The organism is Ruegeria meonggei, from assembly GCF_900172215.1.
Classification (GTDB): domain Bacteria; phylum Pseudomonadota; class Alphaproteobacteria; order Rhodobacterales; family Rhodobacteraceae; genus Ruegeria; species Ruegeria meonggei.
The window spans coordinates 1-224925 of the sequence record NZ_FWFP01000002.1 but is presented as its reverse complement, the minus strand read 5'-3'; the positions used below and the strand labels follow the sequence as shown (position 1 = coordinate 224925).

Here is a 224925-nt window from a genome sequence, read left to right as displayed (position 1 = left end):
GGCGTCGAAATCCAGCTCTTTCAGGCTGGCCCCACCCCAGGGTCCGGCCCCGATGACCTCAGAATGCCCGCAATGGTCACAGGTCAGAGTGCCGTCTTCGGGGTTGAAGCGATAATCTGCACCACACTGATCGCAGGGGAAACGATGTTCTTGGGTCATTGCCTGACCTTACCTAAGCGCAAGTCCTGCCCGGGACCTATGATTGCGCGAACCGTGAGGGCGGCAACTAAGCAAATAAGGATAAACAGGGTAGAGTTTTGCGCCAAAACCAACCAGCCGTAATTCGTGAGAATGCCATCGATCAAGCGAGCGGTACCATCACCTCTGATACGATACATGAACGTTGGGTCTTCCGAATAGCCCCAACCCACATGGTACCTTATCGCGATACTTAGTGCCGCGATGGCGGCGCCGATACCGGCGCCCCAGTAAAAAGCTCGCCAGAAACTCACGGTCCGTCGCATCACGAGCAGCAAAAACGGTGCCACCAGGATCCAGCAGATCAAAAAGGCAACCGGAAGCCCGAGGAAAGCGAATGGGAACAAAGCGAGCAGGGAGGAGACGAGGCCAAAGCCTTTTAGAATTGATGCACTCACAACAGGAGTTCCGATGCACCCTGCCCACCCAAGCAATGCCGACAGATTGACTGCGCGCACTATTTCACGCTTGGAATAAGGACGTGTCTCTTCGGCTTCGGCCACTGGGTTAGCTCCCCGGAGGTGGCGGTGGCAAAATGGTAAACAACTGTGCCAGTTCCTGAACATCCCCGGCCTTTTTCCAGCCGTCCTGACCAGCGGTCCAGACATGGGTGTCCCGGGTGATCTCGCCGTCTGTCGCCATGCGACCCATCTTGGCCTTGGAAAAAGGCCCGTTGGTCTGCCCATCCACTGCGGTGTGCCAGACGTGTTCAACCGGCGGGGGCGGCGGCGGGGCCGCATGCGTTGCCGGTTGCTGGGCAGCGGGGGCAGGTCCGCCCCACGGACCGCTCGGCTGGCCCGCTGCCATATTCGCCATCTGGTTGGCCATCGCCATGCCCATACCCATGCCAAGGCCAGCGCCCATGCCGCCGCCCTGTCCGGGATTGTTGGCGGCTGCGGTCATCGCTTCGGCCGCTGAATACTGAGTGAACTTGCCCAGATCACCTGCCAAACCCATCGAGGTCCGCTTGTCCAGCGCAGCCTCAACCGCCGGTGGTAGAGAGATGTTTTCGATGTAGAATTCCGGCATCTCAAGGCCATAACCTTCAAGCACCGGGGAAACCTCGGCCGCAATCAGCTTGCCCAGATCGGCAGTGTTTGCCGCCATATCCAGAACCGGGATGCCTGACCCGGCGATCACGCGACTGAATTCCTGCACGATAATGTTGCGGACCTGAAAGCTGATCTCATCCATGGTGAACTCACCATCGGTGCCGACGATTTCGATCATGAATTTCGCCGGGTCCTTGACCCGCGTTGTGTAAGAGCCAAAGGCGCGTATGCGGGTTGGTCCGAACTCGGGATCACGCAGCATGATCGGATTCTTGGTGCCCCATTTCAAATCATTGAACCGGGTCGTATTGACGAAATAGACCTCGGATTTGAACGGGGATTGAAAGCCGTGATCCCAATGCTGCAGGGTGGTCATGATCGGCATGTTGTTGGTCTCAAGCATATAGAGACCCGGCGTGAACACATCCGCCAGCTGCCCTTCATGGACAAAGACCGCTGCCTGCCCTTCGCGCACGGTCAGCTTGGCACCGTATTTGATCTCGTGGCCTTCACGTTCGAATCGCCAGACCATGGTATCGCGGGTGTCATCCACCCAGTGAATGACGTCGATAAATTCGCCGGTCAGAAAATCGAAAATGCCCATTAGGGGTCTCCTCTTTTTGGGCTCAGAGCGGCTGGCCCATCAATTCGCGTGCAATGATGCGCACCACAGGGCGGGCGTCTTGCACTGTCACGCCGGGTTGAAGGCGCGGATCGTATAGCATTGTCAGCAGTTTTTCGTCATGGCTGGTCAACAGCGCAAATTCATCATCGTCGTTGAAGATCGATGGGCGCGCCTTGGGGCTGTCATTGGACAGCCCCAAACCTTGCGCGATCTCTTCGTGAATGCAGCTGCGGCGTGTCAGATCAGGCAGTTCGGCCCGGATCAGGGTCACCGCCCGCACAAACCGATAAGGGGCTGCCTTGGTTGGCGACGCAAACACAAAGCAGTCTATATTGGACCGCGGATTGGCGATCAGATCAAGCGACGGCTGACTGATGCCGGGGACAAGCTGTTTCAGCCGTGACACCACATAGGCGCTGTCATCCTTGCCGGCGAAAAACACGTGGAAATTGGCCTTGCGATTGACAACCGAGATCGGATGATCCGTAAGTTTGGCCAACCGAGCGGTGAACGCCTCGACCTCGGCTGCATCCTTTTTACGTGTCTCGGGGGATACAGTGGGGGCGAATTCGACCTGAACGCGAACGGGGCCAGACCAGCGGCTAAGCTGCCCTTCTGTTGTGTAGGCCGTCGTTGTTACCGCGTGATCCGGATACTCGCTGTAAAAGGCAATGGTTTCGAAATTGCGCTCCAGATCACTGGCGTCATAGGGCGTATCAGGACCGCCACCATCCGTTCGCAGCAAACCGCGTGTCAGCAGGTCGCGTTCGATCCGCTGGTAAAACCGCGCCAGATCCTGACTGGCCGCCGAAGGCGGGACATAAGCGTTGGGCGCAGGGGCGGGCACCGCAGGTCGCGGTTCCGGAGCAACCGAGGATGTCAAAGTTTCATCGCAATTGGCCAGAGCCAACAGCGACAAAACCCCTAGTACAGGCCTCAGATATCCCCGCAACCGCACGGTCCGCCCGCCGTTAGCCCGGAACCGCAGTTCCGGCGTTGTCGCCGATCCCGTCCTTGCGCGCCTTTGCTGATGCCAGCGTGTCGCGCAGCTCGACCTCCATCTTCTGCAGCTCTTGTTCGGCGGCGGCGCGTTTGGCTTTGCCTTCGTCAGCAATTGCCAAGCTTTCGTTGATTGTGCCGATCAGGTCGGCATTGGCTTGCTTGACGGCCTCGATGTCGAACACGCCACGTTCCATTTCCTCGCGGATCATTTTGTTCGATTGACGCAGGTTGGCTGCGTTTGAGGTCAGCAGCTCATTCGTCAGATCGTTGGCGTCGCGCACTGCAGCAGCTGCTTCGGCGCTGCGTTGAATAGTGACGGACTGCGCTAGCTGCGTTTCCCATAGCGGCACGGTGTTGACCAGGGTCGAGTTGATCTTGGTCACCAGTGACTTGTCGTTTTCCTGTACCAGCCGGATCGAGGGCAGTGACTGCATCGTCACCTGCCGCGTCAGCTTCAGGTCATGGACACGGCGTTCCAGATCGTCACGGGCCGCGCGCAGATCGCGCAATTCCTGCGCCTTCATCACTTGTTGATCTTCGGGTGCAGCCTGAACTTCGGCTTCTTTTTCGGGAATGTCCTGGCTGTCCAATTCGGTCAGCTTTTCCTCACCTGCCGCAATGTACAGCGCCAGTTCGTCATAGAACCCCAGCGTCTTTTCATAGAGCAGGTCCAATGACTTGATGTCTTTCAACAACGTGTGTTCGTGGCCCAGCAGGTCGTCCGTGATCCGATCGATCTGGTTCTGTATCTCTTCGTATTGCGCGGTGAATTTGGCGAAAGGCGCAGCCTTCCCCAGCAGGCGTTCCCACCAGCTGCGCTCGCGGCGAACGTCCAGCTCAGATACAGAAAAGCCCCGGATGGTGGTCACGATATTGCGCAGGCTGTCCCCGGCAGGGCCAACATCCTTGTTGCGTACATCCGCCAGCATGGCCTGGCTGATTTCCTGCAACTCGGCCTGTGCGGACGACCCGAACGAGACGATGGAATTGGTATTGCTCATGTCGATCTCAGACATGCGCTTGCGGATTTCCGCGCTGACAGGCTCGTCGGCCTCTTCCAGTGTGATAACCTCGGCCGTTGGATCGGGCAGAGCCACGGCGGTCACTTCCTGAACCAGCGTTTCGGCTTCGACCGCCTTGTTCTTGATCTCATCGGACATGGGGATAATCCTTCCTCAACATTTTGGCCGGTCAGTCCAACCGGACGCCTTCGCGTTGCAGACGCTCACGCAACACGTCAATTTCAACTGTCAGATCGCTGCGATCGTCCAAGAGCATCTTGCGGGTACGGGCTGCGAAATTCTGTTCCAGATCATCCAACAGGGATGAGTAGTCTTTCATGGCCTGTGCATCGCGTGTGCGGGCATAGACATCGGCAAACTTGACTGTCGCGTCGCGTGCGCCCTGCAGGTACACGGTCAGATATTTCCGCGCCCCGGCCAGATCGCGGGGATCTTCCTCGACCGTGCGAAACAAATCGCGGGCGGTGTCCTGAAACTGTTCGACGCGGGCCTCGATCCGGCGATCACCGGCCCGTTTAATGGCATCGGTCATCTGGGTCAGGTGGGTTTCAGCGTCCTCGACCACGCGGGCAACACGATCTTGCTGAAAGGTGTCGACCCCCTCCATCCCCTTGTCTTTCATAGGGTCAAGCCCAAAGGACACCGAATGCAAAGCGGTTGCCACGACACCGAACAGGATGGGCGCAATCAGGCTGGCCTCGGTCACAGTTGTCGCATCCAGAAACTCGGTCCGGTACGAGGCAAGAGCCGCGCCCAGACCGGTGAGAACGCTGGAGAATATCTTGCGGGGGAAAGCCGGTCGCCGCGCAGTACGCCGCGATTTATAGGCGGCCTCGGCACGCAGACCTTCGCGCAACAGGAACGCAGCCCCTGTCAGTAAGCCCGCCGCAACCAAACCCAGTGTCATTCCGACAGCACCGTCATTCAGCGATAGAAACACCAGCGGAACGGCAGGCAGAAACAACAAGTTCACCCGCGCTCCGGCAGGTTCCACCCGTGCGCCGTCAAACTGACCGCGCCGGGGTGGCTCGGATGGGTCAGAGCTGCCGTCAGGGCTGAATTTCCCGCCATAGCGTTTGGCCATGCGCCTACAAGCCCCCCAACACGCCGGTGCAAACACCAAACAGCAACACCAGCAGCGCCGCATAGGCCAGTTTCTGTACTCCGGTTCCGGACATGGTGCCCCTCAATGACGTTCCTCACGGAAAATTTAGGGGATGAGGGGGCCGGGCGCTAGGGGAAAGGTTGCATAACCCGCGTCACTTGCGAGGTTTCTTGCCAACAACGGGTCGTTTTCGCTGTGCGCGCGCGGGGCGTTTGACCGGCGCGTCTGCTTCTGCTTCCAGTCCCAATTGGTCGCGCATCACACGGCGGCGGATTTCTTCGACCTCGCCGGGTTTCAGATTGCCCAGTTGGAACGGGCCGTAAGAGACACGCAAAAGGCGGTTCACGGTGAACCCGATATCCTCGATCGCGCGGCGAATCTCGCGGTTCTTGCCCTCGCGCAGGCCGATGGTCAGCCAGGCATTCGCCCCTTGCTGACGATCCAGAGACACATCCATCGGCAAAAACCGCTCGCCGTCGATCACCAAACCCTTGCGCAGAGGGGCGAAATCTTCGTCTTTGGGGCGGCCGTTCAGCCGGACACGGTATTTGCGCAGCCAGCCAGTCGAAGGTAGTTCCAGCTTGCGTTTGATGCCGCCGTCATTGGTCAAAAGCAGCAGACCTTCGGAATTCAAGTCCAGCCGGCCAACGCTCATGACGCGGGGCATGTCCTCGGGCAGTTTGTCAAAGATCGTCGCGCGCCCTTTTTCGTCGCGGGTTGTCGTCACCAGGCCCGAGGGCTTGTGATACAACCACAGGCGCGAGGGTTCAGGTTCGGATACAGGTTTGCCATCTACGGCGATCTTGTCCTTGGCGGTGACGTTGAGCGCCGGGCTGTCGATGGCCTTGCCATTCACGGTCACACGACCGGCTTCGATCATGCGTTCGGCTTCGCGGCGCGAGGCGACGCCCGCGCGGGCCAGCACTTTGGCGATCCGGTCGCCGGGAGGAGGGGTTTTGTTCATCCGCAGGCCATAGCGCATCCCGTCCGCTTGCGAAAGGCGGGTTTCTGATGCAGTCAGGGTCATGGTGTTTAAATCGCATATGGACAAGGCACTGGTAGAAGCCCGCGCTGCTGCGGATCGCGGCGAGGTTCCCGTGGGGGCTGTCATTGTCGCGCCTGACGGTCACGTGGTGGCACAGGCGGGCAACCGGACGCGCGAACTGAACGATCCCACTGCCCATGCCGAGATTCTGGCCCTGCGCGCAGCCTGCGCCGCCGCCGGATCCGAGAGGCTGCCGGATCACGACCTTTATGTGACACTTGAACCTTGTGCGATGTGTGCAGCAGCGTTGGCAGCAGCGCGCATTCGGCGCATCTATTACGGCGCGGCTGATCCCAAATCTGGTGGCGTGGCCCATGGCGCGCGGGTTTTCACCCACAGTCAGGCGCATCACGTGCCTGAGGTCTACGACGGCATCGGGGGGCGAGAGGCCACCGCGCTGTTGAAAGAATTCTTCGCCGCGCGGCGCTGAGCCTAAAGGGTGATCGCCTGCATCAACTCGGGCTCAATCACGTCGACACCGGGCAAGCCATCCGCCAACACCTGAGCGGACTGTTCCAAAATGGGGAAGGTCTTGTAATGGCAGGGAATCACCGTCTTGAAGTTGAAATATCGCTTGCCCGCGTAAGCGGCGCCTTTCATATCCATGGTAAAATGACCGCCCGCCGACAGGATGCCGATATCGGGTTTGTAGTAATCCCCCATCCAATCCATATCGGCCATGATATCCGTATCGCCGGACACATAGACCATGTGGCCCTCGGAGGCGATCATGAAGCCAACCTCACTGCCACCAGTGCGCAGGCCATCTGGTGTGGAAAAAGTCGAACTGTGCGAGGCTGGCACCATCGAGACTTTGATACCATTCAGGTTCACCGTACCACCCTTGTTGAAGCCGATGGTCTCCAGGCTTTCGGCCTCGGCCCAATAGCCCATCAGATCGTATTGGCCGACCACTGGCACGTTGAGATGCTTAGCCAATGAGACGACATCAGCCACATGGTCGAAATGCGTATGCGTCAAAAGGATGTGCGTTGCCCCGTCCAGCGCTGCGTCGTGCTGGTCTTCGCCCAGAACGGGATTGCCAGTCAGCCAGGGATCGATCAGCAGGACCTGCCCTTGTGTTTCAATACGAAAGCTGCCGTGTCCCAACCAGATGATGTTCATGAATTCGTCCTCCCAAAACAAACTGTTGGCTTCAATCTAGCATCGGCTATGTAAAAGTTCATGGACTGGTTGCAGGAAATCGACGGCTATTGCGAACGTTTGTCGCCTGCCTATTGGGCCGAACCAATAAATGCGGTGACAAACGCAGCTTTTCTGGTCGCCGCCTGGATCATGTGGCGACGGGTGCGGGGGCAGGGGATGCCCGTTGCGATAGCTTTGGTTGTCATTCTGGTCGGAATCGGTGTCGGTAGCTATATGTTCCACACCCATGCACAGGTTTGGGCGGCCATTGCGGACACGACGCCCATATTGCTGTTCATTCTCGTCTATATCTTTGCGATCAACCGGGATGTCTGGCATATGCGGCCGCTTTATGCCTTTGGAGGCACGGTTTTGTTCGTGCCCTATGCGGTGGTCACTGTGCCGGTGTTTCAGCTTATCCCAGGGTTGGGCGGATCTGCGGCCTATGCGCCCGTGCCCTTGTTGATTCTGATCTATGCGGCCTTGCTGCGGGGCAGGGTGCCAGAGACGGCCAGAGGTCTGGCGATTGGTGCGACGATTCTTATCGCCTCAGTCACCTTCCGCGCCCTGGATGAACCCTTGTGTGGGCAAATCCCGTTGGGCACCCATTTTCTGTGGCACATCCTGAACGCCATCATGCTGGGTTGGATGATCGAGGTGTATCGAAGGCATCTGATCCGTACCCGTCAGGCCTGAAACGCGGCGGCAAGGTCATGGGGCAGGTCAAACTCTGTCAGCACGCGCGCGCGACCATCGGCTGACATCTTGCGCGCGGTTTTCTCAACAATGCTTTGGATTTTCGCTGCTGAGTGTTTGGCGGCGAAGGGCGCAAAATACCATTTGAGGAACACGAAACAAATGACGTCCTCCAGCGATTGGACTTCGGCATCGCGTTTTATGCCTTGTTTGCGCAGCATTCGACCCGCGGCTTCGGCTTCGTCGGCGCCATAGCCGCCCTGTTCCATCAGGGTCATGACAATCTCGGCATGGTGGACCCCCTGCGCCTTGCGCCAGGCCAGATATCCGGCGCGGCCTTCTGGATATTCGGTGCGGGCAAGCTTCCAGCGTTCCACATGCTGGCCACGTGCTGCAATCTGCAGCGGGTCTGATGCGTCAGGGACAAGTCGGTTCAGCTCGGCGCTCATGCGCTGGCCGTACAACAGGGCGGCTGGCTGGCCGTCTTCGAGGTTTGGGTCTTGAATATTGGCCGCATCGATAGCGTCCAGAACCGATTGCTTTCGCGCACTCATTTTACGCTCCGTTGGCTGGCCCGATCTGCGGTGCAGCCCGGGCGGGTTTTTCATCACCATCGTAGCGGTATGTCAGGGCAAGTGCAGCACTCAATTGAAAAATTCCCGAGCCAGGTCAGGGGGCCCTGGCCCGGGACAGGAGAAGACTTATTTGTCCACCTTAGTCTGATCCTGCGTCACCGTATCAGGAGCAGGTTTGGGGAAGGTCAGCGTCGGGGGCAGGCTGCCGACCTGAACAAATGCATATGCGGGGGCCGTCAGGGTGGTCGCAGACAGAACAAGGGCAGTAATGAGGGTTTTCATTTTCGTTCTCCGGTTTGCGTTGTGTCGTACGAAATGAAATGAACAGTACGGTTTAGCTTTTCAAGGCGAGAAATGAACTAATCGGTTTACTTTTGTGCATAGGGCATATGCAAAATTGAATGGCAGTTTGGGGCAAACAGAGCATGGCAGGGCGACATCCGTCCTCTGGCGGTCTTGCGACCGGAGCATCAGACAGGTAAATGCCCCCCTAACGCATATGAGGTTTTCCGATGTCGATTGACCAAAGCACTGCCGCCAAAGTGGCCAAACTGGCCCGGATCAAGGTCGAGGATGACGCGCTGCCCGCGCTGGCGTCCGAGTTCAACACAATCCTTGGGTTCATCGAGCAACTCAACGAAGTGGATGTTGATGGTGTCGAGCCGATGGTCTCGGTCGAACCGATGCGCCTGAAACGCCGCGAAGATGTGGTCACCGACGGCAATCAGCAGGACAAGGTTCTGGCCAACGCCCCCGACGCGCGCGAAGGTTTTTTCGCAGTCCCCAAAGTGGTGGAGTAAGACATGAGCGATCTGAACAAACTGGGCCTGGCCGAGGCCCGCGATGCGCTGCGCAAGGGTGATGTAACTTCGGTCGAGTTGACCGAATCCTGCCTCACAGCCATTGACGATGCCGACGCGTTGAACGCCTTTGTCCACAAAACCCCCGAGATCGCGCTGGAACGTGCCAAGGCTGCGGATGCGCGGATCAAGGCGGGCGATGCGCCTTCGATGTGCGGCCTGCCGATTGGTATCAAGGACCTTTTCTGCACCAAAGGCGTGCCGTCACAGGCGGGTTCGAAGATTCTGGACGGGTTCAAGCCGGAATACGAATCCACCGTATCGCAGCAATTGGCCGACGCAGGCGCCGTGATGTTGGGCAAGCTGAACATGGACGAGTTTGCCATGGGCTCGTCCAACGAGACCTCGACTTACGGCAATGCGGTCAGCCCTTGGCGGCGTGGCAATGATGACGCGCAGCTGACACCGGGTGGCTCATCTGGTGGGTCGGCGTCTGCCGTGGCTGCTGATCTGTGTTTGGCCGCGACCGGCACCGATACCGGTGGCTCGATCCGTCAACCTGCGGCGTTTGTTGGCATAACCGGCATCAAACCCACCTATGGCCGCTGCTCGCGCTGGGGCATTGTGGCCTTTGCCTCCTCGCTGGATCAGGCCGGGCCGATGACCAAGAACGTGCGCGACGCGGCGATCATGCTGGAAACCATGTGTGGTCACGACGCCAAGGATTCGACCAGCGCCGAACTGGCCGTGCCGAATTTTGAGGCGAAGCTGACTGGCGACATCAAAGGCAAGAAGATCGGTATCCCCAAGGAATACCGCATGGAGGGTATGCCGGCCGAGATCGAAAAGCTCTGGGCTGACGGTGCCGCAATGCTGAAAGACGCAGGCGCCGAGATAGTCGATATCTCACTGCCGCATACCAAATACGCGCTGCCAGCCTATTACGTGATTGCACCGGCCGAGGCGTCTTCGAACCTTGCCCGGTACGATGGTGTCCGCTATGGCCGCCGCGCGCAGATGGCACAAGGGGACGGCATCACCGAGATGTACGAGAAAACCCGCGCCGAAGGCTTTGGACATGAGGTCCAGCGCCGCGTCATGATCGGCACCTATGTGCTGTCAGCGGGGTTCTACGACGCCTACTACAATCGCGCCCGCAAGGTTCGCACGCTGATCAAGAAAGACTTCGAAGACGTCTTCGCGGCTGGCGTCGACGCGATCCTGACCCCGGCAACACCTTCGGCCTCATTCGGCTTGGGTGAAATGACCGAGGCGGACCCGGTTCAGATGTATCTGAACGACGTTTTCACCGTCACGGTGAACCTTGCTGGTCTGCCGGGTATTTCCATACCTGCGGGTCTGGACAAACAGGGTCTGCCCCTTGGCCTGCAGCTGATCGGGCGCCCATGGGACGAAGGTGATCTGCTGAACACAGCCTATGCGCTGGAAAGCGCCGCCGGGTTTGTGGCAAAGCCCGGGAAATGGTGGTAAGCCTCAGGTCAGGCAAGACAACGAAAGACGGAGCAGCTGAATGCGCTTTACGCTTCTGATCCCCGCAATTGGGTTTGTGGCCGCTTGCAACACGGTGGCCCCCGTTTCTGGGACTGAGTTCAATACGCCGTCCTATCAGGCCCAGCGTGAGGCGCAGTTGGCCGGGCAGGGGTATTCGGGAGGCACACTGCTCAGCCCGGCTGAGGTATCCGAACAGCAGCTTGGAGCACCTGGCGCAGCGTCTACCGTGCCAACGGGCGATGACGCCGATCTTGCCTCTGCGACAGCGGCAGCCTTGGCCAGCACTTCAGGGCAAAGCGCCCCTACGCAGGCGGGCAACAACACGGCAATTTCCGACGAACAGGATTTTGCAGCTGTGTCTGACCGCCGGAGTATCGAATCCGACGCGGCGCTGATCGAACAAAACCGCCAAACCTATGAGGTGGTCGCACCAACCGCTGTCCCGCAACGCGGAACCGATGGCCAACCTAATATTGTGCAGTATGCGTTAAGCACTTCCAACCTGGTCGGCACTCAGCTTTACAGCCGCGCAGGGTTCAACCTGCAGGCCAAGGCACAGCGCAATTGTGCCCGCTACGCCTCAGCCGATCAGGCCCAGATCGAATTCCTGTCCAGCGGCGGGCCGCAGCGCGACCGCAAAGGCCTGGACCCGGATGGCGATGGCTATGCTTGCAGCTGGGATCCCGGCCCGTTCCGCAGTGCCGTCAACAACTAATCCCGTATCGCCCATCTGGCACCCGTCCCCCAATTTTGGTCCACGCCGGGACGGGCTAATGCCATCTTTGATCGTTCTGCATTACACTGCCATGAACAGTGCTCAGGCTGCACTGCATCGTTTGTGCGACCCTGCGTATGAAGTCTCGGCCCACTACTTGATCGGTGCAGATGGCACGCTCTGGCAGATGGTCGACGAAAAAGACCGCGCCTGGCACGCGGGTGCCGGCAGCTGGCACGGCCAAACAGACATCAACTCCCGCTCAATCGGGATCGAACTAGACAATACCGGTAAACACCCGTTCCCCGAGCCTCAGTTGACTGTACTGGACCGCCTTCTGACCCAAACCATGGCGCGTTGGTCGATTTCACCACACAGGGTTATCGGCCATTCAGACATGGCCCCAGGTCGCAAGATCGATCCCGGCCCCCGGTTCCCCTGGCAACGGCTGGAGTATCTGAACCTGGCTGGCCAACGCGGCCGGAACAACGATCCGCAATGCGCGTCCATGCGAACGTTCCGCACATTGGTTGAAAACGCGGGTTTCCCACCGGATGTGGACGACGAAACCCTGCTCGCCGCGGTGCGTCTCAGATATCGGCCCTGGGCCAATGGCCCCCTTGCTCCGGCAGATTTCGTACCCCTGGCATCCAAAGATCGCTGATCTGGAATCGCCCTTCATCTGGCCGGAAATATCCCGGGGTTGAATTGGCCGCAGGCCAAGAAGGGGCTGGCCTCTTCTACCCTTCTCCGCTCTTGACGGCAGTGGGCACTCAGCATACCCACACTCTGCGCGGAGGGCCGGATGGCCGCTGGGGTGCAAACCCGAGAGGAAAGTCCGGACTCCACAAGACAACGGTGCCGGGTAACGCCCGGGCGGGGAAACCCGACGGAAAGCGCCACAGAAATCAGACCGCCCCGGATTTCGGTCCGAGGTAAGGGTGAAACGGTGGGGTAAGAGCCCACCGCGCCGCTGGCAACAGGGGCGGCACGGCAAGCCCCACCGGGAGCAATGCCAAATAGGGTCCCCGCGCGGGTCGGTCGGCGTCAGCCGATACCACCGCTAGGCATGTCCTGGCCGAGAGGGACCGGGTTGGCAGCTTGAGCCGTGCAGCAATGTGCGGCCTAGAGGAATGGTCATCGAAGGGGGCAACCCTGGAACAAGATCCGGCTTACAGGCCCTCCGCGCGTATTCCCGTTCAACCCCCTGGGGGTGTATAATCCCCAGTCAATCCAGCGGCTTTCTGGGTGATTGCCACAAAATCATCTGCGGTCCACGCGCGCACAGTTTCAATCTTTTCAACTGCACCCGAGGCAGCAACAGCCATACCAACTGCAACTGCATCTGTCCCATCAGGAACTTCACTGATCACAACCACATCATTCGATCCGGTTGTCATGTAAAAAGCCAGCAACTTGCCACCAACTTTTTCCATCAATGCTTTGACCGGTCCGGTGCGGTTTGCAGGTTTTTTCAACATGCCCTGAACGCCAGATTGAGAATAGGAAGCATAGGTAATGAAAATGGGCATAAATCTTCTCCTTGGTTACAAACTCTGCCGACAGAGGTTCTTGCCCGTTCCTGGCGCCTCGATCGCCACGCTCGTTGAGGGGCGCATGGCTCAAGAAGTTTGGACATGACTATCACGAACGCGTGATTGGCGCAATTTCAGGACGTGCCACATCGGTCGGAACGCGCCCTTCCGCCATCGCTTCGAAGTATTGGCCAGCGCGCAATCACACCAAGCCAGAAGCAGCGCTGTGCCGCACTAGCCCCTGTTTTGAACACAGGGCCGTAAAACCTGCTAGGCTGCACGTTTAGGCAACAACTGGGAGGATAATCATGAGTTTCATGAAAGCACTGGCTTCTGTCGCGGTCGGATTTGCGGCTGCCAAAGGTATGGAAAAATACAAGCAAATGGGCGGTATGGCCGGGCTGCAGGACATGATGCAGGGAGCCGGAGGCGGTTTCGGAATGGACCAGTTGGGCAAGATGGCCGAACAGTTCGGAATGCCAGGCGCAGCTGACGGTATGCAAAAAATGTTTGGACAGATGGGCATGGGCTATCCGGCAGGTGCCGCTGGCCTGGGCGGGCTGATGAACGCCATGCAGGCGGCGCAGGCCGGCAACAAGCAAACTGTCGACATGATGGAGACCGTCTTCAAGGGCACACCCGGTGGTGCGGTCATGGAAGAGCAAGCCAAGCTGATGCTGCGCGCCATGATTCAGGCCGCCAAATCGGACGGTGAACTGGATGAGCAGGAGAAAAAGACAATTCTGGGCACGCTGGGTGACGATGTCAGCGAAGAAGAACGCGCCTTTGTGCTGGAGCAACTAGAGGCTCCGATTGACGTCATGGGGTTGGCCGCTGATTCCGTCGGGCCGCTGAAGACGCAAATCTATGCAACCTCCCTGGCGGCGATTCGCGTGGACAACCAGCAAGAGGCCTCCTATCTGAATCAGCTTGCTACGGCGCTGGGCCTTTCAAGCGCGGAACGCGATCAAATTCACACCTATATGGGGGTCCCGACCCCGTAAGCTCGCGCCTTTTTCCTCTCGTATCCAATGCAGGCGCGATTGCGCTTGACATGGGCCGTGCAGGGCGTAAAAGCGCACGCTCATAGGAATTCAACCGAAAGGCCCCGGCCTTTTTGGACGCAGGAGATAACCATGGCGAAGCCGACGACAATCAAGATCCGTCTGAACTCGACCGCGGGCACGGGCCACTTCTACGTGACCAAGAAAAACGCGCGGACCATGACCGAGAAAATGACCATTCGTAAATACGATCCGGTCGCTCGGAAGCATGTCGAGTACAAGGAAGGCAAGATTAAGTAATCTGCCGTCCAGCTTGGACAGAATAAAAAGGGGTCTGCTACGGCAGGCCCCTTTTTCTTGGTTTGGGCCGTTGCAACGAAGCATCAGCGCCCGGGCCATTCGGCCTTGCGGTGGGTTGCTTTTTGCAAAGGCTTGGCCATACGCTTCAACAAACCGTTCCAAAATGTTGGCCGTCATGAAAAAAATCTTGTTATCCACAGTGACCGTTCTGGCCCTTGCGGCCTGCGAAGACCCGTATAACCGCGAAGGCGTTGGATTTACCGGGATCGATGGTGAACCCCGCACAATCTCGGACGTTCCGGGCGCTGCGGCCTTCCTTCCGCCTGCAACAAATGTACCCGCCGAACTGGCTGTTCTGCCGGCAATTCCCGTGACAACAGATGAGACCGAGGCAGAAAAGATCGCGCGTGTCGCTATAGACAATGGCGGTCGCAGCGACACCAGCGCGGTCGCTCTGACTGGCTCGGACACCAACCTGTACCTAAGCACGGTCAACGTGAACGGCGCATTGTACGGCGTTCTGAAAACCGCAAGTAGCAGCACCAAGGTGGACAACGCCATCGGGGCAAGCTTTGGCCGCAATGCTGAGCAGTTCACCGGCTGCCTGCCTGCAGGCGACGTGTTCCGTAAAGGATCGTCAGAGCGCAGCTCAGGCTTTGCCGTGGCGCTGAACTGCAGCTAAGGCAGGAAAAACCACCTCAAGGAATTCAGGCCCCGGCTTTGCCGGGGCTTGTTCTTTTTCAGGGACTGCTGCGATCCGTCTGCGGCGACAACTGGACAGCTAGGGTTGCGGCCGGCCAAAAGAAAAGGGCGGGTCGCTGAGGACCCGCCCTTTGAACTCTTGGAATTTAGATCCGCGCTATTCTTGCTGACCCATGAACATCAGCAGGAACTGGAACATGTTCAGGAACGAGATGTATAGGCTCAGCGCGCCGTCAAAGGCAGCTTTGTCCAGCCATTCCTGATCACCATGCGAGGCGTGCGCCACATAGGTGTTTTTGATGTCCTGCGTATAAAAGGCGGTCAGACCGGCGAAGATCAGGATGCCAATGGCAGAGATAGCCATCATCATCACGCCCGACTGCAGGAACAGGTTGATGATCATTGCCACCAGAAGACCGATCACACCCATCATCAGGAAAGTGCCCATGCCGCTGAGATTGCGCTTGGTTGTATAACCGTAAAGGCTTAGCCCTGCGAAGGCGATCGAGGTCACGATGAAGGTCTGTGCGATCGAGTAGGGCGTGAAGATCATGAAAATTGAGCTCATCGATACGCCCATTACGGCAGCAAAGATGAAGAAGCCCAACTGTACAGCTGACGCCGACCCGCGACGCATCAAAGCGCCCCAGCCAAAGAAAATGAAGGCCAACGGTGCAAACATGATCACCCACTTCAACGGTGACAGGAACAGTGTGCCGCCCAAGCTTGTCAGATAACGGTCCGCACCGATCTGAGCGACCGCGTTGGTCGGGTCGGTCGTGACGGCGAGCCCGGCAATTGCCCACGCGGCCAGAGCCGTGATCAGCATGCCAATGGACATTGTGCCGTAGACTTTGTTCATGTGGGCGCGTAGGCCCTCGTCAATCTGGGCAGCGCGGGCGCCGGCCGCCGTCCGGACCGTGTCGAATTGTGCCATTAAAGGGTCTCCCTTCACAATATTTCAGTCGCGGCCTGCATTCAGACCACGTTCCCCGTAAATATCGGCAACTACGGGCTGTGATTCAAGAGTTTAGCGCACGAAACTGGTTAAAACGCGCAACAAAAATGGCGGTCAGCCGTGGCAGACCGCCATTTGCAGAGAAATGGTGCATTCGGAACTCACTTTTGCCAGAACTGCGGTGCATCCCAGACAGGGCGGCTGGCCTCAATTTCCGCCTGCTCACGGGTGATCCCGATGTCGGCCAGGGCCCGGTCATCCAGCTTGGCCAGACGGCAACGCTGGCGTCGCAGAGACAGCAAATCCCGGATTGAAGTCAGCGAAAAACGCCGGCGTGGTTTGCAGATGCTATAGATTTCAAGTTGGGTCATAACGAACTTCCTTTCACGATTTGCGATGAATGTTTCTCGTCTCATCAACTTCCTTGATTTATATGGCGCGATATGACACATTTTGAAAATGAATATTTATGAAGTGACACATAAGGAATCGTGAAGATGCGAAATTTGGACATCACGACCCTGCGTTCATTCGTGGCGGTGGCGGATCATGGTGGTGTGACACGCGCGGCCGGGTTCCTGCACCTGACGCAATCTGCGGTCTCAATGCAGTTGAAACGACTGGAGGAGCTGCTGGGTCTTGAGTTGCTGGACCGCAGTGGCCGCACCATTGCGCTGACCGCATCGGGCGATCAATTGCTGGCCTATGCAAGGCGCATGATCGCGCTGAATGACGAGGTGATCTCGAAACTCACAGATCAGGCGTTCGAGGGTGAGGTTGTATTAGGGGTGCCGCATGACATTGTTTATCCGGCCATTCCACGTGTCCTGCAGCGGTTTAATGCGGATTTCCCGCGCGTGCGTGTTCAGTTGGTGTCATCTTATTCGCTGCAATTGAAGGATATGTTCAAGAAGGGTGAATGCGATCTGATCCTGACCACCGAGGCGAATTGGGCCGAGGGCGCCGAGACCGTTGCCGAGCTGCCGTTGCGCTGGATCGGAGCACCGGGCGGATCAGCTTGGCGTAAACGTCCTATCCCTCTGGCGCTTGGACGTCGATGCTTGTTCCGGCCACAGGTGATCGCTGCGCTGGATGAGGCTGGTATCCCCTGGGAGCTGTCCGTTGAAACCGAAAACGACCGTACGATCGAGGCGACGGTCAGTGCCGACCTTGCTGTTCACGCGATGTTGGACGGCACAGAGGCCGCCCATCTGGCGCAGATCGAAGATGGTGGCGTTTTGCCCGACCTGCCCGCACATATGATCAATCTCTACGGGGCGGAGTCGGCGCGTGGCCCAGTGGTCGAGGCTTTGGCCGCGCTGGTGCGCCAGAACTTCCGCATGTTGGGCAGCGCCCCGTTGAAAGCAGTGGTTGGTTAAGCGGCGATCAGGGCGTGATCACAACCTTACCAGTTGCCGTACGATCCCGCAGCAATTGCAGGCCTTTTTCTGCTTCGGACAGCGGCAGGACGTGGCTGATATGAGGTTTGATCCGTCCTTCGCTATGCCAGCGGAACAGGGTTTCAAAACTGTCCTGAACGATCTGAGGCCGAAAGGTCAGGTAACCACCGATGTAAAAGCCGATCACAGTCAGGTTTTTGACCAGCAGGTGGTTGGCCGGAATCTGCGGAACGTCCCCACCGGCAAAGCCGATCGGCAGCAGGCGGCCTTCTGGGTTGGTGGCGCGAAACGCTGCTTTGAACACATCGCCGCCGATTGCGTCATAGACCACGTCCGCGCCCCCCAGGTCTTTGACGCGAATCCGCAGATCCTCTGACGCATCAATCAGGTGGTCTGCGCCAGCAGCCTGCGCGACAGCCAGTTTGTCCGCGCCGCGCGCTTGCGCAATCACCGTGGCACCCATCAATTTCCCGATTTCAACGGCCGTCAGTCCTACGCCGCCCGCGGCGCCTGTGACCAAGAGGGTTTCACCGGGCTGCAACCGGGCGCGATGGTCCAGCGCAATATGACTGGTGCCATAGGCGATCTGGATTGCGGCGGCGTCCTCAAAACCTATGGAATCGGGCAGGGGAATTGCCCGGTCTGCGTCAAACACACCGTATTCTGCCAATCCGCCCTGGCCCGAGTAAATTGCAACCCGGTCGCCAGGATTCAAATGGGTCACATCGGGGCCGACCTCATCAATGATACCGGCGATCTCCATTCCCTGTGTGAAAGGGGCTGGTGGCGTATCTTGATACGTGCCCTTTTGCATCAGCAGATCAGCAAAGTTCAATCCGCAAGCCTTGATTGCGACCCGAACCTGACCCTTGGCAGGGCGCGGAACGTCAATGTCACAAAGCTGGGCCGCTGCCCCAGAGATTGAAATTCGGTACGCCAGCATAATCGCACTCCTGTGGTTTTTTGCATAGGTTCGCGCTGGCCGCGAATTGTCAATCTCTGACCCTGCGGATCGCGAAATACGGCGTCCGTTCTGATCTGCCGTGACTTTGAAAAGGCGACGTGTGTCGGGCAAAGAATGCACAACCTTAAATCTTATTCAGTACCGTCGATTCAACCTTCTTGAAAAAAAGCGAAAAAGACGCAATATTGATCCACGGTGCTGATTAGGGGGACATGTTCCGGATTAGGGGGTGGTTAAGGTCAACTCGCTAACGTTGTGTTTGGGGCGTGTCATGCATCTGAGTAAGTTGTGTGTGTAGAATAGGAGAATACCAATGACCCATCACGTCGATGTCCATGTGGGAAAGCGTGTCCGGCACCGTCGCTGGCTGATTGGAATGACCCAACAGCAGTTGGCGCAACAAGTTGGTATTAAGTTTCAGCAGATTCAAAAATATGAAACGGGTGCCAACCGGATCAGCGCGTCCCGCCTATGGGATATTGCCGAGGCGTTGGATGTTCCTGTCAGCTTTTTCTTCGAAGGTTTGGAAGAAGCCGCCAAAGAACCTACCGGTAAAAAGTCGGTTCCTGCTGATCTGATGGGGGATAAGGAAGCTCTGGATCTGGTCCGTTCTTACTACGCGATTCCGGAAAACCAGCGCCGCCGCCTATTTGAACTTGCACGGGTGCTAAGCGACGTCGCGTGATCGACCGGGCTTGACTCTGGCGCGCACGAACCGCACGGGTAGCGCATGCAAGAGACCTCGTTAAGTGATCTGGAAGTAGCTGAGAAAATGGCCGACGCAGCGCGTTCGGTCATTCTTCCGTTTTTCAGACAGTCTAACCTTGAGACCGACAACAAACTCGCCGACGGCTTTGATCCGGTGACTGTGGCCGATCGAAATGCCGAGAAAGCCATGCGAGAAGTCTTGGCCAAACACCGCCCCGATGACGGAATTTTCGGCGAGGAATTTGGCCAGTCCAGTGGAACCAGCGGTCGCACATGGGTTCTGGACCCGATAGATGGAACGCGCGGTTTCATTAGCGGCACGCCGACCTGGGGTGTTCTGATCGCGTTGAACGCCCAGGACGCGCCGTTTTTGGGGGTGATCGATCAACCCTATATCGGCGAGCGGTTTGTTGGGACATCCGATTTGGCGCAAGTGACCGGACCAACCGGCACATCCCGTTTGAAAACCCGGACGACGCAGTCCCTGGATCAGGCGATTCTGTTCACCACATTTCCCGAAGTTGGCACGCCCGAGGATCGCGCCGGATTTGAGGCGGTGGCGCAGAATGTGCGCCTGACCCGGTATGGCATGGATTGCTATGCTTATGCGTTGCTGGCTTCGGGACAAATCGATCTGGTGATCGAATCTGGTCTTCTGGCCTATGATATTCAGGCGCCAATTGCGGTGATCAAGGCGGCGGGCGGCGTTGTTACTGATTGGCAGGGCGGGCCTGCACATAACGGGGGCCGTGCGTTGGCTGCGGCCAACCCGCAGCTTCACGCCGCAGCCTTGGAAATCCTGCGCACTTATTGAAATCTGTTGCTGCTTAGCGGCCTGTCGGGTAGGTTTCACCCGGCTGGTTCTTGTGCCCGTTTTCCGCCAGCTTTCGCACTCCATGCATGAAACGGGCTTGTGCAAGGAGAGCGATATGACTGAAACCCTTATCAAGAATGCCGACACGATCCTGACGATGGATGACACGCGCCGCGAGCTTTCGGGCGCAGATATCCTGATCCGGGATGGGCAGGTCGCGCAGATCGGCCATGGCTTGCAAACAATAGGCGAGATTCAGGACGCGTCCGGTTGCGTCGTGACGCCCGGGTTGGTGAACACCCATCATCACCTGTACCAAACCCTGACACGCGCAGTGCCCGGCGGGCAGGACGCATTGCTGTTTGGCTGGTTGCAGACGCTCTACCCGATCTGGTCGCGGTTTGGGCCTGAGGAAATGTTCATCTCAGCCCAGATCGGTCTGGCTGAGCTCGCTCTGTCTGGATGTACGCTCAGTTCCGACCACCTGTATCTGTATCCTAACGGCGCTCGGCTGGACGACACTATCGCCGCCGCCGCCGAGATTGGTCTGCGGTTCCATCCAACCCGCGGCGCGATGAGCATTGGAGAAAGTGACGGGGGATTGCCGCCGGACACGCTGGTTGAGGACGAAGGGGCGATCCTGGACGACATGATCCGAGTGGTGGATGCGTTTCACGATCCCGCTGAAGGCGCGATGTGCCGGGTGGGGCTGGCCCCGTGTTCGCCGTTCTCGGTCAGTCGTGATCTGATGCGGGATACCGCCTTGTTGGCGCGCGACAAGGGCGTGATGCTGCACACTCATCTGGCGGAAAACGACGAAGATATTGCCTATTCACAGGCTCAGTTCGGTTGCCGCCCCGGCCAATATGCAGAGGATTTGGGCTGGACCGGATCGGATGTCTGGCACGCCCATTGCGTCAAGCTGGATGGGGCCGAGATTGATCTGTTCGCCAGAACCCAGACCGGTGTCGCGCATTGTCCTTGTTCCAATTGCCGTCTTGGGTCGGGCATTGCCCCTGTGCGGGCGATGCGGGATCAGGGCGTGAAAGTTGGCCTAGGTGCGGACGGCTCGGCCAGCAATGACAATGGTAATCTGGTCTTTGAGGCCCGCCAGGCCATGTTGCTGCAACGTGTGGCTTACGGTGCAGATGCCATGTCGTCTCGCGAAGCACTGGAGATCGCCACGCGCGGCGGTGCGGATGTTCTGAACCGCCCCGATTGTGGGCGTCTGCAACCCGGCAAACGGGCTGACATCGCTATTTGGGATACACGTTGCATCGAAAGCGCGGGCAGCTGGGACCCGGCCGCATTGCTGCTGGCCGGACCGATGCGGGTGAAACATTTGTTTGTCGAAGGGCGTCAGATCGTGCGCGACGGGCAGGTCACTACGTTGGACATGCCGCCGGTGATCGAACGGCAGACCCAACTGGCCCGGGCCTTGCAATCCTAGTTGCTGACGCGTTGACCGGCGATCCAGACCTCGGAGATCGCCCGGTCGTCGCCCATCATGATTGTGGGAAAGATGGCCTCCCACAGATCCTCGGCACACGCTTCGCGCTGGGCGATGGCAGGGGTGGAGGCAAGGTCGAGCACGATCAGATCGGCCTCCATCCCGGTTGCGACGTTGCCAATGCAATCATCCAACCGAAGTGATCGTGCCGAACCGACGGTGCCAAGCCACAACAGCTGTGCCGCATGCAGGGGTGCTCCGCGCAGCTGTCCGATTTCATAGGCCGCCGCCATCGTGCGCAGCATCGAAAAGCTGGATCCGCCGCCGGTATCTGTCGCCAGCCCAACCCGGTGACCCTCATGCATCAACCCGCTCATGTCGAACAGCCCTGATCCGATGAAGGTGTTTGAGGTGGGGCAGTGGATCAGCGCCGCGTCAACCTCACGCAGGCGGTCGCGTTCGCGTGACTCCAGATGGATAACGTGGCCGTAGACGCCGTGCGAGCCCAGCAGACCGAACTTTTCATACGTGTCCAGATAATCACGCGCCTCGGGGAACAGCTCGCGCACCCAGGCGATTTCGTCGGTTTGCTCGCTCAGGTGAGTTTGCATCAGGCAATGAGGGTTTTCAGCCCACAAAGCGCCCATCGCTTCCAGTTGATCGGGTGTGGATGTGGGCGAAAAGCGCGGCGTGATCGCGTAAGAGAGACGACCAACACCGTGCCATTTGTTCAGCAAAGCTGCAGACTGGTCATAAGCAGTTTGTGCGGTATCGCGCAGCCCCTCAGGCGCGTTGCGATCCATGCAGGTCTTGCCCGCCACGACCCGCTGGTTGCGCTGTTGCGCGGCAGTAAAGAACGCATCAACGCTTTCGGGATGGATGGTGCAGAAACTGCACATGGTCGTGGTGCCATGGGCCGCCGTCAAGTCCAGATAGCGGTTGGCGATTTCGCTGGCATAGGTGCTGTCGCCGAACTTCATCTCTTCTGGGAAGGTATAGGTGTTCAGCCAGTCGATCAGGCGTTTGCCCCAGCTGGCGATCATTGCAGTCTGCGGGTAATGCACATGCGCGTCGACAAACCCGGCCATGATCACTCGCTGGCCGTGATCCACAACATCCGCGTCAGGATGGGCCGCGCGCAGGCTGTCGGCATCGGCTACGGCAGAAATGCGCCCGCCTTCGATCAGCAGGGCCTCGCTGACGGTTACCGCGTCGGTCGGATCACCCTCAAAAGGGGACCCGTTGAAACTCAGGACGCGTCCTTTCAGCAGCGTTTTTTGCGCCATAATCGATATTCTCCGCCTGTCTGGGACCGTGAAACAGCATAGGCGGGCAAAACTTGTCGGTAAATCGGCGCATTGTCATTGTTTTCCGGTAGCTGCTTCTTCTAATTAGGGGTCAATGACCGAAGGAACGGGGGCAGAAATGACAACAGGCTTTGACGAACCCGTGACCGAGCCCACCAGTGACGATGACGTTTATGCGCTGGATCGCAAGACCGTAGCAGCCATTCTGTACGCGGTTGATGTGGATGACCGCGACAAGCTGATTGAGCTGATGGAGCCGCTGCACGCGGCCGACATTGCTGACCTTCTGGAACAGATCAACGCTTACGACCGCGCCCGCCTGATCCGTCTCTATGATAAAGAGTTCGACGGCGATATCCTGTCGGAATTGGATGAGGCCGTCCGCGAAGAGGTGATTAACGTCCTGCGCCCGGATGTTCTGGCCGACGCGGTGCGCGACATGGAAAGCGACGACGTTGTCGACCTGCTGGAAGATCTGGAAGAGCCTCAGAAAGAGGCCATTCTGGACGTCCTTGAGGATTCCGAGAGAGTGGCAGCCGAGCAGGCGCTGTCTTACCCCGAAAACTCGGCCGGTCGTCTTATGCAGCGCGAGGTGGTCATGGCACCCGAGCATTGGATGGTGGGGCAGGCCATCGATTTCATGCGCGCCAATGACGATCTGCCTGAACAGTTTTATCACGTTGTTCTGGTCGACCCGCGCTTGAAGCCAGTTGCACAGGTCACGCTGGGCAAGCTGATGGCGACCCGGCGCGACGTCCCGCTGCATGACATCGCCGAAGAAGAGTTCCACACAATCCCGGTCGATCAGGACGAAGAGGATGTGGCCTATGCCTTCAACCAATACCACCTGATTTCGGCCCCGGTTGTTGATGGCGACGGGCGTTTGGTTGGTGTGATCACCATCGATGATGCAATGGTCGTGTTGGATGAAGAATATGAAGAGGACATGCTGCGCCTTGCGGGGGTCAGTGACGAAAGCTCGTTGTCGGACAGTGTGGCAGCGACCAGCAAGCGCCGATTGCCCTGGCTGGCGGTGAATCTGTGTACGTCGATCTGTGCCTCATTGGTGATTTCGCAGTTCGAAGCGGCGATTGATCAGTTGGTGGCGCTTGCCATTTTGATGCCGATCGTGGCCTCGATGGGGGGCAATGCGGGGACGCAGTCGCTGACAGTTGCAGTGCGGGCGCTTGCGACGCGCGACCTTACCGGTTCCAACGTGGCGCGCGTGATCCGGCGGGAATTGCTGGTTGGCGTGTTGAACGGACTGTGTTTTGCCATCGTTTTGGGGACGGTTGGCATGATGTGGTTCGATTCTCCGATGTTGGGTGTCGTGATCGGGTCGGCGCTGGTCGTGAACATGGTGATCGCGGGCTTTGCAGGTACGGTAGTACCGGTGGTGCTGGACCGCTTGGGTGTAGACCCGGCGCTGGCATCCGGGACCTTTGTGACAACCACCACGGATGTCATGGGGTTCTTCATCTTTCTGGGGCTTGCCAGCGTGATTCTACTGTGACCGATTTGACCGACATAAAGGCTGCCGCACGTAAGGCGGCTTTTGCCCGCCGCAAGGCTGCGTTTGACGCCTGTGTTCCCGGCGCCGCAGGGCGTTTGTCCGAGATTCTGGCGGGGCATCGGGGGGTGCCGTTGTCGGGATACATGCCGATCCGCACCGAGATTGATCCGCTGGCTGCCATGGCCGAAGCATCGGCCTATGGCCCTGTCGGTGTGCCGGTTATCCAAGCCGCAGGACAGCCGCTGAAGTTCTCACACTGGACGCCCGAGGGTGTTTTGAAAGACGGCCCGTTCGGGGCCAGGGTGCCAGAGGTCGATGACTATTTCGATCCTGAGATCCTGATCGTTCCGCTTGTGGCATTTGATGCGCAAGGCGGCAGGCTGGGCTATGGCGGCGGGTTCTATGACCGCACATTGGAGGGCCTGCGCGCCAGGCGTCCGACTCTGGCCATTGGCTTTGCTTTTGACGCGCAAGAGGCAGAAGGGTTGCCGCTTGAGCCGACCGATCAACCGCTGGATATGGTTGTCACTGAAAGCCGGGTCCTGACGTTTCGCAGCTGACGGTGTCAGCCGGAATGGTTTTCGCGGAAATACTCCCACGCATCAATCTCGGTTCCATCCGGCAAGATACAGACGCCGGATTGCCCATTGTCGCCATCGCGAATCTCGTATCGGGCGCCGCTGTCTATGCAGTAGGTCGCAGCGGGATTTGCCAGTTGCGCGGTTGCATCGGACGAAAGGCTTTCGTCACAAGCTGCAAGTAAAGCCAGGCCAAGGGCAGACAGAAGAATGCGAGACATAAGGAATCTCCGGTATTAAGTGTTTTGACAGATTATGCAGGCAGCTAAACCGCTTGTGCTTACCCATTACCACACTTAGGACAGATTGAATGAGAATACTATTTCTGGGTGACGTCATGGGCCGCGCGGGACGCACGGCCGTCCAACAGCATCTGCCGCGCCTGCGCGAGGAATGGCGGCTGGATTTCGTTGTCGTCAATGGCGAAAACGCCTCGAATGGGATGGGGCTGACAGGGGATCATGCCAAGCTGTTGCTGGACGCCGGCGCGGATTGCCTCACACTGGGCGACCACGCGTTCGATCAGAAAGACATGTTGCAGTTCATCGAAAAAGAACCCCGTATCGTGCGCCCGGTGAATTTCGCCAAGGGTGCCCCCGGGCGGGGCCACCGTTTGTTCAACGCACCAGGCGGTCGCAAGATTTTGGTGGTTCAGGTTTTGGGGCAGGTCTTTATGAAGCGGCCCTTTGATGATCCATTCTCGGCCATCGAGCCCATTCTGAAGTCGCACCCGCGCGGCGGGCAGGCGCAGGCGATCCTCGTGGATATGCATTGCGAGGCAACTTCTGAGAAAATGGCGATGGGTCATTATTGTGACAAACGCGCCAGTCTGGTGGTTGGGACGCACACCCATGTACCGACGGCGGACGCACAAATCTTGCCGGGAGGCACTGCCTATCTAACCGATGCAGGCATGTGTGGCGACTACGATTCCGTCATCGGAATGGACAAGCTTGAACCGATGCGCCGGTTTATCACTGGAATGCCCAAGGCTCGGTTCACTCCGGCCAATGGGGATGCAACGCTGAGCGGCGTGTTCGTTGAAACCGATGACTGTGATGGTCAGGCCAAATCTGTGCAAATGGTACGCGTTGGTGGTCGATTGCAACAAGCAGGGCCGCAATAGGGTCATGTCAGGCTTGCCCTGCTGCGCGCAATGCGGGAAACTGCCTGCCGGGCGCTTATGCCAGGTCAGGGTTCGGACAGAATACCAAGAATGCAATTCCTCCAACTGACAGAAACAGGCAGCGCGATACTGGCGCTGATGGTTGTTGCGGGCATGTTCATCATGTTCCTGCGCGAGGTGTACCCGACCGAAGTTGTTGCCATCGGTGGCGTCGCGCTGATGCTGGTGACGGGCATTCTGCCGTATCAGAGCGCGCTGGTGGTTCTGTCCAATCCGGCACCTTGGACGATTGCAGCGATGTTCATCATCATGGGCGCTTTGGTGCGGACCGGTGCGCTGGACGCGTTCACGTCGACAGCGCAAAAACAGGCGCAGGTCAACCCGCGGATCGCCATTGGGATGCTGATGGCATTTGTCGTTATCGCCTCGGCGGTGGTGTCGAATACTCCGGTTGTTGTTGTCATGATCCCGGTATTTGTCCAGATCGCGCGCACGCTGAATGTTCCTGCCTCAAAACTGCTGATCCCGCTCAGTTATGCAGCGATACTGGGCGGCACGCTGACCTTGATCGGAACGTCGACCAACCTGCTGGTGGATGGTGTCGCAAGATCACAGGGGATGGCGGCGTTTACGATTTTCGAAGTCACGCCGCTGGGCATTGCGCTGGTGATCTATGGCATGATCTACCTGCGTTTCATTGCGCCGCGATTGTTGCCGGATCGCGACAGCATGGCCACGCTGCTGTCTGACAGGTCGCAGATGAAATTCTTTACCGAGGCCGTTATCCCGCCTGAAAGCAACCTGATCGGGCGCGAGGTAACGGGGGTTCAGCTGTTCAAACGCCCCGGCGTGCGTCTGATCGACGTGATCCGGGGGGATGAATCGCTGCGGCGTAACCTCAAGGGCGTGACATTGAATCTCGGGGACCGCGTGGTCTTGCGCACACAAATGACCGAGTTGCTAAGCCTGCAGAGCAACAAGGAACTCAAACGCGTCGATCAGGTCTCGGCTGTTGAAACCAAGACGGTCGAGGTGCTGATCACCCCTGGTTGTCGTATGGTGGGGCGGACGCTGGGTATGCTGCGGCTGCGGCGGCGTTACGGTGTCTACGTGCTGGCGGTGCATCGGCGGAATCAGAATATCGGCCGTCAATTGGATGATCTGGTGGTGCGGGTCGGTGATACACTGTTGTTGGAAGGTGCACCCGCCGATATCCAGAAACTGGCCGCTGACATGGATATGGTTGACGTCACCCAACCCTCGGCCCGCGCGTTCCGGCGCAGTCACGCGCCCATCGCCATCGGCGCTCTGGTTGGAATTGTGGCGCTGGCTGCATTTGGCGTTGCGCCCATCCTGTTGCTGTCGATTCTGGCCGTAGCAGTCGTTCTGATCACTCGTTGCATCGACGCAGACGAGGCGTTTTCTTTTGTCGAAGGTCGTCTGCTGGCGCTTATTTTCTCGATGCTGGCCATTGGCGCGGCTTTGGATAAATCCGGGGCTGTATCGTTGATAGTCGAAGCAATTGCACCCGGTCTCAGCACGTTGCCACCGTTCCTGATCATCTGGGCCGTGTACCTGTTGACTTCGGTGCTGACCGAACTGGTATCGAACAACGCGGTGGCGGTAGTGGTGACGCCGATCGCCATCGGCCTGGCGCAGGCCGTGGGCATTGATCCGCGGCCATTGGTGGTGGCCGTCATGGTGGCAGCGTCGGCGTCTTTTGCGACGCCTATCGGATATCAGACAAACATGATGGTCTATGGTCCCGGCGGGTACAGGTTCGTGGACTTCATGAAAGTCGGTATCCCGTTGAACCTAACCGTCGGGCTGCTGGCATCCTTGCTGATTCCGCTGATCTGGCCGTTATAGAACCGGCGTAGAACCGCTAGCGTTCCGGCAAAGCCCTTGTAAACTCAGATGTTCATACAATGTTTTGACAAAGTGATTTTATAGGAAGGAGCAAGCGTATGCTCAGGACCGGATCTGCCGCATTGGCGGCCACAGCCTTATCAGTCGCGCTTAGCAGCCTCGCTGCGGCCGGAACAGTCGAAGGAACAGCCACGTATCGTGAGCGGATTGCGGTGCCGCAAGATGCAACGCTTTTGGTGCAGTTGCAGGATGTATCCCGCGCGGATGCGCCCTCGTTCACTTTGTCGGCCAAGCGTTATGCGCTGACTGGTGTGCCTGCGCAGTTTGAGTTGAACTATGATGACGCGCTGATCCGGGATGGGATGCGCTATGTGGTGCGTGGGTCGATCCTGCAGGGCGACAAGCTGTTGTTCACTACCGACACGGCCTGTCCGGTGCTGACCAACGACTCTGGTAACACAACCGATCTTATTCTGGTGCAGGTACAACCTCAGGGAGCGGCTGTTCTTGCGAATACGACCTGGACCGCAACCGGTTTGAACGGTGCCGCGCTTGGGACTGAAAAGCTCCCTGAATTGTCCTTTGGTGAAGGCGGGGCTTTTGCGGGTAACGGTGGTTGCAACCGTTTCTCCGGCCAAGCTGAGGTTTCGGCCAGTCAGATCGACTTTCCCGACAACATGGCTGCAACGCTGATGGCTTGCCCGCCACCCTTGGATGAGGTCGAGCGGCAGTTCTTCAAGACATTGCAGGGCGTGACCACTTATGCGTTCAAGGGGGACACGCTGGTGTTTCTGGATAGCGCTGGTCAGCCGGTGGTGCAGTTCGCACAAGCACAGTAACTCCAAACGGGCCGTCACGCGACGGCCCGCGACCGCCCGGCATTGCGGCCCGAGAAGATGCAGCCGCCCAGGAAAGACCCCTCAAGCGCGTTGTACCCGTGATAGCCGCCGCCGCCGAATCCCGCGACCTCGCCGGCAGCAAACAGACCGGGGACCACCTGACCGTTTGCGCCGATCATCTGGCTGTCCAGATTGGTTTGCAACCCGCCCAGTGTCTTGCGCGTCAATACGTGCAGTTTGACGGCGATCAGCGGGCCATTGGCGGGATCAAGAAACTTGTGCGGCTTGGCGGTTCTGATCAGCTTGTCACCGCGGTAATTGCGCGCCGCCAGTATGGCCGCCATCTGGGCGTCCTTGGTAAAAGGGTTGTCGACCTGAGAATCCCTTGCCTCGATCTGGGCGCGCAGATGCGCCTCATCGATCAGGCCGCCACCCATCTGGTTCATGCCGCCGACCAACTCAGTCAGGGTGTTGGCGACGATGAAATCTTCGCCGTGTTCTTTGAACGCCTCGACCGGTGCAGTGGCTTTTGACCCTGTCAAAACGCGCTGAAACAGAACCTCGCGCCAGCCGCCATCGGTCATGTCGGGGTTCTGCTCGGACCCGGACAGGGCGAATTCCTTTTTGATCACCTTCTGGGTCAGGACAAACCAGCTGTATTCATGGCCGGTTTTCAGGATTTCCTGCAGCGTGCCCAGCGTATCGAACCCCGGCAGGCAGGGCGGTTTCAACCGGTTGCCCTGCGCGTCAAACCACATCGAACTTGGGCCGGGCAGTATTCGAATCCCGTGTGAAGGCCAGATTGGATTCCAGTTCCGCACGCCTTCGGTGTAATGCCACATCCGGTCGCCGTTGATCACGTGGCCACCGGCCTTTTCGCTGATCCCGATCATGCGGCCATCGACATGAAACGGCACTCCGGCCACCATATCCTTGGGCGGTTCACCCAGCCTGTCCCGTGGCCAGTTCTCGCGCACCATCTCAAAATTGCCGCCGATCCCGCCCGAGGTGACGATCACCGACGGGGCATAAACCTCGAACTCGCCAACCTCATCGCGGTTTGTTTTGGCACCGTGTGGAGCCGTGTCATCCGCCAGAACTTCGCCGGATACACCCTTGGCGGTCCCGTTTTGCATGATGATGTGGCTGACCTGATGGCGGAACTTCAGTTGGATCAACCCGGCACTGATATGTTCGTGCACCCGGCGTTTGAAATGTTCCAGAACACCGGGACCCGTGCCCCAAGTGATATGAAATCGGGGGACAGAGTTGCCGTGCCCATCGGCATAAGACCCGCCACGTTCAGCCCAACCTACAATCGGGAACCAGCGCAGGCCCATCTCATGCAGCCAGGGGCGCATCTCACCGGCGGCGAACTCGACATACGCTTCGGCCCATTTGCGCGGCCAGGCGTCTTCGTCCCGGTCGAACTGTGCGCTGCCCATCCAGTCACGCAGGGCTAGCTCGTGGCTGTCCTTGATACCCATTCGGCGTTGTTCCGGCGTGTTGACCATAAACAAGCCGCCAAGGCTCCAGAACGCCTGACCGCCCAGAAAATGCGCAGGCTCTTGGTCTACGATGATCACCTTTTTACCGCGATCTCCCAACTCGGCTGCGGCGGCCAATCCGGCCAGACCGGCGCCTACAACGATGGCATCTGCAGTATTGTTGGGCATGTCCTGTCCTTTCAGCGACTGCGGAGCCAAGCGACATAGGGCAGGGCCACGACATACATCATGATCCCGTACACCGCCGCGGGCAGGGCAAGCGGGCTGAACCCGCTTTCTGTCCCGGTGATCAGTGCCGCCAAAGTGATCCCCAGCGTCGAGTTCTGGATGCCGGTCTCGATTGAGATCGTCTTGCTTTCATTCCACGATAGTTTTGCGGCGCGCGCCAGCCCCAATCCCATTAGCAGCAACGCAATGTTAAGTGTGACCAGCCCGCCACCCATAATGCCCAGATTTTCAACGAAGGTCTGCCAGTTTCCGGCCAGCGCCGCGAGGACGATCAGAACAAAGAGAACCGTGGCTAGTTTTGACAACGGTGCATCAATCCGCGTCGCGAATCCAGCGGCAAAATGCCGAAGGCTGATGCCGATGGCGACAGGCAGGGTAGTGATCAGAAACATAGCGATGGCAAGCCCGGTGATCGACACCTCAGGTGCGTCTTCCCCCATGAAATGTGCGATGGACCACGCCGCCAGCACAGGAACCGTCACCAAAGACAGCAGGCTGATCACGGCAGTCAGGCTGACCGACAGGGCAACATCACCCTTGGCCAGTTTTGCAAGGATGTTGCTGGTGACACCGCCAGGGCAGAAGCTGAGGATCATGAACCCGACTGCGATCTCGGGCGGCAGGGCGAACAGTTTGACCGTCGCAAAGGCCACGACGGGCAGCAGCACGACCTGACACAATGCGCCGATGGCAAATGGATATCCCCGGCTCAGAACGCGGCGGAAATCGGCAATCTCAAGCCCGACGCCCAGTGACAACATGATAATGGCCAACGAAAGCGGCAGGCCGACAGATAATAGAAGATCCAAGAACAACTCCTCCCAAAGTCATTCGGATCAGCCTATGCGAGGGGCCAAGTCACAGGCAACCGCGCCGTTAGGTCACCCGTAGCGTTGAGCGAACCGGCGCAGGATTTCGCCGGGCTGAGTAACTTCGGCCGAGTGACAGATATCGATCAGTTTCTGCGCGTCTTCGGGGGGGAAATAGCCGAAATTCTTGTAGATGTTGATGCGCTGTTCAAAATCCCGTGCATCTGCCTCGGGGTGGAATTGCGTGGCATAAACGTTCTGACCCCAGCGGATCATCTGAAATGGGCAGGGATCCGAGGCCAGCAAATGAACGCAGCCATCCGGCAGGGTCTGAACGGCCTCTTTATGGCCCACAAAAGCGTCGAAGGTTGAGTTAAGTCCGGCGGTCAGCGGATCGCGCGCGCCGTCTTGGGTCAGGTGGCAGGTCGAAGGGCCTACGGGCTCTCCGAACTGGTCCTTGCTGACATCACCGCCCAGATGGACCGCCAGAACGCCCAACCCATAGCAGCAGCCCATGAATGGGTGATCCTGCGCGGTGATCTGTGGCATCAGCCCCATAATGGCCGCTTCGACGCGTGCATCCACCAGGGATTTCGTCGCCGGATCGTCGCTGACGCAGCCGGGTCCACCACCAACGATCACACCTGCGTAATCGGTGACATCCAGCGCATTTGGAAGCTCTTCGCAGTCGAGACGGATGCGATGTGTCTGGTTAGGCGTCAGCCCGGTCTTATCTAGAATCGAGGCGTATTCCGCGTCCGAGGCTTCGGTTTCCGGGCGCAATTGCAGGATCAGGAATCGTTTCATGCGGTGGCTTTACCCGTCATAGCGGCCAGAAGACAAGGATCGAGGGGACCGTGACCGCAATGATCAGGATTTCCAGCGGCAGACCCATGCGCCAGTAATCGCCAAAGCGATAGCCGCCGGGGCCCAGCACCAGTGTGTTGTTCTTATGCCCGATAGGTGTCAGGAAGGCTGCGGATGCCGCCACGGCTACCGTCATCAGGAACGGATCTGGCGAGACCTCTAGCGTGCGGGCCATCTGAATACCGACTGGCGCTGCGACAATGGCTGTGGCGGTGTTGTTCAGCACATCCGAAAGGGTCATGGTGACCACCATCAGCACGGTCAGAATGGCCCATGCGGGCAAGCCGTTGGTCAGTTGTATCAACGCATCGGCGATCAGTTCGGTTCCGCCCGAGGTCTCTAACGCACTGCCCAGCGGGATCATCGAACCCAGCAAAACTACAACCGGCCATTCGATATGATTGTAGAGATCAGCGATCGGCATGATCTTGGTCAGCACATAGGCCACGACCACCAGCCCCAGTGCGATCGGCAGGTAGATCAACCCGACACTTGCCGCCAGCACGGCAGCCGCAAACAGACCGATGGCCAGCCATGCTTTGTCGTTGGCGGTGACGTTTAACCCGCGCTCGGCCAGAGGTAGGCAACCCAGCCAATCCGTGACGTCCGCGCTGCGGTCCCGGGGGCAAAGCAGCAGAAGGATGTCGCCTGCCTCGACCTCGGTCTTGCGAACTTGTTCTGTGATGCGACGCCCCTGCCGTGAAATGCCCATCAGCACGGTGCTTTGCCGCCACGCCAGCCCCAGCCCCTGAGCAGTACGCCCGGTGATACGGGCGTTTTCGGGGGCGACAACCTCGATCACTTCAAGCCCGTCGCCCTCAGCCTTTAGCAATTCTTGACGGCGGGTGTCCGAAAAGTCGAGGTTCAGCGCCGCGCGGAATTCGTCCAATGCCTCGGGGCGGGCTTCAAGCACCAATGCGTCGCCGTCTTTCAACGTGGCGTGTGCGGATCGGCCATAGCGGCGTTTGCCGTCGCGGATCAGGCCGATGATGGCGACGTCGGATTTCTCGGCGGCTTCATACATCTCACTGACCCGTTTGCCGATATGGGCTGATTCCGGGGGGATGGTCAGCTCGGCGATGTATTCAGCCAACACCTCAGAGCTTTCGGACTGCGGCCCGCGATTGGGAATCAGCCGCCACCCCACCAGCGCGACAAAGGCCAGCCCGGCAAGGGCGGCGATGCCGCCAACGGGGGCGAAATCGAACATGCTGAATGGTTCACCCAGTGTTTCCTGCCGGATCGACGCGATAATGATGTTAGGCGGCGTACCGATCAGCGTTGCCATGCCGCCCAGAATTGTGGCGAAACTCAGTGGCATCAGGGTCAGGCCCACAGACCGCCCCGCCTTGCGCGCGGTTTGAATGTCCACCGGCATCAACAGCGCCAGCGCGGCCACGTTATTCATGAAGGCCGACAGAACCGCCCCGATCCCGCCCATCAACGCGATGTGGGCACCAAGCCCGCGCGAGGCATCGACCAGTGTGCGTGTGATCAAAAAAACAGCCCCCGACCGGACCAACCCGGCGGACACCACCAGAACCAGCGCCACGATGATGGTCGCAGGATGGCCAAAACCCGCAAAGGCGTCATCCACCGGGACCACACCCAGAACAACCCCGATCAGCAGCGCGGAAAACGCCACAAGGTCATAGCGAAACCGCCCCCAAAGCAGCATTCCGAATACAGCGGCGAAAAGGGCAAAAAGAATAATCTGGTCTGTTGTCATGCCGCCACCATACCCACAGCGAGGACCGTCGCAAGCCGCTCTCTTGATCCCAAGCCCTGCAAACGTCTATATGAGCGCCGAATACGCAATCACGATGACGAGGACGCAACATGGCAGGCCATTCCAAATGGGCCAACATCCAGCACCGTAAAGGGCGTCAGGACGCCGCGCGGTCCAAGCTTTTTTCCAAACTGTCGAAAGAGATCACAGTCGCGGCCAAGATGGGCGACCCCGATCCCGACAAAAACCCGCGCCTGCGTCTGGCGGTGAAAGAGGCCAAGTCGCAATCGGTACCCAAGGATGTGATTGATCGCGCGATCAAGAAGTCTCAGGCAGGTGATGGCGACGATTACGAAGAAATCCGGTACGAGGGCTATGGCCCCAACGGTGTCGCGGTAATCGTCGAGACGATGACGGACAATCGCAACCGAACCGCATCAACCGTACGCTCGACCTTTTCCAAAAACGGCGGCAATCTGGGTGAAACCGGCTCGGTCGGGTTCATGTTCGAGCGCAAGGGTGAGGTGGTCTATACCGTATCCGTAGGCGATGCCGACGCGGTCTTTGAGGCCGCGATTGAGGCTGGTGCGGAAGATGTCGAAAGCTCGGACGAGGGGCATATCATCTGGTGCGCGGATACGGATCTGAACGAGGTATCGAACGCGCTGGAGACCGCGCTGGGCGAAACGGAATCAACCAAGCTGATCTGGAAACCCACTACGACGACCGAGTTGGGTCTGGAAGACATGCAAAAGCTGATGAAGCTGGTTGATGCGCTGGAAGACGATGATGACGTCCAGCGCGTGACCACCAACTTTGAGGCAACGGATGAGGTCATGGCGCAGCTTTGATCCGCGTCATGGCACACCTACCGAAAACCCGGCCGTTGGTCGGGTTTTTGTTTTTCTGCCCGTGAGTTCTTGGCCGGTCCGGCAGAACCCTATAGGTTTGAAACTGCCCGCGATTGACCCGGAACAGCCCTTCCAATTGGCAAAACGAATGAGCGTATGACGGACAACCCAACCCCGCCAAAAAGGAATTTCCCGGTACTGACCGGGCAAAGCATCCTGTCCCAGGTTGCATGGACTCTTGGCAGTCCATCCATCGTTTTGCCGTTTCTGGCGGTCTCGTTGGAACTGCCAATGTTTATCGCCGGAGCTCTGGTCTCGGTGCGCATGACGGGCAGCATGATTTCGGACGTGTTTTTGGCGCAGGCGATTTCAGCGCGCGACCACAAAAAGCGCGGAATCGCGCTGACCGAAATTGCAATCGGGGCCTGTCTGGTCATGGCGCTTGTGGTGGCTGCGACAGGGGTTGTTCCGGCCATCGGCGTGGCTTTTGTTGCAGCGTTCTTTCTGATTGGCCTGATCGAAGAGATTCAAGCGTTGATGTTCACCGATCTTCTGGGTGATCACGTGCAATCGAAATCGCGGATGATCATGCGATACCTGCAACTTGGTGTTGGCGGATTGGGTGCCATCGGCTTGGCGCTTTTGGTGCATGAGATCACTAAAGAGAACCCACCGTTTTCGCGCCATTCTGCGGTTATTGCCGTGTCAGTGACCTTTTTTGTGCTCTCCGCTGTGGTCATTCTGGCGATGTCTGAGATGACACGCTCTTCGCAGCCCAAGGACAAAACGCAACCGGCGCGCAAACGGAAGTTCACCGAGAACTTTACAGACATTTTCGCCATGTTCAGTGAGGCTTGGTTCCGCCGTTACATGGTGATGCGGATGCCGTTGGTGGTTGTCTCACTGGCGGTTCCGTTTTTTGCCCTGATTGCGGCCGAGGCGCATCATGCGTCTGCCAAGGGTTTGACGGCGATGATTATCTCCTCGGCTTCGGGGTATCTGGTCTCGGCCCCTTTGTGGCAGATGGTGAATCTGAAGTCGCATCGTGCGGTCATGGTGACTGGCAACCTGATGGTGGCGCTGACGGGTGCTGCGCTGCTGTCGATGCATTTCCTCGGGATCGATCACGAGGTGCATCTGCACGCCATCGCCCTGTTCATCGTCACAGTCGCAGTGACTGGTGTCAGCAGCGCGCGTAAACTGTACTTCCTGGATGTCGCGCCCAAGGATCAACGCGTTAAAGGTGCGGCTGCGATCAAAAGCATTTGCCGGATAACAGGGGTCATCGTTTCAGCATGTCTGGCCGGGGTGGCGCATATGCACGAGGTCGCATGGGCCATCGTGTTCATCGTGACCGTCAGTCTGATCGCGGCCATCCTGTGTTACCGGGTGGTGCTACCACACGCGAAGCAGGCCGTTGCCTCCTGACCCAATATCACGGCTCCGCAGATGCGGCCACTGCGCGCCTGATCGCGGCCGTCAGCGGTGCCAGTGACGGGGCCAGAACGCGGACGACCTGCCACGTCAAGGGAACATCAAGCGGCGCGTTAGGCAGGACCGGGCATAGCTTGCCGTTCTCAATGGCATCCTGCACCAGTGAAACCGGGTTCATACCCCAGCCTATCCCGGCAATCGCGGCTTCGACAAACCCGTGCGACGTTGGCAGAAAGTGTGAAGGGGGTGATATCCGTTGGCCCGTCTGAGCAGTGATCCACGATCTCTGCAAGCTGTCTTTCCGGTTAAACGTCAGGCAGGGCGCAACCGCCAGAGTGCGTGCAGTCACGCCATCCGCAAACCATCGGCGCATGAACGCCGGACTGGCGGTGGGAAGATAGCGCAAGTCACCTAAAGCCACCGGATCACATCCCGCGACCGGCTGTCCGCCAACGGTTATGGCGGCGCTGACCTCTCCGCGGCGCAGCCACTCTGCCGAATGGTCCTGATCATCGACGACCAGATCGAACAATAGACCCTCTGCCTGTGCCATGGCTTCTATGAACCAGGTCGCCAGTACGTCTGCGGGGACTGCGACGCGTACGCGTGCGGGGCCGGTTGATTGATCAAGGGTTAATTCGCGGGCCAGCTTGGCCTCGAGCAAGCCGATATCCTCGGCATGTCGTGCAATGCGCAGCCCTGCGGGTGTTCCTGAGCAGGGCGCGCCACGGTTGATCAGGGCCGCGCCCACGCGATCCTCCAGCGCTTTGATCCGCTGTGATATTGCCGAAGGCGTTACCGCCAGCTCTGCGGCGGCAGCTTCAAAGCTGCCGTGACGCAGGATCGCGGAAAGGGCGGACAGGTGATTGGGGTCAAGCAGCATTAATCAAACTTATCCTGGGTCAGTATCTTTAATTTGATAGGGCGCGTGAATGCCCTTAGTCAACGGCTGAGAATACAGGAGGTTTCATGTCCACATCCCTGATCGCCGGTTTTGCACTGGGCTTCAGCCTTATCCTCGCCATCGGCGCACAGAACGCCTTTGTCCTGCGTCAGGGCTTGCGGCGCGAGCATGTGTTTCCCCTGTGTCTGACCTGCGCGGTATCTGATGCGGCCCTGATCGCTGCGGGTGTGGCGGGGTTTGGGACTTTGGCGCAGGTCTTGCCTTGGTTCGAAACGGTCATGCGATACGGGGGTGCGATCTTTCTGACGTGGTACGGGGTGCGCAGTCTGCAATCTGCATGGCGTGGTGGTGCTGTGATGGATGTTGAGAAAGGTCAGCGCACCAACCTGCGGTCTGTCCTGCTGACGGTTCTGGCCTTCACCTGGCTGAACCCGCATGTCTATTTGGATACAGTTGTGCTGATCGGGTCGATTTCCGCGCAGTATGAAGACCGGTTGGCATTTGCTCTGGGTGCAATGCTGTCCAGTTTTGTGTTCTTCTTTTCCCTTGGCTACGGGGCAGGGGTATTGTCGCCCGTTTTTGCACGGCCGCGCGCCTGGCAAGTGCTGGATGTGGTGATCGGCGTGGTCATGCTGGCCATCGCCGTCAAACTTGTGGTGATGTGACGGGTTGCCCCTGCCAGAGTTTCGGTGTTCAACGGTTAACATGACAACTCTTGCGGCCCCATATCGCCCCCTTGCGGGCATGTTCTGGATGTTCACTGCAGGGTTGTCCTTTGTTGTAATGACCGCGCTGGTCAAGTCTCTAGGCCCATCAATGGACCCGATCCAGGCGGCCTTTCTGCGGTTTGTCTTTGGGCTGGTCTTTCTGTTGCCCGCGCTTCGGCTTGTGCTGACGACGCATCTGACACGCAGGCATCTGGTGCTGTTTGGCACTCGTGGGATCGTCCATGCACTGGCCGTCATGCTGTGGTTCTTTTCGATGACGCAGATCCCCTTGGCCGAAGTCACGGCGATGAACTATATGACCCCGGTTTACGTCACCCTGGGCGCAGCGCTGTTTCTGGGTGAAAAGTTGGCTTTTCGCCGGATCGCTGCAATCTGCGTCGCTTTGATCGGAGTTCTCATCATTTTGCGCCCCGGATTTCGCGAGATCTCTCCGGGGCACCTGACCATGCTGGGTACTGCACTGGCGCTGGGTGGCTCGTACCTGATCGCCAAAACACTGGTGCGCGATCTTCCGCCCTCGGTGGTTGTGGCGCATATGTCAATCTGGGTGACCATTGCACTGATCCCCTTTGCCATAGCTGTCTGGACCCGACCAAGCCTGCACGATCTGGGCGTTCTGTTTCTGGTCGCCAGTTTCGCCACTGCAGGACATTATTTCATGACGATTGCGTTAAAGGCGGCGCCTGTGGCGGTCACGCAACCAGTGACCTTTCTGCAGCTGATCTGGGCCACGCTGCTGGGCGCGCTGGTGTTCCACGAACGCGTTGACATTTGGGTTGTTGCGGGCGGATCGTTGATCCTGTCAGCTGTCAGTTTCATCGCCTGGCGCGAGGCGGTTTTGAACCGCAGCAGCTTGACGACTCCCAGTATTGCGCCCAAACTTTAGCGGCGTCATCGCCCGAGAACGGTTATTGATTGACGAGTCAATAAAAACCCCCTAGCGTTTCATGCACCAAGCGCAACAAGGGGATCGTGATGCCGAAACTCGGAATGGAACCAATCCGTCGTGATGCGATCGTCAAAGCGACGATTGCCGAGCTCGGCTCAAAAAAGTCCCTCGACGTGACGGTTAGTCAGATTGCCAAACGGGCGGGGATGTCCAGTGCTTTGGCGCATCACTATTTCGGCGGTAAGGATCAGATATTCCTGGCTGCGATGCGTAGAATCCTATCCGATTTCGGTGCCGAAGCCCGGAGCGAGTTAAAAACCGCAACCCCAAACAAGCGGGCACAAGCCATCATCCGATCCTGCTTTGCGCCGTCCTGTTTTACCCCGGATGTGATCGCCGCGTGGATGACCTTTTATGTTCTGGCGCAGACAAACGATGACGCCCTACGTCTTTGGCAAATCTATCAGGCGCGTATCCGGTCCAATCTGATCTATGCTTTGCGTCCCCTGATGGACGATCCGGTTGAGGCCGCTGAAAACATGATCGCCCTGATCGACGGTCTGTATATTCGCGCCGCGCTCAGCGCCCCGGAAGAGCCGCAACTGGCTGTCAATCACGCAATGCGCGTCCTCAACACTCTGCTCGAGGCTGAAAAATGACACACCCGAACATTCTGATCCTGATGGTGGATCAGCTGAACGGAACTCTCTTTCCCGACGGTCCCGCAGACTGGCTGCATGCGCCGAACCTCAAGAAACTGGCCAAACGGTCGACCCGTTTCACCAATGCCTATACGGCCTCACCCCTATGCGCGCCGGGGCGGGCCAGCTTTATGTCGGGTCAGTTGCCATCGCGCACAGGTGTCTATGACAACGCGGCCGAGTTTCGCTCTGACATCCCCACCTACGCCCACCACCTGCGCCGCGCGGGCTATTACACCTGTCTGTCGGGCAAGATGCATTTTGTAGGCCCTGATCAGCTGCATGGATTCGAGGATCGTCTGACCACCGATATCTACCCGGCTGATTTCGGCTGGACCCCGGATTACCGCAAACCCGGCGAGCGGATCGACTGGTGGTATCACAACATGGGCTCTGTCACTGGCGCAGGCGTGGCCGAAATTTCGAACCAGATGGAGTATGATGACGAGGTCGCCTACAACGCCACCGCCAAGCTTTACGATCTGGCGCGCGGCAATGATGACCGCCCATGGTGTGTGACTGTCAGTTTTACTCATCCGCATGACCCTTATGTGGCCCGAAAGAAATATTGGGACCTGTATGAGGATTGCGAACACCTGCTGCCCGAAGTGCCGGACCTGGGTTATGACAATCAGGACGCGCATTCCCAGCGCATTTTTGATGCCAATGACTGGCGCAGCTTTAACATAACCGAGGACGATATCCGCAAATCGCGCCGCGCCTATTTCGCCAACATCTCGTATCTGGATGACAAGATTGGTGAAATCCTCGAGGTTCTGGAGAGCACGCAACAAGAGGCGACCATTCTGTTTGTGTCCGACCATGGCGACATGCTGGGTGAGCGGGGCCTGTGGTTCAAGATGACCTTCTTTGAGGGATCAGCCCGCGTTCCGTTGATGATCTCGGCGCCGGAATTGCCTACAGGTCGTGTTGATACGCCGGTCTCGACGATTGATGTCACTCCGACGCTGGGTGCCTTGGCCGGTGTGGATATGGCCGAGATTGCCCCGTGGACTGACGGCGAAAACCTGGTTCCATTGGCCCAAGGCGTTGAACGCGCCGCGCCCGTTGCAATGGAGTACGCGGCTGAGGCGTCGTATGCGCCGCTGGTTTCGCTGCGGTACGGTAAGTGGAAATACAACCGCTGCGCGCTGGATCCTGACCAGCTTTATGACCTTGAGACCGACCCGCATGAAATGGACAATCTTGCGGACGCGCCCGAACACGCCGGTACGCTGGAGTCCCTGAGGGCGAAATCCCAAGCGCGCTGGGACTTAGACAAGTTCGATGCTGATGTCCGTGCCAGTCAGGCTTGTCGATGGGTTGTATACGAGGCGCTGCGACAGGGCGGCTATTACCCGTGGGACTACCAGCCGCTGCAAAAAGCGTCCGAGCGTTACATGCGAAACCATATGGATTTGAACATCGTCGAAGAAAGCCAACGCTTTCCACGTGGCGAATAACCCTCTCACCTTTTGTATGACGGTCGCCGGGGCAGGGTGGGGCTAAAAACCCTTGCCGCGGCGGGTAATGGAGACCTGGAAATGGAAGCAGATTTCGTCATCGTTGGCGCAGGATCCGCAGGATGCTCAATGGCCTATCGTCTGAGCGAGGCAGGGGCTTCGGTTCTGGTGATCGAGCATGGTGGCACCGATGCCGGGCCGTTTATCCAGATGCCGGCCGCGCTCAGCTATCCGATGAACATGCCGATGTATGATTGGGGGTATAAATCTGAACCCGAACCGCATCTGAACAACCGCGAATTGGCCTGCCCACGGGGCAAGGTCATCGGTGGATCGTCCTCGATCAACGGGATGGTTTATGTGCGTGGCCACGCACGCGACTTTGACACCTGGGCAGACATGGGGGCCGATGGCTGGTCCTATGCGGATGTGCTGCCCTATTTCAAACGGATGGAGACGTGGCATGACGGCGGCCATGGTGGTGATCCGACATGGCGGGGTACGGACGGCCCGCTGCATGTGTCGCGCGGACCGCGGGAAAACCCTCTGTTCAAGGCCTTTGTCGATGCTGGTCAGCAGGCCGGGTATGAGATCACCGGCGACTATAACGGCGAAAAGCAAGAAGGCTTTGGCCCGATGGAGCAAACCGTCTGGAAAGGACGGCGCTGGTCTGCTGCAAATGCCTATCTCAAACCTGCGCTCAAACGCGACAATTGTGAGATCGTGCGCGGGCTGGCCACGCGTGTGGTCATGGAGAACGGGCGCGCGACCGGCGTTGAATTGATCCGGGGTGGCAAGACAGAGGTCATCAGCGCGCGGCGCGAGGTAGTTCTTGCTGCATCCTCAATCAACTCTCCCAAACTGCTGATGCTATCCGGTATCGGACCAGCGGCGCATCTGGCGGAACACGGCATCCAAACCGTTGCGGATCGTCCGGGTGTGGGGGCGAACCTGCAGGACCATCTGGAGCTCTATATTCAGCAGGCCTCATTGCAGCCGATCACGCTGTACAAGCATTGGAACCTGGTCAGTAAAGGCCTGATCGGCGCGCAATGGTTGTTCACTAAAACCGGGCTGGGTGCTTCGAACCAATTCGAAAGCGCAGCATTTATCCGGTCAAAACCCGGTGTGGAATACCCTGATATTCAATATCATTTCCTGCCGATGGCCGTGCGCTATGACGGGCAGGCGGCAGCCGAGGGGCATGGGTTCCAGGCCCATGTCGGCCCGATGCGGTCACCTTCGCGCGGGGCGGTTACGCTGCGGTCGGCCAAGGCCGAGGATGCGCCGTTGATCCGGTTCAACTACATGAGCCATGACGAAGACTGGGAAGATTTCCGAAAGTGTATTCGCCTTACACGCGAGATTTTTGGACAGGATGCGTTCAAGCCTTATGCCGGTAAGGAAATCCAGCCGGGTGCGGACGTGCAGACGGATGAAGAACTGAACGCCTTTATCGCAGAGCATGCCGAAAGCGCCTATCACCCCTGCGGGACCTGTCGCATGGGGCGGACCGATGACAAAAACGCCGTAGTCGACCCGGAAGGGCGGGTGATTGGTGTCGAGGGCCTGCGTGTTGCGGACAGTTCGATCTTTCCACAGATTACAAACGGCAATCTCAACGCGCCGTCGATCATGGTGGGCGAAAAGATGTCGGACCATCTACTGGGAAAAGAAACCCTGCCAAAGGCCAATGATCGCCCGTGGATTCATCCGCAATGGGCGATGGCTCAGCGATAACTGGGGGGATTTGATCAGCGTCAAAGCGGGGCGAGGTGTAATCTTATAGACCTGAATCGCAACAACTAGTTGAGGAGCGAACAGGAATGTCCAACACCCCGCATGAGCTAGCCCAAGAGTTTCCAGACAAGGTTGAGATGATGAGCCAGCTCAAGCAAACTGATGCGCATTTTGCCCGATTGGCAGATGAGTATCACGAGATCAACCGAATCGTACATCGCGCCGAGACCAATGTTGAGCCGATGGAAGATTTGGCCGAAGGCGCGCTGCGTAAGAAGCGCGCGGTACTCAAGGACGAAATCTGGGCGATTTTGTCAAAAACCTGAGATCAGGGCGGGGGCTCTGCCCCCGTCGCGGCAAGCCGCGCCTCCCCCGGGATATTTTCAGGCCAGGTGAAGATCAGGTGACTTCGTAAGGCAGGGTGCCGCGAGTATGGGCGTCGATGGACAGGCGCCTTTCCAGCGGGGGAACCGAGCGCTGGTGGCAGGTTTGGCGTTCACAGATGCGGCAGGAAATGCCAATCGGTTCGTATGCGCTGGCGTTGTTGATATCCAGGTTATCTGCGTAAACCAGCGCGTCGGCGTGGCGGGTTTCGCACCCCAAGGCAATGGCATAGCGACGTACCGGCGCGCCATAGGAGCCGCCGGATTTCGAGACATCCCGCGCCAGCGAGATATAACGGACACCGTCGGGTGTTTCGGCCAGTTGTCGCAGAAAATGTCCCGGTGTTTCAAAGGCGCGGTGGACGTTCCACAGGGGGCAAGCGCCTCCGAACCGGGCGAATTGCAAACGCGTGGCCGAGTGTCGTTTGGTGATCGTTCCGGCTTGATCGACACGGACAAAGAAAAACGGGATGCCTTTGGCACCCGGACGTTGCAGCGTGGAAAGCCGGTGAGCCACTTGTTCTATCGAGGCACCGAAGCGGTTGCTGAGCAGTTCTAGGTCATGCCGGTAGTCTTGAGCGGACGCCAGAAAGGCACCGTAAGGCATCAGGGACGCGCCTGCAAAATAGTTGGCCAGGCCGATCTTGGCGATAGCGCGGGCTTCTTCGCTTTGGAATTTTGCAAAATCCAGCGTGGCTTCCAGTAACTTGTCCTGGCTGATCAGAGCGACCTGCAACAGCAGTTGAAACACTTGGGTTTGCGGCGCTGTCCGGGATGACAAAAGCAACGTTTTGCTGTCCGCATCGTATTTGCGGGTTTCTTCGATTTCGACGAATTGCACCCGAATCCCGCGCTCGGCCAGGTTTTCGACGGCGGCGGCCCGCACTCCGCCTGCGGTTTCGGCCCGGCTGGCAAACCGTTCCGCTGCGCGATCAACCGCATCGATGTAGTTGTCGCAATAGTGGAAGAAGTCGCGCACTTCCTCCCATGGGCTGGCTTGAATCTGGGCATCTTCGCGGCCCAGAGCCTCGTCCAGTGAAGCCAGCCTCTCGTGGGTCTGTCTGTAGGTTCGGTGCAGGGCGATGAACGCGCGCGCCAGCGCCGGTGCGTTCGAGGCCGTCAGCCGCAAATCCGCCAGCGGGGGGATGGCGTCGTCGAATACCGGGTCGGCCAGTGCCTCACGCATGTCCGAGACCAGACGTTCGCTGTCGCCCGTGCTCAGTTCGGTCACGTCCATGCCGAATTCCTGTGCCAGCGCCAGAACAACCGTGGTCGAGATGGGCCGGTTGTTGTTCTCCATTTGGTTGAGGTACGGCAGCGAAACCCCCAGTTTGGCTGCGAATTCCTTCTGCGTCAGTGAAAGGCGCGTGCGCATTTCGCGCAGTTTTGCACCAGCGTAGAGCTTTTGGGTCGCCATGACGGGCCTTTGCAACTTTCCTAAAGTTGCAAGCTAGCTTTGCAAACTGCTGTGCGCAAGGTGGGTTACAGGCCCAGGACGCGCTCGCGACGGATGACGACAAAGATTGCGCATATCGCCAGAACTGCCGTTGCCAGCATAAGCCATAACAGCGGCATCGCGCCGGTGTCGTGGGTCAAAAGAGACCCCGCAAAGGCGCTGAGCCCCGCGCCGCCGCCCAGCATGATCGCGCCGCTCAGGCCTGACGCGGTTGCAGCCAGATGGGGTCGGACAGACAGCGCGCCAGATGTGGCATTGGGGATGGTCATGCCGTTGCCCACGCCGACAAAGGTCATGAACCCAAAAAAGCTGAGGGCTGAGCCGTAGCCAGCCAGAAACACGATAGCCGAAAGCGCAACGCCAATGCCGTTCAGCCAACAGCCCCACAGCACCATACGGTTCACGCCAAAGCGGATGGAGTACCGGCCGCTGAAGAAATTTCCGAAAAAGTACCCCACCGCAGGGGCGCCGAAATAGATGCCGAGTTCTGATGCGGTCAATCCGAAAAGCTCGGTGCCGATGAAGGGCGCCCCCCCGAGGTAAGCGAAGAACGCACCAGACGAGAAGGCCGAGGACAGTGAATAGCCCCAGAACCGCGGCGATCTGAGCAGTTCCGGGTATTCGCGAAACTGCTGAACCAGGGTCTTGCCGCTTTTGGTTGAGGTCTCGCCGAAATCTGCGAACGTCAAGGCCAGCGTCAACACGCCCAGCCCAAAGGGCAGCCAGAAATTGGCTTTCCAGCCAAAGCTCTCTTCAAGAAAACCGCCGATGGCGGGGCCGATCATCGGAACAATTGCCATGCCCATGGTGACGTACCCGATCATCGACGCCGCTTGATCCTGATCATAAAGGTCGCGCACTGCCGCCCGGCTTAGTACCATGCCGACGACCACGACGGCCTGACCCATGCGGAAGGCCAGAAAAACCTCGGCGTTGGGGGCATAAATACAACCTAGCGTGGCTAGCAGGAACAGGGACAACCCCCATAGCAGAACGGGCCTGCGCCCGGCCTTGTCTGCAATGGGGCCAATCAGGATTTGCAGCACCGCATTGACCAGCAGATACAGCGCGATCGATAGCTGCATAACCTTGTAATCCGCCTGAAAATGCAGCGCCATGTTTGGCAGGCTCGGTAGAAACAGGTTCAGGCTCAGCGCAGAGAGCCCGGACAGCAAAACAAGTGTGCCAATGGTTGGCGGCGAACGCCGCGTGGGAGAGGAAGTAAACTGCATGGTTCACATGTATAGTGACCGTTTTCGGGATTGCCATCCGTGACGTCGTTTCAAATTGTAACTTAGCAAGTTTACAGTTTTCCCGAATGAGGTTGCCAATAATTTGCAAATTTGCCGATTGCCGCTTTGGTCCCGAGACTTCAGCGTATAATGTGCGCCAAATTTCACAGGGGATTATCGCCATGAAAGACATCCTTTCCGAGCTTGAAGACCGTCGCAACGATGCGCGTCTGGGAGGTGGGCAGAAACGTATCGACGCGCAGCACGCGCGAGGAAAACTGACAGCGCGCGAGCGCATCGACCTGCTGCTGGATGAAGGCAGTTTCGAAGAGTTCGACATGTTTGTCAGCCATCGCTGCACCGATTTCGGGATGGAAAATCAAAAGCCTGCGGGCGATGGTGTCGTAACCGGCTGGGGAACCATCAATGGCCGCATGGTTTATGTCTTCAGCCAGGACTTCACAGTTCTAGGCGGGTCGGTTTCAGCCACTCATGCGCAGAAGATTTGCAAGATCATGGATATGGCAATGCAGAACGGCGCGCCAGTGATCGGGATCAACGACTCAGGCGGGGCGCGAATCCAGGAAGGTGTCGATGCGCTTGCGGGCTATGCCGAAATCTTCCAGCGCAATACTATGGCATCGGGCGTGATCCCGCAAATATCGGTCATCATGGGCCCCTGCGCTGGCGGCGCGGTGTATAGCCCGGCGATGACGGACTTTATCTTCATGGTCAAAGATACCTCTTACATGTTCGTGACCGGCCCTGATGTTGTGAAGACCGTCACCAATGAGGTCGTCACCGCCGAAGAACTGGGTGGGGCATCGACCCATACCAAGAAATCCTCGGTTGCGGATGGCGCGTTTGAGAATGATGTCGAAGCCTTGGCAGAGGTGCGCCGCCTGGTCGACTTCCTGCCGCTCAACAACCGCGAAAAGCCGCCTGTGCGTCCTTTCTTTGACGAACCCGGCCGGTTGGAGACGTCGCTGGATACCCTGATCCCGGACAATCCGAACACGCCGTATGACATGAAGGAACTGATCACCAAAGTGGCGGATGAGGGTGATTTCTACGAAATTCAGGAAGATTTCGCCAAAAACATCATCACCGGATTCATCCGGTTAGAAGGTCAGACAGTGGGCGTCGTGGCCAACCAGCCGATGGTTCTGGCCGGGTGTCTGGACATCGACAGCAGCCGCAAGGCGGCGCGGTTTGTGCGATTCTGTGACTGTTTTGAGATTCCGATCCTGACACTGGTGGATGTGCCGGGTTTCCTGCCGGGCACCTCGCAGGAATATGGCGGCGTAATCAAGCATGGTGCGAAGCTGCTGTTTGCCTATGGCGAAGCGACGGTTCCCAAGGTGACCGTGATCACCCGCAAGGCCTATGGCGGGGCTTATGACGTGATGGCGTCCAAACATCTGCGCGGCGATTTCAACTATGCCTGGCCCACCGCCGAGATCGCGGTGATGGGTGCCAAGGGCGCGACCGAAATCATCCACCGCGCCGATTTGGGTGACTCTGACAAGATCGCGAAACACGCCCAGAACTACGAGGACCGGTTTGCGAACCCGTTTGTCGCTGCCGAGCGGGGCTTTATCGACGAAGTGATTATGCCGCAATCTACCCGCCGACGCGTGTCCCGGGCTTTTGCCAGCCTGCGAAACAAGTCGCTGAAGAACCCGTGGAAAAAGCACGACAATATTCCTCTGTAAGGAATTTGTACGATATGCCCCTTCTGGCCGGACACCCGTTGGAAAAGTCCAATGATCTGGCCAGAAAGATCTGTACACGAGCAAGTTTGACTTTGAGGCCAAAACTGCTAAATGAAATGCCCTATTGAACATAGAAAAGCGCGGGCCAAAAGCCATGCGCGCGCGACCCCGGAGAGAGGAGCTCACCGGTGGTGGGTCTGGGGTTGCGCCTTTGTTCTGGCATTTCTTGGCTTGTCATCCCCCATTCTGGCAGAAACAGAAACCTTGCTACCGGTGCCGTCTGGGCAACCGGTGCACCTGAGCGATGTTCTGCTGGACGATAATCCGGGCGAGCTTTGGATCAGGTTTCGGTTCATCGCTCCAAAGATCGGATCGACCGTTGGGCGGATCGGCTATGACGTCGCCTCGGCGGATATGGAACATCTGTGCAAAACACTGGCGGTTGCCTACGTCGCCAAGTACGAGCTGGATCCCGCGCGGGTTGTGATTTCCTTGTCCGACCGACCCATTGAGTTCGGGCGTTCCTCTCCAGATGCCACGCAATTTTTTGAAGCCTACCGACTGGACCAATCCCAGTGTATCTGGGAGGGGCTCTGACCATGAAACCTCGTTTTCATAACGTCAGAGCGTTTCTGGATATCAATGCGGCTTTGGAGGTACGCGACATGACCCCGTTCTGTACCGGGTGCGGTTTTCTTCACCCTGTGACTGTCAACAAGAGAGAGGGGACGGCATGCTGAAACACCGCGGCTTTCCCGGACGTCTGACTGGAACCGATTTTCAGTTCACCATTCGTCGGGCCAATCCGAAGGGGGCAACCCCGCTGACCCGACGCGAACGGTTCCGCGATCGCAAACCGGCCGACAGGCGCGCAGACGCGGGTTTTATGAAGGCATTGTGGGACCAGTTTGGCGACCAACCGTTCGAGCGCGGAAATCTGGACGCCGGACGCCTAAGCTGGCTGTTCGAGCGCGAAGTTCTTCCCGCCGAAGATCCGTTTGATCCGGCAAGCTATGATGCGTTGTTGGTCATTGATCCGGATGCGCTGCGAGTGTCCTTTCCCGACATATACGACGGGGTGCGTTAAGCCGTGCAATCCGCTGTCGCACATAGGTTTTGGGGAATATCCCCGAAAAAAACCCTGCCCGTAGGTGGGCAGGGGGGACTTGTGCGTTCAGAAATTCAACTGGGCCGCCGCCTGGACACGGTTGCCGTCAAAGGTGCGTCCCGTCGTGGCGTCGTTGCGTTCGCCATAGATGTATTCAGCGCTGAGGGTCAGGTTGTCCGTCGCCTTGTAGAAGGCATTGACGTGGATCGTCTCAAGCTCGGTAAAGGCCAACGTGCCGGTAGAGGTAGGCAGATCGTAGTCTTCTTTGCCGTAGGCGATGCCGACATTCCACTTAGGGCCGATATCCTGGCGGAACTCGATGGTGTAACCATCCACGTCATTGGCCTGGCCGCCGACAATGGGATCTCCCAAACCAATAAGATAGGGGCCAAGCGCCTCGCCGTTCACGTAATTGACCTGAAACAGGCCGCCTTCCCACGGGCGGATCGAACCGGACAGGGTGAAGCCGGTCTGATCGACCTCGGTACTGCCACTTTCAGCAGTTCCGTACAGAGCGGCCACACGCGCGATGTACTTTCCGTCGTTGTATTCAGCGGAGGCGGTCAGCACCGGATCCTCAGAGTTCGAGCCGCTGACATTCTCTTCGACGGCGACGGCAAAGGACGCGTTGGTTCCGAATGTGTTGGTGTACCGCACCTGCGGCACACGCGCGAAAGCGATACCAACAGGGCCGTTAAATTCGACCGAGGTCGGGTAAGTGTCCAGGGGCTGAAAGTTTGTCCAATACTGGCCGATCAGCCAAGTGTCATTAATCCGGATATTGGCGTGACGCAGCCGGAACTCGGCCGTTCCGTTCGAAGCGAACATATCAACCTCCAGTTGCCCGTCGATATCGCCCAGGGCGCTGGGTGTGCTGGTCCGCAATCCGATCCGGGACTGGCGGACCGTGGCGCCAAACGTGCCGCTGGTCGCAGCCGAGGGTTCGCCGATCACGTTCACGAACGCCGTATCGCCCTGATCGAACTCGAAGTCATAGAAGAAGTCCGCCTTGACGTAGCCATAGACGTCCAGGGTGGTGCTCCCGATCCGCAAATCTCCAGTTCCAGCACCGGGGTTGGCAGCCTCCAACGCCTCGACCCGGGCGCGCAGAGCCTCCAGTTCCGACTGGGTTTGCGCATCGTCGGCAAAGGCAAGCGTGCTGGTCATACCAAGAGCAGAAGCAGCGAGCATAAATGCCTTTTTTCTATTTATAATCATACGGATGGTTCCTTTTGTGCGAATGTGCACGGGAACCGTTCCACGGGGTGCTTTTTCTGTGAAATCACGAGATCGGCACAAACTGGGCCGAAATTCTCGAGAAGATTTGCGAAACAAGACGTGCGCTTTCACTCATCGGTGAAACAGCCGTGTAACATCCGATGTGACCAAGAGTTTCTGGCGGGGTTTGCAGCCGCGGCACGTGATGTGGCGCATGCAGAATTTGTAGAAAATGCGCCCGTTTGTAACGGGAGTGTGACGCTCTTGCCGGATGGCGTGAACGATTCTGCCAAATCGCCTATCGGCGCGTTTCTGCGCGGAAATTCGCCGGATGGGCAGATTCCAGCCGGAAAATTCGCGCCAAGCGAATCCCCGTTTGCAGCTTCAGCTACACCGTGCATGCTGATCGGGCCGTGCGGCTCTACTTTGCCTGCGTCGCACAAGCACCTACTATTCCGTACCCCTTCCTTCCGCGGGCAGGCTTGTGGTTCCCACATAGTCCTGCCCGCGTTTTTCTTTGTGCGCGTTTTAACCGAATGGCAGCAAAAACCTGCGCAAAATACCGAATTCCCCCGCCTGATATTGAATAACAAGCGGTGTTCTCGGCATCTGCCCTCAAATACATCAAGAAAACCAAAAGGGCAGAACACATGCGAAATTCACGACTATTCCTGGCACTTGCGACCTGCGCAGGGCTTGCGGCCTGTGGCGACAGTACGGGTGAACAGGCGTTGCTTGGCGGTGGCGCAGGGGCGGTGGGCGCGGCGGTCGTCAGCGCCGATCCGTTGTTTGGTGCCGTGCTCGGCGCAGCGGGCAACGTGCTCTACTGCAAGACACAGAACAACTGTAGATAATTCTTGGATTTTCGGGGCGCCCGTCGCCCCGACCGTCATCGCGCAACACGCCGTCGTGGGGTCAGGCCCCGCGGCGGCGTTTTGCGTTTCCCGAACACCAATACAAAGGACATTCCATGTTCAATAAGATCCTGATCGCCAACCGGGGCGAGATCGCCTGCCGGGTCATCAAGACCGCCCGCAAGATGGGCATCGGCACCGTTGCCATCTATTCGGACGCGGACAAGAACGCGCTCCATGTGTCGATGGCAGACGAAGCCGTCCATATCGGCCCGCCACCCGCGAACCAGTCGTACATCGTGATCGACAAGGTCATGGAAGCAATCCGTCAAAGCGGCGCGCAGGCAGTGCATCCGGGATACGGGTTTCTGTCGGAAAACTCGAAATTCGCCCAAGCGCTTGAGGCCGAAGGCGTCGCATTTGTTGGTCCGCCTGTTGGGGCGATTGAAAGCATGGGCGACAAGATCACCTCGAAAAAGATCGCGCAAGAAGCGGGGGTTTCGACGGTTCCTGGTTACATGGGCCTGATCGAAGACGCGGACGAGGCGGTGAAGATCTCGAACGAGGTTGGTTATCCTGTCATGATCAAAGCCAGCGCCGGTGGCGGTGGCAAGGGGATGCGGATTGCCTGGACGGATGAAGAGGCCCGCGAGGGGTTCCAGTCCTCCAAGAACGAGGCCGCGAATTCGTTTGGGGACGACCGGATTTTCATCGAAAAATTTGTCACTCAACCGCGCCATATCGAAATTCAGGTTCTGTGCGACAGCCACGGCAACGGGGTCTATCTGGGCGAGCGTGAATGCTCGATCCAGCGCCGGAACCAGAAGGTGGTGGAAGAGGCTCCGTCGCCGTTCCTGGACGAGGCGACCCGTAAGGCCATGGGTGAACAGGCCGTCGCCCTTGCCAAGGCTGTGGATTATGCCAGCGCCGGAACCGTCGAATTCATCGTTGATGGCGACAAGAACTTCTACTTCCTTGAGATGAACACCCGCCTGCAGGTGGAACACCCGGTGACTGAACTGATCACCGGTGTCGATCTGGTTGAACAGATGATCCGCGTGGCTGCGGGCGAGGAGCTGTCGATCACGCAGGATGACGTGACCCTGACAGGCTGGGCTATTGAGAACCGTCTGTATGCCGAAGATCCTTATCGTGGCTTCCTGCCGTCCATTGGCCGTCTGACCCGCTATCGTCCACCGCAGGAAATTGCTGCGGGTCCGTTGCTGGTGAACGACAAATGGCAGGGTGAGGCCCCCGCCGGTGACGCTGCCGTACGCAACGATACCGGCGTTTTTGAGGGCGGCGAGATCAGCATGTATTATGACCCGATGATCGCCAAGCTCTGCACCTGGGCTCCGACCCGTGCGCAGGCGATCGAGGCAATGCGCGTTGCGCTCGACAGTTTTGAGGTCGAAGGGATTGGGCACAACCTGCCGTTCTTGTCCGCCGTGATGGACCACCCGATTTTTGTCAGCGGCGACATGACAACCGCCTTTATCGCCGAGGAGTATCCCGAAGGGTTTGAGGGCGTTGAACTGCCTGTGGATAACCTGCGCCGGATTGCTGCGTCCTGTGCCGCTATGCACCGTGTGGCCGAAATCCGCCGCACCCGCGTGTCGGGACGGATGGACAATCACGAACGCAAAGTGGGCAAACGGTGGGTCGTCACTCTGCAGGGGCAGGACTATGCCGTGCAGGTGAATGCCGATAAAGAGGGCGCAACGGTTAAATTCGAAGACGGGGCCACCCTGCGCGTCACCTCGAACTGGACACCGGGGGATCAGTTGGCGGTACTGGATGTGGATGGCAGCCCATTGGTTCTGAAGGTTGGCAAAGTGTCGGGCGGATTCCGCATCCGCAACCGGGGCGCAGATATGAAAGTGCATGTGCGCCGCCCGCGTCAGGCCGAACTGGCCCAGCTGATGCCCGAAAAGCTGCCGCCCGATACCTCGAAAATGCTGTTGTGCCCGATGCCCGGACTGATCGTGAAGATCAATGTCGAAGTGGGGCAGGAGGTTCAGGAAGGTCAGGCGCTGTGCACGGTCGAGGCGATGAAGATGGAAAACATCCTGCGCGCCGAGAAGAAAGGGACCGTCGCCAAGATCAACGCAGGCCCCGGCGATAGCCTGGCCGTGGACGATGTGATCATCGAGTTCGAATGATCATGATTGCGCTTTTGTCATATGCCCAACAGATCCCGGTGTCTTGCGCCGGGGCCATAAGGCGTGGCCAAAGCGCTCAACCGCCCTCGCGCCGTTCACGGATTTCGCGTTGGCGCAGGGGGGTTTTGTCGATAGACCGGCCAATCTCGCGCCCGCTCCACGGGCTGGGTTTACGCAGTTTGACGACGCCGTCTTTGTCGACAAACACCATCTGGAACCCGCGCGGGCGCAGCTGCGACCTGATCGGGGACCGGGCCGATGGATCAGTGTCGGTCAGAACCACCACTTCACGGTCACGCATCGCCGCCTCATCTTCCAGTAGCAGATCGATCTGCTGTTGGAATCGCGGATCGGCCGGCGTGTCGGCAAAGACCACAATAGGGCGATTGACCCATAGGTATTCGCTCAGGTCGCTGTCACCGACAGGTCGGACAAAGCTGTCATCTGCAGGCGCAGACCCGTCGGCGGCCAGTGCGGCCAGCGGGAATAGTGCCGAGAAAACAAGCGCAAGCGTTCGTGTCATGGGGCCTCCTGTTGGATTGAATATAGCCCCTGCGCCGGTGAATGCGACCGTCGAAATGCATGCAGCGTTCAAAATGTTGCGCATCACCCTGCCTGAACGGGCAACACCAAGGATCATACCGCGCGGGCCACGACCCGGCGCGAACCGGATTGAGAAAAGGAAATCGCAATGACCGATAGGAAAGACTGGCAGGCGCTGGCCGAGAAAGAGCTGCGCGGTCGCCCGTTGGACGACCTGACCAAGGAAACGCTGGAAGGTATCGACGTCAAACCGCTCTATACGCAAGATGACACCGCTGATCTGCCGCATATGGGATCGATGCCCGGTTTCGGTCCGTTTACGCGGGGTGTGAAGGCAACGATGTATGCAGGCCGTCCCTGGACCATTCGTCAGTACGCGGGGTTTTCCACGGCCGAAGAATCAAATGCCTTCTACCGCCGCAATCTGGCCGCGGGTCAGCAGGGCGTGTCAGTGGCCTTCGATCTGGCGACGCACCGGGGTTATGACAGCGACCACCCACGGGTGGTCGGCGATGTTGGCAAGGCGGGTGTGGCCATCGACAGCGTCGAGGATATGAAGATCCTGTTTGACGGCATTCCGCTGGACAAGGTCTCGGTCTCGATGACGATGAACGGCGCGGTGATCCCGATCCTGGCCAGCTTCATCGTTGCAGGCGAAGAGCAAGGGCACGACAAATCGCTGCTGGCGGGCACAATTCAGAATGACATTCTGAAAGAGTTCATGGTGCGCAACACCTATATCTACCCGCCGGAACCGTCGATGAAGATCATCTCGGACATCATCGAATATACCTCGAATGATATGCCGAAATTCAACTCGATCTCGATCTCGGGTTATCACATGCAAGAGGCCGGCGCGAACCTGGTGCAGGAATTGGCCTATACGCTGGCCGATGGGCGCGAATACGTCCGCGCCGCCACCGAGGCCGGGATGGATGTGGACAAATTCGCCGGTCGGTTGTCGTTCTTCTTTGCCATCGGCATGAACTTTTTCATGGAGATCGCCAAACTGCGCGCGGCCCGCACTCTGTGGCACCGGGTGATGACCGATTTCGGCGCAAAATCCGAACGCTCCAAGATGCTGCGGACCCACTGTCAGACATCTGGCGTCAGCCTGCAGGAGCAGGACCCCTATAACAACGTGATCCGCACCGCATATGAGGCGATGAGCGCGGTTTTGGGCGGCACGCAAAGCCTGCACACCAACGCGCTGGACGAAGCCATCGCGTTGCCCACCGATTTCTCGGCCCGTATCGCGCGGAACACCCAACTGGTGCTGCAAGAGGAAACCGGCGTCACCGACGTGGTCGATCCGCTGGCGGGGTCTTATTACATCGAAAGCCTGACCAATGAGCTGGTCGAAAAGGCCTGGGCGCTGATGGAAGAGGTCGAAGAGATGGGCGGTATGACCAAGGCCGTGGCCTCGGGTATGCCCAAACTGCGGATCGAGGAAAGCGCCGCGCGTCGTCAGGCGATGATTGACCGGGGCGATGAGGTCATCGTCGGCGTCAACAAGTACCGCAAGGAAAAGGAAGACCCGATCGACATTCTGGACGTCGACAACGTCGCCGTGCGCGAAGCGCAGGTCGCGCGTCTGGATCGCATCCGTGCGACACGCGACGAGGCCGCATGCCAACAGGCGCTGGACGCGCTGACCAAGACCGCCCGCGAAGGTGGAAATCTGCTTGCTGCGGCGGTTGAAGCCGCGCGGGCCCGTGCATCCGTGGGAGAGATCAGCATGGCAATGGAAAAGGAATTCGGCCGTCACCGCGCCGAGGTAAAAACGTTGGCCGGTGTCTATGGGGCCGCTTATGAAGGCGACGAAGGCTTTGCCGCGATCCAGAAATCCATCGAAGAGTTTGCCGAGGCCGAAGGCCGTCGCCCCCGCTTGCTTGTGGTTAAGATGGGTCAGGATGGCCACGACCGCGGTGCCAAGGTAATTGCGACCGCCTTTGCCGATATCGGGTTTGATGTCGACGTTGGCCCTCTGTTTCAGACCCCGGCCGAGGCCGCGCAGGACGCTGTGGACAACGACGTTCACGTGGTTGGCATTTCGTCTCAGGCCGCTGGGCATAAGACCTTGGCCCCGCAGTTGGTAGAAGAGCTGAAAAAGGCCGGAGCCGAAGACATTATCGTGATTTGCGGCGGTGTCATTCCGCAGCAGGATTACCAGTTCCTGTATGACCATGGTGTCAAGGCGATCTTTGGCCCAGGCACCAATATCCCCGAGGCGGCACAGGATATCCTGAAGCTGATTGGCGGATCAAAGGGCTGATAAGAGGTTCTTGACCGAAAAATCTTGTGATTGCGCGCCATTGGCGGAAACATGCGACCAGTTCCCTTTGGGTCTGGTCGTTTTTTTTAAAAGGAGGCGCGCGTGTTACTGGATCACTTGGCTGTTGCAGGCGAAACGTTGGAAGAGGCATCCGCCCATATCGAACAGGCCTTGGGCGTATCGCTGCAGGCGGGTGGCAAGCATGAAAGGTTCGGGACGTACAACCGGCTGCTTGGTTTAAAGGACGGTTTGTATCTGGAAGCGATCGCCATCGATCCGCAGGCCCCAAACCCCGAACGGACCCGTTGGTTTAACCTGGATCAGTTCAACGGGGCACCGCGGCTGAGCAACTGGATTTGCAAGGTCCCGGACATCGCGGCTTCGCTGGAACTTTTTCCTGACGGGGTTGGTACGCCCATCGACCTGACGCGGGGCGCGCTGCGGTGGCAAATGGCGATTCCTCCGAATGGGCGGTTGCCTTTTGACAACCTGTTTCCGGCGCTCATTCAATGGCATGGCGATCTGCACCCCGCACAGATGTTGCAGGACAGCAGCTGTCGACTGGATCGTTTGGTCGTGTTTCACCCGGACGCGCTGGATCTGGCCAAGCTGCTGGGGGCGCTGGATCGGGTCGTGTTCGATACCGGCCCCGCCGCCTTGCTGGCAGAGTTTGACACGCCGCATGGCAAACGTGTGCTGGAATGATTATTCGCCCGGCCCAAGCCGGAGATGCCACCGCAATCGCCGAGATCACCAACGCGATCATCCGCGAAACGCTGATCACCTTTACCACCATTGAGCGCAGCCTCGACAGCATAGCGTCTGACATCAATGCCCGTGGTGCAGCCTATCTGGTGGCCGAGGTGGAAAGGCAGGTTCTGGGCTTTGCCACTTACGGCCCGTTTCGGTCCGGACCCGGCTATTCACAAAGCCGTGAGCACTCGGTTCAACTGTCGCCCAAAGCGCGGAACCAAGGGGCAGGGCGGGCGCTTATGACCGCTCTGGAGGATGTCGCGCGGTCTGAAGGCGTGCATGTGCTGGTCGCCGGAATATCCTCGGCCAATCCGGGGGCAGTGGCGTTTCATGCAGCGTTGGGTTTTGAGATAACCGGCCAGATGCCTGAAGTTGGTTTCAAATGGGGCAAACGGCTGGATCTTGTGCTGATGCAGAAAATTCTTGCGCAGGATTAATCTGTCGCACCTGACAGTCCCGAAATCGGACGTTAGGGTACGCTCATGTCGATCTGGACCCGTATATCCGATGCGCTGAGCGCGCTTGCCCAAGGCGAAAGCCTGACCGATGTTTTTGAAAAACTGCGCTCGCCGCCCGAACGCTCGGTCGCGTTTGCGATTGCAGTGATCGCGCTGGGCGCAAAGATGGCCAAGGCCGACGGGCAGGTAACGCGGGATGAGGTCACGGCCTTTCGCGACGTGTTCCAGATTGCCCGCGATGATGAAGCCGGCGCAGCCCGGGTGTTTGACATGGCCCGTACCGATGTTGCCGGGTATCAGGATTATGCCCGCAAGATTGCGCGGATGTTTGCGGATGACAGCACCACGCTCTGCGATCTGATGGAGGGCCTGTTTCACATCGCGATGGCGGATGGGTTCTACCACCCGAACGAAGATGTGTTTCTGGAAGAGGTCAGCCGGATTTTTGGTCAGACCGATGCTCAGTTTCTTGCCCTGCGAGCTCGCTTCGTACCGGATGCGCCCAAGGATCCTTATACGGTTCTGGGGGTTCCCCGCGACATGGCTTTGCCAGACATCCGCAAGATCTGGCGGCAATTGGTGCGTGAGACGCATCCCGACGCCATGATGGCGCGCGGCGTGCCCGAAGAAGCTGTACGATTGGCCGAGAAGAAGATGATCGACATCAACCGTGCCTGGGACGAGATCAACGGCGCCGGGGCCTGACAGGTGCGGATGGCGACTTACAATATTGAATGGTTCGCCAACCTGTTTAGCCGCCGCGATGAACTGGTTGTAGATGACAGCTGGTCCGGCCGTCACGACGTCACCAAGGCGCAGCAGGTTGAGGCCATCGCCAAAGTGCTAACGGCAATTGACGCGGATGCCGTGCTGATCGTCGAGGCGCCCAATACCGGCAAAAAACAAAACACAGTCCGCGCGTTGCAGAACTTTGCCGAGGCGTTTGACTTGCGCACGTCAAATGCCGTGATGGGTTTTGCCAATGACACCCATCAAGAGCTTGCATTGCTGTATGACCCGAAAGAAATACAGGCGCGCCACGATCCGGTTGACGGCAATTCACTGGCCCCCCGTTTCGATGACGTCTTTCGCATCGATCTGGATATCGACGCCACCGAAGACCTCGTTCGGTTCTCCAAACCCCCTATGGAATTGACGGTTCAAACCAGCAGGGGCAACACGCTGCGCATGATTGGTGCGCATCTGAAATCCAAAGCGCCGCACGGGGCTGGATCACGGGATGAGGCGATCCGCATCTCAATCGCAAACCGGCGCAAGCAACTGGCACAAGCCGTTTGGTTGTCCCGTCGGGTTGCGGCACACATCGTGGCAGAGGAACAGGTTATTCTGCTAGGTGATTTGAATGACGGGCCGGGGCTGGATGAATTCGAACATCTGTTCGGGCGCTCATCGGTAGAGATTTTGCTACAAGCCGGGCTGTTTGACCCCCATGCGGTCACCGCCCACGGCGCGGGATCCGGCCCGGTGCCCTCAACAGCACGATTCACCCGCCCCGGGGGTCAGTTTCTTGAGGCGCTGCTGGATTACATCATGATCAGCGACGGATTGCGTGGGCATCGTCCCGAATGGCGCATCTGGCACCCGTTTCACGACACGAGCTGCCGCGACGCCCCTGATTTGCAGGCGGCGTTGCTGACCGCATCTGATCACTTCCCGGTCACTCTGGATATCGACCTATAGCCTTTCATCGCGGCGCGGCAGGGCCTATATTTCGACTCATGAAACATCTTATTGCGATCTGTGCGCTATCTGCCGCCCTGATCACGCCTGCACATGCCGAGGAAGACACTGGAAAATCCCTGATGGAACAGGGGGCTGAGTTGTTCTTTGAGGGCTTGCGGCAGGAAATGGGGCCTGCGCTAGAGGATCTGCAGGGACTGGCCGATCAGCTGGGCCCGGCCATGCAGTCCTTTATCGAAGAAATGGGCCCGGCCTTGGCCGAGCTGGGCGCAGAGATTAAAGATTGGAGCGCCTATCAAGCGCCCGAGATCCTGCCCAATGGCGACATCATCATCCGCAAGAGACCAATCGAAGATCTGCAGGACCCACCAGATCAGACCGAAGAAGACCCTGACGGCGCGACGGAAATCTAAGGTCTATCCTTTGATGACCACGTGAACCTCGGACTTGAGGGCATTGGCCAGGGAATTCAGCCGCGCTTCGGCGACTTCGTTGAAAAGTGGCCTTGCGTTTGCGGGCAGACGCAGTTCCAAGAGACGCTTCTTAGGGAAGAACCGCAGGTTGCCCATTGGCGCGTCGCTTTGCATCCACAGCATTGCGCCAAATCGCATCGCCTTGCCCAGTATCTCTGCTTGTTTCTGGTCCTTTTCGTCCAGTAACTCGTATAGCGGTGCGAACCGGTTGCCCTCGCGCTTGTTGCGGTAGCGGTGTTGCAGCGCAAGGCCGATGAAAATCCTTTCGGAATGCTTCAGCCCGCCCAGATTGGCGCGGGTTACATTGTCGAAACAGACTTCAGCCCGGTAATCGGGGTGGGCGCGCCAGCTGACGTCATGCAACAGGCAGGCCGCCTGAATCAGCCGCACCCGGGCGAGTGGGGCGGATTTGAACAGTGGCATCACAAAGTCATACAAGTGTTTGCCAAAGCCGGGCAGGCGGGCATCCTTGGCCTCGGAAAAGCGGCTGGCCTCGATCAGCGGATCGCGGTCGCGCAGGTTTTGCGGCATTTGTTCGTACAGCAACCCTTCGCGGATGCCATAGCTTGAAATCGCGATGTCCTTAGGCTTGAACGTCCGGATCAGCCGGGCCAGTACGTCCATCGCATAGGGGATCAGCGCCATGCGCGAACTTGAAACACCCGCCTGACTGCGCATCTTTTCCGGATCACCTTTTTCGATGAACTTTATGGTCTCGCGCACTTGCCTGGTGGTCATGCGGTATTCGTGCAAAACGTTCAGCGGATAGCCCCGGCGCAGCATGTCCAAACGCGCAAAGGCGCGCCAACTGCCGCCCACAAGGAACAGACGGTCGCGTTGGGGGCCCATCTGATCACGCAGGTCTTCCATTGTGCTTTTGATATGCGCTTTGCGTGCCCGGCGCCCGCCCTTGATGTCGCGCAGTTTCAGTGGCCCCAGAGCCGATGTCACACGGCGGCCCACGTCTCCGTCACCGATCTCGGCCAACTCCATTGAGGACCCGCCTATGTCGCAGATCAAACCGTAGGCCCCTGGCCAACCCAGCAACACACCTTGGGCAGACAGGCGCGCCTCTTCCCCGCCATCGATGACTGAAACGGTTAGGCCAATCTCTGATTCGACCTCCCGGCAGAAATCCGGGCCATCCTTTGCCTCGCGTACGGCGGCGGTGGCAACAACGTGCAGACCAGGAAGATCCAGATCGTCGGCCAACCGCTGAAATCGACGCAGCGCCGACAGGGCGCGGTCGCGTCCGCGCGGATTGAGACGCCCGGTTTCAGACAGCCCAGCCCCCAGTTCGCACATGACTTTCTCGTTGTAGAAATAAGCCGGAGAGCGCGCCGCCCCGTCGAAAATCACCATCCGGACCGAGTTCGATCCGACATCGACCACTCCAACGCGCGACAGGGCGCGGGCTTCGGGGTCGTCGAACAATGGCCTTTGGAAGGGGCCCCAATCCGGGATTTCGGTTTCGACGGTCTGATCCATGTCTCTTCCAGATTATCCGGGCGCAGTGTGCGAAATCACCGGGGGTGGGTCAATTGTCAGCTTCGCTATCTGTAGGTTCGGAATTCAGAATTCTGACCGCCAGCGCGCGTGTGATCTCTCGTTTTTCAGAAAGGGCAATCTGGTCCAGCCGCGCCACTACTTCGGCTGCTGTTTCAAAGCGGCGGTCCATATGTTTGACCAGATAGGCAATGACTTCGGGGCCGGGGTTCAACTGCCGGTCGACGAACAGCTTGGCCAGAACAGCCCCCAACAATGCGTCATCAGGTGGGTCCAGTGCGACGTGATGCGCGCCCTCAATCCGGCTTTGCAGATCTGGCAGCGGCAACTGCCACAGGTTTGGCGGCAACCGCCCTGTCATCAACAAGGCATGCCCTTCAGCCAGCACCAGATTGTGCAGGTGAAACAGGGTTTTCTGTTGTTCGGGGTCATCAGCGATCATGGGCACGTCTTCAACCGCGATGGCCGAGCGGGCAAGATCAGGCACATCGTCATATCGCAGATCACTGGCCAGGATGATCCGGCCACTTGTTTCGGCGGCCCACACATGCGCCAGATGCGTCTTGCCAGCCCCGGCCGGGCCAGTGAGCACCAGCTTGTTGCCGGGCCACGAGTTGGCCGAGATCATCGCAACAGCCAGAGCGTTTGCGGGCGAGACAAAGAAATCCTCACGCCCCAGCGCAGTTTTGGCCGGAAGATCAAAGCTCAGCTGTCGGGCCATTTACTCGTCGTCCTGGTTCAGCCCTTCGAGGCCGGTATACAAGCGGCTATCCAGGTAGATCGAAGTGCCGAACCTGGCCACAACGCCCAATGCTGCGGCAACGGGCACAGCGATCAGCATGCCGACAAATCCGAACAGCGCGCCAAACACCGACAGCGCCAGCAACAGCCAGACCGGATGCAGACCAACCGAACTGCCGACCAGCTTGGGGGTCAGAAAATTGCCCTCGGTCACCTGACCCAGTGCAAAGATACCGGCGACCAATCCGATCTGGGCCCAATCGCCCCAGAACTGGAACAAGGCAAGGCCAATGGCCAGCGTGCCGCCGATCAGGGCGCCAAGATAAGGTATAAAGGTCACGAGTCCTGCGATGAACCCGACGATCAGCCCGAATTGCAAGCCGACAGCCATCAGCGCCACGGCATAATACGTGCCAAGGATCAGGCAGACAGTGCCCATACCCCGCACGAACGAGGCCAGAACTGCATTGATCTCGCCAGCGAGGCGATTGATGGTTGGGGCGTGGTCGCGGGGCAGCAGTTCGCCAATGCGGGCGATCATGCGGTCCCAGTCCAACAGCAGGTAAACGGTGACCACCGGGACGATGACCAGCAATACCACCACGTTGATCGCAGATCCCAGCGAGGCGACAACTGATTGCAGAACGTCCCCGGTTTTGGATTGCAGCGTTTCACCCAACGACACCAGTACCTGATGTGAACTGGATTCGCGATCCAGTAGAGACGGGAATTGCTTTTCGACGAAGCCGCGCAGCTCTTTGAGAAGGCTCGGCATGACCTCGACCAGATCGATCAACTGGGTGATCAGTGCGGGCAGCACCATCAGGATCATCAGAACAAAGCCCAGAATTCCGACGATTGTGATGATCCCCGTCGCCGCCATGCGGGATAGGCCCAGCTTTTCCAACCGGTCTGCGACAGGATCCAGGAAATAGGCAATCGCACCACCGATCACAAAGGGCAGCAAAACGTCGCCAAGTGCCCATAGCAGCAGCACAAATACGACCGCGGCAACTCCCCAGTATCTGAGCTGATCTTTCACCGGCAAAGCCATCGCTGCCCCCTTGGTTTCGGCCCTTGCTCGTGTTCTTGGCCCAAGCGGCGCTGTGATGCAAGTGCTTCATGCGTCGGTGAATTCTTGGGGCTAATCGCTGAGTGTTCCCAACTCGGGGGTCGTGTTGTCTGCGGCCTCGTCCGGCCAGTTGGTGCGCCAGATTTCTGCTGACCAATGGCCGCAATGCACGGATGGGCGGTCAAAGCCGGGCAACGGTGGCAGTAGCGGCGCGACCACCACATCGTGGCGTGGGACACAGAAATAGGGAAAGGAATAGCGTTCCTTGCCCGACCGGTTGACCACCCGGTGTGGGGTGGATTTCAGGCGACCGCCCGACCAAAGCTCGAGCATGTCGCCGATATTGACGATAAAGCCGCCGGGGGGACAGTCCGGGGTGATCCAGCCGCCATCGCGGGTCTGCACCTCAAGCCCGCCCACCGGGTCAGGCGCGATAATGGTTAGCGCGTCGGTGTCCTTGTGGGGATGAATGCCATAGCCGTCTTCATCCGGGGATTGCGGGGGATAGTGCAGTAGCGTCATGTTGGTCATCGGGTCACTGAAGGCGGCGCGCAACTGCCGCGCAGGCAGCCCCAGCCCGGTTTCAAGCGCCGCGAGCAATACATGCGCGACACTGTCCAGCCGGGACCAATAATCCAGGATGGTATTGCGGGCATCCGGCACCTGACGGGGCCAGATATTCGGGCCATAAAGCGGACAATCCTGACGTATGGGCGCATCAACGTTCACATCGTGATGCAGCTTGTATCCCTCGTATTTATCCGCCTTTCCTGAACCATCATTGGGCGCGAAGAATCCCATTGGTATAAACCCGCGATAGTTTTCGCGGGTAATCGCCTGATCCCATTTGGCCGCCTCGTCGATGGCAAAAACTGCCCGAACAGTAGATCGAACCCGATCCACGGTGTCCTGAGACACCCCGGTGCCGGTAATCGACAAAAACCCGATCTGCGTACAGGCATCCATGACCTGCCGGACCGTTTGGTCATAGTCGGGATGCGCATCGTTGTTCAGCGGTGCAATGTCGATTGTGGGGATGCTGACCATCAGTGAATCCTTACGCCCTGTCGGTTGAGTTCTGCGTGGACTGGGGCAAGGTTTAACGCATGCAGGTCCTGATTGCTTTTCAGCGACAGGGCCGCGGCAATCCCCGCACCCTGACCCATGACCGCGCAGCACGCCATGTTGCGCGTGGCCGCGTGCGCCACCCTGTCCGCCCCATGAGAACGCCCCGCGACCAGTAAGCCTTTGACATCAATCGGCAGCATTGAGCGGTATGGCACCTGCATATACCGCCCTGTGGTGGGCAGGATCAGGATGCCATAGCCGTCGATGAATTCAGGGTAGATTCCGATCGTATCCTCGAACCGACCCTGATGGCGGGCGTCATCCTCGGTCATATTGTACACCGCGTCGATCTTGCGGGTATCACGGATGCCTATGGTCATCCCGAAGTTCCGCAGCCGGGCGTTTTCACACCCGGGCATGAACCGGCGCAGCGCTTCGATGGCCAGCATCGACTGCCGCCGTCCTTCGATCTCTCCGCGCGTGAGGCTGTCGGGGTCGGTCCCGTCAATCTCAGCGAGATGGATCAGGTTCATGTAAGTCAGCTCACCGGTGTCATGCACCGCCCCCCAGGTGCCGGCGATAGTGTTCAGATGTGGCGGGATCAGCCCTTGATCAATCGCCTGCTGAAACGGCTTGTGCACGAAGGGCGAAAACATGTCGTCCTCTTTGCCGCTGGTCTCGACGTTCCACTCACCGCCGCCGCCCCAATCCTTATAGGTCTGCGGGTCGGCTTTGACGCCCTCCATGAACGCCCGCTTGTCCACGCCCGCCAGATGGAACATCACCGAGGCGGCCATCATGTCTTCGCGGGCGGTCTTTTGGGTGGGGGCCCCGGCGCGGTGGGCCACATCGGCGTCGCCGGTGGCGTCGATCACAACCTTGGCCAAAATGGCCTCGCGCCCGGCTTTGGATTCGGTGATGATGCCAGTGATCCGATCGCCGTCCATGATCGGGCTGACAAACTGCCGGTGCAGCATCGGGTGTACGCCCGCCTCTTCGGCTAGCTTGTCCGCGACCAGTTTGAAACCCTCGCTGTCCAGCTCATAACTCAGCGATTGGCTTTCCGGCACGGCCGCGCCCATGTCCCTGGCGCGGGTTTCGAACTCCATGCCGATGCCGCCAGCCTCGACCGTCTTTTCATGGCGATACCAGGCAAAACCCTCGACGCCGACGGCAGTGATATTGCCGCCCATGCAGCCAAAGCGGTCGACCAGCGACACCTCGGCCCCGGCCCGTGCGGCTGCCAGCGCTGCGGCCAGACCGGCAGGGCCGGAGCCAACAACCAGAACGTCCGTGGAGTGGACAACAGGGATCTGACGGGCGGGTTCTTGAATGGTCTGCATGGGCGCCTCGGTAACTTTACATTGCCGCCACATTTGACGCAGCTAACTGGCGGGTCAATCAAAAAACCGACAGGCCCGTGGTCGTAAAACCTTAATGCGTGATTGCCCCCGGCGGGGCTTTGGCATAATCACCTTTAACGTCCAAATTCACCTTTAAAGGTCAAACAATGCGCCTCAGCCGTTACTTTCTGCCCGTTCTCAAGGAAAACCCGTCCGAGGCTCAGATCGCCAGCCACCGGCTGATGCTGCGTGCGGGCATGATCAAACAGGCCAGCTCCGGGATCTATTCCTGGCTGCCGCTGGGGTTCAAAGTGCTGCGCAAGCTGGAAAACATTGTGCATCAGGAGCAGGCCAAAGCCGGCCATATCGCGATCCAGATGCCGATCATCCAATCAGCTGACCTGTGGCGGGAATCCGGGCGCTATGACGATTACGGCCAGGAAATGCTGCGGATGAAGGACCGGCATGACCGCGACATGCTGTTCACCCCCACGGCCGAGGAACTGGTGACCGATATCTTCCGGGGCCATGTCAGCAGTTATAAAGACCTGCCCCTGACGCTTTATCAAATCCAATGGAAGTTCCGCGATGAAATCCGCCCGCGTTTCGGCGTGATGCGGGGGCGTGAGTTCTATATGAAGGACGGCTATAATTTCGACCTGACCAAAGAAGACGCGCTGCACGCCTATAACCGCCATCTGGTCACCTACCTGCGCACCTACGAACGTATGGGGCTGCAGGCCATCCCGATGCGTGCGGATTCTGGCCCCATTGGCGGTGACAACACGCATGAATTCCTGGTGCTGGCCGATACCGGCGAGTCCGAGGTGTTCTATGACAGCGCCGTCACCGACCTGACCTTTGGCAACCGTCAGATCAACTATGACGATCACGCGCAGTGCCAGTCTATTCTGGAAGAGTTCACCTCAAAATACGCCCGCACCGATGAGACCCATGACGAGGCTCTGTTCAATCAAGTGCCCGAAGACCGCCGCCGTGTGGCGCGCGGCATTGAGGTTGGTCAGATATTTTACTTTGGCACCAAGTATTCCGAAGCAATGGGCGCAACCGTTCAGGGTCCGGACGGCAAGCCGGTTCCGGTGCATATGGGCAGCCACGGCATCGGCGTCAGCCGACTGGTCGGCGCGATCATCGAGGCCAGCCATGACGACAAAGGGATTATCTGGCCCGAAGGCGTGACCCCGTTCCACTGCGGCATCGTCAACCTGAAACAGGGTGATGATGAGGCGGATGCAGCCTGCGATAAACTCTATGGTGCGCTGAACGCGCTGGGCCTTGAGCCGCTTTATGACGATCGCAAGGAACGGGCTGGTGGTAAATTCGCCACCATGGACCTGATCGGCCTGCCATGGCGCATTACCGTTGGACCGCGTGGTTTGAAAAATGGCGTCGTTGAGCTGACGTGTCGCCGCACCGGCGACAGCGAAGAACTGAGCCCCGAGGCCGCCGTCACCAAGATCGCCGAGATCTATGAGCACATCGCCTGATCAGACCGACGCGCCGTTGATCTCGGTCATCACCGCGACGCATAATCTGCTGTCTCAAGGGCGGCAGGACAGTTTTCGCGAAGTGATCGATTGCATGGCGCGTCAAAGCTGTGAGCGGGCCGAACACATCATTCAGGACGGTGCCTCGACCGACGGCACGGAGGAGTTTCTGCACCAGCTGACGGCAGGTGCACCGCGAACCCGGGTGATCAGCGCGCCGGATTCCGGTCTGTACGATGCAATGAACAAGGGCGCGCAGGCCGCGCGAGGCGACTACCTGTTGTTCCTGAACTCGGATGATTCCCTAGCCTCGGACGATATACTGAACTTCGCCGCTGACCGGCTGGGCGCAACAAAGCCCGATTTCCTTTATGGATCAACTCTGCGTCGGCACGAAGACGGCAGCGAAACCCGCGAAAAGCGGATGTCGCTACACGCCATCCTGCAACGGATGCCGTTCTGCCATAACTCGGTGTTTCTGAAGCGGGATGTCTTTCTGGCGTTGGGCGGCCACGATACTCACTTTCGTGTTGCGGCCGACTATGACCTGATGCTGCGGCTTCTGGCCGATGGGTATAAGGGCGAGCTTTTAGAAGCGCCGATCTCAATGTTCTGGGGCAGGGGGGTGACAGAGGATGATGCCCGAACCAGCCAGGATTATGCCCGGGTTTGGCAAAACCACTATGCCGGGTTCAAATCTGCGCAGGCTTTGTCACATGAAGATTTCGTTCGGTTCTACCAGCGGGGGCATATGCCTGCTGGCCTTGTCTTGGAACAGTTGCGTCAGCCTGATATTTCGGACGAAATTAAACTGGCAGCGCGCCACAGCCTTTGGAAATCCTTGCGCCGGTCCGCTCAGTTCTGGCGGCGCTATTAAACGCCGTTTGCAGTTGGGCGTGCTGAAAGAACGTCGCCATCCGCCTCGTTGCCACGTGCAACGACGATGGGCCGCCCCAGTTGGCGTACCAAATCTTTGAAATCAAACCCAAGAAAACGCAGCCCGCAGACCCGATCTCCGGTTGTTCGATCAGTGATACAAAGCAGCCCTTGCCGAAAGGCCAGGCGATATCCTTTGTCCTTCAGGATTTCTGTTAGATTGCTCCAGCTGATTGCGCTGGAAAAGACTGGCCGGATTGCTGCGCGCAGCAAAGCTGCAGTCTCACAATCCAGTTCTGTCGAAGCATTTCGGGCTGAAATTGCGCCCCCGGCTTTTCCTTCAAATTGAATACTCATGAGCGACCCCCGCTCTAAAAAATTAGTTCCCCCACTAATAGGGTGACAAAGTTTCTTAAAATAAGCAAAACGCGAAATAAAATTACGTGTAAAAAGTTGTATTTTGGATTCAGTAATCCATTTCGACCTCACATTGACTTCATACCTGAAACAATAACTGCGTGTCTGTGAAGGCGGTCACAACCACGGGTATATTGGCCCTCATGGGCGATCTCCTTTAATCCGAGTAGCGCCATTCAAAGACCGGACACTGATTCGTTTTCCAGTGTGATATGCCTTGAATTGGACAACCGCCGAAGACCTGATAAACGAACCGAAAACCTCGGAAGGGTGTTCAATTTGCTCAGTTTCGCGACAGTTGTTTACTCCAAGGATTTTCCGTTGCTGGAACTTCAGGCGCTGTCTTTCGCGCGTTTTGTTGATCCCAATCGTGTTGGGTCGATCCATGTGATCATGAATGACATTGACGAGCCGGGCTTGCGTGCGCGGATCGAACCGATCCTTGCCGCGTACGGCCCTCTGAGGTCTAAGGTTGAATTGCTGAGTGGCGATGACGTGCTGCTGGGTCCGGGGCATTGCGCTCGGCGACCAAGGATGGATCAGTTACTGATTGAAAATCGTTATTCTATCCCAGTTGCTCGCAAGGGAGGGTGGCGCGGCAACAACGGGTACCGCATGCAGCAGGTCCTGAAACTCGGCGCAGCTCGGGTGGCAGCGTCAGAGAACATGATCATCCTCGACACCAAGAACGTGTTCCTGAGAGAGTTTGAGGATTCGGAGTATTTCGCAGTGTCAGGGGCGGCACGAATTCCCTTTATCGGGGTCAGAAGTGATTTTCATCGCAACTGGTTGTGCCAAAGCCTGGATGCGCTGGGTGTGCCGCACCCTGATCTGGACCAACTGCACACCACGAATTTTTCCACGCCCTTTCCCGTGCGTCGGGCGCTAATCTTGGCGCTGTTGGACGAGATCAACGAGCGCTATGGTTCCGTTCAGGCGTTGTACGCATCGCACAGGCGGCCTTCCGAATTTATGCTTATGAACGCATTCTGCCTGAAATCCCCCGAGGGCTACGCCCCGTGGTTCGAAAACACTGCCAATTGGAACATCGGGCTGTGGCCAAGTTATTCGCAAGAAAAACTGGCCGCACAACTGAGCCGTCTGGACGATCCCTGTTCGCTGACACTGGGTCTGCACAATCGGGCCTTGTCGATCCTGCCGGGTGATCTGCGTGATCGCGTGTTCTCGGAATTGGAAACGCGGGGCGTCTGTGCGCGGTCTCTGGCTGAAGATGTTCTAACCCGGACGGCGGCCCTGTCAGGCTGACTACCGGGTTGACCATCCCGAGAAATGCCGAAAGGGTCGCGGCGACCAAAAAACTCCGGAGCAGGCATGGCCAACCCCCCCCCGCCCTTTGCCCCTTTTGAATGGAAAATCGCCTGGCGTTATCTGCGTGCCCGCCGTGCCGAAGGTGGCGTCAGCGTCATGACGTGGATCTCGCTGATCGGGATCACGCTGGCCGTGTTTGCCCTGATTGCCACGCTGGCGGTGCGATCGGGGTTTCGGTCCGAATTTGTAGGCACCATTCTTGGGGCTAATGCCCATGTCACCGTTTATTCAGCGGGCAACTTTGACGCGCAGGGGCGGGTGGATCGCACTATCGTGGACTATGACGACGTGGCCGACCGAATCGCGCAGGTGCCGGGGGTCGAACGTGCGGCACCGCTGGTCAAAGGCCAGGTGCTGATCACTTTGCGTGACCGCAGCAGCGGGGTTGAGGTGTTTGGCATCCAACCCGGCGATCTGCGCGATTTGCCGGGCGTTGCCCAAAGCGAACAATCCGCGGGCGACCTGTCATCGTTCAACGAAGGTGAAGAGGCAATCGCCATCGGGTCGGGGGTTGCGCGCAGTATTGGTGCAACAGTCGGAGATACGGTCAAACTGACATCCCCCAATGGCGTCAAAACCGCTTTTGGCACTTCCCCCCGCGTCAAAGCCTATCGTGTGGTCTATGTGTTCTCGGCTGGGCGCTACGATATCGACCGAACGCGTGTCTACATGCCGTTTGATGAAGCCCAGAGCTTTTTCAACCGCGAGGGCGTGGCCGATGAGATCGAGGTGATGGTCACCCGTCCCGAGGACCTTGGCCCGATCCTGGTCCCCATCCTTGAGGCCGCGGGTGAGCGCAGCCAGATATGGACATGGCAGGACGCCTCGGGCGGGTTCCTGCGCGCGCTCGAGGTCGAGGACAACGTGATGTTCATCATCCTGTCGATCCTCGTCCTGATTGCTGCGATGAACATCGTCTCGGGGTTGATCATGCTGGTCAAGAACAAGGGGCGCGACATTGGTATTCTGCGCACCATCGGCCTGAGCGAAGGGTCGGTGCTGCGGGTGTTTTTCATCTGTGGCGCGTTTACTGGGATAATTGGCACCGGGCTGGGTGTTGTTTTTGGTTGCTTGTTCGCAATCTATATCGACCCGATCTTTTCGTTCGTGAACTTTGTCATGGGCGGCGGTGTCTGGGATCCGTCTATCCGGGGGATCTATGCCCTGCCGGCAGAGTTGCATTTGTCGGACGTGATGAAAGCGGTTGGTCTGTCTCTAGGCTTGTCCTTCCTTGTCACCTATTTCCCCGCTCGCCGCGCCGCGCGGCTGAATCCGGTTGAGGCGCTGCGCTATGAATGATGTGACGATGCAACTGACCGGTCTAACCAAGACCTATCTGAAAGGCACACCCGGCGAGGTTCAGGTACTGCGCGGTGTCGATCTGACCTTGCACGCGGGTGAGGCGGTAGCCTTGGTTGCTCCGTCTGGGGCAGGCAAATCCACCTTGCTGCATATCGCGGGGCTGCTGGACACTCCGGACGAAGGGTCGGTCGAAATCGCCGGGCAGAACGTGACCGGAAAGGGTGACCGCACCCGTACCGCATTGCGTCGGCAGGATGTGGGATTTGTGTATCAGTTCCACCACCTGTTGCCCGAGTTCACGGCGGTGGAAAACATCACCCTGCCGCAGCTGGCCAATGGCGTATCGGAAAAGGCAGCGCAGGAAAGGGCGATGGCCTTGTTGGACCATGTTGGCGTCGCACCACGTGCGGATCACCGACCGGCGGCGCTGTCAGGGGGCGAACAACAGCGTGTCGCTTTTTGCCGGGCGCTGGCCAATAATCCTCGGGTCCTGCTGGCGGACGAGCCGACAGGCAATCTGGATCCTGAAACCGCGGACCAGGTGTTTGACGCGTTGATGGCGCTGGTTCGGGACGAAGGGCTTTCGGCGCTAATCGCCACGCACAACATGGACCTAGCTGCACGGATGGACCGGAAACTGCAACTGGACGGCGGAGCCCTCAGGCCAGTTGAGTGATCGCGACACCCGCAGCCATCACTGCAATACCGCCTGCGCGGATCCATGTCAGTGGTGTGACCTGTGCGCCAAACAATCCAAAATGGTCGATAGCTGCAGTACTGATCAACTGCCCCAGCAGCACAAAGAACACCGCGTTTCCGACGCCGAAATGCGGGGCGACATGGGTAATCGTCAGCACATAAAACGCGATCAGAACGCCAGCTAGCAACAGGTGTTTTGGCGCTTGTGCAACTTTGGGCAGTGCGCCGAGCCCGGGGAACACCAGCATCACCAGAGCTGATGCCCCAAATGCGATGGCAAACAGGACGACAGCTGCAGTGGTGGGCGATCCGACCAGCTTGCCCAAAGCTGCGTTCAATGCGGCGAGGATCGGGACACCAATCCCGGCTGCCAGCATGATGGCTGCGTATTGTGACATCGCCTGTATCCTCTGCACTGCGTTCGTTGATCTGGATCATTGCGCCAAGCAGCCCGACGAGCAAGCCTGCAAATGTCAATCGTGACAGGAGGATGCGATGATCAGACCGTTACTGAGTGCAGTTTCAATCGGGGCGCTGTCAATGTCGACCCAGGCCATTGCGCAGGACACAGAGACCGGGGCCGAGTTGTATCAGCATTACTGCGCGACGTGCCACGGGATCGACGCAACCGGGCACGGGCCCATGGCTGGCGTATTGGTGATTCAGCCGGTCGACCTGACCAAACTTGCTGGTGACAATGGGGTGTTTCCAACCGCCCGGGTCGTGGCGCGGATTGACGGGCGCGACCCGCTTGTCAGCCACGGCAGCCCAATGCCCGTTTACGGGCCGTACTTTGACGGGCAGGACACCTCGATGAAAACGCCCGAGGGCCAGCCGATCCTGACCAGTCAACCGATTGTTGATTTGGTGGCCTTTCTGGAAACGCTGCAGGGGCGCTAGAGGTTAGCGACAGATCCCTTCGACTTTGGCCTCGCTCCACGGCAGCACAAGATCCCTTTCGCGCCGCTGTTTTGGCAACGGGGACAAATCGAGATACGTGTCCAGCATCGCGTGCAAGCGCTGTGTGCGCGGGGCGGTAGGGTCCAAAGCACGGCAGCAGACGTATTCTTCGACAATGGCCCCTTGCTGTTCGAACCCATAGGCCAGGAAATCGGGTGAGGTATCGAGGTCAAACAGATAGGGGTCGCTGCTGCCGCCATGCTCGGCCGCAGCGCGCAGAGGGTGGTAGCCGGTGGTCCGTCGGTTTTGCCATTGCCAGATATGCGTCAGTTCATGGGCCAACAGCATAGCGGCGATCAGGTTCATCTGGTCGGGGTAGTCGGACATGTAGTCCTCAAGATACCAGTCCTCAGTAAAGTATACCCGATTGAACAAGGCAACGGCGGCCGGCTTTGCGGTCACCACACCTTCGTCGGGCGGTGGCAGAATGCGTTCACGGCAGGCCAGACGCGGGCGGGCCTTGCGATAGAATGTGATCGGCGCGACCGGCGCCCCCTTGACCAGGCGCACCCGGTCCAGGTTCAACGTGTCGCCCTGCACTACGCTGGCAAAAGCGCGTTCTTGATCTGTCAGCGGGCGACCGCATGAAGCAAGCAGTAACAGCAACATCGTCAGAATGCGGAACGGCATGGTCAAAGCCTAATACCTCGCCCCTTTTGTGTAACCCGTTTTCACAAGCTCATCGCCAATACCCGGCTGATTTCAGTCAGCGACCGTCCGGACTGTTCCATCCAAGTGTTGAACGCCTCTTGCACCGCGGCCATCGCCTTTTTCGAGCTTGGTGCCTTGTCGATTACACCTTCTGCGATCAGGCGGGCTGTAACGTCTTGCGAGAGGATGAAACTGTCACGTCCCACAAACCGCATCGCATATTGCGCAGACGCCCCGCCCAGACGTGACCCGCGTTTGCCCAGCATGGCCAGGAGGCCAACGTAATCAGTCGAGGGCCAGCCCCCCAGAACCTGACCTGCGCCGCCGTTTTCGCGCAGTTCCAGAAGGAAGGCGGCATTGTCCCGCACCGTAGCGATTTTGGTTCCGTTTCGAACAATGCGGGTGTCTTGCAGCAGGGCGTCGAATTTTTCGTCATCCATAAAGGCGCAGCGCCCAACGTCGAACCCGTCAAAGGCGACCTCAAACCCGTCCCATTTGTTTTCGATGACCTTCCAGTTGAATCCAGCCTGAAAGACGCATTTGGTGATGAGTGACAACCAGCGATCCTCTGGCACCGCCGCCAATTCCGCCGGACTCTTGGGTTTGCTCAGCTTGGCGCTCAACGCGTCAGGTCCGCCGTGGCGGTCGGCGGCCATGGCAAAAATCTCATCGAAATGGTGCATGCGTGGCGTCCTCCACTTACAAGTTCGCGCCTTGGATGCGGGGTTGCAAGGGTTTGGGGTGGGAACATTTTCGTGCATTTGTGCACTTAGAGCCCGGGGTCAGAGTGAAAAAATCGTCAGATTCATGAAAGAAAAGCTCGACAAATAAGAGGATTCGGGTTTGTGATTGACTCGTCAATCAACGTCCCGCCTGAAGCGAACGTGAAAACACGGTGGGTGGGGCCTGCACGCGATGCGGCACATGGGGGAAATAGTTTTGGTTGGGGCGAGTAATTCCGCCCAGCCTCAAACTGTTCACTTTCCTTTCGTGGCTGATTTTGTGCATGTTGCGACATGGTAGTGTCACAAGACACGCTTTCCTGTGCTGGAACATGCACAAGGGAAGCGAAACTGTAATAAAGACAGGGAGAATGTCGATGAAAAAACTCAGTGTAAGCCTGCTGGCCATGACCGTAGCCAGTTCCGCCTATGCCGCCGATATGGGTGCCGTAGACGAGCCGATCAAACTGGCGATCAACGAATGGACCGGCCAGCACGTGACCACCCACGTCGCCGGTGAGATGCTGAAGGCTGCCGGCTATAATGTCGAATATGTGACCGCAGGGATGATGAACCAGTTCCAGGCGCTGGCCGATGGCGACATCGACGCGACACTGGAAATCTGGTCCTCGAACGTGTCCGACGAATATGCCAAGAAGGTCGACGAAGGCACTGTTGTTGAAATCGGTGATCTGGGTCTGGATGCCAAAGAAGGTCTGGCCTATCCGGCGCACGTGGCCGAGCTGTGCCCGGGACTGCCCGCGTGGGAAGCTTTGAAAGACTGCGCGCAGGTGTTTGCCACGGCTGAAACACTGCCCGGCGGCCGTCTGGTCGATTACCCAGCCGATTGGGGTACGCCCGGTGCGGACCGTATGACCGGTCTGGAATTGCCGTTCAAAGCGGTTCCTGCAGGGTCCGAAGGTGCTCTGATCGCGGAACTGCGCGCGTCGACCGAGCGAAAATCGCCTTTGCTGATCACCTTCTGGCAACCGCATTGGGCAATGTCGGCCTATGACGTGCAGTTTGTCGAACTGCCTGCGGGCGAAGAGGCCTGTTTTAACGACCCGGCCTGGGGTCCGAACCCGAACGCTGTGAACGATTGTGATTTCTCACCTTCGCGTATCTTCAAAGCGGGTTGGAGCGGCATGGCAGACAAATGGCCTGCCGCCTATGAGATCCTGACAAACTATCAGCTGGCGGTTGAAGACCAGCAGCCGATGATGGGTGCGATCGACGTTGACGGCGGTCAGGTCGAAGAAGTTGTCGCCACATGGATGGCTGAAAACGAAGGCAAGTGGCGTCCGGTTGTTGACGCGGCCACGCAGTGAGTTCGCGTAAGTGACTGACTCAAAGACGCCAGCCATCGCCTGCCAGAATCTCTGGCAGGTGTTTGGCCCCGGTGCTGACAAAGCCCTGACCGACGCGCTGTCTCGGTCAGGGAACGACGCCGACAAAGCCGCCGACGACCTGCGCGAAAAGGGGTTTATCCCGGCTGTTCAGGACGCAAATTTCGAAGTCAAGGATGGCGAGCTTTTCGTTATCATGGGGCTGTCGGGGTCGGGCAAATCCACTCTGATCCGCTGCATTTCGCAACTTTTACCCGGAACGGGCGGCGAAATTCGTGTAGACGGGGAAAACGTGGTTGGCGCCTCCAAAAAGGTGATGACGGATCTGCGTCGTAAAAAGCTGGGCATGGTATTCCAGCATTTTGGCCTGTTCCCGCATATGACTGTGTCCGAAAACGTGGCCTATCCGCTGCGCGTGCAGGGCGTTAGCCGCAAGGAACGCCTGGCCCGCGCACAGGAAGTGATCTCACTGGTTGGTCTGGAAGGCCGCGAAAACAGTTTCCCGCGTCAGCTTTCAGGCGGTCAGCGCCAGCGGGTGGGCATTGCGCGCAGTCTCGCCGTGAACCCGGATATCTGGTTTCTGGACGAGCCGTTCTCGGCCCTTGATCCGCTGATCCGTCGTCAGTTGCAGGACGAGTTCTTGCGTATTCAGGCGACGTTGAAAAAGTCCATCGTCTTCATCACGCACGACATTCAAGAGGCGCTGAAGCTGGCCGACCGCATTGCTATCATGCGCGATGGCAAGATTGTGCAGATCGGCACACCCTCGGACATCGTTCTGCGCCCGGTCGACGACTATGTGCGCGAGTTTTCCAAGGATGTGGCCAAAGGCCAGCACGCCAAGGTTGCCTCGGTCATGCGGGACGATTCCGAACGCGGTCCGGACGATCCTGGCCTGACCACCGCAATGACATTGGATGCCGCATTGGCCCATTGTATGGAGTTGTATGAGCCGGTGCCCGTCCGCGACGCCGCCGGTAACATTGTCGGTACTGTCCATCCTTCTGATCTGGCCGCCGCATTGCAGGTGGACGAGGCATGACGGCTGCCACAGATTTCCCCTCGACAAAGGCCACGCATCTGACTGCGGGTGCTAAGGCCGCACTGATCACTGTGTTCGTTGGTGCCCTCTGTCTTGCTTTTGAGGGCAGCGCGCCGTGGCTGGTCAAATGGCCCGCCGCCTGGGAATTGCCCGCAACTGAATGGGTTGGCACCTTTCTGGATTGGTTTCTGAACAGCATCAAACCGGCGATGAGGTTGTTTTCCGATCTGATGACCTATCCGATGGATGCAGCCAATTACGTGCTGGGCAATACGCCCTGGCCGATCCTGATTGGTCTGGTTACGGCGCTGGGCTGGTATCTGGGTGGTTTACCCATGGCGGCTCTGGGGTTCATTGGCCTTAGTTTTGTGCTGGCCTCGGGCTATTGGGCCGAGAGCATGAATACACTGGCGCTTGTTGCCGTTTCAGTGCCTGTCGCGCTGATTGTGGGCGGTGCCATCGGAATTCTTGCCAATGAAGTGCCACGTGTTAAGTCCCTTGTGCAGGCCGTGCTGGACGTGATGCAGACGGTGCCGACCTTCGCGTATCTCACTCCTTTGCTGCTGCTGTTTGGCTTTGGGCCGGTCGTGGGCCTGATTGCCTCGGCCATCTATGCGGCACCACCGATGGCGCGCAACGTAATGCTGGGTCTTGAGCGGGTAGAATCCGACATCAAAGAAGCCGCCATCATGTCAGGCGGCACGCGGTTTCAGCAACTGTTTCAGGTCGAAATTCCGGCTGCTGCAACGCAGATTATGGTCGGTGTGAACCAGTGCCTGATGGCAGCTCTGTCGATGGTGATCATCGCAGCCGTTATCGGTGGGTTCAACGATATCGGTTGGGAAGTTCTGCTGACAATGCGCAAAGCTCAGTTTGGCGAGGCGATGATGGCTGGTCTGGTTATTGTGGTCTTTGCGGTGGTGATCGACCGGATGAGCGGAACGCTCGCCACCGAACGCAAGCGCTACGATCCTCGTGTGGTTTGGGCGGTGCTTGGGATTACCGCGCTTTTCACTGCAGTCGTCTGGAGTGGCCTGCCCGATCCGTCCGAGATCACCTTGTTGAATCCGGTTGCCGGGGCGATGGATAGTGGCTTGACGGCCTTTACCCAGGCCAACGGCCCTTGGCTGGATGCGCTCAAGAACAACTCGATGTTCTACGTTCTGTTGCCGCTTCGGATCGGTTTGGATCAGGCTGTGTTACCCTTTACCTGGGGGTTCCAATGGACGCCGGGCATGAGCTATGGCCTGTTCGCGGCCGGCATTGCGATTACCGCGCTGATGGCCTGGCGCGGGCACCTGACCGGAGGATTGGTCGTACTGATCCTGATCGGCATGTTGGAAACCGGCATTGCCAACCTGCCATGGCCGTTTGTCCTGATCGGTGCCGCTGCGTTGGGCTGGGTTGCCGGAGGCTGGCGTCTGGCGGCTCTGTCGGTGGGCCTGTTGTGCACCATCCTTTTCTCGGGCCTGTGGGAGCGTGCTTTGCTGTCGCTGTATCTCAGCGGTGCGGCCGTGTTTTCCTGCGCTGTGGCTGGCGGCCTAATCGGTTTGGCCAGCGCAGTCTGGGCCCCGGTATGGAAGGTCGTGCGCCCGATCTGTGACATGTTGCAGACCATCCCTCTGTTCGTTTTCCTGATCCCGGTCCTGATGGTGTTTCAGATCGGCGAGTTCTCGGCTTTTCTGGCGATCTGCGCCTATGCCATCGTCCCGATGATCCGCTATACGCGGCACGGGCTTGTCAACACTCCGGACGAGATGATGGAGGCCGCGATTTCCAGTGGCGCGACCGAATGGCAGATCATGCGTGATGTACGGGCACCTTATGCAGCGCCGACCATCTTGCTGGGGCTAAACCAGACTATCCTTTACGCCTTTGCCATGCTGGTGATTGCTGCGTTGATTGGCACCACCGGTTTGGGTCAGTCGATCTATCTGGCACTAGGGCAGGCGGATGTGGGGCTTGGCATCTCGGCAGGGGCGGCGATGGCAATCCTGGCGCTGATCGCCGACCGCATGGTGCAAGGCTTTGCCGAGGAACGCCGCAAAGCGCTTGGCCTATAAAACGGGGCAGGGGCGGCGCGTTTGCCCCTGCCTTCGACTTGATTTTGGGCAAGGACCGCAACCTCGCCACGGCCTAAACCGGGCGCAACACGTTCGGAGAACACCATGACCGGTTGGGGCCCATTCCTTGCAGCTTTGATCACTTTTTTACTAACGCACGCTATCCCGGCGCGACCCGCAGTGCGGGGCAGGTTGGTCGAAACGCTGGGTCGCAAGGGGTACTTCGCAGCCTATTCCATCCTGTCCCTGATGGTATTGGCCTGGCTGATCATCGCCGCTGCCCAAGCGCCATATGTCGAGGTTCTTCCCCCCTGGACGATCTTCCGCTGGGCGCCCTTGTTGGTGATGCCTGTCGTGGTCTGGTTGGCTGTTGCGGGCATGTCTATCCAAAACCCGTTTTCGTTTGGTGGGCTGGGACGGCGTCCGTTTGATCCGGAACACTCGGGCATTCTACGCACCACGCGCCATCCGATTCTGGTGGCGCTTATGCTGTGGGCCGGGTCGCATCTTCTGGCCAATGGCAGCCTGTCCCACGTCATCCTGTTTGGCCTGTTCGCAGGCTTCGCCGTGCTGGGCATGTCCCTGATCGACCGCCGTAATCAGCGCCGGATGGGGATCGAATGGACACGTCTGTCCCGCAACACGGCGCGCCTGTCCCTGCGCGCGCCACGTCCTTGGCCCCGTCTATGGGTGTGGCTGGTCTCATTTACCGCCTATGCGGCCCTGCTTTACTTGCACGCACCTGTGATCGGTCTTTCTCCGTTGCCGTAACGCACAGGAGTGGTCGGACCGAGGGATGCGTGCTATCTGGAATGCTACAGTTTCGACACGAGGGTCTCAGAATGTACCTGGCCTATATCACCACCACCGACCGCGGTGCGACCGACCGCCTGCTGAGCGCAGCTGCGGAACAGTTGCTGCGCTCGGGCGCGCAATTGTCGGGTGTGGTGCAGACCAACACCGAATGTGCTGACGACAGCAAATGCGACATGGACGTCCGTGTCCTGCCCAAGGGTGATACCATCCGCATCTCGCAATCCCTAGGCACACAGTCGCGCGGATGCCGGTTGGACCCGGCCGCGTTGGAACGAGCGGTGGGCTATGTGACTGCCTCGCTTGCGGATGCGCCGCAGTTGTTGATCATCAACAAGTTCGGCAAGCACGAGGCGGACGGGCGCGGCTTTCGCCCGGTGATTGCCGAGGCTCTGGCGCTGGATATCCCGGTGCTGGTAGGGGTGAACGGTCTGAACAAGGAAAAGTTCCAAGAGTTCACCGACGGCACGGCAGAACAGGTAGAGCCCGAGATTGAAGCCATCACCGAATGGTTCAATCGCGTCTGCGCGCAGCGCGCGGCCGCCTAAGACAACCTCTATAAAATAGCTGCTGTCGCCCTCTGATCCAGAGCGGGCGACATGTATGGATCAACTGTTTCAGTACCCGCTGGCATGGCACACCGTGTTTCGGCTCTGGTGCTGAAACAGCATTTTCCCCAACAGCTCCGGCATTTGGCGTTTGCGACGAAAGGTTCAGCTCGTTGCTGGCCGTACGAGGATGAAAAATGATACATGAGTGGCCATGCCGGTCGACCTAACGGCTGGATATGTGCGGTAATGATCTGAGAAAAGTGGTGGGCGACCCTGGAATCGAACCAGGCGTGCGTCTCCGCGAGGGAGTTACAGTCCCCTGCCACACCTTGCGGCCTGTCGCCCACTGTCAGGCGTTGCACCTGACGTGGAGGCGTGATTACTAGCGCTCTAAAGGAGCGTCAACAGGAAAATTCCGCTTTGGCGCAGGAAACCGAATTCCAGGCCCGGAGGCCCAAGAAATGAAAAAACCAAAGTGGGTTGTCGAAAAAGAACAGGCCCGCAAAACCGCTGCGGCCGAGACCGTCTGGTTGTTCGGACTGCACGCCGTTAGGGACGCTTTGATGAACCCGAACCGGCAGAAATTGCGGCTGGTTGTGACCCGCAACGCGCAAGACAAGCTTGCAGAAGCTATTGAGTTTTCTGGGATCGAGCCGGAAATGGTCGATCCGCGCAAATTTACCGCCCCCATTGATCCGGGATCCGTCCATCAGGGTGCAGCACTCGAGGTCAAACCGCTGAACTGGGGTGGGCTGGCCGAGAATTGCATCGGTCGCGCCCATCCGCGCGTCCTGTTGCTGGACCGCGTGACCGATCCCCATAACGTCGGTGCGATTCTGCGATCGGCCGAAGTGCTGGGGGCCAGCGCCGTTATAGGAACGCGCCATCATTCAGCACCTGAAACGGGGGCTTTGGCCAAGACCGCCAGCGGTGCGCTGGAACGACAGCCCTATCTGCGGGTGCGCAACCTGGCCGATACCATCGTCGAGTTGCAGAATATGGGTTTCATCGTGCTGGGCCTTGATGGCGAGGCTGATGCAACCATCGAGGCTGCGCTGGCTGACAAGCTGGACCGCCCGGTGGCGCTGGTGCTGGGGGCCGAGGGGCCGGGCTTGCGTCAGAAAACCAAAGAAACGGTTGATCACCTGGTGAAAATCGACGCAGCGGGGGGATTTGGTTCGCTGAACGTCTCAAATGCCGCCGCAATTGCCCTATATGCTTCTAGACACAAATAGACAGGAGGCCCCCATTTCTAGCCCGCAAAAAATTGCCACCTGCTGTTACTGCGGAACACGCGCCGCGCTGGTTCTGAAAGGACAGCAACGTCATGAGCTCAGCTGTTCCAGTTGCGGCGCACCTTTGCATAACCTCAAGATGATGCCCAAGCGTAAGGTCTCGGACGCCGGGTCCGCGAAATATGACGGCGGGTACAAGAAAAAGAAGCAAAAGAAGAAAAAAAGTATGTTCTCGCGGGTGATGGATGAGGCCTGGGACGCGATTGAAGACATCTTCGACTAAGGCGAACAGCAAGCGACACACACGATCACAACCGCGTTAAACAGGGTTTCACCGGCGGGTAAAAATTGCATCTTAGTGTCCTGATGAAACTTTGCCTGATTCCACAATGCTGACCAGACGACTTTTTCTTGGCGGGGTTGCCGCTGCCGTGTTTGCTTCTGCCGCCCAGGCGCAGGACATGCCCGTGTATTTTGACACGGATGGTGCTGCCATGGGCGGGTATGATGCTGTGTCCTATTTCAACGGCGACGGTCCGGTGCGGGGTAAGCCGCAATACTCGGTCATGTGGAAAGGTGTCGAGTGGCATTTTTCTTCGGCCGAGAATCGCGACAGATTTGAAAGCAACCCGCGCGCCTTTGCCCCCCAATTTGGCGGGTACTGTGCCTATGCAATGGCGCAGGGTGAGTTGATCAGCACGGATCCAACGCTGTGGCAGGTTGTGGATGGCCGGTTGTATCTGACCCATTCACCGGAAATCGAGGAAATGTGGAGCAGCGACCGAGCTGGATTTATCCGCAAGGCCGAGGAATACTGGCCCGTTGTGCTGTATCACCAATAGGCAAGTTCCCGCTTTTTGTGATCTGTCATCACAAAAATGCGCACACCCTCTTTTTTTCTCAGAACTCATGCTTAAATGTCACAATGACCGCGGAACGGAACTGCCGCGGGTCATTTCACTGTCCCTCGTTCCAACAACTGGCGCTCAGGCATGACCTGGGCGCTTTTTTCTTTTGCGTACACCGCCTAATGTGCCCGCATGACTGAATATTCCGATCCGTTCCTCAGGGATATCCTGCAACGCACCAAGGTAGTAGCCGTGGTTGGGGTGTCGATGAACCCTGTGCGGCCCAGCTATTACGTGGCGCGCTATCTTTCCCTGAAGGGGTACAGGGTCATTCCGGTCAATCCCGGCCATGCTGGAAAGTTGTTGTTCGGCCAAACGGTGCAGGCATCGTTGTCAGACATCACCGAACCTGTCGATATGGTCGATATCTTCCGCCGGTCCGAGGCCGTGCCCCCGATTGTCGATGACGCTTTGGCAGCCTTTCCGAATTTGTGCACGATCTGGATGCAGATCGGGGTAGAGCACCCGGACGCAGCCGCCAAAGCGCAAGCGCAGGGTGTGGACGTTGTGATGAACCGCTGCCCGAAGATTGAGTATCAGCGTCTGTTTGGCGAGTTGCGCATGGGCGGGTTTGCCACCGGGGTAATCTCTTCCAAGCTGTGATCTCTACCCGCTGACATAAGGCAAAAGCGCACCGTGTTGATCCAGGCGGCGCTTCTCCAATACGGCGTCGCGAGGCACCCATTCATATTTTGTGTCCTCGGTCAGGGGAGACCAGTACAGCACACCGCCATAGCGCCACGGGTCCAGAACAATGCCGTCACGCATAGTTTCACCCTTGCGGCTGATAATCGCCGTGCTGTGGTCTATTCGAAACGGGTTGTCTGCGTTTGCTATGGCACGGTGCATTTCCAGTGTTTCGAACCCTTCCTGATCCAACCGGCGCTCGATATCCTCGGCCCAGTGCCAGCACAGACCGCGTGGGCGCAGGCCCTTGTTGACCTTGGCGTTGTGAACCAGGGGGGGATCGGTGATCTCGTACTCTTGCGCCAGCTGCGCAGAATAGGAATAGGCGATACGCGCGGCACGCTCAGCCTCGACTGGGTCGATATCCGGACCGAGGCTGCGGATTTCGCTGGCCAACCGTTGAACCTCATCTCCGGTGGAAGACGGTGGCGCAGAACAGGCCGCAAGCATCCCCAAGGTCAGCACAAAGGCCAAAATTCTGATCATTCCCGCCGCCTGATATCCGTGATTCACCAGACCCGATCATAAGCTGCAGGGCAGGCGGGCGAAACCCGTTCGCTTAACCCTTTGGACGGGCCGCCTTTTCGGCGATGCCACTCAGGCCCTGACGCCGGGCCAGCTCGGCCAGCACATCGTCCAGAGCTACATCCCGTGCGGTCAGCATGACCAGCAGATGGTACAGCACATCTGCTGCCTCTGCCGTCAGCTTGTCCTGATCGCCTTTGACAGCCTCGATGATGGCCTCAACGGCCTCTTCCCCAAACTTCTCGGCGCACTTCTCGGGGCCCTTAGCCAACAGTTTGGCGGTCCAGCTGGACTCGGGGTCGGTGCCCTTGCGGGACTCAATCGTTGTGGCCAGATCGCGCAGAATGCTCATTCCAACCTCATTGGGATACCGGCGGCGGCCATGTGTTCCTTGGCCTCGCGGATGGTGTACTCGCCGAAGTGAAAGATCGATGCTGCCAGCACCGCGCTGGCACCGCCTTCGGTCACGCCTTCGACCAGATGATCCAGGTTGCCCACCCCGCCCGAGGCAATCACCGGCACGTTCACTGCATCCGAGATGGCGCGGGTCAGGGGAAGGTTGAAGCCTGATTTGGTGCCGTCCCGATCCATCGAGGTCAGCAAGATTTCCCCGGCACCTTTGGCGACAACCGTTTTGGCAAATTCTACTGCGTCGATGCCAGTGGATTTGCGCCCGCCATGGGTAAAGATTTCCCACTTGCCGGGGCTGACGGTCTTGGCATCGATGGCGCAGACGATGCACTGACTGCCGAACTGATCGGCGGCCTCGGCGATGACATCCGGGTTGGCCACAGCGGCCGAGTTGAAGCTGACCTTGTCCGCCCCTGCCAACAGCAGGGCACGGACGTCATCCTTGGTGCGCACTCCCCCGCCCACGGTCAGGGGCACAAAACACTGTTCTGCCGTGCGCCGCACCACATCAAACATGGTGCCGCGGTTTTCATGGGTGGCGTGGATGTCGAGGAAACAGATCTCATCCGCACCAGCCGCGTCATAGGCCTTGGCAGATTCCACCGGGTCGCCCGCATCGCGCAGGCCGACAAAGTTGACGCCTTTGACCACACGGCCATCAGCAACATCAAGACAGGGAATGATGCGGGTTTTCAGCATGAGGCATCCTTTGTTGCCGCATCTCTACCGGCAACGTCAAACCGATGCCAGTCCGGTTACTGGATTTGTTGTTTACCATTTCAGTGCGGATAGCAGATTTGCCCGGTCGTCTGTCCAAGGGGTTTTGTGATCTGCGGTTAAAGGCACCCAGTTTCCTTGGTTCAGAAAACTGTCAATCCGGGAATGGTCTGGGGACATGATTACAACCACGCTAGAGGCTGCCCCCTGCTTTAGCGCCTCATCATCCACCACATGAGCGTGTGCTGCACCATGCAGACCAAGACTGTGGGCTATGCGGGCCAATGGGGTGGCGAGATTGTAGTACCTGTTCGAGATGTGAAAGACCAATACCCCATCAGATGACAACCGATCTGAATACATCTGCACCGCTTCTTTTGTAACAAGGTGCATGGGAATGGCGTCAGAGCTGTAGGCATCAAGGACCAGAATGTCGAATTCGAACTCCTTCTGGGCTAGCACAATTCTCGCATCACCCAAATGGGTCTTGGAGTTTGGGGCGCATTCGGACAAATAGCTGAACAACGCAGGATTGCGCGCGACGCTTTCGACCATGGCGTCAATTTCAAAGAAAGCCCACGTTTGCGACGGCTTTTTGTAACAAGCCAACGCGCCGATGCCCAAACCTACGATGCCGATTTGATCTGCCTGGGCACCGAATTCTGACGTGATGACCTGCGCCATGGGGCCGTCCGGGTGGTAGTAGGACATTGGCGTTGGTCTTCGGCCATAGTCTTCCTCTCGTTGCACGCCATGGGTCGTCGTGCCGTTGTTGTAAATTCGCAGGCCATTTTCGGAATAGACCGAATGGGTGCCGAAGAAACTGCGGTCTTGGAGCATAGCACCGTCCGTGGCGCGGAATGACGGAACCATGACAACTGCAATTACAGCCACAATGCGGAGAGCGTAGTCACGAAACAGCCACAAAACAGTTGCCAGAGTTATGAAGGCAGCCGAGGCCCGCAACAAACCGTGACCCAAGACGTCGAGGTTTCCTATTGTGCCGAAGACCAGAAGAACTGGCACGCTGGCAAGGCAGGCAATCGTGATATGCCGAGGCGAAAAGGTCCATGGCCGCAGCAGGAACAATGCCGCGGCAAGTATCAGGGTGAACTGCGCTTCTATTTCCTGAGAAAAGGCAACGGGTGCGATTATGGAATTGAACAGTCCCCCCAACGCGCCGCCAACAGACAACGCGATGTAGAATACAGTAAGATGTTCCGCCGGCGGACGAAGTTCAAAAAGCAACCGGTGGGCAAACAATGCGATTACAAATAGTACCGGTACGTAGGCTAAAATAACGATTGGTGCCGCTTCCTGCCGCACGGTATCGGACAGCAATACGGCCCCACATGCCAAAGCCAAGAGTGTCGGCACTTGCAACCCAGCCGTGGTCAGCCGTTCCCATTTTGCGAACGCGACGATAAACGACATGATATACACGGCCAGTGGGATGACCCAGATCAAGGGCATCGATCCAAGATCCGTGCTGACTTTGGTCGTGATCGACAACATGAGCGAAGACGGAACAAAGGCCACGCCAATCCAAACTGCGATCTGTTTTGCACTTAGGCCATGTGATGACGTCTGTGCCGCAGTGGACACCAGGGTCTGTCGCGCTCCCTGCATGGCCAGCATTCCGCAAAAGATGAGGAGACCGCCAAAAACGACAAAGCCAACAAACCAGACATAGCTGATCTCACGCGCTCCCAGAAACGGGTCTGCCAGCAAGGGGAATGCCAATAAGGCCAGCAAAGAGCCTACATTGCTTGCGCTATAGAGGAAGTAAGGATCATCCGCCGATGGACCGCCAGAGCGCGTGTACCAAGCCTGCAGCAGTGGAGCATTTGCAGATAGCACGGCAAAGGGCAGGCCAACACCCAAGGCAAATAGCTCGAGTGTCTGAAGCGCAGTAGATTGCGACGCGTCGTAGCTCCAGCTTTCACTGGTGGACAGAGGCAGGAATGTCAGCGCGGTGAGCCAAAACAGGACATGGGTCAGAAGCTGCCAACGCAAGGGCAACCATTTGGTCAACAGGTGTGCATAGAGGTAGCCGAAGATCAGAACGACCTGAAAAAACAGCATTGCGGTCGTCCAGACCGCTGGCGCGCCGCCGATTTTGGGCAGGACAAGCTTGGCGTAAAGCGGTTGGACAAAAAACAAAAGGCTGGCGCTGACGAAGATCGTTAGCGTGAATGTCACGATTGTGGCTGTGCGAATCCAGACCCTGTCCGAATACCCCATACTTGAAATGCTCATACCGAACGCCTTTGCCAGCTTTGCCCGATGTCTCAAGTAATTTGAGATTGCGACCAATTTGGGGCTGTTTCGCGCAAAATAGCTGCCGTTTCGGGGCATTGTTCGCGAAAGTGGCTGCTCATAGACATTTACAGGGCAGACTTGCAAGCGTGGCCCCCAAAGACGAACGGCAAAGCCCCGCCGATGCCAGACTTGTGATTGCTCGAACGCACAAAGCTGTGAAAACTAGGGTGAAATTCACAGAAGGAAGTTCAATATGCGCAAACTGATACTGGCAACTGTTTTGACCTTCGGAGGGGCACTGCCCGCAATGGCTGACGACATCATCAAAATACCCACAGACAAGTCCGTGGCAGAAGCGTTGAACGCGCTTGAGGCTGCAGTTGGCAACGCGGGCGCAACTGTTTTTGCCCGTGTAGATCACGCCGCAGGGGCAGAAAAGATAGGGACTCCAATCCCCGCCAACCAGGTGCTGATCTTCGGCAATCCGAAACTGGGCACGCCCGCCATGCAGATCGACCCGCGCGCGGGTCTGTTCCTGCCGTTGAAAGTGCAAGCCTATGAGGATGCAGACGGTCAGGTCTGGCTGGCCTATGAAGATCCGAAAGAAACGATGGACGAGCTTGATGAGGTCGAAAATTCACCGATCATCGAAAAGATGCGCGGCGCGCTTAGCAAACTGACCGCCGCCGCCGCCGGATAGATCGCCCGGGCTCAGGCGCTTGCGTGGCGTAACCGTGCAAGCGCATTGCGCACGATCAGGATGTGAAACGGCAGGATTGCGGCCAGATACAGCCGTCCGCCCAGATTGTGGCGATGAACCCAGGTGGCTAGAGACACACGGCCGTTCTCAGACAGTACTGAGACCCTGAAATCAAGGTGGCGGTCGTTGAACCCTGCGATCACCTCGGATGCGCTGTCATGTTCAACCGGGAATATCCCGACCTTGTCAGCGGCCTCCGGCCCCGTCCGGCTCAGCCCGAAAGGTGCGACCAGCATTCCGCGCAGCCGTACCAGGGCCATTGCCCAGGACGGAAACGCGGTGATGATGTCTGCGGCGCGGCGCGGGGGCAGGTCCGAGGCAACGCTGAAGCAATCCAGAAAATCACCATCCTGCAGGCGCTTGTGCAGCAAGCTTGAGGCGGGTAGGGCGGATCGTGTCACGCGCGACTTGAACATTGGGTCACTCTCTGAGCGCTGTCAGAGCCTTTTTCAGGTCAATCGCCCCATCATAAAGCGCACGCCCGGAAATCGCACCGTTCAAATCTGCGCCACAATCGCGCAGGGCGATCAGATCTGCGACAGAGGACACGCCGCCAGAGGCAATGACCGGGATGTCCACCGCCCGGGCCAGATCCGCGGTTGCCTCGATGTTCGGCCCCTGCATCGCGCCATCGCGGTTGATGTCGGTATAGATGATCGCGGCCACGCCCGCGTCCTCAAAGCTGCGGGCCAGATCAGTGACCTGCACGTTGGTTTCCTCGGCCCAGCCCTTGGTGGCGACCATCCCGTTGCGGGCATCAATGCCCACGGCAACCTTTCCAGGGAAGGCTTTGGCGGCCTGGCGCACCAGATTTGGGTCCTCGACGGCTACGGTGCCCAGAATTACCCGGGCCAGCCCCTTGTCCAGCCAGGCCTCGATCGTGGCCATGTCGCGAATGCCGCCGCCCAGTTGAGCGGGCACATCACACTGCTTCAGGATCGCCTCGACCGGGGCGGCGTTCACTGGTTCACCGGCAAATGCGCCGTTCAGATCAACCAGATGCAGCCAGTTGCACCCGGCCTCAACAAAGGCGCGGGCCTGTGCCGCCGGGTCGTCGCTGAACACCGTTGCCTTATCCATTTCACCGCGCAGCAGGCGTACGGCCTGGCCGTCTTTGAGGTCGATAGCGGGGTAGAGGATCATTTCGGGCGGCCTTTTGCTGAGTGTCGGCGGGGATATGGCACAGGCAGGGGCCGGGATGCAACGCGACCCTACGTCCTGCTTGCCCAAATTGGACACTCGGGACAAGGTGTCAAAAAACAGGGAGCGAAACTATGACACGACATCTAATTCTTGGTGGAATCGCCGCGGTTCTGATGAGCGCGACAACCGTGGCCGCAGATCCGGTCGACGGTCTGTGGAAGACGGGCACAGGCGACGACGGCGGTTATCTGCACGTTTCCATCGCACCGTGCGGCAGCGCCATCTGTGGCACAATCGATAGCGCCTTCAATAGCGCAGGCGACCAAGAGCTCAACTATGAACATGATGGCAAGCAGATGATCTGGGACATGGTTCCTGATGGCAGCGGTGGCTATAGCGGCGGCCAGATCTGGGATCCCGAAGCGGACAAGAACTATAAGTCGAAAATGCAGCTCAACGGGAACACCCTGGTCGTTAAAGGCTGTGTGGCCGGTGGTCTGATCTGCAAGGGCCAGGACTGGACCCGCATTCAGTAATCGAACGGCGCCCCGTCAGGGGCGCCACTTCAAAAAGTTGCCGATCATGCGCAGACCGACATCCTGACTTTTTTCCGGGTGGAACTGCATGCCGATCATTGTGTCACGGCCGATCACCGCGGTGACCTCTTGCCCATATCCCACATAAGCCAGACGTTGCGCCGGATCTTTGACCCGAAAGTGGTAAGAGTGGACAAAATAGGCGTGATCGCCTGACTTAACCCCGGCAAAAACCGGATGATCGCTTTCAAGAACCAGATCGTTCCAGCCCATATGCGGTACTTTCAGCGCGCGGTCTGATGGCGCGATCCGCAGCACGTCACCTGCAACCCAGTTCAACCCGTCGGTTTCGCTGTATTCATGACCCGTGGTGGCCATCAGCTGCATACCAACGCAGATACCCAGAAACGGTCGGCCTTTTTGTTCGACCGCTTCGACCATCGCGTCATAAATGCCCTTGTGCCCGCGCAGCTCTGCCGCACAGGCCGGAAAAGCACCGTCACCGGGCAGAACCAGCCGGTCGGCGCGGGCCACGATCTCTGCGTCTGAGGTCACAACCACTTCACCGGCATCGACCTCGCGCGCCATGCGCTGAAACGCCTTTTCGGCGGAATGCAGGTTGCCGCTTTCATAGTCGATAATCGCCGTGAGCATTTACAGCGCACCCTTGGTGGACGGGATCGCATCTGCCTTACGCGGGTCGGTCTCAACCGCCTGATGCAATGCGCGGGCCACGGCCTTGAACGCGGCCTCGGCAATGTGGTGGCTGTTGAACCCGTGCAGTTGATCAACATGCAGGGTGATACCGCCATGGGTGCTGAGGGCCTGAAAGAACTCGCGTACCAGCTCGGTATCGAACGTTCCGATCTTGGGTGTCGGCAGATCGATGTTCCAGATCAGGAACGGGCGCGCCGACAAATCCAACGCACAACGCACCTGTGCGTCATCCATGGGCAGGTGACATTCACCATAGCGGCGGATGCCTGTCTTATCGCCCAACGCCTGCGTTAGCGCCTGACCCAGCGCGATGCCGGTATCTTCGACCGTGTGGTGATCGTCGATGTGGGTATCGCCCTCGGCCCGGATGGTCATGTCGATAAGGGAATGCCGCGCCAACTGGTCCAGCATATGGTCAAAAAATCCAACGCCGGTCTGATTGTCATACTGGCCTGTGCCGTCCAGATTGACCTCGACCGTGATCTTGGTCTCGGCGGTCTGACGGCTGATCTTTGCACTGCGCATGGGCGAATTCCTTTTGCTTCAGGCGCGCTTATAGACGGGGAAGGCCTGCCTTATCCAGACCAAGCGTGGCATTCGCTGCAAACTGTTGCAGGGGATTGCGCCCGGACCCGGGCCATGCCAGCCTGCCGTCAACTCAACCAACAAGGCCAGGCCCATGTCCACCTGCGTTTTCATCCAGATCCGCTGCAAACCCGGCACCACCTACAAGGTCGCCGAAGAGATCGCCCTGCGGGAAATTCACTCGGAACTGTATTCGACCAGTGGTGAATATGACCTGCTGCTCAAGCTCTACATCCCGGAATCCGAGGATGTGGGCCATTTCATCAATGAAAATCTGCTGATCATCCCCGGGATCGAGCGATCTCTGACCACCATGACGTTCAAGGCGTTTTAGGACAAATTCAGATCGTCGTGTCTGCGGGAGCGGGCACGGCGCCAGCGCTTGCTAGGACAACATCGTGCCGAGCTTGTCTGTCGGTGGCCCCGGCGGTCAAAAATTGCTGCATCCCAAACAGCAGTGACATCGGCAAAACAAGCGACAGCAGATGGTTGTCCCCTGCGAAAAGGGACCAAACAACTCCGACAGCACAAACCGTCAGCAGACAGGCGGAATGTGCACGCATTTTCGCCGTGCTTTCGGAGCGGTGGGTCAGAAATCCGCGCCGCGTGAAAAGCGTCAGCGCAAGCCCGGTTACAAAAATGCTGGCAAGAACCAGACTGTCTATGTTTTTGAGTAAATACTGCGCTACCGCCGCATTGTTTCCGATGTGAAGAAGCTCAATCAAGGGCGTGATGGCGATCATAAAGATATTGATCCCCAGCAATACGGGGCGCGGTTTCATAACTTTTCGGGCGTAGGCCACGCACACGGTCGCGGCGAGAAAGGTGCCAATCCATCCCGCCAACCGCAGATCATCACTTGCCCGGGACAGAATCAAAAAGCTCAACCCCGGTAGGTTTTCCAACACTCCGGTCAGAAACCGTTTTTGCTGATCTCCTGCCATGATTGGGTAAGTCCTGTGGTTGTGGATCTGCTTGTTTGGTCGACCTGAATGGGCGCGACTGACCGGGGATTGATGCCCTGAAGTCAATGCTTGTGTCAGCCCAATTCAAATGTCGTGACGCCGAAGATGCGGTTCAGGTCGATGTCCGGTTGGTGATCGGAATACATCCGGGCGGTCTCAAAGACTTTCTCCAACCCAAGTTGCGCGGCCAGCGCAAATGCCTCTCTGTTGGGTTGGGGCATATCAACAAAGACCTCCTGTCCGTGATGATCGATGGGAACGGCGGCCAATAGGCTGGCCAGCAGAGTTTGGGCAATTCCGGCGTCATCGGCAAACAGGGGACCCACCTTGTACCCAGCCTGGCAAGGTCGCAGCGTGCCATAGCCCTTGATGCGGCCATCTTCGGTATACTTGCGTGAAATGTGACTGGGTGCGCTCAACCACCCTCGCAAAAAAGCATCCCGCCGGGCAGGAAACAGCCTTCTATCATATGCCTTTAGCGCGTCCGAGGCGTTGTCGACGGGCGTAACCCCATTGCCCAGCACCTGCCCAAGCTTGGGCAAAACCTCTCCGATCTTCGCCCCAACGCGATAGTTGTTGTAGGCAAAGGAGAACCCGGATTTGCGGTAATTGTCCTGCTGTTCGACTACACCGTCCAGCCCCATATTGCGGCCCTTGCAATGGACCAGCGCATGCTGGGCGATCTCTAGCCCATGCCCGGATCCGCGATATTCGGGGCGGACAATGTAGAACCCCAGGAAAGAAAACGCGTCATCATAATTCACAGCAGAGACCGAAGCGATCATTTCACCGTCCAGAAAACCGCCCAGGTATCCGTCAGGATCTGTCGTCCGAAAACACTCGGCGTCGTGCTTTCCAGGGTTCCACCCTTCGCGTCCAGCCCAATCCACGGCGTGCTGTAATTCATCAGCGGTCAATGGGCGAATGGTATAATCTGACATATGTAAAATCCTGAAATCTGTAGCGCCAATAGAATGGCGCAACATTTTACAAGAAACCAGCAATGTTTGGTCAAGTGTGTATCTGGAGCGGGCGAGGCGATTCGAACGCCCGACCCTAACCTTGGCAAGGTTATGCTCTACCCCTGAGCTACGCCCGCATCAGATACTATGTTCGACCTTTCGGTCTCTCAATGGAGCGGGCGAGGCGATTCGAACGCCCGACCCTAACCTTGGCAAGGTTATGCTCTACCCCTGAGCTACGCCCGCGCCGTTGAGTGAGGAGGGATGTATTAATTCCCAAGCTGGGCTGCAAGCGGAAAAACACAAAACAGGGGAAAAATCTTTCGACGGAAACGCGCGCGTCACGCGTTCAAAACCAAGAGTACCAAACAACAACAAGAAACGAGGATTGGACATGGCGCAGCTCGCTGACTTGAAAATGGCATCCCTTGCAGGGTTGATTTTGCTGGCCGCAGCGGTTGGCAAACCGAATGAAGACAGGCTGGGTCAGGTTCAGCCGGTTCTCATGAAAGCACCGGCTATCGAGATTCAGATTCTGGCGTGATAACGTCCGCCGCTTGGCTCAAAACGCCATCACAAGACAGGCGATAGCCGCGATCAGGATAGAGGCAAATGTCAGCAGCATCCCGATCTGACGCAGGATAACGATCTGTGGTTTTTTCCCAAACCCATACGCATGCAGGACCCGCCCAGCCAGAATACCAAGGCCCAACAGATTGATCAGCCAGGCCCCGGCGCCCTGCAATTCGGCCATCGCGATCAGCAGCAATGCAAAAGGCGCGTATTCTGCAAAGTTGGAATGCGTGCGCATGGCCTTGAGCACGTCTGAATTGCCGCCATCGCCATAGGAAACTTTGTCGCTGCGGCGTTGGCTGATGACCTTGACGCTGAGCGCGACATAAAGGAATGCCAATAGAGCGGCATAGATCGGTGTGATCGACAGCATGGGTCTTGCTCCTTCGCTGATACAGAAAAAGGCCGCCCGGTTGCCCGAGCGGCTCCTGTCAGGGCGACAGCCTATGCCGCTTATTCCAGTTCAACCAGCAAGTCCTTTGCGTCAATCTGACCACCAGGCTGGATATGCACTGCTTTGACCGTTGCATCACGCTCGGCGTGAATGCCGGTTTCCATCTTCATCGCTTCGATGGTCAGCAACATATCGCCTTCTTTGACCTCTTGACCGGCTGCTACGGCCACTGTGGCCACAACTCCCGGCATTGGGGCACCAACGTGGTTTGGGTTGCCGACCTCAGCCTTGGGCCTTGCCTGTGTGGTCGAGGTGACCAAACGGTTCGGAACCCGGATCACGCGGGGCTGGCCGTTGAGTTCAAAGAAGACTTTGACTTCGCCTTTTTCATCGGTCTCACCGATTGCCTGACAGCGGATTTCAAGTGTCTTGCCGGGGTCGATCTCAGCGGTGATTTCCTCGCCGGGTTCCATGCCATAAAAGAAGGTCCGGGTGGGAAGGGTACGGACCGGACCATAAGTCCGGTGACGGCCCATATAGTCCAGGAACACCTTGGGATACATCAGGTACCCGTTCAGGTCCTCGTCATCTACATCTTTACCTTCCAACTGTTTCGCCAGATCAACGCGGGTGGCTTCCAGATCGACCGCAGGCACGTCTTTGCCGGGGCGCTGGGTGTTGGGGGCTTCGTCCTTGAGCACTTTGGTGATGATCGTGTCAGGGAACCCGCCCGGAGGCTGACCCAAATTGCCACGCATCATATCGACCACCGAGTCGGGGAAGGCCACATCTGTGTCCGGGTCCTCGACCTGTTCGCGGGTCATGTTCTGGCTGACCATCATCAGGGCCATGTCGCCAACAACCTTCGAAGATGGCGTCACTTTCACGATGTCACCGAACATCTGGTTCACGTCCGCATACATCTGCGCCACTTCATGCCAGCGCTCTTCCAGCCCAAGGCTACGGGCCTGCGCCTTGAGGTTGGTGAACTGGCCGCCAGGCATCTCGTGCAGATACACCTCAGAGGCGGGGGCTTGCAGGCTGGATTCGAAGGCTGCGTATTGTCCGCGTACGGCCTCAAAGTAATCGCTGATCTCGCGGATGGCTTTGATGTCCAGCCCGGTGTCACGCTCGGTGTGGCGCAGGGCTTCGACCACAGTTCCAAGTGTTGCCTGACTGGTGTTGCCGCTGAAGCTGTCCATCGCGCAATCGACCGCGTCCACGCCGGCCTCGGACGCTGCAAGGATAGTGGCGCTGGCGATGCCCGCCGTGTCGTGGGTGTGGAAGTGAATCGGCAACCCGACCTCTTCCTTCAGAGCCCGGATCAGAATGCGGGCCGAGGCTGGTTTCAACAGCCCCGCCATGTCTTTCAGACCCAACACATGCGCGCCTGCATCGCGCAGCTCTTTCGCCATGCCGACATAGTATTTCAAGTCATACTTGGCGCGGTTCGGATCCAGAATGTCCCCGGTATAGCAGACGGTTCCTTCGCAGATCTTGCCGTTCTCAACGACCGCATCCATCGCGACACGCATGTTTTCGACCCAGTTCAACGAGTCGAATACACGGAACACGTCGATGTTCTGCGACGCCTGACGTACGAATTCCTGCACCACATTGTCAGGATAGTTGGTATAGCCCACCCCGTTTGCTCCGCGCAGCAGCATCTGGGTCATCAGGTTCGGCATCGCTTCGCGCAAATCCCGCAGGCGCTGCCACGGGCATTCCTGCAAAAAGCGGTACGCCACGTCGAAAGTCGCCCCCCCCCAACATTCGACGCTGAACAGTTGCGGTAGGTTGGCGGCATAGGTTGGCGCCACTTTGATCATGTCGATCGACCGCATCCGGGTGGCCAGCAAAGACTGATGCCCGTCGCGCATGGTGGTGTCGGTGATCAGCAACTGACGCTGCGCTTTCATCCAATCGGCAACGGCCTGCGGGCCTTTTTGCTCTAGCAGGTTGCGGGTGCCCATCTGCGGCTCGGCTTTGGCAGCAGGGGCCTTGGCCTCTTTGAGATCGGATCGCGGTTCCGGACGGTCTTTGGTTTCAGGATGCCCGTTCACCGAGATGTCAGCGATGTAGGTCAGAACCTTGGTGCCCCGGTCGCGCCGTCGTTTAAAGGTGAACAAGTCCGGCGTCGTGTCGATGAATTTGGTGGTGTATTCGTTCGACAGGAAGGTCGGGTGTTTCAGCAGGTTGATGACAAAGTCGATGTTGGTGCTGACCCCGCGGATACGGAATTCACGCAGGGCGCGGTCCATACGGGCAATCGCTGCCTCGGGCGTGGGGGCCTTGGCGGTGACCTTGGTCAGCAATGAGTCGTAATACCGCGTAATCACACCGCCCGCATAGGCGGTGCCGCCATCCAGCCGGATACCCATGCCCGTGGCCGAGCGATAGGCGGTGATGCGGCCATAATCGGGGATGAAATTGTTCTGCGGATCCTCGGTGGTGATCCGGGTTTGCAGTGCGTGACCAGTCAGATGCACGTCCGACTGGCTGTTGGCGCCGGTGGCCTCGGCCAGTGTCTTGCCTTCGGCAATCAGAATCTGCGCCTGCACGATGTCGATGCCGGTGACTTCTTCGGTGACGGTGTGTTCCACCTGTACGCGGGGGTTCACTTCGATGAAGTAGAACTTGCCCGTTTCCATATCCATCAGGAATTCGACAGTGCCGGCACATTCATAGTTCACATGCGCGCAAATCTTGCGGCCCAGATCGCAAATCTCGGCCCGCTGTTCTTCGCTGAGATACGGGGCAGGCGCGCGTTCGACGACCTTCTGATTGCGGCGCTGGACCGAGCAGTCACGCTCGTAAAGGTGGTAAATCTCACCATGTTTGTCGCCCAAAATCTGCACCTCGACATGGCGGGCGTGAATGATCATCTTTTCCAGATAACCTTCGCCGTTGCCAAATGCGGCTTCAGCCTCGCGGCGGCCTTCCAGAACCTTCTCTTCCAACTCGTCCTCGGACTGGATCGGGCGCATCCCGCGTCCGCCGCCGCCCCAGGACGCCTTGAGCATCAGAGGGTAGCCGACCTTCTTCGCCTCGGCCCGGATCACATCCATGTCGTCGCCCAGAACCTCGGTCGCCGGGATCACAGGCACATCGGCTTGTACCGCGACGCGCCGTGCGCTGGCCTTGTCACCAAGCGCGCGCATGGTTTCTGCTTTGGGTCCGATGAAGGTGATGCCGTTTTGCACACAGGCGTCCACAAAATCAGGGTTTTCCGACAGCAGGCCATAGCCGGGATGGATCGCATCCGCGCCGCATTCTTTGGCCACGCGAATGATCTCTTCAATGCTAAGATACGCGGCCACCGGGCCCATCCCTTCGCCAATGCGATATGCTTCATCCGCTTTGAAACGGTGCAGGCCCAGCTTGTCTTCTTCGGCAAAGACGGCAACGGTTCGTTTTCCCATCTCGTTGGCAGCACGCATGATGCGAATGGCAATCTCGCCGCGATTGGCGATCAGGATCTTGTTGAAGTCTGTCATGTCAGGTCCCGGTCCTAGTTGTTTGGCCGTGTTCATAGGCGGACAATAGGCGCTCGTACATCAGTCGTTCTGGGTAGAACCGGCATGTTAACGCTCGCAAACGCCTCCCTTGGCGCGATCTTAATACACATGCTGCGATGCGGCATCAATCAAAGTGTTTACGCCGGGTAACTGATCCAGTTTTTCGGCCCCCAACTGACCCATGTTGGCTTTCAGGTCCTGTCGCAGAATATCGGCGACATGTGCGGGACCGTCGGCACCCAACGCAGCAAGCCCGTATAGAAAAGCACGCCCCAGCATCACGAAATCAGCCCCCAACGCTTTGGCGCGCAGAATATCCAGACCACCTTCGATACCGCCGTCAAAGATCAGGGGCAGGTCAGTGGCCGTCCGAATGGCGGGCAAAACCTCAATACTGGCGGGTGCGCCATCAAACTGTCGACCGCCGTGATTCGATATCCAGATGGCATCGACGCCAACCTGTTGCAGCCGTTCGGCATCCTCGGCGCGCATGACGCCTTTGATGATGAAAGGACCGTCCCACGCATCGCGCAGCCATCTGACATAGTCCATATCTGGTGAGGTGCGCAGCAAGTACCCGACATGAGCCGTAGAGGGCAGGGCACTGTCCCCGTCGATATACTTGTCCAATGTGCGCATCCTTGGCATCCCATGCCTTGCCATCCCCAGGGCCCATTGGGGCCGTCGCGCGATCTGCGCCAGCAAGCGCGGCGTCAGTTTGGGCGGGTTCGTCAACCCCGACCGGGTTTGCCGTTCCCGCCGTGACGCGACTGGGACGTCCACGGTCAGGACCAGTGTCGAGAACCCGGCCGACTTTGCGCGACCCAGCATATCCTGACGAATTTCTGGGTCCTTCGGCGGGTACAGCTGGAACCAGGCGTTGTTACCGAGATCAGGCGCCAAATCCTCGGGGCTCTGACTGGCGACGGTTGACAGGGTATAGGGCAGGCCTTCTTTGGCGGCGGCTTTTGCCAATAACCTTTCGGCGTCGGGCCAGGTCAGGCCGCACATCCCGATCGGCGCAATCCCAAAGGGCAGCGGGAACTCCTGCCCGAGAAACCGAACGCTGGTGTCACAATCGATCGGCCCGTGCAGGATTGAGGGCAGAAATCCCAGCCGATCCAGCGCCTTGCGATTGCGGCTCAATGTAGCTTCGGTGCCGGTCCCACTGTCCAGATATTCCCAGACGAAATACGGTATCTTGCGCCGCGCTTGGCGCTTCAGATCAGCGATGCCGGGGAATTTGCTGTGCAGGTCCATGTAACTTGATCCAACCTGCCGTGCGATTCTGCAAGGTTTTCAGGCCGCTGGCGCAGGTGGGACCGCCTTTGGCACCTGTTTTGGCGCGGCTTTTGCCTCCCGGGCAGCAGACGCTTCGGTTCCTGCGACCTGCACCTGGTTCCGGCCCTTGTCTTTGGCCGTATACAAGGCATCGTCCGCCGCGCGCATCAAATCCTGTGGCATGGTGCCATGCGCCGGGTAATGGGACACACCGACCGAGATCGCGATGCGGGGCAGCGATTTCTCACCGTATCGCACCGAAACGGCCTCGACCGCTTGCCGTATCTGCTCGGCGCGGGTAACCGCGTCTTCGGGCGCGTTGTCGGGCAGGATCAGCATGAATTCCTCGCCGCCGATACGACAGGCGACCTCGTCCCGGTCGCAGCCCTGTTCCAACGCAGACCCTACAGCGCGCAGAACCATATCCCCGGCATCATGGCCATGGGTATCGTTGAATTTCTTGAAGTGGTCCACGTCAACCGCGACCAAGCTGAGGCGTGCCCCGGTTTGCTGACTGCGGGTTATGGACTTTCGCAGTGTTTCCGTCATGTGCCGGCGGTTGAACAACCCGGTCAACGGGTCCCGCACAGATTGGTCGTGCAACTGATCGCGCATCTGTACATTGGCAATCGCCATGCTGATCTGTTCGGCGCACAACTGGGCGAGCTTCTTGCTTGCATGAAAAGCTTCCCCCTTGTGTTCATGGGCCCGCAGGTGCAGCAAACCAACCGTTTCTCCATGCGCCAGAATGGGAAAGCAAAAGTAAGGCCGCCCGTCATGCGGTTCAGCATGTTCACAAACAAAGTCAATCTCAGAGGCTCCGTATTCATAGGTTCGCCCCCGGCGCAGGCCCCAGCACCCTTCGGGGTGGATATGTGCTTTGTGCGTGCCAGCGTTCCAGCTGGCGCAGCCGTCCAATACATCGCGTGAGTTCGAATAGACGTAAACGCTGCCCTCAGCCTCGGGCAGAATGTGGGTCATGAAGCGCGAGACCATGTCAAACAGCTCATCCAGTGACCGGCTGGACTGCAGCCATTCATTTAATTCTCCCAGCAAGCGAACCTCACGTGCCAAGCGAATCTGCTCAGCCATCAAGTCGCGTTCCTTGGCGGATTGCTTATGCAGCGCTCTAACTTGAAACCGGTTGGTGCGATACGTCACGAAGGACACGATACAAAGCGCAAGTACGGCAATCCCGCTGAGTATGGCCAATGAAATTCTGAGGCGGGTAATGAAAGTGGCGCGCAAATCGGAAATGTCGGTATAGAACTCAACCGCGCCTAAAAACCGGCCATTCTTGGTCACGGGCATGAAGACTTCGGCCACATTGTGCTGGATGGCGTTCTGGACATTGTCCGTATGCAGATCGAGCCCGTCTATTTCGGACAATGGAACCACTTCCTGAATGTAATGCACCAATCCACGCGCAACATCGCTACGGAAAAAGGCGCGGTTTTCCATGCTGCCGACTTCCTCTGGTCTGGTGGACCAGATGACGCGACCTGCCGTGTCGAACAATTTGAAACGATAAACATCCGAGGCCTCGGGCATCGAGGCCAGAAATTCGGCGTCGTGCTCATCAATTTCGCCGGTGCGCAGGGTGGATTCTGGGTTTTCAAGATGCAAAACAACCCGCCGTTTCCACAATTCGGCCTGTTTCAGGATATCTGTCTGCAGCATCCGGTCGACCAGCGGTGCCGGAAGCTTGTAAATCCCCCATCCGGCAAATGCAGTTACCGCGATCAGCAGCACTATGATCAACGTCCACTTCAGCCGATGACTGCCATTCTGCCAATAGGAATTATTCATGACTTTACGCTCCCACAACGATGGGGAAAGTATCAGAAGTCAGGTTTGACAAATGGTTAACGCGTCCGGCTGATCTGTGTCGCTGTTGATTAGAATTGGCCGGAACCAAAGGCAAAGAATCGCGCGAACAAGGCGTGAACAAACTCTTTCCCTCGGCGCGGTTCCGGCGTAGTTTGGACAGATGAGCAGTTTTGACGAAATGGACGCCTTTGAGGGCGCATCGCTATCGGCGCGGGCGATGGCCGCGCGGCCCATGCCTTATCTGGACGAATTGAACCCGGCGCAACGCGAAGCGGTTGAACGTTTGGACGGTCCGGTTCTGATGCTGGCGGGGGCCGGAACGGGCAAGACCAAGGCTCTGACCGCACGCATCGCCCATTTACTGACCACGGCACGCGCCCGCCCGAATGAGATATTGTCGGTGACCTTTACCAACAAGGCCGCGCGCGAGATGAAAACCCGTGTGGGTCGCCTTTTGGGCCAACCCGCCGAGGGCATGCCCTGGCTGGGCACGTTCCATTCGATCTGCGTCAAGCTGCTGCGCCGTCATGCGGAACTGGTCGATCTGAAATCGAACTTCACTATTCTGGATACCGACGATCAGCTGCGCCTGCTCAAGCAATTGATTCAGGCGGCGAATATCGATGACAAACGCTGGCCCGCGCGGATGCTGGCCGGAATCATCGATGACTGGAAAAACAGGGCGCTGACACCTGCCAAAGTGCCCGCCGCGGATGCAGGGGCCTATAACCACAAGGGTATCGAGCTTTATGCTCAGTACCAGACCCGTTTGCGCGAACTGAACGCGGTGGATTTCGGTGACCTGCTGTTGCACATGGTCACGATCTTTCAGATCCATACGGACGTGCTGGAGCAATACCAGCGCTGGTTCCGCTATATTCTTGTGGACGAATATCAGGACACCAACGTCGCCCAGTACCTCTGGCTGCGCCTGCTGGCCGGGGTGCACAAGAACATCTGCTGCGTGGGCGATGACGATCAGTCGATCTATGGCTGGCGCGGGGCCGAGGTGGGCAACATCCTGCGGTTCGAAAAGGATTTCCCCGGCGCCTTTGTGGTGCGGCTGGAACAGAACTATCGGTCAACGCCGCATATTCTGGCGGCGGCCTCGAATGTGATCAGGGGCAACGAAAGCCGGTTGGGCAAAGAGCTGTGGACCGCTGCGGAAGACGGTGAAAAGGTCCGGCTGATCGGTCATTGGGACGGCGAGGAAGAGGCCCGCTGGATCGGTGAGGAAATCGATGCGATGCAGGGCGGTACGCGGGGTGTGCGGCCGATCGGGTTGGATGAGATCGCAATCCTTGTCCGCGCCAGCCATCAGATGCGCGCGTTTGAGGATCGGTTCCTGACTATTGGGCTGCCCTACAAGGTGATCGGTGGCCCTCGGTTTTATGAGCGGATGGAGATCCGCGACGCCATGGCCTATTTCCGGCTGGTGGTCAGCCCCGGCGATGATCTGGCGTTCGAGAGGATCGTGAATACGCCCAAACGCGGCCTTGGCGACAAGGCGCAGCAGACGATCCAGATGACGGCGCGGGAAAACGGCGTGTCTCTGGTCGATGGGGCGCAGATCGCGGTTGATAACGGGTTGATCAAGGGCAAGGGCGGCAAGGCGCTGCGTGAGTTGATCGACGGGCTGGCACGCTGGAATGCGATGACACGCGGACCGCGGATCGAGGTCGATGACGATGTGGTGATTGATGACGGTGCAGCGCCCATGCGGTTTGGTGCGCCCGAAATATCGCATATCGAGCTGGCTCAGATCATTCTCGACGAATCCGGTTACACGACGCACTGGCAGAATGAAAAAACGCCCGAGGCGCCGGGGCGGTTGGAAAACCTCAAGGAACTGGTCAATCAGCTGGATAACTTCGAGAATCTGCAGGGGTTTCTCGAACATGTCAGCCTTGTGATGGACAATGAAAAAGAAGGCGACGGGGTCAAGGTTTCAATCATGACGCTGCACGCGGCCAAGGGATTGGAATTTCCCGCCGTATTTCTGCCGGGGTGGGAGGATGGGCTGTTCCCGTCTCAGCGGTCGATGGACGAAAGCGGGCTCAAGGGCCTAGAGGAGGAACGGCGGCTGGCTTATGTCGGCATCACCCGCGCCGAAGAGGTCTGTACGATTTCTTTTGCCGCAAATCGGCGGGTCTTTGGGCAGTGGCAGAATTCCATGCCGTCGCGCTTTATCGACGAGCTGCCCGAGGACCACGTTGAGGTCCTGACGCCGCCGGGACTTTATGGTGGTTCGCAGCCAGCAGCAGGGATTGAAACCCGCGCGGCCGAGGCGAATGTCTATAACTCACCTGGCTGGAAGCGGATGCAGGCGCGGCAGGGGCAATATGGCATGGCGCAGCCGAAAGAAAGCCGCAATACGGTGATTGATGCCACTGCGGTTGCCAGCTTCACACTGGGGGAGCGGGTGTTTCATCAGAAGTTCGGCTATGGCGCGGTGACGGGCATCGAGGGCGACAAGGTCGAGGTCGATTTCGACAAGGCCGGCACCAAGAAAGTGGTCGCGCAATATCTGTCCGCCAAGGACGACATCCCGTTTTAACCAAAATGAATGTGCCTGACGGCACATGCTTAACACTTTGAAGGGCGCCCGGTTTCGACCGCGGCGTCTTTTTCATGTCTGAAGATACAAAAACGGCGGTTCCCAGGGAGGAGGAAGGGAACCGCCGTTCTTTTCTACATCAGAGCAGGGAGGAGGAAGCTCCGATGTATCCGGTCCCGGGTTTGACCCCGGTATGTGTAAGTCGCGGCGACACCAGGGAGGAGGAGAGGTGCCGCCGCGCGCTTTCAACATCAGGGCAGGGAGGAGGAGAGCCCCGATGTATCCGGTCCCGGGTTTGATCCCGGTATGAGTTAGACGCGGCGACGTCAGGGAGGAGGAGAGACGCCGCCGCGTGCTTGCAACACCGGGAAAGGGAGGAGAAGTACCCGGTGTGTCTGCGTCCGGCGTTCAGGGCCGGTATAAGGTGCGGCGACATCAGGGAGGAGGAGAGATGTCGCCGCTGATATACAGGTCCAAAGGGAGGAGATGGACCTGATCTCGGTTATGTCGTGTTGCGCTTAACGCGTCAGTTGTTCTTCTGTGGCCTGCATCGCAAGACGACGGATCATCGAGCGGTGCAATCCCAGATCGGCCAGTTCACGATCCGATAGCTCGGACAGTTCATTTACCGTCTGGCGGTACATGCGGTAACGGGCGAAACGGGTCTTTGCGACCTCGATCAAAGATGTCAGGCCGGTTGCCGGCGCGCCTTTGAGCGCGGTTTGTTGTGTTGCTACAGCCATGTTCGTTACCCAGTAGATGTCGTTGCTGCCGGTGTTGTCCGGCGTTTGCTTGAGACTGAAAATAGGCCAATGCTGCGATTGCACAATAGCTCACGTCGTCAATGCTGCTATGCAGCAATTGCATAGATATCAATGTGTTGTAAGTGTGATGGCGGAAGGGCTTTGAAAATAAGGGTTTTTAACGCCCTGCGTACAAACCGTGGTTTTTCCATGACCTAAAGGCATGCAGACGATTGCCCCTTCTTTGTGCGGGCATTCTGAAATTTGTGCGATTTGCAATCGCTATGTCAGGCGATGTGCGGCCCCCTTACCAACCCCCGCAATCCTTCGCATGGGAAATTATGGGAGGGCACGGAGTTTTGGAGTGAGGGATTGCTTGACCGGTGTGGCGGTCTGTGATTCGTCCGAAAAAACACGATCTGAACGGGATGGCGGATGAGTATTCGCCACTTGTGAAACAATTATGGGAAATTATGGGATTATCGAGGTGGCTGCCAGCATTCACTATATATTGGGATTCTGGGACAAAGCAGGTCAATCTGTGGTGCAAGTTGGTTGCTTTATGTTCGTTGTCGAACCGGCAATATTGTGTTTGACTGAGATTCTGTTGAAAATAGTTGTTGATTTCCATGAATTCCCATGGCATCCCTAATTCATCCGATGAGGACGAGGCACATGGGGCGCCAAACGACCCCGAACCAATAAAATCAGGTTTCATACAGGCATCTCGCTTTCATCAATCAAGAGATCCGGCGCGCGGGCGAGCAGACATCCCCCCAGGTGGCGCGCGCAGCTGGACATCCCGCACAGCGGGTCAATGCGGCGGGTTGATCAGTGGCAGCAGATCAACCCGCCGTTTTTCATCTGGGGGACTAAAGTTTTAGTGGGGCGCAAGCGGAAGGGACAGTCGTCTTGGCGCGCAGGTTTAGAGGTGAAAGCCACCACAAGGTGGATGCGAAGGGCAGGGTGTCGATCCCGGCCTCGTTTCGCCGTGTGCTTGAGGCTTCTGACCCGAACTGGCAGCCCGGTGACGCACCTGAACTGGTGATTGTCTATGGTGACCACCGCCGTAAATTCCTTGAATGCTATACCATGCAGGCAATCGAAGAGGTTGACGCCAAGATTGATGCATTGCCGCGCGGATCGATGCAGCGGAAGATGCTGCAGCGGATGTTCCATGGTCAGTCCTTTCCAACCAATGTAGATGAAACTGGTCGTCTGGTTTTGCCGGCAAAGCTGCGCAGCAAAATAGGCCTTGAGAAAGATGCCTTCTTTATCGCCGCCGGTGACACGTTTCAGATATGGCAGCCCGAAACATACGAGTCCGTAGAACTGGCGTCGACCGAAGAATGGCTGGATGAACAGCCAGATGATTTCGATCCGCTGGAGTTTCTTGATGGCGTCGGGGACGCGTGACGGCATGGCCGGCGCGGACACCCCTTCGGATAAACCTCACGTCCCTGTTCTGTTGCGCCCCTTGCTGGCGGCGGTTTCACCTATTTCGGGTGTCTGGCTTGACGGAACCTTCGGGGCCGGGGGGTATACGCGCGGCTTGCTGGACGCTGGGGCCGAAAAAGTCATCGGTGTGGATCGCGACCCGCTGGCTTTTGAAATGGTCACTGACTGGGCGGGCGACTATGGCGACCGGCTGGTGTTGCAACCCGGTGTATTCTCGCGCTTGGATGAATATGCGCAGGATCTTGACGGCGTAGTGCTGGATCTTGGCGTCTCGTCCATGCAACTGGATCAGGCAGAACGCGGCTTTTCTTTTATGAGAGACGGCCCGCTGGACATGCGTATGAGCCAGGAGGGCGAAAGTGCCTCGGATCTGGTCAACACCGCGACCGAGACGCAATTGGCCGATATCCTGTTCCACTATGGTGAAGAGCGCGCCAGCCGGCGCATCGCCAGGTCAATTGTGAAGGCGCGCACCGAAGAGCCGATCACGACAACTCTGCGACTGGTTGGAATTATTGAATCCTGTCTGCCACGCCCCAAGCCGGGGCAATCGCACCCAGCAACGCGCAGCTTTCAGGGGCTGCGGATCGCTGTGAATGCAGAATATGAAGAGCTGTTTCAAGGCCTGATGGCGGCTGAACGCGCACTTAAGCCCGGCGGGCAACTGGCTATTGTGACCTTTCATTCAATTGAGGATCGGATGGTCAAAAGGTTCTTTCAGTCCCGCGCAGGTAAAACCGGGCGCGCCAACCGGTATGCGCCTGAGATTGAACAGGAACTGCCGCAATTCACGCTGAAAACCCGTAAGGCCGTTGGCCCGGATGATGAGGAATTGCAGGACAATCCACGCGCGCGCTCAGCAAAACTGCGTGTGGCTGTGCGGACCGATGCTCCGGCGGGGGAAATTGACTCGCGTGCTATTGGGATGCCGCAACTTGGGGGGAGGGCAAAATGAAGAGTGTATTGTATGTGTTAACCGCTCTGGCCGTGTTCGGATTGGCACTTTGGGCCTATCAAGAGAACTATCGCACCCAGCAAGTGGTGAAAGAAACACAGCGGTTGCAGCGTGAGATCGGCATGGCGCAGGTGAAGCTGGCTGTTCTGAACGCCGAATGGGCGTATCTGAACCGTCCCGACCGGCTGCGCGAACTGGCTGATCTGAACTTTGAACGCCTTGGCCTGCTGCCCCTGCGCGCTGAACAGTTTGGTCGCGCCGATCAGATTGCTTATGCCGAGGACCCGGACCTGCCCATCGTCGACCCGATCGAATTACAGGCCATCACCAATACGCAGGCACTGGGCGAGGTTCAGTTCCCATGACCCGCACGCCTCTACGTCCGCTTGCCCGTATCCTTGAGGCCCGTGCCCGTGGCGAAAACCCCAAAGTGATTGAGCGCGAAAATATTCGGCAGCGCCACGAAGACATGAAAGACCGCGCCCGCGCCCGCGCCGAAGGGCGCCTTTTGGTGTTGGGCCTATTCTTTTTCTGCGCGTTCTCAGTGGTTGGTGTCCGCATGGGCATGCTTGCCACGTCCGAGGCGCAAGAACCGCTGGCCAACGCGCCGGGGGCCGCCATCGCCATGCAGCGCGCCAACATTGTTGACCGCGAAGGCCGCATTCTGGCAACCAATCTGGACACCTATTCTGTCTATGCGCAACCGCCATTGATGATCGATCCCGTTGCCGCAGCTGATCAGTTGGTGGCAATCTTCCCTGATCTGGAAAAAGAGCGTCTGGTCAAGGACTTCACCGGTGATCGCAAATTCCTGTGGATCAAGAAACGCATCTCGCCCGAGCAAAAACAAGCGGTGCACGATATCGGTGATCCAGGCATTCTGTTTGGTCCGCGTGAAATGCGGCTGTATCCCAATGGCCGTTTGGCCGCTCATATCCTGGGTGGTTCTGGCTTTGGTCGTGAAGGCGTCAGCGCCGCCGAGGTGATCGGTGTGGCCGGTGTCGAAAAGCAGTTCGACGACTATCTGCGCGATCCGGCCAATGGCAACAAGCCGCTTCAGCTGTCACTTGACCTGACCATTCAGGCCGCAGTCGAGCAAGTGCTGTACGGCGGCATGAAGATCATGAATGCCAAAGGCGCATCGGCCGTTTTGATGAATGCGCATACGGGCGAGGTGGTCTCGGCGGCCTCGCTGCCATCCTTTGATCCCAATGATCGCCCACGCCCGCCGACCTCGGGGTTTGATCCCTCTGACAGCCCGCTGTTCAACCGCTATGTGCAAGGCGTGTACGAGCTGGGCTCGGTGTTCAAAATCTTTACGGCCGCGCAGGCTGTGCAGCTGGGGTTGGTGAATTCGAATACCATTATCGACACATCTGGCCCGATGCGGATCGGTCGTTTCCCGATCGGGGAGTTCAACGGCAAGAATTACGGCAAGATCAGCGTGGCGGATGTGATCGTCCACAGCTCGAACCGGGGAACGGGGCGGCTGGCACTGCAGATCGGCGCGAAAAGACAGCAGGAGTTTCTGCGCGCATTGGGCATGTTCGAGCCCACTCCGTTTGAGATTGTCGAAGCGAAGGGCGGCGAGCCTCTCAAACCCAGGAAATGGGGTGAGCTCAGCACGGTAACGATTTCCTATGGCCACGGGTTGTCGACCAGCCCGATGCATCTAGCAGCGGGTTATGCAGCGATTGCCAATGGCGGGCATTATGTCAGCCCGACCATCCTGCGCAAAAATGGCCCGCAATATGGACCGCGCGTAATGTCGGACAACGCCGCGCAACAGGCGCAGACCATGTTGCGCCGCGTGGTGACGGATGGCACGGCCAGCTTTGGCGATGTGGCGGGGTACGATGTGGCGGGCAAAACCGGCACGGCGGACAAACCCAAGCCGCGCGGCGGCTACTATGACGACAAGGTCATCGCCACCTTTGCGACGTTCTTCCCAGCCTATGATCCCAAGTATGTACTGATCGTCACACTGGATGAGCCCTCGATTGTCGCCTACGGCGAAAAGCGCCGCACAGCGGGCTGGACAGCGGTCCCGGTTGCGGCAGAACTGATAGGACGTATCGCGCCCTTGTTGGGCCTACGTCCGCGGCTTGAGCCTGAGGCGGGCGCTGCTATAACGCTGACCTCAAATTAGGCTGTCCAAACGAGGTGGGTCATGGGCGCAAGAACGAAGAAACTTAGCCAACTGGCCCTGACGGCACGGGGCGGGGCGAACCCCGACATTACCGGGCTGGCGGTTGACAGCCGCGAGGTCAAAGACGGGTATCTGTTCGCAGCCCTTCCCGGTACGCGTGTCCATGGTGGTGAGTTCATTCAATTTGCGCTGCGCATGGGCGCATCGGCCGTTCTGACCGATGCCGAAGGTGCTGAGATTGCGGCCTCGGAACTAGCGGCATCTGATGCCGCGCTGATCGTTGTCGAAGACCCAAGACAAGCTTTCGCCGGATGCGCCGCGCTTTGGTTTGGCGCACAACCGCAAACAATCGTGGCCGTCACAGGCACTAACGGCAAAACCTCGGTCGCGACCTTTGTACGCCAGATTTGGGCCGAACTTGACCATGCTGCGGTCAATCTTGGTACCACCGGGGTCGAGGGCGCCTGGACCGCGCCTCTGGCCCATACTACGCCAGAGCCGATCACCCTGCATCGTTGTCTGGCCGAAGCGGTCGAGAATGGCGTGACTCATGCGGCGATGGAGGCATCCTCACATGGGTTGGAGCAGCGCCGCCTGGACGGAGTTCAGCTGACCGCTGCCGGGTTTTCGAACTTTACGCAGGACCATTTGGACTATCACGAAACCTTTGAGGCCTATTTCGACGCCAAAGCGGGCCTGTTTGACCGGGTTCTGCCGCAGGATGGCACGGTCGTGATCAACATGAGCGATCCCAAGGGGGCTCTGGTCCGTAAAATTGCCGAGGCGCGGGGGCAAAAGGTGCTGACGGTCGGGCTGGGCGATGCGGATTTGTGCCTGATGAACCAACGGTTTGACGCAACGGGGCAGGATTTGCGTTTTTCGTGGCAGGGCAAAGTGGTTCTGAGTCGGCTGAACCTGATCGGAGGGTTTCAGGCCGAAAATATCCTGTTGGCCTGTGGCCTTGTAATTGCCGCCGGGGACGACCCTGCCCGTGTTTTCGAAACCTTGCCGAATCTGACCACCGTGCGAGGCCGCATGCAGTTGGCCGCAACCCGGGAAAACGGCGCAGCGGTGTTTGTGGATTACGCCCATACTCCGGATGCTGTTGCCACCGCGCTCAAGGCGTTGCGCCCACATGTGATGGGCCGTTTGATCGCCATTGTCGGTGCGGGGGGGGATCGTGATGCCACCAAACGCCCCCTGATGGGACGGGCTGCGGCCAATCACGCGGACGTCGTGTTTGTAACGGACGACAATCCGCGCAGCGAAGACCCTGCGGCCATCCGCGCCGCTGTAATGGCGGGCGCGGCCGAGGCTACCGAAGTAGGTGACCGGGCCGAGGCGATCTTGCGCGGCATTGACGCGCTGCAACCTGGCGACGCGCTGTTGATTGCGGGCAAAGGGCATGAGACAGGCCAGATCGTGGGCGATCAGGTGTTGCCATTTGACGACGTGGAACAGGCCAGCATATCAGTTGCGGCACTCGACGGGAGGGTCGCATGACGCTTTGGACAGCGACCGAGGCAGCCAAGGCCACAGGCGGGCGTGTGACAACGGATTGGACCGTAGGCGGCGTGTCCATCGACACGCGCACCATTCAGCCCGGCGATTTGTTTGTCGCGCTGAAGGCGGCAAGGGACGGGCACGACTTTGTGGCGCAGGCGTTGGAAAAAGGGGCGGGGGCCGCTCTGGTTTCGCGCGTGCCCGACGGTGTGCCAGAAGACGCACCACTGTTGATTGTCGAGGATGTGCAAACAGGGCTTGAGGCGTTGGGGCAAGCGGCCCGCGCGCGTTGTTCTGCGCAGGTGGTTGGCGTGACCGGCAGTGTCGGCAAGACCTCGACCAAAGAAATGCTTGCCAGCATTCTGGAAATACAGGGAAAAACACATGCCAGTGTTGCCAGCTATAACAACCATTGGGGGGTGCCGCTGACCCTGGCTCGGATGCCGCGTGACGCAGCGTTTGCTGTGATCGAGATTGGAATGAATCACCCCGGGGAGATCGGGCCTTTGGCGCTGCAATCCAAGCCACATGTGGCGTTGGTGACAACCGTGGCGGCAGTCCATCTTGAGGCTTTTGAATCGGTTGAAGGCATCGCGCGTGAGAAGGCGGCGATTTTCCACGGGTTGGCAGAGGGTGGTGTGGCCATAGTAAATGCGGATGTCAGTACAGCGGATATCTTGCGGACCTGCGCGCATAAGCACGCCTCCAAGACCGTCGATTTCGGTCGCAAGGGCACAGACTACGTCCTGACCGACGTGACGCAAGGACCTGACTCAGTTCAAGCAGTAGCTCAGGTTGGCGACAAAACGGTGTCATATGACGTTCGGTCCGCCGGAACACATTTTGCAATGAATGCCTTGGGGGCGTTGGCAGCCAGTGTCGAAATGGGCGTCGATCTGGATCAGGCGATTGCTGGTTTAAAGAACTGGACGCCGGTCAAGGGGCGCGGCGTGCGGGAACACATTGCGCTGCCGGATGGCGGCCAGATTGAGCTGTTGGATGACAGCTATAATGCCAACCCCACCTCGATGGAGGCCGCGCTGGATGTGTTGGCTGCATCTCAGGGCACACGCCGGGTTGCGTTTCTGGGTGACATGAAAGAGTTGGGTCTGCGGGAGGTCGCCATGCACGCCGAAATGGCGCAGGCGACAGCGATGGGGCAGGTAGATCAGGTCCATTGCATCGGCCCGTTGATGCGGGCGCTGCATCAGGCTTTGCCCGAAGACAAACGCGGGCTTTGGTTTGAAACCAGCGCCGAGATGGCCGCGCATCTGCCTGATCTGATCCGGGCAGGGGATACAGTGCTGGCAAAAGGCTCGCTAAGCATGGTGCTGGCGCGTATTGTTGACGGTTTGCGGAAAATGGGGCAAGGGAGCGCGCTGGACCCATGATCTCGGCACGAGAAAGGTTTTGATATGCTCTATTGGTTGACCGGCCTGTCGGACGGAGGGGATTTCTGGAACCTCTTTCGCTATATCACGTTCCGGGCCGGGGGTGCGTTTATGACAGCGCTGATCTTTGGGTTTATTTTCGGTAAACCCCTGATCAACGTGCTGCGGCGCAAGCAGGGCAAAGGCCAACCTATCCGCGATGACGGGCCCGAAGGGCATTTCTCGAAGGCTGGAACGCCCACCATGGGCGGCTTGCTGATCGTTGGCGCGCTGGTGACGTCGACCCTGGTCTGGGCTCGGTGGGATAACCCATACGTCTGGATGGTGCTGTTTGTGACGCTGGCTTTTGCTGCCATTGGTTTTGCCGATGACTATGCCAAAGTATCCAAGCAGAACACCAAGGGCGTGTCCGGAAAAATGCGTCTGTCACTGGGGGTTATCATTGCAGTTTTGGCCTCGCTTTGGGCGACGTTGCATCACCCCGAAGCGCTGCAGAACCAAATGGCTGTGCCGGTTTTCAAAGACACGCTGGTCAATCTGGGGGTTTTCTATATTCCCTTTGCCATTGTTGTGATCGTTGGTTCGGCCAACGCGGTAAACCTGACCGATGGTTTGGACGGGCTTGCCATTATGCCTGCGATGATCGCGGCCTCGACGCTGGGGATCATCGCCTATGCGGTTGGCCGGGTCGACTTTACCGAGTATCTGGATGTGCATTACGTGCCGGGAACCGGAGAGATTTTCATCTTCACTTCGGCGCTGTTTGGGGCTGGGCTGGGGTTTCTTTGGTACAACGCGCCGCCTGCGGCCGTGTTCATGGGTGATACCGGTTCGCTTGCATTGGGGGGTGCGCTGGGTGCGATGGCCGTGGCGACCAAGCATGAACTGGTATTGGCGGTTGTCGGCGGTCTGTTCGTGGTTGAGGCGCTGAGTGTGATCATTCAGGTGCTGTACTTCAAACGCACCGGGCGCCGTGTATTTCTGATGGCACCGATCCACCACCATTACGAGAAAAAAGGCTGGGCGGAACCTACCATCGTGATCCGGTTCTGGATCATCTCATTGATCCTGGCGATGATCGGGCTGGCCACGCTGAAAGTCCGGTAACACTCCCGCCAGGTTCGGCGGACCTACGGTCCACCTGCCACCTGTTGGGCCAAGCTCGTGCTGACGCACGAGCCTGACCGTGCCCTTGCCATCGGTGAATTCTTCGGTGCAGTGTGGCGGCCAATCGAGACGTTGAAAGAGGGTGGGGCGGCATGATCCCGGTCAAAGGGTTTTCAGGGCAGAAGGTTGCAGTTCTGGGGCTTGGCCGATCGGGGCTGGCCACTGCGCGTGCGTTGCGGGCGGGCCAAGCGGAACCGGTATGCTGGGACGATAACCCTGCGGCCCGGGAAAAGGCCGAGGTTGAAGGATTCGCCTGCGCGGATCTGCGCCGTCATGGCGCATTTGAGGGCATCGCGTCGCTGATTGTTTCGCCGGGTATCCCGCATCTTTATCCGGAACCGAACCCGGTAGTCGCGGCCGCGCTTGAGGCTGGTGTGCCTGTAGACAATGACATCGGGTTGTTCTTTCGGTCCTTTGCCGGATCGGAATGGAACAATTTCGAAACCCCGCCGCGGGTGATTGCGGTAACCGGGTCAAATGGGAAATCCACCACGGCGGCTTTGATCCATCACATCCTGACCGAGGCCGGGCGCGAAGCCCAGTTGGCCGGCAATATTGGACGTGGAGTTCTGGATATCGACCCGGGCGGGGACGGCTCGGTCGTAGTGCTGGAGCTATCCAGCTATCAGACCGAACTGGCCCGGGCGCTGACTCCGGATGTGGCGGTGTTCACCAACCTGTCGCCGGACCATCTGGACCGGCATGGTGGCATGGGTGGCTATTTCGCTGCCAAACGTCGCTTGTTTTCCGAAGGGGGGCCGGATCGCGCTGTGATCGGTGTGGATGAGAGCGAAGGCGCGTTTCTGGCTGGCCAACTTGCTGAAGGGCCGACCGATGACCGGGTCATCCGAATCTCTGTCGCGCGCAAGCTGACTGGGCCGGGCTGGCAGGTCTTTGCGCGCAAAGGATTCCTGTCGGAATACCGCAAAGGTCGACAAGCCGGTGCGATTGATCTGCGTGACATCAAAGGGCTGCCAGGGGCACATAACCATCAGAACGCCTGTTCCGCCTATGCCGCGTGTCGTGCACTGGGGTTGGCGCCGCGGTTGATCGAGGATGCGCTGCACAGCTATCCAGGTTTGCCGCATCGCAGTCAGATTATCGCCGAGTCCGGTGGGGTCACCTATGTAAACGACTCGAAAGCCACCAATGTGGACAGCGCATTGAAAGCCCTGAGCGCGTTCAAAAAGGTCCGCTGGATCTGTGGCGGGCTTGAGAAAGAGGGCGGCATTGCCGCGTTGAACGGGGCCAAGGACAAGGTGATCAAAGCCTATGTCATTGGGCGTGAAGCGGCGAATTTCGCCATACAGCTTGAGGCCGACGCGCAGGTCTGCACGACGATGGCAGACGCCGTCGAACAAGCCATGGCTGAGGCCCAGCCGGGTGATACGATCCTGCTGGCCCCGGCAGCCGCCAGTTTCGACCAATATGACAATTTCGAACAGCGCGGAGAGGATTTTGTGGCCCAGGTCCAGCAACGGTTACCGGACTAGCCATTTGCAATAGACCGCCGGTTGGGCCAAGCTGCGGCGCTATCAGCTTGACGCGCCATGATTATTGGGCTTGCTTGCCTGCAAATTCAAAACGAGGTTATGACTATGCCGTTTCGTAAGTTTTCTCTGATCCTGCCCGCCCTTCTTGTGGCTGGCGCCTGCACAAACACCGGTGCGAACTATCAGCCTGTCGTTGATGGCCCCGTAGGCCCCAACTACAATGTGGATCTGCAGCAATGTCAGCAACTCGCCGCATCGCAAGCCAGCGTTGATGGCTCCACCGCAGGGAATGCCGCCATTGGTGCCGTCGGTGCCGCCGCTGTTACCGGAATCGTACAAGACAGCAGCGACAATCTGGGCCGGGCAGCCGTTGCTGGTGCATTGGTTGGCGCCGGTGCGGACGTGATCAACAAGAATCAGAACAAAGAGGTTCTGGTGCGCAACTGTATGCGCGGTCGCGGTTACAACGTCGTCGGCTAAAGCCCCGTACACAGAGTGTCGGCTAAGGCCACGCGCAGAGTGTCGGTTAACGTCTGGCGATTGCAGTGCCAGCGGCGTGGCCCGAGGACCATGCCCACTGGAAGTTGTAGCCGCCCAGCCAGCCGGTGACATCCACCGCTTCACCAATCGCATAGAGGCCGGGGACATCCCTGGCCTCCATCGTTTTCGACGACAAATCATCGGTGTTGATGCCGCCAAGGGTCACTTCGGCGGTGCGATACCCTTCCGAGCCCGAGGGCGTCAGCGGCCAGTCCGACAGGGCTGCGATCAGCTCTGCCAAAGCGGCGTCCGACTGATCGGCCAGATTGCCCTGCATCGCGATATGCTGCGTTAAATAGTCCACCAACCGTCCGGGCAGGTGGCGCGACAACTCGGTCGTCAGCGCCTTGCGTCCACCGCTTTGGCGTTGTTCGCGCAGCAGGTCGAACAGGGGCAGGTCAGGGATCAGATTGACCCGAATCTCTTCGCCTTCAAGCCAATAGGACGACAGCTGCAGCACCGAAGGCCCGCTGAGGCCGCGATGGGTGAACAGCAACGCCTCGTCAAACGCGGTGCGGTCATTCGACAACCGTACAGGCAGGGACACTCCGGACAGGTCTTTGAACCTGCCGTCCGAAAAGGTGAACGGCACCAGAGCAGCCCGCGTTTCGGTCATCCGCAGCCCGAACTGGCGCGCGATATCATACGCCAGCCCCGTCGCGCCCATCTTGGGGATCGACTTGCCGCCGGTGGCCAGAACCAGATTGGAGCAGGTCAAACTGTGACGCTGCCCCTCAAGGTCAACCTCTAGCGCAAAGCCAGCGTCGGTCTTGCGCAGATCCTGAACGGATGCCCGCACCCACAGCTCGGCCCCGGCGCCCGCCATCTCATCCAGCAGCATCTGGATGATTTGCTTCGAGGACCCGTCGCAGAACAGCTGCCCCAGTGTCTTTTCGTGCCATGCAATCCCGTGCCGTGCGACCAGATCAACGAAATCCCACTGCGTGTAGCGCGCCAAAGCGGATTTGCAGAAATGCGGGTTCTGCGACAGGAAATTCTCGGGCCCCGCATGCATATTGGTGAAATTGCAGCGCCCTCCGCCTGAGATGCGGATTTTCTCACCCGCGGCCTTGGCGTGATCGATCACCAGCACGCGCCCACCACAATGGGCCGCGCACATCATGCCAGCCGCGCCAGCACCAAGGATGATCGTGTCATAACTCATCTGCTGCGCATGGCGCGGATTGCACGAGATGGCAAGAGCTTGCGGTTTTTGCGCTCGTACACGACAGCGGAAATACCAAACCCTGAACTGAATGAGAAAGACTGGGTCAGTCTAGTGGAACTGCGAAGTGTCTTGGTCTCCGTCTTCCTTGGTCATCGATGACTTCGGTTCTTTTCCCGTTGCCACCTAGATACTCGCGAGATGATCTTCGTCCGCGGTGATCTTCGATTGTGATTACGTATCTGTTTCCGTTTAGACCGGAAATAAAGCGGACGAGAAATGCCGCGTAGTCAGAATGGTCCACTTGCTGTTTCTCACAGAAATTCGGAAAAGCGTTGCGATACAAAGGAATTATCGTTGCCATTTCATCGTCAAACAAGGCTCCTTGAACCCGACCTGTCAGAAAGTTCGCAATAAAAAAACCGTCTTTCGCACATGCTGCCTCGGCGAAAACACTCGCCGAAATCACATGTGGTGGCGCGACGAAACTCAGGCCTCCTGCAAGAGAATCCGTGAAATTATGAGCCACGCTATGAAGAAGATTGTGCTTCATGCCACAACAATAATTCGAAATCCGACCTTCAGAAAAGCCAAAACGTGCCCGGCGAATCCATTCATTGGGTTTGTCCTGTTCATTCCGCTAGCCCAAACGCAAAAATCGCGGTAGAGTCTCAACCAGATCCCGAAAACGGGACGTTGACGAGGCAGATAGTGGCGGTATCTCATGACTGAGATGGTGTATGGCGCGGTCCAGGACCAGCGCGGCGAACCGATTCTACCAAAGTGGTGGCGGACGATTGATCGCTGGACGATGTCCTGCGTTCTGATCCTGTTTGTCATCGGCTTGTTGCTGGGGCTGGCCTCATCGCCGCCTCTGGCAGGGCGCAACGGGTTCGATCCGTTCCACTATGTTGAACGCCAGGCGCTGTTTGGCGGGGTGGCACTGATTGCGATGCTGCTGACCTCGATGATGTCGCCGACTTTGGTGCGGCGACTTGCAGTGCTGGGCTTTCTGGCGTCTTTCGTGGCGCTGGCATTTCTGCCGGTTTTTGGCACCGATTTCGGCAAAGGGGCGGTGCGCTGGTATTCGCTGGGCTTTGCCTCTCTGCAACCATCTGAATTTCTGAAACCCGGGTTCGTCGTGGTGGCCGCATGGCTGCTGGCGGCGTCGCAGCAAATCAACGGCCCGCCGGGGCGGCTGTGGTCTTTTGCGTTGTGCATGGCGATTGTCGCCATGTTGGTGATGCAACCCGATTTCGGTCAGGCTTGTCTGATGCTTTTTGGCTGGGGCGTGATGTATTTCGTGGCTGGTGCGCCGATGCTGTTGCTGGTTGGCATGGCTGGAGTCGTCGTGCTGGGCGGCATGTTCGCCTATTCCAACTCGGAACATTTTGCCCGCCGCATTGACGGTTTTCTGAACCAAGAGGTCGATCCGACCACCCAACTGGGCTATGCCACCAACGCCATCCGCGAGGGGGGTCTGTTTGGTGTCGGCGTGGGCGAAGGCCAGGTGAAATGGTCGCTGCCCGATGCGCATACGGATTTCATCATTGCCGTTGCGGCTGAGGAATACGGGCTGATCCTGGTGCTGATCATCATCGCGCTCTATTCCATCATCGTGGTGCGATCGCAGCTGCGTCTGATGCGCGAGCGCGATATGTTCATCCGTCTGGCAGGCACTGGTCTGGCCTGCATGTTCGGCGTTCAAGCGATGATCAACATGGGCGTGGCCGTGCGTTTGCTGCCTGCCAAGGGCATGACGTTACCGTTCGTCAGCTATGGCGGCTCATCTCTGATTGCCGGGGGTATTGCGGTTGGCATGCTTTTGGCGTTTACCCGCTCGCGCCCACAGGGCGAACTAGGTGATATTCTGCGCGGACGAGGCTAATGGGCAAACCCTATCTGTTGATTGCGGCTGGCGGCACCGGGGGTCATATGTTCCCGGCGCAGGCGCTGGCCGAGGCGATGCTGCACAAGAGCTGGCGCGTGCGCCTGTCCACCGATACGCGCGGCGCGCGCTATACCAGCGGATTCCCCCATACGACCGAAATAACCGAGGCCTCCTCGGCCACCTTCGCCCGTGGCGGTCTGGCGGCCAAATTGATGGTCGGCCCCAAGATTGCCGGCGGCGTCACCGCGATGAGCGTTCATATGCTGCGCGACAGGCCAGATGTGGTTGTGGGATTTGGCGGCTACCCGTCGATCCCGGCGCTGGGGGCCGCGACCCTGCTGAAAATCCCGCGCATGATCCACGAACAAAACGGAGTGTTGGGCCGGGTGAACCAATTGTTTGCCACCCGCGTGGCCCAGGTGGCCTGCGGCGTCTGGCCCACCGACCTGCCCGAAGGGGCGCAGGGCATCCACACGGGCAACCCGGTGCGCGCCGCCGTGTTGGACCGGGCTGCTGCAGGTTACATTCCACCCGGCGATTACCCGATGTCGATCCTGGTGATGGGCGGCAGCCAGGGCGCGCGCGTCCTCAGCGATGTGGTGCCCGGCGCCATTGCGGCACTGCCCGAGGGTCTGCGCCACCATATCCGCGTCGCCCATCAGGCGCGCGACGAAGACGGCGCCCGGGTGACCGCGTTTTACAACGACCATGGTATCCGCGCCGATGTGCAGCCCTTCTTTCAGGACGTGCCGCGCCGCATGTCCGACGCACAGTTGGTAATCTCACGCTCGGGCGCGTCCAGCGTCGCTGATATCTCGGTCATTGGCCGCCCCTCAATCCTGGTGCCGTTTGCGGCGGCCGCAGGTGACCACCAGACCGCCAATGCGCGCGGGCTGGTGCAGGCAGGCGGCTCGGTGATGATCCCCGAAAACCTGCTTGACGTTTCCGCCCTGACCGAGCAGATCACCGCCGTTTTGACCAACCCGGAAGCCGCGCAGAAAATGGCCCGCGCCGCCCTGTCGACCGGCGCGCCGGACGCGACCGAGCGTCTGGTGGCCCTCGTTGAACAGCTGGCGCAGAAGGAGACCCCATGAACCCCGCAACCAAACTGCCGCAAGACGTCGGGCCGATCCACTTTGTCGGAATTGGCGGGATCGGAATGTCGGGCATTGCCGAAGTACTGCTGAACCTGGGCTACCGGGTTCAGGGATCGGATCTGAAGGCCTCCAAGATCACCGACCGTTTGGCTGGTCTGGGGGCCGAGATTTTTGTCGGTCAGCGGGCCGAAAATCTGGAAAACGCGGCGGTGGTTGTTGTGTCAACCGCGATCAAGCCAGGCAACCCCGAACTGGATGGCGCACGTGCGCTGGATCTGCCGGTGGTCCGCCGCGCCGACATGCTGGCCGAACTGATGCGCCTGAAATCCAACATCGCCATTGCCGGAACCCACGGCAAGACCACCACCACCACGATGATGGCTGAACTGATGGTGGCGGGCGATTTTGACCCGACCGTGATCAATGGCGGCATCATTCACGCCTATGGCTCCAACGCCCGGATGGGGCAGGGCGAATGGATGGTGGTCGAGGCCGACGAATCCGACGGCTCGTTCAATCGCCTTCCCGCCACGATTGCCATCGTTACCAATATCGACCCCGAACATATGGAGCATTGGGGCGATTTCGATCACCTGCGCGAGGGGTTTTACGAGTTCGTCTCGAACCTGCCGTTCTACGGCCTTGCGGTCTGTTGTACAGACCATGCCGAAGTGCAAACGCTGGTCGGCCGGATCTCGGATCGTCGCGTGCGCACCTATGGGTTCAACGCGCAGGCCGATGTGCGGGCGGAAAACCTGACCTACAAGGGCGGCATCGCGCATTTCGACATCCACTTGCAATATGAAGACACGGTGATCGAAGGCTGCACCCTGCCGATGCCCGGCGATCACAACGTCTCAAACGCGCTGTCGGCGGTGGCTGTGGCCCGTCATCTGGGTATGAAAGCTGCTGAAATCCGCGAGGCTCTGGCCAATTTCGGCGGCGTCAATCGCCGGTTTACCAAAGTGGGCGAGGTCGACGGGGTCACCATCATCGACGACTACGGCCACCACCCGGTTGAGATCGCCGCCGTGCTGAAAGCCGCCCGTCAGGCGACCGAGGGCCGGGTGATTGCCGTGCATCAACCGCACCGATACTCGCGCCTGTCCAACCTGTTTGATGATTTCTGCACCTGTTTCAACGACGCCGATGTCGTGGCCATCGCCGATATTTTTGCAGCCGGAGAAGACCCGATCGAAGGTGCCTCACGCGATGATCTGGTCCAGGGGTTGATCCGCCACGGCCACCGCCACGCGCGCGCGCTGCTGGATGAGGCTGATCTCGAACGACTTGTCCGCGAACAGGCCCGCCCCGGCGATATGGTTGTGTGCCTTGGGGCTGGTACCATCAGCGCCTGGGCCAATGGTTTGCCCGAGCGTTTACAACAAAATCATGACGCGGGCGTAGTGGACTCTGGGGTCGCGCAACTTTAAAGGGTGATCTCGCAACTGCAGAATGTACGTCCTTGGAGGGGCAATTGGTGTATTCGGTGCTATTCGCAGCCTTATGGGTCGTGGCCTCGACAATCGTGGCCATGCTGCCAATGCGTCTGCAATTCCCACCGGGGGTTGTGTTGTTCATCGCGGCCCCGGCGCTGATCGTTTGGCTTGGCCATGATTTTGGCTGGTTCTTCTCGGTTCTGGGCTTTGCGGCGTTTGCCTCGATGTTCCGCAACCCGATCCGATTTTATTGGCGCCGTTGGACCGGGCAGGAGGTTGAGGAATGAACTGGTCCATCGCCCTCGCCGCCCTATGGGGCATAGCCGCAAATGTGCTGGCGATGATCCCCAGCAACGACAACCACTGGTCCCGTGCTTATGCCCTGATCGCGGTCGGCATCCCGATACTGGGCTACGTCACCCTACAAAACGGCCCATGGATCGGGCTGATCGTTCTGGCGGCAGGCATGTCGGTGTTGCGTTGGCCGGTGATCTATCTGGGCCGTTGGCTGCGCAAGCGAATCTGAACCACCCCGTGCCGGTTACGGCTTGCTTTGCCGGATCAAATCCGCGATTTAACCGCCATGACGACGTTTCCAAACCCACGTGGCAAGCTGACCGAAAACCGGTCGTTGAACGACCTGACTTGGCTCCGCGTCGGCGGTCAGGCGGATTACCTGTTTCAGCCTGCTGATAAAAAAGACCTGCAGGGTTTCCTGCGCGATCTGCCAGAAGGTGTCCCGGTCTTTCCCATGGGCGTCGGGTCCAACCTGATCGTTCGTGATGGCGGATTGCGTGCTGTCGTGATCCGGTTGGGTCGCGGATTCAATAGCATATCAGTTGGCGGAAACACCGTCACCGCAGGTGCGGCCGCGCTGGACGCTCATGTGGCGCGCAAGGCAGCTGACGCAGGTGTGGACCTGACCTTTTTGCGCACCATTCCCGGCTCGATCGGCGGCGCAGTGCGGATGAATGCCGGGTGTTATGGCAGCTACACGGCGGATGTGTTGCGCAAGGCCACCATCGTCACGCGGCAAGGTGAGGTTTTGAACCTGACGCCTGAGGATCTGAATTTCCGGTATCGCCAATCCGATCTGCCCGAAGGCGCGGTTTTGATCTCGGCCACGTTTGAAGGCCCGTCAGGCGACCCCGAGGAGCTGCACGCCCGCATGACGGCGCAGCTACAAAAGCGGGATGAGACCCAACCCACAAAGGACCGCAGCGCGGGCTCGACTTTTCGCAACCCGGCGGGCTTTTCGTCCACGGGTCGTACAGACGATGTGCATGACCTCAAGGCGTGGAAGGTCATCGACGATGCGGGCATGCGTGGGGCGTCGCTTGGCGGCGCGCAGATGAGTCAAAAGCACTCGAACTTTCTGATCAACACGGGCACCGCCACGGCGGCAGATCTGGAAGGATTGGGCGAGAAGGTACGAAAAAAGGTTTACGAAACAAGCGGCATCACGCTAGAGTGGGAAATCATGCGGGTCGGTGATCCGCTGACAGAATAAAGCCCCATCCGTCAGACCAATAACAGGCAATTTAAGGCGACGGATCAAAGGCATAACAAAGCACGGACCACCACATAAGGTCCGGGGACATTGAGGCGCACGAACGTGGGTATGTCGAGCAGGACAAACCCCAAAGTGGCGGTATTGATGGGTGGCCCCTCGGCTGAACGCGAGGTGTCTCTCAGCAGCGGGCGCGAATGCGCAGCCGCCCTTAGGGGAGAAGGCTTTGAAGTGGTCGAGCTGGACGCAGGTCCCGACCTTTACGCACGCCTGTTGGATATCAAACCGGATGTAGTCTTCAACGCCCTGCATGGCCGCTGGGGCGAGGATGGCTGTGTGCAAGGCCTGCTGGAATGGATGCGCATTCCGTATACGCATTCTGGTGTGCTGGCCTCGGCACTGGCCATGGACAAGCAGCGCAGCAAGGAAGCGTTTCGCATCGCCGGACTGCCCGTCGCCGACAGCGTGATCGTTCCCAAAGCTGAGGTGATGGCCGATCATGTGATGGCGGCACCCTATGTGGTCAAACCCAATAACGAAGGCTCTAGCGTCGGTATCTATCTGGTGCATGAGGGTGCCAATGGCCCACCGAAACTGTCTGATGACATGCCAGAGCAGGTAATGGTCGAGCAATATGTTGCGGGTCGTGAGCTGACGGTGACCGTCATGGGCGACCGCGCTCTTACTGTGACCGAAATCATGACTGACGGCTGGTACGACTATGACGCCAAATACAAGCCCGGCGGGTCGTGGCACGTGCTGCCCGCCGAGATACCAACCGAGATATTTGACCGCTGCATGGATTACGCGCTGCGCGCCCACAGTCTGCTGGGGTGCAGGGGTGTCACCCGAACCGATTTCCGCTGGGATGACGCTCAGGGTGCCGACGGGCTGTTCTTGTTAGAGACCAACACCCAGCCCGGCATGACGCCCACGTCGCTGGCCCCTGAACAGGGTGAGTATTGTGGCATGACATTCGGCCAGTTCTGCGCCTGGATGGTGGAGGACGCCTCATGCGACCGCTGACCGCCACCCGTACACCTGTCATTCACCGCTCGAAATCACTGGCTGGGCCAGACGCGGATTTTGACTCTGGCGCACGGTCCGAGGCCGAACCCAAACTGCGCCTGCGTGGTGCGCGTCTGTTTGGCCGCAAGTCGAACCGCTTTGACCCGGCTCCTTCGCGGCTGAGCTATCGTGTGCAGCGCTGGATGCTGACCCCCGGGATTCGGCGCGGCCTGAAACTAGGGCTGCCGGTGTTGGCAATTTGCATAGCCGTAGGCGTGTATTTCGGCTCGGAACAGCGGCGCGAGGCTGTGGTGGCTTATGTGACGGACCTCAAGACCTCGATCCAGCAGCGGCCGGAATTCATGGTCAATCTGATGGCCATCGACGGCGCAGGCACCAACCTTTCCGAAGATATCCGCGAGATCGTTCCGTTGGATTTCCCGATCAGTTCCTGGGATCTGGATGTCGAGCAAATCCGCGACAAGATCACCGGATTGAATCCCGTCAAACTGGCCACAGTGCGCGTGCGTCCCGGCGGTATTCTGCAGATAGATGTAGTCGAGCGCCAGCCAGTCATCGTCTGGCGCACCCGGGCCGGGATCGCCTTGCTGGATGAAACCGGGGCCCATGTAGAGCGGATTGCTTCGCGCAAGGATCATTCCAACTTGCCACTGATCGCGGGCAAGGGGGCGGATGTGCATGTGGACGAGGCATTGCAGCTGCTGACCACTGCCCGAAGCCTGGGCACGCGGGTGCGCGGGCTGGTGCGGATCGGCGAACGGCGCTGGGATCTGGTTCTGGACCGCGGCCAGCGCATCATGTTGCCGACCGAACGCCCTGTGCGTGCATTGGAACGCGTACTGGCGGTGAATGAGGTTCAGGACCTCTTGGAGCGCGACGTGGCAGTAGTGGATATGCGCCTCGGCCAGCGTCCTACAATCAGAATGACCAAAGCTGCCAGCGAAGACTGGTGGAATACAAAAGTGACAGTGGGTAGCGAGCAGTAAGACCATGATGACCGATCTTTATCAGTCCCAACGCGCCATGCGGCAAATGCGCAGGCAGGCGATGCAACGCGGTGTTGTTGCCGTTCTGGATGTGGGCAGTTCCAAAATCGCCTGCCTTGTTCTGCGGTTCGACGGCACCGGACGTCTGAGCGAGGATAACAGTATCGGCTCATTGGCCGGTCAGACCGGGTTCCGGGTGATCGGCGCCGCGACCACGCGATCACGCGGGGTGCAGTTTGGCGAAGTGACAGCCATGCAGGAAACTGAAAGGGCGATCCGCACTGCCTTGCAGGCCGCGCAAAAGATGGCCGATATCCGGGTGGATCATGTCATCGCCAGCTTTTCGGGTGCAAACCCACGTTCTTACGGGTTGGATGCACAGGTTGATCTTGAAGGTCAGGTGGTCAGCGAGGCCGAGGTTGGGCGCGTTCTGAACGCCTGCGACGTCCCGGACTACGGTGTGGGGCGCGAAGTGCTGCACGCGCAGCCGGTTAACTTTGCGCTGGATAACCGCTCGGGTCTGATCGACCCGCGCGGGCAAATGGGTCAGAGTCTGGCTGTCGACATGCATATGCTGACCGTTGATGCGGTAGCAATCCAGAACATCGTGCGCTGCATCAAGCGTTGCGATCTGGAATTGGCAGGGATTGCGAACTCGGCCTATGTGTCGGGCGTTTCCGCCCTGGTCGAGGATGAGCAAGAACTGGGCGCGGCCTGTATCGATATGGGCGGTGGTACGACCAGCGTGTCGATCTTCATGAAGAAACACATGATCTATGCTGATTGTGTCCGCATGGGTGGCGATCACGTAACCGCCGATATCTCGATGGGGCTGGGTGTTCCAGCGGCTGTGGCAGAACGGATCAAGACCTTCAATGGCGGCGTTCATGCAACCGGAGCTGATGACCGAGATCTGATCGATATCGGTGGCGACACCGGCGATTGGGAACATGACCGCCGGACCGTCAGCCGGGCCGAGCTGATCGGCATTATGCGGCCACGTGTTGAGGAAATCCTGGAGGAGGTGCGGGTCCGTCTGGATGCCGCGGGCTTTGACCATATGCCGAGCCAGCAAATCGTTCTGACCGGTGGCGGCAGCCAGATCATGGGTCTGGACGGTTTGGCCACACGCATTCTGGGCCAGCGTGTCCGTCTTGGACGTCCGCTGCGGGTCCACGGGTTGCCGCAATCGGCGACCGGGCCGGGCTTTTCCTCGGCTGTCGGCCTCAGCCTGTTTGCCGCGCATCCACAGGATGAATGGTGGGATTTCGAAATTCCGGTCGATACCTATGCCGCGCGGCCGTTCAAACGGGCTGTGCGCTGGTTCCGTGACAATTGGTAAAACGGCAGGGGTCGTGGCGCTGGTCGCCCTAACCCCGCTGGCTGCTCTGTCTCAGACCCGTATCACGCCTGAGGCGTTTCTGGACGCCGTTCAAGGCAAAACGGTGATGTTCCACGACTATCCCAGTGGACAACTTGTCGGGACTGAAGAATTTCTAAGTCCTACGCTGTCTGTTTGGCGGATGCAGGGGCGTGGCTGTGTCTATGGTCAGATCACGACGCCGAATGGTCAGATTTGCTTTCTCTATGATGATGATCAAGACGGCCTGCCGACGTGCTGGTGGCCGTTCCTGCACGAGGATCGCCTGATGGTGCGGTTGGCCAGTTTTTCCCGCAGCGAAATCCAAGAGGTGCTCAGCATCACCGAAGAGGGATTGAATTGCCCAAGTACCCCAATTAGCTAAAGAAACGGGTTGCAGCCGAGGTCGTTATCCCCCAAGATATCCACAAGGCCCGTCAGAGGCCCGGCGGCAGACCCGAGCAGTTTTCCGCATCTTTAAAATTGATAATCCCCTAGGGTGGTGCGCATTTACGCTGCGGCGCGGCAATCGCCTGTTTTGTGGTGCTTTGAGTTCCTTCCGCAACATCTGGCAATCAATGCGAAATACCGCTGATACTTGCCTTATTTCCTCCATATTTTGTGGATTCACGCGATTTTTGGCGTGACGTTTGCGCTTTCGACCGGTAGGATTGTAAGCGGATAGGTAAGAAAAACACCGCTTTGGCGGGATATATAAACAGGCGGACAGAGCATGACATTAAATCTTTCGATGCCCGGGCACGACGAACTGAAGCCTCGGATTACGGTATTTGGCGTTGGGGGCGCAGGCGGTAACGCTGTCAACAACATGATTGAAAAACAGTTGGACGGTGTTGATTTTGTTGTCGCCAACACCGACGCGCAGGCGCTGCAACAAAGCCAGTCCTCGTCACGGGTGCAACTGGGCGTAAAGGTCACCGAGGGACTGGGCGCAGGCGCGCGCCCGACGGTCGGTGCTGCAGCTGCCGAAGAAAGCATTGAACAGATTGTCGACCACCTGGCGGGTGCACATATGTGCTTTATCACCGCTGGCATGGGCGGTGGCACCGGTACAGGCGCGGCACCAATCATCGCGCAAGCCGCGCGTGAACTGGGCGTGCTAACCGTTGGAGTCGTCACCAAACCTTTCCAGTTCGAAGGCGCCAAGCGGATGCGTCAGGCGGAAGACGGTGTTGAATCGCTGCAGCGTGTCGTCGATACGCTGATCATTATTCCGAACCAGAACCTGTTCCGTCTGGCCAATGAAAAGACCACGTTTACCGAAGCGTTCTCGATGGCCGATGATGTTCTTTATCAAGGCGTCAAAGGCGTGACCGATCTGATGGTGCGCCCCGGCCTGATCAACCTCGACTTTGCCGACGTGCGCGCCGTTATGGACGAGATGGGCAAGGCGATGATGGGCACCGGTGAGGCCACAGGCGAAGACCGCGCGGTTCAGGCCGCCGAAAAGGCGATCGCCAACCCTCTGTTGGACGAAATCAGCCTCAAAGGCGCCAAGGGTGTGTTGATCAACATTACCGGCTCGCACGATCTGACCCTGTTCGAACTGGACGAAGCCGCCAACCGTATCCGCGAAGAAGTGGATCCCGAGGCGAACATCATCGTTGGTTCGACCCTGGATACTGTGATGGAAGGCGGCATGCGCGTTTCGGTCGTAGCAACCGGAATCGACGCCACCGAAAAGACCGAGGAAGTGCCAGTTGCGCGCCGCTCAATGTCAGCACCTCTGACCCGCACGGTTACGGCCGAGGAAACGCTACAGGATGAGACCCCCTCTGTAGCAGCTGAGCCCATCGATCCGACCCCTCAGACCGAAGTGAACCGCGAGCCGTCTTTGTTCGAAGCACCTGAAGAGCAGGCACAGCCGCAGTTCCAGCGGCATGCGGAGCCAGACGATGGTCTGCCAATGCCGGCCTATCAGCCGCGGGTGGCCGAGTTTGAACCGACCCCCGAACCGGTTGAACCCGCCCCGGAAAGCTATGTTGCACCTCAGCCGCATGCCGGTGCGGGCACGCCGTCGCCCGAAGCAATGCAGCGTCTGCAGGCCGCGGTTCAGAACGTTCCGTCTGCCCAGCAGCGTCTGTCTGCGACCCGGCCTCCGGCACCTCAGGCAGCCCATGAGACGCATGACGATGCTCAGGATCGGCCCCGGTTTGGCTTTAACAGGCTGATCGATCGGATGACCGGTCATGCGCCCGATACGCCAGCTCAGCCGGTGCGTCAGCAGCCTGCGGTACGCCAGGGTGACGCCACGGCACCGGCGCATGATGAGGCTGATCCCGAACAGGATCGGATCGAAATTCCCGCCTTTCTGCGCCGTCAAGCCAACTGATCGCGGTAACAAATTAGTTTGAATGGGCCGCCCTTTGGCGGCCCATTTCTATTTAAAAACAAGAATCTAAGTGGGTGTGAGCAGGCTTTTGCCGATCTGTCACGCAGATGTTTCATTCAGTTGCAAAGAGTGAGTTGAGCCTAGAAGCCTGCTTCCTTAACTGAGTGCCAACACGGCCCGTAAAGGTCCGTCACCACTCACCGAGGTTCACCTTGCAACACACGCTCAAATCTTCGATCACGTTTACAGGCATCGGGCTGCACAGCGGCAAGCCTGCGACGATGGTCCTGAAACCGGCAGCCGCCGGTCACGGCATCTGGTTCAAGCGGACGGATATTGAGTTGGGCAATGCCCTCATCCCTGCAATCTACGACGTTGTCGAGCGGACCCCGCTGTGCACCCGTCTGATAAATGACGCAGGTGTGTCGGTTTCCACTGTCGAGCACATCATGGCAGCCCTTGCCGGTTGCGGCGTCCATAACGCTCTGATCGACATTGATGGTCCCGAAGTTCCGATCATGGACGGATCCTCGATCGAATTCGTTCGGGGCATCATGGCCAAGGGTGTACGCCGCCAGGCCAGCCCGGTTCTGGCTTTTGAGGTTCTCAAAGCCGTCACCGCAACTCGCGAGGGTGCCAGCGCGTCGATTGCGCCCGCGAATGGGCTGATTATCGATTTCCACATCGATTTCGAAGACAACGCAATCGGCAGCCAGGCCAAGACGCTGGACATGCGCAATGGTTCGTTCGCGCGTGAGCTCAGCGATTGCCGCACTTTCTGCCGCCGCACCGACGTCGAAGCGATGCGCGAAAACGGTCTGGCTTTGGGCGGAACACTGGACAACGCCGTTGTCGTTCAGGGTGACGACGTTCTGACCCCTGGTGGTTTTCGCCACGCGGATGAGGCTGTGCGTCACAAAATGCTGGACGCGCTGGGAGACCTTTATCTGGCAGGTGGACCGATTCTGGGTCGCTTTACCGGCGACAAGTCTGGCCATGCCATGACCAACACGCTGCTGCGTAAACTTTTTGAGACACCCGGCGCGGTACGTCCGATCCTGTGCACGCCCGAACAGGCTGCGCGCCTGCCCGGACAGGGGCTGATCTGGAACGAAATCCCCGAAGTTGCCTGATTAGATCAACTCTGCAGACAATTCCGACAACTGGCGTACTAAGGCGTTTTGCCCCGGAATTATATGTGCTAAACCAAAGCCCAAACCGGGGCTTACCCCGACAAGCAATACGACAAGGATGGGCGGAATGGTTGGCAGCAAAGCGGCAGTCAGGTTCGCAGGCGCGATTCTTCTGGCAGCAGTTTTGACGGCATGCGGCAATAAAGGCGCAGACCGCAATCAGAACCTGGAAGGGTTCACTCCAGAACAGATTTTCACGCGCGGTGAATACGAGCTGTCGCAGAATCGCTCGGAAGATGCCGCGTGGTACTTTGGCGAAGTTGAACGCCTGTACCCGTATTCTGACTGGGCAAAGCGCGCGCTGATCATGCAGGCGTTTTCTTATCATGCAGATGAGAATTACGAAGAAAGCCGGGCCTCGGCACAGCGCTATATCGACTTCTACCCAGCAGACGAAGATGCGGCATATGCCCAGTATCTCCTGGCACTCAGCTATTATGACCAGATTGATGAGGTCGGTCGCGATCAGGGCCTGACCTTCCAGGCGCTACAATCTCTGCGCACTGTGATCGAGGTTTATCCTGACAGCGAATACGCCACGTCGTCTGTGCTGAAGTTTGACCTGGCCTTTGATCATCTTGCTGGAAAAGAGATGGAGATTGGGCGCTATTACCTGCGTCAGGACCATTATACTGCGGCGATCAACAGATTCCGCGTGGTGGTTGAGGATTTCCAGACCACCTCTCACACAGCCGAAGCGCTTTATCGTCTGATCGAAGCGTATCTGTCGCTGGGTCTGGTGGATGAGGCCCAGTCAGCCGGCGCGATTCTGGGCTATAACTATCAATCCTCCGAATGGTACGATGCGGGCTACAAGCTGCTGACCTCACGTGGGCTGGACCTTAAGAGCCGCGGCAACAACTGGCTCAGCCAGATTTACCGCCAGACGGTAAAAGGTGAGTGGTTGTAATCGCCATGGCTAAAGGCGTGGGACGCTAAGACCCGATGCTGCGCGCCCTTGATATCCGCGACATGCTGATCATCGACCGGTTGGAACTGACATTCCAGCCGGGCCTGAACGCATTGACCGGCGAAACCGGCGCAGGAAAATCGATCCTGTTGGATTCGTTAGGGTTCGTTCTGGGCTGGCGGGGCCGGGCGGAACTGGTTCGTCAGGGGGCCGCACAGGGCGAAGTTGTGGCCGAGTTTGAACTGCCCGAAGGCCACCCGGCTCATGCGATTCTGGAGGAAGCAGGCTTGCCCGGCGGCCAAGAGCTGATCCTACGCCGAATCAACACCGCTGAGGGGCGCAAGACCGCCTGGATCAATGACCGGCGCTGTTCCGGCGAGGTGCTGCGGGCTTTGTCCGAGACCCTGATCGAACTACACGGGCAGCATGATGACCGGGGCCTGCTGAACCCTCGCGGCCATCGCGCGATGTTGGATGCTTATACTGGGGCAGGGCCTTACATATCAGATGTGCGCCTGGCCTGGTCTGGGATGTCCCGCGCGCGCAAAGCTCTGGCGCAGACCGAATCTGCCCTGGCCGCGATGCGCGCGGAAGAGGAATTCCTGCGTCATTCAGTTGCTGAGCTGGACAAGTTGGACCCGCAACCGGGCGAGGACGCTGATCTGGATGCCCGCCGCCGAATGATGCAAGGGGCCGAGCGTATCCGGGATGATGTCGCCCGCGCCTTTGATTTGCTTAGCGGGGACGGGGCCGAGGGTAAAATGGTGGATGCCATGCGTTGGCTGGAAGGTGTGTCTGATACGGCTGGCGGTCAGTTAGAGGACCCCATCGCCGCACTGGCGCGTGCTCTGGTCGAGCTGGGCGAGGCGCAAGATGGCGTCAACGCCTGCCTTCAGGTGCTGGATTTCAACCCGGCGGAACTGGAAGACGCCGAAGAGCGGCTGTTCGCCATCCGCGCACTGGCCCGCAAGCATGACGTGGCTCCGGACGATCTGGGTACTTTTGCCGAAACGCTGCGAGACCGTCTGAACAGGCTTGAGGCCGGAGATGCTGATCTGGCCGATCAGCGCGCCGCAGTTGCCGAGGCACAGGTGTTGTATGACACGGCCGCGGCTGCGCTCAGCTCCGCGCGCCAAAAGGCCGCCGGACGTTTGGATGTAGCCGTGATGGCAGAGCTTGCGCCGCTGAAAATGGAGCGCGCGGTGTTTCAAACCGAAATCACCCCGGCTGATCCCGGCCCCGAGGGGGGTGATGCGGTTGCCTTTACGGTGGCAACGAACCCGGGCGCGCCGTCCGGGCCGTTGAACAAGATCGCCTCGGGCGGGGAACTCAGCCGCTTTTTGCTGGCGCTCAAGGTCTGTCTGACCGGCGAAGACAGCGCCCGCACCATGATCTTTGACGAGATTGACCGCGGCGTCGGCGGCGCGACTGCTGATGCGGTGGGGCGCCGTCTGGCTTCGCTTGCACAGGGCGGCCAAGTGTTGGTCGTGACGCATTCACCACAGGTCGCAGCCCGTGCGGCGCATCACTGGCGGGTTCAGAAACATGTGACCGGTGGGCAGACCCTGTCCACCGTGATTCCGCTGGCCGATCCTGACCGCGTGGACGAGATTGCCCGCATGGTCGCCGGAGACACCATCACTGACGAGGCCCGCGCCGCAGCACGTGCCTTGCTCGATGCCTGAGACCGATCTGACGCAATCCGGGTGCCAATCCGTCGCTAACCCACTTTTATATGAGCGCCCCGTGGCTTACTAAGGGTTATTGCATCATCCCCGAGGGCCAATGACCCAATCGACCCGCACCGTTCTGCGCAACCAGTTCAATCAGGCTCTGGCCGCGATGAAGGACGCGTGGCGGGTGATGCGACGGCGTGGTCCCAGCCAGATCCAGTTCTGGTTCATCGCGCTGGCCATCGGAATTGCTGCAGGGTTCATGGCACTGGGGTTCCGCAAGGCAATCCGCGCCTTGCAGGCTTATGTCTATGACACCGAAGATATTCTGCTGCTGCACAGCCATGTCGAGATGCTGCCGTGGTTCATGATCCTGATTATCCCCATCTTCGGTGGCCTGATTGTCGGGATTATCCTGCACAAATTCACCGATGATGGCCGGGTGCGATCGGTCGCTGACGTGATCGAAGGGGCGGCGGTGACCGATGGCCGGGTTGAGGGCAAGGCAGGCATAGCTTCATTCTGTGCCTCGCTGGTGACGCTCAGCACCGGAGGATCCACAGGGCGCGAAGGTCCCGTGGTGCATATGGCCGGTGTCATCTCAACCTGGGTCAGCAACCGCATTCATGCGGATGGCATCACCGGGCGCGACCTGCTGGGCTGCGCCGTGGCGGCTGCGGTCTCGGCCAGCTTCAATTCACCCATCGCAGGGGCTTTGTTCGCACTTGAGGTGGTGTTGCGCCACTTTGCAGTTCACGCCTTTGCCCCCATTGTTATCGCCTCGGTCGCAGGGACGGTGATCAACCGGCTGGAATATGGCGACGTGACCGAGTTCACGCTGGACACGCCCGGCTCGCTGCAATTCTACGTCGAGCTGCCCGCATTCCTGATCCTGGGGTTGATCTGTGGCTTTGTGGCGTTGTTGCTGATGCGCTCAATCTTTTTTGCCGAGGATATCGGCAGCCATATTCAAAGCCGCCTGTCCCTGCCGGGATGGCTGCGCCCTGCGGTTTCGGGGGCGATGCTGGGTCTGATCGCCATCTGGTTTCCGCATATCATCGGTGTCGGGTACGAGACCACGATCCGCGCTCTGACCGGGGATCTGGTGCTGACCTCGGCGATCCTGTTTGCAGTTGTCAAAACCGTTGCTGTTGCCATCACGATGGGCGGCCGCATGGGTGGGGGGGTGTTCTCGCCCTCGTTAATGATTGGTGCGCTGACCGGGTTGGCCTTTGGATTGATTGCGACCGGATTACTGCCGGATGTTTCAGGAACGCACACGCTTTATGCCTTTGCGGGTATGGGCGCGGTAGCTGCGGCTGTGCTGGGGGCGCCGATTTCGACCACGATGATCGTGTTTGAGCTGACCGGAGATTGGCAAATCGGTCTGGCGGTTATGGTATCGGTCTCGATGTCGACTGCGTTGGCCTCGCGTCTTGTAGATCGGTCGTTCTTTCTGACCCAGTTGGAACGCCGCAATGTGCATCTGGCGGCCGGACCGCAGGCGTATCTGCTGGCGATGCTGCGGGCAGGCGCAGTGATGCGGCCCCTCGGTGATGCCCGTTCAATTACGTCGGATGAGGCGCAGAAACTGATAGAACAAGGGCTGTGCGTGCAGGCTAGCGCTACGCTTGAGGCCGCGATGCCCTATTTTGATCGCGATGACATCCCTTGTATTCCGGTTGTGGTGGTCGATGAGGACGGGTGCGAAAATCCGGTCGGCGCGTTGTATCACATCGACGCGCTCAAGGCTTATAACCGCGCATTGGCGGCCACAGCGGCCGAGGAGCATTCCTAGCCGCGATACACACTCGCCGCGTCGCCAAGGTAGTTATCCCAGGCAAACCAGTAAGAGATATGTCCTGCCACCCGCGGCAAACGGGTGCCATCCGGGCCGATCAAAGCCTCTTCGGTCAGGGTCCATTTCCGGCCTGTTTCGTCCACCAGCCCGCCATCGGCTGCGGTGAACCGATGAGACTGACGTTCATAGGCACGCACGGCGCGCTTGTCTGGGTTGCCGATCAGAACCAGTTGTCGATTGCCGATTGCATCGTTGATCACGCGGGTTTGGTTGAACGCGTCCAACGGCCACGCACGGGCAGCGCCGAACTGGCGGACGGCAAAGACATAATCCTTTTGCTGGTGTCGGGACTGATCCACCAGCACCGGGAACATCAGTTCGGGCGAGGCGAAATATTCCTGATACACCACACCCGAGCCATAGTTCCGCCGATGCCCGGTCTTCAGCGACAGCACACGGGTGTCCGTGTGCGAAGTCTTCCAGCTGGCCCAGGTGGTGATCACCAACGGGCGTTGCTTCAGCTCAATCCCGCTGTTGACCAGCGACCCGACAACCGGTTTGCCGGTATACTGGTTCCACAGCGAATGCGTGTCGCGGTCGAACATCAACTTGTTCGACCGGTACAGGAACCCCGAAGACCCAAAGACCAGCGGCTTGCGCCGCCCGGCCACCTGCGTTTCGAACAGAATGCCCGACCCGCACAGCGTGCAATAGGCCAGCGCCACCGGGACGCCCCCAATCACATCGTTGAACATTTCATGCCAGCCCATGATCCGCAGGGGATAAGCGCGCTTATCGCCGTTGATTGAGACGCCGAAAACCAGATCATCGTCCTTAAGGTAATCCGCACGCGAGGCTGGGATCAGTTTAGGATTGTCCAGCGACGGGATACCGTCCTTGACCACACCGCCCCAGCTTATCTCTTCCAGACGGATCTTCATCTTGTCACGCTGTAGGTATTCAGGGCGCAGGAAGTCGTCGAAATTCGTGTCTATTCCAAGCAAAACTTCTCTTTTGAAAGGGATCAGGGAAGGGTGTGGAACCAATTGCGCGTTCTTCTCCTGCCACAGCATCCAGTCGAACCAGTCTGTGCCCAGGTTTTCGTAGGTCAGGGTTTGCATCACCTCCGCGATCTCATCGCGGCGTCGCTGACCATAACGCATTCCGGTGATCAAAGAAGGCACCACATCCGGATTGCCGCGCTGAATCAGAAAGACCATGCCCTGCTCGAATTCAGAGGTGCTGCCGTAAAGCGTGGACCTGACGGCCTCAAGTACGGGGTCCTGTTGCGCCCATGCCGCGCCGGGCAGTACGGCTGCGGCCCCTATCAAACCGGCAAGACTACGGCGCGTGATCGACATGGCATCCTCCGACAGTGTTCCATGCCCAGTGTGCACTGACTAGGGCTCACTTGCATCCAACAGAGGCGTGAGCAGGGTGTGAGCGGTGAGGGTTGCACGCAGGAGAGGTTGGGGTGCTGGATGTGATGTCGGATGTGCGGGACAAAGCAGATTTTGCGAACCTAGCCGGAGTTGCGAAAAAACTGCACGATTTCTTGGGTTTAACTGCAAATCTCTTCGTATAAAGATGATCTGAAACGGCAAACACAGCTGTTAGAAGTTGGCCGGATACGTGTTCCGGTGCGCTGCTATCGCCATGTTCGCAGGTTTGTTGAACGGTTCTCGGGGACCACTCGGTTAACCAAAGGAGTGAACCAGTGCTTTGGCTTCTTCTCATCTGTCTTTTGCTCTTTATCTACATGCCGTTTGCAATGCGCAGCTGGCGCGCGCTTATTACTCTTTCCTTTGTGTACCTTATTGTAGAAATCGGCGTCCGGTTGGGTGTTGCGAATTACTCGGCAGCCGATGTGCCCAGACTTCTGGTGTCGGTGGGAAACGCTTGGATTGACTTGTTCGTCAAAGTTCTACCGGTGACTGTCATCGCTCGCGCTGCAGTACTTATGGCAAAGTCGCTTGGACTAATGGGACGAGGTCTTTTGGCGGCGAATAATATTGGAATTCTCGCCTTACCAGGAGGTATTGCGGGAATCGCAGCTCATAGGCAATGGGAGCGTCGAGCTGCACCACTGGAATGCACCAGCAGGCAAATCCCCTTAGTCTTGTCAGGAGTAACAGCAACAGCGACCTGGAGCAAAAGCGTGGTGCTACATGTTGGAAAGGACATTCGAGATAGCCGTCGCAACCTTTTTTCTCCCTCGCACCGGCGGAGAATTTGTCGAGACACCTCGAACAGTACTGAAAGCCTGCCCATTGAGGCGATCTCGCTCGGAACCCGACACTTTTCGCAAAATCGTTGTCGTGCACAAGACAACACACCCTAGGAGCAGAGCGTGTGCAAAAACTGGAATGACGATGACTGGCATCGCAAACCGCACAAGGTGATCATCTTTAACCCAAGCGGAATTCGGCTTGGCGATTTTGGCATCCCAAGAAATCCCACCAACACTGGTTTCCAATTGGGTGACAATGAACGCCTGGTTTCAGCCACCAACGAGGGCGGTGTAACTATTACAGCCGTTTGTCACGTACCCACAGATCCGGATCGCTCGCTTTACTGCAATATGCGTCGGCCCATAGTCAAAGGCATTAGCCTTTATTGGGAAGCAAATCTGCCACGAGGCAAAATCGAAGAATACTTACTTCGTACAGATGATTTCGCCAGGAGCACTTGCGCGGACCTGTTTGGCAAACACCTGTGCGAAGTTCCAACTGGGACACGCCCGTGATTTCGGTATGGAAGTTGTGTCAGCTTGGGATCAGAAGTGGATAACAGCCAGGTTTCAAGAATTGCAGGTTGCAGGCCGAATAGGCGATTGGTGTTTGCCTGCCGACCTTTAAATCTGTTCGACCTTCACGGATTCCACCGGGTAGAACGCCACATATCCCTTGATCTCAGCCACAGCCGGGATCGGAGCTTCATAGCTCCAGGCGGCGTTTTCTGTGGTCGAGGATTTGTTGACGATCGAGAAATGTGCCGCGTCACCCTTGTGCGGGCAATGGGTCACTTTGTCGGTGACGTCCAGAAACGCCATCGCGATGTCGGCGCGGGGGAAGTAGATCACCGGGTCCAGATCACCTTCCAGCAGCTCCAGTGCTCCAGTGCTTTCACCCAGAATGGCTCCACCTGAACGGACGCTCCATTTACCCGCCGCTTTGCGGATCGTGATCTCAGTCATATCTGCTCCTTCCCTCGTCTTTTTGGGCGTCTTCTGCCCGGCGTTTGTAACAGCGCGGTGTCAGATCGGCGCAGTTGCGGCATCCAACCACAGTTGCGCCTGATCGCCCAGCCGTGGTCGGATCTTTTCCGCAACGTCGCGATGATATGCGTTCAGCCAGCCGCGTTCCTGGGCTGTCATCATGTCGACCACGATCAGCCTGCGATCAATAGGGACATAGGTCAGCGTGCGCCAGGTCAACATCGCGCGTTCATCATCGCCGCCCGGCAGGCCCGGGGCCTCTTGCACCACAACAAGGTTTTCGATGCGGATGCCAAAGGCGCCCTCGCGGTAATATCCAGGCTCGTTGGACAGGATCATGCCCGGCTGCAGCGGAACATGGCTGAGCTTGGACAGGCGCTGCGGGCCTTCGTGGACACTCAGATACGCGCCGACACCATGTCCGACACCATGGTTGAAATCTTGCCCCGCGGCCCACAGCGGTTCACGCGCGATGCTTTCGATATCCCGCCCAGCCAGTCCGACGGGCCAGCGCAACATAGACAGGTTGATCATGCCTTTCAGCACGCGTGTGAAACAGGCTTTTTCCTCGGTCCCGACATCTCCGATCGCAATTGTGCGGGTGATATCTGTGGTGCCGTCCAGATATTGCCCGCCGCTATCCAGAACCAAAATGTGCCCGTTGTCCAGACGGCTGTCGGTTTCCTCGGTGACCCGGTAATGCATGATTGCACCGTTTGGTCCGGTCCCGGCGATGGTGTCAAACGAGATATCCTGAAGCGCGTTGTCTTTGCGCCGGTTGTTTTCCAGCCGGGAGACCACCTGCGTTTCGGTCAGGGTGCCGGGGGGCTGCGTATCCAGCCAACACAGTGTTTCAACCACGGCGACGGCGTCGCGCAGATGGGCTTCGGCGCTGCCGGCGATCTCAGCGGGGTTTTTGCAGGCTTTGGGCAAGGCACAAGGATCGCCACCATTCACCATCTTGCCCTGCAGCACATCCGCCACAGCCTGCGGCAGCGTGCCCAGATCAACCTGCACAGCACCGTCCAGTTCTGCCACGGCGTCCAGAAAGCTGTCTGGCTCATGAATCCGAATCTGACCTCCTAGATGATCCCCTAGATTGGTCAGCTTTTCCGGCGCCATGAACAGGTCGACACGACCGTCTGCGTGCAGAATAGCAAACCCATGCGCCACAGGATTATACCCGATATCCGAGCCGCGAATGTTCAGTAGCCACATGATCGAATCCGGCAGAGTGATCACAGCCGCCGTGTTGCCGCCGCTTTGCAGGGCCTTGGCCAGCCGGTTGATCTTGCTATCCGCAGATTCGCCCGCAAACTCAATCGGGTGGGTCTTGACCGGATTTGCCGGAGGAGACGGTTGGTCCGGCCAGACCCGATCAACCAGATTGCCACAGCGCACCAGTTCAATGCCGCTGTTCACAAGGTCTTTTTGCGCCGTCGCGATCTGGTCTGCCGCATGCAGCCAGGGATCAAAACCAACCTTGCCGCCTTTGGGCAGCTGTTCTTTCAACCACGCGCTCAAGCTGGTTTCCGGCCACGGCACCGGTGTGTATTCCGCCGCGACCTGAGCCTTGACCTGCGTGCGATACCGCCCGTCGATGAACACACCTGCCACATTCGTCAGAACCGCGCAAAACCCAGCCGATCCGGTAAAGCCAGTCAACCATGCCAAGCGCTCATCCCGAGGGGCCACGTATTCGCCCTGATGCGCATCCGCACGTGGGATCAGAAACCCATCCAGCCCTTCGTGCGCAATCTCATTGCGCAACGCGGCCAGTCGTGGCGGCCCTTGTTCCGGGCGCGCAGTCACCTCAAAGGACTGAAACATATTTTACCTCATGCAGACGGGTTTGTTACCCCAATCTTCTATTTCGGAAAACCCTCCGGCAGGAGGCAAGGCCTGTATCAGCTGGCCTTTTTCATCCCCATAACCCGCGCACGCGCCCGTGGATCGCTGTCAAACAGAGCCGCCAGTTGTTCGGTCATCGCACCCGCCAGCTGTTCCACATCCGTGATTGTTACCGCCCGGTCGTAATACCGTGTGACGTCATGGCCGATGCCGATAGCCAACAGCTCAACGATTTTACGCTTTTCGACCATCGCGATCACGTCGCGCAGGTGTTTTTCCAGGTAATTCGCGGGGTTAACGCTGAGTGTTGAATCATCAACCGGCGCGCCATCGGAAATCACCATCAGAATCTTGCGCTGCTCGCGCCGCGCCAGCATCCGCCGGTGTGCCCATTCCAACGCCTCACCGTCGATGTTTTCTTTCAGAAGGCCTTCCTTCATCATCAGGCCCAGATTGGGCCGCGCGCGCCGCCAAGGGGCATCCGCACCCTTGTAGATGATATGGCGCAGATCGTTCAGGCGACCCGGCTGTTGCGGGCGGCCATCGTTCAGCCATGCTTCGCGCGCCTGACCACCCTTCCAGGCACGGGTGGTAAAGCCCAGAATCTCGACCTTTACGTTGCAGCGCTCCAGCGTCCGCGCCAGAACATCGGCGCAGATCGCAGCGATCGAGATCGGACGCCCACGCATGGACCCCGAATTGTCCAGCAACAGCGTTACGACGGTGTCGCGGAACTCGGTATCCTTTTCGACCTTGAAACTCAGCGGTGTGGTCGGGTTGGCCACCACGCGGGCCAGACGACCTGCATCCAGAATGCCTTCTTCGCGGTCGAACTCCCAACTGCGGTTCTGCTGGGCCTGCAGGCGGCGTTGCAGTTTGTTGGCCAGACGGCTGACCGCGCCTTTCAGCGGATCAAGCTGCTGGTCCAGATAGGCGCGCAGGCGTTCCAGTTCCGCAGGCTCGGCCAAATCTTCGGCCGCAATCTCTTCGTCATGCGTGTTCAGATATACTTTGTAGTCCGGATCGGCCTCGGACGCGGGTGGAGGGGCAGGGGGTTCCAACGGAGCCTCGCCCTCGGGCATTTCGGCCTCATCGCCCATTTCCTCATCAGCCATCTCATCCATCGAGACCTGGGCCTGCGACTGATCCTGTTGCTCTTCCTGAGTCTGCTCGGGCGTAGCGTCGGCGTCCTGATCTTCCTGATCATCCTGGCCTGTACTTTCGGGATCGGGCTGTTCTTCGGCGTCGTCTTCGGCCTGATCTTCCTGATCTTCGTCCAGCTCATCCGGGTCATCACCCAGCTGGTCGCCATAGCCCAGATCCTTGATCATCTGACGGGCGAACCTGGCGAACTCAGCCTGGTCCGAGAGGATGTCATCAAGATTTTCAAGCGTCCCGCCAGCCTGTTCCTCGATGAAGCCACGCCACAGGTTCATGATATTCTCGGCCGCAGGCGGCAAGTCGCGCCCTGTGGCCAGATGCCGGATCAGATAGCCGGCGGCCACCGACAGGGGCGCATCGGCAGGCTGTTTGCATTGGTCATAACCCCGACGCAGGGCCTCGTGCCCGATTTTGACGTCGATGTTCGACGCGGTGCCCGGCATATCGCGCGCGCCCATCGCCTCACACCGGGCAACTTCCATCGCTTCGTACAAATCCCGCGCTATATCGCCGGGGGGTGCATAACGCGCATGGGTCGCATCGTCATGATATCGGCGCTGCAAGGCCAAGGCATCCGCGGTTCCGCGTGCCAAAAGAACCTCTTCGCGGGTCATCCGGCGAGAAACCTGCGGCAGACGCATCGACTCGCCCGTCATCCCCGACGGATCGACCGTATATGAGACGTTCAGCTCAGGATCGTCGGCCATGACCTTAGTGGCCTCGGCCAGGGCCTTCTTGAACGGATCAGCGGGATTATCGTTTGGTTTGCTCATCGGTGGCAGGTCCGGTCTTGTTCTGTTTCGGCAACCTAGAACCATTCACAGACCTTGGCCATAGGGCCAACCCTGATTTCCTTCAATTCCAGAGTGCTGCAGGACGACAACCGTATCAACGGACATTGGGTTACGCACAAGCGAACTGGGGCCTTGTGCGGGTTGCAGGTGGCCCTGCTTCAATCAGTACTCACTGGTGAGACATAGCCGTAGATTTCGCAGTAGTTTTCAAGAAGGTCTTTTGCGTCTTGCCCGAGTTGAGCCCATTCATCAGCAGAAACTTCGGGCTTATTGTAGTGCACACCTTTGTAAAGTTTGTCGGCGTTTTTTGGTTTCAAATCCTGCGTTTGACTGCTGACGTCGAACCCTTTGCTTTGCACAAAACCGATCAGCGATTCGGCGTCATGCTCGATGCGGCAAACAAAATCCGGACCCTGTCCACGAATTATTTCTGCCCAAAGACACAAGGATACGATTGCGCGTTCCATGCCGGGATTGAAATCGTCCAAATCGCGCCCGGTTTGTTCCAAAATATGCGCGCGCCGAAAATTATAAGACGCGGGCGCATGTTCGTTTTCACGGATAATCGACGGGATTGCCGTCGCGGGATCGCGGACAGTCTGTATCATATAGGTCCAATGCAGGGCGCGCCGCGTTTTGGCGACGTCATCTCGGGCCCAGGGGCTGTCCGGCGCGTCAACGGCAAACATCCAAGAGCTAATGCCATCCGCCCCACATTTTTCGTGACCGACATCCAGCCCAGCCTGCGTCAGTAGATCGGCGACAAAAGTTGTGCCGGTTCTTGGGTGGCCAACACACAGAAAGGGGCGGCTAAACATCCGTTTGATATGCCGGCTCAGGCGGGCCGTTTGCGCGTCAAGTTGCTGGGTGTCGCCCTGCGTTTTTAGATGGACCAGGTATTTTTCCTTGGGGTGGATATGCGATTCCAACGTGCCTTGATTCCACGACAAGTCTGAAGCGATTGTTGGATAGATGGTGACACCGTTCCGACCTTCGGCCATCTCGAGATGGAAATACCCGTCAGAGGTGGTTGAACCCCCCTGAAAACGCTCGACAGCCTTTCGTGCAAAGGCCGGAGTTATTGCAAAGCAGCAATTGGACATTCGTGGGTTATGATCAAACGACAGGTTCTCCAGATCCGTGTCGCGGACCTTGGGCGCTCCGAACCGCAGGAGCATCGGCTGATCGGTCGAAAAATTGATCTCGTTTTTTTTGATCCGGCGTTTGAGCTGCTTGAGAATTTCTGGTGCCCAGGCTTGCAGCCAGACATCGTCTTCCACGATCAGCGTGTTTTTCCCGCTGTCAGCGACTTTTTTGCAGATATCAAGGTAGCTTGCGAAATTTGCGACCTGCGCGGGAATAAGCACATTGTTTTTGCAGTCGCATTGCACCTGGCCGCACCGAAAACAGGGCGGGAAAGGACGCAACCAGCCCACGGTCGTACAGCGACCGCACCTGCGGGTGATCCGGGGCGAAGGCGTCGTGGACCTCGAAGTCTGTAATTCCGAACTCGGCCAAATGCCCCGGAAGCCGGTTGCGCCGTCCGTCTGCATCAGGAAGGCTAAGAACAATTATTTTCCCGACCAGGCCGTCAAAAATCCCCAGACCTTTGCGGCGACGCCAGGAAAACAAGCCTTTCATCGCTTCTTACCCCAAGCTCACACTCGCCGCGCTTTCCGGCAGTTCCTCGTCAAAGCACCGCTGATAGAACTCGGCCACGGTCTGGCGCTCCAGCTCGTCACATTTGTTCAGGAAGGACAGACGGAAGGCATAGCCTACGTCGCGGAAAATCTCGACGTTTTGCGCCCAGTTGATCACGGTCCGCGGGCTCATCACGGTGGACAGATCGCCGTTCATGAAGGCAGTCCGCGTCAGGTCGGCAACAGTGACCATCTGGCTGACGGTCTTGCGGCCCTCGGACGTGTTGTACAAAGGCGCTTTGGACAGGACGATCATCGTCTCGGCATCGTGGCTCAGGTAGTTGAGCGTCGAGACCAAGGACCAACGGTCCATCTGCGCCTGGTTGATCTGCTGCGTGCCGTGATACAGGCCTGTCGTGTCACCCAGGCCAACAGTGTTGGCAGTGGCGAACAGGCGGAAGTTCGGGTTGGGTGTGATAATCTCGTTCTGGTCCAGCAGGGTCAGCTTGCCATCATGCTCCAGAACCCGCTGGATCACGAACATTACGTCTGCACGGCCCGCATCATATTCGTCGAAGACAATGGCAACTGGGTTGCGCAGGGCCCAGGGCAGGATGCCCTCGTGGAATTCGGTAACCTGTTTGCCATCGCGCAGTTTGATCGCGTCCTTGCCGATCAGGTCGATCCGGCTGATGTGGCTGTCAAGATTCACACGCACAGCGGGCCAGTTCAGACGGGCTGCAACCTGTTCGATATGGGTCGATTTGCCTGTGCCGTGATAGCCCTGGATCATCACCCGGCGGTTGTGGGTAAAGCCCGCCAGAATCGCCAGCGTGGTCTCGGGGTCGAACTTGTAGGTTGGATCGATCACCGGCACCCGGTCGCTGCGCTCGGCAAAGCCCTTGACGGCCATGTCGCTGTCAACTCCGAATACTTCACGGACCGAGATCTCTTCGGTGGGTTTTGCGTTGATATCAATCGATCCGTCAGCCATGCGCCTTGTCCTTATCCTTTGGCCCGTCCAGCGGGTTTGAACCCGTGTGTGGTGCAACATATTGCGGACAAGGGCAAGGGGAAGAGGCGCGTCTAAAAAGCTGACGGGGTGTTTCTTTGAAACTGGTCATATTGATAGATTTAAAGAACGGCTGATCTACTCAGACCCTGCATTTACTAGGAATGCAGTGTCCCTCGTCTTAGAAGGCCGCTTTGCGGACAAAGCGGACCTCCGTGCCTTTTACCAGAAAGTCAGCTTTCGTTTCGACCGGTCAGGGCAGCTGTAACGTATTTCCGCACGCATCGAAGTCAAATGTTCTCACACTATTGTACGTTTGGAACGGGTAGGACTCTGGCTCTGTGTTTCCGATGACGCGGAAAGTTGTCGCAACTCGAACAGAACCGTGATAATTTAGCCGCTTTACCAAGTCGGGCGGTATTGCCTCCAAAAGCGTCTCCGCCGTAGTAATTCGACAACAATCGGGATTTGCTGCTAGGTACTCCGTTCTGGTTGGATATGGTGCGGTGCGAAGCCCAATTGTGGGGCCTACCTCGCGCGTAATTGAGACACTACCCGGCTCGTTCCCAATCATTTCAGATATCGCCAACTCGATCAGTGCATCATCAGAAAGGCCTGCGCATTCTTTGGATTTGCCGCCAATATCAGCAAAAACAGCCAGACTCGAAAGAACATTGGCCGAAAAACACAGACCGAATAGTGACCATTTGGTATGCGATGTTCTACGTTTCAGTTGCATATCTTTGTTCCAGCTAAAGTGAAGCGGCATTTAGCGTGTCACGTCTAAAAGTAATAGTCCGCCGGAACGCGTCTTAGAAGCTGACGTGCATAAAAGGTGCGGCATCGGTCGCTATGGGCTCAAAGCTGCCGAGTGCGCCTTTCGTATCGCAATTCGCCCATATCTTTGGCAAATCACTCTTTATGCCGAACAAAATCAAAACTCTGATGAATCAGCCCTTCGACGGCCAGCTCATTTAAAATTCCGGCTGTCCTTGATCTGATCCCAGGCCCAGACGACCTCTTGCAGCTGCTCTTCCTGGCTGCGGTCGCCGCCGTTCATGTCAGGGTGCAGCACCTTGATCAGCTTCTTATAGGCCTTGCGAACGTCAGCTTTGGACCAATTGTCCTTGGCCTCCAGAATTTCGATCGCGCGGCGCTCGGTCGGGGGCAGGCGACGGCCGCCGCTGCCGGTGGCATTGCGGCCCGGATTTTTGGTGGCGTTCTCGCCCAGAACCTGATGCGGGTCCTCGATGCCCAGACGAGCCCAGGCGCGCGCCTCAGGGTCGCCCATGGGCTTGGTCTCACGTTCCCACACTTTGTCTTTTGAACGTTGTGCGTTCAGTTCAGCCTCGGTCGTGCCGTCGAAAAAGTTCCATTTCTGGTTATATTCCCGCACGTGCTGCTGGCAGAACCAAAAGAAATCATCCAGAACGTCCGGCGCTTTGGGCGCACGGAACTTGCCGGCCTCTTCACAGCCCTCATGGTCGCAGATTCGCACCGAGGTCTCAGACGCGCCCGACATGCCCCGACGCCCACGCGGGTTTTTCTTTTTGGAAGTGGAAACGGACATATCGAATCCGAAGGGGTCTGATTTCGTCATGGTCTGATCCTTACGAACGCATCTTTTCGACTCGGAGGCAGCAGTTTAGTCTAAGCAGCCGAAAGTAGAAGAGGGGGGCGGCAAATATTTTGTCGCTGAGCGTAAAAATGACTGTGACCGATGAAATTCAAACCCGCCTTCAGGCGGCCTTTGACCCGCATGAGCTTGAGGTGGTCGATGACAGCGAAAGCCATCGGGGCCATGCGGGCTTTCAGGAGGGTGGTGAGAGCCATTTTAACGTGCGTATCCGGGCCACTGCCTTTGAGGGTCAATCCCGCGTCGCCCGCCACCGCGCCGTTCACAAGGCATTGGGCGACATCGTGCCACGCATCCACGCACTGGCCTTGGATATCGGCGCTTAAACGCTGGAACGATGCCGTTCAGCCTCTCTGGTGCAGGGCAATTCCGCCCTGCGGGGCTTACGTCTTGTTGGCCGGGGCTTCGTCGTCTGCCTCTGACTCAACTTCGGTGCCTTTCAGCGACAAGGGGGGATCCATGGCCTCTTGCGCAATTGGTGCGGGTGCGGCCACGGTTTCCGGCCCTGTGATCGGTTGCGCCAAGGCTGCCGCTTCGGGTGCGCTGCGCGCCGAGGTATGAGTCACCTCAAGCTCGCGGCGGAACACCAGCACGTTGCGCCAGTTCACGGTTGAGCTGGTCAGGCCTGCGCGTTCCTCGCTGGGTAGCAACTCGGCACGTTGGTATTCCCAGCCGTCCTGTGCCATTTGGTTCAGGACCTGTTCGATGGATGCCGCGAACCGCCCTTCGGCCGTTTTCACGCCCTTGGCTTTGGCGCTTTTTTGCGGGGCGGGGACGACTTTGTATTCATAGCGCTGCATCAGTGTTTCCTGCTTGCCGGGTGTTGGCAATCTAACATGTTGGTGATTTTGGGAAAGTCATCATCGCGCCCGCTTGGAAATCTGCTGCACATGTTGCGTGATCCCCGCGCACAATCCGTAAAGCCCGAAGCAAGAACGGCAGAGTTTTTTGAAACCCCGCCGCCGATGACACTCAATTCGCTTGGTTTATGAACCCAGCTTTTTGCTGACCAGTTCGTTTACGGCCTTCGGGTTGGCTTTGCCGCCGGTCGCCTTCATCACCTGACCCACGAACCAACCGGCCAGTTTTGGGTTGACCTTGGCTTTTTCAACCTGTGCGGGGTTGGCTGCGATGATCTCGTCCAACGCGGTCTCGATTGCGCCGGTGTCGGTCACTTGTTTCATGCCGCGCTGTTCGACGATCTGTGCCGGGTCGCCACCTTCGGTGTAGATAATCTCGAACAGGTCTTTGGCGATCTTGCCCGAGATGGCGTCCGACGCGATAAGGTCGATGATCCCACCCAACTGCGCAGGCGAAACCGGCGAGGCGGTGATGTCGTGGTCTTCTTTCTTCAGGCGACCGAATAGCTCGTTGATGACCCAGTTCGCTGCCAGTTTACCGTTGCGGCCTTTGGCGACCTCTTCGAAATAGGCAGCCGACTCTACTTCGGCCGTCAGAACCGACGCATCGTAATCCGTCAGACCGAAGGTGACAATAAAACGCGCCTTTTTGGCATCCGGTAGTTCTGGAAGCCTAGCTGCGATGTCATCAACCCACGCCTGTTCAATCTCCAGGGGCAGCAGGTCAGGGTCGGGGAAATAGCGGTAATCATGCGCTTCTTCCTTTGACCGCATCGAGCGTGTCTCACCCTTGTCCGGATCATACAGGCGGGTTTCCTGATCGACAGTACCGCCACCTTCGACGATGGCAATCTGACGCCGGGCCTCGACCTCGATCGCTTGCTGGATAAAGCGCATCGAGTTCATGTTCTTGATCTCGCAACGCGTACCCAGATGCGAGAAGTCCTGCGTTTCCTGATACTTTTCATAGGCACCGGGCAAGCAGATCGAAACATTGACGTCCGCCCGCAAGTTGCCGTTTTGCATGTTGCCATCGCAGGTGCCCAAATAACGCAGAATCTGGCGCATCTTGGCTATGTAGGCTGCCGCCTCTTCGGGGCCGCGAATATCGGGGCGGCTGACGATCTCCATCAGGCAAACACCGGTCCGGTTCAGGTCGACAAAGGACATATGCGGGTCCATGTCATGGATCGATTTGCCTGCGTCCTGTTCCATGTGGATGCGTTCAATTCGCACCATGCGCGCAGTGCCGTCGCCCATTTCCACCAGCACTTCACCTTCGCCTACGATAGGCTGGTACAGCTGGGAAATCTGATAGCCCTGCGGCAGGTCGGGATAGAAATAGTTCTTGCGGTCAAAGGCTGATTTCAGGTTGATATCCGCCTTCAGGCCCAGACCGGTTCGTACCGCCTGTTCAACGCAGTATTCGTTGATCACCGGCAGCATGCCGGGCATCGCCGCGTCCACGAATGCCACGTTCGAGTTCGGCTCGGCCCCGAATTGGGTCGATGCGCCCGAGAACAGCTTGGCATTGGACGAGACCTGCGCATGCACCTCCATCCCGATTACCAGTTCCCAGTCGTGCTTGGCCCCGGCAATGGTTTTGGGTTTGGGCATTTCGTAAGTCAGGTCGAGCATGGCGCGCCTCATTTCCGCAGAAGTCTAAGCCTGCGTATTAGGCCCGGCAGGGACTAGGGGCAAGGGGGAATCAGTTCTCGGACAGGCGCAGACCAGACGGGGTAAAGGTCACATCCGTGCCGCTGCGAAGCTCTTCGCGGAACAAATCGCCAATGGCCCGCAAAGCACAGCGTTGACCGCGTGCGGCAAACCGCTCGGGCGAGTTGATGCGGGCAGAGTTGTTGAATCCATTTGCTGCATGCGCCCAGATCAGCGGGTGCAGCTCGGTCAGGTGGTCACGGATCAGCCAGTTCGCGGCCTCGTGAATTTGCACCCGCACCAGATCGGCCTGTTCGTTCAGTCCAAGCCCGTTCTGGATTGTGGTGGCACAATATGCCGACAACATGTTCACGGTCTGCTGATCGGGACGGCGGTGCAGGATTTCATGCAGGCCTTCCAGAAAATACTCGACATCCAAGCGCGCGCAGGCTTCTTCGTCCAGTGCAATGGCGTCGAACTGAACCCACGTATAACCGCCAGCGCCCCAGATATCACGGGTCCGGGCGGCATTGCGCAGGGCCTGTACCTCAAGCTCTTCGTAGCTGCCAAACCACCGTGGCAGCAAGTGGGTTCCCATCGCACGCATGTGGCGCTGATTGTTTGGGTCCAGCGTGATCAGCTTTTCGTATTCATCAGCAACGCGTATGTTCGATTTGCGCTGCCCTGCGATCAGGGCGCAATTTGTTGCGGCAACCAAAGGGCTGTCTGGCGCAGCCTTTCGGCATTTCGGCAAAAGCGCAGCGGCTCGATCAAAATGGGCTGCACAACGTGATCTGTGCAGCGGTGGCAAAGTCGCATCCGTTGCGGTTCCACGCCACGCCCAGGCAAGATCGATATGGGCAAGCGCCACCACAAGAGTAACCATCGGATCATTGGGATAAGCGCACATTTCGTCTTCAAGCTCAGAAATACCGCCCAACAGGTCGTACTCTGACAAGGCTTGCCCATCTGACAGCGCATGCTCGACCGCCAAAACGACGTCTGACCGCGCACCAAAGGCCAGCAGATCGGCGATTGGCATGCCGTCGGGTGCGGTCTCTCGTGCAGTGTCAGCGACCCGCATTTGCCGCGAAAGCTCGGCCCAGCGGTCTTGCCTGGCCAGCATGCGCCCGCGTTCGATCATGTCCCGACTGACCATGTCATCAGAGCCGATGGAGGCAAGAGGGATGTTCAGCTGACCCTGCTCTGGCAACGCAGCAGCAACGGCAGCATCAGCCGCGATAGGTCGGGAAGAAGAAGATCGGGCAGAACGCGCCCTTATGAACCGGAACATGGTAAAACTCGAAAATGTAAAAAAACACGAAACTTGACTTAAAATACTGTCGGGAAACTTCCTCAAATTCAAGCTTTATGCTTGGAATTCCGGTTAAAAGGCCCAGTAATCCCCTATTTGAACGGCGGATTGTTTCAAAAAACGGTGAAATGGTGGCGTTCAACGCGCAATCCTGCATGTTGCAGCACGTGTTCGAACTCTTTGTGGGACGGGGTCGACTCATCTGGCAGGCGAATCCGTTTATCGGACCGCAAAACCAGCGAGACACGCACCGAAAGGTCCCATCGTGTATCGAACCGCACATGGTCGATGTCTGCCAAAGCAACCTCAGCTTCGCGACCTCCGGAAAACCATTGCAGTTTGTTTTGGTCGAAGGTCACACCGGCCTGCGTGCCCCGTGCGATATCCCATAGGGCGGGTAGGGTGGACAGTGCCAACGCCGCAATAATCCACCACACCGCGTCAAACAGGATCACCAGAGCAATCAGCGCAGCATACACGCAGATCACAATACCCATGGCCTTCGCCGACCGATTGTGGCGGGTAAAGCTGTATGGAGTCATGCGCCCAGGATACGCGACACCATCTCTGTCGTGTCCCGGGACAGATTCGGCGTTTCCAAAATGCGGTTTAGCTGCGCGCGGATCAGGTCCTGACGGTCCGCATCATAACGTTTCCAGATTTGGAACGCGGAACACATCCGGGCCGTGGTCTGCGGGTTAACCGGGTCCAGACGGATCAACCAATCCGCCAACAGGGCATATCCGGCCCCATCCGCGCGATGGAAGCCGGCGTGGTTCATGGCAAGTGCACCCATGACCGCCCGGAAACGATTTGGGTTTTTCCAATTGAAATCAGTGTGCTCTGTCAGGGCGCGCGCCGTGTCGACAGTCGCCGCAGGCGCAGCCATCGACACTTGCAGACCAAACCATTTGTCCATCACCAGACGGTCATGTTGCCATTGGTCGTAGAAGGCAGACAGCTCGTCCTGCCCTTTTCCAGTGCGCAACAGGCAGGACAAAGCGGTCAGCTGAAGCGTCATGTTGTCGGCCGCCGCGTATTCCTCGGCCGCTTTGCTGCCGCCATCCAGCCGCGATGTCAGGGATAACGCAGCACCACCGAGCGACCGTTTGCCCGCTTGCTCGGCGTTCGGGCTGAACGGTGTGTCGATCAGAGTTTCACTGTGCAAGCGGGGCAGCAAATCCTGCAAATGTTGCGCGGTTGCCTGCCGCAGGGTCTCGACCGCAGTCCAGATCGCCATCGGGTCAGGGGTGTCGCCGGCGTCAAACAATTCTGCCGCCAGTTCGGAATGTGTCGGCAGACCCAGCATCAACGCCCGATAGGCCGGATCCAAATCGCCATCGCGCAGCACGGCCAGAATACCATCCAGATAGTCGGCATCGGGGGTGGCGTCCTGCCGGATCATACGCAGCAAAGTGTCCTGCGCCAGCGACCGCCCAGCCTGCCAGCGGTTGAAAGGATCGGTGTCATGGGCCAGCAAAAAGGCGCGTTCGGTGTTCGAAGGATCATGCTCCAGAATGACAGGAGCAGAGAAATCGCGCAGGATTGAGGCCACGGGTTTGGCTGCCAGCCCGGTGAATTGGAAGCTCTGCTCGGCCTCGGTCAGCTCCAACACTTGGGTTGCATGAACTTCGTCGCCATTTGGACCTAACAGGCCTACGGCGACCGGGATCACATGCGGCAGTTTTCTGGACTGGCCCGGCGTTGGTTCCGAGCGCTGGGACAGTGTCAGCGTAAGGGTCCCGTCTGTCCAATCCTCGGTGACCGAGACGCGGGGCGTGCCAGATTGGCTGTACCAGCGTTTAAACTGGCTCAGATCGCGGTCTGTGGTATCCTCGAACACTTTGATCCAGTCTTCGATGGTGCAGGCCTGTCCATCGTGGCGGTCGAAATACAGATCCAGCGCTTTGGAATAGGCTTCATCACCGACCAGCCGTTTCAGCATGCCAATCACTTCGGCGCCTTTTTCATAGACGGTTGCGGTGTAGAAGTTGTTGATCTCCTGAAAGCTCTCTGGCCGGACAGGGTGCGACAAAGGTCCGTTGTCCTCGGGGAACTGGCGTGCGCGCAGGTCGATGGCGTCGTGGATGCGCTTTACCGGGGCCGAGCGCATGTCAGAGGTAAACTGCGCGTCGCGGAACACTGTCAGCCCCTCTTTCAGGCACAGCTGGAACCAATCGCGGCAGGTGATGCGGTTGCCGGTCCAATTGTGGAAATACTCGTGCGCGATGATCGCCTCGATCCGCTCGAAATTCACGTCGGTCGAGGTTTCCGGGCTGGCCAGCACAGCGGAAGAGTTGAAGATGTTCAGCCCCTTATTCTCCATCGCGCCCATGTTAAAGTCATCGACGGCCACAATGTTGAACACGTCCAAGTCGTATTCCCGGCCATAGACGTCCTCGTCCCACTTCATCGATTTCTTCAACGCTTCCATGCCAAAGGCGCATTTGCCTTCGTCACCGGGGCGTACCCAGAGGTTCAGTTCGACCTCGCGGCCTGACATGGTGGTGAACCGATCGGGATGCGCAATCAGATCGCCCGCAACCAACGCGAACAGATATGCGGGTTTTGGCCACGGGTCGGTCCATTCGGCCCAGCCGTCACCTTTGCCCGAGGGGTTGCCGTTGGACAGCAGAACCGGAAGGTTGCCATTGATGCGCACGGTGAAGGTGGACATTACATCGGGGCGGTCCGGGTAATAAGTGATCTTGCGGAACCCTTCGGCCTCGCATTGGGTGCAGTACATGCCGTTCGACATGTAAAGCCCCTCAAGCGCGGTGTTGTTACCGGGGTCGATTTCAACAACGGATTCCCAGATGAACGGCGCGTCCGGGACGTCCACTGTCAGGCCTTTGTCAGTGATACTGGGCGTGACCTCGATCCCGTCGATGACGGCGCGGACCAGGGTCAGCTCTTCGCCGTGTAAAAAGAATGTGCGGTCTGTGGTCTCGGGGTTTGGGCGAAAAGCAATGCGCGACGTCACGCGGGTGGCGTGATCGGCCAGATCAAAGGTCAGATGCACGCTATCCACCAGATAGCCAAACGGAGTGTAGTCTTTCAGGTAGATCGTGGTAGGGGCAGCGTCGCGCATCGGGGGGCCTCGCATCGGTTCGTGTCTGGCGCGACGTTATGGGCTGAGGCGTTGGCCTGCAAGCGGTCCTGTTCGGGATTGAATGTACCAATCTGACATTTTGGTAAGGTTGTTTTACCGCTGCGTCGCGATGCACGTTGCCTATCGGAAACAATCGCCCTAAATGCTGGCTGCATACAATGGCGTACAGACGTGGGAGACAGATCATGAGCAGCAGGCAGGCGCGCAGCGGACTTCAGGTTGATAAAGTGCTGACCGATTTTATCGAGGATCAGGCACTGCCCGGAACCGGGGTCACGGCTGATACCTTCTGGGATGGTCTTGCGCGGATGGTGACCAAGCTGGGCCCCAGGAACCGTGCCCTGTTGTCAAAGCGCGACCGGTTTCAGGGTCAGATCGATGCCTGGCATCAACAGCGTACAGGCCAGGCACATGATGCCGCCGCCTATCAGGCCTTCCTGCAAGAGATCGGATATCTGGTCGACGAAGGTGACAATTTTCAGATCGACACTGTCAATGTGGACCCGGAAATTGCGCTGATTCCCGGCCCACAATTGGTTGTTCCGATCACCAATGCCCGCTTTGCCTTGAACGCCGCCAATGCGCGCTGGGGCAGCCTGTACGATGCGCTCTATGGCACGGATGCGATGGGCGATCTGCCTGCCGGTGGCGATTACGACACCGCACGTGGTGCGCGGGTGATTGCCTGGGCCAAGGCGTTTCTGGACGGCGCCGTTCCGCTGGCCTTCGGGTCATGGGCGGATGTCGCAGGGCTGCGTGTTCAGGACGGCGAACTGATGCCAACGCTTGCCAATCCCAAGCAATTTGTTGGGTATGAGGGAGAGCCGGGCAAACCGGATACGGTATTACTGCGCAACAACGGGCTGCACATTCAGATCCGGATCGACACACACAGTGCCATCGGGGCCAGCGATCCTGCGAATATTGCCGATATGCGTCTGGAATCGGCCTTGTCGACCATCATGGATTGCGAGGACTCGGTCGCTTGTGTCGATGCAACCGACAAGGTGGTTGCATATAGCAACTGGCTGGGTCTGATGAAGGGTGACCTGACCGAAGATGTGAACAAGGGCAACACGACCTTCACCCGCAAGCTGGCCAAGGATCTGAGCTTTACGACCGCATCAGGGGTGCAGGGCAGCCTGAAGGGTCGTTCGCTGATGCTGATCCGCAATGTTGGGCATCTGATGACAAACCCTGCCGTTCTGGACGGGCAGGGCAATGAGATCGGCGAAGGGCTGATGGATGCGCTCTGCACCACGCTGATCGCCATGCACGATATGAAGCGTGAGGGCGGGAACTCGGTCCAGGGCTCGGTCTATGTGGTGAAACCCAAGATGCACGGCCCGGAAGAGGTGGCGTTTTCGGTCCAGATTTTCGACATGGTCGAAGATATCCTTGGCCTGCCGCGCAACACAGTAAAGCTGGGCATCATGGATGAGGAACGCCGGACTTCGGCCAACCTCAATGAATGTATCCGCGCCGCGAAATCGCGCGTGGCCTTTATCAACACCGGTTTTCTGGATCGCACCGGGGATGAGATCCATACCTCGATGGAAGCAGGCCCAATGCTGCCGAAAGGCGATATCAAAACCACACCGTGGATCGCATCTTATGAGGATCGCAACGTCGATATAGGTCTGGCTTGTGGCCTGAAGGGCAAGGCGCAGATCGGCAAAGGCATGTGGGCCATGCCGGACCGGATGGGCGATATGCTGGAGGCCAAGATCGGACACCCGCAATCCGGCGCCACCTGCGCCTGGGTGCCGTCACCGACCGCGGCGACCTTGCACGCAACGCACTACCACAAGATCGATGTATTGGCCCGGCAAGACGAACTGGCTGATTGCGGGCCCCGTGGCACGTTGGACGATCTGCTGACCATTCCCCTGTTGGGCGGTCGCAACCTCAGCGATGACGAGATCACCCATGAGATCGAGAACAATGCGCAGGGCATTCTGGGCTATGTTGTTCGCTGGGTTGATCAGGGTGTTGGATGCTCGAAAGTACCGGATCTGAATGATATCGGCCTGATGGAAGACCGGGCCACTTGCCGTATTTCCAGTCAGGCACTGGCCAACTGGCTGCACCACGATATCGTTAGCGAAGATCAAGTCATGGCCGCGATGCAAAAGATGGGCGCAGTGGTGGATCGCCAGAATGAAGGCGATCCTGAATACAGACCAATGGCCCCCGGTTTTGACGGTATTGCTTTTCAGGCGGCCTGTGATCTGGTCTTTAAGGGGCGTGCACAGCCATCGGGGTACACCGAGCCGGTTCTGCATGCCCGCCGATTGGAACTTAAGGCAAGCCTTTAAACAAATCTCCTGAACGTTAGGACACGACATGGCTATTTCTCTGCGCAAAGCGCGATCGATCATCCGCAAAGCCCTTGAGAAAGGGCGCGAGATGGAGCTGAAACCTCTTTCGGTCGTGGTGCTGGACGCCGGTGGCCATGTCATCGCGTTCGAGCGTGAAGACGGCGCCGCGCCCGGTCGGTTTGCTATCGCGCATGGCAAGGCCTATGGCTCGGTCATGCTGGGAATGGCAGGCACCGCACAAATGCAGAGAGCCGAGGCGCAGGCCTATTTCATGGCTGCCGTGAATGGCGTTTACGGCGGCCAGGTCGTACCCGTACCCGGTGGCGTATTGCTGCGCGACCGCAAGGGCGAGGTGATCGGCGCAGTTGGTGTAACCGGTGATACTTCGGACAATGATGCCATCGCCGCGATGACCGGGATCGAATCTGCAGGGTTGACTGGCGAAGCCTGATCGGGAGGGACACGGGGGCAATGTTTCGTTGTCCCCATCAGACGTCCTCACGCATGTGCAGGGTTGAACAACAGCTTGCGCTGACACGCAGGTCTTGTGCTATTGCGCGCCACAGACAGGGCCGATAGCTTTCCTGACAGCGAGAGTAACGATTTAGGAATACAGAATGTCTCGACCCGTCGTCGGTATCATCGGCAATTCGTATTTGATGAACGATCAATACCCGACCCATGCGGGTGGGACGATGAACTCGGATGCGGTGGCCAATGTATCCGGCTGTCTGCCGTTGTTGATCCCGGCCGATCCCCGATATGTGTCGGTTGATGAATTGCTCAAGGTTTGTGACGGGTTTCTGCTGACCGGAGGGCGCCCAAACGTCCACCCCGAAGAATACGGCGAATGCGCCACGGATGCCCATGGTGAATTCGACCGGGCTCGCGATGCCATTACCCTGCCGCTGGTGCGGGCCTGTGTTGAGCGTGGTCAGCCGTTCTTTGGCATTTGCCGCGGATTCCAAGAGGTCAACGTGGCGATGGGCGGGACTCTGTATCCCGAAATCCGCGACTTGCCGGGCCGTATGAACCACCGGATGCCGCCCGATGGCACGCTCGAGGAAAAGTTTGCCCTGCGTCACGTGGTGCAGCTGACCGAGGGCGGCCTGTTCCACCGTCTGATGGGCGCGACCGAAGTGATGACGAACACGCTGCACGGGCAGGGCATCAAGTCGATCGGACAGAGGGTTGTCATTGACGGGCATGCGCCCGACGGCACGCCCGAGGCGATCTATGTAAAAGATGCCCCCGGGTTTACCCTGTCAGTACAATGGCATCCGGAATGGGATGCTGTGAATGACCCGGTGTCGCGCCCCTTGTTCGAGGCGTTTGGCGCGGCGGTTCACGCCTGGTCGACTGGCTCAGACGCTGCCCTGGTATCCCAGAGCGCTTAGGTCCTGCGCCGGCCCGAGAGAGGAGAACCGGACCGGCGCATCGCGATCAGATCAGCAGATTGAACTGATTGATCAAAGGCAGGGTGCGCGCGCGCTCACCCGTCAGATCGAACAGGGCATTGCCCAGAGCGGGCATTGACGGCGGTGTGCCAGGTTCTCCCGCGCCGCCCATATGGCGGTTGGTTTCCAGAACGCGCACTTCGACCTGCGGTGCCGTGTGCATCCTAAGGGCGTCATAGTCGGGGAAGTTGAACTGCTCTACCTCGCCTTCGGAAAAGGTGATTTCACCGAAACAGGCGGCTGACAGGCCGTACATCATGCCCCCGAACATCTGTGCCTTGACGTTGTCGGGATCCAGAGCGAGGCCCATGTCGCAGGCGATCCAGGCCTTGTTGATGCGGATCGTTCCGTCCTCGTCCACCACTTCGATGACCTGTGCCACCGGCGTGCCAAAGCTATAGGCCAGAGCAACACCGCGCCCGACACCTTTCGCGGTCTGACCGGTCCAGTTGGACATTTCGCGTACGGCCTCAAGGCAGCCCGCTGAAGGGGCGTGTTCGGATTTGGCCAGTTCCAACCGGAAATCCAGCGGATCGCGATCCGCTGCGAGGGCCAATTCATCCATGAATGTTTCATGGAAGAACCCGTTGTGACTATTGCCGACAGACCGCCAGAACCCAACGGGGATGTCGAGATCGACGACATGCCCGCTCATCCGGTAGTTCGGAACGGCATAGGGTTGGTTAAAGAACCCCTCGACCAGCACTTTGTCAGCGCCTGCAGCGGGCAGTCCGGTATAGCGGTTTACGGCTTGTTGGGCGCAGGATTGCGCAGCGACTTGCCCGTCGATCAGCACGGCCTGACCATCCTTGACCGCGCCCCGCATCCGCGCCATCGCTCCGGGGCGGTAAAAGTCGTGGCGCATGTCCTCTTCGCGGCTCCAGGTGGTCTGGACCGGAACGTTCGGCATCGCCATCGCGACCTTGGTGGCGATTTCGCCAAAGTCAAACTCACCCCGTCGACCAAACCCGCCGCCCAAATAGGTGGTGTGGATCTGGACCGCTTCGGTATCCAGATTGGCCACGTTGGCTACCCGCATCTGGATCAATGTCGGAGCTTGATTGCCACACCACAACTCCAGCGCGTTGCCGGTGAACAAGGCAGTTGCGTTCATCGGCTCCATCGTGGCGTGGGCCAGATAAGGCACTTTGTATTCTGCAGTGATCTCGCTTGCGCCGTCCGGCAGCGTCGTGACATCCCCATCGTCACGCATGGTCGAATTAGGTGCGTCGTCGAACGCCTTGGCAATATGGGAAAAAATCTCGTCTGTTTCCGACGGGTAGGGCGCGTCACCCCAATCCACGTCAATCGCCTCAACCGCCTGATTTGCAAGCCAGGTGTTGTTGGCAACAACTGCAACACCAGTGCCCAGATTGACGACTTTTTCAACGCCCGGCATTGTTTTGGCTGCGCTGTCATCATAACCGTTCATGACGCCGCCCAGCTTGGGGTTCATCCGGACGGCGGCAAATTTCATACCCGGCAGGCGCACGTCAACACCGAATTCCGCGGTGCCGGTCACCTTGCCCGCCATGTCCAGGCGCGGTTGCGTACGACCAAGATACCGCCATTTTGAGGGGTCACGCAAAGGGGCTTCGGCCGCTTCAATCGCGGCAGCCTCGATGGCAAGTTCGGTATAGGCGATCTTGTCCCCATCGGGCGCAATGACAAAACCCGACGCCGTTTTCAACGCGGACGGATCAACGTCCAAGCGGTTAGCGGCCGCCTGTTTCAGCGTTTCACGGGCCGAGGCCCCGGCCAGCCTCATCCTCTCGAACCCGTCCTTCATCGAGGTCGAGCCCCCCGTCACCTGAAGGCTAAGCACCCGGCCAACCACACCAAGCGCCTCAGCCAGATTGTGCTGGAAATTTGAGATGTCATAGCCCTTGTTTGGCAGGCTTTCACCCATCATGGCCGAGTTGTAATAGGCCGCTGCGGCAGGGCCGTGCAGAACAGTGACCTGGTCCAGGTCCACATCCAGCTCCTCGGCAATCAGGGCTGCCCAGGTGGTTTTGACGCCCTGTCCCATCTCAGCCCGGGGCGCAAACAGGGTCACGCCGTTCTGGTCGATCAGCACAAATGGGTTGAGCGCCGCTTCGCCTTCGCCTGGTTTCAGCGGGTTGGGGGCTGGTCGGCTGACATAATAAGCCCCAAAAGCCACACCGCCGACGACGGCGGCTGAACCAATCAGGAACGTACGGCGGAGGATTTTACCAACAGATGCCATCGGTTACACCTCTTTCAGCTTTAAGGCTGCATCCTGGATCGCCGCCCTGATGCGAGGGTAGGTACCACAGCGGCACAGGTTGCCCTGCATCGCGTCATCAATATCTGTGTCGGTCGGGTCAGGGTTTTCCGCCAGTAGCGCGGCCGCCTGCATGATTTGCCCTGACTGACAGTACCCGCATTGTGCGACCTGATGGTCGACCCAGGCCTGCTGGATCGTTGCCATCGCGTCCGGCGATCCGATTCCTTCAATCGTTGTTACATCGCCCCAAACATCCGACAACGTGACCTGGCACGAACGCACGGCCTCACCATCGATATGTACTGTGCAAGCACCACAAGCTGCGACTCCGCAGCCGAATTTGGTACCGGTCAGGCCAACCTCGTCCCGCAGAACCCACAGCAGGGGTACATCGTCAGGCAAGTCTACCTGATGGGATGTACCGTTCACTTTTAAACTGGTCGCCATGGCGCATCTCCCTGGGCTTTGGCTGGTTTCTGACATATTGACCTGTAAGTGTCATATTGTCAATTGACAAAATAAACAAAAAATGTCAAAGCTGCGGTATGAGTGATTTGAATGATGACCCGAGGCAAAAAGCGATATTATCGTCAGCCTTTCAGGCCTTTGCCGCATACGGTTTTAGAAAAACATCGATGGATGATATTGCGCGTGGCGCGGGGATGTCGCGGCCGGCCGTCTATCTGCACTACAAGAACAAAGAAGCGATCGTTCGAAAGCTGACCCAGCTGTATTACGAGGAAAAAGCCCTGGCCGTCGCGCAGGCACTGGAAGGCCCGGGATCAGTGCCCGAGACCGTAGCGAAGGCCGTTCATGCGCAATCCGAAGGCATCGCCGAGATTCTGGCCTCTCCGCACGGGCTTGAGATGTTGGATACCACCAAGTCCATGGCCACCGAGATTGTCGAGGCGGGCGAGGGGGCGTTGACCGACCTCTATGCCAATTGGCTTTCCAAGGAACAGACCAACGGGCGGGTCAGGTTGGTTGGCGATCCGCACGAAACCGCAAAAACCATCACCGTCGCGCTGAAAGGGATCAAGCTGACCGCCTCTGGCGGGCAGGACTTTGAGGTCCGCGCCGCACAATTGGCTGCGCTGATTGGTGCGGGGCTTGAGGCTAGGTAACGCGCTGGCGGACTTTGAATTCGGGCGTGTCCCACAACCGGTTCGTCATGATATCGGCCAGAATTGAAACCGCATGCTCGACATCCTGCGCGTCGATATACAGCGGCGTAAAGCCGAACCGCATGATATCAGGCGCGCGGAAATCGCCGACCACACCGTGTGCAATCAAGGCCTGCATGGCGGCGTACCCATCAGCAAACCGGAACGAAACCTGGCTGCCGCGCTGTTCGGGATCACGCGGGCTGGCCAGTTCCAGCCCGGGGCAGGCCGCCTCGACCCGTTCAATGAATAACTCGGTCAGTTCGATGGATTTGGCGCGCACGTCCTGGATATCAGCCATATCCCAGACATCCATCGCTGCGGACAGCGCGGTCATCTGGATCACAGGCGGCGTTCCAACCCGCATTCTTTCGATGCCGTCGCCGGGGCGATAGTCCAGATCGAAGGCAAAGGGCGCCTCGTGCCCCAGCCATCCAGACAACGCGGGACGCACACGTTCAGCCAGGCGCGGCGCTACGTAGACAAAAGCCGGCGCGCCAGGGCCTCCGTTGAGATACTTGTACGTACATCCAACGGCAAAATCGGCGCTGCAGCCAGACAGGTCCACAGGAATTGCCCCGGCAGAATGGGCCAGATCCCAGACAGTGATCGTACCGTTTGCGTGCGCCAGTTCGGTCAGAGCCTTCATATCGTGCAGACGTCCGCTGCGGTAATCAACCTCGGTCAGCATCAGGACAGCCACATCTTCGGTGATACTTCCAGGGACCTCATCGGGGGCCACGACGCGCAATTCATATTCTGGGCCAAGGGACCGCAGCAGCCCTTCGACCATATAAAGATCGGTGGGAAAGTTGCCACTATCCGACAGAACAACCTTGCGGTCGGGACGCAACTCCAGCGCTGACGCGACCGCCTGATAGACCTTGATCGACAGGGTATCGCCGGTTACCACGCTGCCCGGTTCCGCGCCAATCAGATGACCGATCCGATCCCCCAATTTGGTCGGCATAGCCATCCAACCTGCCTTGTTCCACCCGGTGATCAGCATCTGGCCCCATTCCCGGGTCATCATGTCACTGACACGGCCGCTGGCCGCATGGGGCAAGGGGCCAAGTGAGTTGCCGTCAAGATAAATGACGTCCTTGGGTAAATCGAACATGGCTTTTGTCGCGGCAAAGTCGGTCATAGTGGTCCTGCGAATTGGTCTGGATGTGAATTAGATCCAAGGGCTACCTGATCCATCCGTTTGTGTCCATGTTTTGCCCTGTGCTGGGCATCCGAGGCACGCCAGCGCTGCGACTATCTGGTGTTTTGCCATTTTGGGCAGGAAACGATAGATCATCGGCAAGTTTACTGATGAACCAAAAGGCACCCGGCCATGAAAAAGATTGATCTTCCTCCGGTCTGGTTGTTGGGATTTGCCGTGTTGGCCTGGGCGCAGGAGCGGTACTTTTCACTGGGTCTGTCGCTGGATGGAGGTTTCACGGACTTGCTCAGCGGAGTATTGATCGGCGGCGGCGTGATCCTGGCGGTTTTGGCAGTGGCAGAGTTTCGCCGCCACAAGACAACGGTGATCCCGCACCAAACGCCTTCGGCCCTGATCCAGAGCGGGATTTTCAAACGCAGCCGCAATCCGATCTATGTGGGTGACGTTTTGATTTTGGCGGGTCTGATCCTTCGGTTCGACGCGGTTTTGTCGCTGGTTTTGGTTCCCATCTTTGTGTGGGTGTTAGAGCGCCGCTTTATTGTGCCTGAAGAAAACCGACTGCGCCGGACATTCCGCGCGGATTTCGCCCGATACGAACGGCAAACCCGACGCTGGGTGTGACGCCGCGTGTGTCGTGACATAACGTTACGAATGCTGCGCTTGCGAAATAATATTGCGCAGGGTACATGAAAGCTTGATGAACTATACCGACCACCTGATCGGTCAGATTGAAAATTAGGGGGAACGCCGGTGAAGCTAGGCACACCAAAGGAAACGATATCGGGCGAGGATCGCGTTGCGATGACGCCGGAGTCTGCGTTGCAACTGCAGAAGCTTGGGTATGAGTGTCTGATTGAGAAAGGCGCGGGTTTGGCCGCGGGCTTTTCGGATGCGACGTATGAGGCGGCGGGCGTTGAGGTGGTCAAGACGGCGGCCGCGTTGTGGAAGGCGGCTGATATCGTCGCCAAGGTTCGCCAGCCTACCGAGGCTGAACTGAAACGCCTGACCAAAGGTAAGACGCTGATTTCCTTCTTTAATCCAGCCGGTAACGAAGAAGGCATGGAGCTGGCCAAATCCAAAGGCGCCAATGTGATCGCCATGGAGATGGTGCCGCGGATTTCCCGTGCGCAGAAGATGGACGCACTGTCCTCGATGGCCAACATCGCGGGCTATCGCGCAGTGATCGAGGCGGGCAACAACTTTGGTCGCTTTTTCACTGGTCAGGTAACGGCGGCGGGTAAAGTACCGCCAGCGAAGGTCCTGATCGTCGGCGCTGGTGTGGCCGGTTTGGCGGCCATCGGCACGTCGACCTCGTTGGGTGCGATCACCCTTGCCTTTGATGTGCGTCCCGAAGTGGCCGAACAGGTCGAGTCGATGGGCGCAGAGTTCGTTTACCTGGATTTCGAAGATGACAGCCAAGACGGTGCCGCGACCGGTGGCTATGCCAGCGTGCAGTCCGATGAATTCCGCGAAGCCCAACTGGCCAAGTTCCGCGAACTGGCCCCTGAAGTAGACATCGTCATCACTACGGCGCTGATCCCCAACCGCGAAGCGCCCGAGCTTTGGACCAAGGACATGGTCGAAGCGATGAAACCGGGCTCGGTCATTGTCGACCTGGCGGCGGAAAAGGGCGGCAACTGCAAGCTGACCGTTGCGGATGAGAAGGTCGTGACCGCCAACGGCGTGACCATCATCGGCTATACCGATTTCCCCAGCCGGATGGCGGCGCAATCCTCGTCGCTTTATGCCACCAACATTCGTCATATGATGACTGACCTGACGCCTGAAAAGGACGGTCAGATCAATCATGACATGGAAGATGACGTCATCCGCGGGTCCACCGTGACCTTTGAGGGTGAGATCACCTTCCCACCACCGCCACCAAAGATTCAGGCGATTGCGGCGCAGAAAAAACCCGAAGTCAAAGAGCTGACGCCGGAAGAAAAGCGCGCGCAGGAGGTTGCGGCCTTCAAGGCGCAGACGAAACAGCAGTTCACCCTGCTGGGTGTCGGTGGCGCGTTGCTGCTGCTGGTGGGGCTGATCGCTCCGGCCAGTTTCATGCAGCACTTCATCGTCTTCGTGCTGGCCATTTTCGTCGGTTTCCAGGTGATCTGGGGCGTCGCGCACAGCCTGCACACACCATTGATGGCGATCACCAACGCGATCTCTTCGATCATCATCGTTGGGGCCTTGATGCAGATCGGGTCGGGTTCGTTCCTGGTCATTCTGTTGGCGGCGTTGTCGGTCTTTATGGCTGGGATCAACATTTTCGGTGGCTTCCTCGTCACCCGGCGCATGCTTGCCATGTTCCAGAAATCTTAAGGAGGCCGGATAGATGCAAGGCTTTACTACTGCTGCTTATGTTGTTGCAGCTGTTCTCTTTATCCTGTCTCTGGGCGGTCTGTCGAACCAGGAAAGCGCCAAGCGCGCGGTCTGGTACGGTATTGTTGGTATGGCGCTGGCGGTTTTTGCGACGCTGGTTGGCCCCGGTTCCGGTCTGTGGCTGCTGTCGCTGCTGCTGATTGCAGGCGGTGGCTTTATCGGCCAATACGTGGCGCAACGTGTCCAGATGACCGAGATGCCGCAGCTTGTGGCTGCGATGCACTCGTTGGTTGGTCTGGCAGCTGTGTTTGTGGGCTTCAACGCGCATTTCGAAATCCAGAATGTGGCACAGGTTTTTGCCATCGTGGACTCGGCGAAGGATGCGGATCTGTCCAACCTGGGTGCGTTTGCGAAACTGATCGCAAAGAAAACCCCGGCGGAACTGGGCATCCTGCATGTTGAATTGTTCCTGGGTATCTTCATTGGTGCGATCACCTTTACCGGTTCGGTTGTGGCCTATGGCAAGCTGGCAGGTAAGGTGACGTCGGTGGCGACAAAGCTGCCGGGCGGCCATGCACTGAATGCGGCTGCTGCGGCTCTCTCGGTGATCTGTCTGATCTGGTACACCGCTTCGGGCGGTCTCTTCCCGCTGATCCTGATGACGCTGGCGGCGCTGTTCATCGGTTATCACCTGATCATGGGCATCGGCGGCGCTGACATGCCGGTGGTTGTGTCGATGCTGAACAGCTATTCCGGCTGGGCGGCGGCGGCGATCGGTTTCAGCCTCGGCAACGACCTGTTGATTGTGGTCGGTGCGCTTGTGGGCTCGTCCGGTGCGATCCTGTCCTACATCATGTGTAAGGCGATGAACCGCCATTTTGTCAGCGTGATCCTGGGTGGCTTTGGCGGCCCGCAAGGTGAGCAGATGGCCGTTGAAGGCGAGCAGATTGCCATCGAAGCTGAAGGCGTTGCCGCAGCCCTGAACGACGCAGACAGCGTGGTCATCATTCCGGGCTATGGCATGGCGGTGGCGCAGGCGCAGCAATCGGTTTCCGAACTGGTGCGCAAGCTGCGCGCGCAGGGCAAGAACGTACGCTTTGCGATCCACCCCGTTGCCGGTCGTCTGCCGGGGCACATGAACGTGCTGCTGGCGGAAGCCAAAGTGCCCTATGACATCGTTCTGGAAATGGATGAGATCAACGACGACTTCCCGGATACGGATGTGGCCATCGTGATCGGCTCCAACGACATCGTGAACCCTGCGGCGCAGGAAGATCCCAACAGCCCTATCGCCGGCATGCCGGTTCTGGAATGCTGGAAGGCCAAGCAGGTGTTTGTATCCAAGCGTGGTCAGGGCACCGGCTATTCGGGCATCGAAAACCCGCTGTTCTTCAAGGAAAACACCCGCATGTTCTATGGCGACGCCAAACAGTCGTTGGACAAGCTGCTGCCGATGATCGACTGATTTCCGCAGGCTTAGAAAAGACAAAGGCGCCCCGACCGGGCGCCTTTTTTCATTTTGGTGTAGTCTGCGGTGCAGGAGGTGCCTCATGGAAAAGGTCAACGGCATAGGTGGCGTGTTCTTTCGCGCCCACGATCCAAAGGCGCTGAGCGCTTGGTACGAAGAACACCTGGGTGTTAATTACTATGACCCGGCGCCCTGGAAACAACGCGAAGGATACACGGTCTTTGCTCCCTTTGCGCAGGACACCGAGTATTTCGGGCGGTCCGAGCAGCAGTGGATGATCAATTTCAGGGTAGACGACCTGACGGTCATGATCGCCCAGCTGAAAGCCGCGGGGATATCTGTCGAAACCCGGGCCGAGTGGGATAGTGAGGTCGGCAAATTCGCCCGCATTCATGACCCCGAGGGCAATCCGATCGAGCTGTGGCAGCCAAATCAATGAGATAGCGGATTTGTATACCGTTGTATCCTTGTAAGTATATGAAATAAAAAGAGAATTGATGTAGCGGCGAGGTGTCGTATAGTGCCCGGAACGAACCGGAGCCCTTGAATGACCCCAATTGATGATCACCCGCTGCGCTACGCACTGGCCAATGAGTTGCACGCGCGGCCGTTCCCTGTGGCGTCGACGCCTTGCACCGTGGTCTTTCTGGCGATCAAGAAACCGGTTGCCGCCGTGGCGCGGGATCGGGATGAGGATCTGGCCCATCTGATCGACCTGCTGGACCGGCACGGGGCACAGCACCCGCAGCCTCAGGCAACCCATTATGCCGGGCAGATCGGGCGCCATTGGCTGAAATGGGAGCAACATACCGAGTTTGTGACCTATACCGCAATTACACCGAACGTCAGTGACCGGCCCTTCAACCCGGCCGATTTTGAAGTCTTCCCGCCGGACTGGCTGATGGCAAGCCCGGGTCAACGGGTGACCTCTGTGATGATGCGCGTGGTCACGCGCGGGCAAGACGATACGGTCAAATCCTCTCTGGCCAACTGGTTTGAGCCCGAAAGCCTTGCCGTGGCCCGGGTGCTGGACGACGCCGCCGTATGTGCCAGCGATTTCCGCATTGATCCGGCTGGGCATATGCGGTTTGCGATGTTCGTGGCAAAAGGCACCGGGCAACGCAGGATAGGGCGGATCATTCAGCGTCTGTGTGAGATTGAGACCTACAAAGCAATGTCCATGCTGGGCTTTGCTCGCGTTAAACAGCTGACCCCGCGTATCGGAGAGTTGGACGGCAAGCTGACCGAATTGATGGGGCAGATGACCGATAATGCAGCCAATCCTGACGCTTTGCTGCCTGATCTGTTGTCTATCTCGACTGAACTTGAGACGCTCTCGGCCCGGTGTTCGTTTCGCTTTGGGGCAACGGGCGCTTATGAAGCTATAGTGAACCAGCGGATCGAAGTTTTGCGCGAAGAGAGATTTGAGGGGCGCCAAAGCTTTGCCGATTTCATGATGCGCCGCTATGACCCGGCGATCCGCACCGTGAAGTCCACTGAATATCGTCTGCAAGCCTTGTCGGACCGGGCCATCCGGGCGGGTGAGTTGCTAAGGACTCGGGTGGATGTTGAACGCAGCGCGCAAAATCAGGCGCTGTTGGAAAGCATGGACCGCCGCGCCGATATGGCCCTGCGCCTGCAGCACACGGTCGAGGGGTTGTCGGTGGTTGCCATCAGTTACTATGCCGTCTCATTGGTCAGCTATCTGCTGTATCCGCTGACCAAGGCGGGGATCAGCAAAGGGATGCTGACGGCTGCGGTGACAATTCCGGTGGTGCTAATGGTGTGGATCGCGATCCGCCAAATCCGCAAACGGTTGGAATAAACCGCAGTTGCCAAACCATCCTTACCCTGTAGAACGGACTGGTTTGACGCATTTTGTGAAGGGCTTCCAGTGATCGGAATCGTGGCCGCGTGGCGGGCCGTTGCTGCCATGTTCATCCTGAACGGCGCGCTGTTTGGCATCTGGGCGTCTCGTATTCCGGCTGTGCGCGATCGGTTGGACCTGACGCACGAAGCCCTTGGTTTTGGCCTGCTGTTCATGGCTGCCGGGGCGGTGTGTTCCTTTCCGGTAACAGGGCGGCTGACTGACCGGTTCGGGGCGGTGAGGATCACACGGATCATAGCGGTTCTTTACACACTCTCCCTGATCCTGCTGGCCGTTGCAGACGGGTTCTGGGCGCTGGCTGGGTTTCTGTTTGTATTCGGGGCGTTCCACGGGTCAATGGATGTGGCCATGAACGCCTGGGCTGCCGAGGTCGAGCAGACCTACGACAAACCCGTAATGTCCTCATTCCACGCGATGTGGAGCCTGGGCGCAGGGTTGGGCGCGCTTAGCGGGTATGGCGCGGTGCAGATGGGTCTGACGGTGATGCAGCATTTCCTATTGACCGGAGGGGTCGTGGTGGCGCTCGCGTTGGCCTTGTCCTGGGTGCGCTGGACATCGCGCCGCGCGGCTTCGTCTGGCGGCGCGGTTTTTGCTCTGCCCTCTGGGGCGCTGATCCTGGTGGGGTTCGCAGCATTGTGCGGGGCGCTGGGCGAAGGGGCGGTGGCGGATTGGAGCGCCATTTTCCTCAGGGATGTAACAGGCGCGACCGAAAGCGTTGCTGCCCTTGGATACGCGGTGTTCTCGGTGACAATGGTCACCTTCAGGCTGGCCGGAGGCTTTGTGATTGCCCGGTTCGGTCCGGTCTCAACGGCCCGATTTGGGGGGGTGTGTGCGGCGTTGGGCGTGTTCGGTGTTGTATCCACAGATGCAGCAGGTTTGGCGCTGGCTGGTTTTGCGTTGATGGGCGTTGGCTATGCCGTAATCATGCCTTTGGCCTTTAGTCGGGCTGCCAACGATCCGCATGTGCCGCCCGGGCAAGCCATCGCCAGCGTGGCAACGCTGGGCTATGGCGGTTTGTTGATTGGCCCGCCGCTTATTGGGTTTCTGGCTGAAATGCTTACATTACGGCTGGCATTCATGGCATTGTTGCCGTTGGCCATCCTGATCATTCTATTGTCCGGTGCGCTGCGGCCCGTGCACACTGACTGAACATGTGACGGCCTGAATGCAGAGCACATATAAAACTGGGAGAAGACCATGCCGATCAAGAACCGCTTCGCAGAGTTGCAGGGCGAAATCACTCAATGGCGGCGCGATATTCACGAAAACCCTGAGATTCTGTTTGAGACACATCGCACAAGTGCTCTGGTCGCTGATAAGTTGAAGGAATTTGGCTGTGATGAGGTGGTGACCGGGATTGGCCGCACCGGAGTTGTGGGCGTTATCAAAGGCAAGGTTGATACCGGCGGCAAGGTGATCGGCTTGCGGGCGGATATGGACGCGCTTCCGATTCACGAAGCGACGGGTTTGGACTATGCCTCAAAAACGGATGGGGCGATGCATGCCTGTGGTCATGACGGGCACACCGCGATGTTGCTGGGGGCGACCAAATACCTCTCAGAGACCCGTAACTTTGACGGAACAGTTGTGGTGATCTTCCAGCCCGCCGAAGAAGGCGGCGGCGGTGGTCGTGAGATGTGCGAAGACGGCATGATGGATCGGTGGGGCATTCAGGAAGTCTACGGAATGCACAACTGGCCTGGCTGCCCGGTGGGCAGTTTCGCCATTCGTCCGGGTGCGTTTTTTGCCGCCACGGACCAGTTTGACATCACGTTTGAAGGCAAGGGCGGTCACGCGGCCAAGCCGCATGAAACAGTTGATACCACCGTCATGGCAGCGCAGGCGGTCATGGCGTTGCAGACCATCGCCGCGCGCAATGCTGACCCGGTTGATAAGGTGGTGGTTTCGGTCACGTCGTTTGAAACCTCATCCACTGCGTTCAACGTGATCCCGCAGTCGGTCAAGCTCAAAGGTACTGTGCGCACGATGAGCAAGGAGATGCGCAATCTGGCCGAAACGCGGATCGGGGAAATCTGCAACGGTGTTGCCGCGACCTTTGGTGGGGCTGTCGATGTGACTTATTATCGGGGCTATCCGGTAATGGTGAACAGCGATGTGCAGACCGATTTTGCGGCAGATGTTGCGCGGTCGGTGTCCGGAGCGTGCGACGAAGCCCCCTTGATCATGGGGGGCGAGGATTTTGCCTTTATGCTTGAGGAGAGACCGGGTGCTTACATCCTTGTGGGCAATGGCGATACCGCGGCGGTGCATCATCCCGAGTACAATTTCAACGATGAGGCCATTCCGGCCGGGTGCAGCTGGTGGGCCGGGATCGTTGAACAGCGGATGCCGGCAGCTTGATGGGCCTCGCGGGGGCTCTGCCCCCGCACCCCCGGGATACTTTTAGCCAGATGAAGCTGGATCCGCGTCCTGTAGGCTGAGTTGGGTGCACAGCGTTTCGACAACCGCATCCAGTGCCGTTTTTTGGGTGTTCACGCAGGATTTGGCCGCTGAGCGGGCGGCGTCCAATGCGGTGGGGTCAGACAGCCAGGAGGTGACTGTATTGGTCAGGTCCGGTGTGGATGCGACCTCAATTGCGCCGCCGCATTCGATCAGCGGGGCAAATGTTTCCGCAAAGTTGAAGTAACCTGGGCCGGTGATCACGGCAGCACCTGCCTGTGCGGGCTCAAAGGGGTTGTGGCCGCCGATGTCCTTAAGTGAGCCGCCCAAAAACACGATAGGGCAGAGCGCGTACCAGGTCCCGGTCTCGCCCAGCGTATCGGCCACGTAGATTTGTATTTCGGCTGTGATGGTCGCGTCGGCAGAGCGGAAAACAGCGGTTTGCCCGGCCTTGTCTACCAGCGCGGCGACCTCGCCCCGGCGTTCGGGGTGGCGCGGGATCAGCAGCAGCAGCAGGTTGGGCCAGCGTTTCAAAAGCTGGGCCTGGGCGGCCAGAACGGTTTCTTCTTCGCCTGCGTGGGTGGAGCTGGCGATCCAGATCGGACGATCTGCGATCTGCGCGCGGATGTCTGACAGGGCGGTTTGGTCCACCGGCAGCGGGTCGGACATGGCTTTGAGGTTTGTGCCGGGATACACGCGGTCAGCAGGGGCGCCCATGTCGATCAGGTTCTCAGCCGTTTTGTCATTCTGGGTCAGGAACAGACGAAACCGATCCAAAATGAACCGCGCTGTTTGGGGGCGCTTTTTCCAGCCTGCGACGGATTTGTCAGATAGTCGGGCATTGAGGAGCGCCAGCGGGATACCTCGCGAGCCACTTTCGACGATCAGGCGGGGCCAGATTTCGCTTTCGACGAAGATACCTGCATCTGGGCGCCAATGGTCCAGAAAACGCTGTACCGGGCCAGCCGTATCCAGGGGGGGATATTGATGCCGGGTGCGGGGCGGCATGCGTTTTTCGATCAACGCAGCGGACGTAGGGGTGCCGGAGGTGATCAGGAACTCTGCCTGTGGCAGGCGCTGACCCAGACGCTTTATCAGGCTGATGACAGATAGGGTCTCGCCCACGCTGGCGGCGTGAAACCAGATTAACTGGCCCCGAGGGCGCGGCTCGCTGGCATGACCCAGCCGTTCTTGTTGCCGTGTCTCGGGAACGCCTGCGGCCTGCAGCTTGTTTCGGACCGTACGCCAGGCCAGTGGCTCAGCCACAGATGTCAGGCCGCAATACAGATGGTACAGCAGGGTTGGCCGGCCAGCGCGCTGGGGCATGTCAGCCGCCTGTATGGCTCATGTGGCGGCTCATCTTGCCGTCTACCGATTGGCGCGAGTAATCGAAATCATGCCCTTTGGGTTTCAGGTTGATCGCGGCGCGGATGGCATCTTCGAGCGGTTGCTCGGTATCGGGGTGATCGCGCAGCGCGCCGCGCAGGTCGGCCATGTCCTCTTGTCCGAGGCACATATACAGCTCACCGGTGCAGGTCAGACGCACGCGATTGCAGCTTTCACAGAAGTTATGTGACAGCGGTGTAATGAAGCCGATCTTTTGGTTGGTTTCCTCAAGCCGCACATAGCGGGCCGGACCGCCGGTGCGTTCGGCCAGATCGGTCACGGTGTAGTGGTTTTCGTATTCTTTGCGCACGTCCTTGAGCGACCAGTACTGATCCAACCGATCTTCGTTGCCGATGTCGCCCATGGGCATAACCTCGATCCAGGTCAGGTCCATATCACGTTCGGCACACCATTGAGTGATTTGAGGCAGTTCCGGTTCGTTGAAGTCTTTCAGCGCTACGGCGTTGATCTTGACCCGCAGACCGGCTTTTTGTGCGGCGTCAATGCCGTTGAGCACTTGTTTCAGACGGCCCCAGCGGGTGATTTGGCTGAACTTGTCCTCATCCAGCGTGTCCAGTGATACATTCACCCGGCGCACGCCCGCCGCATAGAGATCGTCCGCAAAGCGGTGCAGTTGCGAGCCGTTGGTTGTCAGCGTGAGTTCCTTCAAGGCGCCGCTGTCCAGGTGCCGGGTCATCGCGTTGAAAAAAGACATGATATTGCGACGCACCAGAGGTTCGCCCCCGGTGATGCGCAGCTTTTCCACGCCCATATGCACGAAGGCGGTGCACATGCGGTCCAACTCCTCCAACGTCAGCAGGTCTTTCTTGGGCAGAAACTTCATGTCCTCGGACATGCAGTAGACACAGCGGAAATCGCAGCGGTCCGTGACGGAGACGCGGAGATAGGTGATGGAACGTGCGAACGGGTCGATGAGAGGAGCTGTCATGTGACATAGGTAAAGCTGACATCTGCCTGCGACAAGGGAGAACTTTCCTTTGCGCTGGTACAGATACGCACAGGGCGGTAGATTGGCGATATGAGATATGTACTATTAGCCTTTTGTGTTCTGGTCGCCGGGTGCGCCACCATTCGGTCTACGACGGATCGGGTTTTTGGCGGCGACAAAGCAGCCGCCGGGACAGAACCGGCCGCTGTCGAAGCCGCGGTTGACGAAACAACGGACCCCGAGCCTGTCGCGGCGACAGCAGCTGGATGGGTGGGGGCAAAAACCACTATCGCAGGGCTGGGCGACCCGACAACGCCGGGCCGATGGATGGAAACACCGCTGGTTGACACCGAATTCACCGGGCGGGTTGTCGTGCCGCGGACCGGTGCGCAGGCTTATATCGCCTTGGTACCTGTATCAGGGCCGGAAAGCGGAGGCAGTCGCCTGTCACTGGATGCGATGCGGGCACTGTTGCTGCCGTTTGATGAATTGGTCGAACTTGAGGTCTATGCCAACTGATCTTTGAGGTATTTGCCCGCTTCGCGCCGGGCAAATGGCTTCATCGCCTCGCCATGCTTCTCTAGAAAGGCAATCACGCGGGCCGCGTCATGTTTGGACAGCTCGCGCAGCCACCAGGCTATGGCCTTTTGAATAAACCAGTCACGGTCGGGCACATATCCTGCTGCCCAGCCGAGGACACGGTCGCGGTGGATCAGATCATCCGGTTTGGGATGGTTCTGTTTGGTCCAGGGCAAAGTCGCCACTAGCGCGGCGCGCCGGGTCCACATATGGTCGGATTGGGTCCAGGCTTCGACCTGATCCAGCCGGGCCGGATCAGCTGACAGGCGTTTCTGCATCGCCATACAGGCGTGATCGGCCACGGCCCAGGCGTCAAAATCGGGCAGCCAGCTTTGCAGCAGATTCCAAACGGCGTCATCTGGCCGGATACGCGCCTGCGTCAGCAGTTTGGCTGCGGCCAGACGCCCCTCGTGAATATTTGTCTGCCAAAGGGCGTCTGCCAAGTTCACACGGGCCGGGACATCCAATTCCTGCCGCCACGATTTGGTCAGGTCGTTCAGGATGGGGTTTGATACACCCAGATGCGCCCTGTCGACCTTGTGATAGGCAGCCATCTGTTCGGCACGCTCGGGATTGGCATGGGCCTTGATCTGGTCCAGATAAGCGCCTGGCGTCATTGATTCAACGCGCGCGTCGGTTTGCCGTCGATCGTCTGGTGGTTCCTATCGGTCCAATAGGCCTGAATTTGGTCGTCCGACTTGCCATCTACCCATTTCTGCATCGTGTCACGCTCGGACTGGTATTCCATGAACGGCACTGCGTAGCCGCAGGAGGTCTGAACCAGATCGATCTCTAGATCATAGATCTGCCGTGCGCTGCGGTGGGTCGGGAACAGCGCGGCCAGTTCATCCCAGCCTTCATCCCCCACATGCACCGTGCGCGCGGTGCCGTAGGTGCGCAGAATCAGCGGGCGAGTTGTGAACGAACACCACATCAGCGTCATGCGGTTAACCTCGAGCAGGTGCCCGGCGGTTTCGTTACCGCTGCCGGTCAGGTTCATCCAGGCAATTCGGTTCGGCCCCAGAACCCGCAGCGAATCCATCCCCTTGGGTGAGATGTTGACCCGTCCCTCGGTTCCGGCTGTGCCGACAAAGAACATGTGCTGTTCTTCGATGAACTTGCGCTGGGCATCGTCCAGTTCCAGGAATCGCTTGGCCATGTCTCACTCCACTGTTACAGATTTCGCCAGATTGCGGGGTTGGTCCACGTCGGTGCCTTTGGCGACGGCTGTATGATAGGCCAGCAGTTGGGCAGGAACCGAATACAGGATTGGGGCGAGGCTGGTGTGCACATGGGGCATTCGGATGGTGCTCCAGACCCCGTCTTCGGCTTCGGCAATACCGTCGTCGTCCGAGACAAGGATAACCTTGCCCTTGCGGGCCATCACCTCTTGCATGTTCGAAACGGTCTTGTCGAAGACCGCGTCGCGTGGGGCCATTACGACCACCGGCATATGCTTATCGATCAGCGCAATGGGTCCGTGTTTCAGTTCACCCGACGCGTAACCTTCGGCGTGGATATAGCTGATTTCCTTTAGCTTCAGCGCGCCTTCCATGGCTAGCGGGTACATCAACCCACGTCCCAGAAACAGGACGTCGCGCGCTTCGGACAGACGTTGGGCGGATTTCCTGATGGCGCGGTCCTGATCCAGCGCTGCGTTGAGCACTGTGGGCAGGCCCCGCAGCGCGGCGGTGTGATCGGCCAGTTCCTCGTCCGTTAGCGTGCCCCGGTCAGCCGCGGCTTTCAGCGCCAGCATCAACAACACGCTCAGTTGGCAGGTAAAGGCCTTGGTCGAGGCCACGCCGATTTCAACACCGGCATGGATCGGCAGAGCAATATCACTTTCCCGCGCGATCGAGCTTTCGGGAACATTGATCACCGAGACGATCTTGTCCGCCTTGCCCTCGCAATAGCGCAGCGCCGCCAGCGTGTCGGCGGTTTCGCCGGACTGGCTGACAAACAGTGCGGCCGTTCGGTCGCTGATAGGCGGCTCACGATACCGGAATTCGCTGGCGATATCGACCTCAACCGGCATCTTGGCCAGTTGTTCGAACCAGTATTTGGCGGTCAGGCAAGCATAGAACGCCGTACCACAGGCGACCATGGTCAACCGATCCAGCTTGGTGAAATCAAGATCCGTGTCAGGCAGAACCACTCGGTCCCCGCCCGTGGGCAGATACGAGCGGATCGCCTCGGCCACAACGACGGGCTGTTCGGCGATCTCTTTGGCCATGAAATGCTTGTGACCAGCCTTGTCGGTGCGCGCGTGGTCCAGTTTGATCTTTCGGATTTCGCGATTTGCAAGCTCACCCGCCTCGGTGCGGATTTCCAGCGAGGTTCGGGTCAGTACGGCCCGGTCGCCTTCCTCCAGATAGGTGATCCGGTCGGTCAACGGTGCCAGCGCGATGGCGTCCGAGCCAACGAACATCTCTCCGTCTCCATGCCCGATAGCCAGCGGAGAGCCTTTGCGCGCAGCAACGATGAGATCGTCCTGCCCGTCAAACAAGAATGCCAGTGCAAAGGCACCTTGCAGCCGATCGATGGTCTGGTACGCCGCCTCAACCGGGGACAGCCCGGATTTCAGCAGATGTTCGGCCATCAGGGCGACGGTTTCCGTGTCAGTTTCTGTTTCGAACCCGATCCCGTGATCCGCCAGTTCAGCACGCAGTTCACGGTAGTTTTCGACAATACCGTTATGGACAACAGCGACCGGCCCGGCCTTGTGCGGGTGCGCATTGCCAACCGACGGTGCCCCGTGGGTGGCCCATCGGGTGTGACCGATACCGGACTTGCCGCGCAGAGGGTCGTGCACCAGCAGGTCGCTGAGATTGACCAGCTTGCCCACCGCCCGCCTGCGCCCCAGCGTCCCATCGTTGACCGTGGCTATGCCCGCGCTGTCATAACCACGGTATTCCAGACGCTTTAGCGCCTCGACCAAAATCGGGGCAGCTTCGTGCTGTCCCAATACACCTACAATTCCACACATCCGTCTCAGGCTCCTTTGTCGCGGCGAGCCTTCTTCGCCTTCAACATATCAAACAGTTTGCGGGCATAGCCCAATTTGTTGTCCTGCTTGGCACGTGCCACGGCCAGCGCGTCCGGCTCGACATCTCGCGTCACCACCGTTCCGGTCGCCGTCATCGCACCATCCCCCAGCGTGATCGGGGCCACCAGCATGGTGTTCGATCCGACAAACACATTCTCGCCAATCGTGGTGCGGTGTTTCATCACGCCATCATAGTTGCAGGTGATCGTGCCCGCACCGATGTTCGAGGCAGCACCCACCGAGGCATCGCCAATATAGCTGAGGTGGTTGACCTTTGCGCCTTCGGCAATCTCGGCATTCTTGATTTCAACGAAATTGCCGACGCGGGTGTTTTCGGCCAGCTCTGCACCGGGGCGCAGGCGGGCATAGGGGCCGACGACGGCACCGCGGCTGACATGGCAACCCTCAAGATGCGAAAACGCCCGGATCGTCGCGCCGCTTTCAACGGTGACGCCGGCGCCAAAGACCACGTTGGGTTCAATCACCGTATCGCGGCCGATGATCGTGTCAGCCGCCAGATAAACGGTTTCGGGCGCCATCAGGGTGACACCCAATTCCAGCAGTTCTGTCCTGGCGCGGGCCTGAAAAACCGCATCCGCAACGGCCAGATCCGCGCGTGAGTTTACGCCCAGTGTCTGTTCCTCATCACAGGCGACCGCTGTGACCTGCAGCCCCCGATTGCGGGCAATTTCGACGACGTCTGTCAAATAGTATTCCCGTGACGCGTTGTTGTTTCCAACCGCGTCAATCAACATAAACAACGTCTGTGCATCACAGGCCAAAAGACCAGAATTACAAAAAGTTATTGCGCGCTCTTCATCCGAGGCGTCCTTGAATTCCACAATCCGCTCCAGCGTCTCGCCATCCATCATCAGGCGACCATAGCGGGCGGGATCTGCGGCCTCGAACCCCAGGATGACCAGATCGTTTTCTGCCCGCGCGGTGATCATCCGTTCAAGCGTGTCAGGCTGAAGGAACGGTGTATCTCCGTACAGCACCACCACGTCGCCGGAAAACCCATCCAAAGCGTCCCGCGCCTGACCGACGGCGTGGGCTGTTCCCAACTGCTCTTCCTGAATCGCGATCTGCGCTGTCTCGTCTTCGTCAGCGGCGGCCTTTGCAACGGCCTCTGACCCATGCCCGGTGACGATCACGGTGCGTTCGGGCGAAAGGACAGCGCCAGCCCGCATGGCGTGAACCAGCATGGGGGCCTGGGCGATAGGATGGAGGACTTTGGGGATGTCCGAATTCATCCTGGTGCCTTTGCCGGCGGCAAGGATGACAAGAGCAGTACTCATGAAAACGATTTCTCTTTTGTTTTGTTGCCGTCCGTTTTATCCGCTGAGGGCAAAGGCGCAAGCGGTTCGGGCATCAAACAAGATTGCCGTTTGCAACATCTGATGGCGGGAACCCGCCGAGGCGAGAGGCAAAATGCGCACAGTTATCTTCGATCTGGACGGAACTTTGGCCGATACATCGGGTGATTTGCTTGAGGCCGCCAACCACTGTTTTCGCCATATGGGGCACGGCGATGTGCTGGTCCATGGGCAGGATGCAGGGATTGCGCTGCGCGGTGGCCGGATGATGCTGAGCCACGGGTTGAATCGGGTCGGGGAGTACGATGAACAAACCGTCCTGAGCTATTATCCAATGCTGCTTGAGGCGTATTCGAAAGCCATCGACACGCATACACAATTCTATCCCGGTGCGCTTCAGGCGGTCGAGTATTTGAAAACGTCGGGGTACGGCGTGGGCATCTGCACCAACAAACCCGAGGCGCTCGCCGATCAACTGCTGAGCCAGATGGGGGTGCGCGATCAGTTTGCCTCATTGGTCGGGGCTGACACTTTGCCGGTGCGAAAGCCCGACCCGGAACCCCTGCGTGAGGCCGCGCGGCGGGCAGGCGGGCACCCGGACCTGTGTGTACTGATCGGCGATTCCGATACCGACCGAAATACGGCCCGCGCGGCGGGTGTGCCGTCGGTGCTGGTTACGTTTGGTCCATCCGGTGACGACATGGCCGCTTTGGAGCCCGAAGCGCTGTTGCATCACTTCGACGATCTGCCTGATCTGGTGGCTGACTTGATCGGTGCGGCGGCGTGATCTCTTGACGCGTAACGCGGACGGTACCAAAACAAACCCATGAACGAGATATTCACTGGCAGTTTCACCCAACAGGAACCCATCCCAGATGAGGCGATCGAGGCCGCGCTGGCCGTGATGCGCCACGGGCGCTTGCATCGCTATAACGTCGCACCTGGTGAATTGGGCGAGACTGCGCTGCTGGAACAGGAATTCGCGGCCCGGATGGGTGCAAAGTACTGTTTGGCTGTGGCTTCGGGCGGTTACGCGATGGCGACCGCATTGCGGGCGGTAGGGGTGCAGCCCGGTGATCCGGTTCTGACCAACGCTTTCACACTGGCCCCGGTGCCGGGGTCGATCGCCTCAGTTGGCGCGCGGCCGGTTTTTGTTGGGGTAACAGCAGGCCTGACAATTGATCTGGACGATCTGCAAGCCAAGCTGGACCAGGCGCGTGTTCTGATGCTCAGCCATATGCGTGGACATCTGTGCGACATGGATCGGCTGATGCGGATGTGCGACGCCGCGGGTGTGACTGTGATCGAGGATTGCGCCCATACCATGGGTGCGGCCTGGCGCGGCCAATTGTCGGGCCGTCAGGGGGCTGTTGGGTGCTACTCCTGCCAGACCTACAAACATGTAAATTCAGGTGAAGGTGGCCTGCTGATCACCGATGACGAAGAGCTTGCAGCCAAGGCGACGATGCTTTCCGGCTCGTACATGCTGTATGAACGTCATCTGGCAGCCCCTGGGCCAGAGGTTTTTGAGCGGATAAAATACACCACGCCCAATGTCTCGGGGCGGATGGACAACCTGCGCGCGGCGATCCTGCGCCCGCAATTGCGCGATCTGGATCACCAGGTGCAGCGCTGGAACGAAAGGTATGAGCGGATCGAACAGGGTCTGTGCGATACCCCCGGTTTGACGATTGTGGAACGGCCCGAAGCCGAAACCTATGTCGGGTCTTCGATTCAGTTCCTGTTGCTGGACTGGTCGACAGATACCATCGCTGAGGTCATTGAGCGATGCGCCGCGCGCGGTGTGGAACTGAAGTGGTTCGGCGGTGCTGAACCCACTGGATTTACCTCGCGCTATGACAGTTGGCGCTATGCCGATAGCACGCGAATGCCGAACAGCGACCGGGTACTGGCGGGAATCATGGACATGCGCGTGCCTTTGACATTCTCGCTGGAAGACTGCGAATTGATTGCCCGGATCATCCGGGATGAAGTGACGCGCATTCACAACCAGGCGACGTCCTGATTTCGCCCCAAAAGGCGTGTCCGGACACGAAAACACTCGCGTCCGGGCGCTGCACTGCTAGCATTTTTGCGACGCTCTTGCGTTATGGGCAGGGCACATCATCAAAAACGTTGCGAAGCTATGCGTAAAGAAAAGAAATCAGAATCCCTCGAAGTCAGGCTTAGCCTGTCGGAAAAAAATGCGTTTTCCGCACGGGTCGCAGCCCGTGGGGAAACCATGAGTGCAGCGTTGCGCAGACTGATCGCCGAAGATGGCGTGCCTCATTCCAAAATGAAGGAGGTCTCAACCTTGAAGAAGATTTCAATCACTGCGTCGCCGGTGGCGCTCACCGTCGCTTTACTGGCTGCCGTTTCCCTGTCCGGGGCGCAGGCCAAGACTGATTTTGCAGGCAACTTCCGTGCGAAGGACGCAAATGGCGACGGGTTTGTCGATCGCATTGAAATGATGCAGTATATGTCGCGGCAAGCCGCCGAAGTGAACTTGCCCCCCGACTGCGACGGAAGCGAGCTTGCGCGCGTATGGTCGATGTCGCCGGAAGAGATGGCAGAGGAAGCGATTGGGTTTTCAGACGCTGACAAGGACGGCCGGATTACCTTGCCCGAAGTTGTCGCCGCAAACGAACGCTTTAGAGCCGACGATTTTACATCAGCGGACATAAACAATGATGGGTTTGTAAGTCTGGCTGAATTGGAGTTCGGCTTTCGCGAAGACGAGGCGAAAGTCAGTGCCGAATGCAGGGCAGCCATTGGTATGCATAGCGCTGCCCGCTCACCGGAGATTCTGGAGCAACTGGATACAGATGGGGACGGCAGGATCAGCCTGGGAGAATTCGTCAACCACTAGGTCCGCATTCCGACTGGACAGATATCACTCTCGCCGCTATTAATGAACAAGTGTTCAATTAGCTCCCTATGGCGCAGAGGAAGAAGATATGTTCCAGGCAACCATGACTTTTGATCTCGGCGATGACGTCAATGAACTGCGCAATATGGTCCATCGATGGGCGCAAGAGCGGGTCAAGCCGATGGCGGCCGAGATCGACAAGACCAATGCTTTTCCCAATGAATTATGGGCAGAGATGGGTGAACTGGGCCTGCTTGGCATCACCGTGCCGGAAGAATACGGCGGCGCGGGGATGTCTTACCTGGCTCATACCGTTGCGGTCGAGGAAGTGGCGCGCGCCTCGGCCTCGGTCTCGCTGTCCTACGGGGCGCATTCGAATCTGTGCGTCAACCAGATCAAGCTGAACGGCAGTGACGAACAGCGTGCGAAATACCTGCCGCGCCTGGTTTCAGGTGAACATGTGGGCGCGCTGGCAATGTCCGAGGCCTCGGCCGGGTCCGATGTCGTGTCGATGAAGTTGCGCGCCGAAAAGCGCAACGATCATTACCGGCTGAATGGCAGCAAATACTGGATCACCAACGGCCCGGATGCGGATACGCTGGTTGTTTATGCCAAAACCGATCCAGATGCGGGCTCAAAAGGGATCACTGCATTCCTGATCGAAAAAGAGATGACGGGCTTTTCCACCTCACCCCATTTCGACAAGCTGGGGATGCGCGGGTCAAACACGGCTGAGCTGATTTTCGAAGATGTCGAGGTGCCGTTTGAAAATGTGCTTGGTGAAGAGGGGCAGGGCGTTGCGGTTCTAATGTCCGGGTTGGATTACGAACGCGTGGTTCTGGCCGGGATCGGAACCGGCATCATCGCTGCGTGTCTGGATGAGATCATGCCTTATCTGGCCGAACGTAAGCAGTTTGGCAAACCCATCGGTAGCTTCCAGCTGATGCAGGGCAAAATTGCCGACATGTATACCGCGATGAACTCGGCCCGGGCGTATGTCTATGAGGTTGCCAAAGCCTGTGACCGTGGGGATGTGACGCGGCAGGATGCGGCGGCGTGCTGTCTGTATGCCTCGGAACAGGCGATGACACAGGCGCATCAGGCGGTTCAGGCAATGGGCGGGGCCGGGTTTCTGGCGGATTCGGCAGTCAGCCGGATATTCCGCGACGCCAAGCTGATGGAGATTGGCGCCGGCACCAGCGAAATCCGCCGGATGCTGATCGGGCGGGAACTGATGAACGAAATGCTCTGAGTAAAGAAAACGCCCCGCTGACGAGGGAGACAGCGGGGCGTTGCGTGAAAGGATCAGAAGCGGTGAACGTAAGACACGCCGACCAGCCAAGGATCGATTTCAGCGGTGCCGATATCGGCGCCGTTCAGTTTGACGTCCGAGTCGATGTCGAACCAGCGTACGTTCAAACGCACAGCGCCTTTATCGGTGACCATATAATCCAGACCGGCCTGCAGCGCGAGACCGACCGAGTTGTCGAGTTCGAGATCACCCAGGGCCGATTTCTCGTCAAAGAAGATGGTGTAGTTGATGCCTGCGCCGACATAAGGCTTCCAGACCGAGTTGGTGGGGAAGTGATAGTTCAGCGACAAGGTGGGCGGCAGGTGCTTGACGGTGCCTGCGTCGATGCTGCCCCCCAAGGTGACTTCGTGGCTGAACGGGGTGGCTGCCAGCAATTCGATGCCCAGATTGTCCCGGACAAAGTATTCGGCGGTAAAGATCGGGCGGGTGTCCGCGTCTACGTCGGCGTCCAGCCCGGCCAGGGTTCCGTTGTCGGATTTCGGGTCCAGGTAGCCAACACCGACACCGACGGTCCAGTCTCCTTGATTTTGGGCGAAAGCGGGTGCGGCAAGCGCGACAAGCGCGGTCGAAAGAGCCAAAGTGGCGAGTTTATTGGTCATTTTACGGCCTTTGAATTTGTTGATGAGGGTGTTTTGCAGGGCGCAGGCCGCGCCTACTCTGATCTGCATCAAGTTTCCGTGACAGCGGGAAACGGCGTGTACCCGGGAAAACTCAGGAAAATAAGGGACTTCGATGATGCGTCCCAATAACGGCATACCGGGGTTGCGCCAGGGTGGAGGCTGGATGATTCCGGATGGACTCAATATGGCGCGTCAGTGCCTGTCTCAGCCAAGTGACAGCACCGCGATTATCGATCTGACCGGCAGTGGGCGCGAGGTTGTCACCTTTGCGCAGCTTGAACAGTTGACCGACGGTATCGCACGCAGCCTGTTGCAATCGGTTCGCCCCGGAGACCGCGTGGGCGTGTTGCTCAGCCAGTCGCCTATGTGCGCAGCGGCCCATCTGGCGATTTGGAAGATCGGCGCGATCTCGGTGCCGCTGTTCAAACTGTTTCAGCAGGATGCGCTGGCGTCGCGCCATGGGGATGCCGGGGCGCAGGTTGTTCTGACCGATGCCGAAGGGGCCACGCTGCTGGGTGATCTGGCCCGGTCGTTGCAGGTTGATCAGATCACACCTTCGGACAATCCGCTGCCCTTTGCAGAGACCGGCCCCGACGACCCGGCGGTGCTGATCTATACCTCTGGCACCACGGGCAAACCCAAGGGTGCCCTGCATGGGCACCGGGTTCTGACGGGGCATCTGCCGGGTGTCTCCATCAGCCACAACCATTTGCGTGACGGCGATTGCCTGTGGACGCCTGCCGATTGGGCCTGGATCGGAGGGCTATTTGATGTGCTGATGCCGGGGCTGGCGCTGGGCATTCCGGTTGTGGCCGCGCGTTTGGAAAAATTCACGCCCGAGGCCTGCGTCGATGTGATCACGCGCGGCGGTGTGCGGAATGTGTTCTTTCCGCCCACCGCGCTGCGGATGTTGAAGGCCACCGATCAACGTATTCCGGGGCTGCGCTCGGTCGCGTCTGGGGGTGAGCCTTTGGGGGCTGAAATGTTGGCCTGGGGGCAACAGGCGTTTGGCCTGACGATCAACGAGTTTTACGGCCAGACCGAATGCAACATGGTGGTGTCGTCCTGCACTGAGGACTTTCCCGCGCGCCCGGGCTGTATCGGCAAGCCGGTGCCGGGGCATGAGATTGCGGTCATCGACGAGAACGGCGCGCCAACCAGCGATGAGGGCGATGTGGCCATCCGGCGAGGATCGGCCTCGATGCTGTTGGAATATTGGAACCGCCCTGAGGCGACGGCTGAGAAGTTCCGGGGCGACTGGTTGATCACCGGCGACCGTGGTGTGTGGGAGTGCGACTATCTGCGCTTTGTCGGTCGCGATGATGACGTGATTACCTCGGCCGGATACCGCATCGGCCCGGCCGAGATCGAGGATTGCCTGCTGACCCACCCGGCGGTGGCGACGGTTGGCGTGGTCGGTAAACCTGACCCACTGCGGACCGAGATCGTCAAGGCCTATGTGGTGTTGAAACCGGGGGCCGAGGCCTCGGGCGCAGAGTTACAGGAGTGGGTCAAGGACCGTTTGGCGCAGTATTCCTACCCGCGCGAGGTGGCATTTCTGGAGGAATTGCCGATGACCGTGACCGGGAAGGTTATTCGGAAGGAATTGAAGCAGATGGCAAAATCTGAATTGACTATGGGTGTGAGCTCTACGTGATGAGGAGTTTTTTTGTTTCTTTTTTCCTTGCTCCATTTGCGATGTTATCAAGCGTTGGATTGGCGGATTCTATTTGTGAGTATTCTATTGACGAACCAGAGGAACCGGTCATCTGGATTGAAGAATGGTTCGATGGTTGCACGGAGCTAAGCGCCTCGACAAAAGTTACAATCTCCAAAATGACACTTGATGCTGATTGCCTTACACAGGCGCTGGGTTACTGCACAGGCCGAATTTCTGACGACCGAGAAGAAAGCTGTCAGATGATCTTCATTGATCATCTGCGTCTCAAAGGTAAGGAAATATCGAGTTCCTTACCGGCGGAAATCAATCTCAGAGGGTTCAAGCTTCGATACTACGAAAACGCTGTAGGTCGTGCATCCAAGCCATCTTTCGAAACGTGTGACAACGAAGTTCCCGAGTTGGAGTGCGAGTTGTTGGATGTAACTCTAAGATGGCTCGACTGGCGATATGCCCAAAGGTTGCTTAAGGAAAATAGGGAATGAAACTCACATCCAAAGCCATGCCCACCTCCGAGGGCTTCAAGGCAAACCGCACTGCCCATCTCGACGCGCTGGCGCAAATCTCTGCTGCCGCCGAAGCGGCGCGTATGGGCGGTGGTGAAAAATCCCGCGCACGGCATGAATCGCGGGGCAAAATGCTGCCGCGACGCCGGGTGGCGAACCTGCTCGATCCGGGGTCTCCGTTCCTTGAGATCGGCGCGACGGCGGCGCATGGGATGTATGGCGATGCCGCCCCCAGCGCCGGGGTCATCGCAGGTATTGGCCGGGTGCAGGGGCAAGAGGTCATGGTGGTCTGTAACGACGCCACCGTGAAGGGCGGTACCTATTACCCGATGTCGGTCAAGAAACACCTGCGCGCGCAGGAGATTGCCGAGGAAAATCATCTGCCCTGCATCTATCTGGTCGACAGCGGTGGCGCCAACCTGCCCAATCAGGATGAAGTTTTCCCTGACCGCGACCACTTTGGCCGTATCTTCTATAATCAGGCACGGATGAGCGCCAAGGGCATCCCTCAGATCGCGGTGGTCATGGGCTCGTGCACGGCGGGTGGCGCCTATGTGCCTGCAATGTCGGATGTGACCATCATTGTGCGCGATCAGGGCACTATCTTTCTGGCCGGACCACCTCTGGTCAAGGCTGCAACCGGAGAGGTCGTCAGCGCCGAGGATTTGGGCGGAGGCGATGTGCATACGCGCCTCTCGGGCGTGGCTGACTATTTGGCCGAGGATGACGCCCATGCGCTGGCCTTAGCGCGCCGCGCTGTAGGGTCGCTGAACCGGCGCAGGCCGCAAACGGTGGATTGGGCCAGCCCCGAAGACCCGGCCTACGACCCCGAGGAGATTCTGGGCGTCGTCCCCGCCGATCTGCGCACGCCCTATGATATCCGCGAGGTGATCGCGCGGCTGGTCGATGGCTCGCGTTTCGATGAGTTCAAACCGCGCTTTGGTGAAACGCTGGTGACCGGGTTTGCCCATGTCAAGGGCTGCCCCGTCGGGATCATCGCCAATAACGGCGTGCTGTTTTCCGAGGCCGCGCAGAAGGGCGCACACTTCGTTGAACTCTGCTCGCAACGCAACATTCCATTGGTGTTCCTGCAAAATATCACCGGTTTCATGGTGGGCCGCAAATACGAAAACGAAGGCATCGCCCGGCACGGGGCCAAGATGGTGACCGCTGTGGCGACGACGAATGTGCCGAAAATCACCATGCTGGTCGGTGGCTCATTCGGGGCAGGGAATTACGGGATGGCAGGCCGCGCCTATCAGCCGCGGTTCCTGTGGACCTGGCCGAATTCGCGGATTTCGGTCATGGGCGGAGAGCAGGCGGCGGGCGTATTGGCCACTGTCAAACGCGACGGGATCGAACGGCAGGGTGGCAGCTGGTCGGCTGAGGAAGAGGTCGAATTCAAGCGCCCAACGCTCAAGATGTTCGAGGAACAATCCCATCCGCTCTACGCGTCGGCCCGGTTGTGGGATGACGGCATCATCGACCCGCGCAAAAGCCGCGATGTGCTGGCCTTGTCGCTGAACGCCGCGCTGAACGCACCGATTGAGGAGACACGCTTCGGCGTGTTCAGGATGTGATAATGCCGTTTTCAGCAAAGGTTCAGCACGTATTCTCCATCCCCGACAAAGGAACTGTGCTTTGGCTTACAGAAGTTAGCGGAGATCCGGTTGAATGTGATCGGTTTGGCACAGAAATAGGCGACGCCACAGTTCTTTTGGTTGATAAACTTGGGATTCGGGATCGCAATTGTCTTACTGGCAAAAAGGTGCCTCGGTATGGAGGGGTTCTGACGGATTTACCGATGTCGGATGCAATGAGGCTCTATGAAACAACCGTTCAGACAGTTGAGGAGGAGTCATGAGCATCGAACTCGAAGACGTAAAATTCCGCTATCCCAATGCCCAAACGTTTAAGTTTGGCGACAATGCCGTATTGAGTGCCGAGTTGTTGACTCTGGTAAGGATGGGCCAAAAGACCGCGACCTGCGGCGCGCTCCGGGATTATCCCGAAGACAGCCCAGAAATGCCGGTCGTCGGTCGGCGGGATATCGCGTTGAATTGGGATGACAGCCCGGCATTAGTGATCGAAACGGTTGATGTCTCAATCTGCCGCTATTGCGATGTAACAGAGGATTTTGCCTTGGCAGAGGGCGAGAATGATACGCTCGAGGGCTGGCGTGAGGACCATCACCACTATTTTGAACGCAACGGTGGCTTCGATCCGGAAATGGAGCTGGTATGCGAGCAGTTCCGTCTTGTCGAAGATCTGGCGGCAAAGGGCTAAACAATGTTCAATAAAATCCTGATTGCCAACCGTGGCGAAATCGCATGCCGAGTCATGGAAACGGCTCAGAAAATGGGTGTGCCTTGTGTGGCCGTCCATTCGGACGTGGATGCCTCGGCCAAGCATGTGCAGATGGCGGACGAGGCCGTGCATATCGGCGGCCCGGCCCCGGCGGACAGCTATCTGAAAGGCGATGTGATCATACAGGCCGCGCTCGACACGGGCGCGCAGGCGATCCATCCGGGCTATGGCTTTTTGTCCGAGAACCCGGAATTTGTAGATGCGGTTGAGGCTGCGGGCCTGACGTTCATCGGCCCCTCGGCGGATGCGATCCGCAAGATGGGCCTCAAAGACGCGGCCAAGGTGTTGATGGAGCAGGCCGGAGTTCCGGTCGTGCCCGGCTATCACGGTGACAATCAGGACCCCGAGCATCTGGCGGGCGCTGCGGATACGATCGGTTACCCGGTCCTAATCAAGGCCGTCGCCGGGGGCGGTGGCAAGGGAATGCGGCTGGTCGAACAGCCAGCGGATTTCGCAACCGCGCTGGACAGCGCAAGGGGTGAGGCCCGGACGGCCTTTGGCAATGATGCCGTTCTGGTCGAGAAGTTCGTTTCAAAACCGCGCCATATCGAAGTGCAGGTGTTCGGCGACGGCACCCATGCAGTTCATCTGTTTGAACGCGATTGTTCCCTGCAGCGGCGGCACCAGAAGGTGATCGAAGAGGCCCCGGCCCCAGGCATGACGGCTGAAATGCGCGAGGCCATGGGGCAGGCAGGCGTGCGGGCGGCCGAAGCGATTGGTTACAAGGGGGCAGGGACGGTTGAATTCATCGTCGATGCCTCTGACGGGCTGCGCGCGGACCGGTTCTGGTTCATGGAGATGAACACGCGGCTACAGGTCGAACACCCTGTGACCGAAGCGATCACCGGCGTGGATCTGGTTGAATGGCAATTGCGCGTGGCGTCAGGTGAGGTCTTGCCGAAGCAACAGCACGAGCTCTCGATCTCGGGCCATGCTTTTGAGGCGCGCCTGTATGCTGAAGATGTGCCCAAGGGCTTTCTTCCCGCGACGGGCACGCTGACGCATTTAGAGTTTCCCCACTCTTGCCGCGCAGACAGCGGGGTCCGTGCCGGAGATACGATCAGCCCTTGGTATGACCCGATGATTGCCAAGGTCATTGTGCACGGCCCGACCCGCGCGGTTGCGCTAAAGCAATTGCACCACGCCTTGCAGCGCACCGAGGTTGCAGGCACGGTCACCAACCTTGCCTTTCTAGGAGCCCTGACTCGTCATGCGGGGTTTGCGGGCGGGGATGTGGACACCGGTCTGATCGGCCGTGATCTGGAGGTATTGGTACAGGCCGCGCCTTTGCCCGCTGCAACCTGTGTGGCGGCGGCGATGGCTGCGCTGGATCTGGAAAACACAAGTGACGAGACCGGGTTTTCTCTATGGGCCCCGCTGCATCGCGCGGTTCAGTTAAGGGCACAGGACGTGATTGACCTGGACGTTCAGGTCGAAGGCCCGGATCGTCAGACCTGGGACGTGGCGGGTGAGACTGTGCTGGCCGAACGCATCGGCGACACATGGGTGATTGACGGAATGCCGATGCCACGTGTTACGGTTTCGGACACAACGGTCACTGTGTTTGATGGCTATGGCCAAGTATTTGATATCGTTGACCCGCTGGACCGCGCAACACGTGCTGCGGGAGACACCAACGTGATCGAAGCGCCGATGCCGGGACTGGTCAAGGCGGTCTTTGCACAGGTGGGACAGGCGGTGCAGGAGGGCGACCGGTTGGCCATTCTGGAAGCGATGAAGATGGAGCATTCTTTGCTGGCTGCACGCGATGGCGTCGTGGCCGAGGTACTGGCTGAGGACGGCACGCAGGTCGAGGCCGGGGCGGCTTTGGTCCGGTTGGAAGAGGAATGACCTGTCCCATGCGGACACAACGTGGCACAGTCGGTTAAAACGCGGCATATTGAAAAGGACATAACCATGGGTGAACGGGTCGAAATCTTCGAAGTTGGGCCACGCGACGGGCTGCAGAACGAGCAGCGCGAAATTCCGGTGGCCGAGAAGGTTGCCCTGGTCGATTGCCTCAGCCGCGCCGGGTTTGCCCGGATCGAGGTGGCCAGCTTTGTGTCACCCAAATGGGTGCCGCAAATGGTGGGCAGCGCGGATGTGCTGGCCGCGATCACGCGGGCCAAGGGCGTGCGTTATGCCGCGCTGACGCCGAACATGCGCGGGTATGAGGATGCAAGAGCCGCAAAGGCGGATGAAATCGCGGTGTTTGCCTCGGCGTCCGAGGGGTTCTCGAAGGCCAACGTCAATGCCACGATTGCTGAATCCATTGAACGGTTCGAGCCGATCCTTGAGGCCGCGCGCCATATTGACCTGCCAGTTCGCGGCTACGTTTCCTGCGTCACCGATTGCCCCTATGACGGACCGACCTCGCCTGAAAAAGTGGCCGAGGTTGCAGACCGGTTGTTCTCGTTGGGTTGTTACGAGGTCTCTCTGGGGGATACGATCGGGCAGGGGACGCCGGATAAGATCGCCCATATGCTGCTGGCCGTGCGGGACCGTGTGCCGGTCACACGTCTGGCGGGGCATTTCCACGACACAAACGGTCGTGCCATCGACAATATCGACGCGGCACTGACACTGGGCGTGCGAACTTTCGATGCGGCCGTTGGCGGTCTGGGCGGGTGCCCTTTTGCACCTGGCGCGTCCGGGAATGTCGCAACCGAGGCTGTCGCGGCCCATCTTGAGCGTCTGGGATATGAAACCGGGCTCGATCTGGCCGTTGTCGAAGAGGCTGCGCAGATGGCGCGCGCGATGCGGCCGGAATAAGGGGTGGGAATGTTTGAAACGATCTCGGTCGCCATGGATGAACGCGGCGTAGCAACACTGACTCTGGATCGCGCCGATAAGTATAACGCGATGTCGGCGCAGATGATCTCGGAGCTGACGCAAGCCGCCGTGCAGTTGGGGGCCGACAATTCGGTGCGGGTTGTGGTGCTGGCCGCTGCGGGCAAAACCTTTTGCGCCGGGGGCGATCTGGGTTGGATGCAGGACCAGATGGCCGCCGATCCAGGCACGCGCTTTGCCGAGGCGCGCAAACTGGCTGCGATGCTTCAGGCGCTGAACACCATGCCCAAACCCCTCATCGGGGCTGTCCACGGCAACGCGTTTGGCGGCGGTGTCGGACTGGCTGCTGTGTGTGACGTGGCAATTGGTGTCGAGACCGTGAAAATGGGGCTGACGGAAACCCGTCTGGGCCTGATCCCAGCTACGATCGGCCCCTATGTGATTGCACGCATGGGCGAGGCAAAGGCACGGCGTGTCTTCATGTCTGCCCGTTTGTTTGATGCTGCTGAAGCTGTGGCGCTTGGATTGCTGGCAAAGGCAGTACCCGCCGCGGATCTAAAAGATGCGGTCGAGGCAGAAATCCAGCCTTACCTGTCTTGCGCGCCGGGTGCCGTGGCCTCGGCCAAGGAACTGGTTCGGGCGCTTGGGCCATGCATTGACGATGCTGTGATCGATCAGACCATTCAGGCACTGGTGGAACGGTGGGAAACCGAAGAAGCCCGCGAAGGAATCGGCGCGTTTTTCCAGAAACGAAATCCTGCATGGAAAACTCAGGTTTAAGCCATTTCTGTTCAAACGCGGATTCGCCAAAATTCGGCCTAACTCCGGTCAGGCAAAAGCGGAATATTAACCCCCTGCGCGGCTGTGTTCGGTTGACCCTCTGACCCCGCAGAGATAGAGAATGTCCAGTCAACACGCCAATTGACGGCGCACCCTGATGGGCTATGCGCAGGAAAGGAGCTATTCGTGGAAGACCTTTTGCGGGAGTATCTCCCGATCCTGGTGTTTCTGGCCGTTGCAGTAGGCCTGGGAATCGTTCTGATTCTGGCAGCTGTGGTACTGGCTGTTCGCAATCCCGACCCGGAAAAGGTCAGCGCGTATGAATGCGGCTTCAACGCCTTTGACGATGCGCGGATGAAGTTTGATGTTCGATTCTATCTGGTCGCGATTCTGTTCATCATTTTCGATTTGGAAATCGCCTTCCTGTTTCCCTGGGCCGTGGGGTTCAAAGACATCAGTGATGTCGGGTTCTGGTCCATGATTGTGTTTCTTGGCGTTCTGACCATCGGCTTTGCCTATGAATGGAAGAAAGGGGCCCTGGAATGGGAGTGATGACGGGTGCAAACACCGCCGGCGTCGACAAGGAAGTCGCCACCCAGGCCCTGAACGCCGAGCTGCAGGATAAAGGCTTTCTGCTGACTTCAACCGAAGACATCATCAACTGGGCGCGGACCGGATCGCTGCACTGGATGACCTTTGGTCTGGCCTGCTGTGCGGTTGAAATGATGCACACCTCGATGCCGCGCTATGATGCGGAACGGTTCGGCATCGCCCCCCGCGCATCCCCGCGTCAGTCGGACGTGATGATCGTGGCCGGCACCCTGACCAACAAGATGGCCCCGGCGCTGCGCAAGGTCTACGACCAGATGCCCGAACCGCGCTATGTGATCTCGATGGGCTCTTGCGCCAATGGCGGCGGTTATTACCATTATTCCTATTCAGTCGTGCGAGGCTGTGACCGCATCGTACCGGTCGACATCTACGTGCCCGGCTGCCCGCCAACGGCAGAGGCGTTGTTGTACGGCCTGATGCAGCTGCAACGCAAAATCCGCCGCACCGGCACCATCGTGCGCTAAGGAGAGAGTGGATGAGCGAAGCACTCAAAGAACTTGGCACGCAGTTAGAGCTGAAGCGGACAGATTGTGTCTTGTCCTGGGACGTGACCCATGGCGAATTGAATGTTGATGTGGCTCCGTCCAACCTGGTTGAGTTCATCGAATTTCTGAAATCTGATCAGAACTGCAAATTCTCGTCTCTGGTTGATATCACTGCTGTGGACTACCCCGAGCGGGCCAAGCGGTTCGACGTGGTCTATCACTTCCTGTCGATGTACCAAAACCAGCGCATTCGCCTGCGCGTTTCGATCCGCGAAGAAGACATGGTGCCGTCGATTGTTGATGTTCACCCCTCGGCCAACTGGTTCGAGCGCGAGGTGTTCGACATGTTCGGCATCTTGTTCTCGGGCCATCCGGACCTGCGGCGTATCCTGACCGACTATGGGTTCCGCGGCCATCCGCTGCGCAAGGATTTCCCGACCACCGGGTACACAGAAGTGCGCTATGACGAGGCGCAAAAGCGCGTGGTCTACGAGCCTGTCAGCCTAGTGCAGGAATACCGGCAGTTTGATTTCATGTCCCCGTGGGAGGGCGCGAATTACATTCTGCCGGGCGATGAAAAGCAGGAGGCCGAGTGATGGGTGGTATCTGGTGGCTGATCCTGTCTGCGCTGACCATCATCCCGATGGTAAAGATTTTGCCGTTCTTCGGGATCAACAAATACTGGTGCCTTCTTTGCCTGGTCCCGTTTGGTACGATCGCGCTGCTGTGGTGGGTCGGACTGAAACTGCAAGAGTTGGAGCGCCGCTAAGATGCTGATGCTGCTGGGGGAACTGATCACTTTGGGTGCGCTGGGGGTCCTGCTGGCAGGGGCTGCGGCCAAAGCGCTTGAGGCGGAAAAGGTCCGGGTTCGGGCTGATGCAAAAAAGAATAAGCGGGGGCGTTGATGGACGGCTCAAGATACGATGACGGCAGCACGGACGCGCTGAGCGGAGAACAGAAGATCCGCAATTTCAACATCAACTTCGGCCCGCAGCACCCTGCGGCTCATGGTGTTTTGCGTTTGGTGCTTGAGTTGGACGGCGAAATTGTCGAACGCTGTGATCCGCATATCGGCCTGCTGCATCGTGGCACCGAAAAGCTGATGGAAAGCCGCACCTATCTGCAGAACCTGCCGTATTTTGACCGCCTCGACTATGTGGCGCCGATGAATCAGGAACATGCCTGGTGTCTGGCCATCGAAAAGCTGACCGGGGTTGAGGTGCCGCGCCGCGGCTCGTTGATCCGGGTGCTGTATTCCGAGATCGGGCGCATTCTGAACCACCTTCTGAACGTGACCACGCAGGCGATGGATGTCGGCGCGTTGACCCCGCCTTTGTGGGGTTTTGAAGAGCGTGAGAAGCTGATGGTGTTCTATGAACGCGCCTGCGGTGCCCGCTTGCACGCGGCCTATTTCCGCCCCGGCGGCGTGCATCAGGACCTGCCGCCAGAGCTGTTGGACGATATCGAAGCCTGGAGCCACACGTTTCCGGCCGTCATGGACGATATCGACGGCTTGCTGACTGAAAACCGCATTTTCAAGCAGCGCAACGCCGATATCGGTGTGGTGACCGAGGATGACATCCTGAAATACGGCTTCTCGGGTGTGATGGTGCGCGGGTCTGGTCTGGCCTGGGATCTGCGCCGTGCGCAGCCTTATGAATGCTACGATGAGTTCGAATTCCAGATTCCCGTCGGCAAGAACGGCGACTGCTATGACCGCTATCTGGTGCGGATGGAAGAAATGCGCCAGTCGCTGCTGATCATCCGCCAGGCCATTGCCAAAATCCGTGATTGTCCCGGCGATGTTCTGGCCCGAGGCAAAATCACACCGCCGTCACGCGCGGATATGAAGACCTCAATGGAGAGCCTGATCCATCACTTCAAACTGTATACCGAAGGCTTCCACGTTCCCGCGGGTGAGGTCTATGCCGCCGTCGAAGCCCCCAAGGGCGAGTTCGGCGTCTATCTGGTCGCCGACGGCACCAACAAACCCTACCGCGCCAAACTGCGCGCGCCGGGCTTCCTGCACCTGCAAGCTATGGACCACATTGCCGGAGGTCACCAACTGGCCGATGTCGCCGCCATCATCGGTACCATGGATGTGGTGTTTGGGGAGATTGACAGGTGAGTACTCCGAACCAACAGAGTGTCACGACGGGAAGATTGGCAAGGGAATGATGAGTGCTGGAATCGATACTCGACGCGTTGCCTGTTTGGGCCGCTCTGGCAATATTGCTTTTGCCTTACTTTCTGGTGGAGTTCGGGGCGTATACAATCGCCGATCGGATGACCAAAGAGTTCCCGATGTGGAAACGAATCCTATTCGGAATACCCCTATTTGTCGGAATTCTTCTCGGTCTTCTCATAGGGATTTTACTGGTTCTTTTAGCAACAATGCTGGTTCTCGACATTTTTCTTTGAGCCGGCTGCGCACTCGAGAAGGATACTAAATGCTCCGCCGTTTGCACCCCGAACAACCCGAGAGCTTTGCCTTCACCGCTGCCAACCAGCAATGGGCCGAAGCGCAGGTCACCAAATTCCCCGAGGGGCGTCAGGCCAGCGCGGTCATACCGCTGCTATGGCGCGCGCAAGAGCAGGAGGGCTGGTTGAGCCGTCCAGCGATTGAATCCGTCGCGGACATGCTGGGTATGGCCTATATCCGCGTGCTTGAGGTGGCTTCGTTCTACTTCATGTTCCAACTGCAACCGGTTGGCTCGGTGGCACATATTCAGGTCTGCGGCACGACGTCCTGCATGATTTGCGGGGCCGAAGATCTGATCGCGGTCTGCAAGGACAAGATCGCAGCAAAGCCGCACGCTCTATCCGCCGATGGTAAGCTGAGCTGGGAAGAGGTCGAATGCCTGGGCTCTTGCACCAACGCGCCCATGGTCCAGATCGGCAAGGATTACTATGAGGATCTGACGGCTGAGAATTTCGGCAGGATCATTGACGATCTGGTTGCGGGCAAAGTTCCGACACCAGGCCCGCAGAATGGTCGCTATGCCGCTGAGCCGCTGAAGGGTCTCAGCAGCCTGACGGAATACGAGGCTGATAAACCGCAGTACAATGCCAGTGTCGCGCTGGCGGCGGATCTGGGCGACACAGTCAAGCGCATTGAGGGGACCGAAGTTCCGATCCTGACGCCCTGGCTGGGTAAGGACGGTAAGGCGGCGGCGACCAAGGCGGCTCCGACGCCGCCCAAAGCACCTGCGCCGGCCAAACCTGCTGTGAAGCAGGCGGAAGAGGCGAAAGCAGCCAAAGAGGCTCAGCCCGAGACGCTGACCGGGGCGCGGGACGGCAAGGCGGATGACCTGAAGATGCTAAAGGGTGTCGGACCCAAGCTTGAACAGACGCTGAACGAACTGGGTTTCTATCATTTTGACCAGATCGCGGCCTGGACATCAGAACAGGTGGCATGGGTAGACGCGCGGTTGAAATTCAAAGGCCGTATCGAACGCGACGGCTGGATTGAACAGGCGGCCAAACTGGCCGCAGGTGAAGAAACCGAGTTTGCCAAACGTGTCAAAAAAGATGGCACTTACGAAGACTGATACGAATGCCCGTTCAGGGCACCAAGGTGAGATGGGCCAGGACAAGGAACAGGCCATAGCCCGAAAGGGCCGACATATCGGGGTGGTCATTGCCGTGACCATGCTGATTTGGCTTGCCATGACCCTGTTCATTGGCCCTGCATTGGAATTGCCGGGGCGTTATGCGCTGCTGTTTGATTTTGCCGCTCTGGCAGGATTCATCTATGCAGGCGTGAACATTTTTCAACTCTGGCGCATGCGTCAGGACAGCTGAAGGTAACACATGATGCTGAAGGATCAGGACCGGATCTTTACCAACATCTACGGGATGCACGAGCGCACGCTGAACGGTGCCCAGGCCCGCGGGCATTGGGACGGCACTGCTGGCTTGATCGGCAATGGGCGGGACTGGATCATCCAGACGATGAAGGATTCCGGACTGCGCGGTCGCGGTGGCGCGGGGTTCCCGACCGGTCTGAAATGGTCGTTCATGCCCAAGGAAAGCGACGGGCGTCCTGCCTATCTGGTTGTGAACGCGGATGAATCCGAGCCCGGAACCTGCAAAGACCGCGAAATCATGCGCCATGACCCGCATACGCTGATCGAAGGGTGCCTGATCGCGTCTTTCGCGATGAATGCGCATACCTGCTATATTTACCTGCGTGGCGAATACATCCGCGAGCGTGAGGCGCTGCAGGCCGCGATTGATGAAGCCTACGACGCAGGTTTGCTGGGAAAGAACGCAGCCGGGTCCGGCTGGGATTTCGACTTGTTCCTGCATCACGGGGCAGGCGCCTATATCTGTGGTGAAGAAACCGCTCTGATCGAAAGCCTTGAGGGCAAGAAGGGCATGCCGCGGATGAAGCCACCGTTTCCGGCAGGTGCTGGTCTTTATGGCTGCCCAACTACTGTGAACAACGTGGAGTCGATTGCCGTAGTGCCGACCATCTTGCGTCGTGGGGCGGACTGGTTTGCAGGCTTTGGCCGTCAGAATAATGCAGGCACCAAACTGTTTGCGATTTCGGGCCATGTGAACAACCCGTGCGTCGTCGAAGAGGCGATGTCGATCCCGTTCGAACAGCTGATCGAGACCCATTGCGGTGGCATTCGTGGTGGTTGGGACAACCTGCTGGCGGTGATCCCGGGCGGCTCGTCCGTGCCTTGTGTGCGCGGTGAGAACATGCGCGACGCGATCATGGATTTCGACCACCTGCGCAACGATCTGGGCTCGGGCCTTGGAACGGCGGCGGTGATCGTGATGGACAAATCCACCGATATCATCAAGGCGATCTGGCGCCTGTCGAAGTTTTACAAACACGAAAGCTGTGGTCAGTGTACGCCGTGCCGGGAAGGGACCGGCTGGATGATGCGGGTCATGGACCGTCTTGTGCGCGGCGAGGCGGAACTGGAAGAAATCGATATGCTGTTTGATGTGACCAAACAGGTCGAAGGCCACACGATCTGTGCGCTGGGGGATGCCGCGGCTTGGCCGATCCAGGGGCTGATCCGCAACTTCCGCGAGGAAATAGAAGACCGTATCAAGGCTCAGAAAACGGGCCGCATGGGTGCGATGGCGGCGGAGTGATACCAATGGAAGTATTCGCAGATTATGGACATGCAGTTGCGTCAGTGGTGATTTTCACCCTTGTCGTTCTTTTCATGGCTCCGTTCACGGCCCTGGCCAAACAGGGGAAAGGCCTGGCACCGGGCGCGACGCCTGATCAGGACTATGGAGACCAGGCGTATCGCTTGAACCGTGCCTATCTGAACGGGACCGAGACCTTGCCTGCTTTTGCGGCGGTGACGGTCGCGGCGATCCTGATGGGGGTCAACCCGTTCTGGGTGAACCTTCTTGCCTCGGTCGCGCTGCTGGCGCGTCTGTTGATGCTGTTTGTGCATTTACGGGGCATCGGAAAACCTAACGCGGGGCCGCGGTCTATTCTTTATGTTCTTGCGTGGGTCTGCATGTTCGTGATGGGTTTGATGGCTTTGGTGGCGGCGTTTTGATGTTGGTGCGCAATAAACAAGCCCCATCAAAAGCCCGTCGCACTGCAGTCTTGTGCGCTGTTGTCCTGTTGTCCGCGGTTTCGGCCTGTGGGCTTGTCACCCCGTCTGATGATCGAATTTTGTTCGACGGTAAGGCGTTCAGGGCCAAGGCAAAGCCAGTCGATAAGAAAGCCTCGCCTGCGGATTTCACCGTTGTCGTGAAAGGTGCCTCAGCTTCGCTGGATGGCGCGCGCGAAGCCGGGCGATACGAAGGAATCAAATTCTGCATCGCAAGTTTCGGGTCCTCGAGAATTGAATGGAAAGTGGGTCCGGATACCGACCCGCAGAACCTGCGTATCACCGATGACAACCTGACATTTGCAGGAACCTGCCAACGGCCATGACGCATAGTTCCGCATATCACGTCATGACGCGGCGGGTGTTATTGCATAGCAACCCGACCACCGGTCGTCTTGGAGTTTCCAAGACGAAAGGAATTGTTATGTCTGGTATGAAAACGCTTGCCTTGGTGTCGCTGATGACACTGCCGGTAATGGCCGAGGCCAACCCCCCCTTGCGCGAAGTCAAAGAGATCGACAACGAGCTCTATTACATCGCGATCGCAAACGAGATTTCGGAGTATTGCCCGTCGATCAGTGGGCGCCGGATGAAGGCGATTGGAGTGATGTGGGGACTGCGGTCCAAAGCGAACAAGCTGGGCTACTCGGATAAGGAAATCCGGGACTACGTGGGTTCAGACGCCGAAAAGGACCGGATGCGCGCCAAGGGCGAAGCTTATCTGGCCCAAAACAACGTCGCCTATGACAACCCAAATTCCTTCTGTGCGCTGGGGCGTGCGGAAATCGAAAGAAACAGCGCCATCGGCGTGTATTTGAGGGCGAACTAGACCATGTCTGACCTCCGCAAGGTAAACATCGACGGGCAGGAAATCGAAGTCGACGGTGCGATGACCCTGATCCAGGCCTGCGAACAGGCCGGGGTCGAGGTGCCGCGCTTTTGCTATCACGAGCGTCTGTCGATTGCTGGGAACTGTCGGATGTGTCTGGTCGAAGTTGTCGGCGGCCCGCCGAAACCTGCAGCCTCTTGCGCGATGCAGGTTCGCGATTTGCGCCCCGGTCCGGAAGGACAGCCGCCGGTGGTCAAGACAAACTCGCCCATGGTCAAGAAGGCCCGCGAAGGCGTGATGGAGTTCCTGCTGATCAACCATCCGCTGGACTGCCCGATCTGTGATCAGGGCGGCGAATGCGATTTGCAGGATCAGGCCATGGCCTATGGTCTGTCGGGCACGCGGTTCAAGGAAGCCAAGCGTGCGGTGGACGATCTGGATCTGGGGCCACTGGTCGGCACCGCGATGACCCGCTGCATCAGCTGCACCCGCTGCGTGCGGTTCACATCCGAGGTCGCGGGGATCACCCAGATGGGTCAGACCGGGCGTGGCGAGGACGCCGAGATCACCTCGTATCTGAATCAGACGCTGGATTCGAACCTGCAGGGCAACATTATTGACCTGTGCCCGGTAGGGGCGCTGACGTCGAAGCCTTACGCCTTTACCGCGCGTCCATGGGAGCTGACCAAGACGGAATCCATCGACGTCATGGATGCCTTGGGCGCAAATATCCGCGTGGATACCAAGGGCCGTGAAGTGATGCGGTTTCTGCCGCGCAACCATGACGGCATCAACGAAGAATGGATCAGCGACAAGACCCGGTTTGTCTGGGATGGTTTGCGCCGACAGCGTCTGGATCAGCCTTATGTCCGAGAAAATGGCAAGCTGCGCCCGGCCACATGGCCTGAAGCTCTGACCAAGGCGGCTGAGGCGCTGAAAGGGGCTGAGAAACCTGCGGGGATCGTCGGTGACCTGGCTTCGGTTGAGGCCGCATATGCGTTGAAACATCTGATCGAAGGGCAGGGCGGTGTTGTCGAATGCCGCACTGACGGGGCCAAGCTGCCTGTGGGCAATCGGGGTGCCTATGCCGGGACTGCCAGGATCGAGGATATCGATTCAGCCGAGCGTATCTTGATGATCGGCACCAACCCGCGCGACGAGGCGCCGGTTTTGAACGCGCGCATCCGCAAAGCTTGGGTGCAAGGGGCCGAGGTGGCGCTGGTCGGCTCCAAGGTCGAACTGACATATGATTACCACCATGTCGGCGATGACCGGGCGGCTTTGCAACAGGTTGTCGATATGGGTGGTGATGATGAGATCAAGGGCAAGCCCTCGCTGGTCATCATTGGGCAAGGAGCACTGCAAGAGGCGGACGGCGCTGCGGTATTGGCCGCCGCGCAAACCGTTGCTGCCAATACAGAAAGCGGGCTGATTGTTCTGCACACCGCCGCCAGTCGCGTCGGTGCAATGGATGTGGATGCCACCAACCCAGCTGGGATGGACGCGGTCAGCGCGGCTGATGTGATCTATAACCTCGGCGCGGATGAGGTAGAAATCGGTGAGGGTGGCTTTGTCATCTATCAGGGCAGCCATGGCGACCGGGGCGCGCACCGCGCCGACGTGATCCTGCCGGCGGCGGCCTACACCGAAGAAAACGGTTTGTTCGTGAACACCGAAGGCCGTCCGCAATTGGCCATGCGTGCTGGTTTTGCACCGGGCGAGGCCAAGGAAAACTGGGCTATTTTGCGGGCTTTGTCGGCAGAACTGGGCGCAACACTGCCCTTCGACTCACTGGCACAGCTGCGTACCGCTTTGATCAAAGCTGTGCCGCATCTGGCGCGCATCGATGAGGTGGTCGAAAACGACGTACAGGCTTTGCAGACCGGGTCGCTTGGCAAAGCTGCCTTCCGCAACACGATCAAGGATTTCTATCTGACCAACCCGATTGCCCGTGCCTCGCAGCTCATGGCTGAGCTGTCTGCGCAGTCGCAGGCCCGAACCGCCGGAAAGATCGCAGCGGAATGAACCAAATCCGTTTCATATCACAGACAAGCGCGCGATGTGACGCGTCTGATTTGCGTATGGAACGCAAGAAAAAGGGTGGCGTAGCGGCGGTAGATGCTGTTTACACCAACGCGCCGACCCAGCCGCAGATTGCGCAGGCACATGGCCTCTGCATCGCGCGCGGAAAACGGAATACCCACGGTGTGAGGACCAATGGCTGATTTCTTTAACACCCCAGGCGGAATAGCCATCATCATTCTGGCGCAAGTGCTGGCAGTTGTGGCTTTTGTGATGATCTCGCTGTTGTTCCTTGTCTATGGCGACCGCAAGATCTGGGCCGCGGTTCAGATGCGCCGCGGGCCCAATGTTGTTGGCGTCTATGGCTTGCTGCAATCGGTAGCGGATGCGCTGAAATATGTGGTCAAAGAAGTGGTGATACCCGCTGGGGCCGATCGTACGGTCTTTATCCTCGCGCCGTTGACCTCCTTTGTTCTGGCAATGATCGCCTGGGCGGTGATCCCGTTCAACGACGGCTGGGTGCTGTCAGATATCAACGTGGCGATCTTGTACGTTTTTGCCGTATCCTCGCTGGAAGTTTATGGCGTGATTATGGGCGGTTGGGCGTCGAACTCAAAGTACCCGTTCCTGGGCTCGCTGCGGTCCGCAGCGCAGATGATATCTTACGAGGTGTCCATCGGTCTGATCATCATCGGTGTGATCCTGTCGACGGGCTCGATGAATTTTGGCGCCATCGTACAGGCACAGGACGGCAATCTGGGCCTGTTCAACTGGTACTGGCTGCCGCATTTCCCGATGGTGTTCCTGTTCTTCATCTCGGCGCTGGCGGAAACCAATCGCCCGCCATTTGACCTGCCCGAGGCGGAATCAGAACTGGTCGCAGGCTATCAGGTCGAATACTCGGCCACGCCGTTCCTGCTGTTCATGGCGGGTGAATACATCGCGATCTTCCTGATGTGCGCCTTGACCACGCTGCTGTTCTTCGGCGGTTGGCTGTCGCCTATCCCGGGCCTGCCCGACGGCGTGCTGTGGATGGTCGCTAAGATGGCGTTCTTCTTCTTCCTCTTTGCGATGGTCAAGGCGATCACGCCGCGCTACCGCTATGACCAGCTGATGCGGCTGGGCTGGAAAGTGTTCCTGCCGTTCTCGCTGGCCTGGGTGGTCTTTGTGGCCTTTGCAGCAAAATTCGACTGGTTCTGGGGCGCTTACGCCCGTTGGAGCGTAGGAGGCTGAGATGACCCAAATCGACTACACCCGCGCCGCCAAGTATTTTCTGCTGCAGGACTTCTGGGTCGGCATGAAATTGGGTTTGAAGTATTTCTTCGCCCCCAAGGCCACCATCAACTACCCGCATGAAAAGGGCCCGCTGTCGCCGCGGTTCCGGGGTGAGCACGCTCTGCGCCGCTATCCCAATGGCGAAGAACGCTGCATCGCCTGTAAACTCTGCGAGGCGATCTGCCCGGCCCAAGCGATCACCATCGATGCCGAACCACGCGAGGACGGCAGCCGCCGCACCACACGCTATGACATCGACATGACCAAGTGCATCTATTGCGGCTTCTGCCAAGAGGCCTGCCCGGTGGATGCCATTGTCGAAGGCCCGAATTTTGAATTCGCCACGGAAACCCGTGAAGAGCTATTTTATGACAAGGAGAAACTCTTGTCGAATGGTGAACGCTGGGAATCCGAAATCGCGCGAAATCTGGAAATGGATGCACCGTACCGATGACTGACACACCGAAAAATCCGTTCGAACAGATGCTCAAACAGGCCCAGGATATGGCCAAGTCTTTGAATCCGGGGCTCGAGAATTTTTCGCCACAGGGGTTCGAGTCGCTTTGGCCGACCATGCCGAAAGAGGTCATGGAGATGATGTTTGGCAACACCGTCAACAAAGAGGGGCTGGACGCCAAAACCCGACTGTTGCTGACGCTGGCCGGGCTGACCTGTCAGGGCGCACAAGCTGACAGCGCCGTGCGTCAGACCGTGCGCCACGCACTGGAGGCCGGAGCCAAGAAACAAGAGATCGTGGAAACGATTGGTCAGATGTCGGTCTTTGCCGGCATCCCGGCCATGACCCGCGCGCTGGACCTGGCGAAAGAGGTCATGGGTGACAACGGGGATGAGGATCAATGACCGTCTTTGCCTTCTACCTGTTTGCCATCAGCGCCATCACCGGCGGGCTGTTCACGGTGATCAGCCGCCAGCCGGTACACTCGGTGCTCTGGTTGATCCTGTCCTTTCTCTCCTCGGCAGGTCTGTTCGTGCTGCTGGGGGCCGAGTTCGTGGCGATGCTGCTGATCATCGTCTATGTCGGCGCGGTCGCAGTGCTGTTCCTGTTCGTGGTGATGATGCTGGACGTGGACTTTGCCGAGCTCAAGGCTGAGATGGCGCGCTATATGCCGTTGGCCTTGCTGATCGGTCTGGTCATCCTGATGCAGTTCGTCATGGCCTTTGGCGCTTGGGATAGCGCGCAAGGAGCCGCTGCCAATCTGGCGCAGCCGGTACCAGTGGATCGCCATAACACCGAGGCGTTGGGTGTCATCCTGTACGATCAATACTTCCTTCTGTTCCAACTGGCGGGCCTGATCCTGCTGGTGGCCATGATCGGCGCCATCGTTCTGACGCTGCGCCACCGCAAGGACATCAAGCGTCAGGACATCATCGGCCAGATGATGCGCGACCCGGCCAAGGCGATGGAGTTGAAGGACGTGAAACCGGGGCAGGGGTTGTGAAAAAAATAACGAAGCATATCCCAGCGATCTGTTTCGCTTGGGTTGCGTCAAGCGGTGCTTCCTATGCTTGTTCGACAGCCTCAATGGCGGGCTTCCTGATGGATACGGGTACAGAGTTTCATTGGGATGTCCTCGAAAAGATCCGCGACCAAGAAGGTGGTGAGGGCATATTTCCGGTTGCCCGTGGGCAGTACTGCAGTTTTGCCTTTGCTGGCGAATACGATGATTATTTTGGTACACCAGTTAACAAGATCAAATCAGGCTTGCTGGTGCAAACGGTCCACAGTCTGGATGCTTGTAATCCTGAAACCAACTTGGTGATCACCGATTGCCAGAATGTGCAGGCTGCCATCCTGCTTGGGAAAGGACCTTATCCGGAAGAAGGTCAAGCTCACATTGCGGGATATACGCCAAGCCTAATTGGACACCATCTAGCGCCCGAAGGCCCGCTAGAGCTTTCTAAAATTGACAACGTTAGTGATTTGCGCGCCCAAGCGTCGGAGATTGGACTTCGTTCATACGACGAAAGCGAATTCGAGGAATTCTACGAATACCGTTTGGGCAACGATTCGATAGACGCTTTTTGCGGCTGCAAACTCTACTACCCCGACTCGCCAGGAGCGAAGCTATGATCGGACTTGAACACTATCTGACGGTCGCGGCGACGCTGTTCGTCATCGGCATCTTCGGTCTCTTCCTGAACCGCAAGAACGTCATCATCCTGCTGATGAGCATCGAGTTGATGCTGCTGGCGGTGAATATCAACCTTGTGGCGTTCTCCAGCTTTCTGGGCGATTTGGTCGGGCAGGTGTTTACGCTGTTCGTCTTGACCGTGGCGGCGGCCGAGGCGGCGATCGGGCTGGCCATTCTGGTTTGTTTCTTCCGCAACCGTGGCACCATCGCGGTTGAAGATGTCAATATGATGAAGGGGTAAGAGAATATGGAAACCACCATCCTCTTTGCCCCTCTGGTGGGCGCGCTGATCTGCGGTTTTGGCTGGCGATTCATTGGTGAGAAAGCTGCAATGTGGACCGCCACGGGCCTGCTGTTTCTGGCCTGTCTGCTCAGCTGGATCATCTTCTTCACCTTTGACGGTCACACCCAGCAGATCGAGATCATGCGCTGGATCGAAAGCGGTTCGCTGTCGACAAGCTGGGCGGTGCGTCTGGACCGGTTGACCGCGATCATGCTGATTGTGGTGACGACCGTCTCTGCGCTGGTGCACCTGTATTCCTTTGGCTACATGGACAACGACCCGCAATGGCGTGAGGGCGAAAGCTATAAGCCGCGCTTCTTTGCCTATCTGTCGTTCTTTACATTCGCCATGCTGATGCTGGTGACGGCGGACAATCTGGTTCAGATGTTCTTTGGCTGGGAAGGTGTAGGCGTCGCGTCCTATCTGTTGATCGGGTTCTACTATCGCAAACCGACCGCCAATGCCGCCGCGATGAAAGCGTTCATCGTCAACCGGGTTGGTGACTTTGGCTTTGCGCTGGGGATTTTTGCGCTGTTCCTGCTGACCGACAGCATCAACTTCTCAGACATCTTCGCCTCGGCTCCGAAACTGGCAGAGACACAACTGCACTTCCTGTGGGGCGAATGGAGCGCCATCGAAGTGATCTGCGTGCTGCTGTTCATCGGCGCCATGGGGAAATCGGCGCAGCTGATCCTGCACACTTGGTTGCCGGACGCGATGGAAGGCCCGACGCCTGTGTCGGCACTGATCCACGCTGCGACCATGGTGACGGCTGGCGTGTTCCTGATCTGCCGCATGTCGCCCCTGATGGAGTTCGCGCCGGGTGCGACCGGGTTCATCACCTTCCTGGGTGCCTCGACCGCGTTTTTTGCCGCGACCGTGGGTCTGGTACAGACCGACATCAAACGGGTGATCGCCTATTCGACCTGTTCACAGCTGGGCTACATGTTTGTGGCCGCCGGTGTTGGCATGTATTCGGCAGCGATGTTCCACCTGCTGACACACGCGTTCTTCAAGGCGCTGTTGTTCCTTGGCGCAGGATCGGTCATCCACGCCATGCATCACGAGCAGGAGATGACCGAATACGGCGGTTTGCGGAAGAAGATTCCCTTTACTTTCGCTGCGATGATGATCGGCACGCTGGCCATCACCGGTGTTGGCATTCCACTGACTCAGATCGGGTTCGCTGGCTTCCTGTCCAAGGACGCGATTATCGAAAGCGCCTTTGCCGGTGGCACGGGCTATGCGTTCTGGATGCTGGTGATAGCGGCTGCGTTCACTTCATTCTACAGCTGGCGCTTGATCTTCCTGACCTTCTATGGCGAAGAGCGGGGCGACAAGCACACCCATGAGCACGCGCACGAAAGCCCGATGTCCATGCTGGTCCCGCTAGGGGTTCTATCCCTGGGCGCGGTGTTTGCCGGGATGATCTGGTATGGCAACTTCTTTGGCCACGCGGATAAGGTTGGCAAGTTCTATGGCATTCCGGTGGCCGAGGCGTCCGAGCATGCTGAAGCTGGTGATCACGGCACTGCCGATGCGACCCATGGTGACGACACGCATGCTGATGAAGCGCACGCGGATGACGGCCACGGCGATGATGCTGCACATGATGAAAAAGCGGCCCATGGCGGCGATCATCACTATGTGTTTGCCGGTGAGCCTGGAGAGGGCGCGATTTACATGGGGCCGGACAACCATGTTCTGGACGATGCGCATGCAGCCCCAAAATGGGTCAAGGTCTCGCCTTTTGTCGCGATGGCGCTGGGCTTTTTCGTGGCCTATTGGTTCTACATCGTGAACACGTCGCTGCCCGCACGTCTGGCAGCGAACCAGCGTCCGCTGTACCTGTTCCTGCTGAACAAATGGTATTTTGACGAGATCTACGATGCGATTTTTGTCAAACCCACCTTGGCAATAGGCCGGTTCCTGTGGAAACGCGGCGATGGCAACACCATCGACGGCTTCCTGAACGGGATCGCGATGGGCGTTGTTCCCTTCTTTACCCGCCTCGCAGGAAAGGCGCAGACGGGCTACATCTTTACTTACGCCTTCTGGATGGTTTTGGGGCTAGCAGCCCTGGTCACCTGGATGTCGATCGGCGGAGGCGCCCACTAATGGATAACATCCTCTCGATCGTCACCTTCATTCCGGCCGTGGCGGCAGGCATTCTGGCCCTGTTCCTGCATGGCGAGGACGTGGCCGCACAGCGCAACGCAAAATGGGTCGCGCTGGTTGCAACTACGGTGACGTTTCTTGTCTCGATCGGTATCTACACAGGTTTCGATCCGTCCAACACCGGCTTCCAGATGGTGGAAGAAGGCCAGTGGCTGCTGGGTCTGAAGTACAAAATGGGCGTGGACGGCATCAGCGTTCTGTTCGTGCTTCTGACCACGTTCATCATGCCGCTGACAATCCTGGCCAGCTGGAACGTGACCGACCGCGTCAAGGAATACATGATCGCGTTCCTGTTGCTGGAAACGCTGATGCTGGGCGTGTTCATGGCGCTGGATCTGGTGCTGTTTTACCTGTTCTTCGAGGCCGGCCTGATCCCGATGTTCCTGATCATCGGTATCTGGGGCGGTAAAGAGCGCATCTATGCGAGCTTCAAGTTCTTCCTTTACACGTTTTTCGGCTCGGTCCTGATGCTGGTGGCGATGGTTGCGATGTATGCGGATGCCGGCACCACAGACATCCCGGCGCTGATGACGCATCATTTCTCATCTGACGGGTTCAGCGTGCTGGGTGTCTACGTCGTAGGCGGCATGCAAACGCTGATGTTCCTGGCATTCTTCGCCAGTTTTGCCGTCAAGATGCCGATGTGGCCGGTTCATACCTGGTTGCCGGACGCGCACGTGCAGGCACCCACGGCGGGGTCCGTCGTGCTTGCGGCGATCCTGTTGAAGATGGGTGGCTATGGCTTCTTGCGGTTCAGTCTGCCGATGTTCCCGGTGGGGTCAGCCGTGATGACCGATCTGGTGCTGTGGATGTCGGCGATTGCCGTTGTCTACACCTCGCTGGTGGCGCTGGTGCAGGAAGACATGAAAAAGCTGATCGCCTATTCCTCGGTCGCGCATATGGGCTTTGTGACCATGGGGATTTTTGCCGCGAACCAGCAGGGGATCGACGGGGCCATATTTCAGATGCTCAGCCATGGGTTCATCTCGGCGGCGCTGTTCCTGTGTGTCGGAGTAATCTATGACCGGATGCATACCCGCGATATCGAAGCTTATGGCGGTCTGGTGATACGGATGCCCGCGTATGCCTTGGTCTTCATGCTGTTCACCATGGCCAATGTCGGCCTGCCGGGGACCAGCGGCTTTATCGGGGAATTCCTGACGCTGATGGGCGCCTTCCAGGTCAACACCTGGGTGACGGCTGTGGCAGCAAGCGGTGTGATCTTCTCGGCTGCATACGCGCTATGGCTTTATCGCCGCGTGGTATTTGGTGACCTGATCAAGGAAAGCCTCAAGGCGATGACGGACATGAGCTCGCGCGAGCGGCTGATCTTTGCGCCGCTGATCGTGATGACCATCCTGCTGGGGGTCTACCCGTCGCTGGTAACCGATGTGATCGGCAACTCGACCGCTGCGCTGATTTTGAACTATGACACGGCTCTGGCCGCGGCTGAAGCCGTGACCCAGACGGCCGCCTCGCATTAAGGGAGCTTTGGAGACATGATCCAGGCTGATCTGACAATAATCCTGCCGGAGATCGTTCTGGCTGTCTATGCGATGGTCGCTTTGATTGGGGCCGTTTACACGACGAAAGACGGGCTGGCTTCGGTTTTGGTCTGGACGACGGCGGCGCTGATGGCGCTGCTGGCCTTCTGGATCGCCACAAACGGCGACGGTGTCAACGTGGCGTTCAACGGCATGTTTGTGGATGACGGGTTCTCTCGCTTTGCCAAGGTGACAATCCTTTTGTCTGCAGCTGCGGTTCTGGTGATGAGCCAGGACTACATGGCGCGGCGCGATCTGTTGCGGTTCGAATATCCCCTGCTGGTGGCGCTGGCCGCCGTGGGCATGATGATGATGGTCAGCGCAGGCGACCTGATGTCTCTGTATATGGGACTGGAGCTGCAATCGCTGTCCTTGTATGTTGTGGCCGCATTGCGTCGTGACAGCGCCAAATCCACCGAAGCCGGTCTGAAGTACTTTGTACTGGGTGCGCTCAGCTCGGGCCTGCTGCTGTACGGTGCATCGCTGGTCTATGGCTTTACCGGCACCACGCTGTTCTCGGGCATCATCCAGACTGTCCATCACGGAGAGGTTTCAGTTGGTCTGCTCTTCGGCCTGATCTTCCTGATCTCGGGCCTGGCGTTCAAGGTCTCGGCCGTGCCGTTCCATATGTGGACACCGGACGTATATGAAGGCTCGCCTACGCCGATTACAGCTTTCTTCGCAACCGCGCCCAAGGTGGCTGCGATGGCCCTGTTTGCGCGGGTGCTGCATGACGCCTTTGGTGGAGTGGTGAAAGACTGGCAGCAGGTGATTGTGCTGCTTTCGGTTCTGTCGATGCTGCTGGGCGCAGTTGCGGCCATCGGTCAGCGCAACATCAAACGTCTGATGGCGTTCTCGTCGATTGCCCATATGGGGTATGCGCTTATTGGATTGGCGGCAGGCACCGAAATGGGCGTCAAGGCGATGCTGATGTACCTGGCGATCTATGTGACCATGAATATCGGCACGTTTGCGTTCATCCTGATGATGGAGCGCGATGGAAAACCCGTCACTGACATCGATGCTTTGCGCCAGTATTCAAAGCGTGATCCCGGTAAGGCATTGGCCGTATTGATCTTGATGTTCAGCCTTGCAGGCGTGCCGCCGATGCTGGGTTTTTTCGCCAAGTTCGGCGTGTGGCAAGCCGGTGTCAGTGCGGGTCTGACGGGCTTGGTCATCGTTTCGGCCATCGCCTCGGTCATCGGTGCGTTCTATTATCTGCGGATCGTGTTCTACATGTATTTCGGGGACGAGAATGAGGACCCGATCGAGACGCGCTCGACCCCGGTTCTGTGGGTTGCCCTTATGGGGTCTGCGGCGATGATGCTGGTCGGTGTGATTTATCAGTTCGGTATCGAAAGCGCGGCTGCAGCCGCGGCAACGACACTTGTCAACTGACATACAAATTACCCAATTGCAGAGGGCTCGGTCGGCGAACCGGGCCTTTTTGACATGACCGACTGGCCGCAGGGATACGGCTTGCACGTGTTGCAACAGGTCGACAGTACGTTGGATGAGGCGGCCCGTATTGCCCCTTCGGCGCAAGGACCAGTGTGGATCATGGCGCATAGCCAAACTTCGGCACGTGGTCGACGGGGGCGGGCTTGGGCCAACCCTAAGGGCAATCTGGCGGCCACTCTGTTGATGCGCCCGGACGGTAGCCCTGAACAAGCCGCCTTGCGCAGCTTTGTGGCGGCGCTGGCCCTGTTTGACGCCTGTGTCGCGGTCACCGGGCGTGCTGCTGGCTTTGCGCTTAAGTGGCCTAATGATGTGTTGCTGAACGGTGGGAAGCTGGCTGGTATACTTTTGGAAAGCACAGGGCAGGGACGCGCCGTGTCGCACTTGTCCATCGGCATTGGCGTCAACCTGTCCGAGGCTCCTCCGAGCCATGCGGTAGAACCCGGTGCACTGCGCCCTGTTTCGCTGCTGTCTGAAACCGGTGCCAGCGTCACGCCTGAGGATTTTCTAACCGAACTGGCCGCAGCTTATGCCGGGTACGAAAGCCAGTTTGCCACCTACGGGTTCGAGCCGATCCGAACCGCGTGGTTGTCCCGCGCAGCCCGGTTGGGCGAAGTCATCACCGCCCGCACCGCTACGTCCGAGACGGTGGGGACCTTTGAAACCGTGGACAGCAGCGGCAACCTTGTCCTAAAGACCGCCAAAGGCCGCGTTGGCATTCCAGCGGCGGATGTGTTTTTCTGAAGGAGACCGGGATGCTTTTGGCAATTGATTGCGGCAATACAAACACCGTTTTCTCGATCTGGGATGGTGAGAGTTTTCTGTGCACCTTGCGCACGTCGACCCACCATTCCCGCACGGCAGATGCCTATTTCACCTGGTATTCGACCTTGGTTAAGCATTACGGGATCGAGGCTGACATCACAGATGTCATAATTGCCTCAACAGTGCCCCGGGTGGTGTTCAACCTGCGGATTTTTGCGGATCGTTTCTTTGGGTGTCGGCCGCTGGTCGTGGGTAAGCCTGAATGCCTGCTGCCGGTTGCGCCCCGGATTGATGAGGGGACAGTACCCGGGCCGGACCGGTTGGCAAATGCGGTGGCGGCGTTCGATCGGCATGGTGGCGATGTGGTTGTCGTCGATTTTGGAACGGCTACGAATTTTGATGTTGTGGCCTCGGATGGGGCATATGTTGGCGGCATCATTGCGCCCGGTGTAAACCTGTCCCTTGAGGCTTTGCACCAAGGGGCAGCGGCATTGCCGCATATCGACATCACGCGCCCGGAAAGGGTGATTGGCACGAATACGGTTGGCTGTATCCAGTCAGGCGTGTATTGGGGCTATTCCGGGCTGATCGAGGGGTTGATTGCCCGGATCAAAGCAGAATATGGAATGCCGATGAAAGTGATCGGAACTGGCGGGCTGGCCCCTTTGTTCGATCAGGCTGACGTCGGGTTTGACGCCATCGAAGACGATTTGACGATGCACGGCCTGACCGTGATCCATCGCTATAACAAGGAAAATGGCTCGACATGAGCAGTGAACGACTGATCTATCTGCCGCTGGGCGGTGCAGGCGAAATTGGCATGAACGCGTATGTCTATGGCTATGGCAAGCCTGGGCAAGAACGGTTGATCCTTGTTGACCTGGGGGTGACCTTTCCGGATATGGACACGACGCCGGGGGTTGACCTGATCCACGCGGATATTTCCTGGTTGCAGGAACGTGCCGACCGGTTGGAGGCCGTCTTTGTCACCCACGCGCATGAGGACCACGTCGGCGCTGTGGCGCATTGTTATGGCGCACTAGGCGCGCCGATCTATGCGCGGGCGTTCACCGCCAACATCGCGCGCCGCAAAATGGAAGAGCATGGCCACCCCGAAGACGCTGTTCAGACCATCTCGGCCTGGCCAGAACAGATTTCGGTAGGTCCATTCTCGGTCGGGTTCCTACCGGTGTCACATTCGATTCCCGAAAGTGCCGCGCTGGTTCTTGACACCCCTGCGGGCCGGATCGTGCACACGGGCGACTTCAAGCTGGACACAGCCCCTATCGTGGGTGAGCCGTTTGATCCCGACCTGTGGGCCGAGGTGGCCAAGCCCGGTGTAAAAGCGTTGGTGTGCGACAGCACAAACGTGTTTTCCCAGCATGCCGGACGCTCGGAATCCGAGGTCGGCCCTGAGATCACCAGGTTGGTAGAAAGCGCCAGCGGTATGGTGGTTGCCACGACCTTTGCGTCAAACGTGGCCCGGGTGAAGACATTGGCCGAAGCCGGGCAGCGGGCCGGGCGTTCGGTCGTTCTGCTGGGTCGCGCCATGCGACGTATGATCGAGGCGGCCACTGAAACCGGCATCCTGACGGACTTTCCCAAAGTCGTTAGCGCCGAAGAGGCCGTCGACCTGCCGCGCCAGAATCTGATGTTACTTGTGACCGGAAGTCAGGGTGAACGTCGGGCCGCCAGCGCACAACTGGCGCGCGGTAAGTATCGCGGGCTGGAGTTGAAAGAGGGCGATCTGTTCCTGTTCTCGTCCAAGACCATCCCAGGAAATGAGCGTGGCGTGATCTTCATCATGAACCAGCTCAGCGAAAAGGGTGTGGATGTGGTGGATGACAGCTCGGGTCTCTATCATGTCTCGGGCCATGCCAATAGACCGGATCTTGAGAAAGTGCATGCGCTGATCGATCCGCAGATGGTCATCCCGATGCATGGTGAACACCGTCACCTGCGCGAACACGCCAAGTTGGCCGAGGCCGGTGGGCGCACGGGTATTCTGGCGGTCAACGGCACTATGCTGGACCTGACCGGGAACGCGCCGCGTGTGGTGGACTATATTGAAACCGGTCGGACTTATCTGGACGGCACGGTCAAGGTTGGTGCTTTGGACGGGGTTGTGCGCGACCGAATCCGTATGGCGCTGAACGGGCATGTTACTGTGACCGTTATTCTGGACGAAGAGAACGAGCCGTTGGGCGAGCCCTGGTGCGATACGATGGGGTTGTCCGAAACCGGAACCTCGCGTGCGGCGTTGGTCGAGGTACTGGAAGAGGATCTGAACCAGTTCCTCATGCGGGCAGATGCAAAAACCCTGCGGGATGATGACAAACTGGAAGAAGCCCTGCGCCGCATCGTTCGGCAGACCGCAAAATCTGAGATCGGCAAAAAGCCCGAGGTGACGACGGTGATCAGCCGAATGAAGTAAGCGCCGAGTCTTAGTCCGTTTCGGGCATCGGATAGCCCTTCAGACGCAGGAACAGGCTTTGTTCATCGCTGTGCTGGTAAAAGGGGACTGAAGTGGGCGGCGCGGTGTCAGTGATCCGTGCTGCGATTTCCGCCAGCACAACCTCAGTAATAAAGGGCAGGTCCAGATCGCGCGCCCGCTCTAGTGCAACCCATTGCAAATGGGACAGCTCGTCCGAGGCACGGCTGAAATCGTCCAGGTCGCCTTGTATCGCTGTGGCGTCGACCAGAAAGAACCGCGCATCAAACCGGCGCGGACGACCCGGAGGTGTCACCGCCCGAAACACAAACTGAAGCGCATCCGCCGCGGGTTGAATACCCATGTCCGCAAAGCTTTGCCAATCTTCGGGCACCGATCCGAGCCAGCCACCGGGCTGGCCAAGCATCAGCCCGGTTTCTTCCCATAACTCACGGATTGCGGCAGCGGCCAAAGCGTTCTGCATGCCCGGCTGCGCCTGTTCGCTCAGCCGTTCGCTGCAAATCTCGGGCAGGTTCGACGCCAAAGACACATCCGAATCCGCCGCGTCCACGGCGCCACCGGGAAACACAAACTTGTTCGGCATGAAGGCGGCTTTTGCGCCGCGCTGCCCCATTAGGATCGAGGGGTTGGTCAAGCGGTCTCGTAGCACGATGACCGTAGCCGCGTTCCGTATTGCTGATTTGTCTTCTGTCATGCCCTGCGCGACCCGGTTGCCAAGGTCATTACGCTTTTTCGAAACCGTGCATGCGGCGCGCCCATTGGTAGGCCACCACGGCCCCCTTGAAACGGGGCAGCAGGAACAGTGACAAGGCAGTGCAGCCAATTGCAAAAGCCAGGAACATCGTCAGTGGTTCAGGGCGCCACTGCACGTAAGTAAGATGCAAGGCAGGGGCCAGCAGATGGCCGACCAGCAGAATGGTCAGATAGGCCGGGCCGTCATCTGCCCGGTGGTGAAACAGTTCCTGACCGCAATTGCTGCAGCTGTCATTGACCTTCAGGTAGCCGCGCAAAAGCTTGCCCTCACCGCATTTCGGGCACCGGCAACGAAAGCCCTTTATCAGGGCAGCCTTGGTAGGTCGGTCATTTTCGGTCATGGTGTTGATCGTCTGATCTGTCATTTTGAAACTCGCGCGTTCGAATTGACGGGATATTGCGCTTGTTTTACCCCGCAGAAAAGGGGGGTGCGTCGCTTTGTGTCGCGATGCTCAGATCAAATCTTTAGGAAGCTTAACTTTCATCCCGGTGAAAAAATTCTGTTTTCAGCGACGGAACGGGGTTCCTGGGCCGTTTGAACCTATGTGAGCAGCGGCGATGGGGCCGCTTGAATCAAAGGAAAAACGATATGAAAAGCGTAAAATTCATCCCGGCCATCCTTATCTCGGCTGTTGCAATCACCGGCACCTCGGTGCTGGCTGCCGGTCCGAAAGACCGCGCACCCGTAACTTTCCAGGAATTGGACGCCAATGGCGATGGTCAGGTGACGCAGGACGAAATGCAGGCTCATCGCAATCAACGCTTCACCGATGCCGATACCGATGGGGACGGTCAGCTGAGTGTCGAGGAAATGCAATCCGCAGCCCAGACGAAGGCCAGTGAGCGCGTCACTAAGATGTTCGAAAAGAACGACGCCAATCAGGACGGTTTTCTGACCGAGGACGAGTTGCCCAAACCGCGCCGTGCTGGCAAGATGTTTGATCGTATCGACGCGGATAACAATGGGTCGATCTCGGAACAGGAATTTGCCGATGCAAAAGACAAGATGGGTCGAAAGCACAAGAAACACGGCCAGTCGGGCTCTGACGACAGCTGATGAAGGATGGAGGATCTGACCTCCCCTTTGCAGGATGTTCGCGGCACCTCTGGTGCCGCGGGCGACCCGGGCGACGATACGTTGCTGCGGCAGTTCGCAGATGGCGATGCTGCCGCTGCGCGTGAGCTGACCGATCGGCTGGGCCCGCGCAGCTTTTCCGTAGCTCTGCGGATGCTGGGTAACAGGGCGGAAGCCGAAGATGTGACGCAGGACGCCATGATGCGGCTGTGGCAAGTAGCGCCGAAATGGGTGCCGGGGCAGGCCAAGGTGTCGACCTGGCTGTACCGTGTGACGCTGAACCTGTGTGTGGACGTACAACGCAAGAAAAAGCCCGACAGGCTGGCCGAAGTGCCCGAGCCCGAGGATGGCGAACCAAGCGTGGCGGACCGGATGCAGGACATGGCACGCAAGGATGCGCTGCAGGACGCCTTGTCGCAATTGCCTGACCGGCAGCGGCAGGCCGTTATCTTGCGGCATATGGAAGAATTGCCCAATCCTGAAATCGCCGGGATTATGGGCGTTTCAACAGAAGCGGTAGAAAGTCTGACCGCGCGCGGAAAACGGTCTCTGGCGGCGATACTGGCCGGACGACGTGATGAACTGGGGTATGACGATGGCTGATGACACCACTGAACTTGAACAGTTGTTTGCCCAGGCGCGGCAAGCCCGGTCCGGTTTGCCCGATGAACTTGCGGTTCGAATTCTGACAGATGCCGAATCCGTACGGCTTTCCCGGATGACGCCTGTACTACAGCCACGACGCTCCCTGTGGGCGCGGCTATTGGACGGCTTTGGCGGCTGGCCCAGCATGGGTGGTTTGGTTGCGGCCAGCGCCGCGGGTGTTTGGATCGGGTTTTCAGCCCCTGACTTTCTGCCCGATCCGGCGACGTACATCTTTGCTCAGGACAGCAGTTTCGTAGTTGCAGATCTTGGCCTGGACACAACATTTCTGGAGGACGCGGAATGAGCGAAAATCCCAAACCCAAGAAACGCTGGGTAACGGTTTTGTTGATCGTGTCCCTGGCGCTGAACCTGCTGATCGTGGGCATCGCGCTGGGAACAGCCTACAGGGTCAAAGGCGGGGACCAGGCCAAGGCTCCACCCGGGTTCGGGTCCGCTTTGTACCGGGCATTGCCGAAAGAAGATCGCAAAGCTTTGCGCGGAGAATTGTCCGAGCGACACAAGCATGGATCAAAGCTCCGCGCCCAGGATTTCACTGCACTGGGCGCTGCATTGCGGGCCAATCCCTTTGATCCCGCGGCCGTGCAGGTTCTTTTGCAACAACAGGCGCAGGCCATGGCTGATTTGCAATTTGCCCTTCAGGATGAGTGGCTGGCGCGCGTCTCAGAGATGAGCGACGCAGAGCGTCAGGCCTATGCAACCCGGTTGGAAGAGGTTGTGCGGCGCAAACCTCATGGGCGCAAGCGGAAAGACTAAGCGGCGCTTTGCCGGACCCGAACCTGATCACGTCCGGCTGTTTTGGCAGCATAAAGCGCGGTGTCGGCGGATTTGATCAACTTTTCCAGCGGTGCGGGCCGGTGTAACAGCGATGGCGCGTCCGGCTTGGTTGCGATCAGACCTATGCTGATCGTAACCGGGATGGGGCAGGGTGCATCTGGCAGTTTAAACGGTTTTCGACGGATGCTGTTGCACAGTGTGCGGGCCAGCTCTAGCGCTTTTTCCTGAGTGGTGTCCGACAGGCCGATCATGAACTCTTCTCCGCCGATACGTGCGACGAAACCGGCAGTGCCGACGGTTTGCTGCAACCGTGCCGCCGCCTCGGTCAGGACCATATCCCCAGCGGAATGGCCGAAATTGTCGTTGATGGCTTTGAAGTGATCCAGATCGGCCAGCATTACCGCAAATCCCTGCCCGGACCGTGCGGCCCGGTGCGCGATCTGATCCATCGCGCGCATCGCATAGCGTCGGTTGTGCAGGCCGGTCAGCGGATCAACCCACGATTCGGCCAGCCCGCGGCGCAAGGATGCGCGCATCTGATCCAGTCGCACCTTGCGCGCCACTTGATTGTCGATGCGCAAAACCGTCTCCTCGGCACAGAACCCGCCCAGACAGATTGCATCGGCGCCCCGATCCAGCGCGTCCGAGGCGCGCTCGGCTTTCTCGCCCTCAAGAATACCTATCAGAACGGTGTGTCGCGTTGCCCCCCGGGATTTCAGATCAGCAAGAAGGTTCAGGTCGGCTGGACTGGCCCTCACTTCGACCACGATGGCGTCCGGCACCGGGCCGGACAACAACCCTTGAAGGTTTGACGATGTATGTACCGCCAAGCTGTGTCGCATACGTTTCGCCAAAGCGTTTTGCCAGATTGCGCCGGTACGCGCACTATGCGTCAGAACAGCCACTCGCGCTGGTTTGGATGCCGTAATCAAGGTGCCGGCAGGCTCGGCAAACCCGATGGGCTGCGAGCTGTTTCCAGCCTTCAGATCCTGTGTATCAGCCCGTGCGCGTAACAGGCTGCGAACCCGGGCCAGCAAAAACGTATCCTTGAACGGATGCGCCAACACATCATCCAGCCCGTCCTCCAGTGCCTTCAACCTGGCTGCTTTGTCGTTTTGCGGCGCAATCGCGACAACCGGTACGTCCATGAGATCCGGATCAGCCATCACCAGCTTTTTCACATCCGCAGCGACACCGTCCGGCAAGGTCTGAGAGGTCAGAACCAGATCGGGCTTGGCCCGGCGCAGCAGTCCCGCCAACCCATGAAGCCGTTCGCCCTGAACGACGTGATACCACGCCGCCGTCAGCTGAACCTTCAGCATGATGCGATTGGTCGAGGTCCCGTCGAGGACAAGGATGGTTCCCTGCACGGACATATTGGTCACCGTTGATTGCATGCGTTGCCAAAGTGTTTATGAGTCTGGTTAACAAACCCTTTCCAAGAGCTGATCCGGGGCCTCTTTATGCCAATATCCGCCCAATCTGCTGAAACGCTGGCGCTGAACGCTCTGGGCTGGCTTGTCGGAAACGAAGAGCTTCTGCCTGTTTTTCTGGGCTCTACCGGCACATCAGAGCAAGATCTGCGAGACAGAGCCTCTGAGCCGGAGTTGCTGGGATCAGTGCTGGAGTTTCTGATGCTTGACGATTCGTGGGTGGTTGCCTTTTGTGACGCGAACTCAGTGCCCTATGAATTGCCGGGGCAAGCGCGCGCCGTTTTGTCCGGCGGGGCCGATGTCCACTGGACCTGAACCTAAAACCTTGCAGGAGCACGCAATGCCCATAGACGCCATCTTGTTCGACAAGGACGGTACACTGTTTGATTTTGCCGACACGTGGGGGGCATTTGGACGTAATGTGCTGATGCGGCTGGCCGATGGAGACCTCAGGCGCGCAACCGAATTGGGGCATGTCATCGGGTTCGATCTGGAACAAGTCACATACTCGGCTGACAGTATTGTCGTGGCGGCGACGGCTGACGAGATCGCGGCGACCCTGGCCCCGCATGTACCTGAACTCACGCAGGCCGAGCTGGTCGACCTATTGAACAGCGAGGCCGCCACTGCAGCGCAAGCACCAGCCATTCCGTTGCTGCCGTTTCTGGAGGGGTTGCGGCAGGCCGGTTTCAAGCTGGGAGTAGCCACAAATGACAGCGAAGCGCCCGCGCTGCAACATCTGGAATCTGTGGGCATCAGGGGTCACTTTGATTTTGTTGCAGGCTATGACAGCGGCCATGGACACAAACCCGGTCCCGGACAATTGCTTGCATTTTCCGCCCATGTCGGGGTCGAGCCCGCGCGCGTGGCCATGGTAGGGGACAGCTTGCACGACCTGCAGGCGGGGCGTGCCGCCGGGATGACCACAATCGGTGTTCTCACCGGAGTTGCCCCGGCTGAGGCGCTTTTGCCTATGGCTGATGTTGTATTGCCGGATATCGGACATATCCCGGGCTGGTTGGCAAAAAACTGACGGCTCAGCAGCTGTTTTCGGCGGTTCGGAATAGAAAACCGACATAGGTTGTCGCAGACAGAGCGGCCAACCGCCCGGGTTCGGGGCTTGCTTGGGAAAGTGCAAGCTCCGGAGGACAAAATGGCCGACACAAAAACTCGCAGACGCCGCGGCGGAGGGCGTGCCGGTGCGGCTGAACGCAGGGGCAGTGCGGTGATCGACCAGATGCCGTGGGACCCTCCGATCAACACTGACAACCCCACCGAGCCGCTGGATGCAGCCGGGATCGAGGCGATCCACGAAGGCGCCATGCGCATTCTCGAAGAGATCGGAATCGAGTTCTACAACGAAGAAGCTATCGGTATCCTGCGCGAAGCAGGCTGTACGATTGAAGGCGACAACGTCCGTATGGGCCGGGATTTTGTGATGGAGATGGTCGGCAAGGCACCGTCCACCTTCTCGATCACTCCGCGCAACTTGGATCGCAAGATCGAGATCGGTGGCAAAAAACTGCTTTTCGGCAATGTTTCCTCGCCCCCCAATTACTGGGATATGGAGATCGGGACCAAGGTTCCAGGCAATCGCGAGATGTGCCGAAACCTGTTGAAACTGACCCAGTATTTCAACTGTATCCATTTCGCCGGGGGCTATCCGGTTGAGCCGGTGGATATCCACGCCAGCGTTCGGCATCTGGATGTTCTCTATGACAAGCTGACCCTGACGGATAAGGCGATGCACGCCTATTCTCTGGGCAAGGAGCGCGTCGAAGATGTGATGGAAATGGTCAGAATCGCCGGAGGCCTGAGTCACGAAGAGTTCGAAGAAACTCCGCGCATGTACACCAACATCAACTCGACCTCGCCGCTGAAACATGACCATCCGATGATTGATGGTTGTCTGCGTTTGGCGCGACGGGGGCAGGCGATTGTGGTGACACCGTTTACATTGGCTGGCGCGATGGCCCCGGTGACAATGGCCGGTGCTGTGGCGCAGTCCTTGGCCGAGGCGCTGTGCGCCATTGCCCTGTTCCAATATGTGCGGTCCGGGATTCCCTGCGTTATCGGCACGTTCACTTCGAATGTGGACATGAAATCCGGCGCTCCGGCCTTTGGCACGCCGGAATACATGCGCTCGACCCAGATGACGGGACAGATGGCGCGGTACTACGGCCTTCCGATGCGGTCTTCGGGTGTGTGTGCTGCAAACGTGCCTGACGGGCAATCGATCTGGGAGACGTCGAACTCCCTGTGGGCGGCAGTTCAATCCGGCACCAATATGGTTTACCACGCAGCCGGATGGTTGGAGGGCGGTTTGATCGCAAGCCCCGAGAAGTTCATCATGGATTGCGAAATACTTCAGCAAATTCAACGATATATGCAGCCTGAAATTACCGCAACCGGACCCGATGAAATCGCACTGGATGCGATCCGTTCCGTCGGGAACGAAGGCCATTTCTTTGGCATCCAGCACACGCAGGATCGTTATACCACCGCCTTCTACCAGCCCTTCCTCAGCGATTGGAAAAACTATGAAGGCTGGGATGTGGCCGGTGGCATCTGGACCGCCGAGCGTGCCCACCACATGTTCAAGGAGATCATTACCAGCTTTGAACCTCCGGCGCTGGATGAGGGTATCCGGGACGAGCTTGCCGACTTTGTAGCGCGCCGCAAATCCGAAGGCGGGGCGCCTACGGATTTCTGATATGACGTAATCAAATTACGCTTTGAGACTCGGTCATATTGTCCATATCTCACGATGCGTTTTGGCGTTTTATTAAGGATTGTCAGGCCAGATTGGCGGGGAAACCAATCTGGGGCATCTCATGCATGGTCTGATCAATCGGGCGATACAGTCTTTTGTGTGCGCGACCTACGGACAATCGTGCTGGCTGCGCGTGACCGAGGTGGCCGAGTTGGGATTCGTCGAGTTTGAGGCCATGCTCGTCTACGATGATGACATGACGGTCCGGGTGTTGGATGCGCTTTGCGCCGACCTGAACAGACCTCGAGCTGAAATGCTGGAAGATTTGGGAACTTATCTGGTCTCGCACCCAAAAATGGAGGACTTGCGCCGATTGCTGCGGTTCGGTGGCGTAATCTATGTTGAGTTTTTGCATTCACTGGATGATTTGTCCGACAGGGTCAGGTTGGCCGTGTCCGATCTGTGCCTGCCCGCGTTGGAACTTCGTGAAGTATCGCCGACGGAATATCAGCTGCGCTGTTTTCCTGGCTTGCCCGGCTATTCCAGCGTCATGGTCGGTGTTTTGCGCGCGATGGCTGATGACTATGGGGCCTTGGCGATGTTGTCCCATGAGGGCCAAGAGGGAGCGGCCGAGGTCATCTCAATTGTTCTGGTGGAAAGCGCTTTTGCCGAAGGGCGGAATTTTGATCTGGGGGCGCGGAAATCATGATGGATACCGGTGATTTGGGTGCTTTGTTGGAAACGCTGTGCCCCATGTTCGTGCTTGTGGATGAGACTGGGCGCATCCTGCGCGTCGGTCCGACACTGCAAAAACTGCGCCCCGATCAGCAGATGGCAGGCAAGAGCTTTGTGGACGTGTTTAAGCTGGTGCGCCCCCGCGCAGTGAAGTCCGTGTCAGCCTTGATGTCACTGGCCGGGGCCAAACTGCACCTGAAACTTCACGACACACCAAGTACAGCGCTGAAAGGATTGATTGCACCGCTGCCACAGGGGAAGGGCGCAGTCATCAACCTGTCGTTCGGAATCTCGATCCTGGATGCGGTGCGGGATTACGCGCTGACCAGTGCCGATTTCTCGGGCACGGATTTGGCGATCGAACTGTTATATCTGGTTGAGGCCAAGTCCGCGGCGATGGAGGCCTCGAGGTCGCTGAACCTGCGGTTGCAAGGCGCCATGCTGGCTGCCGAGGAACAAGCTCTTACAGATATGCTGACCGGCCTGAAAAACCGGCGCGCAATGGATGTATTCCTTGGCCATCTGATATCCGGCAGCACCCCTTTTGCCCTGATGCATCTGGATCTGGACTACTTCAAATCCGTCAACGATAGATTTGGTCATGCGGCAGGCGATTACGTCTTGCAGCAAGCGGCGCAAATAATGATTGAGGAAACTCGAAGCGACGACACGGTCGCGCGTATCGGTGGAGATGAGTTTGTTATTATTTTCAGAGGCTTGATAGACGAAAAGGTTCTGTCGGCTGTCGCCGGGCGTCTGATTGAACGGCTGAAAAAGCCGATGGAATTCGAAAGCAATACCTGCCGGATATCAGCCAGTATCGGAACGGCCTTGTCGACACAATTCGTGTCACTCAAAGCTGCGGAGATTCTACACGCTGCGGACTTGGCTTTGTATGAGGCGAAGCGCAAGGGACGGTCCCGCCACGCCCTCTATTCAGCGTTGGCAGAGCTTGGGCAGGAAGGCACGACGACGGGGACACCCTCGGAATAGCCGCACCAGCCTCGCTGCTCACGAATTGCCTATGTGAGAGAGTTAACTTTGCCTGGTCGCCGTGGACAGAGTTGCTGCAATATGGCTTTTGATGCGAGGCAACTCACCGACCACCGGCATCACCTGACCTATAAAGCCCGCGTCGCTTAGTTCTTTCGGTACATCCTCAAGTACGTGCCCACCGGTGCAGGCAAAAAAGGGCAGACAAAGGGCCTGACGGGTCAAACCAGTGGCGGCTTGGGCAATCGAAGGTGGCTCTTCCACAAAGCCGAGGTGAGAGGATTTGAACGTTAGATGCTGTTCCAGTTCCGCTGCAAAGGCTGTTGCAACGGCAGAAGGATTGCGGCTGCGACCAGAGCCGTGGGCGGCCAGAACCAGATCGGTATTGGCGGCCTTCCATTGGTTTTCGGCCAGCACATCGCGCAGCGCATCGGCGACTAACGCGGGCAGTTGCGGGTCAACACCCAAGGGGTCGAGAATGCGTCGTTGCCGATCTCTTAGCCGGTTGGGCAGCGCGCTGGTCACAAACCAGCCTTTTGCCATAAAAAGCGGATAGATCACCGTGTCTTCGGGCAGGCGGTCCAGACACTCCTCCAGCATACTAGGGGCAGCCAAAGTTGCGGATCCAACGCTGACCCCGTGACACTGCGCGTCGACTTCGGCCGCATAAGCGGCCAGCGCAGCTTCGGCGGGGTCGGGGTCCGATGGCTGACCATGAGCGACGATAAGGGCATTGGGCATTTAAGAAATCCTGATTGGTTTCCCGATAGGTGTACCCTGACGGTCCAATGTCAATCGATGTTTGATGAATGTCAGCCCAACAGAGTCAACCAAAACAGAACCGTCAAAATGGACGCCGCTGTACCGATCAGCACGGACGACGCGGCAACCCGTTTCGCCCGCCCATACATGTTGGCAAATATATATGCGTTGAACCCGGGCGCCATAGCCGCGTTCAAAACACCAGACCGGAACAAATCCTGCGGTAGGCCAACAGACGACCCAAACAGCCAAACCAAGCTTGGATGCAGCATCAGGGATATGGCACAGACAAATGCGATGGCGCGCAGGTCGCCTTCGGGTTTGTATTTGACCAGCACACCGCCCAGTGCAAACAGGGCGCCGGGCAGGGCAGCCCGGGTCACGAGGCCAAGGGCCTCGTCCACGACGGCAGGCACTACGATCCCCGACAGGTTGACCACGAAACCAAGCGCGATGCCAAGGATCAGTGCGTTGCGGAACATTGCGGACAAGATGGACCGCACCATCCGGGTGCCGCCGTGGCCACGGTTTCTGATCACCTCCATCACCGTGATGCCGACGCCGTAGCAGAAAGGAGAGTGGAAGGCGATGATGGCGTAGTTTCCGGTCAGGTTTTCGGGGCCATAGGCGCGCTCGATTATCGGCAAACCCAACAGGACGGAATTGGAGAACAGACAGCAAAACCCAATCGCGACACAGTCCTCCCAGTCGCGTTGAAATATCAATCGCGCCCCAAAGAGGCCCGCGCAAAAGCATAGCGCGGCGGCGATGTAAAAGCTGGCCAAAAGCCGGGGATCAAAACTGGCGCTCAAGTCCAGATTGGATATCGCCAGAAACAGCAGACACGGGATCGCAAAGCCCTGCGTGAACTTCATCAACCCGTCGATATGAATTTCTTTGAAGTATCCCAGGCGGGTAGAGGCATAGCCAGCCCCGATCACCAGGAAGACCGGAAGAATAACGTCGATCAGGCTTTGCAGCATGTTAAGCCCCCCGTGTATTGCGCCATTGCCGGCGGCGGTATTTCGGGGCGGGCGATCAGCGGCCTACAGGCCCTGAAGGATCACCATGCCGTCATAGGCCGGGGTGATGTAGTCGTCGGTTTCCGCCTCGACCGTGGCATAATCCAGATCGATATGCATGTTGGTCAGCACTGCGCGTTTGGGTCTTAGTTGGTCGATCCATCCCAGCGTCTTTTCCAGATGCGCGTGAGTGGGATGTGGTGACCGGCGCAGAGCATCGACCACCAAACAATCCAGCCCTTCCAGCAGCGGCCAGACATCGTCATAAATCTCGGCAACATCCGGAAGGTAGACCAGCTTGCCCATCCGGAATCCCAGCGCATCGATAGTGCCGTGATTGACCCGGAACGGATGAAAGGGGATAGGTCCGCCAGGGCCGTTCACTTCGAACGGGCCGTTGATGGATTTAAGCTGCAGGATCGGCGGATAGGGTGAGCCTTCGGGTTGTACAAAGGCGTACCCGAACCGCCCCAGAAGGTCGTTTTGCGTGTCGCCATCCGCCCAGACCGGCACCCGTTCCCGCATGTTGAACACGATCATGCGCAGATCATCAAGACCGTGGACATGATCAGCGTGTGAATGGGTATAGACAACACCATCCAGCCGTCCTGTGCCGGTGCCCAACAATTGGCTGCGCATGTCAGGCGAGGTGTCGATCAGAACCGAAGTTGTACCATCGGGTCCATCGCGTTCCACCAGCATCGAGCAGCGGCGACGGATGTTTCTGGGATTGTCGGGATCGCACGCGCCCCAATGCCCTCCCAGCCGAGGCACACCACCGGATGAACCGCAGCCAAGGATGGTACAACGCAATTCGGTCATGCAGCTGCCTTGTAGGCCGCAACCTTGGTGAACAACCGGTCGAAGTTAACCTGTGTCTGCGCTGCGAAATCGGCGTAGTCCAGACCGAACACCTCGGCTCCCTTGCGGGCGGTATGTGCGGTGTAGGCGGGTTCGTTGCGTTTGCCGCGATAGGGCGGCGGGGCCAGATAGGGCGCGTCGGTTTCCACCAGAATGCGATCGACCGGTGCGCTGGCGAAGATATCCCGCAATTCCTGACTTTTGGGAAAAGCAGCAATACCGGACATGGACAGGTAGAACCCAAGATCCAATGCTGCCTTGGCCAGTTCTGCCGATGAGGAAAAGCAATGCATCACACAAGAATAGGGCGCGTTGCGGTGCTCTTCGGCCAGAATCCGGGCCATATCGTCATCCGCTGCGCGGGCGTGAATGATCAGAGGAAGACCAGTGCGCTGGGCGGCCTCGATATGAACGCGTAGTGATAGCTTTTGAACCGCGGCGGAGTCGGCGGTGTAATGGTAATCCAGCCCGGTTTCGCCGATGCCCACAAACTTGGGGTGCTGAGACAGGGTGATCAGCTCATCAACGGTCGCCATTGGCTCGTCTGCTACACTCATGGGATGGGTGCCAGCCGCGTAGAAAACGGGTGCGTTCGCCTCTGCCATGGTGCGTATGGTGGGTTCATTGCGTAGACGCGTGCAAATCGTGACCATCCGGGTCACGCCCGCCTCAGCTGCGTTAGCGATAATCTGGTCCAGTTGCCCGTCGAAATCGGGGAAGTCCAGATGGCAATGACTGTCGGTAATCTGGGGGGTGTCGCTCATCTGCTCTGACCGGCGGTTTCCTGTATCTTGAACACCGTATCTAGGACCAGAGCGGCAGGGTCAAGGTTCACCGCCTGACCATGGCGTGCGCGGGCTGTAATTGTCGCGGCAACCTCAGCCCAGCGCCGAGCTTGAAGCGGCGACGCAGACAGGCGGCTTAGCGTTTCGGCCTCATTCGGGGCGGCCTCGGGCATCAGCGGTGCGCCGGTTGCACCAGTCAGGGCAAGGCGGGACAGGGCAACGTCGATCAGGGTTAGCAACAGTTCAAACCGCTCTGCCGCGCCACGTTGGGCGGCAGCTTCGGCAAGGGCCAGCGCGCGCTGGCGATCCATCCGGGGCAAGGTGCCCAGTATACCGATCAACTCGGCGTAGATTTCCAGCCCGCCCAGATTGATCAGCCGGACCGCATCGCCCACGGATCCCGCAGCAAGGGCCGCAAGATGTTCGGCACGACCGGGCAGTTCGGCTCCGGTTTGGGCCAGTGCGGTCTGCATATCCTCGGCCCCAAGCGGCGACAGGCGCAGGGTTCGGCAGCGAGACCGGATCGTCGGCAACAGGCGGGACGGTTGGTGCGACACCAACAATAGCGTAGTGCGCGCGGGCGGTTCTTCGAGCATTTTCAACAGTGCATTGGCTGCACTGACATTCATCTCATCCGCCGAGTCGACGATCACCACACGGCGCCCACCATCTGCCGAGGACAGACCAAAGAACTTGCCCAGTTTGCGAATGTCATCAACGACGATCTCGCCGCGCAGGCGTCCCTGATCATTAACGGATCGGGTGATCGCGGCCAGACCGGGCTCAGCCCCGGCCTGAATGCGATGAGTGACCGGATGATCGGGGGCAATCGCCAGCGTTTCGGGCGGCGGTGGCGCGCCAAACAGGCCATCTTCTTCGGCCGGAGGGGTTGCCAGCAGAAACCGCGCAATCCTCCAAGCCAAGGTTGCTTTGCCCACCCCGCGCGGTCCGGTCAGCAACCAGCCGTGATGCAGGCGCTCTGATGTATAGGCGCTCAGAAAGGCCTGTTCGGCCGCGGCTTGCCCAAAAAGTTGTCGGGTTTCACGCGGGTGCGGGGCACCGGGGGCCTGATCCGGGGAGGGTGTGTCGTCGCTCATTTCTCGTCTGTCACAAGGTTTGTTGGACGATATCTGTCACATCCCGGGCAACGCTGTCCATGTCCCGGTTACCGTCGATCACGCGAAACCGGTCAGAAAACTCATCTGCCAGAGCCAGAAACCCCGCGCGCATTTTCTGTTGCAGGTCGATGCCAAAATCCTCGAACCGCTCTTCCGATCCCTGACGTCCTTTGGCCCGCGACAGTCCCGTTTCCGGGTCCATGTCGATCAGAACAGTCAGATCGGGTTCACGTCCGATCATCAGGCTGTGCAGCTGATCGACCAGTCCGCGCAGGTCACCTCGGGACAGGCCCTGATACATGCGGGTGCTGTCGGCGAACCGGTCGCAGATCACCACTTTGCCTTCAGTCAGCGCTGGTTCGATCGTTCGTTCCAGATGATCCCGCCGCGCGGCAGTGAACAGCAAGATTTCGGTTTCAGCCGACCAGCGGTCAGGGTCGCCCTCCAGAACCAGGCTGCGAATTTCCTCGGCCCCGTCCGAACCGCCGGGCTCGCGTGTCAGAACGACCTTATGGCCCATACCGATCAGATGCTCGGCAAGCATACGTGCCTGCGAGGATTTACCTGATCCGTCAATACCTTCGAAGGTCAGAAACAACCCGGATCTTGTCACAATGCGTCCAATGGGTTGCCAATCACGTCGGTCAGGACGATGCCGCCTACGGTCATCATGCGCACCATAAATCCACCTGTTGGGACATCCTGCGCGGCGACCAGAGGCCTGCGAATCTCGGGCAGGCCTTCGGGTTTGATGACCAGTTCGGCCAGCTGCTGCCCTTTGGTAATCGGCGCGTTGACGGGGCCCTCATAGACCACTTCGGCCTCGACATTGGAGTCTCCCAGAACGGGGAACAGCAAGGACAGGTCTTCTTCGGGTACCAGTCCAACGGTCTTGTTGGCCCCCATCCAGACCTGCGCTTCGGCTAGCGGCGTGTCCGGGTTGGCAACTGTCCTCTCGACAAAATTACGAAACGACCAGTTAACAACAGCCTCGGCCTCCTCTGCGCGACGGGCGGTGCTGTCGAGGCCGGAGAGCACAAAGATCACCCGGCGGTCCCCCTGTTTGGCCGATCCGACAAGACCGTAACCGGCCTCTTGCGTATGACCGGTTTTCAGCCCATCCGCGCCAATGCCCAGTTTCAAAAGCGGGTTGCGGTTTCGCTTGTTTGACGGTGCACGACCATCGAATTCAAACTCTTCTTCGGCGAAAAGGGGGTAATATTCGGGGAAATCCGTGATTAACCGGTTCGCCAGAACTGCAAGGTCATGCACGGACATCATGTGACCCGCGGCGGGCCAGCCGTTGGAATTGGCGAAGTTCGAGTTATCCATCCCGATCTGCTGGGCGCGCTGTGTCATATAGCGGGCGAATCCGGCCTCGGTCCCGTCGGGGCTCAGCGCTTCGGCGAGCACAACGCATGCGTCATTGCCCGACAATACGATGATGCCGCGCAACAAATCCTCTACCCGGACTCGGTCCTGCGTATTCAGGAACATGGTTGATCCGCCATAGCTCATGGCGTGTTCGGACACCGGTAGGGTTTCGTCCAGCGTCAGGCGGCCATCCCGCAGTGCCTCGAACGCCACATAAAGCGTCATCAGCTTTGACATCGACGCGGGCGGCAGTGGCTGATCTGCTTCCTTGGACAGAAGAACGGTTCCGGTCGTCTGGTCCATCACATAGGCCGCGCGGGCCTGAGTATCGAAAGCATGGGCGGGCAGGGCAAACAGCGCCAGGCCCAGGGTCAAAACGGATGATCGCAGTGAGGACAGCATCGGGGGCCTCCTTTGGTTTTCAGTTTTTGACGGTGAACGCGTCGGTGAATCCAAGGTCTTTGACATCGCCTTGGATTGCGTTCCGTTCAGAGCGGGTTGCAGCCGGGCCAACCAAAACGCGCCAGACCGTTTTGCCATCGCTTTCCAGTTCACGCACATCGGCGTTCAGCCCGTTTCGCTTGATCTTTTCAGCGGCACTTTTGGCATTGGCTTCAACGTTGAAGGTTCCAACCTGAACATATGGCTTGCTGATCGACCGGGGGGCCGCCGCCTGCGTCGCTGTGGCCGCTTCAACAGCGGTTGGTTCCGCCGCATCAATTGCCGCCGCTGCGCCTTCGATCGGGTCCAACGTAGTTTCCGTAATTTCGTTGGCAGGCTTCTTTTGCCACCATTTACGTTTGGCCGGTTTTTCCGTGGGCGGAGTAACCTCGGGGTCCGACAATGTCGCTGCCGGTGCGGCCTGAACAGCGGTTTCTGCAACTTCCTCAGTTGCTTCGGCTGCTGAGTCCGTCGCGGCGTCAGCTGCTACAGCAGCACCTGTTGCAGCAGCAGTTTCCTTCTTTTGCCACCATTTCCGTTTGGCCGGTTTTTCAGTGGGCGGAGTGACCTCGGGGTTCGACAATGTCGCCGCCGGTGCGGCCTGAACAGCCGTTTCTGCAACTTCCTCAGCTGCTTCGGCTGCTGTGTCCGTCGCGGCGTCAGCTGCTACCGCAGCACCGGTTACAGCAGCAGTTTCCTTCTTTTGCCACCATTTCCGCTTTGCAGGCTTTTCCGTCTCAGCGGTTTCGCCGTTGGATGCGGCCGGGTCCACTTTCGGCGTGTCCTCTGCGCTAGCGGTTTCTGTCCCGGCTGTTTCCTCGGGCGCGGGCTTTTTCTGTTCGGCTTGTTTGCGGCGCAGGGCGACCACTTCGACTTTTGTCGGTGCTCCCGCAAGGATGCCCAGCTTTTCGGCCGCCGCCGAAGACAACTGCAGGGCTGGACCGGGCAGGTTTCTTTCCCTGCGGAACAGGGCACCCGTCACGGTTTTGTTATTGGACGTGTTTTTGATGACCACGCGCTCTGGCTGTGTCACTTCGGGGTGTGCCACCCAGATACCGCCCAAGGACGGGCGGCCGTCCCAAAGACCGGCTTCGGTAACCTGAAAAACCTCGGGGGCTTCCACGGACTCGCGAGAGTTGTCCGAGTATTCCGGGAACAGTTCAGTCTTTCCGTCGTTCTCGGTGTCGCTGCTTTGCGCATCACCAGAAGCGCCATCTGGCGACAATGCCTCTTCGCAGCCTGCCAGAACTGCCAATGACAGGGCCAGAACCGCCAATGATCGCGGTTTTGCGCGTGTCTCACTCGCTCGCTTCATTTTGTCATCCCTTGCCTGAAAGGGTCTCGTTTCCTGAACCCCGCCGCCACTCGCCGGTTCTGTTTCGCCGGGCTGATATGGTCTTTCCGCCGAAGCATAACGCGAGCCGGGGTTCAAGGAAAGACCGCTGCGCTACCTTCGGCGAGATTTCCCTATTTGCTCTTGCCACCGTTTCAAGTTCGCCTTAGACCCGGCCCCACGCGGGGAGGTGGCAGAGTGGTCGAATGCGGCGGTCTTGAAAACCGTTGAACGTGAGAGCGTTCCCAGGGTTCGAATCCCTGTCTCCCCGCCACTCAAACCTGCCTCATTTCAGTTGCGTTTTCTGACCCGGAATTGTGCCGCAATTCCCGCGAGTTGGCGCATGCGCTTTCAATCAGAGACAGAGCGGACCGTACATTCAGAGGACACTTAAGGCCCCAGTCTCAGTGCCGCATATTGGCGGGGT

General features: G+C 58.5%; 226 protein-coding genes, 4 tRNA genes and 1 other RNA gene (1 of these 231 only partly in view). 143 read left to right on the top strand and 88 right to left on the bottom strand.

Features of this window, described 5'->3' with window-relative positions; translation table 11 throughout:
* The 7 genes from RUM8411_RS03805 to RUM8411_RS03775 form a co-directional block, all read right to left on the bottom strand.
* Window positions 1-159: the 5' end (the start) of a TFIIB-type zinc finger domain-containing protein gene (locus RUM8411_RS03805; protein ID WP_085821311.1), read on the bottom strand. The gene continues 930 nt to the left of window position 1, outside the view; the window shows 159 of its 1089 coding nt (coding positions 1-159); its start codon is at window positions 157-159; the stop codon falls past the left edge of the window.
* Complete coding sequence (locus RUM8411_RS03800; protein WP_085821310.1) at window positions 156-701, bottom strand: hypothetical protein; 546 nt, start codon at window positions 699-701, stop codon at window positions 156-158. The genes RUM8411_RS03805 and RUM8411_RS03800 overlap by 4 nt, the downstream gene beginning before the upstream one ends.
* Window positions 702-705: 4 nt before the next feature.
* On the bottom strand, window positions 706-1854 hold the full coding sequence (locus RUM8411_RS03795; protein ID WP_085821309.1) for an SPFH domain-containing protein: 1149 nt from the start codon (window positions 1852-1854) through the stop codon (window positions 706-708).
* A 22-nt stretch (window positions 1855-1876) separates the two neighbouring features.
* Window positions 1877-2794, bottom strand: a complete 918-nt coding sequence (locus tag RUM8411_RS03790; RefSeq protein ID WP_234995125.1) for a DUF2927 domain-containing protein — start codon at window positions 2792-2794, stop codon at window positions 1877-1879.
* Between the two features lie 52 nt (window positions 2795-2846).
* Window positions 2847-4037 carry a toxic anion resistance protein gene (locus RUM8411_RS03785; protein WP_085821308.1) on the bottom strand — a complete coding sequence of 397 codons (1191 nt, stop codon included), beginning with the start codon at window positions 4035-4037 and terminating at the stop codon, window positions 2847-2849.
* 31 nt (window positions 4038-4068) lie between these two features.
* A complete protein-coding gene (locus RUM8411_RS03780; protein WP_085821307.1) occupies window positions 4069-4983 on the bottom strand; it encodes a 5-bromo-4-chloroindolyl phosphate hydrolysis family protein in 915 nt (304 codons plus the stop codon).
* 175 nt (window positions 4984-5158) lie between these two features.
* Window positions 5159-6031 (bottom strand): pseudouridine synthase, encoded by an 873-nt coding sequence (locus tag RUM8411_RS03775; RefSeq protein ID WP_085821306.1) that lies wholly within the window; start codon window positions 6029-6031, stop codon window positions 5159-5161.
* Between RUM8411_RS03775 and RUM8411_RS03770 the strand changes: the two genes are divergently transcribed.
* A complete protein-coding gene (locus RUM8411_RS03770) occupies window positions 6030-6479 on the top strand; it encodes a nucleoside deaminase (RefSeq protein WP_085821305.1) in 450 nt (149 codons plus the stop codon). The two genes, RUM8411_RS03775 and RUM8411_RS03770, sit on opposite strands and share 2 nt — an antisense overlap.
* A 2-nt stretch (window positions 6480-6481) precedes the next feature.
* Here the strand turns inward: RUM8411_RS03770 and RUM8411_RS03765 are convergent, their stop codons facing one another.
* Window positions 6482-7174, bottom strand: coding sequence for a metal-dependent hydrolase (locus tag RUM8411_RS03765; RefSeq protein WP_085821304.1), 693 nt, complete (start codon window positions 7172-7174; stop codon window positions 6482-6484).
* 60 nt (window positions 7175-7234) lie between these two features.
* On the opposite strand from RUM8411_RS03765, the gene RUM8411_RS03760 reads away from it, so the two are divergent.
* The gene (locus tag RUM8411_RS03760) at window positions 7235-7891 is read left to right on the top strand and encodes a ceramidase domain-containing protein (protein ID WP_085821303.1); all 657 of its coding nucleotides are present in this window, start codon (window positions 7235-7237) and stop codon (window positions 7889-7891) included.
* Here the strand turns inward: RUM8411_RS03760 and RUM8411_RS03755 are convergent.
* Together RUM8411_RS03755 and RUM8411_RS22805 are read right to left on the bottom strand one after the other, a co-directional pair.
* Window positions 7882-8445: a DUF4202 domain-containing protein gene (locus tag RUM8411_RS03755; RefSeq protein ID WP_085821589.1), complete on the bottom strand. Its 564-nt coding sequence runs from the start codon at window positions 8443-8445 to the stop codon at window positions 7882-7884. The two genes, RUM8411_RS03760 and RUM8411_RS03755, sit on opposite strands and share 10 nt — an antisense overlap.
* 147 nt (window positions 8446-8592) lie before the next feature.
* A complete protein-coding gene (locus tag RUM8411_RS22805) occupies window positions 8593-8748 on the bottom strand; it encodes a hypothetical protein (RefSeq protein ID WP_200818529.1) in 156 nt (51 codons plus the stop codon).
* A 230-nt stretch (window positions 8749-8978) separates the two neighbouring features.
* Between RUM8411_RS22805 and gatC the strand changes: the two genes are divergently transcribed.
* From gatC to rnpB, 5 genes are all read left to right on the top strand, one after another.
* Window positions 8979-9266 (top strand): Asp-tRNA(Asn)/Glu-tRNA(Gln) amidotransferase subunit GatC, encoded by a 288-nt coding sequence (gatC, locus tag RUM8411_RS03750; protein ID WP_039536649.1) that lies wholly within the window; start codon window positions 8979-8981, stop codon window positions 9264-9266.
* A 3-nt stretch (window positions 9267-9269) separates the two neighbouring features.
* Window positions 9270-10757, top strand: coding sequence for an Asp-tRNA(Asn)/Glu-tRNA(Gln) amidotransferase subunit GatA (gene gatA, locus RUM8411_RS03745; RefSeq protein WP_085821302.1), 1488 nt, complete (start codon window positions 9270-9272; stop codon window positions 10755-10757).
* Window positions 10758-10797: 40 nt separating this feature from the next.
* Window positions 10798-11493: a hypothetical protein gene (locus RUM8411_RS03740; protein ID WP_085821301.1), complete on the top strand. Its 696-nt coding sequence runs from the start codon at window positions 10798-10800 to the stop codon at window positions 11491-11493.
* A gap of 58 nt (window positions 11494-11551) precedes the next feature.
* Window positions 11552-12157 (top strand): N-acetylmuramoyl-L-alanine amidase, encoded by a 606-nt coding sequence (locus RUM8411_RS03735; protein ID WP_234995124.1) that lies wholly within the window; start codon window positions 11552-11554, stop codon window positions 12155-12157.
* Between the two features lie 129 nt (window positions 12158-12286).
* An RNA gene (gene rnpB / locus RUM8411_RS03730) (RNase P RNA component class A) lies at window positions 12287-12684 on the top strand.
* Window positions 12685-12692: 8 nt separating this feature from the next.
* Here the strand turns inward: rnpB and RUM8411_RS03725 are convergent.
* Window positions 12693-13025, bottom strand: a complete 333-nt coding sequence (locus RUM8411_RS03725; protein ID WP_085821300.1) for a GYD domain-containing protein — start codon at window positions 13023-13025, stop codon at window positions 12693-12695.
* Window positions 13026-13336: 311 nt separating this feature from the next.
* On the opposite strand from RUM8411_RS03725, the gene RUM8411_RS03720 reads away from it, so the two are divergent.
* From RUM8411_RS03720 to RUM8411_RS03710, 3 genes are all read left to right on the top strand, one after another.
* Window positions 13337-14032, top strand: coding sequence for a DUF533 domain-containing protein (locus RUM8411_RS03720; RefSeq protein WP_085821299.1), 696 nt, complete (start codon window positions 13337-13339; stop codon window positions 14030-14032).
* Window positions 14033-14164: 132 nt separating this feature from the next.
* The gene (gene rpmG / locus RUM8411_RS03715) at window positions 14165-14332 is read left to right on the top strand and encodes a 50S ribosomal protein L33 (protein ID WP_010441901.1); all 168 of its coding nucleotides are present in this window, start codon (window positions 14165-14167) and stop codon (window positions 14330-14332) included.
* A gap of 175 nt (window positions 14333-14507) precedes the next feature.
* A complete protein-coding gene (locus RUM8411_RS03710; protein WP_159453850.1) occupies window positions 14508-15014 on the top strand; it encodes a hypothetical protein in 507 nt (168 codons plus the stop codon).
* A gap of 177 nt (window positions 15015-15191) precedes the next feature.
* On the opposite strand, the gene RUM8411_RS03705 is transcribed toward RUM8411_RS03710, so the two are convergent.
* Window positions 15192-15971 (bottom strand): Bax inhibitor-1/YccA family protein, encoded by a 780-nt coding sequence (locus RUM8411_RS03705; protein ID WP_085821297.1) that lies wholly within the window; start codon window positions 15969-15971, stop codon window positions 15192-15194.
* Window positions 15972-16153: 182 nt separating this feature from the next.
* Window positions 16154-16363, bottom strand: coding sequence for a DUF1127 domain-containing protein (locus RUM8411_RS03700; protein ID WP_085821296.1), 210 nt, complete (start codon window positions 16361-16363; stop codon window positions 16154-16156).
* Window positions 16364-16489: 126 nt separating this feature from the next.
* On the opposite strand from RUM8411_RS03700, the gene RUM8411_RS03695 reads away from it, so the two are divergent.
* Window positions 16490-17371, top strand: a complete 882-nt coding sequence (locus RUM8411_RS03695; protein WP_085821586.1) for a LysR family transcriptional regulator — start codon at window positions 16490-16492, stop codon at window positions 17369-17371.
* A 7-nt stretch (window positions 17372-17378) separates the two neighbouring features.
* Here RUM8411_RS03695 and RUM8411_RS03690 read toward each other — a convergent pair whose 3' ends face one another.
* On the bottom strand, window positions 17379-18335 hold the full coding sequence (locus RUM8411_RS03690) for an NADPH:quinone oxidoreductase family protein (protein ID WP_085821295.1): 957 nt from the start codon (window positions 18333-18335) through the stop codon (window positions 17379-17381).
* A gap of 334 nt (window positions 18336-18669) precedes the next feature.
* Between RUM8411_RS03690 and RUM8411_RS03685 the strand changes: the two genes are divergently transcribed.
* The 3 genes from RUM8411_RS03685 to RUM8411_RS03675 all read left to right on the top strand — a co-directional run bounded on the left by RUM8411_RS03685 (window position 18670) and on the right by RUM8411_RS03675 (window position 21328).
* Window positions 18670-19041: a helix-turn-helix domain-containing protein gene (locus RUM8411_RS03685; protein WP_085821294.1), complete on the top strand. Its 372-nt coding sequence runs from the start codon at window positions 18670-18672 to the stop codon at window positions 19039-19041.
* A gap of 45 nt (window positions 19042-19086) precedes the next feature.
* Window positions 19087-19878: a histidinol-phosphatase gene (gene hisN / locus RUM8411_RS03680; RefSeq protein ID WP_085821293.1), complete on the top strand. Its 792-nt coding sequence runs from the start codon at window positions 19087-19089 to the stop codon at window positions 19876-19878.
* A gap of 115 nt (window positions 19879-19993) precedes the next feature.
* The gene (locus RUM8411_RS03675) at window positions 19994-21328 is read left to right on the top strand and encodes an 8-oxoguanine deaminase (RefSeq protein ID WP_085821292.1); all 1335 of its coding nucleotides are present in this window, start codon (window positions 19994-19996) and stop codon (window positions 21326-21328) included.
* Here RUM8411_RS03675 and guaD read toward each other — a convergent pair.
* Window positions 21325-22614, bottom strand: a complete 1290-nt coding sequence (guaD, locus tag RUM8411_RS03670; protein ID WP_085821291.1) for a guanine deaminase — start codon at window positions 22612-22614, stop codon at window positions 21325-21327. The two genes, RUM8411_RS03675 and guaD, sit on opposite strands and share 4 nt — an antisense overlap.
* Before the next feature lie 139 nt (window positions 22615-22753).
* On the opposite strand from guaD, the gene mgtE reads away from it, so the two are divergent.
* Both mgtE and RUM8411_RS03660 read left to right on the top strand, forming a co-directional pair.
* Window positions 22754-24148 (top strand): magnesium transporter, encoded by a 1395-nt coding sequence (gene mgtE / locus RUM8411_RS03665; RefSeq protein WP_085821290.1) that lies wholly within the window; start codon window positions 22754-22756, stop codon window positions 24146-24148.
* Window positions 24145-24708, top strand: a complete 564-nt coding sequence (locus RUM8411_RS03660; protein ID WP_085821289.1) for a 5-formyltetrahydrofolate cyclo-ligase — start codon at window positions 24145-24147, stop codon at window positions 24706-24708. The genes mgtE and RUM8411_RS03660 overlap by 4 nt, the downstream gene beginning before the upstream one ends.
* A 5-nt stretch (window positions 24709-24713) precedes the next feature.
* Here the strand turns inward: RUM8411_RS03660 and RUM8411_RS03655 are convergent, their stop codons facing one another.
* Window positions 24714-24947, bottom strand: coding sequence for a putative hemolysin (locus tag RUM8411_RS03655; protein WP_085821288.1), 234 nt, complete (start codon window positions 24945-24947; stop codon window positions 24714-24716).
* Window positions 24948-25036: 89 nt separating this feature from the next.
* Between RUM8411_RS03655 and RUM8411_RS03650 the strand changes: the two genes are divergently transcribed.
* The 3 genes from RUM8411_RS03650 to RUM8411_RS03640 all read left to right on the top strand — a co-directional run bounded on the left by RUM8411_RS03650 (window position 25037) and on the right by RUM8411_RS03640 (window position 28560).
* Complete coding sequence (locus tag RUM8411_RS03650; protein ID WP_085821287.1) at window positions 25037-25852, top strand: TIGR00282 family metallophosphoesterase; 816 nt, start codon at window positions 25037-25039, stop codon at window positions 25850-25852.
* A 90-nt stretch (window positions 25853-25942) separates the two neighbouring features.
* Window positions 25943-27721: an SLC13 family permease gene (locus RUM8411_RS03645; RefSeq protein WP_085821286.1), complete on the top strand. Its 1779-nt coding sequence runs from the start codon at window positions 25943-25945 to the stop codon at window positions 27719-27721.
* A gap of 98 nt (window positions 27722-27819) precedes the next feature.
* The gene (locus RUM8411_RS03640; protein WP_085821285.1) at window positions 27820-28560 is read left to right on the top strand and encodes a YbaY family lipoprotein; all 741 of its coding nucleotides are present in this window, start codon (window positions 27820-27822) and stop codon (window positions 28558-28560) included.
* Window positions 28561-28574: 14 nt separating this feature from the next.
* Here RUM8411_RS03640 and RUM8411_RS03635 read toward each other — a convergent pair whose 3' ends face one another.
* The 4 genes from RUM8411_RS03635 to RUM8411_RS03620 form a co-directional block, all read right to left on the bottom strand.
* Window positions 28575-30236: an FAD-binding dehydrogenase gene (locus RUM8411_RS03635; RefSeq protein WP_085821284.1), complete on the bottom strand. Its 1662-nt coding sequence runs from the start codon at window positions 30234-30236 to the stop codon at window positions 28575-28577.
* An 11-nt stretch (window positions 30237-30247) separates the two neighbouring features.
* Window positions 30248-31105, bottom strand: coding sequence for a bile acid:sodium symporter family protein (locus RUM8411_RS03630; RefSeq protein WP_085821283.1), 858 nt, complete (start codon window positions 31103-31105; stop codon window positions 30248-30250).
* Between the two features lie 72 nt (window positions 31106-31177).
* A complete protein-coding gene (locus tag RUM8411_RS03625; protein ID WP_085821282.1) occupies window positions 31178-31912 on the bottom strand; it encodes a glutamine amidotransferase in 735 nt (244 codons plus the stop codon).
* A gap of 16 nt (window positions 31913-31928) precedes the next feature.
* Window positions 31929-33701 (bottom strand): SLC13 family permease, encoded by a 1773-nt coding sequence (locus RUM8411_RS03620; RefSeq protein WP_085821281.1) that lies wholly within the window; start codon window positions 33699-33701, stop codon window positions 31929-31931.
* 110 nt (window positions 33702-33811) lie between these two features.
* Here RUM8411_RS03620 and RUM8411_RS03615 point away from each other — a divergent pair, with 110 nt between their 5' ends.
* Together RUM8411_RS03615 and RUM8411_RS03610 are read left to right on the top strand one after the other, a co-directional pair.
* Window positions 33812-34552, top strand: coding sequence for a YebC/PmpR family DNA-binding transcriptional regulator (locus RUM8411_RS03615; RefSeq protein ID WP_085821280.1), 741 nt, complete (start codon window positions 33812-33814; stop codon window positions 34550-34552).
* A 156-nt stretch (window positions 34553-34708) separates the two neighbouring features.
* Window positions 34709-35980: an MFS transporter gene (locus RUM8411_RS03610; protein WP_085821279.1), complete on the top strand. Its 1272-nt coding sequence runs from the start codon at window positions 34709-34711 to the stop codon at window positions 35978-35980.
* Between the two features lie 7 nt (window positions 35981-35987).
* On the opposite strand, the gene RUM8411_RS03605 is transcribed toward RUM8411_RS03610, so the two are convergent.
* Complete coding sequence (locus RUM8411_RS03605) at window positions 35988-36869, bottom strand: LysR family transcriptional regulator ArgP (protein ID WP_085821278.1); 882 nt, start codon at window positions 36867-36869, stop codon at window positions 35988-35990.
* A gap of 86 nt (window positions 36870-36955) precedes the next feature.
* Here RUM8411_RS03605 and RUM8411_RS03600 point away from each other — a divergent pair, with 86 nt between their 5' ends.
* The 6 genes from RUM8411_RS03600 to RUM8411_RS03575 all read left to right on the top strand — a co-directional run bounded on the left by RUM8411_RS03600 (window position 36956) and on the right by RUM8411_RS03575 (window position 42737).
* A complete protein-coding gene (locus RUM8411_RS03600; RefSeq protein WP_085821277.1) occupies window positions 36956-37555 on the top strand; it encodes a LysE/ArgO family amino acid transporter in 600 nt (199 codons plus the stop codon).
* A 40-nt stretch (window positions 37556-37595) separates the two neighbouring features.
* Entirely contained in the window at window positions 37596-38504 is a 909-nt protein-coding gene (locus RUM8411_RS03595) for a DMT family transporter (RefSeq protein ID WP_085821276.1), read from the top strand.
* 89 nt (window positions 38505-38593) lie between these two features.
* Window positions 38594-39166: a choline-binding transcriptional repressor BetI gene (gene betI / locus RUM8411_RS03590; protein WP_085821275.1), complete on the top strand. Its 573-nt coding sequence runs from the start codon at window positions 38594-38596 to the stop codon at window positions 39164-39166.
* Entirely contained in the window at window positions 39163-40671 is a 1509-nt protein-coding gene (gene betC / locus RUM8411_RS03585) for a choline-sulfatase (protein WP_085821274.1), read from the top strand. The genes betI and betC overlap by 4 nt, the downstream gene beginning before the upstream one ends.
* An 81-nt stretch (window positions 40672-40752) precedes the next feature.
* The gene (gene betA / locus RUM8411_RS03580; protein WP_085821273.1) at window positions 40753-42411 is read left to right on the top strand and encodes a choline dehydrogenase; all 1659 of its coding nucleotides are present in this window, start codon (window positions 40753-40755) and stop codon (window positions 42409-42411) included.
* 86 nt (window positions 42412-42497) lie between these two features.
* Window positions 42498-42737, top strand: coding sequence for an HP1242/YdcH family protein (locus tag RUM8411_RS03575; protein ID WP_085821272.1), 240 nt, complete (start codon window positions 42498-42500; stop codon window positions 42735-42737).
* 73 nt (window positions 42738-42810) lie between these two features.
* Here RUM8411_RS03575 and RUM8411_RS03570 read toward each other — a convergent pair whose 3' ends face one another.
* Together RUM8411_RS03570 and RUM8411_RS03565 are read right to left on the bottom strand one after the other, a co-directional pair.
* Window positions 42811-44211, bottom strand: a complete 1401-nt coding sequence (locus RUM8411_RS03570; protein WP_085821271.1) for a helix-turn-helix domain-containing protein — start codon at window positions 44209-44211, stop codon at window positions 42811-42813.
* Window positions 44212-44276: 65 nt separating this feature from the next.
* Entirely contained in the window at window positions 44277-45482 is a 1206-nt protein-coding gene (locus RUM8411_RS03565) for a multidrug effflux MFS transporter (protein ID WP_085821270.1), read from the bottom strand.
* Window positions 45483-45664: 182 nt separating this feature from the next.
* On the opposite strand from RUM8411_RS03565, the gene RUM8411_RS03560 reads away from it, so the two are divergent.
* From RUM8411_RS03560 to RUM8411_RS03550, 3 genes are all read left to right on the top strand, one after another.
* Window positions 45665-47197, top strand: coding sequence for an acyl-CoA carboxylase subunit beta (locus RUM8411_RS03560; RefSeq protein ID WP_085821269.1), 1533 nt, complete (start codon window positions 45665-45667; stop codon window positions 47195-47197).
* A gap of 231 nt (window positions 47198-47428) precedes the next feature.
* The gene (locus RUM8411_RS03555) at window positions 47429-47794 is read left to right on the top strand and encodes a DUF6497 family protein (RefSeq protein WP_143534816.1); all 366 of its coding nucleotides are present in this window, start codon (window positions 47429-47431) and stop codon (window positions 47792-47794) included.
* 136 nt (window positions 47795-47930) lie between these two features.
* Window positions 47931-48284, top strand: a complete 354-nt coding sequence (locus tag RUM8411_RS03550; protein WP_085821267.1) for a hypothetical protein — start codon at window positions 47931-47933, stop codon at window positions 48282-48284.
* 87 nt (window positions 48285-48371) lie between these two features.
* Here the strand turns inward: RUM8411_RS03550 and RUM8411_RS03545 are convergent, their stop codons facing one another.
* Window positions 48372-49472, bottom strand: a complete 1101-nt coding sequence (locus tag RUM8411_RS03545; RefSeq protein ID WP_234995123.1) for a DcaP family trimeric outer membrane transporter — start codon at window positions 49470-49472, stop codon at window positions 48372-48374.
* Window positions 49473-50173: 701 nt separating this feature from the next.
* Between RUM8411_RS03545 and RUM8411_RS03540 the strand changes: the two genes are divergently transcribed.
* Both RUM8411_RS03540 and RUM8411_RS03535 read left to right on the top strand, forming a co-directional pair.
* A complete protein-coding gene (locus RUM8411_RS03540; RefSeq protein ID WP_085821265.1) occupies window positions 50174-50377 on the top strand; it encodes a hypothetical protein in 204 nt (67 codons plus the stop codon).
* A gap of 116 nt (window positions 50378-50493) precedes the next feature.
* Window positions 50494-52539, top strand: a complete 2046-nt coding sequence (locus tag RUM8411_RS03535; RefSeq protein WP_085821264.1) for an acetyl-CoA carboxylase biotin carboxylase subunit — start codon at window positions 50494-50496, stop codon at window positions 52537-52539.
* A gap of 76 nt (window positions 52540-52615) precedes the next feature.
* On the opposite strand, the gene RUM8411_RS03530 is transcribed toward RUM8411_RS03535, so the two are convergent.
* Window positions 52616-53062 carry a DUF4174 domain-containing protein gene (locus tag RUM8411_RS03530; RefSeq protein WP_085821584.1) on the bottom strand — a complete coding sequence of 149 codons (447 nt, stop codon included), beginning with the start codon at window positions 53060-53062 and terminating at the stop codon, window positions 52616-52618.
* A 168-nt stretch (window positions 53063-53230) separates the two neighbouring features.
* Here RUM8411_RS03530 and scpA point away from each other — a divergent pair, with 168 nt between their 5' ends.
* From scpA to RUM8411_RS03500, 6 genes are all read left to right on the top strand, one after another.
* A complete protein-coding gene (gene scpA / locus RUM8411_RS03525; RefSeq protein ID WP_085821263.1) occupies window positions 53231-55357 on the top strand; it encodes a methylmalonyl-CoA mutase in 2127 nt (708 codons plus the stop codon).
* Between the two features lie 102 nt (window positions 55358-55459).
* Entirely contained in the window at window positions 55460-56062 is a 603-nt protein-coding gene (locus RUM8411_RS03520) for a VOC family protein (protein WP_085821262.1), read from the top strand.
* Entirely contained in the window at window positions 56059-56547 is a 489-nt protein-coding gene (locus tag RUM8411_RS03515) for a GNAT family N-acetyltransferase (protein WP_085821261.1), read from the top strand. Before RUM8411_RS03520 ends, RUM8411_RS03515 begins: the two co-directional genes overlap by 4 nt.
* Window positions 56548-56592: 45 nt before the next feature.
* Window positions 56593-57273 carry a molecular chaperone DjiA gene (locus RUM8411_RS03510; RefSeq protein ID WP_085821260.1) on the top strand — a complete coding sequence of 227 codons (681 nt, stop codon included), beginning with the start codon at window positions 56593-56595 and terminating at the stop codon, window positions 57271-57273.
* Window positions 57274-57276: 3 nt separating this feature from the next.
* Window positions 57277-58269: an endonuclease/exonuclease/phosphatase family protein gene (locus tag RUM8411_RS03505; protein ID WP_085821259.1), complete on the top strand. Its 993-nt coding sequence runs from the start codon at window positions 57277-57279 to the stop codon at window positions 58267-58269.
* A 38-nt stretch (window positions 58270-58307) separates the two neighbouring features.
* Complete coding sequence (locus tag RUM8411_RS03500) at window positions 58308-58682, top strand: hypothetical protein (RefSeq protein WP_085821258.1); 375 nt, start codon at window positions 58308-58310, stop codon at window positions 58680-58682.
* Between the two features lie 3 nt (window positions 58683-58685).
* Here RUM8411_RS03500 and RUM8411_RS03495 read toward each other — a convergent pair whose 3' ends face one another.
* The 5 genes from RUM8411_RS03495 to RUM8411_RS03475 form a co-directional block, all read right to left on the bottom strand.
* Window positions 58686-60230: a Ppx/GppA family phosphatase gene (locus tag RUM8411_RS03495; protein ID WP_085821257.1), complete on the bottom strand. Its 1545-nt coding sequence runs from the start codon at window positions 60228-60230 to the stop codon at window positions 58686-58688.
* 49 nt (window positions 60231-60279) lie between these two features.
* On the bottom strand, window positions 60280-60969 hold the full coding sequence (locus RUM8411_RS03490) for an HdaA/DnaA family protein (RefSeq protein ID WP_085821256.1): 690 nt from the start codon (window positions 60967-60969) through the stop codon (window positions 60280-60282).
* Entirely contained in the window at window positions 60970-62043 is a 1074-nt protein-coding gene (locus RUM8411_RS03485) for an AI-2E family transporter (RefSeq protein WP_085821255.1), read from the bottom strand. It lies immediately after the preceding gene.
* A 90-nt stretch (window positions 62044-62133) separates the two neighbouring features.
* The gene (locus RUM8411_RS03480) at window positions 62134-63108 is read right to left on the bottom strand and encodes an isopenicillin N synthase family dioxygenase (protein ID WP_085821254.1); all 975 of its coding nucleotides are present in this window, start codon (window positions 63106-63108) and stop codon (window positions 62134-62136) included.
* A complete protein-coding gene (locus RUM8411_RS03475; protein ID WP_085821253.1) occupies window positions 63108-64472 on the bottom strand; it encodes an FAD-dependent oxidoreductase in 1365 nt (454 codons plus the stop codon). The genes RUM8411_RS03480 and RUM8411_RS03475 overlap by 1 nt, the downstream gene beginning before the upstream one ends.
* 167 nt (window positions 64473-64639) lie before the next feature.
* Here RUM8411_RS03475 and proS point away from each other — a divergent pair, with 167 nt between their 5' ends.
* Both proS and RUM8411_RS03465 read left to right on the top strand, forming a co-directional pair.
* Window positions 64640-65980 (top strand): proline--tRNA ligase, encoded by a 1341-nt coding sequence (gene proS / locus RUM8411_RS03470; protein ID WP_085821252.1) that lies wholly within the window; start codon window positions 64640-64642, stop codon window positions 65978-65980.
* The gene (locus RUM8411_RS03465; protein ID WP_085821251.1) at window positions 65964-66857 is read left to right on the top strand and encodes a glycosyltransferase family 2 protein; all 894 of its coding nucleotides are present in this window, start codon (window positions 65964-65966) and stop codon (window positions 66855-66857) included. Before proS ends, RUM8411_RS03465 begins: the two co-directional genes overlap by 17 nt.
* On the opposite strand, the gene RUM8411_RS03460 is transcribed toward RUM8411_RS03465, so the two are convergent.
* Entirely contained in the window at window positions 66854-67213 is a 360-nt protein-coding gene (locus RUM8411_RS03460; RefSeq protein WP_085821250.1) for a hypothetical protein, read from the bottom strand. The genes RUM8411_RS03465 and RUM8411_RS03460 overlap by 4 nt on opposite strands.
* A gap of 381 nt (window positions 67214-67594) precedes the next feature.
* Between RUM8411_RS03460 and RUM8411_RS03455 the strand changes: the two genes are divergently transcribed.
* The 3 genes from RUM8411_RS03455 (at window position 67595) to RUM8411_RS03445 (ending at window position 70580) form a co-directional block, all read left to right on the top strand.
* Window positions 67595-68539, top strand: a complete 945-nt coding sequence (locus RUM8411_RS03455; protein ID WP_159453849.1) for a hypothetical protein — start codon at window positions 67595-67597, stop codon at window positions 68537-68539.
* Between the two features lie 66 nt (window positions 68540-68605).
* Window positions 68606-69901, top strand: a complete 1296-nt coding sequence (locus RUM8411_RS03450; RefSeq protein WP_085821248.1) for a lipoprotein-releasing ABC transporter permease subunit — start codon at window positions 68606-68608, stop codon at window positions 69899-69901.
* Window positions 69894-70580, top strand: a complete 687-nt coding sequence (locus RUM8411_RS03445; RefSeq protein ID WP_085821247.1) for an ABC transporter ATP-binding protein — start codon at window positions 69894-69896, stop codon at window positions 70578-70580. Before RUM8411_RS03450 ends, RUM8411_RS03445 begins: the two co-directional genes overlap by 8 nt.
* Here RUM8411_RS03445 and RUM8411_RS03440 read toward each other — a convergent pair.
* Window positions 70564-71001 (bottom strand): DMT family transporter, encoded by a 438-nt coding sequence (locus RUM8411_RS03440; protein WP_085821246.1) that lies wholly within the window; start codon window positions 70999-71001, stop codon window positions 70564-70566. The genes RUM8411_RS03445 and RUM8411_RS03440 overlap by 17 nt on opposite strands.
* A gap of 97 nt (window positions 71002-71098) precedes the next feature.
* Between RUM8411_RS03440 and RUM8411_RS03435 the strand changes: the two genes are divergently transcribed.
* The gene (locus RUM8411_RS03435) at window positions 71099-71503 is read left to right on the top strand and encodes a c-type cytochrome (protein ID WP_200818528.1); all 405 of its coding nucleotides are present in this window, start codon (window positions 71099-71101) and stop codon (window positions 71501-71503) included.
* Between the two features lie 3 nt (window positions 71504-71506).
* Here RUM8411_RS03435 and RUM8411_RS03430 read toward each other — a convergent pair whose 3' ends face one another.
* Window positions 71507-72193: a hypothetical protein gene (locus RUM8411_RS03430; protein WP_085821581.1), complete on the bottom strand. Its 687-nt coding sequence runs from the start codon at window positions 72191-72193 to the stop codon at window positions 71507-71509.
* Window positions 72194-72234: 41 nt separating this feature from the next.
* A complete protein-coding gene (locus tag RUM8411_RS03425; protein WP_085821245.1) occupies window positions 72235-72897 on the bottom strand; it encodes a DNA-3-methyladenine glycosylase I in 663 nt (220 codons plus the stop codon).
* A gap of 416 nt (window positions 72898-73313) precedes the next feature.
* Here RUM8411_RS03425 and RUM8411_RS03420 point away from each other — a divergent pair, with 416 nt between their 5' ends.
* The 5 genes from RUM8411_RS03420 (at window position 73314) to RUM8411_RS03400 (ending at window position 78748) form a co-directional block, all read left to right on the top strand.
* Window positions 73314-74264: an ABC transporter substrate-binding protein gene (locus RUM8411_RS03420; RefSeq protein ID WP_085821244.1), complete on the top strand. Its 951-nt coding sequence runs from the start codon at window positions 73314-73316 to the stop codon at window positions 74262-74264.
* A 10-nt stretch (window positions 74265-74274) separates the two neighbouring features.
* Window positions 74275-75324, top strand: a complete 1050-nt coding sequence (locus RUM8411_RS03415) for a quaternary amine ABC transporter ATP-binding protein (protein ID WP_085821243.1) — start codon at window positions 74275-74277, stop codon at window positions 75322-75324.
* Window positions 75321-77387, top strand: a complete 2067-nt coding sequence (locus tag RUM8411_RS03410; protein WP_085821242.1) for an ABC transporter permease — start codon at window positions 75321-75323, stop codon at window positions 77385-77387. Before RUM8411_RS03415 ends, RUM8411_RS03410 begins: the two co-directional genes overlap by 4 nt.
* 105 nt (window positions 77388-77492) lie before the next feature.
* A complete protein-coding gene (locus tag RUM8411_RS03405) occupies window positions 77493-78158 on the top strand; it encodes an NnrU family protein (RefSeq protein WP_085821241.1) in 666 nt (221 codons plus the stop codon).
* Between the two features lie 71 nt (window positions 78159-78229).
* Window positions 78230-78748, top strand: coding sequence for a DUF2478 domain-containing protein (locus RUM8411_RS03400; RefSeq protein ID WP_085821240.1), 519 nt, complete (start codon window positions 78230-78232; stop codon window positions 78746-78748).
* Between the two features lie 264 nt (window positions 78749-79012).
* Here the strand turns inward: RUM8411_RS03400 and RUM8411_RS22675 are convergent.
* A tRNA-Tyr gene (locus tag RUM8411_RS22675) sits at window positions 79013-79096 on the bottom strand.
* A gap of 116 nt (window positions 79097-79212) precedes the next feature.
* On the opposite strand from RUM8411_RS22675, the gene rlmB reads away from it, so the two are divergent.
* The 4 genes from rlmB to RUM8411_RS03380 all read left to right on the top strand — a co-directional run bounded on the left by rlmB (window position 79213) and on the right by RUM8411_RS03380 (window position 81497).
* Window positions 79213-79986 carry a 23S rRNA (guanosine(2251)-2'-O)-methyltransferase RlmB gene (rlmB, locus tag RUM8411_RS03395; protein WP_085821239.1) on the top strand — a complete coding sequence of 258 codons (774 nt, stop codon included), beginning with the start codon at window positions 79213-79215 and terminating at the stop codon, window positions 79984-79986.
* Window positions 79967-80269 (top strand): hypothetical protein, encoded by a 303-nt coding sequence (locus RUM8411_RS23210; protein WP_085821238.1) that lies wholly within the window; start codon window positions 79967-79969, stop codon window positions 80267-80269. The genes rlmB and RUM8411_RS23210 overlap by 20 nt, the downstream gene beginning before the upstream one ends.
* Before the next feature lie 106 nt (window positions 80270-80375).
* Window positions 80376-80828, top strand: a complete 453-nt coding sequence (locus tag RUM8411_RS03385) for a YHS domain-containing (seleno)protein (RefSeq protein WP_085821237.1) — start codon at window positions 80376-80378, stop codon at window positions 80826-80828.
* A gap of 198 nt (window positions 80829-81026) precedes the next feature.
* Window positions 81027-81497 (top strand): CoA-binding protein, encoded by a 471-nt coding sequence (locus RUM8411_RS03380; RefSeq protein WP_085821236.1) that lies wholly within the window; start codon window positions 81027-81029, stop codon window positions 81495-81497.
* 3 nt (window positions 81498-81500) lie between these two features.
* Here RUM8411_RS03380 and RUM8411_RS03375 read toward each other — a convergent pair whose 3' ends face one another.
* From RUM8411_RS03375 to RUM8411_RS03360, 4 genes are all read right to left on the bottom strand, one after another.
* Complete coding sequence (locus RUM8411_RS03375; protein WP_085821235.1) at window positions 81501-82067, bottom strand: hypothetical protein; 567 nt, start codon at window positions 82065-82067, stop codon at window positions 81501-81503.
* Window positions 82068-82140: 73 nt separating this feature from the next.
* On the bottom strand, window positions 82141-82458 hold the full coding sequence (locus RUM8411_RS03370; protein WP_085821234.1) for a phosphoribosyl-ATP diphosphatase: 318 nt from the start codon (window positions 82456-82458) through the stop codon (window positions 82141-82143).
* The gene (hisF, locus tag RUM8411_RS03365; protein WP_085821233.1) at window positions 82455-83216 is read right to left on the bottom strand and encodes an imidazole glycerol phosphate synthase subunit HisF; all 762 of its coding nucleotides are present in this window, start codon (window positions 83214-83216) and stop codon (window positions 82455-82457) included. The genes RUM8411_RS03370 and hisF overlap by 4 nt, the downstream gene beginning before the upstream one ends.
* Before the next feature lie 72 nt (window positions 83217-83288).
* On the bottom strand, window positions 83289-85493 hold the full coding sequence (locus tag RUM8411_RS03360) for a spermidine synthase (protein WP_234995122.1): 2205 nt from the start codon (window positions 85491-85493) through the stop codon (window positions 83289-83291).
* A 256-nt stretch (window positions 85494-85749) separates the two neighbouring features.
* Between RUM8411_RS03360 and RUM8411_RS03355 the strand changes: the two genes are divergently transcribed.
* Window positions 85750-86196 carry a DUF302 domain-containing protein gene (locus RUM8411_RS03355; protein WP_085821232.1) on the top strand — a complete coding sequence of 149 codons (447 nt, stop codon included), beginning with the start codon at window positions 85750-85752 and terminating at the stop codon, window positions 86194-86196.
* 11 nt (window positions 86197-86207) lie between these two features.
* Here the strand turns inward: RUM8411_RS03355 and RUM8411_RS03350 are convergent, their stop codons facing one another.
* Both RUM8411_RS03350 and hisA read right to left on the bottom strand, forming a co-directional pair.
* Window positions 86208-86672, bottom strand: coding sequence for a DUF2867 domain-containing protein (locus RUM8411_RS03350; RefSeq protein ID WP_085821231.1), 465 nt, complete (start codon window positions 86670-86672; stop codon window positions 86208-86210).
* Between the two features lie 4 nt (window positions 86673-86676).
* Entirely contained in the window at window positions 86677-87399 is a 723-nt protein-coding gene (gene hisA / locus RUM8411_RS03345) for a 1-(5-phosphoribosyl)-5-[(5-phosphoribosylamino)methylideneamino]imidazole-4-carboxamide isomerase (RefSeq protein WP_085821230.1), read from the bottom strand.
* A 131-nt stretch (window positions 87400-87530) separates the two neighbouring features.
* Between hisA and RUM8411_RS03340 the strand changes: the two genes are divergently transcribed.
* Entirely contained in the window at window positions 87531-87935 is a 405-nt protein-coding gene (locus RUM8411_RS03340; RefSeq protein ID WP_085821229.1) for a DUF2147 domain-containing protein, read from the top strand.
* A 15-nt stretch (window positions 87936-87950) separates the two neighbouring features.
* Here the strand turns inward: RUM8411_RS03340 and hisH are convergent, their stop codons facing one another.
* Together hisH and hisB are read right to left on the bottom strand one after the other, a co-directional pair.
* Window positions 87951-88589, bottom strand: a complete 639-nt coding sequence (gene hisH, locus RUM8411_RS03335; protein WP_085821228.1) for an imidazole glycerol phosphate synthase subunit HisH — start codon at window positions 88587-88589, stop codon at window positions 87951-87953.
* Window positions 88590-89177 (bottom strand): imidazoleglycerol-phosphate dehydratase HisB, encoded by a 588-nt coding sequence (gene hisB / locus RUM8411_RS03330; protein ID WP_085821227.1) that lies wholly within the window; start codon window positions 89175-89177, stop codon window positions 88590-88592.
* Window positions 89178-89331: 154 nt separating this feature from the next.
* Between hisB and RUM8411_RS03325 the strand changes: the two genes are divergently transcribed.
* Window positions 89332-89571 (top strand): Lrp/AsnC family transcriptional regulator, encoded by a 240-nt coding sequence (locus RUM8411_RS03325; protein ID WP_085821226.1) that lies wholly within the window; start codon window positions 89332-89334, stop codon window positions 89569-89571.
* Window positions 89572-89578: 7 nt separating this feature from the next.
* On the opposite strand, the gene RUM8411_RS03320 is transcribed toward RUM8411_RS03325, so the two are convergent.
* From RUM8411_RS03320 to RUM8411_RS03305, 4 genes are all read right to left on the bottom strand, one after another.
* The gene (locus RUM8411_RS03320; RefSeq protein ID WP_143534815.1) at window positions 89579-90124 is read right to left on the bottom strand and encodes a hypothetical protein; all 546 of its coding nucleotides are present in this window, start codon (window positions 90122-90124) and stop codon (window positions 89579-89581) included.
* 152 nt (window positions 90125-90276) lie between these two features.
* A complete protein-coding gene (locus RUM8411_RS03315) occupies window positions 90277-91143 on the bottom strand; it encodes a GNAT family N-acetyltransferase (RefSeq protein WP_085821224.1) in 867 nt (288 codons plus the stop codon).
* Between the two features lie 83 nt (window positions 91144-91226).
* Window positions 91227-91301: transfer RNA gene (locus RUM8411_RS03310), tRNA-Gly, on the bottom strand.
* 34 nt (window positions 91302-91335) lie between these two features.
* A tRNA-Gly gene (locus RUM8411_RS03305) sits at window positions 91336-91410 on the bottom strand.
* Window positions 91411-91558: 148 nt separating this feature from the next.
* On the opposite strand from RUM8411_RS03305, the gene RUM8411_RS22670 reads away from it, so the two are divergent.
* Window positions 91559-91708, top strand: a complete 150-nt coding sequence (locus tag RUM8411_RS22670; protein WP_159453848.1) for a hypothetical protein — start codon at window positions 91559-91561, stop codon at window positions 91706-91708.
* Window positions 91709-91726: 18 nt separating this feature from the next.
* On the opposite strand, the gene RUM8411_RS03300 is transcribed toward RUM8411_RS22670, so the two are convergent.
* The 4 genes from RUM8411_RS03300 to RUM8411_RS03285 form a co-directional block, all read right to left on the bottom strand.
* The gene (locus tag RUM8411_RS03300; protein WP_085821223.1) at window positions 91727-92110 is read right to left on the bottom strand and encodes an MAPEG family protein; all 384 of its coding nucleotides are present in this window, start codon (window positions 92108-92110) and stop codon (window positions 91727-91729) included.
* A gap of 80 nt (window positions 92111-92190) precedes the next feature.
* Window positions 92191-95628 carry a pyruvate carboxylase gene (locus tag RUM8411_RS03295; RefSeq protein WP_085821222.1) on the bottom strand — a complete coding sequence of 1146 codons (3438 nt, stop codon included), beginning with the start codon at window positions 95626-95628 and terminating at the stop codon, window positions 92191-92193.
* A gap of 120 nt (window positions 95629-95748) precedes the next feature.
* Window positions 95749-96909, bottom strand: a complete 1161-nt coding sequence (locus tag RUM8411_RS03290; RefSeq protein WP_085821221.1) for an alpha-hydroxy acid oxidase — start codon at window positions 96907-96909, stop codon at window positions 95749-95751.
* Between the two features lie 39 nt (window positions 96910-96948).
* On the bottom strand, window positions 96949-98739 hold the full coding sequence (locus RUM8411_RS03285) for a sensor domain-containing diguanylate cyclase (RefSeq protein WP_085821220.1): 1791 nt from the start codon (window positions 98737-98739) through the stop codon (window positions 96949-96951).
* Window positions 98740-98920: 181 nt separating this feature from the next.
* On the opposite strand from RUM8411_RS03285, the gene RUM8411_RS03280 reads away from it, so the two are divergent.
* On the top strand, window positions 98921-101317 hold the full coding sequence (locus tag RUM8411_RS03280) for an ATP-dependent helicase (protein WP_085821219.1): 2397 nt from the start codon (window positions 98921-98923) through the stop codon (window positions 101315-101317).
* Between the two features lie 518 nt (window positions 101318-101835).
* On the opposite strand, the gene RUM8411_RS03275 is transcribed toward RUM8411_RS03280, so the two are convergent.
* The gene (locus tag RUM8411_RS03275) at window positions 101836-102060 is read right to left on the bottom strand and encodes a DUF1127 domain-containing protein (protein ID WP_085821579.1); all 225 of its coding nucleotides are present in this window, start codon (window positions 102058-102060) and stop codon (window positions 101836-101838) included.
* 912 nt (window positions 102061-102972) lie between these two features.
* Here RUM8411_RS03275 and mraZ point away from each other — a divergent pair.
* From mraZ to RUM8411_RS03225, 9 genes are all read left to right on the top strand, one after another.
* On the top strand, window positions 102973-103476 hold the full coding sequence (gene mraZ / locus RUM8411_RS03265) for a division/cell wall cluster transcriptional repressor MraZ (RefSeq protein ID WP_085821217.1): 504 nt from the start codon (window positions 102973-102975) through the stop codon (window positions 103474-103476).
* A gap of 4 nt (window positions 103477-103480) precedes the next feature.
* Window positions 103481-104473, top strand: coding sequence for a 16S rRNA (cytosine(1402)-N(4))-methyltransferase RsmH (gene rsmH / locus RUM8411_RS03260; protein ID WP_085821578.1), 993 nt, complete (start codon window positions 103481-103483; stop codon window positions 104471-104473).
* Window positions 104470-104838 (top strand): cell division protein FtsL, encoded by a 369-nt coding sequence (gene ftsL, locus RUM8411_RS03255; RefSeq protein ID WP_085821216.1) that lies wholly within the window; start codon window positions 104470-104472, stop codon window positions 104836-104838. Before rsmH ends, ftsL begins: the two co-directional genes overlap by 4 nt.
* A complete protein-coding gene (locus tag RUM8411_RS03250) occupies window positions 104835-106622 on the top strand; it encodes a peptidoglycan D,D-transpeptidase FtsI family protein (RefSeq protein ID WP_085821215.1) in 1788 nt (595 codons plus the stop codon). Before ftsL ends, RUM8411_RS03250 begins: the two co-directional genes overlap by 4 nt.
* Window positions 106623-106643: 21 nt before the next feature.
* Window positions 106644-108125 carry a UDP-N-acetylmuramoyl-L-alanyl-D-glutamate--2,6-diaminopimelate ligase gene (locus RUM8411_RS03245; protein ID WP_085821214.1) on the top strand — a complete coding sequence of 494 codons (1482 nt, stop codon included), beginning with the start codon at window positions 106644-106646 and terminating at the stop codon, window positions 108123-108125.
* Window positions 108122-109516 (top strand): UDP-N-acetylmuramoyl-tripeptide--D-alanyl-D-alanine ligase, encoded by a 1395-nt coding sequence (locus RUM8411_RS03240; protein WP_085821213.1) that lies wholly within the window; start codon window positions 108122-108124, stop codon window positions 109514-109516. The genes RUM8411_RS03245 and RUM8411_RS03240 overlap by 4 nt, the downstream gene beginning before the upstream one ends.
* 24 nt (window positions 109517-109540) lie before the next feature.
* Complete coding sequence (mraY, locus tag RUM8411_RS03235) at window positions 109541-110623, top strand: phospho-N-acetylmuramoyl-pentapeptide-transferase (RefSeq protein ID WP_085821212.1); 1083 nt, start codon at window positions 109541-109543, stop codon at window positions 110621-110623.
* Window positions 110624-110775: 152 nt separating this feature from the next.
* The gene (murD, locus tag RUM8411_RS03230) at window positions 110776-112176 is read left to right on the top strand and encodes a UDP-N-acetylmuramoyl-L-alanine--D-glutamate ligase (RefSeq protein WP_085821211.1); all 1401 of its coding nucleotides are present in this window, start codon (window positions 110776-110778) and stop codon (window positions 112174-112176) included.
* A 105-nt stretch (window positions 112177-112281) separates the two neighbouring features.
* Window positions 112282-112656 carry a glycine zipper family protein gene (locus tag RUM8411_RS03225; protein ID WP_234995121.1) on the top strand — a complete coding sequence of 125 codons (375 nt, stop codon included), beginning with the start codon at window positions 112282-112284 and terminating at the stop codon, window positions 112654-112656.
* A 46-nt stretch (window positions 112657-112702) separates the two neighbouring features.
* Here RUM8411_RS03225 and RUM8411_RS03220 read toward each other — a convergent pair whose 3' ends face one another.
* Window positions 112703-113881, bottom strand: coding sequence for a BaiN/RdsA family NAD(P)/FAD-dependent oxidoreductase (locus tag RUM8411_RS03220; protein WP_085821210.1), 1179 nt, complete (start codon window positions 113879-113881; stop codon window positions 112703-112705).
* A 724-nt stretch (window positions 113882-114605) separates the two neighbouring features.
* On the opposite strand from RUM8411_RS03220, the gene ftsW reads away from it, so the two are divergent.
* The 15 genes from ftsW to RUM8411_RS03140 all read left to right on the top strand — a co-directional run bounded on the left by ftsW (window position 114606) and on the right by RUM8411_RS03140 (window position 131120).
* Window positions 114606-115769, top strand: a complete 1164-nt coding sequence (gene ftsW, locus RUM8411_RS03210) for a putative lipid II flippase FtsW (RefSeq protein WP_085821208.1) — start codon at window positions 114606-114608, stop codon at window positions 115767-115769.
* Window positions 115769-116866: a UDP-N-acetylglucosamine--N-acetylmuramyl-(pentapeptide) pyrophosphoryl-undecaprenol N-acetylglucosamine transferase gene (locus tag RUM8411_RS03205; protein ID WP_085821207.1), complete on the top strand. Its 1098-nt coding sequence runs from the start codon at window positions 115769-115771 to the stop codon at window positions 116864-116866. The genes ftsW and RUM8411_RS03205 overlap by 1 nt, the downstream gene beginning before the upstream one ends.
* A complete protein-coding gene (gene murC / locus RUM8411_RS03200; RefSeq protein ID WP_085821206.1) occupies window positions 116863-118302 on the top strand; it encodes a UDP-N-acetylmuramate--L-alanine ligase in 1440 nt (479 codons plus the stop codon). Before RUM8411_RS03205 ends, murC begins: the two co-directional genes overlap by 4 nt.
* 47 nt (window positions 118303-118349) lie before the next feature.
* Window positions 118350-118595 carry a DUF2484 family protein gene (locus RUM8411_RS03195; protein ID WP_306372814.1) on the top strand — a complete coding sequence of 82 codons (246 nt, stop codon included), beginning with the start codon at window positions 118350-118352 and terminating at the stop codon, window positions 118593-118595.
* Entirely contained in the window at window positions 118592-118834 is a 243-nt protein-coding gene (locus RUM8411_RS03190; protein ID WP_085821205.1) for a DUF2484 family protein, read from the top strand. Before RUM8411_RS03195 ends, RUM8411_RS03190 begins: the two co-directional genes overlap by 4 nt.
* 57 nt (window positions 118835-118891) lie before the next feature.
* Window positions 118892-119818 carry a UDP-N-acetylmuramate dehydrogenase gene (murB, locus tag RUM8411_RS03185; protein WP_085821204.1) on the top strand — a complete coding sequence of 309 codons (927 nt, stop codon included), beginning with the start codon at window positions 118892-118894 and terminating at the stop codon, window positions 119816-119818.
* Between the two features lie 111 nt (window positions 119819-119929).
* Window positions 119930-120844: a D-alanine--D-alanine ligase gene (locus RUM8411_RS03180; protein WP_085821203.1), complete on the top strand. Its 915-nt coding sequence runs from the start codon at window positions 119930-119932 to the stop codon at window positions 120842-120844.
* The gene (locus tag RUM8411_RS03175; protein ID WP_085821202.1) at window positions 120832-121833 is read left to right on the top strand and encodes a cell division protein FtsQ/DivIB; all 1002 of its coding nucleotides are present in this window, start codon (window positions 120832-120834) and stop codon (window positions 121831-121833) included. The genes RUM8411_RS03180 and RUM8411_RS03175 overlap by 13 nt, the downstream gene beginning before the upstream one ends.
* A gap of 7 nt (window positions 121834-121840) precedes the next feature.
* Window positions 121841-123175, top strand: a complete 1335-nt coding sequence (ftsA, locus tag RUM8411_RS03170) for a cell division protein FtsA (protein WP_085821574.1) — start codon at window positions 121841-121843, stop codon at window positions 123173-123175.
* Entirely contained in the window at window positions 123162-123578 is a 417-nt protein-coding gene (locus RUM8411_RS03165) for a hypothetical protein (protein ID WP_085821201.1), read from the top strand. Before ftsA ends, RUM8411_RS03165 begins: the two co-directional genes overlap by 14 nt.
* Window positions 123579-123926: 348 nt before the next feature.
* The gene (gene ftsZ, locus RUM8411_RS03160) at window positions 123927-125546 is read left to right on the top strand and encodes a cell division protein FtsZ (protein WP_085821200.1); all 1620 of its coding nucleotides are present in this window, start codon (window positions 123927-123929) and stop codon (window positions 125544-125546) included.
* A gap of 212 nt (window positions 125547-125758) precedes the next feature.
* The gene (gene lpxC / locus RUM8411_RS03155) at window positions 125759-126679 is read left to right on the top strand and encodes a UDP-3-O-acyl-N-acetylglucosamine deacetylase (protein WP_085821199.1); all 921 of its coding nucleotides are present in this window, start codon (window positions 125759-125761) and stop codon (window positions 126677-126679) included.
* 127 nt (window positions 126680-126806) lie between these two features.
* Entirely contained in the window at window positions 126807-127649 is an 843-nt protein-coding gene (locus RUM8411_RS03150; RefSeq protein WP_085821198.1) for an outer membrane protein assembly factor BamD, read from the top strand.
* Between the two features lie 35 nt (window positions 127650-127684).
* Window positions 127685-129334: a DNA repair protein RecN gene (gene recN, locus RUM8411_RS03145; protein ID WP_085821197.1), complete on the top strand. Its 1650-nt coding sequence runs from the start codon at window positions 127685-127687 to the stop codon at window positions 129332-129334.
* A gap of 100 nt (window positions 129335-129434) precedes the next feature.
* Window positions 129435-131120, top strand: a complete 1686-nt coding sequence (locus RUM8411_RS03140; RefSeq protein WP_085821196.1) for a chloride channel protein — start codon at window positions 129435-129437, stop codon at window positions 131118-131120.
* Here the strand turns inward: RUM8411_RS03140 and RUM8411_RS03135 are convergent.
* Complete coding sequence (locus RUM8411_RS03135) at window positions 131117-132484, bottom strand: DUF3179 domain-containing protein (protein WP_085821195.1); 1368 nt, start codon at window positions 132482-132484, stop codon at window positions 131117-131119. The two genes, RUM8411_RS03140 and RUM8411_RS03135, sit on opposite strands and share 4 nt — an antisense overlap.
* A 356-nt stretch (window positions 132485-132840) precedes the next feature.
* Between RUM8411_RS03135 and RUM8411_RS22435 the strand changes: the two genes are divergently transcribed.
* On the top strand, window positions 132841-133464 hold the full coding sequence (locus tag RUM8411_RS22435) for a hypothetical protein (protein ID WP_143534812.1): 624 nt from the start codon (window positions 132841-132843) through the stop codon (window positions 133462-133464).
* A gap of 513 nt (window positions 133465-133977) precedes the next feature.
* Here RUM8411_RS22435 and RUM8411_RS03125 read toward each other — a convergent pair.
* The 8 genes from RUM8411_RS03125 to RUM8411_RS03095 all read right to left on the bottom strand — a co-directional run bounded on the left by RUM8411_RS03125 (window position 133978) and on the right by RUM8411_RS03095 (window position 142398).
* Window positions 133978-134319: a DUF427 domain-containing protein gene (locus RUM8411_RS03125; protein WP_085821193.1), complete on the bottom strand. Its 342-nt coding sequence runs from the start codon at window positions 134317-134319 to the stop codon at window positions 133978-133980.
* A 60-nt stretch (window positions 134320-134379) separates the two neighbouring features.
* Entirely contained in the window at window positions 134380-136170 is a 1791-nt protein-coding gene (locus RUM8411_RS03120; RefSeq protein WP_085821192.1) for an aminopeptidase P family protein, read from the bottom strand.
* 77 nt (window positions 136171-136247) lie between these two features.
* A complete protein-coding gene (cobT, locus tag RUM8411_RS03115; RefSeq protein WP_085821191.1) occupies window positions 136248-138125 on the bottom strand; it encodes a cobaltochelatase subunit CobT in 1878 nt (625 codons plus the stop codon).
* Window positions 138126-138304: 179 nt separating this feature from the next.
* On the bottom strand, window positions 138305-139426 hold the full coding sequence (locus tag RUM8411_RS03110; RefSeq protein ID WP_143534811.1) for a hypothetical protein: 1122 nt from the start codon (window positions 139424-139426) through the stop codon (window positions 138305-138307).
* A 43-nt stretch (window positions 139427-139469) separates the two neighbouring features.
* Window positions 139470-139787 carry a hypothetical protein gene (locus tag RUM8411_RS03105; RefSeq protein WP_085821189.1) on the bottom strand — a complete coding sequence of 106 codons (318 nt, stop codon included), beginning with the start codon at window positions 139785-139787 and terminating at the stop codon, window positions 139470-139472.
* Between the two features lie 6 nt (window positions 139788-139793).
* Window positions 139794-140780 (bottom strand): cobaltochelatase subunit CobS, encoded by a 987-nt coding sequence (gene cobS, locus RUM8411_RS03100; protein WP_085821188.1) that lies wholly within the window; start codon window positions 140778-140780, stop codon window positions 139794-139796.
* A 271-nt stretch (window positions 140781-141051) separates the two neighbouring features.
* Window positions 141052-141537 (bottom strand): hypothetical protein, encoded by a 486-nt coding sequence (locus tag RUM8411_RS22430; RefSeq protein WP_143534810.1) that lies wholly within the window; start codon window positions 141535-141537, stop codon window positions 141052-141054.
* A gap of 231 nt (window positions 141538-141768) precedes the next feature.
* Window positions 141769-142398, bottom strand: a complete 630-nt coding sequence (locus RUM8411_RS03095; RefSeq protein ID WP_085821187.1) for a DnaJ domain-containing protein — start codon at window positions 142396-142398, stop codon at window positions 141769-141771.
* A 107-nt stretch (window positions 142399-142505) separates the two neighbouring features.
* Between RUM8411_RS03095 and RUM8411_RS03090 the strand changes: the two genes are divergently transcribed.
* Entirely contained in the window at window positions 142506-142760 is a 255-nt protein-coding gene (locus RUM8411_RS03090; protein ID WP_085821186.1) for a BolA family protein, read from the top strand.
* 57 nt (window positions 142761-142817) lie between these two features.
* On the opposite strand, the gene RUM8411_RS03085 is transcribed toward RUM8411_RS03090, so the two are convergent.
* From RUM8411_RS03085 to pepN, 5 genes are all read right to left on the bottom strand, one after another.
* Window positions 142818-143234, bottom strand: a complete 417-nt coding sequence (locus tag RUM8411_RS03085) for a DUF4177 domain-containing protein (protein WP_085821185.1) — start codon at window positions 143232-143234, stop codon at window positions 142818-142820.
* A 186-nt stretch (window positions 143235-143420) separates the two neighbouring features.
* On the bottom strand, window positions 143421-144932 hold the full coding sequence (gene gatB / locus RUM8411_RS03080; RefSeq protein WP_085821184.1) for an Asp-tRNA(Asn)/Glu-tRNA(Gln) amidotransferase subunit GatB: 1512 nt from the start codon (window positions 144930-144932) through the stop codon (window positions 143421-143423).
* A gap of 70 nt (window positions 144933-145002) precedes the next feature.
* Window positions 145003-146244: a hypothetical protein gene (locus tag RUM8411_RS03075; RefSeq protein ID WP_085821183.1), complete on the bottom strand. Its 1242-nt coding sequence runs from the start codon at window positions 146242-146244 to the stop codon at window positions 145003-145005.
* Between the two features lie 134 nt (window positions 146245-146378).
* Window positions 146379-146762 carry a hypothetical protein gene (locus RUM8411_RS03070; protein ID WP_234995120.1) on the bottom strand — a complete coding sequence of 128 codons (384 nt, stop codon included), beginning with the start codon at window positions 146760-146762 and terminating at the stop codon, window positions 146379-146381.
* Between the two features lie 41 nt (window positions 146763-146803).
* Window positions 146804-149356, bottom strand: a complete 2553-nt coding sequence (gene pepN, locus RUM8411_RS03065; protein ID WP_085821181.1) for an aminopeptidase N — start codon at window positions 149354-149356, stop codon at window positions 146804-146806.
* Between the two features lie 206 nt (window positions 149357-149562).
* Between pepN and RUM8411_RS03060 the strand changes: the two genes are divergently transcribed.
* The 3 genes from RUM8411_RS03060 (at window position 149563) to RUM8411_RS03050 (ending at window position 153095) form a co-directional block, all read left to right on the top strand.
* Window positions 149563-151695 (top strand): malate synthase G, encoded by a 2133-nt coding sequence (locus tag RUM8411_RS03060; RefSeq protein ID WP_085821180.1) that lies wholly within the window; start codon window positions 149563-149565, stop codon window positions 151693-151695.
* A gap of 28 nt (window positions 151696-151723) precedes the next feature.
* Window positions 151724-152149, top strand: coding sequence for a GlcG/HbpS family heme-binding protein (locus RUM8411_RS03055; RefSeq protein ID WP_085821179.1), 426 nt, complete (start codon window positions 151724-151726; stop codon window positions 152147-152149).
* A 166-nt stretch (window positions 152150-152315) separates the two neighbouring features.
* Window positions 152316-153095, top strand: a complete 780-nt coding sequence (locus RUM8411_RS03050) for a gamma-glutamyl-gamma-aminobutyrate hydrolase family protein (protein ID WP_085821178.1) — start codon at window positions 152316-152318, stop codon at window positions 153093-153095.
* A gap of 46 nt (window positions 153096-153141) precedes the next feature.
* Here RUM8411_RS03050 and RUM8411_RS03045 read toward each other — a convergent pair whose 3' ends face one another.
* Entirely contained in the window at window positions 153142-155382 is a 2241-nt protein-coding gene (locus RUM8411_RS03045) for a xanthine dehydrogenase family protein molybdopterin-binding subunit (protein WP_085821177.1), read from the bottom strand.
* A gap of 3 nt (window positions 155383-155385) precedes the next feature.
* Window positions 155386-155850, bottom strand: coding sequence for a (2Fe-2S)-binding protein (locus tag RUM8411_RS03040; RefSeq protein ID WP_085821176.1), 465 nt, complete (start codon window positions 155848-155850; stop codon window positions 155386-155388).
* A 98-nt stretch (window positions 155851-155948) separates the two neighbouring features.
* On the opposite strand from RUM8411_RS03040, the gene RUM8411_RS03035 reads away from it, so the two are divergent.
* Window positions 155949-156527 carry a TetR/AcrR family transcriptional regulator gene (locus RUM8411_RS03035; protein WP_085821175.1) on the top strand — a complete coding sequence of 193 codons (579 nt, stop codon included), beginning with the start codon at window positions 155949-155951 and terminating at the stop codon, window positions 156525-156527.
* Here the strand turns inward: RUM8411_RS03035 and kynU are convergent.
* Window positions 156520-157713: a kynureninase gene (gene kynU / locus RUM8411_RS03030; RefSeq protein WP_085821174.1), complete on the bottom strand. Its 1194-nt coding sequence runs from the start codon at window positions 157711-157713 to the stop codon at window positions 156520-156522. The two genes, RUM8411_RS03035 and kynU, sit on opposite strands and share 8 nt — an antisense overlap.
* A 192-nt stretch (window positions 157714-157905) precedes the next feature.
* Here kynU and RUM8411_RS03025 point away from each other — a divergent pair, with 192 nt between their 5' ends.
* The 7 genes from RUM8411_RS03025 (at window position 157906) to RUM8411_RS02995 (ending at window position 165773) form a co-directional block, all read left to right on the top strand.
* A complete protein-coding gene (locus RUM8411_RS03025) occupies window positions 157906-158355 on the top strand; it encodes a methyltransferase family protein (RefSeq protein ID WP_085821173.1) in 450 nt (149 codons plus the stop codon).
* A gap of 129 nt (window positions 158356-158484) precedes the next feature.
* Window positions 158485-160056 carry a Re/Si-specific NAD(P)(+) transhydrogenase subunit alpha gene (locus tag RUM8411_RS03020; RefSeq protein WP_085821172.1) on the top strand — a complete coding sequence of 524 codons (1572 nt, stop codon included), beginning with the start codon at window positions 158485-158487 and terminating at the stop codon, window positions 160054-160056.
* Window positions 160057-160069: 13 nt separating this feature from the next.
* Entirely contained in the window at window positions 160070-161521 is a 1452-nt protein-coding gene (locus RUM8411_RS03015; RefSeq protein WP_085821171.1) for an NAD(P)(+) transhydrogenase (Re/Si-specific) subunit beta, read from the top strand.
* Between the two features lie 85 nt (window positions 161522-161606).
* Entirely contained in the window at window positions 161607-161963 is a 357-nt protein-coding gene (locus RUM8411_RS03010) for a VOC family protein (protein ID WP_085821170.1), read from the top strand.
* A gap of 108 nt (window positions 161964-162071) precedes the next feature.
* Window positions 162072-163349 (top strand): DUF3422 family protein, encoded by a 1278-nt coding sequence (locus RUM8411_RS03005; protein ID WP_085821169.1) that lies wholly within the window; start codon window positions 162072-162074, stop codon window positions 163347-163349.
* Window positions 163350-163418: 69 nt separating this feature from the next.
* A complete protein-coding gene (locus tag RUM8411_RS03000) occupies window positions 163419-164561 on the top strand; it encodes an MFS transporter (RefSeq protein WP_085821168.1) in 1143 nt (380 codons plus the stop codon).
* Window positions 164562-164609: 48 nt separating this feature from the next.
* Window positions 164610-165773: a M20 aminoacylase family protein gene (locus RUM8411_RS02995; RefSeq protein ID WP_085821167.1), complete on the top strand. Its 1164-nt coding sequence runs from the start codon at window positions 164610-164612 to the stop codon at window positions 165771-165773.
* 42 nt (window positions 165774-165815) lie between these two features.
* Here the strand turns inward: RUM8411_RS02995 and RUM8411_RS02990 are convergent, their stop codons facing one another.
* Window positions 165816-167138, bottom strand: a complete 1323-nt coding sequence (locus RUM8411_RS02990) for a 3-deoxy-D-manno-octulosonic acid transferase (protein ID WP_085821166.1) — start codon at window positions 167136-167138, stop codon at window positions 165816-165818.
* A 1-nt stretch (window position 167139) separates the two neighbouring features.
* Window positions 167140-168147 (bottom strand): GTP 3',8-cyclase MoaA, encoded by a 1008-nt coding sequence (moaA, locus tag RUM8411_RS02985; RefSeq protein ID WP_085821165.1) that lies wholly within the window; start codon window positions 168145-168147, stop codon window positions 167140-167142.
* A gap of 90 nt (window positions 168148-168237) precedes the next feature.
* Here moaA and RUM8411_RS02980 point away from each other — a divergent pair, with 90 nt between their 5' ends.
* Window positions 168238-168666: a hypothetical protein gene (locus RUM8411_RS02980; RefSeq protein WP_085821164.1), complete on the top strand. Its 429-nt coding sequence runs from the start codon at window positions 168238-168240 to the stop codon at window positions 168664-168666.
* On the opposite strand, the gene RUM8411_RS02975 is transcribed toward RUM8411_RS02980, so the two are convergent.
* Genes RUM8411_RS02975 through glmU form a run of 4 tightly spaced genes read right to left on the bottom strand, consistent with a single transcriptional unit; the run spans window position 168654 to window position 173070 of the window.
* Entirely contained in the window at window positions 168654-169343 is a 690-nt protein-coding gene (locus tag RUM8411_RS02975) for a DNA alkylation repair protein (protein ID WP_085821163.1), read from the bottom strand. The two genes, RUM8411_RS02980 and RUM8411_RS02975, sit on opposite strands and share 13 nt — an antisense overlap.
* On the bottom strand, window positions 169340-169885 hold the full coding sequence (locus RUM8411_RS02970; RefSeq protein WP_085821162.1) for a pyridoxamine 5'-phosphate oxidase family protein: 546 nt from the start codon (window positions 169883-169885) through the stop codon (window positions 169340-169342). The genes RUM8411_RS02975 and RUM8411_RS02970 overlap by 4 nt, the downstream gene beginning before the upstream one ends.
* Before the next feature lie 3 nt (window positions 169886-169888).
* Window positions 169889-171712 carry a glutamine--fructose-6-phosphate transaminase (isomerizing) gene (gene glmS, locus RUM8411_RS02965; RefSeq protein ID WP_085821161.1) on the bottom strand — a complete coding sequence of 608 codons (1824 nt, stop codon included), beginning with the start codon at window positions 171710-171712 and terminating at the stop codon, window positions 169889-169891.
* 5 nt (window positions 171713-171717) lie between these two features.
* Complete coding sequence (gene glmU, locus RUM8411_RS02960) at window positions 171718-173070, bottom strand: bifunctional UDP-N-acetylglucosamine diphosphorylase/glucosamine-1-phosphate N-acetyltransferase GlmU (protein ID WP_085821160.1); 1353 nt, start codon at window positions 173068-173070, stop codon at window positions 171718-171720.
* A 133-nt stretch (window positions 173071-173203) separates the two neighbouring features.
* Between glmU and RUM8411_RS02955 the strand changes: the two genes are divergently transcribed.
* The 4 genes from RUM8411_RS02955 (at window position 173204) to RUM8411_RS02940 (ending at window position 177209) form a co-directional block, all read left to right on the top strand.
* Window positions 173204-173875, top strand: a complete 672-nt coding sequence (locus RUM8411_RS02955) for an HAD-IA family hydrolase (RefSeq protein WP_085821159.1) — start codon at window positions 173204-173206, stop codon at window positions 173873-173875.
* A gap of 39 nt (window positions 173876-173914) precedes the next feature.
* Window positions 173915-175114 carry a DegT/DnrJ/EryC1/StrS family aminotransferase gene (locus RUM8411_RS02950; protein WP_085821158.1) on the top strand — a complete coding sequence of 400 codons (1200 nt, stop codon included), beginning with the start codon at window positions 173915-173917 and terminating at the stop codon, window positions 175112-175114.
* 120 nt (window positions 175115-175234) lie between these two features.
* Window positions 175235-175957 (top strand): EF-hand domain-containing protein, encoded by a 723-nt coding sequence (locus tag RUM8411_RS02945; protein ID WP_159453847.1) that lies wholly within the window; start codon window positions 175235-175237, stop codon window positions 175955-175957.
* Between the two features lie 88 nt (window positions 175958-176045).
* Window positions 176046-177209, top strand: coding sequence for an isovaleryl-CoA dehydrogenase (locus RUM8411_RS02940; RefSeq protein ID WP_085821156.1), 1164 nt, complete (start codon window positions 176046-176048; stop codon window positions 177207-177209).
* A 53-nt stretch (window positions 177210-177262) separates the two neighbouring features.
* Here the strand turns inward: RUM8411_RS02940 and RUM8411_RS02935 are convergent, their stop codons facing one another.
* Window positions 177263-177868 (bottom strand): OmpW/AlkL family protein, encoded by a 606-nt coding sequence (locus tag RUM8411_RS02935; protein WP_085821572.1) that lies wholly within the window; start codon window positions 177866-177868, stop codon window positions 177263-177265.
* Between the two features lie 136 nt (window positions 177869-178004).
* On the opposite strand from RUM8411_RS02935, the gene RUM8411_RS02930 reads away from it, so the two are divergent.
* The 33 genes from RUM8411_RS02930 to RUM8411_RS02770 all read left to right on the top strand — a co-directional run bounded on the left by RUM8411_RS02930 (window position 178005) and on the right by RUM8411_RS02770 (window position 207642).
* Entirely contained in the window at window positions 178005-179546 is a 1542-nt protein-coding gene (locus RUM8411_RS02930) for an AMP-binding protein (protein ID WP_085821571.1), read from the top strand.
* Window positions 179546-180052, top strand: a complete 507-nt coding sequence (locus tag RUM8411_RS02925) for a hypothetical protein (RefSeq protein WP_085821155.1) — start codon at window positions 179546-179548, stop codon at window positions 180050-180052. The genes RUM8411_RS02930 and RUM8411_RS02925 overlap by 1 nt, the downstream gene beginning before the upstream one ends.
* On the top strand, window positions 180049-181653 hold the full coding sequence (locus RUM8411_RS02920) for a carboxyl transferase domain-containing protein (RefSeq protein WP_085821154.1): 1605 nt from the start codon (window positions 180049-180051) through the stop codon (window positions 181651-181653). Before RUM8411_RS02925 ends, RUM8411_RS02920 begins: the two co-directional genes overlap by 4 nt.
* Window positions 181654-181933: 280 nt before the next feature.
* Window positions 181934-182359: an ASCH domain-containing protein gene (locus RUM8411_RS02910; protein WP_085821152.1), complete on the top strand. Its 426-nt coding sequence runs from the start codon at window positions 181934-181936 to the stop codon at window positions 182357-182359.
* A 3-nt stretch (window positions 182360-182362) separates the two neighbouring features.
* Window positions 182363-184291, top strand: coding sequence for an acetyl/propionyl/methylcrotonyl-CoA carboxylase subunit alpha (locus RUM8411_RS02905; RefSeq protein WP_085821151.1), 1929 nt, complete (start codon window positions 182363-182365; stop codon window positions 184289-184291).
* Window positions 184292-184357: 66 nt separating this feature from the next.
* A complete protein-coding gene (locus tag RUM8411_RS02900) occupies window positions 184358-185212 on the top strand; it encodes a hydroxymethylglutaryl-CoA lyase (protein ID WP_085821150.1) in 855 nt (284 codons plus the stop codon).
* Between the two features lie 9 nt (window positions 185213-185221).
* Complete coding sequence (locus tag RUM8411_RS02895; protein ID WP_085821149.1) at window positions 185222-186010, top strand: crotonase/enoyl-CoA hydratase family protein; 789 nt, start codon at window positions 185222-185224, stop codon at window positions 186008-186010.
* Between the two features lie 186 nt (window positions 186011-186196).
* Window positions 186197-186562, top strand: coding sequence for an NADH-quinone oxidoreductase subunit A (locus RUM8411_RS02890; RefSeq protein WP_058274389.1), 366 nt, complete (start codon window positions 186197-186199; stop codon window positions 186560-186562).
* Entirely contained in the window at window positions 186553-187086 is a 534-nt protein-coding gene (locus RUM8411_RS02885) for a NuoB/complex I 20 kDa subunit family protein (RefSeq protein ID WP_037307875.1), read from the top strand. The genes RUM8411_RS02890 and RUM8411_RS02885 overlap by 10 nt, the downstream gene beginning before the upstream one ends.
* 11 nt (window positions 187087-187097) lie before the next feature.
* A complete protein-coding gene (locus tag RUM8411_RS02880; protein WP_085821148.1) occupies window positions 187098-187703 on the top strand; it encodes an NADH-quinone oxidoreductase subunit C in 606 nt (201 codons plus the stop codon).
* Window positions 187703-187876, top strand: coding sequence for a hypothetical protein (locus tag RUM8411_RS22800; RefSeq protein WP_010442775.1), 174 nt, complete (start codon window positions 187703-187705; stop codon window positions 187874-187876). Before RUM8411_RS02880 ends, RUM8411_RS22800 begins: the two co-directional genes overlap by 1 nt.
* Before the next feature lies 1 nt (window position 187877).
* Window positions 187878-188012: a hypothetical protein gene (locus tag RUM8411_RS23135; protein WP_268808299.1), complete on the top strand. Its 135-nt coding sequence runs from the start codon at window positions 187878-187880 to the stop codon at window positions 188010-188012.
* Entirely contained in the window at window positions 188012-189235 is a 1224-nt protein-coding gene (locus RUM8411_RS02875) for an NADH-quinone oxidoreductase subunit D (RefSeq protein WP_200818527.1), read from the top strand. The genes RUM8411_RS23135 and RUM8411_RS02875 overlap by 1 nt, the downstream gene beginning before the upstream one ends.
* Before the next feature lie 53 nt (window positions 189236-189288).
* A complete protein-coding gene (locus RUM8411_RS02870) occupies window positions 189289-189528 on the top strand; it encodes a hypothetical protein (protein WP_085821146.1) in 240 nt (79 codons plus the stop codon).
* Window positions 189529-189557: 29 nt separating this feature from the next.
* A complete protein-coding gene (gene nuoE / locus RUM8411_RS02865; RefSeq protein WP_085821145.1) occupies window positions 189558-190658 on the top strand; it encodes an NADH-quinone oxidoreductase subunit NuoE in 1101 nt (366 codons plus the stop codon).
* A 31-nt stretch (window positions 190659-190689) separates the two neighbouring features.
* Window positions 190690-190911 (top strand): DUF5337 domain-containing protein, encoded by a 222-nt coding sequence (locus tag RUM8411_RS02860; RefSeq protein ID WP_085821144.1) that lies wholly within the window; start codon window positions 190690-190692, stop codon window positions 190909-190911.
* Between the two features lie 12 nt (window positions 190912-190923).
* Entirely contained in the window at window positions 190924-192222 is a 1299-nt protein-coding gene (gene nuoF / locus RUM8411_RS02855) for an NADH-quinone oxidoreductase subunit NuoF (protein ID WP_085821570.1), read from the top strand.
* Window positions 192223-192227: 5 nt separating this feature from the next.
* A complete protein-coding gene (locus tag RUM8411_RS02850; protein ID WP_085821143.1) occupies window positions 192228-192644 on the top strand; it encodes an MAPEG family protein in 417 nt (138 codons plus the stop codon).
* Window positions 192644-193027, top strand: a complete 384-nt coding sequence (locus tag RUM8411_RS02845; protein WP_085821142.1) for a hypothetical protein — start codon at window positions 192644-192646, stop codon at window positions 193025-193027. Before RUM8411_RS02850 ends, RUM8411_RS02845 begins: the two co-directional genes overlap by 1 nt.
* 98 nt (window positions 193028-193125) lie before the next feature.
* Window positions 193126-193530, top strand: a complete 405-nt coding sequence (locus RUM8411_RS02840) for a DUF5333 domain-containing protein (protein WP_234995118.1) — start codon at window positions 193126-193128, stop codon at window positions 193528-193530.
* 3 nt (window positions 193531-193533) lie between these two features.
* On the top strand, window positions 193534-195555 hold the full coding sequence (gene nuoG, locus RUM8411_RS02835) for an NADH-quinone oxidoreductase subunit NuoG (protein WP_085821140.1): 2022 nt from the start codon (window positions 193534-193536) through the stop codon (window positions 195553-195555).
* 192 nt (window positions 195556-195747) lie between these two features.
* A complete protein-coding gene (gene nuoH / locus RUM8411_RS02825; protein ID WP_085821138.1) occupies window positions 195748-196785 on the top strand; it encodes an NADH-quinone oxidoreductase subunit NuoH in 1038 nt (345 codons plus the stop codon).
* Between the two features lies 1 nt (window position 196786).
* The gene (nuoI, locus tag RUM8411_RS02820) at window positions 196787-197281 is read left to right on the top strand and encodes an NADH-quinone oxidoreductase subunit NuoI (RefSeq protein WP_085821137.1); all 495 of its coding nucleotides are present in this window, start codon (window positions 196787-196789) and stop codon (window positions 197279-197281) included.
* On the top strand, window positions 197278-197688 hold the full coding sequence (locus RUM8411_RS02815; RefSeq protein WP_085821136.1) for a carboxymuconolactone decarboxylase family protein: 411 nt from the start codon (window positions 197278-197280) through the stop codon (window positions 197686-197688). Before nuoI ends, RUM8411_RS02815 begins: the two co-directional genes overlap by 4 nt.
* Window positions 197685-198287 carry an NADH-quinone oxidoreductase subunit J gene (locus tag RUM8411_RS02810; protein WP_085821135.1) on the top strand — a complete coding sequence of 201 codons (603 nt, stop codon included), beginning with the start codon at window positions 197685-197687 and terminating at the stop codon, window positions 198285-198287. Before RUM8411_RS02815 ends, RUM8411_RS02810 begins: the two co-directional genes overlap by 4 nt.
* An 83-nt stretch (window positions 198288-198370) precedes the next feature.
* Window positions 198371-198919, top strand: a complete 549-nt coding sequence (locus RUM8411_RS02805) for a hypothetical protein (protein ID WP_085821134.1) — start codon at window positions 198371-198373, stop codon at window positions 198917-198919.
* Window positions 198916-199221: an NADH-quinone oxidoreductase subunit NuoK gene (gene nuoK / locus RUM8411_RS02800; protein ID WP_005984024.1), complete on the top strand. Its 306-nt coding sequence runs from the start codon at window positions 198916-198918 to the stop codon at window positions 199219-199221. The genes RUM8411_RS02805 and nuoK overlap by 4 nt, the downstream gene beginning before the upstream one ends.
* Window positions 199222-199227: 6 nt before the next feature.
* Window positions 199228-201381 carry an NADH-quinone oxidoreductase subunit L gene (gene nuoL, locus RUM8411_RS02795; protein WP_085821133.1) on the top strand — a complete coding sequence of 718 codons (2154 nt, stop codon included), beginning with the start codon at window positions 199228-199230 and terminating at the stop codon, window positions 201379-201381.
* Complete coding sequence (locus RUM8411_RS02790; RefSeq protein ID WP_085821132.1) at window positions 201381-202925, top strand: NADH-quinone oxidoreductase subunit M; 1545 nt, start codon at window positions 201381-201383, stop codon at window positions 202923-202925. Before nuoL ends, RUM8411_RS02790 begins: the two co-directional genes overlap by 1 nt.
* A gap of 15 nt (window positions 202926-202940) precedes the next feature.
* A complete protein-coding gene (gene nuoN, locus RUM8411_RS02785; protein WP_085821131.1) occupies window positions 202941-204383 on the top strand; it encodes an NADH-quinone oxidoreductase subunit NuoN in 1443 nt (480 codons plus the stop codon).
* Between the two features lie 54 nt (window positions 204384-204437).
* Window positions 204438-205187 (top strand): biotin--[acetyl-CoA-carboxylase] ligase, encoded by a 750-nt coding sequence (locus RUM8411_RS02780; RefSeq protein WP_085821130.1) that lies wholly within the window; start codon window positions 204438-204440, stop codon window positions 205185-205187.
* 11 nt (window positions 205188-205198) lie between these two features.
* On the top strand, window positions 205199-205978 hold the full coding sequence (locus RUM8411_RS02775) for a type III pantothenate kinase (RefSeq protein ID WP_085821129.1): 780 nt from the start codon (window positions 205199-205201) through the stop codon (window positions 205976-205978).
* Window positions 205975-207642 (top strand): ribonuclease J, encoded by a 1668-nt coding sequence (locus RUM8411_RS02770; RefSeq protein ID WP_085821128.1) that lies wholly within the window; start codon window positions 205975-205977, stop codon window positions 207640-207642. The genes RUM8411_RS02775 and RUM8411_RS02770 overlap by 4 nt, the downstream gene beginning before the upstream one ends.
* Before the next feature lie 10 nt (window positions 207643-207652).
* Here RUM8411_RS02770 and RUM8411_RS02765 read toward each other — a convergent pair whose 3' ends face one another.
* Together RUM8411_RS02765 and RUM8411_RS02760 are read right to left on the bottom strand one after the other, a co-directional pair.
* Window positions 207653-208354 (bottom strand): NUDIX hydrolase, encoded by a 702-nt coding sequence (locus RUM8411_RS02765; protein WP_085821127.1) that lies wholly within the window; start codon window positions 208352-208354, stop codon window positions 207653-207655.
* 28 nt (window positions 208355-208382) lie between these two features.
* Window positions 208383-208778: a DUF983 domain-containing protein gene (locus RUM8411_RS02760; RefSeq protein WP_085821126.1), complete on the bottom strand. Its 396-nt coding sequence runs from the start codon at window positions 208776-208778 to the stop codon at window positions 208383-208385.
* A 224-nt stretch (window positions 208779-209002) separates the two neighbouring features.
* On the opposite strand from RUM8411_RS02760, the gene RUM8411_RS02755 reads away from it, so the two are divergent.
* From RUM8411_RS02755 to RUM8411_RS02740, 4 genes are read left to right on the top strand one after another with little or no spacing between them, the layout of a single operon-like run.
* Window positions 209003-209470, top strand: coding sequence for an EF-hand domain-containing protein (locus tag RUM8411_RS02755; protein WP_085821125.1), 468 nt, complete (start codon window positions 209003-209005; stop codon window positions 209468-209470).
* Window positions 209471-209476: 6 nt separating this feature from the next.
* Window positions 209477-210091 carry an RNA polymerase sigma factor gene (locus tag RUM8411_RS02750; protein ID WP_085821124.1) on the top strand — a complete coding sequence of 205 codons (615 nt, stop codon included), beginning with the start codon at window positions 209477-209479 and terminating at the stop codon, window positions 210089-210091.
* Complete coding sequence (locus RUM8411_RS02745; protein ID WP_085821569.1) at window positions 210084-210437, top strand: hypothetical protein; 354 nt, start codon at window positions 210084-210086, stop codon at window positions 210435-210437. The genes RUM8411_RS02750 and RUM8411_RS02745 overlap by 8 nt, the downstream gene beginning before the upstream one ends.
* The gene (locus tag RUM8411_RS02740; protein ID WP_085821123.1) at window positions 210434-210907 is read left to right on the top strand and encodes a periplasmic heavy metal sensor; all 474 of its coding nucleotides are present in this window, start codon (window positions 210434-210436) and stop codon (window positions 210905-210907) included. Before RUM8411_RS02745 ends, RUM8411_RS02740 begins: the two co-directional genes overlap by 4 nt.
* On the opposite strand, the gene RUM8411_RS02735 is transcribed toward RUM8411_RS02740, so the two are convergent.
* Window positions 210904-212304, bottom strand: a complete 1401-nt coding sequence (locus tag RUM8411_RS02735; RefSeq protein WP_085821568.1) for a diguanylate cyclase — start codon at window positions 212302-212304, stop codon at window positions 210904-210906. The two genes, RUM8411_RS02740 and RUM8411_RS02735, sit on opposite strands and share 4 nt — an antisense overlap.
* Before the next feature lie 87 nt (window positions 212305-212391).
* On the opposite strand from RUM8411_RS02735, the gene RUM8411_RS02730 reads away from it, so the two are divergent.
* The 5 genes from RUM8411_RS02730 (at window position 212392) to RUM8411_RS02710 (ending at window position 216802) form a co-directional block, all read left to right on the top strand.
* On the top strand, window positions 212392-212676 hold the full coding sequence (locus RUM8411_RS02730) for a DUF3572 domain-containing protein (RefSeq protein WP_085821122.1): 285 nt from the start codon (window positions 212392-212394) through the stop codon (window positions 212674-212676).
* Between the two features lie 25 nt (window positions 212677-212701).
* Window positions 212702-213394: an HAD family hydrolase gene (locus tag RUM8411_RS02725; RefSeq protein WP_085821121.1), complete on the top strand. Its 693-nt coding sequence runs from the start codon at window positions 212702-212704 to the stop codon at window positions 213392-213394.
* A gap of 120 nt (window positions 213395-213514) precedes the next feature.
* Window positions 213515-215074 (top strand): trimethylamine methyltransferase family protein, encoded by a 1560-nt coding sequence (locus RUM8411_RS02720; RefSeq protein ID WP_085821120.1) that lies wholly within the window; start codon window positions 213515-213517, stop codon window positions 215072-215074.
* Between the two features lie 121 nt (window positions 215075-215195).
* A complete protein-coding gene (locus RUM8411_RS02715; RefSeq protein ID WP_085821119.1) occupies window positions 215196-215783 on the top strand; it encodes a heme NO-binding domain-containing protein in 588 nt (195 codons plus the stop codon).
* Window positions 215780-216802, top strand: a complete 1023-nt coding sequence (locus RUM8411_RS02710; RefSeq protein WP_085821118.1) for a GGDEF domain-containing protein — start codon at window positions 215780-215782, stop codon at window positions 216800-216802. The genes RUM8411_RS02715 and RUM8411_RS02710 overlap by 4 nt, the downstream gene beginning before the upstream one ends.
* Before the next feature lie 42 nt (window positions 216803-216844).
* Here RUM8411_RS02710 and RUM8411_RS02705 read toward each other — a convergent pair whose 3' ends face one another.
* From RUM8411_RS02705 to RUM8411_RS02670, 8 genes are all read right to left on the bottom strand, one after another.
* The gene (locus RUM8411_RS02705) at window positions 216845-217543 is read right to left on the bottom strand and encodes a CbiX/SirB N-terminal domain-containing protein (RefSeq protein WP_085821117.1); all 699 of its coding nucleotides are present in this window, start codon (window positions 217541-217543) and stop codon (window positions 216845-216847) included.
* 71 nt (window positions 217544-217614) lie between these two features.
* Window positions 217615-218547, bottom strand: a complete 933-nt coding sequence (locus RUM8411_RS02700; protein ID WP_085821116.1) for an AEC family transporter — start codon at window positions 218545-218547, stop codon at window positions 217615-217617.
* A 63-nt stretch (window positions 218548-218610) separates the two neighbouring features.
* Entirely contained in the window at window positions 218611-219408 is a 798-nt protein-coding gene (locus RUM8411_RS02695) for an MBL fold metallo-hydrolase (protein WP_085821115.1), read from the bottom strand.
* Window positions 219405-220211 (bottom strand): TatD family hydrolase, encoded by an 807-nt coding sequence (locus RUM8411_RS02690; protein ID WP_085821114.1) that lies wholly within the window; start codon window positions 220209-220211, stop codon window positions 219405-219407. Before RUM8411_RS02690 ends, RUM8411_RS02695 begins: the two co-directional genes overlap by 4 nt.
* Window positions 220208-221329, bottom strand: coding sequence for a DNA polymerase III subunit delta' (locus RUM8411_RS02685; RefSeq protein ID WP_085821113.1), 1122 nt, complete (start codon window positions 221327-221329; stop codon window positions 220208-220210). Before RUM8411_RS02685 ends, RUM8411_RS02690 begins: the two co-directional genes overlap by 4 nt.
* A 10-nt stretch (window positions 221330-221339) precedes the next feature.
* Complete coding sequence (gene tmk, locus RUM8411_RS02680) at window positions 221340-221963, bottom strand: dTMP kinase (protein WP_085821112.1); 624 nt, start codon at window positions 221961-221963, stop codon at window positions 221340-221342.
* Entirely contained in the window at window positions 221960-223126 is a 1167-nt protein-coding gene (locus RUM8411_RS02675; protein ID WP_085821111.1) for a D-alanyl-D-alanine carboxypeptidase family protein, read from the bottom strand. The genes tmk and RUM8411_RS02675 overlap by 4 nt, the downstream gene beginning before the upstream one ends.
* Window positions 223127-223145: 19 nt before the next feature.
* On the bottom strand, window positions 223146-224480 hold the full coding sequence (locus RUM8411_RS02670) for an SPOR domain-containing protein (protein WP_085821110.1): 1335 nt from the start codon (window positions 224478-224480) through the stop codon (window positions 223146-223148).
* Between the two features lie 202 nt (window positions 224481-224682).
* Between RUM8411_RS02670 and RUM8411_RS02665 the strand changes: the two genes are divergently transcribed.
* Window positions 224683-224772, top strand: a tRNA-Ser gene (locus tag RUM8411_RS02665).
* Window positions 224773-224925 lie beyond the last annotated feature (153 nt).

Bases quoted from the DNA above. Each gene is read 5' to 3' on its own strand.
- RUM8411_RS03795 (WP_085821309.1), bottom strand. From the start codon at position 1,854: ATGGGCATTTTCGATTTTCTGACCGGCGAATTTATCGACGTCATTCAC.
- RUM8411_RS03785 (WP_085821308.1), bottom strand. From the start codon at position 4,037: ATGTCCGATGAGATCAAGAACAAGGCGGTCGAAGCCGAAACGCTGGTT.
- RUM8411_RS03780 (WP_085821307.1), bottom strand. From the start codon at position 4,983: ATGGCCAAACGCTATGGCGGGAAATTCAGCCCTGACGGCAGCTCTGAC.
- RUM8411_RS03770 (WP_085821305.1), top strand. From the start codon at position 6,030: ATGGTGTTTAAATCGCATATGGACAAGGCACTGGTAGAAGCCCGCGCT.
- RUM8411_RS03775 (WP_085821306.1), bottom strand. From the start codon at position 6,031: ATGACCCTGACTGCATCAGAAACCCGCCTTTCGCAAGCGGACGGGATG.
- RUM8411_RS03765 (WP_085821304.1), bottom strand. From the start codon at position 7,174: ATGAACATCATCTGGTTGGGACACGGCAGCTTTCGTATTGAAACACAA.
- RUM8411_RS03760 (WP_085821303.1), top strand. From the start codon at position 7,235: ATGGACTGGTTGCAGGAAATCGACGGCTATTGCGAACGTTTGTCGCCT.
- RUM8411_RS03755 (WP_085821589.1), bottom strand. From the start codon at position 8,445: ATGAGTGCGCGAAAGCAATCGGTTCTGGACGCTATCGATGCGGCCAAT.
- RUM8411_RS22805 (WP_200818529.1), bottom strand. From the start codon at position 8,748: ATGAAAACCCTCATTACTGCCCTTGTTCTGTCTGCGACCACCCTGACG.
- gatC (WP_039536649.1), top strand. From the start codon at position 8,979: ATGTCGATTGACCAAAGCACTGCCGCCAAAGTGGCCAAACTGGCCCGG.
- gatA (WP_085821302.1), top strand. From the start codon at position 9,270: ATGAGCGATCTGAACAAACTGGGCCTGGCCGAGGCCCGCGATGCGCTG.
- RUM8411_RS03740 (WP_085821301.1), top strand. From the start codon at position 10,798: ATGCGCTTTACGCTTCTGATCCCCGCAATTGGGTTTGTGGCCGCTTGC.
- RUM8411_RS03735 (WP_234995124.1), top strand. From the start codon at position 11,552: ATGCCATCTTTGATCGTTCTGCATTACACTGCCATGAACAGTGCTCAG.
- RUM8411_RS03725 (WP_085821300.1), bottom strand. From the start codon at position 13,025: ATGCCCATTTTCATTACCTATGCTTCCTATTCTCAATCTGGCGTTCAG.
- RUM8411_RS03720 (WP_085821299.1), top strand. From the start codon at position 13,337: ATGAGTTTCATGAAAGCACTGGCTTCTGTCGCGGTCGGATTTGCGGCT.
- rpmG (WP_010441901.1), top strand. From the start codon at position 14,165: ATGGCGAAGCCGACGACAATCAAGATCCGTCTGAACTCGACCGCGGGC.
- RUM8411_RS03710 (WP_159453850.1), top strand. From the start codon at position 14,508: ATGAAAAAAATCTTGTTATCCACAGTGACCGTTCTGGCCCTTGCGGCC.
- RUM8411_RS03705 (WP_085821297.1), bottom strand. From the start codon at position 15,971: ATGGCACAATTCGACACGGTCCGGACGGCGGCCGGCGCCCGCGCTGCC.
- RUM8411_RS03700 (WP_085821296.1), bottom strand. From the start codon at position 16,363: ATGACCCAACTTGAAATCTATAGCATCTGCAAACCACGCCGGCGTTTT.
- RUM8411_RS03695 (WP_085821586.1), top strand. From the start codon at position 16,490: ATGCGAAATTTGGACATCACGACCCTGCGTTCATTCGTGGCGGTGGCG.
- RUM8411_RS03690 (WP_085821295.1), bottom strand. From the start codon at position 18,335: ATGCTGGCGTACCGAATTTCAATCTCTGGGGCAGCGGCCCAGCTTTGT.
- RUM8411_RS03685 (WP_085821294.1), top strand. From the start codon at position 18,670: ATGACCCATCACGTCGATGTCCATGTGGGAAAGCGTGTCCGGCACCGT.
- hisN (WP_085821293.1), top strand. From the start codon at position 19,087: ATGCAAGAGACCTCGTTAAGTGATCTGGAAGTAGCTGAGAAAATGGCC.
- RUM8411_RS03675 (WP_085821292.1), top strand. From the start codon at position 19,994: ATGACTGAAACCCTTATCAAGAATGCCGACACGATCCTGACGATGGAT.
- guaD (WP_085821291.1), bottom strand. From the start codon at position 22,614: ATGGCGCAAAAAACGCTGCTGAAAGGACGCGTCCTGAGTTTCAACGGG.
- mgtE (WP_085821290.1), top strand. From the start codon at position 22,754: ATGACAACAGGCTTTGACGAACCCGTGACCGAGCCCACCAGTGACGAT.
- RUM8411_RS03655 (WP_085821288.1), bottom strand. From the start codon at position 24,947: ATGTCTCGCATTCTTCTGTCTGCCCTTGGCCTGGCTTTACTTGCAGCT.
- RUM8411_RS03650 (WP_085821287.1), top strand. From the start codon at position 25,037: ATGAGAATACTATTTCTGGGTGACGTCATGGGCCGCGCGGGACGCACG.
- RUM8411_RS03645 (WP_085821286.1), top strand. From the start codon at position 25,943: ATGCAATTCCTCCAACTGACAGAAACAGGCAGCGCGATACTGGCGCTG.
- RUM8411_RS03640 (WP_085821285.1), top strand. From the start codon at position 27,820: ATGCTCAGGACCGGATCTGCCGCATTGGCGGCCACAGCCTTATCAGTC.
- RUM8411_RS03635 (WP_085821284.1), bottom strand. From the start codon at position 30,236: ATGCCCAACAATACTGCAGATGCCATCGTTGTAGGCGCCGGTCTGGCC.
- RUM8411_RS03625 (WP_085821282.1), bottom strand. From the start codon at position 31,912: ATGAAACGATTCCTGATCCTGCAATTGCGCCCGGAAACCGAAGCCTCG.
- RUM8411_RS03620 (WP_085821281.1), bottom strand. From the start codon at position 33,701: ATGACAACAGACCAGATTATTCTTTTTGCCCTTTTCGCCGCTGTATTC.
- RUM8411_RS03615 (WP_085821280.1), top strand. From the start codon at position 33,812: ATGGCAGGCCATTCCAAATGGGCCAACATCCAGCACCGTAAAGGGCGT.
- RUM8411_RS03610 (WP_085821279.1), top strand. From the start codon at position 34,709: ATGACGGACAACCCAACCCCGCCAAAAAGGAATTTCCCGGTACTGACC.
- RUM8411_RS03605 (WP_085821278.1), bottom strand. From the start codon at position 36,869: ATGCTGCTTGACCCCAATCACCTGTCCGCCCTTTCCGCGATCCTGCGT.
- RUM8411_RS03600 (WP_085821277.1), top strand. From the start codon at position 36,956: ATGTCCACATCCCTGATCGCCGGTTTTGCACTGGGCTTCAGCCTTATC.
- RUM8411_RS03595 (WP_085821276.1), top strand. From the start codon at position 37,596: ATGACAACTCTTGCGGCCCCATATCGCCCCCTTGCGGGCATGTTCTGG.
- betI (WP_085821275.1), top strand. From the start codon at position 38,594: ATGCCGAAACTCGGAATGGAACCAATCCGTCGTGATGCGATCGTCAAA.
- betC (WP_085821274.1), top strand. From the start codon at position 39,163: ATGACACACCCGAACATTCTGATCCTGATGGTGGATCAGCTGAACGGA.
- betA (WP_085821273.1), top strand. From the start codon at position 40,753: ATGGAAGCAGATTTCGTCATCGTTGGCGCAGGATCCGCAGGATGCTCA.
- RUM8411_RS03575 (WP_085821272.1), top strand. From the start codon at position 42,498: ATGTCCAACACCCCGCATGAGCTAGCCCAAGAGTTTCCAGACAAGGTT.
- RUM8411_RS03570 (WP_085821271.1), bottom strand. From the start codon at position 44,211: ATGGCGACCCAAAAGCTCTACGCTGGTGCAAAACTGCGCGAAATGCGC.
- RUM8411_RS03565 (WP_085821270.1), bottom strand. From the start codon at position 45,482: ATGCAGTTTACTTCCTCTCCCACGCGGCGTTCGCCGCCAACCATTGGC.
- RUM8411_RS03560 (WP_085821269.1), top strand. From the start codon at position 45,665: ATGAAAGACATCCTTTCCGAGCTTGAAGACCGTCGCAACGATGCGCGT.
- RUM8411_RS03550 (WP_085821267.1), top strand. From the start codon at position 47,931: ATGCTGAAACACCGCGGCTTTCCCGGACGTCTGACTGGAACCGATTTT.
- RUM8411_RS03545 (WP_234995123.1), bottom strand. From the start codon at position 49,472: ATGACCAGCACGCTTGCCTTTGCCGACGATGCGCAAACCCAGTCGGAA.
- RUM8411_RS03540 (WP_085821265.1), top strand. From the start codon at position 50,174: ATGCGAAATTCACGACTATTCCTGGCACTTGCGACCTGCGCAGGGCTT.
- RUM8411_RS03535 (WP_085821264.1), top strand. From the start codon at position 50,494: ATGTTCAATAAGATCCTGATCGCCAACCGGGGCGAGATCGCCTGCCGG.
- RUM8411_RS03530 (WP_085821584.1), bottom strand. From the start codon at position 53,062: ATGACACGAACGCTTGCGCTTGTTTTCTCGGCACTATTCCCGCTGGCC.
- scpA (WP_085821263.1), top strand. From the start codon at position 53,231: ATGACCGATAGGAAAGACTGGCAGGCGCTGGCCGAGAAAGAGCTGCGC.
- RUM8411_RS03515 (WP_085821261.1), top strand. From the start codon at position 56,059: ATGATTATTCGCCCGGCCCAAGCCGGAGATGCCACCGCAATCGCCGAG.
- RUM8411_RS03510 (WP_085821260.1), top strand. From the start codon at position 56,593: ATGTCGATCTGGACCCGTATATCCGATGCGCTGAGCGCGCTTGCCCAA.
- RUM8411_RS03500 (WP_085821258.1), top strand. From the start codon at position 58,308: ATGAAACATCTTATTGCGATCTGTGCGCTATCTGCCGCCCTGATCACG.
- RUM8411_RS03495 (WP_085821257.1), bottom strand. From the start codon at position 60,230: ATGGATCAGACCGTCGAAACCGAAATCCCGGATTGGGGCCCCTTCCAA.
- RUM8411_RS03490 (WP_085821256.1), bottom strand. From the start codon at position 60,969: ATGGCCCGACAGCTGAGCTTTGATCTTCCGGCCAAAACTGCGCTGGGG.
- RUM8411_RS03485 (WP_085821255.1), bottom strand. From the start codon at position 62,043: ATGGCTTTGCCGGTGAAAGATCAGCTCAGATACTGGGGAGTTGCCGCG.
- RUM8411_RS03480 (WP_085821254.1), bottom strand. From the start codon at position 63,108: ATGGTCAGCATCCCCACAATCGACATTGCACCGCTGAACAACGATGCG.
- RUM8411_RS03475 (WP_085821253.1), bottom strand. From the start codon at position 64,472: ATGCAGACCATTCAAGAACCCGCCCGTCAGATCCCTGTTGTCCACTCC.
- proS (WP_085821252.1), top strand. From the start codon at position 64,640: ATGCGCCTCAGCCGTTACTTTCTGCCCGTTCTCAAGGAAAACCCGTCC.
- RUM8411_RS03465 (WP_085821251.1), top strand. From the start codon at position 65,964: ATGAGCACATCGCCTGATCAGACCGACGCGCCGTTGATCTCGGTCATC.
- RUM8411_RS03460 (WP_085821250.1), bottom strand. From the start codon at position 67,213: ATGAGTATTCAATTTGAAGGAAAAGCCGGGGGCGCAATTTCAGCCCGA.
- RUM8411_RS03450 (WP_085821248.1), top strand. From the start codon at position 68,606: ATGGCCAACCCCCCCCCGCCCTTTGCCCCTTTTGAATGGAAAATCGCC.
- RUM8411_RS03445 (WP_085821247.1), top strand. From the start codon at position 69,894: ATGAATGATGTGACGATGCAACTGACCGGTCTAACCAAGACCTATCTG.
- RUM8411_RS03440 (WP_085821246.1), bottom strand. From the start codon at position 71,001: ATGTCACAATACGCAGCCATCATGCTGGCAGCCGGGATTGGTGTCCCG.
- RUM8411_RS03435 (WP_200818528.1), top strand. From the start codon at position 71,099: ATGATCAGACCGTTACTGAGTGCAGTTTCAATCGGGGCGCTGTCAATG.
- RUM8411_RS03430 (WP_085821581.1), bottom strand. From the start codon at position 72,193: ATGCCGTTCCGCATTCTGACGATGTTGCTGTTACTGCTTGCTTCATGC.
- RUM8411_RS03425 (WP_085821245.1), bottom strand. From the start codon at position 72,897: ATGCACCATTTCGATGAGATTTTTGCCATGGCCGCCGACCGCCACGGC.
- RUM8411_RS03420 (WP_085821244.1), top strand. From the start codon at position 73,314: ATGAAAAAACTCAGTGTAAGCCTGCTGGCCATGACCGTAGCCAGTTCC.
- RUM8411_RS03410 (WP_085821242.1), top strand. From the start codon at position 75,321: ATGACGGCTGCCACAGATTTCCCCTCGACAAAGGCCACGCATCTGACT.
- RUM8411_RS03405 (WP_085821241.1), top strand. From the start codon at position 77,493: ATGACCGGTTGGGGCCCATTCCTTGCAGCTTTGATCACTTTTTTACTA.
- RUM8411_RS03400 (WP_085821240.1), top strand. From the start codon at position 78,230: ATGTACCTGGCCTATATCACCACCACCGACCGCGGTGCGACCGACCGC.
- rlmB (WP_085821239.1), top strand. From the start codon at position 79,213: ATGAAAAAACCAAAGTGGGTTGTCGAAAAAGAACAGGCCCGCAAAACC.
- RUM8411_RS23210 (WP_085821238.1), top strand. From the start codon at position 79,967: ATGCTTCTAGACACAAATAGACAGGAGGCCCCCATTTCTAGCCCGCAA.
- RUM8411_RS03385 (WP_085821237.1), top strand. From the start codon at position 80,376: ATGCTGACCAGACGACTTTTTCTTGGCGGGGTTGCCGCTGCCGTGTTT.
- RUM8411_RS03380 (WP_085821236.1), top strand. From the start codon at position 81,027: ATGACTGAATATTCCGATCCGTTCCTCAGGGATATCCTGCAACGCACC.
- RUM8411_RS03375 (WP_085821235.1), bottom strand. From the start codon at position 82,067: ATGATCAGAATTTTGGCCTTTGTGCTGACCTTGGGGATGCTTGCGGCC.
- RUM8411_RS03370 (WP_085821234.1), bottom strand. From the start codon at position 82,458: ATGAGCATTCTGCGCGATCTGGCCACAACGATTGAGTCCCGCAAGGGC.
- hisF (WP_085821233.1), bottom strand. From the start codon at position 83,216: ATGCTGAAAACCCGCATCATTCCCTGTCTTGATGTTGCTGATGGCCGT.
- RUM8411_RS03360 (WP_234995122.1), bottom strand. From the start codon at position 85,493: ATGAGCATTTCAAGTATGGGGTATTCGGACAGGGTCTGGATTCGCACA.
- RUM8411_RS03355 (WP_085821232.1), top strand. From the start codon at position 85,750: ATGCGCAAACTGATACTGGCAACTGTTTTGACCTTCGGAGGGGCACTG.
- RUM8411_RS03350 (WP_085821231.1), bottom strand. From the start codon at position 86,672: ATGTTCAAGTCGCGCGTGACACGATCCGCCCTACCCGCCTCAAGCTTG.
- hisA (WP_085821230.1), bottom strand. From the start codon at position 87,399: ATGATCCTCTACCCCGCTATCGACCTCAAAGACGGCCAGGCCGTACGC.
- RUM8411_RS03340 (WP_085821229.1), top strand. From the start codon at position 87,531: ATGACACGACATCTAATTCTTGGTGGAATCGCCGCGGTTCTGATGAGC.
- hisH (WP_085821228.1), bottom strand. From the start codon at position 88,589: ATGCTCACGGCGATTATCGACTATGAAAGCGGCAACCTGCATTCCGCC.
- hisB (WP_085821227.1), bottom strand. From the start codon at position 89,177: ATGCGCAGTGCAAAGATCAGCCGTCAGACCGCCGAGACCAAGATCACG.
- RUM8411_RS03325 (WP_085821226.1), top strand. From the start codon at position 89,332: ATGTCCACCTGCGTTTTCATCCAGATCCGCTGCAAACCCGGCACCACC.
- RUM8411_RS03315 (WP_085821224.1), bottom strand. From the start codon at position 91,143: ATGTCAGATTATACCATTCGCCCATTGACCGCTGATGAATTACAGCAC.
- RUM8411_RS22670 (WP_159453848.1), top strand. From the start codon at position 91,559: ATGGCGCAGCTCGCTGACTTGAAAATGGCATCCCTTGCAGGGTTGATT.
- RUM8411_RS03300 (WP_085821223.1), bottom strand. From the start codon at position 92,110: ATGCTGTCGATCACACCGATCTATGCCGCTCTATTGGCATTCCTTTAT.
- RUM8411_RS03295 (WP_085821222.1), bottom strand. From the start codon at position 95,628: ATGACAGACTTCAACAAGATCCTGATCGCCAATCGCGGCGAGATTGCC.
- RUM8411_RS03290 (WP_085821221.1), bottom strand. From the start codon at position 96,909: ATGGACCTGCACAGCAAATTCCCCGGCATCGCTGATCTGAAGCGCCAA.
- RUM8411_RS03285 (WP_085821220.1), bottom strand. From the start codon at position 98,739: ATGAATAATTCCTATTGGCAGAATGGCAGTCATCGGCTGAAGTGGACG.
- RUM8411_RS03280 (WP_085821219.1), top strand. From the start codon at position 98,921: ATGAGCAGTTTTGACGAAATGGACGCCTTTGAGGGCGCATCGCTATCG.
- RUM8411_RS03275 (WP_085821579.1), bottom strand. From the start codon at position 102,060: ATGGCTGTAGCAACACAACAAACCGCGCTCAAAGGCGCGCCGGCAACC.
- rsmH (WP_085821578.1), top strand. From the start codon at position 103,481: ATGGCCGGCGCGGACACCCCTTCGGATAAACCTCACGTCCCTGTTCTG.
- ftsL (WP_085821216.1), top strand. From the start codon at position 104,470: ATGAAGAGTGTATTGTATGTGTTAACCGCTCTGGCCGTGTTCGGATTG.
- RUM8411_RS03250 (WP_085821215.1), top strand. From the start codon at position 104,835: ATGACCCGCACGCCTCTACGTCCGCTTGCCCGTATCCTTGAGGCCCGT.
- RUM8411_RS03245 (WP_085821214.1), top strand. From the start codon at position 106,644: ATGGGCGCAAGAACGAAGAAACTTAGCCAACTGGCCCTGACGGCACGG.
- RUM8411_RS03240 (WP_085821213.1), top strand. From the start codon at position 108,122: ATGACGCTTTGGACAGCGACCGAGGCAGCCAAGGCCACAGGCGGGCGT.
- mraY (WP_085821212.1), top strand. From the start codon at position 109,541: ATGCTCTATTGGTTGACCGGCCTGTCGGACGGAGGGGATTTCTGGAAC.
- murD (WP_085821211.1), top strand. From the start codon at position 110,776: ATGATCCCGGTCAAAGGGTTTTCAGGGCAGAAGGTTGCAGTTCTGGGG.
- RUM8411_RS03225 (WP_234995121.1), top strand. From the start codon at position 112,282: ATGCCGTTTCGTAAGTTTTCTCTGATCCTGCCCGCCCTTCTTGTGGCT.
- RUM8411_RS03220 (WP_085821210.1), bottom strand. From the start codon at position 113,881: ATGAGTTATGACACGATCATCCTTGGTGCTGGCGCGGCTGGCATGATG.
- ftsW (WP_085821208.1), top strand. From the start codon at position 114,606: ATGACTGAGATGGTGTATGGCGCGGTCCAGGACCAGCGCGGCGAACCG.
- RUM8411_RS03205 (WP_085821207.1), top strand. From the start codon at position 115,769: ATGGGCAAACCCTATCTGTTGATTGCGGCTGGCGGCACCGGGGGTCAT.
- murC (WP_085821206.1), top strand. From the start codon at position 116,863: ATGAACCCCGCAACCAAACTGCCGCAAGACGTCGGGCCGATCCACTTT.
- RUM8411_RS03190 (WP_085821205.1), top strand. From the start codon at position 118,592: ATGAACTGGTCCATCGCCCTCGCCGCCCTATGGGGCATAGCCGCAAAT.
- murB (WP_085821204.1), top strand. From the start codon at position 118,892: ATGACGACGTTTCCAAACCCACGTGGCAAGCTGACCGAAAACCGGTCG.
- RUM8411_RS03180 (WP_085821203.1), top strand. From the start codon at position 119,930: ATGTCGAGCAGGACAAACCCCAAAGTGGCGGTATTGATGGGTGGCCCC.
- RUM8411_RS03175 (WP_085821202.1), top strand. From the start codon at position 120,832: ATGCGACCGCTGACCGCCACCCGTACACCTGTCATTCACCGCTCGAAA.
- ftsA (WP_085821574.1), top strand. From the start codon at position 121,841: ATGACCGATCTTTATCAGTCCCAACGCGCCATGCGGCAAATGCGCAGG.
- ftsZ (WP_085821200.1), top strand. From the start codon at position 123,927: ATGACATTAAATCTTTCGATGCCCGGGCACGACGAACTGAAGCCTCGG.
- RUM8411_RS03150 (WP_085821198.1), top strand. From the start codon at position 126,807: ATGGTTGGCAGCAAAGCGGCAGTCAGGTTCGCAGGCGCGATTCTTCTG.
- recN (WP_085821197.1), top strand. From the start codon at position 127,685: ATGCTGCGCGCCCTTGATATCCGCGACATGCTGATCATCGACCGGTTG.
- RUM8411_RS03140 (WP_085821196.1), top strand. From the start codon at position 129,435: ATGACCCAATCGACCCGCACCGTTCTGCGCAACCAGTTCAATCAGGCT.
- RUM8411_RS03135 (WP_085821195.1), bottom strand. From the start codon at position 132,484: ATGTCGATCACGCGCCGTAGTCTTGCCGGTTTGATAGGGGCCGCAGCC.
- RUM8411_RS03125 (WP_085821193.1), bottom strand. From the start codon at position 134,319: ATGACTGAGATCACGATCCGCAAAGCGGCGGGTAAATGGAGCGTCCGT.
- RUM8411_RS03120 (WP_085821192.1), bottom strand. From the start codon at position 136,170: ATGTTTCAGTCCTTTGAGGTGACTGCGCGCCCGGAACAAGGGCCGCCA.
- cobT (WP_085821191.1), bottom strand. From the start codon at position 138,125: ATGAGCAAACCAAACGATAATCCCGCTGATCCGTTCAAGAAGGCCCTG.
- RUM8411_RS03105 (WP_085821189.1), bottom strand. From the start codon at position 139,787: ATGAAAGGCTTGTTTTCCTGGCGTCGCCGCAAAGGTCTGGGGATTTTT.
- cobS (WP_085821188.1), bottom strand. From the start codon at position 140,780: ATGGCTGACGGATCGATTGATATCAACGCAAAACCCACCGAAGAGATC.
- RUM8411_RS22430 (WP_143534810.1), bottom strand. From the start codon at position 141,537: ATGCAACTGAAACGTAGAACATCGCATACCAAATGGTCACTATTCGGT.
- RUM8411_RS03095 (WP_085821187.1), bottom strand. From the start codon at position 142,398: ATGACGAAATCAGACCCCTTCGGATTCGATATGTCCGTTTCCACTTCC.
- RUM8411_RS03090 (WP_085821186.1), top strand. From the start codon at position 142,506: ATGACTGTGACCGATGAAATTCAAACCCGCCTTCAGGCGGCCTTTGAC.
- RUM8411_RS03085 (WP_085821185.1), bottom strand. From the start codon at position 143,234: ATGCAGCGCTATGAATACAAAGTCGTCCCCGCCCCGCAAAAAAGCGCC.
- gatB (WP_085821184.1), bottom strand. From the start codon at position 144,932: ATGCTCGACCTGACTTACGAAATGCCCAAACCCAAAACCATTGCCGGG.
- RUM8411_RS03075 (WP_085821183.1), bottom strand. From the start codon at position 146,244: ATGTTCCGGTTCATAAGGGCGCGTTCTGCCCGATCTTCTTCTTCCCGA.
- RUM8411_RS03070 (WP_234995120.1), bottom strand. From the start codon at position 146,762: ATGGGTATTGTGATCTGCGTGTATGCTGCGCTGATTGCTCTGGTGATC.
- pepN (WP_085821181.1), bottom strand. From the start codon at position 149,356: ATGCGCGACGCTGCCCCTACCACGATCTACCTGAAAGACTACACTCCG.
- RUM8411_RS03060 (WP_085821180.1), top strand. From the start codon at position 149,563: ATGAGCAGCAGGCAGGCGCGCAGCGGACTTCAGGTTGATAAAGTGCTG.
- RUM8411_RS03055 (WP_085821179.1), top strand. From the start codon at position 151,724: ATGGCTATTTCTCTGCGCAAAGCGCGATCGATCATCCGCAAAGCCCTT.
- RUM8411_RS03050 (WP_085821178.1), top strand. From the start codon at position 152,316: ATGTCTCGACCCGTCGTCGGTATCATCGGCAATTCGTATTTGATGAAC.
- RUM8411_RS03045 (WP_085821177.1), bottom strand. From the start codon at position 155,382: ATGGCATCTGTTGGTAAAATCCTCCGCCGTACGTTCCTGATTGGTTCA.
- RUM8411_RS03040 (WP_085821176.1), bottom strand. From the start codon at position 155,850: ATGGCGACCAGTTTAAAAGTGAACGGTACATCCCATCAGGTAGACTTG.
- RUM8411_RS03035 (WP_085821175.1), top strand. From the start codon at position 155,949: ATGAGTGATTTGAATGATGACCCGAGGCAAAAAGCGATATTATCGTCA.
- kynU (WP_085821174.1), bottom strand. From the start codon at position 157,713: ATGACCGACTTTGCCGCGACAAAAGCCATGTTCGATTTACCCAAGGAC.
- RUM8411_RS03025 (WP_085821173.1), top strand. From the start codon at position 157,906: ATGAAAAAGATTGATCTTCCTCCGGTCTGGTTGTTGGGATTTGCCGTG.
- RUM8411_RS03015 (WP_085821171.1), top strand. From the start codon at position 160,070: ATGCAAGGCTTTACTACTGCTGCTTATGTTGTTGCAGCTGTTCTCTTT.
- RUM8411_RS03010 (WP_085821170.1), top strand. From the start codon at position 161,607: ATGGAAAAGGTCAACGGCATAGGTGGCGTGTTCTTTCGCGCCCACGAT.
- RUM8411_RS03005 (WP_085821169.1), top strand. From the start codon at position 162,072: ATGACCCCAATTGATGATCACCCGCTGCGCTACGCACTGGCCAATGAG.
- RUM8411_RS02995 (WP_085821167.1), top strand. From the start codon at position 164,610: ATGCCGATCAAGAACCGCTTCGCAGAGTTGCAGGGCGAAATCACTCAA.
- RUM8411_RS02990 (WP_085821166.1), bottom strand. From the start codon at position 167,138: ATGCCCCAGCGCGCTGGCCGGCCAACCCTGCTGTACCATCTGTATTGC.
- moaA (WP_085821165.1), bottom strand. From the start codon at position 168,147: ATGACAGCTCCTCTCATCGACCCGTTCGCACGTTCCATCACCTATCTC.
- RUM8411_RS02980 (WP_085821164.1), top strand. From the start codon at position 168,238: ATGAGATATGTACTATTAGCCTTTTGTGTTCTGGTCGCCGGGTGCGCC.
- RUM8411_RS02975 (WP_085821163.1), bottom strand. From the start codon at position 169,343: ATGACGCCAGGCGCTTATCTGGACCAGATCAAGGCCCATGCCAATCCC.
- RUM8411_RS02970 (WP_085821162.1), bottom strand. From the start codon at position 169,885: ATGGCCAAGCGATTCCTGGAACTGGACGATGCCCAGCGCAAGTTCATC.
- glmS (WP_085821161.1), bottom strand. From the start codon at position 171,712: ATGTGTGGAATTGTAGGTGTATTGGGACAGCACGAAGCTGCCCCGATT.
- glmU (WP_085821160.1), bottom strand. From the start codon at position 173,070: ATGAGTACTGCTCTTGTCATCCTTGCCGCCGGCAAAGGCACCAGGATG.
- RUM8411_RS02955 (WP_085821159.1), top strand. From the start codon at position 173,204: ATGCGCACAGTTATCTTCGATCTGGACGGAACTTTGGCCGATACATCG.
- RUM8411_RS02950 (WP_085821158.1), top strand. From the start codon at position 173,915: ATGAACGAGATATTCACTGGCAGTTTCACCCAACAGGAACCCATCCCA.
- RUM8411_RS02945 (WP_159453847.1), top strand. From the start codon at position 175,235: ATGCGTAAAGAAAAGAAATCAGAATCCCTCGAAGTCAGGCTTAGCCTG.
- RUM8411_RS02940 (WP_085821156.1), top strand. From the start codon at position 176,046: ATGTTCCAGGCAACCATGACTTTTGATCTCGGCGATGACGTCAATGAA.
- RUM8411_RS02935 (WP_085821572.1), bottom strand. From the start codon at position 177,868: ATGACCAATAAACTCGCCACTTTGGCTCTTTCGACCGCGCTTGTCGCG.
- RUM8411_RS02930 (WP_085821571.1), top strand. From the start codon at position 178,005: ATGCGTCCCAATAACGGCATACCGGGGTTGCGCCAGGGTGGAGGCTGG.
- RUM8411_RS02925 (WP_085821155.1), top strand. From the start codon at position 179,546: ATGAGGAGTTTTTTTGTTTCTTTTTTCCTTGCTCCATTTGCGATGTTA.
- RUM8411_RS02920 (WP_085821154.1), top strand. From the start codon at position 180,049: ATGAAACTCACATCCAAAGCCATGCCCACCTCCGAGGGCTTCAAGGCA.
- RUM8411_RS02910 (WP_085821152.1), top strand. From the start codon at position 181,934: ATGAGCATCGAACTCGAAGACGTAAAATTCCGCTATCCCAATGCCCAA.
- RUM8411_RS02905 (WP_085821151.1), top strand. From the start codon at position 182,363: ATGTTCAATAAAATCCTGATTGCCAACCGTGGCGAAATCGCATGCCGA.
- RUM8411_RS02900 (WP_085821150.1), top strand. From the start codon at position 184,358: ATGGGTGAACGGGTCGAAATCTTCGAAGTTGGGCCACGCGACGGGCTG.
- RUM8411_RS02895 (WP_085821149.1), top strand. From the start codon at position 185,222: ATGTTTGAAACGATCTCGGTCGCCATGGATGAACGCGGCGTAGCAACA.
- RUM8411_RS02885 (WP_037307875.1), top strand. From the start codon at position 186,553: ATGGGAGTGATGACGGGTGCAAACACCGCCGGCGTCGACAAGGAAGTC.
- RUM8411_RS02880 (WP_085821148.1), top strand. From the start codon at position 187,098: ATGAGCGAAGCACTCAAAGAACTTGGCACGCAGTTAGAGCTGAAGCGG.
- RUM8411_RS22800 (WP_010442775.1), top strand. From the start codon at position 187,703: ATGGGTGGTATCTGGTGGCTGATCCTGTCTGCGCTGACCATCATCCCG.
- RUM8411_RS23135 (WP_268808299.1), top strand. From the start codon at position 187,878: ATGCTGATGCTGCTGGGGGAACTGATCACTTTGGGTGCGCTGGGGGTC.
- RUM8411_RS02875 (WP_200818527.1), top strand. From the start codon at position 188,012: ATGGACGGCTCAAGATACGATGACGGCAGCACGGACGCGCTGAGCGGA.
- nuoE (WP_085821145.1), top strand. From the start codon at position 189,558: ATGCTCCGCCGTTTGCACCCCGAACAACCCGAGAGCTTTGCCTTCACC.
- RUM8411_RS02860 (WP_085821144.1), top strand. From the start codon at position 190,690: ATGGGCCAGGACAAGGAACAGGCCATAGCCCGAAAGGGCCGACATATC.
- nuoF (WP_085821570.1), top strand. From the start codon at position 190,924: ATGCTGAAGGATCAGGACCGGATCTTTACCAACATCTACGGGATGCAC.
- RUM8411_RS02850 (WP_085821143.1), top strand. From the start codon at position 192,228: ATGGAAGTATTCGCAGATTATGGACATGCAGTTGCGTCAGTGGTGATT.
- RUM8411_RS02845 (WP_085821142.1), top strand. From the start codon at position 192,644: ATGTTGGTGCGCAATAAACAAGCCCCATCAAAAGCCCGTCGCACTGCA.
- RUM8411_RS02840 (WP_234995118.1), top strand. From the start codon at position 193,126: ATGTCTGGTATGAAAACGCTTGCCTTGGTGTCGCTGATGACACTGCCG.
- nuoG (WP_085821140.1), top strand. From the start codon at position 193,534: ATGTCTGACCTCCGCAAGGTAAACATCGACGGGCAGGAAATCGAAGTC.
- nuoH (WP_085821138.1), top strand. From the start codon at position 195,748: ATGGCTGATTTCTTTAACACCCCAGGCGGAATAGCCATCATCATTCTG.
- nuoI (WP_085821137.1), top strand. From the start codon at position 196,787: ATGACCCAAATCGACTACACCCGCGCCGCCAAGTATTTTCTGCTGCAG.
- RUM8411_RS02815 (WP_085821136.1), top strand. From the start codon at position 197,278: ATGACTGACACACCGAAAAATCCGTTCGAACAGATGCTCAAACAGGCC.
- RUM8411_RS02810 (WP_085821135.1), top strand. From the start codon at position 197,685: ATGACCGTCTTTGCCTTCTACCTGTTTGCCATCAGCGCCATCACCGGC.
- RUM8411_RS02805 (WP_085821134.1), top strand. From the start codon at position 198,371: ATGGCGGGCTTCCTGATGGATACGGGTACAGAGTTTCATTGGGATGTC.
- nuoK (WP_005984024.1), top strand. From the start codon at position 198,916: ATGATCGGACTTGAACACTATCTGACGGTCGCGGCGACGCTGTTCGTC.
- nuoL (WP_085821133.1), top strand. From the start codon at position 199,228: ATGGAAACCACCATCCTCTTTGCCCCTCTGGTGGGCGCGCTGATCTGC.
- RUM8411_RS02790 (WP_085821132.1), top strand. From the start codon at position 201,381: ATGGATAACATCCTCTCGATCGTCACCTTCATTCCGGCCGTGGCGGCA.
- nuoN (WP_085821131.1), top strand. From the start codon at position 202,941: ATGATCCAGGCTGATCTGACAATAATCCTGCCGGAGATCGTTCTGGCT.
- RUM8411_RS02780 (WP_085821130.1), top strand. From the start codon at position 204,438: ATGACCGACTGGCCGCAGGGATACGGCTTGCACGTGTTGCAACAGGTC.
- RUM8411_RS02775 (WP_085821129.1), top strand. From the start codon at position 205,199: ATGCTTTTGGCAATTGATTGCGGCAATACAAACACCGTTTTCTCGATC.
- RUM8411_RS02770 (WP_085821128.1), top strand. From the start codon at position 205,975: ATGAGCAGTGAACGACTGATCTATCTGCCGCTGGGCGGTGCAGGCGAA.
- RUM8411_RS02765 (WP_085821127.1), bottom strand. From the start codon at position 208,354: ATGACAGAAGACAAATCAGCAATACGGAACGCGGCTACGGTCATCGTG.
- RUM8411_RS02760 (WP_085821126.1), bottom strand. From the start codon at position 208,778: ATGACAGATCAGACGATCAACACCATGACCGAAAATGACCGACCTACC.
- RUM8411_RS02755 (WP_085821125.1), top strand. From the start codon at position 209,003: ATGAAAAGCGTAAAATTCATCCCGGCCATCCTTATCTCGGCTGTTGCA.
- RUM8411_RS02750 (WP_085821124.1), top strand. From the start codon at position 209,477: ATGGAGGATCTGACCTCCCCTTTGCAGGATGTTCGCGGCACCTCTGGT.
- RUM8411_RS02745 (WP_085821569.1), top strand. From the start codon at position 210,084: ATGGCTGATGACACCACTGAACTTGAACAGTTGTTTGCCCAGGCGCGG.
- RUM8411_RS02740 (WP_085821123.1), top strand. From the start codon at position 210,434: ATGAGCGAAAATCCCAAACCCAAGAAACGCTGGGTAACGGTTTTGTTG.
- RUM8411_RS02735 (WP_085821568.1), bottom strand. From the start codon at position 212,304: ATGTCCGTGCAGGGAACCATCCTTGTCCTCGACGGGACCTCGACCAAT.
- RUM8411_RS02730 (WP_085821122.1), top strand. From the start codon at position 212,392: ATGCCAATATCCGCCCAATCTGCTGAAACGCTGGCGCTGAACGCTCTG.
- RUM8411_RS02725 (WP_085821121.1), top strand. From the start codon at position 212,702: ATGCCCATAGACGCCATCTTGTTCGACAAGGACGGTACACTGTTTGAT.
- RUM8411_RS02720 (WP_085821120.1), top strand. From the start codon at position 213,515: ATGGCCGACACAAAAACTCGCAGACGCCGCGGCGGAGGGCGTGCCGGT.
- RUM8411_RS02715 (WP_085821119.1), top strand. From the start codon at position 215,196: ATGCATGGTCTGATCAATCGGGCGATACAGTCTTTTGTGTGCGCGACC.
- RUM8411_RS02710 (WP_085821118.1), top strand. From the start codon at position 215,780: ATGATGGATACCGGTGATTTGGGTGCTTTGTTGGAAACGCTGTGCCCC.
- RUM8411_RS02705 (WP_085821117.1), bottom strand. From the start codon at position 217,543: ATGCCCAATGCCCTTATCGTCGCTCATGGTCAGCCATCGGACCCCGAC.
- RUM8411_RS02700 (WP_085821116.1), bottom strand. From the start codon at position 218,547: ATGCTGCAAAGCCTGATCGACGTTATTCTTCCGGTCTTCCTGGTGATC.
- RUM8411_RS02695 (WP_085821115.1), bottom strand. From the start codon at position 219,408: ATGACCGAATTGCGTTGTACCATCCTTGGCTGCGGTTCATCCGGTGGT.
- RUM8411_RS02690 (WP_085821114.1), bottom strand. From the start codon at position 220,211: ATGAGCGACACCCCCCAGATTACCGACAGTCATTGCCATCTGGACTTC.
- RUM8411_RS02685 (WP_085821113.1), bottom strand. From the start codon at position 221,329: ATGAGCGACGACACACCCTCCCCGGATCAGGCCCCCGGTGCCCCGCAC.
- RUM8411_RS02675 (WP_085821111.1), bottom strand. From the start codon at position 223,126: ATGCTGTCCTCACTGCGATCATCCGTTTTGACCCTGGGCCTGGCGCTG.
- RUM8411_RS02670 (WP_085821110.1), bottom strand. From the start codon at position 224,480: ATGAAGCGAGCGAGTGAGACACGCGCAAAACCGCGATCATTGGCGGTT.